This window comes from Pseudomonas sp. AB39(2026), from assembly GCF_059831485.1.
In genome coordinates, this window is sequence record NZ_CP195212.1 from 1,311,493 (window position 1) to 1,541,415 (window position 229,923).

The 229,923-nt window shown below is 60.7% G+C and carries 201 protein-coding genes, 4 pseudogenes and 1 riboswitch (2 of these 206 cut by a window edge); of the genes and pseudogenes, 63 read left to right on the top strand and 142 right to left on the bottom strand.

The features are described from left to right. The 4 genes from ACSAMW_RS05730 to tpx all read right to left on the bottom strand — a co-directional run. Positions 1–886 carry the 5' end (the start) of an efflux RND transporter permease subunit gene (locus ACSAMW_RS05730; protein ID WP_500593083.1) on the bottom strand. The gene continues 2,222 nt to the left of window position 1, outside the view, so the window shows 886 of its 3,108 coding nt (coding positions 1–886); its start codon is at positions 884–886; the stop codon falls past the left edge of the window. Continuing rightward, a complete protein-coding gene (locus tag ACSAMW_RS05735; RefSeq protein ID WP_500593084.1) occupies positions 883–4,071 on the bottom strand; it encodes an efflux RND transporter permease subunit in 3,189 nt (1,062 codons plus the stop codon). The genes ACSAMW_RS05730 and ACSAMW_RS05735 overlap by 4 nt, the downstream gene beginning before the upstream one ends. After that, positions 4,068–5,366, bottom strand: coding sequence for an MdtA/MuxA family multidrug efflux RND transporter periplasmic adaptor subunit (locus tag ACSAMW_RS05740; RefSeq protein ID WP_500593085.1), 1,299 nt, complete (start codon positions 5,364–5,366; stop codon positions 4,068–4,070). The genes ACSAMW_RS05735 and ACSAMW_RS05740 overlap by 4 nt, the downstream gene beginning before the upstream one ends. A gap of 163 nt (positions 5,367–5,529) precedes the next feature. Then, complete coding sequence (tpx, locus tag ACSAMW_RS05745) at positions 5,530–6,030, bottom strand: thiol peroxidase (protein WP_500593086.1); 501 nt, start codon at positions 6,028–6,030, stop codon at positions 5,530–5,532. Positions 6,031–6,233: 203 nt separating this feature from the next. Between tpx and ACSAMW_RS05750 the strand changes: the two genes are divergently transcribed. From ACSAMW_RS05750 to ACSAMW_RS05775, 6 genes are all read left to right on the top strand, one after another. Further along, a complete protein-coding gene (locus tag ACSAMW_RS05750; protein ID WP_500593087.1) occupies positions 6,234–6,743 on the top strand; it encodes a sigma-70 family RNA polymerase sigma factor in 510 nt (169 codons plus the stop codon). Next, a complete protein-coding gene (locus ACSAMW_RS05755; RefSeq protein ID WP_500593088.1) occupies positions 6,740–7,699 on the top strand; it encodes a DUF4880 domain-containing protein in 960 nt (319 codons plus the stop codon). The genes ACSAMW_RS05750 and ACSAMW_RS05755 overlap by 4 nt, the downstream gene beginning before the upstream one ends. An 88-nt stretch (positions 7,700–7,787) precedes the next feature. Continuing rightward, positions 7,788–10,454, top strand: coding sequence for a TonB-dependent receptor domain-containing protein (locus tag ACSAMW_RS05760; protein ID WP_500593089.1), 2,667 nt, complete (start codon positions 7,788–7,790; stop codon positions 10,452–10,454). Between the two features lie 27 nt (positions 10,455–10,481). Beyond that, a complete protein-coding gene (locus ACSAMW_RS05765) occupies positions 10,482–11,069 on the top strand; it encodes a gamma-glutamylcyclotransferase (RefSeq protein ID WP_500593090.1) in 588 nt (195 codons plus the stop codon). 233 nt (positions 11,070–11,302) lie between these two features. Beyond that, a complete protein-coding gene (locus ACSAMW_RS05770) occupies positions 11,303–15,355 on the top strand; it encodes a type III effector (RefSeq protein WP_500593091.1) in 4,053 nt (1,350 codons plus the stop codon). A 214-nt stretch (positions 15,356–15,569) separates the two neighbouring features. Further along, positions 15,570–17,033, top strand: a complete 1,464-nt coding sequence (locus ACSAMW_RS05775; RefSeq protein ID WP_500593092.1) for a M10 family metallopeptidase C-terminal domain-containing protein — start codon at positions 15,570–15,572, stop codon at positions 17,031–17,033. Positions 17,034–17,667: 634 nt separating this feature from the next. On the opposite strand, the gene ACSAMW_RS05780 is transcribed toward ACSAMW_RS05775, so the two are convergent. Further along, entirely contained in the window at positions 17,668–18,000 is a 333-nt protein-coding gene (locus tag ACSAMW_RS05780; protein ID WP_500593093.1) for a hypothetical protein, read from the bottom strand. 540 nt (positions 18,001–18,540) lie between these two features. On the opposite strand from ACSAMW_RS05780, the gene ACSAMW_RS05785 reads away from it, so the two are divergent. From ACSAMW_RS05785 to ACSAMW_RS05795, 3 genes and pseudogenes are all read left to right on the top strand, one after another. Beyond that, positions 18,541–19,209 carry a hypothetical protein gene (locus ACSAMW_RS05785; protein WP_500593094.1) on the top strand — a complete coding sequence of 223 codons (669 nt, stop codon included), beginning with the start codon at positions 18,541–18,543 and terminating at the stop codon, positions 19,207–19,209. Between the two features lie 590 nt (positions 19,210–19,799). Then, a complete protein-coding gene (locus ACSAMW_RS05790) occupies positions 19,800–20,921 on the top strand; it encodes a hypothetical protein (RefSeq protein ID WP_500593095.1) in 1,122 nt (373 codons plus the stop codon). A 53-nt stretch (positions 20,922–20,974) separates the two neighbouring features. Next, positions 20,975–21,754 (top strand): annotated as a pseudogene (locus tag ACSAMW_RS05795) (IS91 family transposase); the annotation flags it as partial. 235 nt (positions 21,755–21,989) lie between these two features. Here the strand turns inward: ACSAMW_RS05795 and ACSAMW_RS05800 are convergent. Then, positions 21,990–22,760 carry a hypothetical protein gene (locus tag ACSAMW_RS05800; RefSeq protein ID WP_500593096.1) on the bottom strand — a complete coding sequence of 257 codons (771 nt, stop codon included), beginning with the start codon at positions 22,758–22,760 and terminating at the stop codon, positions 21,990–21,992. 314 nt (positions 22,761–23,074) lie between these two features. Here ACSAMW_RS05800 and ACSAMW_RS05805 point away from each other — a divergent pair, with 314 nt between their 5' ends. Together ACSAMW_RS05805 and ACSAMW_RS05810 are read left to right on the top strand one after the other, a co-directional pair. Further along, positions 23,075–23,632, top strand: coding sequence for a recombinase family protein (locus ACSAMW_RS05805; protein ID WP_500593097.1), 558 nt, complete (start codon positions 23,075–23,077; stop codon positions 23,630–23,632). 2 nt (positions 23,633–23,634) lie between these two features. Next, positions 23,635–26,601, top strand: a complete 2,967-nt coding sequence (locus ACSAMW_RS05810; protein WP_500593098.1) for a Tn3 family transposase — start codon at positions 23,635–23,637, stop codon at positions 26,599–26,601. Positions 26,602–26,696: 95 nt separating this feature from the next. Here the strand turns inward: ACSAMW_RS05810 and ACSAMW_RS05815 are convergent, their stop codons facing one another. The 5 genes from ACSAMW_RS05815 to ACSAMW_RS05835 form a co-directional block, all read right to left on the bottom strand. Continuing rightward, the gene (locus tag ACSAMW_RS05815) at positions 26,697–27,002 is read right to left on the bottom strand and encodes an XRE family transcriptional regulator (protein ID WP_500593099.1); all 306 of its coding nucleotides are present in this window, start codon (positions 27,000–27,002) and stop codon (positions 26,697–26,699) included. Next, positions 26,999–27,166 carry a hypothetical protein gene (locus tag ACSAMW_RS05820; protein ID WP_500593100.1) on the bottom strand — a complete coding sequence of 56 codons (168 nt, stop codon included), beginning with the start codon at positions 27,164–27,166 and terminating at the stop codon, positions 26,999–27,001. Before ACSAMW_RS05820 ends, ACSAMW_RS05815 begins: the two co-directional genes overlap by 4 nt. 342 nt (positions 27,167–27,508) lie before the next feature. Continuing rightward, complete coding sequence (locus tag ACSAMW_RS05825) at positions 27,509–27,709, bottom strand: antitoxin VbhA family protein (RefSeq protein WP_500593101.1); 201 nt, start codon at positions 27,707–27,709, stop codon at positions 27,509–27,511. A 103-nt stretch (positions 27,710–27,812) separates the two neighbouring features. Beyond that, positions 27,813–28,016, bottom strand: a complete 204-nt coding sequence (locus ACSAMW_RS05830) for an antitoxin VbhA family protein (protein ID WP_500593102.1) — start codon at positions 28,014–28,016, stop codon at positions 27,813–27,815. Positions 28,017–28,209: 193 nt separating this feature from the next. Next, positions 28,210–28,659, bottom strand: coding sequence for a GNAT family N-acetyltransferase (locus ACSAMW_RS05835; protein ID WP_500593103.1), 450 nt, complete (start codon positions 28,657–28,659; stop codon positions 28,210–28,212). 613 nt (positions 28,660–29,272) lie between these two features. Here ACSAMW_RS05835 and ACSAMW_RS05840 point away from each other — a divergent pair. The 3 genes from ACSAMW_RS05840 to ACSAMW_RS05850 all read left to right on the top strand — a co-directional run bounded on the left by ACSAMW_RS05840 (position 29,273) and on the right by ACSAMW_RS05850 (position 35,580). Beyond that, a complete protein-coding gene (locus tag ACSAMW_RS05840; protein WP_500593104.1) occupies positions 29,273–29,422 on the top strand; it encodes a hypothetical protein in 150 nt (49 codons plus the stop codon). 523 nt (positions 29,423–29,945) lie between these two features. Continuing rightward, entirely contained in the window at positions 29,946–32,543 is a 2,598-nt protein-coding gene (locus tag ACSAMW_RS05845; RefSeq protein WP_500593105.1) for a M10 family metallopeptidase C-terminal domain-containing protein, read from the top strand. Positions 32,544–32,988: 445 nt separating this feature from the next. After that, positions 32,989–35,580 (top strand): M10 family metallopeptidase C-terminal domain-containing protein, encoded by a 2,592-nt coding sequence (locus ACSAMW_RS05850; protein WP_500593106.1) that lies wholly within the window; start codon positions 32,989–32,991, stop codon positions 35,578–35,580. A 292-nt stretch (positions 35,581–35,872) separates the two neighbouring features. Here the strand turns inward: ACSAMW_RS05850 and ACSAMW_RS05855 are convergent, their stop codons facing one another. Both ACSAMW_RS05855 and ACSAMW_RS05860 read right to left on the bottom strand, forming a co-directional pair. Further along, positions 35,873–37,975, bottom strand: coding sequence for a M10 family metallopeptidase C-terminal domain-containing protein (locus ACSAMW_RS05855; RefSeq protein WP_500593107.1), 2,103 nt, complete (start codon positions 37,973–37,975; stop codon positions 35,873–35,875). 802 nt (positions 37,976–38,777) lie between these two features. Beyond that, positions 38,778–40,910, bottom strand: a complete 2,133-nt coding sequence (locus tag ACSAMW_RS05860) for a M10 family metallopeptidase C-terminal domain-containing protein (protein WP_500593108.1) — start codon at positions 40,908–40,910, stop codon at positions 38,778–38,780. A 324-nt stretch (positions 40,911–41,234) separates the two neighbouring features. Between ACSAMW_RS05860 and ACSAMW_RS05865 the strand changes: the two genes are divergently transcribed. The 10 genes from ACSAMW_RS05865 (at position 41,235) to ACSAMW_RS05910 (ending at position 54,854) form a co-directional block, all read left to right on the top strand. Then, positions 41,235–42,044, top strand: a complete 810-nt coding sequence (locus tag ACSAMW_RS05865; protein ID WP_500593109.1) for a formate/nitrite transporter family protein — start codon at positions 41,235–41,237, stop codon at positions 42,042–42,044. Then, the gene (gene moaA / locus ACSAMW_RS05870; protein WP_500593110.1) at positions 42,045–43,043 is read left to right on the top strand and encodes a GTP 3',8-cyclase MoaA; all 999 of its coding nucleotides are present in this window, start codon (positions 42,045–42,047) and stop codon (positions 43,041–43,043) included. A gap of 114 nt (positions 43,044–43,157) precedes the next feature. Then, on the top strand, positions 43,158–44,117 hold the full coding sequence (locus ACSAMW_RS05875) for an AAA family ATPase (RefSeq protein ID WP_168083694.1): 960 nt from the start codon (positions 43,158–43,160) through the stop codon (positions 44,115–44,117). 10 nt (positions 44,118–44,127) lie between these two features. Then, positions 44,128–45,090: a DUF58 domain-containing protein gene (locus ACSAMW_RS05880; protein ID WP_500593111.1), complete on the top strand. Its 963-nt coding sequence runs from the start codon at positions 44,128–44,130 to the stop codon at positions 45,088–45,090. Further along, the gene (locus ACSAMW_RS05885) at positions 45,087–45,596 is read left to right on the top strand and encodes a DUF4381 domain-containing protein (RefSeq protein WP_500593112.1); all 510 of its coding nucleotides are present in this window, start codon (positions 45,087–45,089) and stop codon (positions 45,594–45,596) included. The genes ACSAMW_RS05880 and ACSAMW_RS05885 overlap by 4 nt, the downstream gene beginning before the upstream one ends. Next, positions 45,589–46,653, top strand: coding sequence for a vWA domain-containing protein (locus ACSAMW_RS05890; RefSeq protein ID WP_500593113.1), 1,065 nt, complete (start codon positions 45,589–45,591; stop codon positions 46,651–46,653). The genes ACSAMW_RS05885 and ACSAMW_RS05890 overlap by 8 nt, the downstream gene beginning before the upstream one ends. Continuing rightward, positions 46,650–48,365, top strand: a complete 1,716-nt coding sequence (locus ACSAMW_RS05895) for a tetratricopeptide repeat protein (RefSeq protein ID WP_500593114.1) — start codon at positions 46,650–46,652, stop codon at positions 48,363–48,365. The genes ACSAMW_RS05890 and ACSAMW_RS05895 overlap by 4 nt, the downstream gene beginning before the upstream one ends. Continuing rightward, complete coding sequence (locus tag ACSAMW_RS05900; protein WP_500593115.1) at positions 48,362–49,978, top strand: BatD family protein; 1,617 nt, start codon at positions 48,362–48,364, stop codon at positions 49,976–49,978. Before ACSAMW_RS05895 ends, ACSAMW_RS05900 begins: the two co-directional genes overlap by 4 nt. 14 nt (positions 49,979–49,992) lie before the next feature. Then, positions 49,993–51,225: an exonuclease SbcCD subunit D C-terminal domain-containing protein gene (locus tag ACSAMW_RS05905; protein WP_500593116.1), complete on the top strand. Its 1,233-nt coding sequence runs from the start codon at positions 49,993–49,995 to the stop codon at positions 51,223–51,225. Continuing rightward, positions 51,222–54,854 carry an AAA family ATPase gene (locus ACSAMW_RS05910; protein WP_500593117.1) on the top strand — a complete coding sequence of 1,211 codons (3,633 nt, stop codon included), beginning with the start codon at positions 51,222–51,224 and terminating at the stop codon, positions 54,852–54,854. The genes ACSAMW_RS05905 and ACSAMW_RS05910 overlap by 4 nt, the downstream gene beginning before the upstream one ends. Positions 54,855–55,025: 171 nt before the next feature. Here ACSAMW_RS05910 and ACSAMW_RS05915 read toward each other — a convergent pair whose 3' ends face one another. The 4 genes from ACSAMW_RS05915 to ACSAMW_RS05930 all read right to left on the bottom strand — a co-directional run bounded on the left by ACSAMW_RS05915 (position 55,026) and on the right by ACSAMW_RS05930 (position 58,906). Then, positions 55,026–56,183, bottom strand: a complete 1,158-nt coding sequence (locus ACSAMW_RS05915) for a lactonase family protein (protein ID WP_500593118.1) — start codon at positions 56,181–56,183, stop codon at positions 55,026–55,028. Positions 56,184–56,247: 64 nt separating this feature from the next. Beyond that, positions 56,248–56,526 carry a DUF5629 family protein gene (locus ACSAMW_RS05920; protein ID WP_500593119.1) on the bottom strand — a complete coding sequence of 93 codons (279 nt, stop codon included), beginning with the start codon at positions 56,524–56,526 and terminating at the stop codon, positions 56,248–56,250. A gap of 55 nt (positions 56,527–56,581) precedes the next feature. Beyond that, a complete protein-coding gene (gene araD1, locus ACSAMW_RS05925; protein WP_500593120.1) occupies positions 56,582–57,574 on the bottom strand; it encodes an AraD1 family protein in 993 nt (330 codons plus the stop codon). Between the two features lie 21 nt (positions 57,575–57,595). Continuing rightward, complete coding sequence (locus ACSAMW_RS05930; protein WP_500593121.1) at positions 57,596–58,906, bottom strand: MFS transporter; 1,311 nt, start codon at positions 58,904–58,906, stop codon at positions 57,596–57,598. Positions 58,907–59,108: 202 nt separating this feature from the next. On the opposite strand from ACSAMW_RS05930, the gene ACSAMW_RS05935 reads away from it, so the two are divergent. Continuing rightward, on the top strand, positions 59,109–60,848 hold the full coding sequence (locus ACSAMW_RS05935; protein ID WP_500593122.1) for an IlvD/Edd family dehydratase: 1,740 nt from the start codon (positions 59,109–59,111) through the stop codon (positions 60,846–60,848). Between the two features lie 59 nt (positions 60,849–60,907). Here the strand turns inward: ACSAMW_RS05935 and ACSAMW_RS05940 are convergent, their stop codons facing one another. Further along, positions 60,908–61,651 (bottom strand): hypothetical protein, encoded by a 744-nt coding sequence (locus ACSAMW_RS05940; RefSeq protein ID WP_500593123.1) that lies wholly within the window; start codon positions 61,649–61,651, stop codon positions 60,908–60,910. 53 nt (positions 61,652–61,704) lie between these two features. After that, positions 61,705–61,905, bottom strand: a complete 201-nt coding sequence (locus tag ACSAMW_RS05945; RefSeq protein ID WP_500593124.1) for a hypothetical protein — start codon at positions 61,903–61,905, stop codon at positions 61,705–61,707. Positions 61,906–62,277: 372 nt separating this feature from the next. On the opposite strand from ACSAMW_RS05945, the gene ACSAMW_RS05950 reads away from it, so the two are divergent. Beyond that, positions 62,278–63,051 carry a hypothetical protein gene (locus ACSAMW_RS05950; RefSeq protein ID WP_500593125.1) on the top strand — a complete coding sequence of 258 codons (774 nt, stop codon included), beginning with the start codon at positions 62,278–62,280 and terminating at the stop codon, positions 63,049–63,051. Positions 63,052–63,306: 255 nt separating this feature from the next. After that, a complete protein-coding gene (locus ACSAMW_RS05955) occupies positions 63,307–64,029 on the top strand; it encodes a FadR/GntR family transcriptional regulator (protein WP_168083677.1) in 723 nt (240 codons plus the stop codon). Positions 64,030–64,158: 129 nt separating this feature from the next. Here the strand turns inward: ACSAMW_RS05955 and pepN are convergent, their stop codons facing one another. Genes pepN through ACSAMW_RS05985 form a run of 6 tightly spaced genes read right to left on the bottom strand, consistent with a single transcriptional unit; the run spans position 64,159 to position 70,685 of the window. Beyond that, positions 64,159–66,816 carry an aminopeptidase N gene (gene pepN, locus ACSAMW_RS05960; RefSeq protein WP_500593126.1) on the bottom strand — a complete coding sequence of 886 codons (2,658 nt, stop codon included), beginning with the start codon at positions 66,814–66,816 and terminating at the stop codon, positions 64,159–64,161. Between the two features lie 12 nt (positions 66,817–66,828). Next, positions 66,829–67,626, bottom strand: coding sequence for a DUF2797 domain-containing protein (locus tag ACSAMW_RS05965; protein WP_500593983.1), 798 nt, complete (start codon positions 67,624–67,626; stop codon positions 66,829–66,831). Between the two features lie 44 nt (positions 67,627–67,670). Further along, on the bottom strand, positions 67,671–67,931 hold the full coding sequence (locus tag ACSAMW_RS05970) for a YeaC family protein (protein WP_500593127.1): 261 nt from the start codon (positions 67,929–67,931) through the stop codon (positions 67,671–67,673). Positions 67,932–67,954: 23 nt separating this feature from the next. Beyond that, positions 67,955–68,827: a rhomboid family intramembrane serine protease gene (locus ACSAMW_RS05975; protein ID WP_500593128.1), complete on the bottom strand. Its 873-nt coding sequence runs from the start codon at positions 68,825–68,827 to the stop codon at positions 67,955–67,957. After that, entirely contained in the window at positions 68,824–69,795 is a 972-nt protein-coding gene (locus ACSAMW_RS05980) for a metallophosphoesterase (RefSeq protein ID WP_500593129.1), read from the bottom strand. The genes ACSAMW_RS05975 and ACSAMW_RS05980 overlap by 4 nt, the downstream gene beginning before the upstream one ends. Further along, positions 69,795–70,685, bottom strand: coding sequence for an NAD(+) kinase (locus ACSAMW_RS05985; protein WP_168083671.1), 891 nt, complete (start codon positions 70,683–70,685; stop codon positions 69,795–69,797). Before ACSAMW_RS05985 ends, ACSAMW_RS05980 begins: the two co-directional genes overlap by 1 nt. 115 nt (positions 70,686–70,800) lie before the next feature. Here ACSAMW_RS05985 and ACSAMW_RS05990 point away from each other — a divergent pair, with 115 nt between their 5' ends. Further along, positions 70,801–71,730, top strand: coding sequence for a DUF1853 family protein (locus ACSAMW_RS05990; RefSeq protein WP_500593130.1), 930 nt, complete (start codon positions 70,801–70,803; stop codon positions 71,728–71,730). A gap of 18 nt (positions 71,731–71,748) precedes the next feature. Here ACSAMW_RS05990 and ACSAMW_RS05995 read toward each other — a convergent pair whose 3' ends face one another. From ACSAMW_RS05995 to ACSAMW_RS06010, 4 genes are all read right to left on the bottom strand, one after another. Beyond that, positions 71,749–73,041 carry an MFS transporter gene (locus ACSAMW_RS05995; RefSeq protein ID WP_500593131.1) on the bottom strand — a complete coding sequence of 431 codons (1,293 nt, stop codon included), beginning with the start codon at positions 73,039–73,041 and terminating at the stop codon, positions 71,749–71,751. A 250-nt stretch (positions 73,042–73,291) separates the two neighbouring features. Beyond that, positions 73,292–74,020 carry a gamma-glutamyl-gamma-aminobutyrate hydrolase family protein gene (locus ACSAMW_RS06000; RefSeq protein WP_500593132.1) on the bottom strand — a complete coding sequence of 243 codons (729 nt, stop codon included), beginning with the start codon at positions 74,018–74,020 and terminating at the stop codon, positions 73,292–73,294. Positions 74,021–74,213: 193 nt separating this feature from the next. After that, a complete protein-coding gene (locus ACSAMW_RS06005; protein ID WP_500593133.1) occupies positions 74,214–75,563 on the bottom strand; it encodes an ATP-binding protein in 1,350 nt (449 codons plus the stop codon). Further along, entirely contained in the window at positions 75,560–76,240 is a 681-nt protein-coding gene (locus ACSAMW_RS06010; protein ID WP_168083668.1) for a response regulator, read from the bottom strand. Before ACSAMW_RS06010 ends, ACSAMW_RS06005 begins: the two co-directional genes overlap by 4 nt. A 132-nt stretch (positions 76,241–76,372) precedes the next feature. On the opposite strand from ACSAMW_RS06010, the gene ACSAMW_RS06015 reads away from it, so the two are divergent. Next, positions 76,373–77,170 carry a prolipoprotein diacylglyceryl transferase family protein gene (locus ACSAMW_RS06015; RefSeq protein WP_500593134.1) on the top strand — a complete coding sequence of 266 codons (798 nt, stop codon included), beginning with the start codon at positions 76,373–76,375 and terminating at the stop codon, positions 77,168–77,170. Here ACSAMW_RS06015 and ACSAMW_RS06020 read toward each other — a convergent pair whose 3' ends face one another. The 7 genes from ACSAMW_RS06020 to ACSAMW_RS06050 all read right to left on the bottom strand — a co-directional run bounded on the left by ACSAMW_RS06020 (position 77,171) and on the right by ACSAMW_RS06050 (position 83,652). Next, positions 77,171–78,700, bottom strand: a complete 1,530-nt coding sequence (locus ACSAMW_RS06020; protein WP_500593135.1) for a DHA2 family efflux MFS transporter permease subunit — start codon at positions 78,698–78,700, stop codon at positions 77,171–77,173. Next, complete coding sequence (locus ACSAMW_RS06025) at positions 78,697–79,923, bottom strand: HlyD family secretion protein (RefSeq protein ID WP_500593136.1); 1,227 nt, start codon at positions 79,921–79,923, stop codon at positions 78,697–78,699. Before ACSAMW_RS06025 ends, ACSAMW_RS06020 begins: the two co-directional genes overlap by 4 nt. Before the next feature lie 14 nt (positions 79,924–79,937). Next, positions 79,938–81,395, bottom strand: a complete 1,458-nt coding sequence (locus ACSAMW_RS06030; RefSeq protein WP_500593137.1) for an efflux transporter outer membrane subunit — start codon at positions 81,393–81,395, stop codon at positions 79,938–79,940. Continuing rightward, on the bottom strand, positions 81,392–81,865 hold the full coding sequence (locus tag ACSAMW_RS06035; RefSeq protein WP_500593138.1) for a MarR family winged helix-turn-helix transcriptional regulator: 474 nt from the start codon (positions 81,863–81,865) through the stop codon (positions 81,392–81,394). The genes ACSAMW_RS06030 and ACSAMW_RS06035 overlap by 4 nt, the downstream gene beginning before the upstream one ends. A gap of 193 nt (positions 81,866–82,058) precedes the next feature. Then, entirely contained in the window at positions 82,059–82,658 is a 600-nt protein-coding gene (locus ACSAMW_RS06040) for a MiaE family protein (protein WP_500593139.1), read from the bottom strand. A 53-nt stretch (positions 82,659–82,711) separates the two neighbouring features. Then, the gene (locus tag ACSAMW_RS06045) at positions 82,712–83,191 is read right to left on the bottom strand and encodes a YiiD C-terminal domain-containing protein (RefSeq protein ID WP_500593140.1); all 480 of its coding nucleotides are present in this window, start codon (positions 83,189–83,191) and stop codon (positions 82,712–82,714) included. Beyond that, complete coding sequence (locus ACSAMW_RS06050) at positions 83,188–83,652, bottom strand: DUF1289 domain-containing protein (protein ID WP_500593984.1); 465 nt, start codon at positions 83,650–83,652, stop codon at positions 83,188–83,190. Before ACSAMW_RS06050 ends, ACSAMW_RS06045 begins: the two co-directional genes overlap by 4 nt. A gap of 389 nt (positions 83,653–84,041) precedes the next feature. On the opposite strand from ACSAMW_RS06050, the gene acnB reads away from it, so the two are divergent. Then, complete coding sequence (gene acnB / locus ACSAMW_RS06055) at positions 84,042–86,651, top strand: bifunctional aconitate hydratase 2/2-methylisocitrate dehydratase (protein ID WP_500593985.1); 2,610 nt, start codon at positions 84,042–84,044, stop codon at positions 86,649–86,651. A 276-nt stretch (positions 86,652–86,927) separates the two neighbouring features. Here acnB and ACSAMW_RS06060 read toward each other — a convergent pair whose 3' ends face one another. Next, positions 86,928–87,743 (bottom strand): hypothetical protein, encoded by an 816-nt coding sequence (locus ACSAMW_RS06060; protein WP_500593141.1) that lies wholly within the window; start codon positions 87,741–87,743, stop codon positions 86,928–86,930. Positions 87,744–88,210: 467 nt separating this feature from the next. Here ACSAMW_RS06060 and ACSAMW_RS06065 point away from each other — a divergent pair, with 467 nt between their 5' ends. Both ACSAMW_RS06065 and ACSAMW_RS06070 read left to right on the top strand, forming a co-directional pair. After that, positions 88,211–88,654 carry a CesT family type III secretion system chaperone gene (locus ACSAMW_RS06065; RefSeq protein ID WP_500593142.1) on the top strand — a complete coding sequence of 148 codons (444 nt, stop codon included), beginning with the start codon at positions 88,211–88,213 and terminating at the stop codon, positions 88,652–88,654. Beyond that, the gene (locus ACSAMW_RS06070; protein ID WP_500593143.1) at positions 88,651–90,921 is read left to right on the top strand and encodes a type III effector HopM1; all 2,271 of its coding nucleotides are present in this window, start codon (positions 88,651–88,653) and stop codon (positions 90,919–90,921) included. The genes ACSAMW_RS06065 and ACSAMW_RS06070 overlap by 4 nt, the downstream gene beginning before the upstream one ends. 411 nt (positions 90,922–91,332) lie before the next feature. Here ACSAMW_RS06070 and ACSAMW_RS06075 read toward each other — a convergent pair whose 3' ends face one another. Continuing rightward, entirely contained in the window at positions 91,333–96,198 is a 4,866-nt protein-coding gene (locus ACSAMW_RS06075; protein ID WP_500593144.1) for an NAD-glutamate dehydrogenase, read from the bottom strand. Between the two features lie 333 nt (positions 96,199–96,531). Here ACSAMW_RS06075 and ACSAMW_RS06080 point away from each other — a divergent pair, with 333 nt between their 5' ends. Further along, positions 96,532–96,879: a hypothetical protein gene (locus ACSAMW_RS06080; RefSeq protein WP_500593145.1), complete on the top strand. Its 348-nt coding sequence runs from the start codon at positions 96,532–96,534 to the stop codon at positions 96,877–96,879. Between the two features lie 7 nt (positions 96,880–96,886). After that, on the top strand, positions 96,887–97,636 hold the full coding sequence (locus ACSAMW_RS06085) for an amidohydrolase family protein (protein ID WP_500593146.1): 750 nt from the start codon (positions 96,887–96,889) through the stop codon (positions 97,634–97,636). A 20-nt stretch (positions 97,637–97,656) separates the two neighbouring features. Here the strand turns inward: ACSAMW_RS06085 and ACSAMW_RS06090 are convergent, their stop codons facing one another. From ACSAMW_RS06090 to cobO, 10 genes are read right to left on the bottom strand one after another with little or no spacing between them, the layout of a single operon-like run. After that, the gene (locus ACSAMW_RS06090) at positions 97,657–98,367 is read right to left on the bottom strand and encodes an adenosylcobinamide-GDP ribazoletransferase (RefSeq protein WP_500593986.1); all 711 of its coding nucleotides are present in this window, start codon (positions 98,365–98,367) and stop codon (positions 97,657–97,659) included. Then, positions 98,367–98,939 (bottom strand): histidine phosphatase family protein, encoded by a 573-nt coding sequence (locus ACSAMW_RS06095; RefSeq protein ID WP_500593147.1) that lies wholly within the window; start codon positions 98,937–98,939, stop codon positions 98,367–98,369. The genes ACSAMW_RS06090 and ACSAMW_RS06095 overlap by 1 nt, the downstream gene beginning before the upstream one ends. Beyond that, positions 98,936–99,988 (bottom strand): nicotinate-nucleotide--dimethylbenzimidazole phosphoribosyltransferase, encoded by a 1,053-nt coding sequence (cobT, locus tag ACSAMW_RS06100; protein WP_500593148.1) that lies wholly within the window; start codon positions 99,986–99,988, stop codon positions 98,936–98,938. The genes ACSAMW_RS06095 and cobT overlap by 4 nt, the downstream gene beginning before the upstream one ends. Further along, the gene (gene cobU, locus ACSAMW_RS06105; RefSeq protein WP_500593149.1) at positions 99,985–100,506 is read right to left on the bottom strand and encodes a bifunctional adenosylcobinamide kinase/adenosylcobinamide-phosphate guanylyltransferase; all 522 of its coding nucleotides are present in this window, start codon (positions 100,504–100,506) and stop codon (positions 99,985–99,987) included. Before cobU ends, cobT begins: the two co-directional genes overlap by 4 nt. A gap of 1 nt (position 100,507) precedes the next feature. Continuing rightward, entirely contained in the window at positions 100,508–101,965 is a 1,458-nt protein-coding gene (locus ACSAMW_RS06110) for a cobyric acid synthase (protein WP_500593150.1), read from the bottom strand. Beyond that, the gene (gene cobD / locus ACSAMW_RS06115; RefSeq protein ID WP_500593151.1) at positions 101,965–102,954 is read right to left on the bottom strand and encodes a threonine-phosphate decarboxylase CobD; all 990 of its coding nucleotides are present in this window, start codon (positions 102,952–102,954) and stop codon (positions 101,965–101,967) included. The genes ACSAMW_RS06110 and cobD overlap by 1 nt, the downstream gene beginning before the upstream one ends. Next, positions 102,947–103,855: an adenosylcobinamide-phosphate synthase CbiB gene (cbiB, locus tag ACSAMW_RS06120; RefSeq protein WP_500593987.1), complete on the bottom strand. Its 909-nt coding sequence runs from the start codon at positions 103,853–103,855 to the stop codon at positions 102,947–102,949. The genes cobD and cbiB overlap by 8 nt, the downstream gene beginning before the upstream one ends. Further along, positions 103,852–104,502: a 5,6-dimethylbenzimidazole synthase gene (gene bluB, locus ACSAMW_RS06125; RefSeq protein WP_500593152.1), complete on the bottom strand. Its 651-nt coding sequence runs from the start codon at positions 104,500–104,502 to the stop codon at positions 103,852–103,854. The genes cbiB and bluB overlap by 4 nt, the downstream gene beginning before the upstream one ends. Further along, positions 104,499–105,809 carry a cobyrinic acid a,c-diamide synthase CobB gene (locus tag ACSAMW_RS06130; RefSeq protein WP_500593153.1) on the bottom strand — a complete coding sequence of 437 codons (1,311 nt, stop codon included), beginning with the start codon at positions 105,807–105,809 and terminating at the stop codon, positions 104,499–104,501. Before ACSAMW_RS06130 ends, bluB begins: the two co-directional genes overlap by 4 nt. Continuing rightward, complete coding sequence (cobO, locus tag ACSAMW_RS06135) at positions 105,806–106,417, bottom strand: cob(I)yrinic acid a,c-diamide adenosyltransferase (protein ID WP_500593154.1); 612 nt, start codon at positions 106,415–106,417, stop codon at positions 105,806–105,808. Before cobO ends, ACSAMW_RS06130 begins: the two co-directional genes overlap by 4 nt. Positions 106,418–106,553: 136 nt before the next feature. Then, positions 106,554–106,765, bottom strand: a riboswitch (cobalamin riboswitch). Positions 106,766–106,859: 94 nt separating this feature from the next. Between cobO and ACSAMW_RS06140 the strand changes: the two genes are divergently transcribed. Continuing rightward, positions 106,860–108,167: a PQQ-dependent sugar dehydrogenase gene (locus tag ACSAMW_RS06140; RefSeq protein WP_500593155.1), complete on the top strand. Its 1,308-nt coding sequence runs from the start codon at positions 106,860–106,862 to the stop codon at positions 108,165–108,167. Between the two features lie 25 nt (positions 108,168–108,192). Here ACSAMW_RS06140 and ACSAMW_RS06145 read toward each other — a convergent pair whose 3' ends face one another. The 5 genes from ACSAMW_RS06145 to ACSAMW_RS06165 all read right to left on the bottom strand — a co-directional run bounded on the left by ACSAMW_RS06145 (position 108,193) and on the right by ACSAMW_RS06165 (position 112,917). Further along, entirely contained in the window at positions 108,193–108,747 is a 555-nt protein-coding gene (locus ACSAMW_RS06145; protein ID WP_500593156.1) for a C40 family peptidase, read from the bottom strand. Between the two features lie 138 nt (positions 108,748–108,885). Beyond that, positions 108,886–109,545: a C40 family peptidase gene (locus ACSAMW_RS06150; RefSeq protein ID WP_500593157.1), complete on the bottom strand. Its 660-nt coding sequence runs from the start codon at positions 109,543–109,545 to the stop codon at positions 108,886–108,888. 413 nt (positions 109,546–109,958) lie between these two features. After that, positions 109,959–110,666 (bottom strand): DnaA regulatory inactivator Hda, encoded by a 708-nt coding sequence (hda, locus tag ACSAMW_RS06155; protein ID WP_500593158.1) that lies wholly within the window; start codon positions 110,664–110,666, stop codon positions 109,959–109,961. 107 nt (positions 110,667–110,773) lie between these two features. Further along, on the bottom strand, positions 110,774–111,847 hold the full coding sequence (locus ACSAMW_RS06160; protein ID WP_500593159.1) for an AI-2E family transporter: 1,074 nt from the start codon (positions 111,845–111,847) through the stop codon (positions 110,774–110,776). Between the two features lie 8 nt (positions 111,848–111,855). Next, the gene (locus ACSAMW_RS06165; protein ID WP_500593160.1) at positions 111,856–112,917 is read right to left on the bottom strand and encodes a DUF2066 domain-containing protein; all 1,062 of its coding nucleotides are present in this window, start codon (positions 112,915–112,917) and stop codon (positions 111,856–111,858) included. A 202-nt stretch (positions 112,918–113,119) separates the two neighbouring features. On the opposite strand from ACSAMW_RS06165, the gene purM reads away from it, so the two are divergent. The 4 genes from purM (at position 113,120) to ACSAMW_RS06185 (ending at position 115,976) form a co-directional block, all read left to right on the top strand. Further along, positions 113,120–114,178 (top strand): phosphoribosylformylglycinamidine cyclo-ligase, encoded by a 1,059-nt coding sequence (gene purM, locus ACSAMW_RS06170; RefSeq protein ID WP_500593161.1) that lies wholly within the window; start codon positions 113,120–113,122, stop codon positions 114,176–114,178. After that, positions 114,178–114,828, top strand: a complete 651-nt coding sequence (purN, locus tag ACSAMW_RS06175; protein ID WP_500593162.1) for a phosphoribosylglycinamide formyltransferase — start codon at positions 114,178–114,180, stop codon at positions 114,826–114,828. Before purM ends, purN begins: the two co-directional genes overlap by 1 nt. An 8-nt stretch (positions 114,829–114,836) precedes the next feature. Next, the gene (locus ACSAMW_RS06180; RefSeq protein WP_168083619.1) at positions 114,837–115,550 is read left to right on the top strand and encodes a DUF3108 domain-containing protein; all 714 of its coding nucleotides are present in this window, start codon (positions 114,837–114,839) and stop codon (positions 115,548–115,550) included. 234 nt (positions 115,551–115,784) lie between these two features. Next, positions 115,785–115,976, top strand: coding sequence for a hypothetical protein (locus tag ACSAMW_RS06185; RefSeq protein ID WP_500593163.1), 192 nt, complete (start codon positions 115,785–115,787; stop codon positions 115,974–115,976). Positions 115,977–116,751: 775 nt separating this feature from the next. Here ACSAMW_RS06185 and ACSAMW_RS06190 read toward each other — a convergent pair. The 9 genes from ACSAMW_RS06190 to ACSAMW_RS06230 all read right to left on the bottom strand — a co-directional run bounded on the left by ACSAMW_RS06190 (position 116,752) and on the right by ACSAMW_RS06230 (position 126,258). Beyond that, positions 116,752–117,291 carry a DUF2058 domain-containing protein gene (locus tag ACSAMW_RS06190; RefSeq protein WP_500593164.1) on the bottom strand — a complete coding sequence of 180 codons (540 nt, stop codon included), beginning with the start codon at positions 117,289–117,291 and terminating at the stop codon, positions 116,752–116,754. An 18-nt stretch (positions 117,292–117,309) separates the two neighbouring features. Further along, a complete protein-coding gene (gene mazG, locus ACSAMW_RS06195) occupies positions 117,310–118,161 on the bottom strand; it encodes a nucleoside triphosphate pyrophosphohydrolase (RefSeq protein WP_500593165.1) in 852 nt (283 codons plus the stop codon). Beyond that, positions 118,158–120,404 carry a GTP diphosphokinase gene (gene relA / locus ACSAMW_RS06200; RefSeq protein ID WP_500593166.1) on the bottom strand — a complete coding sequence of 749 codons (2,247 nt, stop codon included), beginning with the start codon at positions 120,402–120,404 and terminating at the stop codon, positions 118,158–118,160. Before relA ends, mazG begins: the two co-directional genes overlap by 4 nt. 79 nt (positions 120,405–120,483) lie before the next feature. Beyond that, the gene (gene rlmD / locus ACSAMW_RS06205) at positions 120,484–121,854 is read right to left on the bottom strand and encodes a 23S rRNA (uracil(1939)-C(5))-methyltransferase RlmD (RefSeq protein ID WP_500593167.1); all 1,371 of its coding nucleotides are present in this window, start codon (positions 121,852–121,854) and stop codon (positions 120,484–120,486) included. Then, the gene (cysM, locus tag ACSAMW_RS06210; RefSeq protein ID WP_500593168.1) at positions 121,854–122,756 is read right to left on the bottom strand and encodes a cysteine synthase CysM; all 903 of its coding nucleotides are present in this window, start codon (positions 122,754–122,756) and stop codon (positions 121,854–121,856) included. Before cysM ends, rlmD begins: the two co-directional genes overlap by 1 nt. A gap of 133 nt (positions 122,757–122,889) precedes the next feature. Further along, a complete protein-coding gene (locus ACSAMW_RS06215) occupies positions 122,890–123,810 on the bottom strand; it encodes a 5-oxoprolinase subunit C family protein (protein ID WP_500593169.1) in 921 nt (306 codons plus the stop codon). After that, positions 123,807–124,535, bottom strand: coding sequence for a 5-oxoprolinase subunit B family protein (locus ACSAMW_RS06220; RefSeq protein WP_500593170.1), 729 nt, complete (start codon positions 124,533–124,535; stop codon positions 123,807–123,809). Before ACSAMW_RS06220 ends, ACSAMW_RS06215 begins: the two co-directional genes overlap by 4 nt. Continuing rightward, complete coding sequence (locus ACSAMW_RS06225) at positions 124,532–125,266, bottom strand: 5-oxoprolinase subunit PxpA (protein WP_168083610.1); 735 nt, start codon at positions 125,264–125,266, stop codon at positions 124,532–124,534. Before ACSAMW_RS06225 ends, ACSAMW_RS06220 begins: the two co-directional genes overlap by 4 nt. A 95-nt stretch (positions 125,267–125,361) precedes the next feature. Next, entirely contained in the window at positions 125,362–126,258 is an 897-nt protein-coding gene (locus ACSAMW_RS06230) for a LysR family transcriptional regulator (protein WP_500593171.1), read from the bottom strand. A gap of 197 nt (positions 126,259–126,455) precedes the next feature. Between ACSAMW_RS06230 and ACSAMW_RS06235 the strand changes: the two genes are divergently transcribed. From ACSAMW_RS06235 to ACSAMW_RS06250, 4 genes are all read left to right on the top strand, one after another. Continuing rightward, entirely contained in the window at positions 126,456–127,172 is a 717-nt protein-coding gene (locus ACSAMW_RS06235) for a DUF969 domain-containing protein (protein ID WP_500593172.1), read from the top strand. Continuing rightward, a complete protein-coding gene (locus ACSAMW_RS06240) occupies positions 127,169–128,119 on the top strand; it encodes a DUF979 domain-containing protein (protein WP_500593173.1) in 951 nt (316 codons plus the stop codon). The genes ACSAMW_RS06235 and ACSAMW_RS06240 overlap by 4 nt, the downstream gene beginning before the upstream one ends. A gap of 121 nt (positions 128,120–128,240) precedes the next feature. Next, positions 128,241–131,003 carry a response regulator gene (locus ACSAMW_RS06245; RefSeq protein WP_500593174.1) on the top strand — a complete coding sequence of 921 codons (2,763 nt, stop codon included), beginning with the start codon at positions 128,241–128,243 and terminating at the stop codon, positions 131,001–131,003. Between the two features lie 61 nt (positions 131,004–131,064). Next, positions 131,065–131,487, top strand: coding sequence for a hypothetical protein (locus ACSAMW_RS06250; protein WP_500593175.1), 423 nt, complete (start codon positions 131,065–131,067; stop codon positions 131,485–131,487). Here ACSAMW_RS06250 and ACSAMW_RS06255 read toward each other — a convergent pair. Beyond that, on the bottom strand, positions 131,469–131,948 hold the full coding sequence (locus ACSAMW_RS06255) for a TlpA disulfide reductase family protein (RefSeq protein ID WP_500593176.1): 480 nt from the start codon (positions 131,946–131,948) through the stop codon (positions 131,469–131,471). The two genes, ACSAMW_RS06250 and ACSAMW_RS06255, sit on opposite strands and share 19 nt — an antisense overlap. A gap of 67 nt (positions 131,949–132,015) precedes the next feature. On the opposite strand from ACSAMW_RS06255, the gene arsC reads away from it, so the two are divergent. The 3 genes from arsC to ACSAMW_RS06270 are packed head-to-tail and all read left to right on the top strand — an operon-like array spanning position 132,016 to position 133,652. Next, entirely contained in the window at positions 132,016–132,366 is a 351-nt protein-coding gene (gene arsC, locus ACSAMW_RS06260; protein WP_500593177.1) for an arsenate reductase (glutaredoxin), read from the top strand. Then, positions 132,366–132,980: an NAD(P)H:quinone oxidoreductase gene (gene wrbA, locus ACSAMW_RS06265; protein ID WP_500593178.1), complete on the top strand. Its 615-nt coding sequence runs from the start codon at positions 132,366–132,368 to the stop codon at positions 132,978–132,980. Before arsC ends, wrbA begins: the two co-directional genes overlap by 1 nt. Then, complete coding sequence (locus ACSAMW_RS06270; protein ID WP_500593179.1) at positions 132,981–133,652, top strand: DNA-3-methyladenine glycosylase I; 672 nt, start codon at positions 132,981–132,983, stop codon at positions 133,650–133,652. It abuts the gene before it with no gap. A 1-nt stretch (position 133,653) separates the two neighbouring features. On the opposite strand, the gene ttcA is transcribed toward ACSAMW_RS06270, so the two are convergent. The 3 genes from ttcA to ACSAMW_RS06285 all read right to left on the bottom strand — a co-directional run bounded on the left by ttcA (position 133,654) and on the right by ACSAMW_RS06285 (position 136,416). Beyond that, positions 133,654–134,478, bottom strand: a complete 825-nt coding sequence (gene ttcA, locus ACSAMW_RS06275) for a tRNA 2-thiocytidine(32) synthetase TtcA (RefSeq protein ID WP_500593180.1) — start codon at positions 134,476–134,478, stop codon at positions 133,654–133,656. 118 nt (positions 134,479–134,596) lie between these two features. Continuing rightward, complete coding sequence (locus ACSAMW_RS06280; RefSeq protein ID WP_500593181.1) at positions 134,597–135,460, bottom strand: DMT family transporter; 864 nt, start codon at positions 135,458–135,460, stop codon at positions 134,597–134,599. A gap of 14 nt (positions 135,461–135,474) precedes the next feature. Then, positions 135,475–136,416, bottom strand: coding sequence for an aspartyl/asparaginyl beta-hydroxylase domain-containing protein (locus ACSAMW_RS06285; protein WP_500593182.1), 942 nt, complete (start codon positions 136,414–136,416; stop codon positions 135,475–135,477). 50 nt (positions 136,417–136,466) lie between these two features. Between ACSAMW_RS06285 and ACSAMW_RS06290 the strand changes: the two genes are divergently transcribed. After that, positions 136,467–137,309, top strand: a complete 843-nt coding sequence (locus ACSAMW_RS06290) for a LysR substrate-binding domain-containing protein (RefSeq protein WP_500593183.1) — start codon at positions 136,467–136,469, stop codon at positions 137,307–137,309. A gap of 36 nt (positions 137,310–137,345) precedes the next feature. On the opposite strand, the gene ACSAMW_RS06295 is transcribed toward ACSAMW_RS06290, so the two are convergent. Further along, a complete protein-coding gene (locus ACSAMW_RS06295) occupies positions 137,346–138,605 on the bottom strand; it encodes an RNA-guided endonuclease InsQ/TnpB family protein (RefSeq protein WP_500593184.1) in 1,260 nt (419 codons plus the stop codon). On the opposite strand from ACSAMW_RS06295, the gene tnpA reads away from it, so the two are divergent. Next, on the top strand, positions 138,486–138,914 hold the full coding sequence (tnpA, locus tag ACSAMW_RS06300) for an IS200/IS605 family transposase (protein WP_500590926.1): 429 nt from the start codon (positions 138,486–138,488) through the stop codon (positions 138,912–138,914). The genes ACSAMW_RS06295 and tnpA overlap by 120 nt on opposite strands. 156 nt (positions 138,915–139,070) lie before the next feature. Then, on the top strand, positions 139,071–139,565 hold the full coding sequence (locus ACSAMW_RS06305) for a SprT family zinc-dependent metalloprotease (protein WP_500593185.1): 495 nt from the start codon (positions 139,071–139,073) through the stop codon (positions 139,563–139,565). Between the two features lie 47 nt (positions 139,566–139,612). On the opposite strand, the gene ACSAMW_RS06310 is transcribed toward ACSAMW_RS06305, so the two are convergent. From ACSAMW_RS06310 to ACSAMW_RS06325, 4 genes are all read right to left on the bottom strand, one after another. Then, positions 139,613–140,935, bottom strand: a complete 1,323-nt coding sequence (locus ACSAMW_RS06310; RefSeq protein WP_500593186.1) for a dicarboxylate/amino acid:cation symporter — start codon at positions 140,933–140,935, stop codon at positions 139,613–139,615. A 271-nt stretch (positions 140,936–141,206) separates the two neighbouring features. Beyond that, on the bottom strand, positions 141,207–142,556 hold the full coding sequence (locus ACSAMW_RS06315) for an ATP-binding protein (RefSeq protein ID WP_500593187.1): 1,350 nt from the start codon (positions 142,554–142,556) through the stop codon (positions 141,207–141,209). Next, entirely contained in the window at positions 142,553–143,230 is a 678-nt protein-coding gene (locus ACSAMW_RS06320; RefSeq protein ID WP_168083587.1) for a response regulator, read from the bottom strand. The genes ACSAMW_RS06315 and ACSAMW_RS06320 overlap by 4 nt, the downstream gene beginning before the upstream one ends. 118 nt (positions 143,231–143,348) lie before the next feature. Beyond that, on the bottom strand, positions 143,349–144,551 hold the full coding sequence (locus tag ACSAMW_RS06325) for an aminotransferase-like domain-containing protein (RefSeq protein WP_500593188.1): 1,203 nt from the start codon (positions 144,549–144,551) through the stop codon (positions 143,349–143,351). 178 nt (positions 144,552–144,729) lie between these two features. Here ACSAMW_RS06325 and ACSAMW_RS06330 point away from each other — a divergent pair, with 178 nt between their 5' ends. Further along, positions 144,730–145,554 (top strand): NAD-dependent epimerase/dehydratase family protein, encoded by an 825-nt coding sequence (locus ACSAMW_RS06330; protein ID WP_500593189.1) that lies wholly within the window; start codon positions 144,730–144,732, stop codon positions 145,552–145,554. Positions 145,555–145,601: 47 nt separating this feature from the next. On the opposite strand, the gene ACSAMW_RS06335 is transcribed toward ACSAMW_RS06330, so the two are convergent. Continuing rightward, on the bottom strand, positions 145,602–146,771 hold the full coding sequence (locus ACSAMW_RS06335) for a zinc-dependent alcohol dehydrogenase (protein WP_500593190.1): 1,170 nt from the start codon (positions 146,769–146,771) through the stop codon (positions 145,602–145,604). Beyond that, positions 146,771–147,583: an SRPBCC family protein gene (locus tag ACSAMW_RS06340; protein WP_500593191.1), complete on the bottom strand. Its 813-nt coding sequence runs from the start codon at positions 147,581–147,583 to the stop codon at positions 146,771–146,773. Before ACSAMW_RS06340 ends, ACSAMW_RS06335 begins: the two co-directional genes overlap by 1 nt. Before the next feature lie 177 nt (positions 147,584–147,760). On the opposite strand from ACSAMW_RS06340, the gene ACSAMW_RS06345 reads away from it, so the two are divergent. The 4 genes from ACSAMW_RS06345 to ACSAMW_RS06360 all read left to right on the top strand — a co-directional run bounded on the left by ACSAMW_RS06345 (position 147,761) and on the right by ACSAMW_RS06360 (position 152,684). Beyond that, a complete protein-coding gene (locus ACSAMW_RS06345; protein WP_500593192.1) occupies positions 147,761–148,291 on the top strand; it encodes a hypothetical protein in 531 nt (176 codons plus the stop codon). Positions 148,292–148,310: 19 nt separating this feature from the next. Beyond that, positions 148,311–149,324 (top strand): zinc-dependent alcohol dehydrogenase family protein, encoded by a 1,014-nt coding sequence (locus ACSAMW_RS06350; protein ID WP_500593193.1) that lies wholly within the window; start codon positions 148,311–148,313, stop codon positions 149,322–149,324. Positions 149,325–149,432: 108 nt separating this feature from the next. Next, positions 149,433–150,428 carry a sulfate ABC transporter substrate-binding protein gene (locus tag ACSAMW_RS06355; protein ID WP_500593194.1) on the top strand — a complete coding sequence of 332 codons (996 nt, stop codon included), beginning with the start codon at positions 149,433–149,435 and terminating at the stop codon, positions 150,426–150,428. Positions 150,429–150,638: 210 nt separating this feature from the next. Continuing rightward, on the top strand, positions 150,639–152,684 hold the full coding sequence (locus ACSAMW_RS06360) for an acyltransferase family protein (RefSeq protein ID WP_500593195.1): 2,046 nt from the start codon (positions 150,639–150,641) through the stop codon (positions 152,682–152,684). Here ACSAMW_RS06360 and ACSAMW_RS06365 read toward each other — a convergent pair whose 3' ends face one another. From ACSAMW_RS06365 to ccmA, 10 genes are read right to left on the bottom strand one after another with little or no spacing between them, the layout of a single operon-like run. After that, positions 152,685–153,104, bottom strand: a complete 420-nt coding sequence (locus ACSAMW_RS06365; protein ID WP_500593196.1) for a hypothetical protein — start codon at positions 153,102–153,104, stop codon at positions 152,685–152,687. Continuing rightward, complete coding sequence (gene ccmI, locus ACSAMW_RS06370; RefSeq protein ID WP_500593197.1) at positions 153,101–154,279, bottom strand: c-type cytochrome biogenesis protein CcmI; 1,179 nt, start codon at positions 154,277–154,279, stop codon at positions 153,101–153,103. Before ccmI ends, ACSAMW_RS06365 begins: the two co-directional genes overlap by 4 nt. Further along, complete coding sequence (locus ACSAMW_RS06375) at positions 154,272–154,727, bottom strand: cytochrome c-type biogenesis protein (protein ID WP_500593198.1); 456 nt, start codon at positions 154,725–154,727, stop codon at positions 154,272–154,274. Before ACSAMW_RS06375 ends, ccmI begins: the two co-directional genes overlap by 8 nt. Further along, positions 154,724–155,257, bottom strand: a complete 534-nt coding sequence (locus ACSAMW_RS06380; protein WP_500593199.1) for a DsbE family thiol:disulfide interchange protein — start codon at positions 155,255–155,257, stop codon at positions 154,724–154,726. Before ACSAMW_RS06380 ends, ACSAMW_RS06375 begins: the two co-directional genes overlap by 4 nt. After that, the gene (locus ACSAMW_RS06385) at positions 155,254–157,221 is read right to left on the bottom strand and encodes a heme lyase CcmF/NrfE family subunit (RefSeq protein ID WP_500593200.1); all 1,968 of its coding nucleotides are present in this window, start codon (positions 157,219–157,221) and stop codon (positions 155,254–155,256) included. The genes ACSAMW_RS06380 and ACSAMW_RS06385 overlap by 4 nt, the downstream gene beginning before the upstream one ends. Continuing rightward, a complete protein-coding gene (gene ccmE, locus ACSAMW_RS06390; RefSeq protein ID WP_500593201.1) occupies positions 157,218–157,661 on the bottom strand; it encodes a cytochrome c maturation protein CcmE in 444 nt (147 codons plus the stop codon). The genes ACSAMW_RS06385 and ccmE overlap by 4 nt, the downstream gene beginning before the upstream one ends. Next, positions 157,658–157,834, bottom strand: a complete 177-nt coding sequence (gene ccmD / locus ACSAMW_RS06395) for a heme exporter protein CcmD (RefSeq protein ID WP_168083574.1) — start codon at positions 157,832–157,834, stop codon at positions 157,658–157,660. The genes ccmE and ccmD overlap by 4 nt, the downstream gene beginning before the upstream one ends. Next, positions 157,831–158,592: a heme ABC transporter permease gene (locus ACSAMW_RS06400; RefSeq protein ID WP_500593202.1), complete on the bottom strand. Its 762-nt coding sequence runs from the start codon at positions 158,590–158,592 to the stop codon at positions 157,831–157,833. Before ACSAMW_RS06400 ends, ccmD begins: the two co-directional genes overlap by 4 nt. A 24-nt stretch (positions 158,593–158,616) precedes the next feature. Then, positions 158,617–159,282: a heme exporter protein CcmB gene (gene ccmB / locus ACSAMW_RS06405; RefSeq protein ID WP_500593203.1), complete on the bottom strand. Its 666-nt coding sequence runs from the start codon at positions 159,280–159,282 to the stop codon at positions 158,617–158,619. Then, positions 159,279–159,908, bottom strand: a complete 630-nt coding sequence (ccmA, locus tag ACSAMW_RS06410; RefSeq protein WP_500593204.1) for a cytochrome c biogenesis heme-transporting ATPase CcmA — start codon at positions 159,906–159,908, stop codon at positions 159,279–159,281. The genes ccmB and ccmA overlap by 4 nt, the downstream gene beginning before the upstream one ends. Before the next feature lie 168 nt (positions 159,909–160,076). Between ccmA and fliK the strand changes: the two genes are divergently transcribed. Continuing rightward, entirely contained in the window at positions 160,077–161,657 is a 1,581-nt protein-coding gene (gene fliK, locus ACSAMW_RS06415) for a flagellar hook-length control protein FliK (RefSeq protein WP_500593205.1), read from the top strand. Continuing rightward, complete coding sequence (locus ACSAMW_RS06420; protein ID WP_500593206.1) at positions 161,654–161,986, top strand: EscU/YscU/HrcU family type III secretion system export apparatus switch protein; 333 nt, start codon at positions 161,654–161,656, stop codon at positions 161,984–161,986. The genes fliK and ACSAMW_RS06420 overlap by 4 nt, the downstream gene beginning before the upstream one ends. A 183-nt stretch (positions 161,987–162,169) precedes the next feature. Here ACSAMW_RS06420 and ACSAMW_RS06425 read toward each other — a convergent pair. Beyond that, positions 162,170–162,903, bottom strand: a pseudogene (locus tag ACSAMW_RS06425) (IS5 family transposase). A gap of 163 nt (positions 162,904–163,066) precedes the next feature. Between ACSAMW_RS06425 and ACSAMW_RS06430 the strand changes: the two are divergent. Continuing rightward, positions 163,067–163,828, top strand: coding sequence for an RHS repeat-associated core domain-containing protein (locus ACSAMW_RS06430; RefSeq protein WP_500593207.1), 762 nt, complete (start codon positions 163,067–163,069; stop codon positions 163,826–163,828). 3 nt (positions 163,829–163,831) lie between these two features. On the opposite strand, the pseudogene ACSAMW_RS06435 reads toward ACSAMW_RS06430, so the two are convergent. Continuing rightward, a pseudogene (locus ACSAMW_RS06435) lies at positions 163,832–164,293 on the bottom strand (IS3 family transposase); the annotation flags it as partial. 7 nt (positions 164,294–164,300) lie between these two features. Here ACSAMW_RS06435 and ACSAMW_RS06440 point away from each other — a divergent pair. Beyond that, positions 164,301–164,607 (top strand): annotated as a pseudogene (locus ACSAMW_RS06440) (IS3 family transposase); the annotation flags it as partial. 775 nt (positions 164,608–165,382) lie between these two features. Here the strand turns inward: ACSAMW_RS06440 and ACSAMW_RS06445 are convergent. From ACSAMW_RS06445 to fliL, 26 genes are all read right to left on the bottom strand, one after another. Beyond that, positions 165,383–165,688: an RHS repeat-associated core domain-containing protein gene (locus ACSAMW_RS06445; protein WP_500593208.1), complete on the bottom strand. Its 306-nt coding sequence runs from the start codon at positions 165,686–165,688 to the stop codon at positions 165,383–165,385. 168 nt (positions 165,689–165,856) lie between these two features. Next, a complete protein-coding gene (locus tag ACSAMW_RS06450) occupies positions 165,857–166,003 on the bottom strand; it encodes a hypothetical protein (RefSeq protein ID WP_500593209.1) in 147 nt (48 codons plus the stop codon). Positions 166,004–166,712: 709 nt separating this feature from the next. After that, positions 166,713–167,111: a DUF2802 domain-containing protein gene (locus tag ACSAMW_RS06455; protein WP_168083567.1), complete on the bottom strand. Its 399-nt coding sequence runs from the start codon at positions 167,109–167,111 to the stop codon at positions 166,713–166,715. 1 nt (position 167,112) lies between these two features. Next, positions 167,113–167,592, bottom strand: coding sequence for a chemotaxis protein CheW (locus ACSAMW_RS06460; RefSeq protein WP_168083566.1), 480 nt, complete (start codon positions 167,590–167,592; stop codon positions 167,113–167,115). Between the two features lie 66 nt (positions 167,593–167,658). Further along, the gene (locus ACSAMW_RS06465; protein WP_500593210.1) at positions 167,659–168,657 is read right to left on the bottom strand and encodes a CheW domain-containing protein; all 999 of its coding nucleotides are present in this window, start codon (positions 168,655–168,657) and stop codon (positions 167,659–167,661) included. Between the two features lies 1 nt (position 168,658). Further along, positions 168,659–169,447, bottom strand: a complete 789-nt coding sequence (locus tag ACSAMW_RS06470; protein WP_500593211.1) for a ParA family protein — start codon at positions 169,445–169,447, stop codon at positions 168,659–168,661. A 22-nt stretch (positions 169,448–169,469) separates the two neighbouring features. After that, complete coding sequence (gene motD, locus ACSAMW_RS06475; RefSeq protein WP_500593212.1) at positions 169,470–170,351, bottom strand: flagellar motor protein MotD; 882 nt, start codon at positions 170,349–170,351, stop codon at positions 169,470–169,472. Beyond that, entirely contained in the window at positions 170,351–171,094 is a 744-nt protein-coding gene (locus tag ACSAMW_RS06480; protein WP_168083562.1) for a flagellar motor protein, read from the bottom strand. The genes motD and ACSAMW_RS06480 overlap by 1 nt, the downstream gene beginning before the upstream one ends. Continuing rightward, a complete protein-coding gene (locus ACSAMW_RS06485) occupies positions 171,094–172,200 on the bottom strand; it encodes a protein-glutamate methylesterase/protein-glutamine glutaminase (RefSeq protein WP_500593213.1) in 1,107 nt (368 codons plus the stop codon). Before ACSAMW_RS06485 ends, ACSAMW_RS06480 begins: the two co-directional genes overlap by 1 nt. 49 nt (positions 172,201–172,249) lie before the next feature. Beyond that, positions 172,250–174,421 (bottom strand): chemotaxis protein CheA, encoded by a 2,172-nt coding sequence (locus ACSAMW_RS06490; RefSeq protein WP_500593214.1) that lies wholly within the window; start codon positions 174,419–174,421, stop codon positions 172,250–172,252. 85 nt (positions 174,422–174,506) lie between these two features. Further along, entirely contained in the window at positions 174,507–175,295 is a 789-nt protein-coding gene (locus tag ACSAMW_RS06495; protein WP_500593215.1) for a protein phosphatase CheZ, read from the bottom strand. 18 nt (positions 175,296–175,313) lie between these two features. Next, positions 175,314–175,688 (bottom strand): chemotaxis response regulator CheY, encoded by a 375-nt coding sequence (locus ACSAMW_RS06500; RefSeq protein WP_178088909.1) that lies wholly within the window; start codon positions 175,686–175,688, stop codon positions 175,314–175,316. 92 nt (positions 175,689–175,780) lie between these two features. Then, complete coding sequence (gene fliA, locus ACSAMW_RS06505; protein WP_500593216.1) at positions 175,781–176,524, bottom strand: RNA polymerase sigma factor FliA; 744 nt, start codon at positions 176,522–176,524, stop codon at positions 175,781–175,783. Continuing rightward, entirely contained in the window at positions 176,521–177,354 is an 834-nt protein-coding gene (gene fleN / locus ACSAMW_RS06510) for a flagellar synthesis regulator FleN (protein WP_168083555.1), read from the bottom strand. Before fleN ends, fliA begins: the two co-directional genes overlap by 4 nt. Before the next feature lie 165 nt (positions 177,355–177,519). After that, entirely contained in the window at positions 177,520–178,845 is a 1,326-nt protein-coding gene (gene flhF, locus ACSAMW_RS06515) for a flagellar biosynthesis GTPase FlhF (RefSeq protein WP_500593217.1), read from the bottom strand. A gap of 11 nt (positions 178,846–178,856) precedes the next feature. Further along, positions 178,857–180,974, bottom strand: coding sequence for a flagellar biosynthesis protein FlhA (flhA, locus tag ACSAMW_RS06520; protein ID WP_500593218.1), 2,118 nt, complete (start codon positions 180,972–180,974; stop codon positions 178,857–178,859). Positions 180,975–181,145: 171 nt separating this feature from the next. Beyond that, positions 181,146–181,439: a NadS family protein gene (gene nadS / locus ACSAMW_RS06525; RefSeq protein ID WP_500593219.1), complete on the bottom strand. Its 294-nt coding sequence runs from the start codon at positions 181,437–181,439 to the stop codon at positions 181,146–181,148. Next, a complete protein-coding gene (locus tag ACSAMW_RS06530) occupies positions 181,432–181,752 on the bottom strand; it encodes a hypothetical protein (protein WP_500593220.1) in 321 nt (106 codons plus the stop codon). The genes nadS and ACSAMW_RS06530 overlap by 8 nt, the downstream gene beginning before the upstream one ends. Before the next feature lie 195 nt (positions 181,753–181,947). After that, positions 181,948–183,108: a flagellar biosynthesis protein FlhB gene (flhB, locus tag ACSAMW_RS06535; protein WP_500593221.1), complete on the bottom strand. Its 1,161-nt coding sequence runs from the start codon at positions 183,106–183,108 to the stop codon at positions 181,948–181,950. A gap of 3 nt (positions 183,109–183,111) precedes the next feature. Continuing rightward, entirely contained in the window at positions 183,112–183,888 is a 777-nt protein-coding gene (fliR, locus tag ACSAMW_RS06540) for a flagellar biosynthetic protein FliR (RefSeq protein ID WP_500593222.1), read from the bottom strand. Position 183,889: 1 nt separating this feature from the next. Further along, on the bottom strand, positions 183,890–184,159 hold the full coding sequence (gene fliQ / locus ACSAMW_RS06545; RefSeq protein ID WP_168083550.1) for a flagellar biosynthesis protein FliQ: 270 nt from the start codon (positions 184,157–184,159) through the stop codon (positions 183,890–183,892). 16 nt (positions 184,160–184,175) lie between these two features. Further along, positions 184,176–184,928, bottom strand: a complete 753-nt coding sequence (gene fliP / locus ACSAMW_RS06550; RefSeq protein WP_500593223.1) for a flagellar type III secretion system pore protein FliP — start codon at positions 184,926–184,928, stop codon at positions 184,176–184,178. Then, positions 184,928–185,380: a flagellar biosynthetic protein FliO gene (gene fliO, locus ACSAMW_RS06555; protein ID WP_500593224.1), complete on the bottom strand. Its 453-nt coding sequence runs from the start codon at positions 185,378–185,380 to the stop codon at positions 184,928–184,930. The genes fliP and fliO overlap by 1 nt, the downstream gene beginning before the upstream one ends. Continuing rightward, positions 185,380–185,844 carry a flagellar motor switch protein FliN gene (fliN, locus tag ACSAMW_RS06560; RefSeq protein WP_168083544.1) on the bottom strand — a complete coding sequence of 155 codons (465 nt, stop codon included), beginning with the start codon at positions 185,842–185,844 and terminating at the stop codon, positions 185,380–185,382. Before fliN ends, fliO begins: the two co-directional genes overlap by 1 nt. A gap of 34 nt (positions 185,845–185,878) precedes the next feature. Next, entirely contained in the window at positions 185,879–186,847 is a 969-nt protein-coding gene (fliM, locus tag ACSAMW_RS06565; RefSeq protein WP_168083542.1) for a flagellar motor switch protein FliM, read from the bottom strand. Between the two features lie 9 nt (positions 186,848–186,856). Beyond that, on the bottom strand, positions 186,857–187,372 hold the full coding sequence (gene fliL / locus ACSAMW_RS06570; RefSeq protein ID WP_500593225.1) for a flagellar basal body-associated protein FliL: 516 nt from the start codon (positions 187,370–187,372) through the stop codon (positions 186,857–186,859). Between the two features lie 154 nt (positions 187,373–187,526). Here fliL and ACSAMW_RS06575 point away from each other — a divergent pair, with 154 nt between their 5' ends. Beyond that, positions 187,527–190,517, top strand: a complete 2,991-nt coding sequence (locus ACSAMW_RS06575; RefSeq protein ID WP_500593226.1) for a dermonecrotic toxin domain-containing protein — start codon at positions 187,527–187,529, stop codon at positions 190,515–190,517. Between the two features lie 31 nt (positions 190,518–190,548). On the opposite strand, the gene ACSAMW_RS06580 is transcribed toward ACSAMW_RS06575, so the two are convergent. The 26 genes from ACSAMW_RS06580 to pseB form a co-directional block, all read right to left on the bottom strand. Continuing rightward, positions 190,549–191,988, bottom strand: coding sequence for a flagellar hook-length control protein FliK (locus ACSAMW_RS06580; RefSeq protein WP_500593227.1), 1,440 nt, complete (start codon positions 191,986–191,988; stop codon positions 190,549–190,551). Between the two features lie 71 nt (positions 191,989–192,059). Next, a complete protein-coding gene (locus ACSAMW_RS06585) occupies positions 192,060–192,404 on the bottom strand; it encodes an Hpt domain-containing protein (protein ID WP_500593228.1) in 345 nt (114 codons plus the stop codon). A gap of 24 nt (positions 192,405–192,428) precedes the next feature. Next, entirely contained in the window at positions 192,429–194,132 is a 1,704-nt protein-coding gene (locus ACSAMW_RS06590) for an ATP-binding SpoIIE family protein phosphatase (protein WP_500593229.1), read from the bottom strand. After that, on the bottom strand, positions 194,132–194,437 hold the full coding sequence (locus ACSAMW_RS06595; protein ID WP_500593230.1) for an STAS domain-containing protein: 306 nt from the start codon (positions 194,435–194,437) through the stop codon (positions 194,132–194,134). Before ACSAMW_RS06595 ends, ACSAMW_RS06590 begins: the two co-directional genes overlap by 1 nt. 83 nt (positions 194,438–194,520) lie before the next feature. Next, entirely contained in the window at positions 194,521–194,970 is a 450-nt protein-coding gene (fliJ, locus tag ACSAMW_RS06600) for a flagellar export protein FliJ (RefSeq protein ID WP_500593231.1), read from the bottom strand. 6 nt (positions 194,971–194,976) lie between these two features. Further along, positions 194,977–196,335, bottom strand: a complete 1,359-nt coding sequence (fliI, locus tag ACSAMW_RS06605) for a flagellar protein export ATPase FliI (RefSeq protein ID WP_500593232.1) — start codon at positions 196,333–196,335, stop codon at positions 194,977–194,979. After that, the gene (fliH, locus tag ACSAMW_RS06610) at positions 196,325–197,086 is read right to left on the bottom strand and encodes a flagellar assembly protein FliH (protein ID WP_500593233.1); all 762 of its coding nucleotides are present in this window, start codon (positions 197,084–197,086) and stop codon (positions 196,325–196,327) included. The genes fliI and fliH overlap by 11 nt, the downstream gene beginning before the upstream one ends. A gap of 151 nt (positions 197,087–197,237) precedes the next feature. Then, complete coding sequence (gene fliG / locus ACSAMW_RS06615) at positions 197,238–198,254, bottom strand: flagellar motor switch protein FliG (protein WP_168083527.1); 1,017 nt, start codon at positions 198,252–198,254, stop codon at positions 197,238–197,240. Then, positions 198,247–200,067, bottom strand: coding sequence for a flagellar basal-body MS-ring/collar protein FliF (gene fliF / locus ACSAMW_RS06620; RefSeq protein WP_500593234.1), 1,821 nt, complete (start codon positions 200,065–200,067; stop codon positions 198,247–198,249). Before fliF ends, fliG begins: the two co-directional genes overlap by 8 nt. Positions 200,068–200,081: 14 nt before the next feature. After that, positions 200,082–200,417 carry a flagellar hook-basal body complex protein FliE gene (gene fliE / locus ACSAMW_RS06625; RefSeq protein WP_500593235.1) on the bottom strand — a complete coding sequence of 112 codons (336 nt, stop codon included), beginning with the start codon at positions 200,415–200,417 and terminating at the stop codon, positions 200,082–200,084. A gap of 310 nt (positions 200,418–200,727) precedes the next feature. Next, the gene (locus ACSAMW_RS06630; protein ID WP_500593236.1) at positions 200,728–202,203 is read right to left on the bottom strand and encodes a sigma-54 dependent transcriptional regulator; all 1,476 of its coding nucleotides are present in this window, start codon (positions 202,201–202,203) and stop codon (positions 200,728–200,730) included. Between the two features lie 238 nt (positions 202,204–202,441). Further along, entirely contained in the window at positions 202,442–202,735 is a 294-nt protein-coding gene (locus ACSAMW_RS06635; protein ID WP_500593237.1) for a flagellar protein FliT, read from the bottom strand. Between the two features lie 16 nt (positions 202,736–202,751). After that, positions 202,752–203,150, bottom strand: coding sequence for a flagellar export chaperone FliS (fliS, locus tag ACSAMW_RS06640; RefSeq protein ID WP_500593238.1), 399 nt, complete (start codon positions 203,148–203,150; stop codon positions 202,752–202,754). A 159-nt stretch (positions 203,151–203,309) separates the two neighbouring features. Then, positions 203,310–204,743: a flagellar filament capping protein FliD gene (fliD, locus tag ACSAMW_RS06645; protein WP_500593239.1), complete on the bottom strand. Its 1,434-nt coding sequence runs from the start codon at positions 204,741–204,743 to the stop codon at positions 203,310–203,312. An 82-nt stretch (positions 204,744–204,825) separates the two neighbouring features. After that, entirely contained in the window at positions 204,826–205,185 is a 360-nt protein-coding gene (locus ACSAMW_RS06650; protein WP_168083520.1) for a flagellar protein FlaG, read from the bottom strand. Between the two features lie 74 nt (positions 205,186–205,259). After that, positions 205,260–206,108 (bottom strand): flagellin domain-containing protein, encoded by an 849-nt coding sequence (locus ACSAMW_RS06655; protein ID WP_168081387.1) that lies wholly within the window; start codon positions 206,106–206,108, stop codon positions 205,260–205,262. 193 nt (positions 206,109–206,301) lie between these two features. Continuing rightward, on the bottom strand, positions 206,302–206,580 hold the full coding sequence (locus ACSAMW_RS06660) for a hypothetical protein (protein WP_500593240.1): 279 nt from the start codon (positions 206,578–206,580) through the stop codon (positions 206,302–206,304). Continuing rightward, the gene (locus ACSAMW_RS06665) at positions 206,573–207,868 is read right to left on the bottom strand and encodes a motility associated factor glycosyltransferase family protein (RefSeq protein WP_500593241.1); all 1,296 of its coding nucleotides are present in this window, start codon (positions 207,866–207,868) and stop codon (positions 206,573–206,575) included. The genes ACSAMW_RS06660 and ACSAMW_RS06665 overlap by 8 nt, the downstream gene beginning before the upstream one ends. 24 nt (positions 207,869–207,892) lie before the next feature. Next, positions 207,893–208,822 carry a ketoacyl-ACP synthase III gene (locus ACSAMW_RS06670; RefSeq protein ID WP_500593242.1) on the bottom strand — a complete coding sequence of 310 codons (930 nt, stop codon included), beginning with the start codon at positions 208,820–208,822 and terminating at the stop codon, positions 207,893–207,895. 232 nt (positions 208,823–209,054) lie between these two features. Next, positions 209,055–210,305, bottom strand: coding sequence for an arsenic transporter (locus tag ACSAMW_RS06675; protein WP_500593243.1), 1,251 nt, complete (start codon positions 210,303–210,305; stop codon positions 209,055–209,057). Between the two features lie 7 nt (positions 210,306–210,312). After that, positions 210,313–211,539, bottom strand: a complete 1,227-nt coding sequence (locus ACSAMW_RS06680; protein WP_500593244.1) for an MFS transporter — start codon at positions 211,537–211,539, stop codon at positions 210,313–210,315. Between the two features lie 704 nt (positions 211,540–212,243). Continuing rightward, positions 212,244–213,290, bottom strand: coding sequence for a pseudaminic acid synthase (gene pseI, locus ACSAMW_RS06685; protein ID WP_500593245.1), 1,047 nt, complete (start codon positions 213,288–213,290; stop codon positions 212,244–212,246). Beyond that, on the bottom strand, positions 213,271–214,734 hold the full coding sequence (pseG, locus tag ACSAMW_RS06690) for a UDP-2,4-diacetamido-2,4,6-trideoxy-beta-L-altropyranose hydrolase (RefSeq protein WP_500593246.1): 1,464 nt from the start codon (positions 214,732–214,734) through the stop codon (positions 213,271–213,273). The genes pseI and pseG overlap by 20 nt, the downstream gene beginning before the upstream one ends. After that, positions 214,731–215,429, bottom strand: coding sequence for a pseudaminic acid cytidylyltransferase (gene pseF / locus ACSAMW_RS06695; protein WP_500593247.1), 699 nt, complete (start codon positions 215,427–215,429; stop codon positions 214,731–214,733). Before pseF ends, pseG begins: the two co-directional genes overlap by 4 nt. A gap of 12 nt (positions 215,430–215,441) precedes the next feature. Next, positions 215,442–216,584 (bottom strand): UDP-4-amino-4,6-dideoxy-N-acetyl-beta-L-altrosamine transaminase, encoded by a 1,143-nt coding sequence (gene pseC / locus ACSAMW_RS06700; protein WP_500593248.1) that lies wholly within the window; start codon positions 216,582–216,584, stop codon positions 215,442–215,444. Continuing rightward, the gene (pseB, locus tag ACSAMW_RS06705; RefSeq protein ID WP_500593988.1) at positions 216,581–217,582 is read right to left on the bottom strand and encodes a UDP-N-acetylglucosamine 4,6-dehydratase (inverting); all 1,002 of its coding nucleotides are present in this window, start codon (positions 217,580–217,582) and stop codon (positions 216,581–216,583) included. Before pseB ends, pseC begins: the two co-directional genes overlap by 4 nt. A gap of 226 nt (positions 217,583–217,808) precedes the next feature. On the opposite strand from pseB, the gene vioA reads away from it, so the two are divergent. Both vioA and ACSAMW_RS06715 read left to right on the top strand, forming a co-directional pair. After that, a complete protein-coding gene (gene vioA / locus ACSAMW_RS06710; RefSeq protein WP_500593249.1) occupies positions 217,809–218,921 on the top strand; it encodes a dTDP-4-amino-4,6-dideoxy-D-glucose aminotransferase VioA in 1,113 nt (370 codons plus the stop codon). Continuing rightward, positions 218,921–220,213: an ATP-grasp domain-containing protein gene (locus ACSAMW_RS06715; protein ID WP_500593250.1), complete on the top strand. Its 1,293-nt coding sequence runs from the start codon at positions 218,921–218,923 to the stop codon at positions 220,211–220,213. The genes vioA and ACSAMW_RS06715 overlap by 1 nt, the downstream gene beginning before the upstream one ends. 33 nt (positions 220,214–220,246) lie before the next feature. Here ACSAMW_RS06715 and ACSAMW_RS06720 read toward each other — a convergent pair whose 3' ends face one another. Both ACSAMW_RS06720 and ACSAMW_RS06725 read right to left on the bottom strand, forming a co-directional pair. Continuing rightward, positions 220,247–222,412: a putative bifunctional diguanylate cyclase/phosphodiesterase gene (locus tag ACSAMW_RS06720; RefSeq protein ID WP_500593251.1), complete on the bottom strand. Its 2,166-nt coding sequence runs from the start codon at positions 222,410–222,412 to the stop codon at positions 220,247–220,249. Between the two features lie 233 nt (positions 222,413–222,645). Next, positions 222,646–223,155: an acyloxyacyl hydrolase gene (locus tag ACSAMW_RS06725; protein ID WP_500593252.1), complete on the bottom strand. Its 510-nt coding sequence runs from the start codon at positions 223,153–223,155 to the stop codon at positions 222,646–222,648. A 323-nt stretch (positions 223,156–223,478) separates the two neighbouring features. Here ACSAMW_RS06725 and ACSAMW_RS06730 point away from each other — a divergent pair, with 323 nt between their 5' ends. Next, the gene (locus tag ACSAMW_RS06730) at positions 223,479–224,081 is read left to right on the top strand and encodes a TetR/AcrR family transcriptional regulator (RefSeq protein ID WP_500593253.1); all 603 of its coding nucleotides are present in this window, start codon (positions 223,479–223,481) and stop codon (positions 224,079–224,081) included. Between the two features lie 37 nt (positions 224,082–224,118). Here ACSAMW_RS06730 and ACSAMW_RS06735 read toward each other — a convergent pair whose 3' ends face one another. After that, on the bottom strand, positions 224,119–224,343 hold the full coding sequence (locus ACSAMW_RS06735; RefSeq protein WP_500593254.1) for a YgdI/YgdR family lipoprotein: 225 nt from the start codon (positions 224,341–224,343) through the stop codon (positions 224,119–224,121). A gap of 303 nt (positions 224,344–224,646) precedes the next feature. On the opposite strand from ACSAMW_RS06735, the gene ACSAMW_RS06740 reads away from it, so the two are divergent. After that, positions 224,647–225,873, top strand: coding sequence for an MFS transporter (locus ACSAMW_RS06740; protein ID WP_500593255.1), 1,227 nt, complete (start codon positions 224,647–224,649; stop codon positions 225,871–225,873). A 69-nt stretch (positions 225,874–225,942) separates the two neighbouring features. On the opposite strand, the gene ACSAMW_RS06745 is transcribed toward ACSAMW_RS06740, so the two are convergent. After that, a complete protein-coding gene (locus tag ACSAMW_RS06745; RefSeq protein WP_500593256.1) occupies positions 225,943–229,416 on the bottom strand; it encodes a glycosyltransferase in 3,474 nt (1,157 codons plus the stop codon). 51 nt (positions 229,417–229,467) lie between these two features. Next, positions 229,468–229,923 carry the 3' portion of a glycosyltransferase gene (locus ACSAMW_RS06750; RefSeq protein WP_500593257.1) on the bottom strand. Its footprint extends 3,117 nt past the window's final position, so 456 of the gene's 3,573 nt are visible here — the last part of the coding sequence; its start codon lies off the right edge, out of view; its stop codon occupies positions 229,468–229,470.

Below are 229,923 nucleotides of genomic sequence, written 5' to 3' on the forward strand. Positions count from 1 at the left end.
TTTCGAGGATGTTGGCGCCGGCCTGGCGGTTGATTACCAGCAACACCGCATCCTGGCGGTTGTAGAAGCCGCTGTTGTAACGGTCTTCCACGCCATCACTGACCTTGGCCACATCTCCCAGGCGCAGGATGGCGCCATCCTGCTGACGAATGATCAACGGGCGGTAGTCGCTGGCCTGCTCCAACTGGTCGTTGGCCTGCACTTGCCATGCCCGCTGCGCGTCTTCCACAAAGCCTTTGGGCTGGCGCACGTTGGCGTTGTCGATGGCGGCACGTACATCGTCCAGGGCGATGCCGTACTGGTTAAGGCGCGCAGGCTCCAGCTCGATACGCACAGCAGGCAGCGAGCTGCCGCCGATCTGCACCTCCCCTACCCCGTTCACCTGCGCCAGGGTCGGCGACAGAATGGTAGACGCCATGTCATACAGCTTGCCCTTGCCCAAGGCCGGCGAGGTCAGCGCCAGCACCATCACCGGCGCCTGGGAAGGGTTGATCTTCTTGTAGGTGGGCATGCTCTTCATGCCGCTGGGCAGCAGGTTGCGCGACGCGTTGATGGCCGCCTGCACATCCCTGGCCGCACCGTTGATGTCCCGCCCCTGCTCGAATTGCAGAATCACCCGCGTAGAGCCCTGGCTGGAACGGCTGTTCATGCTGGTCACCCCGGAAATGGCACCGAACGCCCGCTCCAGGGGGGTTGCCACCGAAGACGCCATCACCTCAGGGCTGGCCCCGGCCAGGTTGGCGCTGACCACAATCACGGGGAAGTCCATTTCCGGCAGCGGTGCCACGGACAGCTGGCTGAAGCTTACGGCCCCCAGCAGGATGATCGCCAGGCTTAGCAGTAGCGTAGCGACCGGGCGCCGAATGAACGGGCTGGACAGGTTCACGCCTGCACCTGCTGGCCCGTGCGCCGGGTGAAGCGACGGCTGGTGCGGTCAAACCACAGGTAGATCACTGGGGTGGTAAACAGGGTGAGCAACTGGCTCACCAGCAAACCGCCCACCATCACCAGGCCCAGGGGTTGCCGCAGCTCAGCGCCCGACCCTGTGGCGAACATCAGGGGAATGGCGCCAAACAGTGCGGCCAGGGTGGTCATCAGGATGGGCCGGAAGCGCAGCAGCGCCGCTTCGTAAATAGCCTGCTCCGGCGCCAGCCCGCGGCCACGCTCGGCCTCTAGCGCGAAGTCGATCATCATGATGGCGTTCTTTTTCACAATACCGATCAGCAAGATGATGCCGATAATGGCGATCATGCCCAGGTCCTTGCCGCTGATTAGCAAGGCCAGCAAGGCACCGACGGCGGCCGAGGGCAAGGTGGACAGAATGGTTATGGGGTGGATGTAGCTCTCGTACAGCACGCCCAGCACGATGTACATGGTGACCACAGCGGCCAGCACCAGCAGCAGCGTGCTGGACAACGAGGCCTGGAAGGCCGCGGCGGCCCCTTGGAATTCGGTCTGCACGCCCAACGGCATGCCAATGTCGCGCTGCACCTGCTCGATCACCTCCACCGCCTTGCCCAGCGCCACGCCGTCGGCCAGGTTGAAGCTAAGGGTGACGGCCGGGAATTGCCCCAAGTGGGAAATGGCCAGTTGCGCCTGGCGCTGCTCAATCCGGGCCAGGCTGGACAGCCGAACCTGCGTGCCTGCTGTTGTGGTAGTGCTGTCTGTAGTGCCATTGGCCGATGAGCCGGTGCCGCTGGCCATCTGGCTATCGGCGCTGGTGCTTGAACCGGTGCTGGCCGACGCCTTGACGTACAGCTGCTCCAGGGCCTCGGGCCCAATACGCCCACCGTCCGCCGACTGCAGCACCACACGGTACTGGTTGGCCTGGGTATAGATGGTGGAAATCTGCCGCTGGCCAAAGGCGTCGTACAGGGCATTGGTGATGTCCGACACCTTCACCCCCAGGCGCATGGCCGCATCCCGGTCGATGTCCAGGTACACCTGCAAGCCCTTGTCCTGCAGGTCGCTGGCCACGTCTCGAAGCTCTGGCCGCTGGTTCAAGGCGTCCACCAGCTTGCCTGTCCAGTCCGCCAGCAGGTCGGCATCCGGTGAGGCCAGGCTGAACTGGTACTGGGTACGGCTGACCCGGTCTTCGATGGTCAGGTCCTGCACCGGCTGCATGAACAGGCGCACGCCTACCAATTGGTCCACTCGGGGTTGCAGCCGCGCAATTACCTGGGCGGCACTGACCTCCCGCTCGCCGTGGGGCTTGAGGTTGATGAGCAGGCGCCCACTGTTGAGGGTAGCGTTGTCGCCGTCCACCCCAATATAGGACGACAGGCTTTGCACGGCCGGGTCCTTCAGGATGATCTCGGCCAAGGCCTGCTGGCGTTCGCCCATGGCCTGGAAGCTGGCGGCCTGGGGCGCCTCGGACACCGCCTGGATAAACCCGGTGTCCTGCACCGGGAAGAAGCCCTTGGGTACGGCCAGGTACAGCACCACCGTAAGCCCCAGGGTGGCGACGGCCACCAGCAGCGTGAGGGGCTGATGCCGCAGCACCCAGGCAAGCCCTGTGGCATACCGGGCCACCAGCCAGTCCAGCCAGGCACCGCTGGCTTTGTAGAACCGGGACTGCTCCCCTTCCGGCGGTTCGCGCTTGAGCATGCGCGCACACATCATGGGCGTGAGCGTGAGGGACACCACCAAGGAAATAAGAATGGCGACCGCCAGCGTGATGGCGAACTCCCGGAACAGCCGGCCCACTACGTCGCCCATGAACAGCAGGGGGATCAGCACGGCGATCAGGGAAAACGTGAGGGACAGCAGCGTGAAGCCGATCTGCCGGGCGCCTTTGATGGCCGCCTGCATGGGCGTCTCGCCTTCTTCGATGTGCCGGGCGATGTTCTCCAACATTACGATGGCGTCATCCACCACAAAACCAGTGGCGATGGTCAGCGCCATCAATGTCAGGTTGTTGACCGAGAACCCCGCCAGGTACATCACGCCGAAGGTGCCGATCAACGACAGTGGCACCGTAATGGAAGGAATGAGGGTGGCGCTGAGCCGGCGCAGGAACAGGAACGTCACCATCACCACCAGGGCAATGGCAAACAGCAGCTCGGTTTGCACGTCGTGCACCGAGGCCCGAATGGTCTGGGTACGGTCGCTGAGTACGGTCACATCCAGGCCAGCGGGCATGCTGGCGGTGAGCGTGGGCAGTACGGCTTTTACCCGGTCCACCACGTCGATCACGTTGGCACCGGGCTGGCGCTGAATGTTCAACAGCACCGCCTGGTTGCGGTTGGCCCAGGCTGCCAGGCGCTCGTTCTCGGCGCCGTCCACAATGTCGGCCACGTCCTGCAGGCGCAGCGGTGCACCATTTTTGTAAGCCAGGATAAGGTCGGCGTACTCCTCGGGGGAGCGCAGCTGGTCGTTGGCATCAAGCATCGAGACCCGGGTAGGGCCGTCGAAGTTACCCTTGGGCTGGTTGACGTTGGACGCGGTAATCAAGGTGCGCACGTCCGCCAGGTTCAACCCGGCCGCGGCCAGTGCCTGAGGGTTGACCTTGATGCGCACCGCATGGCGCTGGCCACCGGCAATGCTCACCATGCCCACGCCGCCGATCTGTGCGATTTTCTGCGCCATGCGCGTGTCCACCAAATCGTTCACCTTGGGTAACGGCAGGGTGCGCGAGCTGATGGCGATGGTGAGCACAGGGGTGTCGGCAGGGTTGACCTTGTTGTACACCGGGGGGGCCGGCAGGTCGTTGGGCAACAGGTTGTTGGCGGCGTTGATGGCAGCTTGCACTTCCTGCTCGGCCACATCCATGTTCAGCGCCAGGCTGAACCGCAGGGTAATCACCGAGGCGCCGCCAGAGCTGGTGGACGCCATTTGGTCCAGGCCTGGCATTTGCCCGAACTGGCGCTCAAGGGGGGCCGTGACCGCGCTGGTCATTACCTGCGGGCTGGCACCGGGGTACAGGGTCATTACCCGAATGGTGGGGTAGTCCACCTGGGGCAGGGCTGAGACAGGCATCAGCCGCCAGCCGATCAGCCCGGCCAGAACAATGGCCAACATGGTCAGCGTGGTAGCGACCGGCCGCAGGATGAACAGGCGGGATATGTTCATGCGCCAGCCTTGGTCGAACCTGTGGTGTCGCCTGGCGTGGTGCCCTGTAGGTGTTCACTGGTGCCAGCAGGCAGTGCACGGTTGTCGTTCACCACCTCCACTTCCCCGCCGTCACGCAAGCGGTCCGTGCCTTCCAGCACAATACGGTCCCCCTGGGCCAAGCCGCTTTCAATCACGGTAGAGGTGCCATCGCTGGCGCCCACCTTCAATTGCCGCACCTTTACGGTTTTTTCGCCGTCCAGCACATACACAAAGGTGCCGTCATTGCCGAACTGGATGGCCGCACTGGGGGCCAGCACCACACCGTGCAAGGTGTCTACCAACAGGCGCACGTTCACAAACTGGTTGGGGAACAGGTGTTCGTCCTTGTTATCGAACCGTGCCTTGAACTTCAGGGTGCCGGTGGCGGTGTCGATCTGGTTGTCCGGGCTGGCCAGTACACCGCTGGCCACCAAGGCACGGTCGGCCCTGTCCCAGGCCTCCACCCGCAACTGCTGCCCCTCACGGTAGTGAGCCAGCACGGCGTCGATCTGGGTTTCCGGCAGGGTGAAGGCAATGCTGATGGGCTGCATCTGCGTCACTACGGCCACGGCGGTGGAGTCGTTGGCCGCCAGCAGGTTACCGGCATCCAGTTGGCGCAACCCTACCCGGCCTGAGATCGGTGCGCGGATATCGGTGAATTGCAGGTTGAGCCGGGCATCCTCAATGGCGGCGGCGTTGGTCTTGACGGTGGCCTGGTACTGGGCCACCAGCGCTTCCTGGGTGTCCAGGGTCTGGCGGGCGATACTGTCCTGGGCGAACAAGTCCCGGTAGCGTTTAAGGTCCAGTTGCGCGTTTTTCAGCTGTGCCTGGTTTTCACCTTGGGTGCCTTCGGCCTGTTGCAAGGCGATGCGATAGCTGCGCGGGTCGATCTGCGCTAGCAGGTCGCCAGCCTTCACGTGCTGGCCTTCCTGGAAGTTGACCTTCACCAACTCGCCCGCCACGCGTGTGCGCACGTTCACCGTGTTAAGGGCCGTCACAGTGCCTAGTGCCTTCAGGTAAACCGGGAAGTCGCCCACGGTCACGGTACCGACACGAACGGGTGTTGCCCCGGCGGCATTCCCGAACCCTGGGCGCATGGGGTTGCCACCGGCGCGGCGGCCAGCCCCTTGCGCGGCAGCCGCCTGCTCACCGGTGGAGGCCGCTTGGCGGTGTTTCCAGTACCAATAGGCCGCGCCGGCTACCAATAGCAGCAACAGCACAACCAGCAGGCGCTTGATCAGGGGGGAACGTGGGTGCAGCGGACGATCGACCATGGTACGGCTCAGCTTTCCTTCAGGACGCTGAACGATAAGCACTTGGGCGTGATTCGCAAAGCGCATTTACCGGTCTTTTACGTATCGGCCACCTGACAGGGCCGATACGTATCGACAATGTGCCGCACACTGCGCGGCAGAGAGGCCGCGCAGCTGAGGGTGATTACTTCAGAACAGCCAATGCCGCCTCGTAGTTCGGCTCTTGGCCGATCTCCGGAACCAGCTCGCTGTACAGCACTTTATCCTGCTCATCCAGTACTACCACGGCACGGGCCGTCAGGCCTTTCAATGGGCCTTCGGCAATGGCCACGCCGTAGGCCTGAATGAACTCGGCACCGCGCAGGGTGGACAGGTTGACTACGTTTTCCAGCCCTTCGGCGCCGCAGAAGCGCTTCTGAGCGAACGGCAGGTCGGCCGAGATGCACAGCACGGCGGTGTTGTTCAGCTCACCGGCCTGCTTGTTGAACGTACGTACCGAGGTGGCGCAGGTGGGCGTGTCCACACTGGGGAAAATGTTCAGCACTTTGCGCTTGCCGGCAAAGGCACTCAGGGACGTATCGCTGAGGTCGCCGGCCACCAGCGAGAACGCAGGCGCCTGGCTGCCAGGCTGAGGAAGCTGGCCGTCAACACGGACCGGGTTGCCCTTGAGGGTGACTTGAGCCATGAAAGGGTTCCTTTAGGTGAGGGTGGGTGAAAACGGCGAGTTAACCATGAATGGGCGGTAATCACCATGAACAGCCGTTGGAGAATTACGAGCGTCTCTGGGGCGCGCATGAATAAAAATAGAATAAATATGTTCTTTTTTATTCTTTATTACGCTTTTCGTGTTTCTTCCATGATGGCGTCTGTTTTCCAGGCAGGCCCGACATGGATTTCGATTCCTCTCCAACGCAGCAGCTCATGGGCAAACTGTTTGCTCAGAACTACGAGTGGCTGTGCGGCCGCCTTCGTAGCCGCCTCAATTGCCGGCACAGCGCCGAGGACATCGCCTCGGAAACCTTCGTCCGCCTGCTGGGCCTGCCCGACCCCCATGTGATTCGCGAACCGCGCGCCTTGTTGACCACGATTGCCAGGCGGCTGCTTCAGGAAAGCTGGCGGCGGCGTGACTTGGAGCGCGCGTACCTTCAGTTGATGAGCGAAATGCCCCGGCACGTTCAGCCTTCGCCGGAAGAAATCCATGTGTTCGTGGACAGCCTGCTGTATTTGGACCGCTTGCTCGACACCCTGCCCGGCCAAGGCAAAGCAGCGTTTATACATAGCCAGCTTGGTGGCCTTTCCTATGCTGAAATTGCCACTCGCCTGGGTATTTCCACAAGCCGGGTACAGCAGTACATGACCCAGGCTTTCAAACTGTGCTACCAGGCGGTGGACGCATGAGCAGCCCGGCCATCGACCGTGTGCTCGACGAAGCCGCCGAGTGGATGGCACGCCTGCGGTCGGGCGATATCAGCGAGGCAGAGCGCTGTGCGTTCGAGACCTGGCATGACGCACACCCCCTCCATCAGCAGGTGTTTGCGCGCATGGCCGAAGGAGTTGCCCACGCCAAGCCGTTAACCCTGCCGCCGATGCACCCTGAGCACGTGATCGCGGCACTGCAAGCACCCTCCAGCCGGCGGCGCTTTGTGCAAAGTGGTATGGCCGGTTTGACGCTGCTTGGCGCTTCGGCCCTTGGGCTACGGTTTTCAAGCGGGCCATTGTGGCCGTCGAAAGACTTGCAGACAGCGACGGCAGAACGGCGGACATTCGAGATACCCGGCGGCGGCCGGATGACCCTAAACGCGCGTACGCACCTTAGCGTTACCGAAGCCACGACCCTGCGCCTCTGGCACCTGCACACGGGTAGCTTGCAATTGGAGTGTGCTGGATTACCTACGTCTGTAGAAACGCCGCTGTGCCGGTTCGACGCTGAACCCGGAGCCCGCGCACTCATCGAGCGCCACGGCGCAGGCCAGGTGAACATGACGGTAGTGGCGGGTCGGGTGGAGTTGATCACGCCAGCCAGCGACAGGCTGAGTGTGGACACAGGGCAAAGCGTACAGGTAGCGCCTGCCCTCGCCCCGGTACTGGGCTTAGCGGTGCCCGAGGCTGGCGCATGGCTCCATGGCTTGGTCGAAGCCCGCAACCAGCCCCTTGGCGAGCTCGTTGATGCATTGCGTGCTTACCGCACGGGCATTATCCGTATTTCCCGAGCTGCCTCGGGCTTGCACATCAGTGGGCGGTTCCCGCTGAACGATACCGCCAAGTCATTGCGCCTGATCGCAGCGAGCCTGCCTGTGAAAATGACTCAGTATGGAGCGCTGTGGACCCGCATCGAACTGGTCACGAATGCATAAGCTCAGTACAAAACGATCCAAGGGATGTGTGCAGGTTCTCGCGCCTGGTTGCTCATTAGGAGGACATTTCCTTCACAGAACACCCACCATGCCCAACCTGATCCACGCGTCATTTCGCCATTCCTGTCTATCCCTCGCTGTCGCCCTCGGCAGTTGCCTCGCCCTGCCCTGCCCCGGCTACGCCGCCAGTGCAGCGGAGCAGTTGGAAGATTACTCGATACCCTCAGGTGATCTCGGCCAGACCTTGCTAGAGATCTCACGCCGCAGCGGCGTGCCGATTTCCTTCGACGCCCAGCGCGTGGAAGGGCAGCAAGCCCCAGCGCTGCAGGGGCGCTTGAGCAGCGATCAAGCCCTGGACCGCGCTCTGGAAGGCAGCGGCCTGGCACACACCCGCACGGCTGATGGCATCGTCGTTTCACCGCCGCCGGTAGCGGCTGCCAATGCAAAAGGCAACGCCGACGACACACACCTGGAACAGATTATCGTCACTGGCACAAGGGCCCATGAGCGTACGGCCAGCGCCTCCCTGTCGCCCATCGACATCATTTCCGGCGAAAACCTCAGTGCCAGTGGCTCGGAGGAACTAGGCGCGGTGCTGGCACGGCTGATCCCGTCGATCAATTTTCCTCGCCCCAGCCTGGTGGACGGCGCTGAACTGGCCCGGCCCGCACAACTGCGCGGATTGTCACCGGACCAAGTACTGGTATTGGTCAACGGCAAGCGCCGACATACCGGTGCCTTCGTTAACCTTGGTGGGGCCACAGGCCGGGGTTCTGCGCCCGTGGACCTGAACGCCATTCCCCTGTCGGCCGTGGACCACATTGAGGTGCTGCGCGACGGCGCCTCGGCGCGCTATGGCTCCGATGCCATCGCCGGTGTCATCAACGTCATACTCAAGCATGACGCCAGTGGCGGCTCGGTTAGCACGCGCTACGGCCAGTACAACAAGGGCGACGGCATCCAGCGCCAGGTCGCCGCCAACGCTGGCACGGCACTGGGCGACAGAGGCTGGTTCAACCTGTCGGCCGAATCCAGCGATAACGATTACACAGACCGGGCCGGTACTGACCTGCGCTCGGCGAGCAGGGGTTCGACCACGTATGGCGAGCAGGTATTCCGTCAAGGCGAGCCGGCCAATGACAACCTCAAGCTGTTCCTTAATAGCCAACTGGAGCTGAACGACCAAGCCCAGCTCTACACCTTCGGTGGCTATCGAAAAACCCACGGGGAGACCGCCGGGTTCTACCGCGCCAGCAACAATTCCGGCAACGTTGCGAGCATTTATCCTAACGGTTTCCTGCCGTTGATCGACGGCACCCTGGAGGACTCGTCGCTGACGGCTGGCGTTCGTGGAGACTTGGGCAACCAGTGGCGCTACGATCTGTCGGCCGGCTACGGCCGCAACGACTACACCATCGGCACCCGCTCCCTCAACGCTGCGCTGTTCGCCGACACCGGCAGCACGCCGTTGCATTTCAACAACGGCAAGCTGACCAGCGACCAGCAACAGGTGAGCCTGGACATTTCGCGAGACTTCGACATCCGTGGCCTGGAGGCACCGTTGTCGGTCGCATTCGGTGCCGAATACCTCAACCAAGGCTACGAAATCAAAGCCGGCGACTGGCAGTCCTACTACCGCAGTGGTAGCCAGGGGTACGCGGGCTTCCGTGACGCCGATTCGGGAAATTGGAGCCGCCACAGCTTCGCGCAGTACCTGGACCTGGAGACCAACCTGACCGACAAGTTTGCGGTCTCTGCCGCCGCGCGCCACGAAGATTACAGCGACTTCGGCGCCAACATGAGTAGCTCGCTCGCCGGGCGCTACGATTTCACACCCAAGGTTGCGCTTCGCGGCAGTATCTCCAGTGGGTTCCGGGCGCCCTCGCTGGCGCAGCAGCACTTCGCGTCCACCTCCTCCCAATTGATCGATGGGGTGATTCAGGAGGCAGGCATCTTTCCGGTAGACGCCCAGGTGCCGCAACTGCTGGGGGCCGAGGATTTGAAGGCCGAAAAATCGCGCAACTATAGCCTGGGGCTGGTGCTGCGCCCGGTGGACAACCTGCAGGTGACGGCGGACGTCTACCGCATCGACATCCGTGACCGCATCACGTTGTCGTCCAACCTGCGCCTTAACCAGAATGCACTGGACTATCTTCAAGGCCAGGGCGCTGGCGACACCAACTACACCAGCCTGCGCTACTTCACCAACGGTGCCGACACCCGCACCACCGGTGTCGACCTGGTAGCGACCTACCTCTACCGCTTCGACAACGGCGTGCGCTGGACCACCACCGCCGGCTACAACTACAACCACACCAAGGTCACCGACACCAAGCAAGACCCGGCCATTCTCGCGCAGCTCGGGCTGGCCACCACGTCTTTGCTGGAACGGCGCGAACGCCTTGGCCTGCTGGGCGATACCACGCCGGAGCACAAGCTCACCCTGGGCAACGACTTCACCCTTAACAACTGGACTCTGCACAGCAACCTGGTGCGTTACGGCACCTACACCAGCTACCAGAACGACACCAGCCTTCCAGACCAGAGCTTCTCTGCCGCCTGGTTGCTGGACCTGGCCGTGGACTACAGCTTCAACAACTGGCTGTTTACCGTGGGCGGGGACAACGTCACCAACCAGGTGCCGGAAAAAATTGACTTCGCCAATAGCTCAGGGGGCAACCTGAAATATTCGACCTTTTCCCCTTACGGCTACAGTGGCGCGTTCTACTACGCCAAGTTGACCTATGCCTGGTGACACTGTGTTCAACAGTGGAGGTGCCGGATGAGCGCGTGCGCACCATCGCTTGAGGCGGTGCGTGCGCAAGCGGGCCAGGGCCCCTTCTGGCTGTTTGCCTACGGCTCGCTCATCTGGCGCCCGGAATGCCCTGCGCTGGAAGTGCAACGCGCGCGCGTACACGGCTACCACCGAGGTTTGTACCTCTGGTCGCACTTCCACCGCGGTACGCCGGAACGCCCCGGCCTGGTATTTGGCCTGGACAAGGGGGGTTCGTGTAATGGGTTTGTTCAACGCCTGCCGGAGCACAACCTGGATAGTCACTTGGAGGCGTTATGGCAAAGAGAGATGGTGATTCCAGCCTATCGTCCCAAGTGGGTGAACTGTCGGCTCGAAGATGGGCGCCAGGTTCGGGCACTGGTATTTACCTTACACCGCCAGCACCCGGCCTACGTAGGCACTCTACCCGACCCCGTACTGTTCGACATTCTGGTTAACGCACGGGGCGTCGCGGGCAGTACGCGTGATTATGTGGAAAACACCGCCCGGGTGCTGCGCTCGCACCATATGCCTGACCGTAACCTGGAGGCCGCCCTGTCACGCCTGCGCCGCGCACAGAGTGCGCTTAAAGGCTGATACCGGGTTCTGCCTGTTTACTTCAGATACTTCGTTTTGCGGGGGTGTTGGATGACGCCTGCATGCAACTAAAGCAGTCATAGCTTAGAACTTTTTGGCAGGACCTTATTAAGTTAATTCACTGCAAATAACTTACACATAAAGTGCATATACAAAGACCTAAAAATCATTATCGAACCCCCTCCAAAGTTGAATAGCATCTGTTCTAACCGCTTAACTAATGGAAGGCCAGGATGCCCATTCAGTCTCGTATTAATCTGGCCCAGCCGGCCAGATTGCAGACGATCCCGGAGGAGGACACGCCGCAGGCGTTACACGCGCCTAGTACGCCGGCCAGTGCTCAGGCCAACCCTGCTGCGCCCCACCAAAACCCGCCACCGCCGGGCACTGCCGTCGACCGGTTGCGCCAACGGATGGTGCGGTGGTCCGCCAGCGGCCGGCCACTGACCTTCACCTACGGCATCCCCGGTACTGGCCGAAGTATCGCCCGTGCGCTGCGCCCCGGCTTGCCCGAGTACCCCGCGCCCGCCACTGACGCCCCAGCCCTTGGCGACCTGCTCGATGAGATCGACGCCTTCAGGGCCACCGTCGATGTGTGGGTAAAAGGGCTGGACGAGGCCGCTGGCGAGGTGTGGCAACGGCCTGCACCCTCGCCGCTGCGGCGCCTGGCGACACGCGCTGTCCCTTGGCTGGCGCCCGACAGCGTACAGGCGATCACCCAGTATTCGCGCCCAGACGACCCCCGCAGTATCAAACGTCGGGGCGCGCCGATGGCCGCGGGCTCAGCCAAACCTTGGGATCAGGCCCTCGCCACCTTGTGCCAACAGGCGCAGCGCCAACGCCACATTCTGGACCGTGCGGTCGAAGACCTGGACACTGCCATGGAGGCGGTCGAAGCGGCTGACCGCCCAGCGGTGGGTGACGGTCGCGCACGGGCCGGGCAGCAGGCCGTACGGACGGCAGCCCAGCTGCGCCTGGAACAGGCTCAAGGCGAACTGGCCATAGCCCGCGAAGGCATGCAAACCCTGCTGCTCGATAGCCGCCTGCAAGGGGTGCGTACGCAGCGGCTGGACGCCGAGGGCGACCATCAGTTGAACGCCTTTCGGCTCAGCCGCATCGACGACCTGCGCGCGCGTGGCGAAGCGCTCAAGGACACGCTAGGCAACCGCCACGCCCAGCTCAGCTTCGATCTTGCACTCAAGGGCGAGCAGACCCGCTTGGCGCTGGACGCCGACCGCGCACTGAAACAGGCTGAGATAGCGGAGGCCCAGGCCCATTACAGGCTGCAACAGCTGCGCGACACCACGGCGCCCGGGGCCCCCGCATTGGCCGCAGCCCAGCTGCAGGTAGGCGAGGCCGCGCGCCATACGCAACAACTGACTGCCGCGTTTGAACAGGCTGTGACGGCGCTCGCGGCGCTTAATACGGATATGAGCGAAGTGCTCGGGCGCCTCAACCAAACGGACCGCCAGCAGGCCAAGGCCGCCGCGGCCCAAGCGCCGTTGGACGCGGCCGAGGCGCGCCTGCAGTCGCAGCCAGCGGCGACATTCGATCGTGAAGCAAGCCAACAGGCCATGGCAGACACCGACCGCCTGTTCGCCGATTATGCCCGGGAAGTCATCACGCCGTTCCCCCAGCCCCTCGAACCGCGCCTGGCGGCTGCCCTGGCGGGGTTGGCCAGCCAGCGCAACGAGGCCGCCAGCGTGCCGCCGATTCCCGAGGTGCTGTTGAACACGGTGATTACCCACGCGTTGTATGCCGTCACCGGGGACGCTAGCCGGGCCGCCCAGGCTCTCGAAGCGATCGGGCGCCAGCCCCTGGCCCACTGGCTTGATGCGGGCACGGGTGGGACGGACAGCGCCTCGCCGGCTGTGCAGGAAAGCGTTCGTGCATTGATCCGCACGCTGGCTCCCCTGCCCCGCGGCATGGACATCCTGCACCTGCTGTCCAGCGACCGTGCAACCCCTGTTGACCCTCAACGTAGCCAAGCGTTGCTGGTGTTCTGGAGCGCTGACCAGGCGCGCCTGGACCAGCGACAAGCCGGTCGCCCTCTGTCGGCTGTGGAGCAAAGGGTAGACACCTGGCTGGGCCGAGCACAGGCGGTCGCGCGCGTGCGGTTGCGCGCAGACGATGCGCCCCCCGTGGCCGACGTCGACGTGGCGGCGTTCCATGCCGTGGCAAACGGCTACGTAAGTAACGCGCCAGGCAGTGCCTACGACCAGCATGACCAGCGCCTGCGCAAGGCCAGCGTGCAATGGCTGGCGCGGGCCATGGCCGACCGCGCGGCCGACGCCCCGAAAGATGGGTCACGGCTACGCAAACTGGTTCCCTCATTAGGTAAAACACCGTTCAAGGCGCGCACCCTTGCACGCGGCCAGGCCGTGGGCGAAAGCATGGGGATGACAACCGCGCGTAAGGCCGTTGATGAAGCGATCGACAGCCGTGTAAGCGACCTGCGCCGCCTGGCCGAGGCCGCACGTGGTACTGTCCCGGCCGAAGCCGACGCGGTCGAAGCGATCATCGCCTACCTCACGGCGCTCAAGGCGAAGGGCGCGACCTTATCCGAAACCCGTTTCGGCCCCAAAGCCGCCGCCAAGATTGCCCGCCACCTGGGCGCCTCGCAGCATGAGCGCCGGCTCACCCACCGTGCCCGAGGGCACGAGGCGCGTGGCACGCTGATCAAGGCGCAGCGCGAGCCCGCCCTGCCCGAGCCCTATGCGACCCTGTGCGGCAGCGAGGCGTGCGTATTTGAAATACTCGAACGGATCGATGACCACCTGCGCACGGCGGTAGGGCCCGAGGCGCCGGCACGCACACCGGACCCCGATAGCCTTGAGCAGGCCGCAGCGCTGCTGAAACGCGACTACCTGGGCAGTAAGGATGACATCGTGGCGTTCTTCAAGCCGCTGATCCTCAACTGCCAGTTACGCCATCGGCTGCGCTTGGCCGGGGGCGGCACCCTGGGCGGAGGCATACCCTCGTTGCCCTACAGTGTGCTCTCCCCGCTGGTATCGCCCATCTTCTCGGCAGAGCTGTCACGCACCGACGAAGCCTTCGTGCAACTGTTCATGCCGATCCTGGGCATGGAACTCACCGTCGGCCGCACCCGCACCCACGCCGCTGAGGCCACCTTGGGTGCGGCGTCGGGGGTGGCACTGGCACCCGGAGTGGCTGCCCAGGGCACGCTCAGCGGGCGCCTGGCCGGGCAACAGGCGACCACCGATGGCACGCTGATGCGGTTTTTCCGCACCCGCCACAAAGACGACGAAATGCGCCAGAACATGCTCAATGCGTTCGACAGCCTGGTGCGTTGGGACCAGATTGCGCCAACCCACGGCAGGGCATTCGCCGGCCCCATGGAAGCGATCCTGGCGCGCAACCCCGCAGTGTCTATCAGCGGGCTGAGCAGCACGGTGAGCACCCGCACACTGGGCGGGCGTGCGGGTGCGCGGCTCGGCGCGGGTTTAGATGACGGCGGTGGGGTGGGCCAATCGCTGGGCTTTGAACCCTCGCTATACGCAGAAGCCGAGCGGGTTCGCGACCAGCGCCAGGAACAGCACGGCCGTGTGCGTGTGCAAGGCCAGCGCGGCGACACAGCCCAGCAGCGCGCCGGCGTTACCGTCGCCCTCAATGCCCAGCCCCTCAGCAATCAGCCCCAGGCCAGCGGCACACCTGCCGGGCCTACCCGCCAAGGCCTGGGCCTGCAGTTGGGGGCCAACCGAGAATTAGCCTGGGCGCTGGAACGCCACGAGATTTCGCCGTTTCTGCTCCCCGGCAACAAGCAAGATGGCGACCTCGACCGTCACTACACCTCGGTCAAGGACATGCAGGCGGAGATCCGCAGCAACCGCGACCTATGGCTGATGCGTTGCCTCGAAACCCTTGAGCCAGATACGAACGGCAACAAGGACACCCCAGCCAACCGGGAGCGTGCCGACGCCCTGCTGCGCACCTTCGAAGACACCATCGCCACCTTGGCCAAGCACAACCGCTACTGCCAGTACAACGTCAACTACTCCATGAAGGGCGCTGTGGGCGCCACGCTTGACGGCTACCGGGCACTGTCCGCGCTGGCCATGCGACGCGGCGACCACCGTGCTGCCGAACAAGCTCAAGCAGCCATCGATCGCACACTGTTAATGAAGGGCACCTGGCGCCCGTTGATGCTGATTGTCCGCGAGCGGGCCCGCGACAGTAGCCAACGCGGCTGGCGAGGGCCACTGCGCTGGCAGCGAGTGGCGACGGTAGAGGGGCAGCGCACGGCGGCGCAGTTTCCGCCGCCGTGAGAGGCGAAGTGAGGAACGTTAGTTGCCTGGCAGGTCATGCACCTCAAACACATGTGGCGATCGAGAAATTACTGACATTTATCCATGGCCTGCATTGAACTTAACGCTTCGTTTGCGGGCAAAGGCTGTTTGAGCAGTAGCGCGCGAGTTTCCTGGCCACTCGCATGCAGTGCAGTCGCTCGCGGCCGTCCTTCTTAGCTCAAAGAGCCCTGCCATGCCCAATGCGAACGACATCCAGCAGATCAACCGCCCTGCCTACACCACCCTCATCGGCACCGACGGTGACGACAGCATCACCGGCACTGCCAAGCGCGACGTTCTGATCGGCGGGGCCGGTGACGACACCCTCACCGGTGTGGCCGGCTCCGACACGTTTATCGGTGGCGCCGGCGCCGACACGCTGATTTCGCATTCCCCCCAATACGCCTCTTCTCTCAACCAGTTCGTTTTCACCGCGCTGTCCGACAGCTACTACGACGCCTCAGGCTCGCATTCGGACCTTATTGTCGACTTCGACGACGAACGTGATGTGCTCGACCTTACTGCCCTGGGCCTGGAACGCGTAGGCGACGGCCGCAACGGTGACTTGGCGGTGCGTTACGACGCAGGGGAAGATGTGACCTATGTATATTCCCTGGACAAGGACGCCAGTGGTAACGCATTCGAAGTGCGCCTGGCAGGCGATCACTCGGGGCTAAACACCGCTAACTTTGCGCTCACCTACAACATGGTGCCGGGTGAAGACTTCCCCTACGGCCGCAGCGAAAAGGAATGGCATGTCACTGGCACCGATGGGGATGACTACATCAGAGCCCCGAAATACAGCAGCGTACTCGACGGCGGCGCCGGCGCAGACACCTTCGCCGTGGGCAACGCGCGCACCACCGTGCAGTTCGACCAAGTCACCGACAGCTTCGTCAATGATGCTGCCGGCACGTCCAGCTTCGATAATGTGTATCTCTTCAAAGTGGGCACCGACCTGCTGGATGTCTCCCGCCTGGGCTATACCGGGCTGGGCGATGGTTATAACGGCACCCTGAACTACAGCTTCGACAAGGCGCTGGATCGAGTGGTGGTGCAGTCGTTCGAAACCGATGCGCAGGGCAACCGCTTCATGCTGCATTTGACCACTGCTGACCGCTATGGCGTGGACGGCCTGCTGGATGTCGACCGTTTCATCTTCGCCGGCAATGAAACCGTAGATCGCACCACTGCTACCCTCACGGGCAACAACTATCACGATAATTTCGTCGCCGGCGCCGAAGGCGGGGTATTCATCGGCAACGGCTTTGGCGACTACCTCAAGGGCGGCGCGGGAGCAGATACCTTCCGCTACCTGGACAAGAGCGATAGCCAGCGGGGTAACAGTGACCTGATCGTCAACTTCGATACCCAACAAGACAAGGTCGATGTATCGGCGCTGGGGTATACCGGGCTGGGTGACGGCACCGATGGCACCTTGAAACTGGTGTATGACCAGGGCAACGGCCGTACTTACCTGAAGGATTTCGATGCCGATGCGCAGGGTGATCGCTTCGAGATCGGGTTCCAGGGAAATTTCGCGAAGACCTTCAGCGCGGATAATTTGGTTGTTGCCACTGCGCCGACCGTGGCGGAAGCGCACCAGGCTGTGGAGTTAATAGGTGTGCCAGCGGACCATGTGACCGGCGCGGCTTGAGGTAGATCGTCGCGCCGCGCGGCGGGCCGCTCTCTTACCAACGAAATGGTGCTAGGCCGTAGGTGTGGTTTAGTGCCGGGTTGTAGGAGAGTGGCGTGGGGCGCGATGTGCTTATCCGACGGGTTGTAAAACAGGTGAGTTGGAATGGTGGATGGGGGTGTGCGTGTCGGCTTTTACTAACCGCAATGCCTTTTGGTTAGCTAGTTGCACAGAATGTGGACCATATTGATTCGGTGAGGACAATCCCCGGCACGAATGAGTGCCCTGGAGGAAAGGCATTCGGCTCAGAGTCGACGCTTGGCAGGGAGCGATAGCTTGGGATTATCCATGATTGCCCATGCGTCTTTTCACCCTGTAACAGTCATTTCAAAGGGCAGCTATGGGTCCAGGCTGGGTAAAAAGGCTAACCAGAAAATAAGGTACGCGTCCCTATCAAAATATGCGGCTAAGTGAAGGGTGAGCAGCTCCAGACTTCGCATAGGGGTGCGGTTTAAGGCCGGTCTTCGACTATTTCCGCATCCAAAACGTTTTCACACAGCTTGGATCGATTGTGGTCAGTCGCAACCGACCCCAAGTGGGCGCTTGGCCGTCTACGAAACCGAGAACGATTCCTCTCCAGCAGGCCCTGTTGCTTTTACAGCATCTGATCAACTGAGAATGATGAGAAATAAAAAGACAACTTTCCACCCTCAAGATCACTAAACTTATAGTGCGCCCTATCAAATCCAGAGTCTACGCTGATAACATTCATATGCATAATCTGAGTTAACCCCCCGCCAAAATCACGAGACGCTAACTGGCTGATATCCATAAACCTGACATCCAAAACATCAGAGCCTAGATTTTCAGAATCTGAAACGGATAGAGATAAATCATAACTCATTCTACCAGAATTCAACTGAACACTCATCGCATGCAAGCAGTTGCGAGAAACAAGCAACTCATTCAAATCCGAGATACTAATCATTTGATCCTAACCCCTTTACCTTCGTGGCCATAGTGTGGACTATATTAATAGATAGGCGCGTGGGGAGGCGAAACAATATTTATTTGGCTTTTCTTGGTCCTAGTCTACACGTCTACGATTAGTATGGTCCGCTCATCCATCACTTGCACCCCACCGACTGCTTGACTCAGGTGGCTAGACCGCGAGCTCTGGAAATCCGTATGCATGAAAATCTACGGCTACGTCTTTACGATAATTCAGATCAATTCGAAAGCGTTCAAATCTATCCCGAGCTAATCGTAGTCTAGAATTGCTGCGCTCATACTAGGTGCCGTTTGACCGAAATTGGACCGTGGAGAAGGTCTGCTTTGGGTCGGTTTTTGCCTGTCGCCACCGGCCGCAACCGACCCAATGCTGCCACTCGCCCTCACCATTTTTCAGGTCGACTAGAGCTACCTTTTCTGGGTTGTGGGACGGAACGAATGGCCAGTATCTCTACTATGTTAGATCGTCCATTCTGTCATGGCATACTGTATTAATACTCAGAGAGTCGTTTAAATTATGGATATGGATGGTTTCGCGCAGTGCCTCAGCTACATTCAAGCTACTACGGTGAAAAGCTGGGTGGACAAATTTTTGCCGTTGATGGGTACGGTTTTAGGTGCTGGTTTAGCCTTTAGTTTAAATTACTACTCAACGGCTCGAAAAGAGGCCAGGGCAAAAATTGCGAAGAAGGAGTGCTGCGAAGAAGATATTCATGAGCTTATGCACATATGTAAACAAGCGCTCATAAACCTCCTCGAAATCTGCGAACCGATAGCCACGAAAACTCGTCCCATAGGACATAACTTACCATCCACAGTGAGTTTGCCGTTATTGGATAAGTATTATCCTGAAATAGCACATTCATTTAGCGTCGATCAACGGTATTGGACTAAGTTGGTATTTCGATATGTGCACGACGTAAATAAATATCTCGATATAATTACAAATTATGAATCAGAAACCTCGCTGTTTAGAATTTCATTGCTAATTATTAATTTAGAGTCAATTTTACTTGAAGCATACAAGCGTTGCTATTGCATATTAAGTAATAAGAAATTCGAGTTTTCAGATCACGATGAGGCCCTTGCCGAGCTTGGTGGGACCCGTGAACAGATAGATTCGCTGAATATCCTGAAATCAAACGCCGAGAAAGAAAATACGATTTTAAGGCTCCCAAATGATTAGCATGAAAAAAAACTGACTCTCATCACGCAAAGGCTCGTATTTCTTCGAACACCACATCAGGGGCCGCTTCTGGCCGATTTCTGCCCTCCGTGAAGGGCAGCAATGGTCGATAGTGGCTTTCCCAATGCGACTGCCCAGGCCTGGAGTGGCTTTCGATGGCTGGCAAAGCATTGTTCACGGAAAATGAAGCAGGCATAAAAAAGCCCGCCAAGCGAACCGGGCGGGCTTTGGTAAGCAAGCTGAACTTGGCAGCCTACGGCTGAAAATTGGTCCGGGCCCACTTCAGATCTGAGTTACCTGGGCTAAACATCGCTGTGCCCCCGCGCTTGACACCGGAACTCTCCAGACGCTTTTAGCCACCCACTGGCATTCGGGCTGTCTCTCTCGGCCTATCATCTGTAGGCATAGGTTAATCAGCAATGAATCCCACCCAAACAGGCCGTCTGGTATCACCTCACACCGTGTTGCCCTCCACAGGGGAACACTTAAGGCCACAGACCCCGCAAATAGGTACGTCAGTTTCCTCCTCAGTCGCTGCCTTACCTGCTTCTGTACAGATTGGTAACCTCACCCTCCACGTCGGGCATGTCATGACAGCCCTCTCTGACAGCGAAGCCCAAGTCCTCCATTGGGCACTCCACTCCGAAACGCCCAAAGAGCCACTGGCACCCTCACCCAATGAGGTTGGCTTTTTTCCTTACGCCGTTGGGGCAAAGGATTATTTTGCATCCCTACATTTGCCAGCCCGGCTCAACGTCCCTGAGCAGCTGATGGTTATCTGTGAGCTTGATTCAGCCTCTGCTTTGAAGCAAATACGCATTAGCGATAGGGAGAACACCCGTGTCTATTGTAAGGCCCATTTCGAACCCCCTCATTGGGCAACACAGGCACCCGCTTCGGAAAAGGCGGCTTCGTCCATGGCTGCTCAACCCTCTTCACGGACCCACTTATCTGTTTTATCAAACAGCGACTCAATGAAAGAATCGATACAACGACATAATCCTCAGGATAAGGAGCTATGGCAGCGTTCAGGTGCCTCGGTCAGTACAGAGCCCAGGGTCTTTTCCCACGGCGGCTCGGCCGGCGCCTCGACAGATTTTCCCAGGTCTAGCCGGAACCTGCGCACTCTTGCGCCACGCAGCACACCCAACCAAGCACCTTCTCTATCCTCTAGGTCGGGGGCGAGGTCCGAAAGCCAGCGGCCAAAACGGCAAAAAGCCACGGATGCTCAGATCGACGCGCTTCTGTACGATGACGGCGAGACGTTCAGAACTAATAAGGAAATTGGCCGCCTTCTACGAACCGCCGGATTCAGCGCAGGTGACAACCGCATCCAAGGCCGGCTGCAGGCTCTCGCGGGGCTACGGCAACTTCCCGGCGCCACTGACGAGAAGATCAGGGAGTATTTACACGATCCAGAAGACGGCTCGTTGAGAACTCAGCAGGAAGTCATCAGCGCCATGCGCGAAGACGGATGGGGGGCAAAAACCCACCGCATCGTTGCCCAAATGCAAGCTGCCGGGGCGCCACGGCATCTGACAAGCGCCACGGATGAGCAGATCCAGGCGCGCCTGTATAAGGACAATGATGATAACGACGGTCGTTCATTGAGAACTTGTGATGAAATCGCCAATGCTCTAAATGAAGATGGATTAGGGGCAAGGAACGCCCGCATCCAGGCCCAGCTACGGGCTGCGCGTGGACAGCAATAGTCTGGATGGCCTGCTGAAGTGAGGGCACTGTCCTGGCCGCTCGACGCCACGCCATAGTCCGTTCAAGCCGGTCCGCAGCTTTCAAACCTCGACCGCTGAAAAACCTGTTCACGGCAAATGACTGCTGGGCAGGTCTGTTGGAGGCTGGCGGTCTGCGTGACATCGAAGTGGAGTCGGTGAGCAAAATGCTGGCCTGCGGTACCTCAATCCTGGGCGTGAAACAGTACACCTGCGCCAATGACCGCTGTCCCCACGTCAAATACCTGTGCAACACCTGTCATTGTCGGGCCTGTCCATCGTGCGGCAAAAAGGCCACCGATCAGTGGATCGCCGTTCAACACAACCGCTTGCCTGATTGCGCCTGGTACCACCTGGTGTTCACGCTGCCCGACACGCTGTGGCTGGTGTTCTTTCATAACCGTGGCCTACTCGATGCGCTGTGCCGCCTGGCCGCTGATAACCTGCTGTATGCGGGAAAACGGCGGGGTCTGCGCATTGGGCTGTTTGGAGCGATCCATACCTACGGTCGACGGCTCAACTGGCACCCTCATGTACACCTGTCGGCCACTGCTGGTGGCCTGGATGAGCAGGACGTCTGGAAAAATATCGCGTTTCACGAAAAGGCAATGCGTCGTCGTTGGATGTGGAATGTGCGCAATCATCTGTTGGAGCATTGGGGTCAGATCACAATGCCGCCGGAGCTGACGCATATCACCTGTGAAATTGACTGGCGAAACCTGGTGTTCACAGCAGGCGGTCAGCACTGGCACATTTATCTGTCGAAGAAGACAGAAAACGGCAGAAAAACGGTGAATTACCTGGGCCGCTACCTGGGGTCGCTTCAGAAAACGGAAAATAAAGCACGTTAAGCCGATTGCAGTACGCATCCAGGTGAGCGCATGGTCCGCTCCTCAATGATCGAGCGCATGAATCAAAAGAACGGGTCAAGTCCCTTTGGGTATTGCCAGCGACTGGTATTCCCTATCAAGAACAATCGCTGGTATCGAAAATTAAGATGGCAGGGTGAGACCCTGCCATCTTTTAGCGCTTAAGCTGTAGCTGAGTAATCTATACGTTTTCGTGGCCCCAACTAGCCGAATAGCCCAAGCTATTTTCGCGCCGGAAATTTTCAAGCTTCATCATGAGGTCTGAAAAGGCATATTCTTGACCCGGCTGCTCATCATCTTTCTCAACCAAAATTTCCATGGCTGAGCGTATGCTTTTTTCGTATGTTTCTGAAGAAACAGGGTTGTTGCCAAAGGAGGCTGGTTTAGCTTTTTCCTGCTGAACCTGTTTTATTGTGTCATTCACCAGTACACCGCATAGCATCAATTGCTTACCTTGCGGCTCGCTGTTGATATATTGCCTTGCAATATTAAATCCCATCTTGCTAAGAAGATTTTCCGAGTAATCAGCGGCCGAGCTAAATCGGCTTAACTTGATCCATGAGCTGATAGAATCAGGACTGCCCTCTTTTCCGCTCTGCTCGGTAATAGAAGGTAAGTGTACGTTTTCTAAGTCTTTTTTGGCAGGGCCACTTTGAGTTGGCCGGGCAGCAGTCCTCAATAATTCTTCAGGTAAGCCGAGAGGTAACGGCCGCTCCCTGGCAATAGCGGCGGGTATGTTTCGAGATCCTGCTTTATCTAGCAAGGTAGCAGCTTTAGTCCGAGCGGATTTGAGCAAACGGCTTTTGATAGCATCTTCAAATGCTGCAGGAGAATAATTCCTAAGCACTTTAACGCTGGTGCGGGCGCTTGCATTTTCTTTAGGTTGATCCTCCTCAATACTAGGACCCGCGAAAGGTCCGGTTGTGTATTTGTTGACTCGAGAGGCATCCACATTTATCTCCTTTTAAATTCTATAAAATATCTTGAAGCGCCCCTAGGTGGTCATAAGACTGTAATAAGTTCCAATCTTGGATCCGTATATTATAAATTACAGCTGTTCAGAAAAGCGGACATTAATATAATTAGATAGCTAAGTAAGTTATCTACCTTACTATCATTATTAAATATGCCAATTTGGGCTATACCCTAATCGGACGTCAGGAATATGATTTATGCTGTGTCAGTATAGGGTCGTTTATCGTATTTATTGGCATTCGTCGCTTAAGGTAATAGACTCTAACCTGACATTTTATCCTTGGACTTATCTTGTACGGTCAACGCATTGGCTACGTTCGCGTCAGCAGCCTTGAACAAAATCCCGAACGGCAATTGGAAGGGGTTCAGGTAACGAGAGTGTTCACCGACAGGGCGTCCGGCAAGGACATAAATCGTCCTGAATTGGAACGATTGCTTGCTTTTATACGTGAAGGCGACACCCTGGTGGTCCATAGCATGGATCGACTCGCGCGTAACCTGGATGACTTGCGCCGCATTGTGCAGGGCTTGACCAAGCGCGGGGTGCGCATCGAATTCCTCAAGGAAAGTCTGGCTTTTACTGGGGAGGACTCGCCGATGGCAAATCTGATGCTATCGGTAATGGGGGCCTTTGCAGAGTTCGAGCGTGCTTTGATTCGTGAACGGCAGCGTGAAGGGATCGCGCTTGCACGGCAGAGAGGCGTCTACCGTGGCCGCAAAAAGTCATTGAACGATGAGCAGATTGCTGAGCTAAAACAGCGTGTTTTGGGAGGTGAACGGAAAACGCTGATTGCCAAGGATTTTGGCATCAGTCGTGAAACCTTGTATCAATACTTGCGCGAGTCCTGAGTATGCCGCGTCGCTCCATTTTTTCCGGCGCCGAGCGCGCAAGCCTGCTGGCGATGCCAGACACCAAGGACGAGTTGATTCAGCATTACACATTCAGCGAAACAGACCTCTCCATCATTAGGCAACGGCGCGGCGCAGCCAACCGGCTGGGCTTCGCGGTGCAACTCTGTTACCTGCGCTTTCCTGGCATCATCCTTGGCATTGATGAACTGCCGTTTCCACCTTTGCTGAAACTGATCGCCAATCAGCTCAAAGTCAACGTTGAATGCTGGAGCGAATACGGGCAACGGGAGCAGACCCGTCGTGAGCATTTGGTTGAGCTGCAGACGGTGTTCGGCTTCCAGCCGTTCACCATGAGCCACTACCGAAAAGCAGTTCACACGCTTACTGAGCAAGCCATGCAAACCGACAAGGGCATTGTACTGGCCAACGCTTTGATCGAGCATTTGCGGCGGCAGTCAATCATTTTGCCTGTGTTAAGCACCGTAGGGCGGGCTATTTCAGAAGCCATTACCCGCGCTAACAGGCGCATCTACGACGTATTGACCCAACCGCTGTCTGCTATGCATCGGCGGCGCCTCGATGGTCTTCTCGAGCGCCGAGACAACGGCCAGATGACCTGGCTGGGCTGGTTGCGCTTGCCCCCCGTCAAGCCCAATTCTAGGCATATGCTGGAGCACATCGAACGACTGAAGGTGTGGCAGGCACTCGAACTGCCTCCCGGTATCGAGCGTCTAGTCCACCAGAACCGACTACTCAAGATCGCCCGTGAGGGTGGTCAAATGACGCCTGCCAACCTGGCCAAGTTCGAGGCCCAGCGTCGCTACGCCACCTTGGTGGCGCTTGCGGTCGAGGGCATGGCCACCGTCACCGATGAAATCATCGACCTGCATGATCGCATCCTGGGCAAGCTGTTCAACGCGGCCAAGAACAAGCACCAGCAGCAGTTCCAGGCGTCTGGCACAGCCATCAACGCCAAAGTGCGGCTGTTCGGCCGCATTGGCCAGGCTTTGATCGAAGCCAAGCAATCGGGCCGCGATCCGTTCGCGGCCATTGAGGGCGTCATGTCCTGGGATGCTTTCGCCGCGAGCGTCAGCGAGGCGCAGAAGCTTGCGCAACCCGAAAGCTTCGATTTCTTGCACCGGATAGCTGAGAGTTACGCCACAGTGCGTCGTTATGCGCCGGAATTGCTCGCCATTCTGAAACTGCGGACCGCGCCCGCCGGCAAGAAAGTGTTTGATGCCGTCGAGGTGTTACGCGGCATGAACAGCGACAACGCCCGTAAAGTGCCCCCTGACGCGCCAACTGACTTCATCAAGCCACGCTGGCAGAAGCTGGTGATGACCGACGACGGCATTGACCGACGCTACTACGAATTGTGCGCACTGTCGGAGTTGAAGAACTCGCTACGCTCGGGCGACATCTGGGTCCAGAGCTCGCGTCAATTCAAGGACTTTGAGGACTACCTGGTGCCGCCCGAGAAGTTCGCTAGTCTCAAGCAGGCCAGCGAATTGTCGTTGCCCGTCGAGGCTGACTGCGACCGCTACCTGCATGATCGTCTGACACTGCTGGAGACTCGGCTCGCCACCGTCAACCGCATGGCACTGGGCAACCTGTTGCCAGACGCTATTCTCACGGAGTCGGGTTTGAGGATCACCCCGCTCGATGTGGCTGTCCCTGATGCCGCGCAGGTGTTGATTGACCAAACCGCGATGAGCCTACCGCACGTCAAGATCACTGAATTGCTTTTGGAAGTGGACGGGTGGACGAATTTCACCCGTCACTTCGCGCATTTGAAATCAGGCGATCCCGTCAAGGACAAAAACTTGCTGTTAACCACGATCCTGGCCGACGCGATCAACCTGGGTCTGACCAAGATGGCAGAGTCCTGCCCTGGCACCACCTACGCCAAGCTGGCATGGCTACAGGCTTGGCACATCCGCGATGAAACCTATGGGGCGGCGCTGGCCGAGCTGGTCAATGCTCAATTTCAGCATCCCTTTGCCGAGCACTGGGGCGACGGCAGCACGTCATCATCGGATGGCCAGAATTTCCGCACCGGCAGCAAGGCCGAAAGCACGGGCCACATCAACCCGAAATACGGCAGCAGTCCAGGCCGGACGTTCTACACCCACATCTCCGACCAGTACGCACCTTTCCACGCCAAGGTCGTCAACGTCGGCGTGCGCGACTCGACCTACGTACTCGACGGCTTGCTGTACCACGAATCCGACCTGCGCATCGAGGAACACTACACTGACACGGCGGGCTTCACCGATCATGTCTTTGCCCTGATGCACCTGCTGGGCTTCCGCTTCGCGCCGCGCATTCGTGACCTGAGTGACACCAAGCTTTACATCCCCAAGAGCAATGCCGCCTATGACGGGCTGAAATCAATGCTCGGTGGCACGCTCAATATCAAGCATGTCCGCGCCCATTGGGACGAGATCCTGCGGCTGGCCACTTCGATCAAGCAAGGCACGGTGACGGCCTCACTGATGCTCAGAAAACTGGGCAGTTACCCTCGCCAAAACGGCCTGGCCGTCGCCCTGCGCGAGCTGGGCCGCATCGAACGCACATTGTTCATCCTGGACTGGCTGCAAAACGTCGAGCTACGGCGTCGCGTGCATGCCGGGCTCAACAAGGGTGAAGCGCGCAACGCATTGGCCAGGGCCGTGTTCTTCAACCGGCTGGGTGAAATCCGCGATCGCAGCTTCGAGCAGCAGCGTTATCGGGCCAGCGGCCTTAACTTGGTGACGGCCGCAATCGTGCTGTGGAACACGGTTTATCTGGAACGTGCCGCCAGTGCCTTGCGTGACCACGGCAAAGTCTCAGATACAGCGCTGCTGCGGCATCTGTCACCCCTGGGCTGGGAACACATCAATCTGACCGGCGATTACCTCTGGCGCAGCAACGGCAAGCTCGGCACGGGCAAATTTAGGCCGTTGCGGCCGCTGTCATCAGCTTAACGTGCTTTATTTTCCGTTTTCTGAAGCGACCCCAATATGAGGTCGTGTTCATAAAAGCGCTCCTACGGGCCCACTCCTTAATATGCTGGGAGGTTTCAATCAGTCGGCTTAGGCGTAGGACCAGACGGAAGAGGCCCCAGCTCCACTTCTGCGCCGTGCGCGCGCATGCAGTCCACTATTCGGCCTAACTCCTCATCAGAAAGCGTGAGCAACGCAGCCATGTAAAAGTGCATTTGCAGGCTCAATTCGCGAGCCGCGACTCCGCCCGTGTACTTGCGCCATTGAGCGCCCTGGGCGAGCCCTGCGAGGTCTGCCATCTGCGTACTGGTGAAATTGAGCTCATCCTTTAGATGCGCCAGATCACCCGTTGAAGGCGGATCGTAATGTCGAATTCGTTTCATGACAGAAACTTGAAGGAAAGCCAGAATACGCCGAGCGCGAATGCTGCGCCCAGACTGGCAGATACCAGCATATTCCGGGTTTCGTGGCGAGGGCCGTTTTGAACCTCATTGCGCAGCTGTGCAAGATCTTCTTTGATCTGCTTAATGACTTGATCGTGGCTCATGATCTTCCTATTCGGGAATACAGGGTCGTGCCGTTGCAGCCCCTGTGCTAACTGTCTCGCTAACCCCTCTGAATCTCAAGGTCTGCCAGAGCTTAAAGATGAAGAAGGCGACTGTGAGTTCAAGGCTCGGGCCGGTACACTGGCTCTGAGCATCGCTGCGGCGTTGCACGGTGGCCTTAACACCTCAGCAGACCAGTACGTAATTGATTGGCATAGCTCCCCTCCGCACGTTAAAGGGGTGAGATTCCGGCTATGGTTCAGCGCCCACGTCTTGGGAAGGGACCTTTTACTGGTCTGAGGTTATTGTAATGAACATCGCTATCTGGAGCTGCGTAAGGATTTTTACCGTTTCCCGAATACTTCGCCATTAGAAATCCTTGCTTTGAATCTGTTCAACACATCATTGATGTCACCTTCCCCGCGTGCAAAGCGCTGAAGATCAAGAACGACCTTCGTATCGGGTTCAAGGCCTTCCAGGTGCTGATTTGCGAGAGCGTTAGCGACTGCTGCTTGCCGGGCCTTCAGGTTGATATCAATAGACATGGAGTCTCTCCGATGGTGCGCAAGGATATGGGCTGCTATGAAATAGATGCTCGCGCGGCTTAAGAATTGTACGGAAGCCCGCGAGATCAAGCTGTATTGGCGCTCATCCGCGCATATGTTCAGCACCAGGCCGTACGAACTCGGCTAGGTCAATTTCACCATTAATGAAACGCTCTGCATGGGCCTCGTCCTCAGCGCTGAGGACGAAACCCGACAGCCCAACCGAAGCCCGCGCATAATCGGCAGCCTCTTTGCGACGTTGACGCTCTTCGTCGCTGATGGGGAATTTTTTTGGTTCATCAGCCATTCTTGTCACTCCTGTCACTCGTTACAGCGTCTAAAAATCATTTTTTCCTGATTTAGAGACGCCAAAGGTGATGGTAAACACCTACTAATTATACACTCTCGGCCTTAGATGTGCTGACGCGGTTGCCGCCACAGTGGGCAATTGAGATCGCTGACTTGTTGCCGAATAAGTGGGTAAATAGCCTGGGCTAATCCTAAAGCTGTTTTTCCATAACGATGGTGCGTTCAGCTCCATGAAACTCATCGCGGATTTTCTGATAACCCAACGCGGCATAGAACTTTTCAGCTGTAATCGACGCTGGCACGCGCACAACTCCAATGCCAGCGAGGGCTGCGCTTCCGTGAATGACATCCATCAAATGCCGACCGATACCTCCCTTTTGGTGAGCTGGATCAACGAAAACACTCCTGACTACGTCACGGTCGAGTGCAGCAGTACCGATGATATTTTCGCCTAGCAAGGCTACGAAAACCCTGCGTTTAGCGAGTTGTGCGATGACGGTTTCAGGGGCAAAGCTTCGTTCGACCTGAGCGATCACATCAGGCGGGTAGTCCTGTGAATTTGACTCACGCAGGGCGGCTAGAACTACACGGCTAATCGCTGCTGCATCTTTGTTCGTGGCGGGGCGAACGTGACATTCCATGCTGAGACCTCAATCCTGAAGGATCACAGCCTAGCCCATCGCAATGTGTCTTCCCCGGACGCTTACCTCGTGTCCGCGTGATCGACCTTATTATTTTTACCACGCCAGTACATCCAAACGTTCGGTGATCCGCCATCCTCCCCCGGAAAAATTTCGACGTGAGCCTCATCGACGCCTGGTGATACCGGTTTAGATAAAAGAGTACTGATATGGGCGATAGCGTGCTTGGAAAGACCTTCAAGCTTGCGCTGATACACCGCTTGAAATTGTGCTTGAGTCAAGCCATACGGAACCATCTGCTGTGCCTAAAAATTTAGTTTATCGGTCGGTCAACAAGGATCGCTTTTGGCCAATTCCAGCCGGATGCCGAAGGGCCGCTAAGGGTCGATTGCTGCCGGTGGCGACAGGCCGCAATCGACCCATTGCGGCCATTCCCTGTAGCGACCAGAATCGAGGAACGTCGGTGAGGAGGTAAGGTATGGCGGCGATTGAAGTATCAGAAAAAGCCGACTGGAAGCTTTTCGAGGAAGTGGCTCACGTTCTTGAGCAAGGATTGGGCGGTTGCTGGAAAAAGAAGCTGGATGGCCTAGACTAGCGCTACTGGGATCTACTGGTGAATGAACACATACTTACTCTGCACCTTGAGCATTATCTGGGCATTTCAGTGGTCGTCCCCGACGGCGCAGATGATGCCGCTCAAAGAGTATTTGCGCTGCTCAAACAGGCTTATTGGGGTAAGCCTGCAACAGAAAATCCCGACTGATCTAGACGGCAGCTATGGGTCCAGAGTGTGTAAAAACGCATATGGCCGCGGTGACGGTTACGCATCCGGTTCGAAGACACCTGCATCTACGAGCATCTCAACTAATGCCTCTGGCCATACCGTTTCTCCAGTAGACCTCAGCTCGGGAGCGGACCACCAGTGATGATTTGCCATGACCACCAGCCTTGTTTTGGCTGGTTTGCATCCTGATTGACTATCAGTCAAGGGTTGGTAGCAGCCGGTGTGGCCGGCCGCTCCCGGCTCTAAGATGTCGGCCAGTATCAGCACAAATAGCCCATTCTCAGGCCCTCATAAAGCGCAGCTAAAAGCAGACGTTGGAAAGGTTGGTTAAACCTTTAGTGACGTTACATGCTGAAAGCGCAAGCTTGCAGCGTTGTTCAGGGATGCTGCGCAATAGCAAGCGCTGAACCGCGACACCGTGGCCTAGTCTTAGCAGGCTGCAGTTTATTATCCGCCCAGTATGTAGTCGCGCGGACCCTACTTCATTTTTCAAGGAGTTCACGTGGCTACTGTTTTCAATGTGCTCGATTTCGGCGCGAAGGGCGACGGCGTTACTGACGATACCAAGGCCATTCAGAAAGCCATCGATGCCGCCTTCAAGGCCGGTGGCGGCGAGGTGTTCCTGCCAGAAGGTACGTATATCCTGAGTGGCCCCAACAGTGACGGCGGCTGCCTGACGCTTAAAAGCAAAGTAATGCTCAACGGGGAGCGGTTGGGGGAAACCACTCTCAAGCTTGCAGACGATTTGAGTAGTGATATCGACGGGTTGATCCATACATCGGCAAAGGCCAATACCGTCGATGCCAAGATCAGCAACCTGACGCTGGATGGCAACAAGGCCAATACCAGCGGTACGGTGGATGGCATCGTTACCGGCAGCGAGGCGGGCGGTACCGCTCACACTACCGGGTTAGTCGTGGCGGGGGTCGAGCTGCGTAACTTCAGCGGCGATGGGCTGCGTGCGCAAGGCCTTACGGATGGCGCGCAAGTCAGCGATAGCCTGGCTCATGACAATGACGGGGATGGCTTTGCCACAGAATTCCAGACGCGGGCCGTTCGGGCCGACTCCATGGCTTTCACCGATAACCAGGCCTACCGCAACGGGGGCGACGGTTTCGATGTCGTAGCCGCTTCTGGCGTGCGGAACACCGGATACTTCCTCAATAACCAGGCGCACGACAATACAGGCAACGGCTTCGTACTTACCGGAGTAGAGCGCCCCGCTGGCACTGACATGTACCAACAGTTCGGCATCGTCGGTGGCGAGTACTACAACAACGGTGGTGCAGGCATCGAGATACGCGGTTATCGGAGCGGCACCGTCAGCAATACCGATGTGTATGGCAATGGCGCCGAGGGCATCGCGGTGCTGGGTACTTTCGGTCAGATAATGAATCACAACTATGTGCACAACAACGCCCAGGCTAGCCCGGCGGCGGAAATCCGCATCGGCGAATACGCCAACGCCCAGGGGGGCACGACTGCGAGTGACCCTAAGCTCAACCTGATTGACAACATCATCGTCGGTGGCCGGAACACTACCTACGGCCTGGACGACAGCCACGCCAAGCCTAGCGACGAGTACCGTATCGTATACGGCAACCAGATCACCAATGCTCAGCTCGGCCTGGTGACCAGCAGTGCCAGCTATACAAACACTTATGACTTCATCAACGGGCCGGCTTATACCCTCATCGGTAGCGACAAGGGTGATCGGATCATGGGTACGGGGGCAGAAGAATCGGTGTTTGGCGGCCGTGGTCGGGATGTGATCGACGGCGCGGCGGGCGACGACAGGCTTGAAGGGGGCCAGGCTGCGGATCGGCTCAGCGGCGGTGCTGGAGACGATGTGTTCGTTTACAGTCGTCGACAGGACAGCTACGCCAGCGACGCAGGCGACACCCACGACCGCATCCTGGATTTCGACACCGCCCATGACCAGCTGGACCTCGCCACCTTGCGTATCACCGGCCTGTGCGATGGCCACAAAGGGTCCTTGCTCCTGGGCTATAACGTTGATAACGACACCACCTACCTGCAGAGCCTGGATTCAGACGCCGACGGTTATCGTTTCAAGCTTGCCCTGAGTGGCGACTATCGCACGAGCCTGACCGATGCGAATTTCTTTGGCCGACAGGCCGGCACAGCCAACGCAGACATCATTGAGGCCTCTCGGGACGGCGGCGCGCTGCTGGTGGGGCTGGGCGGCAACGATACCCTCAGCGGTGGCGTCGGCAACGACCGCCTGGAAGGCGATGCCGGGTTGGATCGCCTTAGTGGCGGCGCCGGCGCTGATACCTTTGTCTACAAGGCCCTGAATGATAGCTACGTCAACGACGCTGCCGGCATCAAACAGCAGGATGTACTCTTGGATGCGGCCCAACGCGAAGGTGACCTTATAGACGTGTCGGCCCTGGGCTTCACTGGGCTGGGCGACGGCCACGGCACCACCCTGCTGGAGAGCTATAACTACACCACCCATATGACTACCATCGAGTCACTGGACGCCAATGCCGCTGGCGATCGTTTCTCGCTGACGACCATGGGTATTCCCTTCAGCACTTTCTTTGGCGGTGGCTCACTCAACGATGCCTTTATCTTCGCGCCCTCCATGCCTGACCCTGATGGCCTGAATTACGTCGAATATGGCCAACTGGTCGGCCAACGCCTGGTGGGCGATGACGGCTATGACGTGCTTAGTGGTGAAGCTGGCGACGACGTACTGATCGGTAACGGCGCCGCCGATGTGCTCGACGGAGGCTCCGGTGCCGACACCTTCGTCTATAACAGGGTTAGCGACAGCTACAACGGCGCGGCGGACATTATCTACGACCTACTTGTATCGGTGGACCGCATTGACGTTTCTGCCCTAGGCTTTACCAGCTTGGGGGATGGAAACGGCACTACCCTCCAGGTCAGTTACAACGCTAGCAAAGATAGAACTGTACTGACATCCAATGAGGCTGATAGCGAAGGTCACCGCTTCCAAGTTCAGTTGCAGGGTGACTACAGACAAACCCTCAGCGCAGACAATTTCATCTTCACTTCCGACAGCACTGAGCTGCATTTGCTGGGGGCGGGCCAAACCGAACATTCCTAAGGGACCGCACCAAGCCGTGAACTAAAGCCAAGGGGTATCGGCCTTAAGCGGCTTGACTATGTATTAGCGTCTAAGGCCTAGGTCGCTTCGAGGGATGAAGGTAGCTAAGCGCTTTGGCGGTTAGCTGCGCTTTGCGAAGGTCCGCTATGGGTCGGTAGCGGCCTATCACCAGCAGCAGCTACCGACCCAAAGCGGCCGGTCAGTGCCGGCACAAACTGGCTGCTCGCTGCAATCTATAAAGGACAGTCACAAGCAACGTTGTAAGGCTGCTTAAGCCTTTCACGATGTTACATGCTGAAAGCGCGGGCCTGCAGCGTCGCGCAGGGATACGCCATAATAGCGAGTGGTGAACTGGCGCGCCTATGCTAAGTCCTAAAAGCTTGTCATTTATCATCCGCTCAGTATGTGGTCGCGCGGCCCCCGCTTCATTTACCAAGGAGTTCACGTGGCTACTTTTTTCAATGTGCTCGACTTCGGCGCCAGGGGCGACGGCGTTACCGATGACACCCAGGCGATCCAGAAGGCCATCGACGCCGCTTATAAAGCCGGCGGCGGCGAGGTGTTCTTGCCGCAGGGGACCTACATCCTCACTGGCCCCAACAGCGACGGCGGCTGTCTCACGCTCAAAAGCAAGGTCACCCTCAATGGGGAGCGGTTGGGAGAAACCACCCTTAAGCTCGCGGATGGCTCGAGCGGTGACATCGACGGGTTGATCCATACTTCGGCCAAGGTCAACACCACCGATGCCAAGATCAGCAACCTGACGCTCGATGGCAACAAGGCCAATACCAGCGGGACGGTGGATGGCATCGTCACCGGTAGCGAGGCCGGTGGTACCGCTCATACCAGCGGCTTGCTCGTGACGGGCGTCGAGTTGCGAAACTTCAGCGGCGACGGCCTGCGCGCTCAGGCGCTCACAGACTACGCGCAGGTGACCGATAGCCTGGCCCATGACAATAACGGCGACGGCTTCACCACGCAATTCCAGACCCAGGCCGTTCGGGCCGACTCGATGGCCATTACCGATAGCCAGGCCTACCACAACGGTGGCGACGGCTTCGATATGGTAGTCGCTTCCGGTGCGTCGAACTCCGGGGCCTTCAGCAATAACCAGTCTCACGACAATAAGGGCAACGGCTTCGTGCTTACTGGGGTAGAGCGTCCCGCTCACACTGACATGTACCAACAGTTCGGGATCGTCGGCGGCCAGTATTACAATAATGGCGGGGCCGGCATCGAGATTCGCGGGTGGGAGGACGGTACCCTGAGCAATGTGGATGTGCATGGCAATGGCGCCGAAGGCATCGCGGTACTTGGCACCTTCCGGCAGGGGCTGTATCAAAACTATGTACACGACAACGCCCAAGCCGGCCCGGCGGCGGAAATCCGCATCGGCGAATACACCAATGCCCAGGGCGTTACAACTGGAAGCGACCCTAGCCTCAATCTGATCGACAACACCATTGTCGGTGGCGACAACGCAACCTATGGGCTGGATGATAGCCACGCTCAACCTGCTGACTATTACCGCAACGTGTACGGCAACCAGATCAGCCATGCCCAGCTGGGCCTGGTGGTCAGCGGTGCTGACTACACGCACATCTATGGCTCTGTGGGTGGCCCGGCCTATACGTTGATAGGTAGCGACAAGGCCGACCGCATCCTTGGCACTGGGGCCGGGGAAGCCTTGGTCGGCGGACGCGGCCGGGATCAGCTCGATGGCGCGGCGGGCGATGACAGGCTTGAAGGGGGCCAGGCCGCGGACCGGCTCAGCGGTGGTGCCGGGAACGATGTGTTCGTCTACAGCCGCCGGCAGGGTAGCTACGCCAGCGACGCGGGCAACACCCATGACCGCATCCTGGACTTCGATACCGCCCATGACCAATTGGACCTTGCCGCTTTGCGTATCACAGGCCTGGGAAATGGTTACCAGGGCACCTTGCTGCTCGGCTATAACAGCGACAACGACACCACCTACCTGCAGAGCCTTGATGCGGATGCCGACGGCTATCGCTTCAAGCTGGCCTTGAACGGTGACTACCGAACAAGCCTGACCGACGCGAACTTCTTTGGCCGCGAGGTCGGTACCCCAGAGGCGGACATCATCGATGCCTACCCTCGCGGAGCATTGCTTGTGGGGCTAGGTGGCAATGACACGCTAAGGGGTGGCGCCAGCGACGATCGCCTGGAAGGGGACGCTGGAGCGGATCGCCTAAGCGGCGGTGCCGGCGCCGATACCTTCGTCTACAAGACCCTGGCCGATAGCTACGTCAACGATGCCGCGGGCATCAGGCAGCAGGATCTTCTTCTAGACGCTTATCAGGGCGAAGGTGACCGTATCGACGTGTCGGCCCTGGGCTTCACCGGGCTGGGCGACGGTCATGGCACCACTCTGCTGAAAAGCTACGACAAGGCAACGGGCTTGACCACCATCGAGTCACTGGACGCCAATGCCGCCGGCGACCGTTTCTCGCTGACGACCCTGGGTGTTCCTTTCATCGGCTCCATTGGTGGTTCGTCCAACGATGCCTTTATCTTCGCACCCTCCGTGCCTGACCCTGACAACCCGGTCGATGTCACCTATGACTGGCAAGTGGGCCAACGCCTGACAGGAGACGATGGCTTCGACAACATCACGGGCGAGGCGGGAAATGACGTGCTGATCGGCAACGGTAGCGCCGACTCGCTCTCGGGGGGATCCGGCGCTGATATCTTCGTTTACAACAGCGTCAGCGACAGCTACCAGGGGGCGTCGGACATCATTACCGACCTGCTGGTGTCGGTGGACCGCATCGATGTATCCGCCTTGGGCTTCACTGGCCTTGGAGATGGAAACGACAACACCCTCAAGGTCAGTTACAACTCATCCAATCATCGAACCGTCCTGACGTCCAACGAGGCCGATAGCGAAGGCCATCACTTCCAGGTGCAGTTGAAGGGTGATTACCAACAAACCCTCAGCACAGGCAATTTCATTTTCGCTTCTGATAGCACCGAGCTACATCTGCTAGGGGGGGGCCAAGCGGAGCCTTCCTGAGCGGCCTCCCCGGGCCGCAATTTAAAGCCAACGCATCGGCCTTTAGCTTGCGGCTTGGGTCCTTTTCGTGTCCAAGACCTAGGTCGATGCGCGAGGGATATAGATGACAGATTGCTTCGACTGTGGAATGCGCTCTGCAAATGGCCGCTTCGAGTCGATTGCTGCCGGTGGCGACAGGCTGCAATCGACCCAAAGCGGACTTCGAAAGCCAACGCGAGCAAGAAACTGAAACGGGGCCATAAAGGCCCCGTTTGAGAATGCCAGCTACGCCTAGATACGTGACTAGCGGCCGCTACCCTGCAAGGTGTTGCTGCTCCACATCCTGTGCCACCCCGACCAACGTCACCTGCGGCTGGGCGAACACCACCTCTCCCTTGTCGAGGTCGTCGAGCCAATAACCAGTGAGTGCGATCTCGAACCTATGACCCTGAGCATCGGCGTTCAGGTCCTTGAGGTAGGTGCGATCGTTCTGGCGGTCATAGGCGAGTTTCAAAGTGCCGTGGGTACCGTCCCCAAAGCCGGTGTAGCCCAGCGCCGAGATGTCGATACTGTCCTGGCGTTGCTCGAATCTATCGATCAGGTCCACGAAGCTCTGATTGGCGGTGCGGTAGCTGTCGTCAGTGGACGTATAGCGGAAGACGTCCTTGCCTTCGCCGCCGGTAAGCCAGTCCGCACCGCTGCCGCCGATCAGCACGTCATTGCCGGCGCCGCCGTCGATACGGTCGTTACTCGCACCGCCAACAAGAATCTCCGCCAGCGCGCTGCCCCTCAGCACATCACGCCCCGCTGTGCCTTCGATAGTCGGCGGCGTAAACACCAGGTTGCTCGTGTTCAACTGCTCCACCAGGTTGCCGTCCAGGGCCAGTTCGAAACGGTGGCCAGAAGCATCCGCCTCGAAGCTTTTGAGGTAGGTGCGGGTGCCCTCGACGTTCGCTTGAATGGCCAAGGTCCCGTGACGGCCATCCCCAATGCCGGTGAAGCCCAGGCCGATCAGATCGATGCGGTCTTGGGTGGCATCGAAGTCCTGAATCAGGTCGCTGGCGTTCTGGGTCGCGGTACGGTAGCTGTCGTTCACCTGAGTAAAGCGGAAGATGTCCGCGCCGGCCCCGCCCAGCAATATGTCGCGGCCACCATTGCCTTGCAGCACGTCATCGCCAGCCTGGCCGTGGATGATCTCGGCGCTGCCCGTGCCTAACAAATTATCGTTGCCAGCATAGCCGTCCAAGTGAGCCTTGCCGTCCTGGCTGCCGAAGGTGGTGTCTATGCTGCCATCGGCGTTGAGGCGGATAATGCTGGCGCCGGTAACGCCTCTATCGGTGCTTTGCCCGGCCACCAGGATTTTCCCATCCGCTTGCACCGTGACCGCAGTCGCGGTATTGGAACCGTTGGGCAATACCGAGAACCCGGCGATGCCGTGGTTGCCGAAGCTCTCGTCGAAAGACCCGTCGGCATTAAGGCGAATGATGTTTGGCACGTGAAAGTTGGAGCTGTCCCCGACAACCAGGATCTTGCCGTCGGCCTGCACCGTCACGGCTGAGAAGTAGTTCAGGCCCAGGGCTTTGTCGAAATGCAACACGCCGTTGTCGCCGAACCGGGTATCCACACTGCCATCGGCCTTGAAGCGTTCCAGGCTGTACAGCGGATCGCCGGCGATAGTCACTCCGCTATCAGGGTTGGTGTAGCCCCCTACATAGAGGGTGCTGCCCAGCAACACCCCGCCATCGGGCAGTACATGGCTGCTGACATCGCCGCTGTAGTATGTTTCCGAGGAGCTGATGCTCAGCTCGCCGTGATTTCCAAAGCCATCGATCAGCGTTCCGCTTGCGCTGACCTTGGTCACGGTGGCTTGGGTCTCGCTGCGGGCCGTGAGGTAGAAGGTGCCATCGGCATTGATGGTCAACCCGTAACCGTCATACACATGGGGCACGTCCAAGGTCAATACGCCGCCCTGGCCGAAGCGGGTATCCAGGCTGCCGTCGCCGTTGTAACGCTCCACCGTCAAGCCATCCCTACTGCTGTAGGCTGAAAGCACCTTGCCGTCGGCTTGTACGGCCACCCTAGCTTCAGGGCCATAATCCGAGTCATAGGGCACCTTATCGCCGTTTGCGGGGTCGAAAATATCGACGCCACCTGTGCCGTAATGGGTATCCAGGGTGCCATCGGCGTTCAGCCGGATGACCGAATGTTCCAACGCGATGGAATACGGATACTCCCCAGGGCCACCGACATAACCCTCGTCGACGTAGCTGCTATAACCCCCCACCAATACCTTGCCGTCGGCTTGAATATTAAGACTTTCATTAGGGGCGCCAATGCCGCTCAGCTGGATCATTATGCTGCCGGGGGCTGTGCGCGTGATTGGGGTCGTCACGGTGTTGCTTGGAGAGGTTGCCACGATCGAATCCTTTAAAAGTGCTGTGGGAGCTTCCACTGTAGCTTACGTGCGGCCGCTTTACGGTCGCAGTCCACATAAGCGCAACGGTATCCGAGCAACAGTCAGCTTTTTCGGATGACCTGCATCACCACTGCACTCAGCAGCTCTAGAAAGCGGCTTTCAAGCGCCTCCCCGCGTACCGGATTCTTTCGTGTGGTACCCACGTGGCGGGAAGTCTCGAAACAATGGCGGCAATCACAAACCTTTTAACTTGTAAAAATGAGTACGGCTGCTAAATGGTCGCGGGGTGGGTAAAGTAATCGTCTAACGCTAAAGCCCTATCTGCTGCACTGATAAATCACGTGAGGGCATGATTCCAATAGTCATGTGTGGTGGATGACCGCTTTGGGTCGATAGCGGCTCTCTAAATCTGAATCTTCACCTAGCTGGCATCCCTTGGCTTGCGACAGCAAATCCCCAGTAGGTGTGCCAGCACCGCCGCTTTCGAGCTATCGCCTGCGCAGGGCGCCTAAGAAGGCGAGTTTGTCTACCCCTTGAAGCCATTGTTCAAGCACTGGAAGCCTCGAAGCGTCAGTTTCGTTCCAACGGTTACTGGCGCTTTTCAAAGCGCTGATCGACGGGCAAATTAAAACCATAGGCGAAGAGGTGTTCTCAAAGAATCACCAACCCGCCCTGCGGCCGTTGTAGCAGCCAGCGAAGCTGGCACGTACGGTATTACAAGCTACTTTAGCGGTAGCTTGTAAATCGTATTTGCGCGCTACGCTCGCTCCCACACAAGCGCCGAACCTGTGATCAATTTCCCTTAACCCTGCAACTGCTCCTGGTTAACATCGGCCACCCCCACCAGGGTTACTTCGGCGGTAACGGGGGCGAAGATCATGTTGCTTCTGTCCAGCTCATCCTCCCAATCACCCGTTAGGGCAATCTCGAACCTGTGGCCTAGGGCGTCCGCCTCCAGATCCTTGATGTAGGTGCGGTCTGCGAGGTAGTTGTAGACCACTTTGAGCGTATGCCCAGTGCCGTCGCCGAACCCGGTATAACCCAAGGCCGACACGTCGATCTTGTCGCTACGGTCGGCGAAGTCGACGATCAAATCTGCAAAGCTCTTGCTATCGGTGCGGTAGCTGTCACCAACCGAGGTGTAGAGGAAGGTGTCTGCGTTTTGGTAGGTAGGGTCGTAAAGGTTAGCCTGTGCAGGGTCGCCACCGTTTAACCGATCCGCGCCTGCGCCACCCCAGATGATGTCTGCGCCAATGCCGCCGTTGATATCGTCATTCCCATCCCCGCCATGGATAATCTCCGATAATGCGCCGCCGATGATGACATCTCTGCCTGAGGTGCCCTCTACGGTAGGCGGGGTAAACACCAGGTTGGTGTTATTCAACTGGCTGACCAAGTCGCCATCAAAGGCTAGCTCGAAGCGATGCCCTGCCGCATCAGCGTCAAAACTCTTGAGGTAGGTACGGGTGCCGTCTGCGTTGGCTTGCACCGCCAGGGTGCCCTTGTGGCCGTCACCGATACCGTTGAAGCCCAAGCTGATCAGGTCGACACGGTCCTGGGACGGGTCGAAGTCTAGAATACGGTCGCTGTTGGTTTCAGTTTTGGTACGGTAGCTGTCGCTGATCTGTGTGAAACGGAAGATATCTGCACCTTCGCCACCGAGCAGTACATCACGGCCGCCATTGCCTTGCAGCAGGTCCGCGCCTGCATGGCCATGGATGATCTCGGCAAAATCCCCGCCTCGTAAGAAGTCCTGATTATTAGAACCGTCTACATGCTGCTGGCCATCCTGGCTGCCAAAGCTGCTATCCAGGCTGCCGTCTGGGTTCAGGCGGATGATGCCGAAATCCGAATTGCTGGTGTATAGCGAACTGGAGCCGACGACCAGAATCTTGCCGTCGGGCTGTACGAGAACAGAACTGGGGTGATTGGAACCATCGGGGGTAACGTCGAAGGCCACCACGCCGCCTGTGCCGAAGCTGGTATCCATAGACCCATCGGCGTTCAATCGCAGGATGTTGGCTGTGTGGCTTCTATGACTGTCGCCCACGAGAAGGATCTTTCCGTCAGGCTGCACGGTAAGTTCCGAGTGGTAATCGTCCACCAGGGCCTTGTCGATATACACCACACCCTTGTCACCAAAGCGAGTATCGGGAGTGCCGTCCGCTGTAAGGCGCTCGATGGCATACGGTGGGTCTACCAACCCACTGACAGGGTTGCCATTAGTGTCTACAAGCTTCTCGTAGAGCCAACTGCCCAATACCACGCTGCCGTCAGCCTGTAGGCTGGTGGAAATATTGCCGTTAACGTAATCCTCACCCTTAGGGTGGAGCGTGAGCTGCCCGCCTTCACCAAAAGCCTTGATCAGGTTGCCGCTACTGTCGAGCTTGGTCACGGTGGCTTCGGCTTCTCCACGCAGGCTCAGGTAGAGGGTGCCATCGGGATTGGCCCTCAGGGACACACCATCATCGTAGTTGGTTGGCCTATCGACAGTGGTTACGCCTGCCTGGCCAAAGGTTGTGTCCAGGCTGCCATCCGTATTGAATCGCTGTACCGTTATGCCTCCACGCCCAGACTGAGCAGACACCACCTTGCCATCGGCTTGTATGACCATTACCAGGTCGGTATCGGATTCACTGTCGACACGCGCTGGTACCAGGTCAACCCCACCATGGCTGAAGCTGGTATCCAAGCTGCCATCGGCGTTAAGGCGAACCAGCGAATAGTCACCACGGCTGGCACGGCTTTCATCACCCGGGGAGCCTGAATACCCCGCGATGGGGTAGTAGCTGTAGCCCCCGACAAGAATTTTACCGTCAGGCAGTAGGGTAACGGTTGCAGCGCCGTCACTGTCTCCGGTGAGGTCCAACAGCACGCTACCTGGGCCGGTCCTGATGGTATGAATGTTTGCTACTTTATCGATGAGTGTTGTCATGAATCAGTCCTTGGATGGGAGGTGAGAGTGTAGTGGTCAACCGATCCCGAACACTGAGTTAAGCTTTTCCTCACCTACGTGCGTCGACGAATGTCACCTATTCCCCATCCCCACAAAAACCCGCCTGAACCCCTCCCCCATAAACACGGTCTATCACCCTATCGTTAGAAGCAATTAGACGGCCCCTGCCTTAGCGCTTAACGTGTCTGCGTCAAGGGTCATGGTGTCGCAGCCATGCCCAATATGCCCTCACATGCTCGCCGCAGCAGGATGCTCATCGGTAACCGCCACGTCAAACCTGGCCTGTCAATGCTTGAGCCTTCCATGTCTCTTAATACTCCACAGCAAATTGCCGCCCTGGCTGTCGAAGCCGGTGCGAAGAAAGCCCACTTGCCTGCAACCACCGTGATGGTATTGGGCTTCCTCGCTGGGGCGTTCATTGCCCTGGGCTTTTTGCTCGATATCCACGTCAGCACCATGATCCCTGCGCCCTGGGCTTCCTTTGGCAACCTGCTGGGCGCCGCTGTGTTCCCCTTGGGGCTGATTCTGGTGATCCTGGCGGGGGGTGAGTTGCTGACCGGCAACATGATGACGTTGCCCATGGCCTTGTTCTCAGGGCGTATTGGCGTAACGGCGCTGCTGCGTAACTGGGTCTTGGTCACCCTGGCCAACCTGCTGGGGGCGTTGTTCATTGCCTATGCGTTCGGCCATATCATTGGCCTGACCGAAGGTCCTTATCTGGCTAAAACCCTGGCCATCGCCAATGCCAAGGCCGCCGCCAATTTCGAGCAGGCCTTTATTTCCGGCATCGGCTGTAATTGGCTGGTGTGCTTGGCCGTATGGCTGGCATTTGCCAGCCGTGACGTGGCAGGCAAGGTCCTGGCCATCTGGTTCCCGGTCATGGCGTTCGTGGCCATCGGCTTCCAGCACGTGGTTGCCAACATGTTCATTCTGCCAGCGGCCATTTTTGCCGGTGCCATGGAGTGGTCGGCCTTTTTCGCCAATATGGTCCCTGTATGGTTAGGTAACGCCGTCGGGGGTGCTGTCTTTGTGGGCCTGGCGTATTCTGTGTCCTATTCCGGCCGTGCCAGCCAATCCCTGGCCCAGCCCGACCCCACCACCAGCGAGGCCTAGATGGCACAGCGGGTTCTTACCGATAGTTATGCAAGAAAGGTCGACTACCTGCGGATGTCGGTCACGGACCGCTGTGACTTCCGCTGTGTGTATTGCATGGCCGAGGACATGGAGTTTCTGCCGCGGGCACGCATCCTCAGCCTGGAAGAGCTGCACGAGATGGCCCGCGCCTTTGTGGCCTTGGGCACTCGCAAGATCCGCCTGACCGGCGGCGAGCCCTTGGTGCGGGCCGGTATTGTGGAGCTGTGTGCGAAGATCGCCGCCCTCCCCGGCCTGCAGGAATTGTGCATGACCAGTAACGGCTCCCAGCTGGGCCGCCTGGCCGGCCCGCTTCGCGATGCAGGGCTGAGCCGCCTGAACATCAGCCTGGACAGCTTGGACCCCGCCCGCTTTCGGGAACTGACCCGCACCGGTGACCTCAACCAAGTCATCGCTGGCATCGACGCGGCCACCGCTGTGGGCTTTACCCATACCAAACTCAATTGCGTGGTGATGAAAGGCCGCAACGATGACGAAATCGCGGACTTGGTCCAGTTCGCCATCGACCGCGGGCTGGACATCAGCTTCATCGAAGAAATGCCCCTCGGCGTTATTACCGAGCACAGCCGTGCCGAAGCTTTCTTCTCCAGCGAGCAGGTGCGCGAGCGCATCGCCGAGCGCTTTACCCTGGTGCCTGCCACCGACACCACCCATGGCCCCTCACGTTACTGGCGCGTCGCCGGCGCGCCGGGCAGCCGAATCGGCTTTATCTCGCCCCATAGCCATAACTTCTGTGCCACCTGCAACCGGGTCCGGCTCACGGTAGAAGGCCGCCTGCTGCTGTGCCTGGGCAATGAGCATTCCATGGACCTCAAGTCCGTGTTGCGGGCCAACCCCGGCCAGCCCGAGAAGCTGGAGCGGGCCATTATCGAGGCCATGGCGCTCAAACCGCTCAAGCACGACTTCCGCCTGGACGACGACGTTCAGGTGGTGCGGTTCATGAACATGACGGGCGGCTAGAGGCCTGCGCGGGGCTGTTTGCCCAGTGCCATACCTTTTACCGCGCGGGTGCATTAAAATGCTGGCCCTCGACACCCGCCTGGGTGCCTCGCTTCCCCGTCAGGAAACCCGCCGATGGAACACCGTGACGCGCTCATCGCGCTGCGCACTTTTCTTTCTACCCAGATTCTGGGCCAGGACAAGCTGATCGACCGGCTGCTGATCGTGCTGCTGGCTGACGGGCACATGCTGGTCGAAGGCGCCCCGGGGCTGGCCAAAACCAAAGCCATCAAGGAGCTGGCAGAGGGGGTAGAGGCGCAGTTTCACCGCATCCAATTCACTCCAGACCTGCTGCCAGCGGACATCACCGGCACTGAAATCTACCGGCCTGAAACCGGCAGCTTCGTGTTTCAGCAGGGGCCGATATTCCACAACTTGGTGCTGGCAGACGAAATCAACCGCGCGCCCGCCAAGGTGCAGTCGGCGTTACTTGAGGCCATGGCCGAGCGCCAGGTGAGCGTAGGGCGCAGCACCTACGAACTGTCCCCCCTGTTTCTGGTGATGGCCACGCAGAACCCCATCGAACAGGAAGGCACCTACCCGCTGCCCGAGGCCCAGTTGGACCGGTTCCTGATGCACGTGAAAATCGGCTTCCCCGATGCCTCCGTGGAGCGCAAGATCCTTCAACAGGCACGTGGCGAAGCGCTTAACGGGGAAACCAAGCCGGAACGGCGGGTCAGCCAGCAAGCCATTTTCGCCGCCCGCAAGGACATCCTTGGCCTGTATATGGCCGACGCGGTGGAGGAGTACCTGGTGCAGTTGGTGATGGCCACGCGTACCCCGGCCAAATACGACGCCGAGCTGGCGGAGTGGATTAGCTACGGGGCCAGCCCCCGTGGCTCCATTTCCCTGGACCGCTGTGCCCGGGCCCATGCCTGGCTGGCTGGGCGTGATTTCGTCAGCCCTGAAGACCTGCAGGCCGTCGTGTTCGACGTGCTGCGCCACCGCATCATCCTGTCCTTTGAAGCCGAGGCGGCAGGCGTGGACCAGGACCGGGTGATCCAGCGCATTCTCGACGTGGTCGCGGTGGCCTGACCCAGCGACCATGAACAGCCACTCCCGTGCTATGCCCAGCATCACCGTGACCCTCGCCCAGTTGATCGAGATGCGCCACCGTGTGCGTGAAGTGCACCTGTTTTCGGGGCCTGGCCAGCGCAGCCCGTTGATCGGCCTGCACCATTCCAAGCTGCGCGGCCGGGGTGTGGATTTCGACCAGGTGCGGGTGTACCAGGCCGGTGACGACGTGCGCAACATCGATTGGCGCGTGACTGCACGCACCCAGGAACCCCATACCAAACTGTTTCACGAAGAACGCGAGCGGCCCATTTTCATTCTGGTGGAACAGAGCCGGCAACTGTTCTTCGGCTCAGCCACCACGTTCAAGTCCACGATGGCCGCCCAGGTGGCGGCATTGTTCGGTTGGGCCACCCTAGAGCACAACGACCGTGTAGGCGGCCTGGTGTTCGGGGACCTGGAGCACTATGAGATAAAGCCCCGGCGCAGCAAGCAGAGCCTGCTGCAATTGCTGAACCGCCTGGTGAGGGTAAACGGCGCACTCAGCACCGACAGTGCGCCAGCCGCTGACCCGCTGGGCAGCGCGCTGCGCCGTGCCCGTGAAGTACTACGCCCTGGCAGCCTGGCCATTGTGATTTGTGACGAGCGAGCGTTGAGCGATGCGGCTGAACAGCAGCTCCGGCTGCTGGCCCGGCACTGTGACCTGCTGTTGCTGCCCATCAGCGACCCGTTGGACCACGCACTGCCCGCAGCCGGCCTATTGCGCTTCGGGCTGGGCGAGGCGGAGCTGGACATCGATACCGGAGATGCCGAACTTCGCCGTGGCTATCAGGCCCTGGCGCACGCACGCCAAGCCCGCTGGGAGCGCCTAGGCCAGAAGCTGGGTGTGCTGGTGTTGCCGTTGAGCACGCGCAGCGACGCCGTGGATCAGCTGCGCGAATACACCAGCGCTCGCCCTCGCCTCGCCCCTGCCCCCATGAGCGTTACGCCATGAACCCGCTCAGCCGGCTTCATCCGCTGATAGAGCCCTCACCCATTGGCGTTTGGCCGCTGGCGCCTGGCTGGTGGCTGCTAGCGCTGTTGCTGCTGGTCATGGCGGGGGCCGTATGGCGTTGGTGTCGAACGCCCGCCGCGGCGCCGGTCGAAACCGAAGTGCCTGCACCCGCAGCCGACAACAGTGTGGACCCGATCCGTGCCGAAGCACTGGCTGAACTGGCTCAAATGCCCCGGCCCTACGATGGCGCACCGGCGGGCGCTTGGCTGCAGCAACTTAATGCGTTGCTAAAGCGACTGTGCCGCAACCATTATCCGGGGGCCAACAGCCATACCCTCAACGGCCGAAAATGGCTGGCGTTTCTGGACAACCGTTGCCCGGCGGCGGGCCTTACCCGTTGGATGATCCTGGTGGAAGGTGTGTACCGCCCCGAGTGCAAGCTGGACGACAAGGCCATCAACGGCTTGTACCAGTCGGTGGACACCTGGATTCGCAAGCATGCTTGAGTTCGCCTGGCCCTGGATCGCCTTGCTGCTGCCGCTGCCCTGGCTCCTGCGCTTGGCCTTGCCCCCGGCCAGCACCGGTGAACAGGTGCTGCAGGTGGGCTTTCTGGACGAACTGGCCCGCCTCAGCCAGCGCCAGGCGTACCGCCGCCTGCCTCGGTGGCGCCAGCAGTTGCCTTATGCACTGGTATGGCTGTTGCTGTTGACGGCGGCGGCCCGCCCGCAATGGCTAGGCGCCCCACTCCCCTTGCCCGCCAGTGGCCGTGACCTGCTGGTGGCCGTGGATGTGTCGGGGTCCATGGATTACCCCGACATGCAGTGGCAAGGCGACCAGGTGAGCCGGCTGGCGCTGGTCAAGCATTTGCTAGGTGATTTTCTCGAAGCCCGTGAAGGGGACCGGGTGGGCCTGATCCTGTTTGGCAGCCGGGCCTATGTGCAGGCACCCCTGACCTTCGACCGGCACACCGTGCACGCCTGGCTGGACGACGCCCAAGTCGGGATCGCCGGCCAGACCACCGCGATCGGCGATGCCATTGGCCTGGCGGTCAAACGGTTGCGCCTGCGCCCGGCTGACAGCCGCGTGCTGGTACTGGTCACCGACGGGGCCAACAATGGTGGCCATATCCAGCCTCTGGTAGCCGCGCGCCTGGCGGCTCGCGAGCAGGTGCGCATTCACACCATCGGTATCGGCGCCGACCCTGGTGCCGCGCCACCAGAGGGCGCCTTGGGCATCAACCGTGGCGACGACCTGGACGAAGCTGCGCTGCAAACCATCGCCAGTGCCACGGCCGGTGAATACTTTCGTGCCAAGGATGGAAAGGACCTGCAAGGCATCAATGACGCACTTGACCGGCTGGAACCGGTCAGCCAGGCGCCCACCCGCATTCGCCCGGTGCAGCCGTTGTACCACTGGCCGCTGGCCGGCGCAGTGACACTGGTGGCGCTAATGGTCTGCCAACGCCTGTTGCCACTGCTGTGGCGGCTGGCCTGGCTACGAGCACTGAGTAAGCAGGCCACGCGCTGGCGTGAGCGCCTGGCCCGTGGAGGGCGGCACCCATGATGGAGCTATGGCCCCATTGGTCGCGGCCTGTCTGGTTTGCTGCCTGGCCTGTGCTGGCCTGGCTGTGCTGGGCCTTATGGCTACGCCGCCGACGCAGTGGCCGTTGGCAGGCGCTGCTGCCCCGCCCGTTTCATGGCACTCTCCTGCGCGGTAGCCAGCACGCGCGCTTCGAACGGGGGCCGCGCATTCTGTTGGGGCTGGGTGCACTGCTGGCGGGCTTGGCACTGGCAGGGCCGGGCTGGGAAAAAGTGCAGCAGGCCGGCCAGCGGCCCGTTGACCCGCTGGTCATCATGCTGCCGCTCACGCCGGACATGCTGGCCAAGGATGCCTCGCCCGACCGCCTAGGCCAGGCCCGGCGCAAAATCATTGACCTGCTAGAGCGCCGTGCAGACGCCCAAACCGCCATTGTGGTGTATGCCGGTAGCGCCCATACGTTGGTGCCACTGTCTGATGACATGGCCACCAGCAGCAACCTGCTCCAGGCGCTGAAACCGTCGCTGATGCCGGTGCCGGGCCAGCGTGCGGACCTTGCCGTGGCCCAGGCGCTGGACCTTCTTGCACAGGCGGGCCAAGGCGCCGGCCGGTTGCTGCTGCTGGCATCGAGCGTCACCGACAGCGAGCAGCAGGCCATTGACCGATTGCTGGCACACCGAGCCCCCCCGTTGCTGGTGCTAGGCCTGGGCACTGCCGAGGGTGCCCCCGTCACCCGTGAAGACGGCGAGCTGCTCAAAGGCGCCGATGGCAGCATTGCCCTACCACGCTTGGAGGCCGACCGCCTTGCTGCCTTGGCCAGCCGCCACCAGGGCCGTTATGAAACCGCACGGCTGGACAACCACGACCTGCGCGCGCTCGGCTTGTTCGAAACGCCTCGGGCACTGCCTGCCGCGGATGAACTGTCCAGCCACCCGCTGGATCGCTGGGCCGATCAGGGCTACTGGCTGGTGCTACCCCTGCTGATCGTGGCGGCGCTGGCCGGCCGCCGTGGCTGGTTGCTATGCCTGCCCCTACTGCTGGCTCTGGGCAGCGTGCCTACGCCGGCCCACGCCTTTGGCCTGGCCGACCTGTGGTGGCGGCCGGACCAGCAAGGCCAACGCCTGCTCACAATGGGTCAACCTGCGGCAGCCGCCTTGCGCTTCCGCGAAGCCCGCTGGCAAGGTGTAGCCCTCTACCAGGCTGGGCAGTACGCCGAAGCCGCAAAACGCTTTGCCCAAGGCGATACGGCCATCGATCATTACAACCGCGGCAACGCGCTGGCCATGGCCGGTGAGCTGGAGGCCGCCATTCAGGCCTATGAACAAGCCCTCGACCGCCAGCCCTCCTTGAAGGTGGCCGCCGACAACCAGGCGGTAGTCAAGGCCCTGCTGGACAAACGCAAAGCACAGGCCACCCCCGCGCAAGACGCCCAGCGCACTAGCGACGAGTCACCGCCTGTAGCCGCACCGCCAGGTCAACCGGGCAACACAGCCCCCAACGAGGCGACGCAGCCCCAACCCTCTGCGGGGCAGCCACGTGACGGTGCGAGCCAGGCCAGTGGCGCCAGTGAAGGCGACCCTACCCTTGCCCGGGCCAACGCTGCGGAGGGTGACTACCCAGACAGTGAGGCTCAGGAATCCCTCGAACAGTGGCTGCGGCAGATCCCGGATGACCCCTCCGAACTGCTGCGCCGCAAATTCTGGTACGAACAGCAACAACGGCAGGAACAACACCCATGAGTCGGCTGTGCGCCTTTTTATTCTGCGTCTTGATCGCGCTGTCGCCCTTGGCAGCCAGCGCCAGTACGCTATTGGCCAGTGTCGATCGCACCCGCCTGGCCGTCGGCGAGTCCTTCGAGCTGACGTTGTCCACTGCTGACGTGACCCTGTTTGGCCGGCCGGACACCACACCGCTGCAGGCCCAATTCGAGGTCGGTGCCGTGCGCCAGGTTAACGAGGTGGCCAGCCTGGCCGATGACCACGGGCCCAGCACTCGCTGGATCATTACTCTGGTGGCACGGCAGAGCGGCACCCTTACCTTGCCCGCCCTCTCCGTAGGCGAGCTGCGTAGCCAGCCTGTGGTACTGCAAGTATTGGATGCCGATACGCCGGCCAGGCCCACCACCGCACCAGTTTTCATCGAGGCCACGTTGGACCAGGACCAGGCCTACGTGCAGGCCCAAGTCATTCTTACCCTGCGGGTCTACCATTCGGTGCCGCTGTACGACGACAGCACGTTCGCCCCACCTGACCTGCCCGATGCACGGGTGCAACTGCTGGGGGGCCGCCGTACCTATGAAAAAGTAATCAATGGGGTGCGCCATGGTGTCCTGGAGACCCGCTATGCCCTGTACCCGCAGCGCAGCGGTACCTTGACGATCCCGGCACTGTTGTTCACCGCCACACCCGTGGAAAACAGTGACGGCGGATCGCCCAGGGCCGGCGCTACGCTACGGGTTCGCTCGGCGCAGATCACCTTGCGGGTGTTGGCCAAGCCAGCCCTTTACCCTGCCGATGCCACCTGGCTGCCTGCACGCAGCCTCAGCCTGCAGGAAAGCTGGAACCCGGCGCCAGAAGACGCCCGCGTCGGGGACTCATTGACCCGTACCCTCACCGTCAAGGCCGAAGGCCTGTCCAGCGCACAGTTGCCACCGTTGCCCAGCACCGAGCTGACCGGCCTGCGTCGCTACCCTGATCAACCCCAGCTCAGCGACCAGCCTTCCGAACGTGGCCTGCTGGGCAGCCGCCAGGAGCGCGAAGCACTGGTGCCGGTACGGGCCGGCGTGCAGGAACTGCCGAGCGTGGAGGTGGTGTGGTGGAACACCCGCGAAGACCATTTGGAACGCACCAGTTTGCCCGCGCGTACGCTGAACGTGACTGAACGGGTGCAAGCGCCGAGTACACCGGCCAGCCCGACAGTGGCCCCGCCCGCCCCACAAGTGCTATGGCCGTGGCAACTGGCAACCGCCGTGCTGCTGTGCACCAGCGTGCTGGGGCTAGGCCTGTGGTGGCGAGCGCGCTCACGCCCTGCCGTGGCTCGGCTGGCCGCCCTCGGCCCTAGCCCCCGCAGCCTGCTGGATGATTTGAAACGCGCCTGCCTGGACAACAACCCTCAAGCGTCCAGGCAGGCGCTGGATGCCTGGGCGCGCCAGCAGCCGCAAACCCTGGCCGAACTGGCCGAGCACTACCCGCTGTTGTCCGAGGCGCTGGATGGCCTCAACGGCGCGCTTTATAGCGAAGCGGGCCGTTACTGGCAGGGCGAGCGCCTATGGCTGGCGGTCAGCGGCATTCCTGCCAACGGCCGGCATCACCCCGAAGCGGAGGACAACCTGCCTCCGCTGTACCCTAGATGAGAGCGAGGCCTTCCATGCGCTTATTGCACACCTCGGACTGGCACCTGGGGCAAAGCCTTCATGGCCAAGACCGTGACTTCGAACACCAGGCCTTTCTAAACTGGCTGCTGGCCCGTCTCGTTGCGCTGGCGCCCGATGCCTTGCTGATCGCCGGGGACATTTTCGACACGGTGAACCCGCCGCTCAAAGCCCAGGAGCGGCTCTACGATTTCATCGTCAGTGCCCATGAAGCCCTGCCCTCGCTGACCCTGGTAATGATTGCCGGCAACCACGACTCCGGTTCCCGTATCGAACTGCCTGCCCCCCTGATGCGCCGCCTGCGCACCCATGCGCTCGGGCGCGTGCTGTGGTTGAACGACGGCGAGCTGGACTGCGACCGCCTGCTTATCCCCTTGAGCGATGCCACCGGTGCGACCGCGGCCTGGTGCCTGGCACTGCCCTTCCTGCGCCCAGCCGAAGTGACCGGCCTGCACCTGGGCGAGGACTACCTTGGCGGAATCGCGCAGGTTCACCAACGGCTGATTGCCGCGGCCAATGCACGCCGCCAACCCGGCCAGCCCCTGATTGCCATCAGCCATGCCCACATGGCCGGTGGCACGGTGTCCCTGGAGTCCGAGCGCAGCCTGGTCATTGGCACCGCCGAGGCGCTGCCGGCCAGCCTGTTCGACGACAGCGTGGGCTACGTTGCCCTAGGCCACCTGCACAAGCCGCAACAGGTCAATGGCGAGCAGCGCCTGCGCTACAGCGGCTCGCCCATACCCTTGTCCTTCTCGGAGGTGGACTACCCCCACCAGGTGTTGCAAGTGGACTTCAACGGCGACCGCTTGGAACAGGTGGTCCCGCACCGGGTGCCCCGCGCCGTGGACCTGCTGCGCGTTGGGCCTGCCTCCCTGGACCATGTGCTGGCAACCCTCGACGCCTTGCCTGTGCCGGACCTGCTGGCCAGCGTGGTCCAGCATCCCTGGCTTGAAGTGAGGGTACAGCTGGACGCGCCACAGCCAGACCTGCGTGCTCGGGTCGAAGCGGCACTGGAGGGCAAGGCCGCTCGCCTGGTGCGTATTGCCGTGGATTATCAAGGCAGTGGCCGTCGCGAGGGCGACGTGGCCCTGGAGCAGCTTGAACAGCTCACACCGGAGCAAGTGTTCAGTCGAGCCTGGGAAGAGCAGTACGGCAGCGCCGTGGATGAGCCTACCCTGGCAGACTTTCTCCTGCTGCTTCAGGAAGAACAGTTGGAGCAGCAGCCGTGAAGATTCTTGCGATTCGCCTGAAAAACCTCGCCTCTCTGGCCGGCCCGGTGGAGCTGGACTTTACCGCTGAACCCTTGGCCAGTGCTGGGCTTTTCGCAATCACAGGCCCTACGGGCGCTGGCAAAAGCACGTTGCTCGATGCCCTGTGCCTGGCCTTGTTTGGCGCTGTACCCCGGCTGGGCCACACAAGCAGTAGCAGCAAAGTGCCGGACGTCGACGGCGAGATCAGCACCGGTGACCCGCGTAACCTGTTGCGCCGAGGCGCCGGGGCCGGTTATGCCGAGGTGGACTTTCTTGGGGTGGACGGCGTGCGCTATCGGGCACGATGGGAAGCCAACCGTGCCCGTGAAAAGGCCAATGGCAAGCTTCAGGGCAGCCGGCAGAGCCTGCGAGACCTGAACACCCAACAATTGCTCACCACCCAGAAAAACGAATACCGCCCCCTGCTCGAAGCCTGCCTTGGCTTGAACTTTGAACAGTTCACCCGTGCCGTGATGCTGGCACAAAGTGAATTCAGTGCCTTTCTCAAGTCCGATGACAATGAGCGCAGCGAACTGCTGGAGAAGCTGACCGATACGGCGCTGTACAGCCGCCTGGGCCGGCGCGCCTATGACAAGGCACGCACGGCCCGCCAGCAGCTGGACGCCTTGCAGGCACAGGAAGGTGCATTCGCCGCCTTGAGCGAGGACGAGCGGCAAGCGTTGGAGGGCCGCCTGAACCAGGCGCGGGAGGCACTGCTCACCGCCCAGGCCCACCGCAAGGCCTTGGACGTCCAGCACCAGCACCACCTGGCAGGCACACGCCTGGCGGCCGAGCTGACCGCAGCCACGGAGGCGCTGGCTCAGGCTGAAGCGGGCTGGCAACAGCTGGCCAACGAACGCGAGGACCTTACCCACCTTCAGGCCCTTGCCCCCCAAAGGGCGCTGCTGGAACGCCATGCCCGGCTGGCAGGCCAAGTGCAGCAGCTTGAGCAGGCTACCACTGCCGCCAACGCGCGTGTGATTGCGCTCCAGGAAGCCAGTGTTCATAGCCAGCAGGCCTTGCAAGCCGCCGATCAGGCCTTGCAAACGGCCCTTGACCAACAAACCGAAGCTGGGCCAGCCTTGCGTGAGGCGTTCGAGCAGCAGGCAGCGCTTCACCACGTAGAGCAGGACCTGGCGCCGCAGCAGGCCCGAGAGGCCCAGCTCAACGCCGAGCACGGGCAGGCCGAACAGGCTCAGGCCGCCCTTGAGAACGCTCATGCCCGTGGTGCGGCGGCCCTTGAATCGCTGGGCGCTCAGTTGGGTGCGAGCACGGCGCTGGCGCAACTGGCCGAGGCCTGGCAGGCCTACCAGCCTCGGCTGCACCGGGCGGTACAGGTCGCGGCTGAGGTGCGGCAGTTGCACACGCAGTTACCGGCCCTGAACAAAGCGTCTGAGTCCGCTCACCAGCGGCACAGCGCTGCCCAGGCCACACTGGACGAGATTATGAGGCGGTTGGGCAACCCATCGGACCTGGGCGAGCGGCTGCGCCTGCTCAACACACTGCTCAAGGACAACCGTACAGGGCTGGACGACCTGAGTACGCTGGAAGGCCAGTGGCGTCGCTGTGCCGAGAGTGACACGCGTTTGGCCGACATGCGGCTTCAACAGCAACGCCTGGCCGAACAACGTGAACGGTTGACTCAGGAAGGCCAAGCGGTGAAAACCGAGCATGCCGCCGCCAGCCAGGCACTGGACGTCACCACACAGTTGCTCGAACGCCAGCACCTGGCCCGCCTGCGTGCCGGGCTGGTGCCAAACGAGCCCTGCCCTGTGTGCGGCAGTGCCGAACACCCTGGCCAAGCCGGCGAAACCAGCACGGTGCTGGAGACCCTGGAGGCCCAGGACCTGGCCGACAGGCAGGCAGCCCAAGACAAGGTACAGGCACTGGCCAGTCGGCTGGCCGAACTTCGAGCTGAAGTCCGGGGGCTGATGGAGCAGCAGAAAACCACGGCAGAGCAGCACCAGCGTGTCAGCGCTGAGCAGGCCGCCGACCTTGAGGCGTTGCAACAGCTGCCACGGCAAGAGGCGTTACTGGCTGTCGATGCGCCGAAACGCCAGGCCTGGTTGAAGGAAGCCAGTACCCGCCTGCGCACGCAGATTGCTACTGATGAGGAACAGCTCAACCAGCTCATTACGGCCCAGGGCGAGGCCACCGGCCACCAGAACCAGGTGCAGGCGGCCCAGCAAGCCGCCAAGGATGCCGCAAGTGCCGCACAGGCGCACTTTGAGCAACTGCAGCGGGAGCAGCAGCGCTTTGACGAAGAGCTAGAGGCCTTCGCCGAATTGCTGCCTGCCCCTGTGCTAGAGGCGCTGCGGGACCATCCAGCCCAGGCCCTGGCCGAGCTGGAGGCCGCCGTAGGTGAACGACTCGGCCTTTTGGACCAACAACACACCCACACCCTGGCCCATACGCAACGCCAACAACAGCACGTATTGGCGACAGCACAGTCGCTCAGCCTGGCCGAGCAGTTGGCAACCGTGCGAGCCGGCCTGGAAAGCCAGTTGAAACGACGCGCGGAGCTGCGTGCCAAGTTGGCCGAGCGCTTGGGACCGCACGCCACCGCCGACGCCTGGCAGGCCAGCCTGGAACAAGCGGTCGTAGGGGCTCGCTTGGGCCAGTCCCAGGCCGCTCAGGCGGTGCAACACAGCAGCCATGACGCCTTGGCGGCCCAAGGACAGGCGCAGGCGCTACGCGATCAGCATGCCAGCGCCCAGCAAGAGCATGCCGAGTTGACCACCCAATTGGCCCGGTGGCGAGAGACCTGCCCTGCACTGGATGACACCCGCCTGGCGCGCCTGCTGGCCATCGCCCCAGAGGCTGAAGACCAGCTGCGAAACCGCCTTCAGTCGGCGCAGACGGCATTGGAACATGCCAGTGTGCTGCAGGCCGAGCGGGCGCAGCGTGTGCAGGCGCATGCCGAGCAGAGCAACCCAGAGGGGCTGGAGCCCGAAGCATTGAGCCAGGCGTTGGATGCTGCGGAAACAGACTGTACCGAGCGAGAACACGCCGTAGCCGAACTGCGTGCCGCGCAGTTGGAAGATGATCGGCGTCGGCAGGCCAGGGAGGCGCTGGCCACGCAGGTCGAGGCGGCCCAGGCTGAGCATCGCCGTTGGGGGCGGCTGTCGGCCTTGATCGGCTCGGCGGAGGGTGACCGGCTACGTAAAATCGCCCAGGCGTATAACCTGGACCTGCTGATTCGCCATGCCAATGCCCAACTGCTGCAATTGGTACGGCGCTACCGGCTCAAACGCGGTGGCAGTGCCTTAGGGCTGCTGGTAGTGGATACGGAAATGGCGGACGAAGTGCGCTCGGTGCATTCGCTCAGCGGCGGGGAGACCTTCCTGGTGTCATTGGCCTTGGCCCTGGGCCTGGCCTCCATGGCCTCGGACAACCTTCGCATCGAGTCACTGTTCATTGACGAAGGCTTTGGCAGCCTGGACCCGGAGTCACTGCAACTGGCCATGGACGCCCTGGACAACCTGCAAGCCCAAGGCCGGAAAGTGGCGGTCATTTCCCACGTCCAGGAGATGCACGAGCGCATCCCCGTGCAGATCCAGGTGCGCCGACAGGGCAACGGGTTGAGCGAGGTGACGGTCGTACCGTAGCGAGTGTGACCAGTTACCGGGTTTCGCCTCTGGCTACACCCAGTCCCACAGGGATGAGCTGCTCCCCAGGGTTGGACACCTATCCAACCTTGGGAGGCTCCATGGGTAAGTACAGCCAAACCCTGTGGGAGCTGGCGCAAGCCTGCGAACCTGTTCATGGAACCGGCGGCATCACCGCGTGGGCAGCAGGAATTTCAGGTCCGACGGTGAGTCCTGCGTGTAGTGCTGCACGGTACGGGTCAGCATGCCGCTTTTCGCATCCCGCTCCATCACTACAATCTCGTTGCTCTTCTGGTTAGCGATCAACACGAACCGCCCGGTAGGGTCCAGGGTGAACTCCCGGGGATGGTCACCTTCAATGGAGCGGCGTTGTACCACTTTCAGACCGCCCTCACGGTCCACGGCGTATACCACCAGCTCATTGACGGCGCCTCGGTTGGCCACGTACAGGAACTTGCCGTCTGGGGACAGGTGCAGCCCACCACCGGCGCCCTGGGCAGGTTGCTGACCCGGTACCAGGTCCTGGAGTTGAGTGCGTACCAGGTTACCTGCACGCCATTGGAAGCTGGCGACCTGGGCAGGCATTTCCAAGGTAAGCCACGCGTGCCCGCCCTTGGCGTCGAACTGAAGATGGCGAGGCCCCCCACCGGGTGGCAGGGACACCGAGGCCGGGCTGGCCGGGTTCAGCGGTGCCTTGGCGTTGTTCTGGTAGCGGTAGATAAAAATCTTGTCGGCGCCCAGGTCGTTGGCATACACATACCCCCGGTTGCTGACCACCGAGTGCACATGGCCGCCCGCCTGGCGCTCAGGGTTGACCTTGCTGGGCGCATTGCGGAACTGCTGCACCACTTCACCCAGGGTGCCATCTTCGTTGACCGGCAACACCGTCAGGCTGCCGCCTGGGTCCGGCGCAACGGCATAGTTGGACACGAACAGAAAGTGCTCATCCTCGCTCAGGCTGGCATGGGTCGGTTCGTCGCCCTTGCTTTCCACCTGGTTCACGGGGGTCACTTCATGGGTGGCCGGGTCAATGCGGTAGCTGCTCACCCGCCCGATGGGGTCTTTGGCGCCTGGGCCGTTTTCGTTGGAGACGAACAGGCGGGTCTGGGCCTTGTTAAGGGTGAGCCAAGAGGGGTTATCCGCCTTGATGACCTGTACAGGGTCGCGGGCGATCTGGCCGGTCTGGCTGTCGAAACGCAGGCGATACAGGCCTTGGCTGGCACCTTGTGTATAGGTCCCGACCAGCAGGTCGTAGGTGGTGGCATTGGCAAGGGTGGCGCCTAAGGTCGCGGCGCCGGCAAGGGTAAGCGTCATCAGTACTCGCAGCATGTTGAATCCTCAGTGGAAGACCATGCCCACGCGCAAAAGTTGATCTCCAGACAGCCTGTAAATCTTATTCTTGGTCGTCATCTTCTTCGGCAGAAAAGGCGTCCAGCAAGCGTAGCCGGTGCTCAGTATCGAGTCCGTCGATTTTCCACTGGTCGCCTTCCGTAACGAAGTTTGCGCAGGCAACCGCTTCGAGGCTGAAATGCCAGCGCCGTTCCGTCCGCCCATCCATACAGACAATGGTCAGGCCATCGTCGGCTAACGCAAAGTCGAAGGCGTAGAGCTCATCAATGATGATCATGTCGGCACATTCAAGCGCCTGGGCAAGGGTTTGGGTCTGGGTCATGGTGGGGCTCTACAAGGGTAAAGGTAGCTAGTTTACCCTTGCGATCCCTAAGGCGTTACAGCACGCGCACATCCCCTGGCTGGAACACCGCCTCGGCAGGGGCGATTCCGTTGCGCAAGGGTTCACCGAAGGCTTCCAGGCTGATCTCGAACGTATCCCCTGGGCAGGCCTTGACCCCATCGGCGAAGGACAACGTGGCCGTGCCGAAGAAGTGTACGTGCACATCGCCGGGGCGCAGGAATTGCGCGTACTTGAAGTGGTGGTATTCCAGGTTTTCAAAACTGTGGCACATGTTGGCGGCGCCACTGAGAAACTCCTTTTCCCACAATACTTCGCCGTTGCGGTGAATGCGGCTGGCGCCGGCCAGGTGGTCCGGCAGCGTGCCGACGCGCAGTTCCGGCCCGAAAGCACAGGCACGCAGTTTCGAGTGGGCCAGGTAAAGGTAGTTTTTGCGCTCCATCACATGGTCCGAGAACTCGTTACCCAGGGCATACCCCAGGCGATACGGGCGGTGGTCCGGCCCGATCACATACAGCCCGGCCAGCTCTGGCTCTTCACCGGCGTCTTCGGCAAACGGTGGCAGTGGGAAAGCGCCCCCTGGGCGCACCAGAATGCTGCCATCGCCTTTGTAGAACCACTCCGGCTGCACGCCCGCCTCGCCCGCAGCAGGTTTGCCGCCTTCCAGGCCCCACTTGAATATCTTCATGCTGTCGGTGACAGCCGTTTCGTCATGGGCCTGCTGGTGCATCTTGTCCCGGGTGGCGGCGCTGCCCAGGTGGGTCAGGCCAGTGCCTGTTACCAGCACGTGGGCGGTGTCGGGGTGGTCCAAGGGGGACAGAATACGTCCCTCATCCAGCAACTGCCGGTAGCTCAGGCGTTCGCCACGGGGGCAGCGTTCAGCCGCTTCGGCCAAGCTGTGGCCCTGCTCGATGGCACGCAACGCCAGCTCGCGGGTGGAGGTCACCTCGCCGAGCACCTGTACCTGTTCCCCCTCCACCAGGCCTACATGGCGAGTGCCGGCGGCGGTTTGTAATTGTACTAAACGCATAATGGTCTCTCTCTGGCAGGTTCAGGTACGGGCGCTGGCGGCGAAGTTTTCAGCAGGCAGCACATGGCGCCGTTCCAGCACGCGGTACACGATAAAAGTGAGCACCAGGCCGAACAGCATCACGCCGGTGAGGAAATACAGCCCGCTGGCCAACTGGCCGGTGGCCTCTTTCAAAGCCCCTACTACGAAGGGGCCCAAGTAACCGCCCAGGTTGCCCACCGAATTGATCAGGGCAATACCGGCGGCAGCGCTGGCACCGGCAAAGAAGCGGCCTGGCAAGGTCCAGAACACCGCCGTACAGGAGAACAGCGCGAAGGCCACCAGGCAGAGTGCGACCAGTTGCAAAGCGGGCGCCGCAAACCAGGCGGCACCGAACAGGCCGGCAGCCCCCAACACGTACAGCACAGCCAGGTGCCCATAGCGGTCATTGAGGCGGTCCGATCTACGCGGGATCACCAACAGCCCAATGATGCCGAACACATAAGGAACGGCGGAGACAAAGCCGGTGGTCAGGTCGCTGCCGCCAAACTGCTTGATCAGGGTAGGCAGCCACAGGCCTAGCCCGTAGATGCTCAGGGTAACCGGCAGGTAAAACAGTGCCAGCAGCAGCACACGAAAATCCTTCAGCGCGTGCAGCGGGTTGCCGTGGCGGGTCTGGCCATAGGCTTGCAGGTCTCTTTCCAGCTCACCCGTCAACCAGGCTTTTTCAGCCTCGGTCATCCAGGTGACTTGGCGCGGCCCGTCCGGCAACCAGCGCAGCACCGGCCAGGTCAGCAAGATGGCGGGCGTACCGATCACGATGAACAACCACTGCCAGCCATGCAGCCCCAACACCCCTTCCATGCCCAGCAGGCCGCCAGACACCGGCCCGGTGATCATCATGGCAATGGGCTGGGACAGGATGAACAGGCCCAGGATTTTTCCGCGGTGGCGCACCGGAAACCATTGGGTGATGTAGTACAGAACGCCAGGGAAAAAGCCCGCTTCGGCGGCCCCTAGCAGAAAGCGCATCACGTAGAAGCTATGAGGCCCCTGCACGAAGGCCATGCCAATGGTAATGGCGCCCCAGGTGATCATGATGCGGGCGAACCAGCGCCGTGCGCCGAAGCGTTCGAGCATCAGGTTGCTGGGGATCTCCAGCAGGAAGTAACCCACGAAGAACAGCCCGGCGCCCAGGCCGTAGGCGGCATCGCCGATGCCCACGTCCCCACCCATGTGCAGCTTGGCGAAGCCCACGGCCGAGCGGTCCACGTAGGCCACCAGGTAAAGCAGTACAAGGAAGGGCACCAGCTTGAAAGTGATGCGGCGTATAAGCCCGAGTTCCTGGCTCATGGCGGGTGTTCTCCAGGTCTGTTGTTTTTATGGAACCTGTCTGGAATGCGGCATGGCGGCGGTTATCCCGGCACCTGCACTCAGCGTTGTTGAGCGGACTATATAGTAATACTATTTAAGCAACAAGGCCTTCCCATGCACGCCAATACCGCCTATTTTAATGGCATGCGGCACCATTAGTCTTACAATAAGAGAGCCTGACATGTCTGACAAAAAACCCACCCTGCGCTCGGCCCAATGGTTCGGCACCAACGACAAAAACGGCTTCATGTACCGCAGCTGGATGAAGAACCAAGGCATTGCCGATCACCAGTTCCATGGCAAACCGATTATCGGCATCTGCAACACCTGGTCCGAACTTACGCCCTGCAACGCCCATTTCCGTCAGATCGCTGAGCACGTCAAACGGGGTGTGCTGGAGGCCGGTGGCTTCCCGGTGGAATTCCCGGTGTTCTCCAACGGTGAGTCCAACCTGCGCCCCACCGCCATGCTGACCCGCAACCTGGCGAGCATGGATGTGGAAGAAGCCATTCGCGGTAACCCCGTCGATGGTGTGGTATTGCTGACCGGCTGCGACAAGACTACCCCCGCCCTGCTGATGGGCGCCGCCAGCTGCGACGTGCCGGCCATTGTGGTCACCGGTGGCCCTATGCTCAACGGTAAGCACCATGGCCGTGACATCGGTGCCGGCACCATCGTGTGGCAAATGCACGAAGCCTATAAGGGTGGCCTGATTGGCCTGGACGAATTCCTGTCCGCTGAAGCCGGCATGTCCCGCTCGGCGGGCACCTGCAACACCATGGGCACAGCCTCCACCATGGCCTGCATGGCAGAATCCCTGGGCGTGTCCCTGCCCCACAACGCAGCCATTCCGGCAGTGGACTCACGCCGTTATGTACTGGCCCACATGTCCGGCATGCGCGCGGTGGAGATGGTGAAGGAGGACCTGCGCCTGTCCAAGGTGCTCACCCGTGAAGCGTTCGAAAACGCCATCCGCGTGAACGCGGCCATCGGCGGCTCTACCAACGCTGTGATTCACCTCAAGGCCATTGCCGGGCGCATCGGCGTAGACCTTGAACTGGACGACTGGACCCGGGTCGGCCGTGGCACCCCGACGCTGGTGGACCTGCAACCGTCCGGTCGCTTCCTGATGGAAGAGTTTTATTACGCAGGCGGCCTGCCCGCCGTGCTCCGCCGCCTGGGCGAGAACAACCTGCTGCCCCACCCCAATGCCCTGACCGTGAACGGCCAAAGCCTGTGGGACAACGTGAAAGCCTCCCCTATCTACGGTGACGACCAGGTGATCCGTGCTATCGACAACCCACTGGTCGCCGACGGCGGCATCTGTGTGCTGCGTGGCAACCTGGCGCCCAATGGCGCGGTACTCAAGCCTTCTGCTGCGACACCTGCGCTGATGCGGCACCGAGGCCGGGCCGTGGTGTTCGAAAACTTCGAGGAATACAAGGCGCGCATCAACGACCCAGAGCTAGACGTGGATGCCGACTCCATTCTGGTGATGAAAAACTGCGGCCCCAAGGGTTACCCCGGCATGGCCGAAGTCGGCAACATGGGGCTGCCGGCCAAGCTGCTGGCCCAGGGCGTAACCGACATGGTGCGTATTTCCGATGCCCGCATGAGTGGCACCGCTTACGGCACGGTGGTGTTGCACGTGGCGCCTGAAGCCGCCGCCGGGGGGCCATTGGCCGCGGTGCAGGAAGGCGATTTCATTGAACTGGACTGTGCTATCGGCCGGCTGCATCTGGACATCAGCGACGCCGAGCTTAACGCCCGCCTGGCCGACCGCCAGCCGCCAGTGAGCAACCTGATTCCGGGTGGGTATCGCCAGTTGTACGTGCAGCACGTGATGCAGGCCGACCAAGGGTGTGATTTTGACTTCTTGGTGGGGTGCAGAGGGGCTGAGGTGCCGCGGCATTCGCATTGATAAGCAAGGGTTGCCGGGGCCGCCTGTGCCCCGGCAGAGGATGATAGAAACCGGCCGCCCTAACCCACTTTGAACGCATAGTTTTTGCGAATGTGTTGATTGATGTAAGTGGTAAGCCCGCTCCCTTGCTTGGCCAGGCGCTGCATCTCCTGCACTGCCGCTACGCCGGGCCGGGTGGCGTCGTACACATACAGTGTAGGCCGGTCGCGGAAACGGACGGTGATGCTGTCACCATCGATCCGGTACGCCACCGCGCCGCTGCTGCCATCAGGGCCACCGTAGGGGAGCATGGTGTTGGTGGGGTGAGGGTTGTTGTGTGGGATGGGATTTGGTTCAACAAGCCAACGTGTGCCTAATTCGGCGTCATTGATAGCTTGATCGACTTTTTCTAGCCACTTTGAAAAATCCTCGGGCTCTTCCTCCTTTGTAAATTGTCTCCGTTTGGAAAGGTAGCCTTCCTCCCAAGCTTTGCGTGTGATGCTTGGCATGCCCATGATATATTCGCTTGTCTTTTTCAAACCGTCGCCACGGTTTGACCACATTGCCAATTCCGCGATAAATCCAAGGTTCGGGTTTTCTCTGTTTAGCTCACCTGGCCCCTCTGGGTTCATCTCTGCAGCCTTCAGCACTCGCTCTACTTCAACCATCACCTCATTGAGCCGCTCTTCATCTGCTCGATCGACCAACGTGTGATGCCGCGTGAGTGCCGCGTTGACAAGTTTTTTACGCGCTGTATTTTTCTGAATCCTATGGGGATGGTTAAGGGCGTCATTGTACAGCGCGTCTGCCTTGGCCTTAGTCAAATGGCCTGCCGCCACATCAGCATCAAGAATTTTTCTAAAGTAAGTTTGCGCTCTCAGGTTTTTTTTCTCAAGCGGGTATCGTGTTGGAAGCCTCCAAACGACAAGCCGCTGTTTCCGGTTGAAAAGCTTGCTTTATAGGGGTCACCTTGTCCTATTTCCCCACTTCTAACTGCCAAGCGCACGTATTCCTTTATGAGGCTATATCTAGAAGTGTTCTCAATGCCGGCTGATTGCTTTCCAATCACATCACTCATACCTAAGTCTCCTGACAGATAAACAGACAGTTTGCATGTCCTGCTCAGGTTGGACGTTCAACCTTTGACTCAACAGCCTGAATTGCTTCCTCTATACTTTAATTTCAAACCAACCAAATTGGACGCAGGGCAGAATTTTACAGTGAACAACCTCCAGGGCCTCACGATCTTCAACTAGGAGCCATCATTAGCCTGCATCAGATGTTATAGAAACATTTTGACATTAATGAAAAGCTTTCGCCATGCCCTCCCGAGCCAATACCCCTAACCTGAGCCTCATATACATATAATGTCGAAAAATGGCTGACTGAAAGGCTTCAAGCCGATACAGGTGAGTGATTAAATACCTACTACCTCAAGCACGGAGCGCTTATGAAAGCTTTGTTCTATCTAGCCACAGCAACCGTCCCCCTTCTGGCAGAAGCTAATAGCAGCGAAAACATCCCTTTCCATCGACAGCACGGTTATAGCGTCGAAACACTCACAGGCCAAAAGGCATACCGAGCGTTTACCAAACTTAAATCTATGGAGCTATTTCAGCAAATGCGTGGCTCCGATGTAAAATGCAAAACAATTTATCATGTATTGGATTCCGCCGGAGAAAGCGTAGGCTACGGTGCAACCTGCACATCCCACCTTAAAGACCGAAAGCATTTCTTTTGCTGGAGCGCTTCTGGAAAGCACTTTGGCTATGCGTCAGAAGGTTACAACGCAGGTCTTGACTGGATCGCTGATAGCGTTCTTCACAGCTGTGGCGGAAGATTAGTCACAGGAACGGACAGCCGCAAAATAAAAACTGAACCTCATCCTACTTCTCAAGACTGGAAATGGAAATTAGAGCTGCTAGGGTGGGTGAAGCGCCGCCCAGTGCTTACGATGCTGAAAAGCGACATCACAAAATATGGTTTCAAAGTGCCTCTTTTTTATTGCAGGAAAACGTTCTACATCAGCAGGGGATGGAATGATAACACCCACTATGCAACCATCTGCGAAATCGATGAAAAGGGTAAAAGCGCAATTTTCTGCTACGACAATATAGTAGGTAATTTCGCAGTGCTCACTCGCTACTACGATAACCCCGAGTGGATCGAAAACACTATTTACAGACACTGCTGGGCATGGCGTGATTCACGCATTTTTTTCTGACAGGTTGATTTGCGCTTAGTCTTTAGCTCATTACGTTATGTAGGCTTTCTGGGAAAGGAATACGTTAGTCACTGCTGTCCTGTATTTATGGCTTTGCTGCTGACGAATGAAGACAGGAGGAATGGTGTTCTGGCCTGTTGGGCTATCGCTGTGCAAGGTACCTACTGTAAAGGTTGTATGGCATAACCCAGTGTAGGCTAGCTGCCGCTTACGCTATCATGCCCCTTCCCGCCCTCGCAGGTATCGCCCTCCCCCATGGATTACCGCAAACCCTCCGAACGCAAAAGCATGCACGCCCGTATCGTCCAGGAACTGGGCATGCACATTGTGTCCGGCCGCTTCCCGCCGGACCAGAAACTGCCGCCCGAAGCGTCGCTGTGTGAGGAGTACGCTGTCAGCCGGCCGGTGCTGAGGGAGGCCACGCGTGTGCTGGTGGCCAAAGGGTTGGTGTATTCGCGGCCTCGTGTGGGTACGGTGGTGAAGGCACGCCGGGAATGGCATTTGCTGGACCCGGACGTGCTCCATTGGGTGATGCACACCACGCCCCAAAACGAGTTTTTTGCTTTGTTGACCAGCGTGCGGGCCATCATCGAGCCCGCGGCGGCGGCCTTGGCGGCGCAGCAGGCCACTGCCGAAGATGTGGCTTTAATTGGGGAGGCTTACCAGCGCATGGAAGCCGCGCAATCCCCGGAGGCGTTGTTGCAGCCGGACCTGGACTTTCACAGCCGTATTGCCGATGCCACCCACAACGATTTGCTGGCCCATTTGTGCAACATGCTCACCCTGGCCTTGCGGGAGGCTTTGAAGCATTCCAACCAGCGGCCCAACCTTCAGGAATTCGCCATGCCGCGGCACAAGGCGATTTTGACCGCGATAGAGAACCGTGACCCGCTGGCAGCGCAGCATGCCGCGCTGGTGCAGCTGGACGACGCACGCAATGCCTTGAATGTGGTGTTGGGGAAGCAGTTGGGACTATAAGGCGGGTATCGAGCGGTGAACGGTGTGTAGCCTGTTCCCGGGCCGGGCCTGGTCCTGCAAGAGATGAGCATAGCCTGGGAACAGTATGTACACGGTTCCCGGGCTACGCCCGGTCCAACAGGAACAATGCTACGCCAGGCTTTTGCTTACCACTTCGAACACATCGCTGGACAGTGAACCACTGGCCTTGATGCGCTCCAACTCACCTTTCATCAGCGCTTGCCGCGCCTCGCCAAACTTGCGCCAGCGAGTGAGTGGCGTGAGCTGGCGGGAGGCGATCTGCGGGTTGAGCGCGTTGAGCTCAATCACCAGGTCAGCCAGGAAGCGGTAACCACTGCCATCCAGCGCGTGGAAGTTGATGTGGTTTTGCCCAGCAAAAGCACCGATCAACGCACGTACCTTGTTGGGGTTGCGTACGCTGAACGCCGGGTGCTGCATCAACGCCTTCACACGCTCAAGGCCACCTGGCAGCGGGCTGCCGGCCTGCACGCTGAACCACTGGTCCATGACCAGCGGGTTGTCTTTGAAGTGCTCGGCAAAGGCTTCAAGGGCCTTGGCGCGCTCGGCTTCGAAGGGCGAGTTTACCAATACCGCCAAGGCGGCCAGCCGCTCGGTCATGTTGTCGCAGTGTTCATACTGCTCCAGGGTGGCCTGGAGCACTGCGTCGTGGCCGCTGAGCATCAGGTACGACAAGGCAATGTTCTGCAGGCTACGGCGGGCGAAGTGCTCGGCGCTGGCCTCGTAGGGCGTGGCACGGGACGCCTCGCGATTGGCGGTGTAGCGTGCCAGCAGCGCGTCGAACAGCTCATCAGCAATGCGCTGGCGGGTGAAATCGCGGGCGGCATGGATGGCCTCCACATCCGCCACCTCGCTCAGCTCCATCAGGTAGGCTTCCCCTGGCAGAGACAGCATTTCGGCGACCATGGCCTGGTCTAGGCTGTCGTCTTCCAGCAACGTACCAAAGGCTGTGATCAGGCGTGTGTCCACGTTTAACGGCTGCCCCGCCTGGTGCTGGCCGATCAGCTCCTGCAACACCTGCACCGACAGTTGCTGCCCGGCATCCCAGCGGTTGAAGCCGTCGCTGTCGTGCTGCATCAGGAACATCAGCTGGTCGCGGTTATAGGGGAAACTCAGCTTCACCGGCGCACTGAAGCCCCTGAGGAGCGAGGGCAGCGGTTTGGCCTTCACGCCGGTGAACGTGAAGGTCTGCTCGGCTTCGGTTACGGACAGCACCCGGCTGGTGGCGCCTGGCTCGGCTTCACCATGCAACTGCAGAGGAATGTCCTGCCCTTCGGCGTTCAGTAGGCCCAACTCGACCGGAATCACGAACGGCAGTTTTTCAGCGCTTTCCGGCGTGGGCGGGCAGCTCTGGCGGAAGGTCAGGCTGTAGGTGCCTTCGGCTTCGCTGAATGCTTCGGTCACCGCCAACCGTGGCGTGCCGGCTTGGCTGTACCAGCGCTCGAACTGGGCAAGGTCCACGCCGTTGGCGTCCTCCATGGCCTTGACGAAGTCGTCGCAAGTCACGGCCTGGCCGTCATGGCGCTCGAAGAACAGGTCGCTGCCTTTACGGAAGCCCTCGGCGCCCAGCAAGGTGCGGATCATGCCCACCACTTCCGAGCCCTTCTCGTACACGGTCAGGGTGTAGAAGTTGGAAATTTCCATGAAGCTGGCCGGGCGTACTGGGTGGGCCATGGGGCCGCCGTCTTCGGCAAACTGGTGCGTGCGCAGGTAGGCCACGTCCTCGATGCGCTTGACCGTGGCAGAGTTCATGTCTGCCGAGAAGCCCGCGTCCCGGTACACGGTGAAGCCTTCCTTGAGGGACAACTGGAACCAGTCGCGGCAGGTCACGCGGTTGCCGGTCCAGTTGTGGAAGTACTCGTGAGCTACCACGGCTTCCACCCGCTGGTGGGCCGCATCGGTTGCGGTCTCGGCCTTGGCCAGCACACAGCTGGAGTTGAAGATGTTCAGGCCCTTGTTTTCCATGGCGCCCATGTTGAAGTCGTTCACAGCCACGATCATGAAGATGTCCAGGTCGTATTCGCGGCCGTACACCTCCTCATCCCACTTCATGGACTTCTTGAGGCTGTTCATGGCGTGCTGGCACTTGTCGATGTTCTCAGGCTCGACGTAGATGCGCAGGGTTACATCCTTGCCGGAGGCACGGGTGAAGGTATCTTCGATGCACCACAGGTCCCCTGCTACCAGCGCGAACAGGTAGGCGGGCTTTTTGAACGGGTCTTCCCAGGTGGCCCAGTGGCGGCCGTCTTCATCCTCGCCGCTGGCGATGGGGTTGCCGTTGGACAGCAGGATCGGGTACTGCTGCTTGTCCGCACTCAGGCTGGTGGTGAACCGGCTCATCACGTCCGGGCGGTCCAGGTACCAGGTGATCTTGCGGAAGCCTTCGGCTTCACACTGGGTGCAGAACATTTTGCCGGACTTGTACAAACCTTCCAGCGCCGTGTTGGTTTCCGGATGAATGCGTGCGCTGGTGTCCAGCACAAAGCTCGCGGCGCCAGGCTGCACGGTAAGGTGGGCCTCGGTGAGCTGGTATTCACTAGTGCTCAACTCAGCATCATCAAGCTTGATCGACAGCAGTTCCAGCTCCTGGCCGTCCAGCACCAAGGGCGGCAAGCCGGTGCCCGCATCCGGGTTGCGCCGCATCACCAACTGGGCATGCACCAAGGTATGGTCATCATGCAACTCGAAGGTGAGGTGGGTTTCGTCGATCAGGTAGTCGGGGGCCTTGTAGTCTTTGAGGTAGATCGTCTTTGGCTGTTCGGTGCGCATGCCCTTGTCCTTCTACTGGTGCACGGCGAGCTGGTAGGCCGTGTATTTGCGAATGTTGATCACGCCGGTGTCGAATATCAGGTATTGACCCTTGATCCCCATGAGGGTGCCTTCGACACGGGGGGTCTTGTCCAGGTTGAAGCTGGTGATCTTGGCAGGGTAGGCCTCCACGGGGTAGCGGATGGTGACCACCTCGGCCTGGGGGAGTGGCTGAATGGCTTGGATGCCGAAACGCTCCTGCAACAGGGTAATACCGGCACCGCAACTGTCGAACAGTTGCTCGCGCACCGCGTGCAGGTCCACTTCAGCAGCGTCCCCTTTGAGCAGGGCGCGCCAGTTGGTACGGTCGGCGACCTGGGAGCGGAAGAGGTCTTCGGCCAGCCCCGATTGCTGGCGCGTGGCAACCCGCAGGATCGGCAGCGCCTGGCTGGCACCTTGGTCCAGCCAACGGGTTGGCAACTGTGTGGCGCGGGTGATGCCCACTTTCAAGCCCGAGCTGTTGGCCAGGTACACGATATGGTCGGTCATGCAGAACTGCTCGCCCCAACTGGGTTCGCGGCAGGTGCCATGTTCGTAGTGGCAGCGCTCGGGGCTCATGATGCACAGGTCACAGGCGGCCAGCTTGAGCATGCAGGGGTAGCAATAGCCCTGGCTGTAGCTGGTCTTGGTGCGTTTGCCACAGTTCACGCAATGGATCGCGCCCAGGTACTCCAGCGTCAGCCGCTGGCCGATCAGGGGGTTGAGCGGCACCCGTGCCTCGCCCAGGCGCAGGTCGTACAGCGCCTGGTGGTTATCCAGCCGGATGGCCATTTTGCTGACTGCACCGCGCCCCAGCTCTTTGGAAGTGGCGTCGGTCAATGGATAGCATCCGACTTGAACAGGATGTTGGCCACGGGCGCCGCCTTGGAGCTGCATTCCTGCGGGCCCATGTAACCGGTGCGCTGCTCCTCCGGCAGGTTCTGCAGCTCCCAGGCGATCACGGCCTGCAAGGACAGCTCCTTCTGTTCCTGGGTCAGCTTGCGACCATCGGACCATTTGCCGATTTCCACGGCCAGCTTCAGGCTTTCGTAGATGTCTGGGGTGATGTTTTCGATCATTTCAGCGAAGTTGTTCATCGCGAGTCCATACCGTTCAAGTGTCAGGCCATTTTACGGCGTGCCAGGGCGCCACCCAATAGCCCTGTTATACACCCCACCACAAAACCGCCCAAATGCGCACCGTTGGCGATCTCACCAAAGCCCAGCACGCTGGCAGCGCCCACCAGGCACAGGCCCAGCCAGGCCAGCATCATGATCAGCACGCCTTTGGGCATCCGGTACAGCGGCGAAGGCGCCAGCCAGTTGAACAGCCATACGTGCCCCAGCAGGGCATAGAGCACACCCGACAGCCCGCCAAACAGGGCCGGCCCGCTCCACAGGTACTGTGCCAGGTTGGACACCGCCCCAAACAGCACGGTGAGCCCGGCCAGCTCTAGGGACCCCTGGCGCCACTCGATACGCCGGCCCAGCTCCCAGAACCACAGCCCGTTCATGGTCAGGTGAAGAATGCCGAAGTGGATGAAGATGGGGGTTACCAGCCGCCACCACTGCCCCGCCTCCAGGGTCGCCACCCACGGCATGAACCAGGCGTAGTCGCCTTGCTGATGGAAGTCCACGAAGGTCAGCCAGTGCAGAGGGGCCAGGTTGTCGCCCAGCAGGCTGATGCCGGCTACCACCAGGCAGATCACCAGCACGGCCGTGGTGACAGGGCTGGCGCGCAACTGGCGCCAGATCCCTTGGCTACGGCCTGGGCCGGGCAAGGCGTGTTGAGGTTGGGCTGGCGCGGTGTCACCTTCGGGGTAGCGCTCGTAGAGTTCGCGCACCTGCCCGGCCAACTGTTCAGTGGGCACCCAGACGGCCTGATCCGGGCCTTCCTCGGTCACCCGATAAGGCACCTGAAGGCGCCGGAGCAGGCGTACAAAGCCACTGAGGTCGTGGGAAACAGGCAGGCGCAGGGCGAGGATAGGCTTCACGGTGTGTGCTCCGGGCGGCGAACATCCACCCATACAAACTTGGCAGGGTCGATCAGGGTTTCGTCGTCCAGGCGGTAGGCTACCAGCTTGCCGTAGAGCACGGCGCTGTAGTCCAGGCAGGCCAGGTTGGGGCGGATCGGCGCCGGGCGGCCGCTGCGCCAGTAATGCCCTACGAACAGTAGCGGCTCGTCGGTGCCGTAGCGCAGCAAGGCCTGCTTGTCGGTAACGCTCAGTGGCGTACGGGCCACGGTGTCTGGCAGCGCGTCGGGCTGGAACACCACATCCCCATAGGTTTGCGGGTCATCTTCCCAGAACTTGGTGCGAAAGAACGCCCGGGTGAGGCCATCGCCACCGGTAATGGCCATGCCTTCGGGCAGGCGCATATCCGTGCCGCGCAGCAGTCGGTCGAACACCCTGGCCGCGAAACTGTTGGGTACGCTGGCCGCCTGCACGAAATGCGCGTCTACGCGGCCGTCAGCAAAGCTGTGGCGCAGTTGGCTGATGAGGGGGTTGTCCCAGCACGCATGTACCAGGCGGAAACGCCCGGCGTCCACAAACAGGGGCAGCTCATAGAACCATTGTGTGAAGTCGTTCCAGTCCTCGGGGTGCTGGGCAAACTGTTCCAGCGTGGCCTGCATCAGCCGTTCGTGGCGAGCCGTGTGCTCGCGCACGAAGGTTTTCCCTGTGCCTGGCAAGGCGGGCGTGGCCCAGCCCAAGGCGTTGAACTCATGGTTGCCCATCAGGCACCAGGCCTGGCCGGCCTGCACCATGTCATGGACGATGTAGAGGGCTTCACGAATGCGCGGGCCACGGTCAATGATGTCGCCCAAAAAGACCGCCTGACGCTGGGCATGGCGCCACACACCGCCTTGGCGCCGATAGCCCAGCACGTCGAGCAGGTGCTCAAGCGTGTGCGCGCAGCCATGTATGTCGCCAATCAGGTCATACCTTCTGGAAGGGTCCAGCATCACTCGCCTCCGCCGCCGAGCTTGCTGCCCCAGCCCAGCTTGGTACGGCACACCTCGTAGTAGTTGTGGTCCAGTGGGTGAATGAGCCGCAGCTTCTGGGGTTTCTTTTTCACCGTCACCGTGTCACCAGGGGCACAGGTGAAGTGGTTCTGGCCGTCGCAGGACACCTGGGGGTAGATGGTCATGTCTTTGGCCACCACAATCTTCAATTCGCTGTTGCCATCCACCACGATGGGGCGGCCAGACAGCGTGTGCGGGTACATGGGCACAATCACAATGGCGTCCAGCTTGGGGTGCATGATCGGCCCGCCTGCAGACAGGGCATAGGCCGTGGAGCCAGTGGGTGTGGCCACAATCAAGCCGTCGGCCTTCTGGCTGCACACGAACTGGCCGTCAATGTAGATCTCGAACTCGATCATGCGGGTGGATTTGCCAGGGTGCAGCACTACGTCGTTCAGCGCATCCCCCTGGCCGATGGCTTCACCGTGCCGTCGCACTTCGGCTTCCAGCAGGAAGCGGCTCTCCACCAGGTAATGGCCGTTCAGCACCTCGGCCACTTTCACTTCAAGCTCGTCGGGGCGGATGTCAGTGAGAAAGCCCAGGCTGCCGCGGTTCACCCCAAGCACCGGCGTGTGGTGACGCGCGAGCGCACGGGCCGCGCCCAGCAGGCTGCCATCACCCCCGACCACGATCACAAGGTCACACACCTCGCCCAACAGCTTGCGGGTGGAGGTTTGCAGGCTGTGCCCTGGTAGCACTTCGGCGATAGTGTCCTCGAGAATCACGTGCAAGTGCCGTTCCACCAGGAATTTCTTCAGCCGGCGAATGGTGTCCAGCACCTGGGTGCTGCCAAGGCGGCCGATGATACCGATATTGCGAAACTGCTCCATGGGGCTCCCGAGGCTCAAGGTAAGGCGAAGCGGTAATTATGGGCCAAAGCGCCAGCCCAGACAAAAGCCGTGGCCCGGCCCTTTACGTTCAACAACAGCGCGCTATGCTGCGTGGATGAATCCATTCGCCTCCCTGGCTCACCTTCCCCGCCTGTTGCGCCGTCCCGCTGTGCGAGACCTGGCCTGGGTTGTCACGTCTCCGGCCATGCTCAGCCAGGCACCCTGGGCGCAACGCCACCCGCTCAAAGGCAGCGACTGGGCCGATGACCCTGAACGGCTGGTTCGTTGGCTTCGCCTGCTGGACCAAGACGACGCTTCTTTGAGTGACTGGCTGGCTGTGAGTTCGAGCCACAGGCTGGGGCTCTACTATGAGCGGCTGTGGCAGTTCGCACTGCGTGAAGCGCCAGGCGTGGAGCTGCTGGCCGCTAACCTGCCCATCCGCGATAACGGGCATACCTTGGGGGAGATGGATGCCGTACTGCGGGACAGGGACGGCGTTCATCACCTTGAGCTGGCGGTTAAGTTCTACCTGGGCAGGGACGATGCGTCTGGCGAGGACACCTGCGATTGGCTGGGGCCTGGGCGCGACGACCGCCTGGACCGGAAACTACTGCACTTAAGCGGCCACCAGTTGCCCATGGCCAACTCACCTGCGGCCCGCCAGCGGCTGTCGGCACTGGGCATCGCGCCTCCACAGCCCTGGCTGTGGCTGGGCGGCTATCTGTTCTACCCTTGGCATGCCCACGGAGAAGCGCCTGCTGGCGCCCACCCGGACCATTTACGGGGCGATTGGGTACACCGCTGCCAGTGGCCAGCCTTGGCCGCCAACGCCCAGGGGTATTGGCAGCCTTTGCCGCGTGCCCAGTGGCTGGCGCCAGCGCGAATGCTGACCAGCGAGCTGTGGGACACCTTCACCTTCCACCATTGGCTGGATGATTTGCCCTCGGATGCGCCCGCGCAACTGGTGGTCAGGATGGTACCGGAGGGTGAATTTGCTCATGAGGCCCAACGGCTGTTCCTGGTCAATGATGACTGGCCAGGGTGAGCCCGAAGCACGGTAGGGTTAGTGCTCCCGTGCCCTGCCTGGCCCTGCAGCCATGTAACAGGCGATGCCTACCAGCCCCATCAACACGCTATACCCCACCAGCACCCAAGGGCTGGTGGGCATAAGCATAAGCAGCCCTAACGGTGTGAGGCTGGCCCACAGGGCATAGGCCAGGTTATAGGTCAGGGAAATGCCGGACACCCTCACCTCTGGGGGAAACAGGCCGACCATCACAGCGGGCACTACGCCCACCACGCCGCTGCACATACCTGCAAAGGCGTAAGCCAGCCCTGTCACGCCCAAGTTGAATATCAAGTTGGCATACAACGCAAAGGTGCCTAAAGGCAGCAGCAGGCTGTACACCAACAGGGCGCGCCAAGGGCCGATACGGTCCACCAGCAGGCCGGCCAGTACGCAGCCGACATTCAGGAACACAATGCCAATGCTGCTCAACGCAAAGGTATCTGCCGCTGCCAGGCCAAAGTAACGCTGCATGACGGTTGGGGTGAGCACCACCAGCACCACAACGGCCGTGGTTAGCACACAGGTCAAGGTGACCGCTGGCAACAGGCTGGCGCGATGGGCGCTCAACACCTGCTTGAGCGGCAAGGGGGTGCTAGCAAGCCGGCGTTCACGCATGGCCAGGAATACGGGCGTTTCGCTCAGCAGCCTGCGCAGCCACACCCCTAATACGCCAAACACACCGCCCAGCAAAAAAGGCAATCGCCAGCCGTAATCCAGCATTTGCTCAGGGCTCAGGCTGCGCGCCAGTACCGTAGCAATCAACGCACCTAGCAAATAGCCGAAGGTCAGCCCCGCTTGCAAAAAGCCCAACGCGTAACCGCGCCGATGAGCGGGCACGTGCTCGGCCACGAACACCCAGGCACTGGGCACTTCACCGCCCACCGCCGCGCCTTGGAGCACCCGCAGCGCCAACAGGGTAACGGGGGCCCAGTAACCTATGGTGGCGTAGGTGGGCATGGCCCCTATGACTAGGCACGGCAAGGCCATCATCAGGATGCTCAGGCTGAACATGCGCTTGCGGCCTAATCGGTCGGCGTAGTGCGCCATCACTAGCCCACCCAGCGGCCGGGCTAGGTAACCGGTCGCGAAGATGCCAAAACTCTGCATCAACCTAAGCCATTCCGGCATGTCGGGCGGGAAAAACAATTTGGACAGCGTGAGCGCGAAGAACACGAAAATGATGAAGTCGTAGATCTCCAGCGCCCCGCCGAGGGCCGCCAGGGCAAGAGTTTTATGGTCCGCCCGTGACAGGGGCGCCGTTGAGCGATGGGCAGGGGCAATAGCCATACAGTTCTCGTACCGTGCCACTTCCCTGTGGACGTTGTCTTTGAGCGCAAGGCGCCGTGAGGCGCGCAGCATAACCGGCTGGCCCCGGATTGCCGACTGTGGGTAGGGATTTTAGCATTGGCGCAGCGGGCGAACCGGGACGGCCTCTACAACCTGTTCCCGGCTTTCGCCTTCGGCTACAACCGGTCCCACACTGTGGACTGCCCCTTAAAGTTGGACAGTTTATGGTGTTGCCTGGTGGGCTGTTGGTTCAGGCCTCGGCCTTGAACCGCCGGCAGGCCTCGCCGAAGGCTTCGAACAGCTTGACGGAGACGGGGTTATCGCTTGCCTGCCATTCCGGGTGCCATTGCACCCCCACCAGAAAGGGTGAAAGGGAGGGGGCATGGAACGCTTCGATCACACCGTCAGGCGCGATACCCAGCACTTCCAGGCCAGGGGCCAGTTGGTCGATGCCCTGGCCATGGAGCGAGTTTACGCGAATGTCGCGACGGCCCAGGGTGTCAGCCAGCCAACTGCCTGCAGTCACGTCCACGCCATGGCTATCACCGTATTGAACAGCAACAGGCGCCTCGGGGTCTTCCCGGTGGTCCTGCTTCCCAGGCACGGCATAAAGCTTTTGATGAATGTTTCCGCCCAAGGCCACGTTCACTTCCTGCATGCCCCGGCAAATGGCAAAGACCGGTAACCCGCGATCCAGTGCTGCGCGAATCAAAGGAATATCGAAATGGTCGCGGTCCGGGTCCTGTGTTTTCTCCGGGGTTTTATTCTCCTGCCCATACAGTGCAGGATCGATATTAGAGCCGGCACCGGTCAGGTAAACGCCATCGGCCATATCCAGGTAGGCATCGAGGTCCTCAATGCCGCAGCACGTAGGGACCAGCACAGGCACACAGCCTGAGATGTCCACCAGGGGCGTGATGTATTTGTGCGTCATTACTTGATAGAGGTGACCCTTACGTTCTTGCACGCCCATAGTCATGAGGACGACCGGTTTGGCCCGGTTTTTTGTCGTTACGCTGTTCACGAAGCACCGCCGAGGCTGGTCAGTTGTAAAACATATCAATCACCCGGCGCTATGCAAGGCCGGATTATTCCTCAAAGTGCTATAAACCAGACATGAATGTCAAACATAATGGACGACACTCCTCGAAGAGGGCAAGGCGCCTGCGTCGTTAGCCCAGCGCCTCATAGGGTCGCCCATGCCCTGCTTCGAGCGGCAGACGCAGGTCCACTTGCAGGCCATCGGGTAACGCCTTGAACGCCAACTGACCTTGGCAACGTTCAACGATGGCATTAACGATAGCCAGCCCCAAGCCGCAGCCCTGGCTCGTTTCGGAACGCCAGAAGCGCTCGGTGACATGGCCCAGCGCCCCTTCGGCCAGGCCTGGCCCATGGTCACGGATGCGAAACAACGCGTGCTGGCCGTCCTGGTGCACGCGCAACTGTACCCCCAGGTCGCTGGCACCGTGATGCAGGGCGTTGTCCAGCAGGTTACGCAGTGCGGCCACCGCCAGCGTCAGCGGAACGCCCAATGGCGCTTCGGCAGCGCCCTCCTCCAGTTCGGTCTCGATCCGCCGAGGGTCACCGCCTGCCATATCGTTGAGAGCCAGGCGGGTCACCTCGGCCACCGCACAGCCGTTGTGCGCTTCAAACGCCAAGCGCCCTTCCACCCGTGCCAGCAGCAGCAACTGTTCAAGGGTGTGGTGCAGGCGGTCAGCCCCGGCCTCAGCATTGGCCAGCGCCAGGTCATGGGCAGCCCCTTGGGTCATGCTGGCCACCTGCAAGTGGGTTTTGATGGCAGTCAGAGGGCTGCGCAACTCGTGGGCGGCGTCGTCAGTGAGCCGGCGCTCGCGCTCAATGGCCTGGCCCATGCGCTGAAGCAATTGGTTCTGGGTGTGCACCAGTGGGCGCAGTTCCGAGGGCAACGGTGTGATCACCAGCGGCTCCAAGGCCTCGGGGTTGCGCTGGGTCAGGGCATCCCGTATACGGTTGAGTGGCGCCAGCCCCTGGCCTACGCCCAGCCACAACACACCCAGGCTGCCAAGCAAGGCCATCATTACGGGCAGCGACGCTGCTAGCAGCACCGCACCATTGAGTGCTTCACGCTCCTGGTGGCGGTCTGCGGTGGTAATGCGCACATCGCCATGGCGCAAGGTAAAGCTGCGCCATTGCTCCCCATCGATCACCTGGTCCTGGAAACCACTCCCGTCCTCACCCAGGTTCGCCTCGATGCCCTGGTGGCTGGCGGCCAGGATTTCGCCGCGCAGCGAGCTCACTTTGCAGGCCATGCCATCGGGAATACTGGCCTGGTCGGCGCTGATGCGGGCGCCGTCATGGCCGATAAGGGGCTGCGGCAACTGCTGAACCAGGCCGGCCACCATTCGGGCCGACGCCACTAGGCGCTGGTCGAGGGAAAACATCATCTGCCCACGCAGGTCACGGAACATCCAGGCCGCGGCCAGGGCCCAGATCACCACAAAGGCCGCGCCCAGGATAAGGATCAACCGCAGGCGCAAGCTCATGAACGGGCCTCGCCGGTGCTGGCCGGCCCAAGGCGATAGCCTAACCCGCGTACCGTCTCCACGATGCTGTTGCCCAGCTTGCGGCGCAGGTAGTGGATGTGCACGTTAAGGGCATTGCTTTCCACTTCATCGCCAAACCCATACACGCTGTCCTTGAGCTGCTCGGCGCTAAGCACCCGGCCTTTGTGCTGCAGCAACGCGTGCAGCAGCGCCTGTTCGCGGCGGGACAGGTCAACCGCTTCGCCATTGAGCCAGGTTTCACGGGTGCTGGGGTCATGGCACAGGCTGCCATGCTCGATACGGTTCACGGTACGGCCGGCTGTACGCCGCACCAGGGTGTGCAAGCGGGCACTGAGTTCACGCAGGTCGAAGGGCTTGATCAGGTAATCGTCGGCGCCGGCCTCCAGCCCGGCAACGCGGTCGGTCACGGCGTCGCGGGCGGTCAGCACCAGCACCGGCAGGTCGCGCCCCTGCTGACGCAAGCGCCGGAGCAGCTTGAGCCCGTCTTCATCGGGCAGCCCTAGGTCCAGGACCATCACGTCGAACCCTGCCGCCTTGAGCAAGGCGTCTGCGGCACGCGCGGTGCCCACGTGGTCCACCACGGCCCCTTGGGCCACCAGGCCAGCCGTGATACCACTGGCGATCAGCTCATTGTCTTCACATAGCAATACGTGCATAACGCAACCCTTCTTCCAGGCCACTAGGTTAGCGTCGTGTCATTAACCCTGCATTAGCGACGTCGCCGGCGGCTTAACTCCCCATTAACGTCACCGGTTCAGGCTGCCTGCACACCCTTGATGGAAGCTGTCATGTTAAGTATCTCCCTGGGGCCTTTTGCGCTCTCTATTTCTCACCTTGTACTGCTGACCGCCGTGGCGGCGGCCATGGGCGTGGCGTGGCGGTGTACACCGGCGGTGGAATCCACCATCTTCTGGCTGTTCGCGCTGGCGGTGGCGGCAGCACGCCTGGGTTTCGTGTTGCAGTACTGGCCCCAGTACACCGCAGCGCCCTGGCAGATGATCGACCTTCGCGATGGCGGGTTCATGCCATGGGCGGGCCTGGGTGTAGCGTTGGCGGTTGCCCTGTGGCAGGGTTGGCGCAAACCGGCAGAGCGTCGCGCACTGCGCTGGGGCGTCGCGACCGGCTTGGCCGTCTGGCTGGCTGGTACCGCACTGATCCAGTGGCAGCAGCAAAACGCGGATGTACCCACCCAGCCCGTGACTGACACTCAGGGCATGCCCGTGAGCTTGACCCAGTACATGGGGCAACCACTGGTGGTTAACCTCTGGGCCACCTGGTGCCCACCCTGCCGCCGGGAAATGCCGGCCTTGGTAGCGGCGCAAAAGGCCCGGCCAGACGTACGCTTCGTTTACCTGAACCAGGGGGAAACGCCGGGTACAACGGCAAGTTTCCTAGGTGCGGCAGGGGTAAACCCGGCAAACGTGCTGTATGACGTTCAGGGGCACGTGGCTCGCCAGGTGGGTGCCATGGCCTACCCCACCACCTTGTTCTATGGCAGGGACGGCCGCCTGCTGGGCAACCATCTGGGCGAACTGTCGCCTGCCACGCTTGAGCATGCCCTTAAGGTGTTTGACCCGGCCGACTGATCAATGCCCTCCTGACGCCGGGCCGGCCTTGGCGGTGAACGGCGGCTTGGCCAGGCACACCAGCAGGATCAGCGCAGCGAAAATCCAGCCCAGCATCGTGAAATAGTCCACGGTGGACAGCATGTAGGCCTGGGCATTGACCATCTGCTCCAGCTGCGCATAGCTTTTCTGGGTCGCCCCGCCCAGTTGCTGCAAGGCCTGCTGGGTAGTCGGGTCCAGGGTGCTGATGTTTTCACTCAGGTAGGCATGGTGCTGGATGGCCCGGCGGCTCCAGATCCACGTGGTGAGGGAGGCCGCGAAGCTACCGCCTAAGGTACGCAGAAAGGTCGCCAAGCCGGAGCCGTCGGCGATCTGCTTGGGTGGCAGGTCCGACAGCAGAATGCTTAAGGTGGGCATGAAGAACAGCGCCACGCCAATGCCCATGAACAGTTGCACCAAGGCAATGTGCTCGAAGTCCACTTCCGTGTTGAACCCGGCCCGCATGAAACAACTCAGCCCGATGGCGGTGAACGCCAGGCCGGCCAACACGCGCAGGTCGAACTTGTGAGCATACTTGCCCACGAACGGTGACATGAGTACCGGCAGAATCCCCAGTGGCGCTACAGCGAACCCGGCCCAGGTGGCGGTATAGCCCAATTGCGTCTGCAACCACTGCGGCAGAATCAGGTTGATCCCGAAGAAGCCGGAATACCCCCCTACCAGCACGGCGGTACCTACACGGAAGTTGCGGAAGGCAAACAGCTTCAGGTTGACCACAGGGTGCTCGTCGGTCAGCTCCCAGATCACGAAGATGGACAGCGCAATAGCGGAAATCACGCTGCCGATGATGATGAACTGTGACTCGAACCAGTCCAGGTCGTTGCCTTTGTCCAGCACCACCTGCAGCGCCCCTACACCGATGATCAAGGTGATCAGGCCCACATAGTCCATCGGTTGCCGGCTGGTATGCACGGGGCGCTTGGCCAATTGCTGGCGTACCACGGCGGCGGCGAACAGGCCCACGGGAATGTTGATGAAAAAGATCCAGGGCCAGCTGTAGCTGTCGGTGATCCAGCCGCCGAGAATGGGCCCGGCAATGGGCGCCACCACCGTGACCATGGCCAGCAAGGCCAGCGCCATCCCCCGTTTGGCGGGGGGGTATACGGCAATCAGCAAGGTTTGCGTCATCGGGTAGGGTGGCCCCGCCACCATACCCTGCAGTACCCGGAAGCCCACCAGCTCAGGCATGGACGTGGAAATGCCACACAGGAAGGACGCCAGCACAAACAGCAAGGTGGCCCAGATAAACAGCTTCACCTCCCCGAACCGGCGGCTCAGCCAGCCGGTCAACGGCAGGGCTACTGCGTTGCTCACGGCAAACGAAGTAATCACCCAGGTGCCTTGTTCCGCACTCACGCCCAGGTTGCCGGAAATGGTCGGCAGGGCCACGTTGGCGATGGTGGTATCCAGCACCTGCATGAAGGTGGCCAGGGACAGCCCGATGGTGCTCAACACCAGGCTGGGTGGCGTGAAGGAGGCGTTAGCACTCATCGTTGGGCTGTCTTGCCAGAGGCGCTGTTCTCACGAATAAGCCGGGCGATCAGCGCGTCTGCCTCGCTCAACTGCTGCTCATACACGGTGGTCGCAAACGTGCTCTGCGTGTTGGGCTGCTGGGTAAGCACCGGGCCGCTCTGGTCGTGCAGGTCCACCGTGGCTACCGTCGACAGGCCAATACGCAGCGGGTGGTCCTGCAAGGGTTTGGGGTCCAGCTTGATGCGTACGGGTACGCGCTGCACGATCTTGATCCAGTTGCCCGTGGCGTTCTGCGCGGGCAACAGGGAGAACGCACTGCCCGTGCCCGCCCCAATGCTTTGAACCGTACCGGTGTAGCTCACGTCATCGCCATACAGGTCAGATTCGATGGTCACCGGCTGGCCGATACGCATGTCGTGGAGCTGGGTTTCCTTGAAGTTGGCGTCGATCCATACCTGGTTCAGCGGAATCACGGCCATGGTGGGCGTGCCGGGTGTAATGCGCTGGCCCAATTGAACCGTACGCTTGGCCACGTAACCGGTCACCGGTGCCACCAAGGTGGTACGGCCTTGTGCGAGGTAGGCATCGCGCAACTGAGCGGCAGCGGCCTGCACATCCGGGTGGGAGGCAATCACGGTGTCATCGACCAACGCGACGGTCCCCGCCAATTGCTGCTGAGCCGTGCCCAGCGCAGCTTGAGCCGACGCCAGGTCATCGCGAGCATGGGACAGTTCTTCCTGGGAAATCGCGCCGCTGGCGGCCAGGGTCTTGCGACGGTTGTAGTTTTCCTGGGCCTTTTGCAGCTCTACTCGCCGGGCATTGGCCTGGGCGCGCTGGCTGTCTACGTTGCTGAACAGGCCGCGCACCTGGCGTACGGTCTTGGCGAGGTTGGCCTGGGCATTGTCCAGGGCCACGCGTGCATCGGCCGGGTCGAAGCTGATCAGCGTCTGCCCTTCACGCACCAGGTCGCCATCGTCAGCGCCGATGCTGATCACGGTCCCAGTGATCAGTGGAGTGATTTCAACCACGTTGCCATTGACGTAGGCATCGTCGGTTTCTTCATAAAAGCGCCCATGCAGCTCGTGCCAGGCGAACACCGCCACACCGACGATGACCACGATAAGCAGCAGCAACAGCAGCATCAACTTGCGTTTACGCGGGTTGCCTTTGGGTTGGGCGTTGTCAGCTTTATCAGCGTTTTCGCCCTTGTTGTCCTGGGCTTGGGGAGTGGCAGTGGCCATGGGAGGTACCTTGATTATTCGTGTGGGGCCTGGGCGCTGGCCAGGGTTTCACCCTGATAGCCGCCACCCAGGGCCTGCATGAGTTGAATCGAAACGTCGATACGCTGCGCGTTGAGGCTGGCCAGCTGCTGTTGCGCGCCTAGGAGCTGCTGCTCGATGGTCAGCACGTCCAAGTAGTTGCCGATGCCCGAGCCATAGCGGTCGGTTACGGTGGTATAGGACGCGTGCGCCACATCCACAGCATGCTGCTTGGCCTCTACCTGGCGGCCCAGCGCTTCCAGGCGGTTGATGGCATCGGCCACCTCCCCTAGTGCACCCACCAGTGATTTGTTGTACTGGGCCACGGCCAGCTCGTAATCGGCATCACTGGCTGCTAGCCCTGCCCGCAGGCGACCGCCGTCGAAAATGGGTAGCGACACGGCCGGTGCGATGTTGAAGAAGCGGCTGGTACGGCCGAACAGCGCGTCGCCGAGAATGGACTGGGTCCCGGCCGCAGCGGTGAGGTTCAGGTTGGGATAGAACCGGGTTTTGCTGGCCTCGATATTCCGGCTCGCGGCTTCTACCCGCCAGCGGGCCGCTACAAGGTCTGGCCGTCGGCCCAGCAGGTCCGCAGGCAACAGCGATGGCACAGCTACGGCGGCGGGCTTGAGTATTTGGGGGCGAGCGATGTCATGGCCGCGATCAGGGCCTTTGCCCATGAGCACCGCCAAGGCGATGCGGGCACTGCGCAGTTCCTTGTCGGCGTTTACCGCTTGCTCTTGGGCGCTGGCTTCCAGGCTTTCGGTCTGCTGAAGCTGGTACTGGCTGTCGATGCCGGCCGCCAGCCGTTGGCGCCCCAGCGTGAGCATCTGTTGCGTGCGCTTGAGGTCTTCCTGGGCAATGTCCGCTGCGATAAAGGCGTGGCCCAGGTCGCTGTAGGCGCGTGCCACGTCCACCGCCAGCGTGAGGCGCGCCGCCTGGCGGTCCACTTCCGCTGCCCGGGCCTGGCCCACGGCCGCTTCCCAGGCCGCACGCTCACCGCCCCACAGGTCGAAGCTGTAATCGAACGTGACTTCAGCCGTGCGCAAGGTGGAATAGCGGTCCCCTTGCAGCAACGGGTCTTGCACACGTGAAAAGCGCGAACGCTGCACAGCGGCATCGGCACCGATATAGGCACTGCGGTCGGCATCGGCGGCATCGGCCGAGGCTGTAGCCTGGCGCGCGCGGGCGGCGGTCACTTGCAGGCTAGGGTTATCCTGCAGGGCCTGTTCGATGAGCGCATCAAGCTGCGGGTCGCCTAGGCCATTCCACCACGTGGCTGAGGGCCAGGCGGCTGGGCTTACAGTAGCAGGGGCCAGGCTTGCTGCCGTGTTCAGGCTACCGGGCTCTACCAGTGTGGCATCGGGCTTGAGGCCGTGGTCATTGGCGCAGGCGGCCAGGATCACGGCAAGGGCAAGGGGTAGCAGTTTCAAGGGAGTACGGTGGGTTTTCATTTTTTGCCCATACGCCAGCAGGCCACAGGGTCGCCGGCATCGATCAGGATTTTTTTAAGCAGGCGTTCAAGTTCTTTCAGTTCGGCGGCATCCAGCGCACCCGCCAGACGGTTCATGGCCTGGGCGCCGATGTGAGGCAGGCGCGCGGCCAGGGCCTGGCCTTCCGGGGTGAGGGCAATGCGGATCTGCCGCCGGTCTTCGGCGCTGCGTGAGCGCTGGATCAATTGCTTGCTTTCGAGCCGGTCCAGCATGCGAGTCATCGAGCCACTGTCCAGAGACAGATGACGACACAGGTCGCCCGGCGAGTCCAAGCCCCACTCGGCCACGATAATCAGTACCTTGAACTGCGCGGACGTGACGCCGTACACCTCAAGGTGTTGGTCCAGGAAGCGGTCCTTCAAGCTGTTGGTACGGCCCAGGAGCAAGCCGATCTGGCTTTCGTGGAAGTTTTCAGGTGTGAAGTGGGTCATGGCGCGCAGCGAGATCACTGCCCAGGCAAGGAATGTTTCGAAATATTACTGCTTAGGCAGTTAATGTCAAGGCAGGGACTTGGCCAGTGGTCTGCCCGGCCCGTTCGCCCGCTTTGCGGGCTCCCACAAGGGGACAGTCCAACTTGTGGGACCTGGCGCAGCCAGGGAATTGTTCAAATAGATTGCTAGGCTGTTAGGCCGGTACGCCACTGTGAAAGCGAAATTCCTCATCAGGGGTTTCGATCAAGGCCACTTCAGCTTCACGTACCTTCACAATCGTTTTAGCGATGTCTGCCGCATCGCCGTATTGGTAGGCCAGTTTCAAATAGCCTTGGAAGTGCCGCGCCTCGCTCTTCAGCAGGCCGTTGTAGAAACCACCTAGGTCGGTATCCAGGTGCGGGGCCACGGCGCCGAACCGCTCGCAGCTGCGCGCTTCAATAAAGGCGCCCACCACCAAAGTATCCACCAGCTTCACAGGCTCATGGGCCCGCACCAGCTTACGCAGGCCTGAGGCATAGCGGCCTGCATTAAGCGGGCGCAAGGGCACGCCACGTTTTTTCATCCAGCGCAGCACCTGTTCGTGGTGCACCAGTTCTTCCCGTGCCAGCCGGGACATGAAGTGGATCAGGTCGATATGGGCGTTGTACTTGGCCATCAGGCTCAAGGCCGTGGAGGCAGCCTTGAACTCGCAGTTCTTGTGGTCAATCAGCAGGGTTTCCTGGTTGCCCAGGGCAGCATCGACCCAGGCCTGGGGCGTAGGGCAGCCTAGGAAGTCGTGAATGTCAGGCAGCATGCGCCGTCTCGTATGGTGTGAAAACGGCGCAGTATACGCGGTGTCATCGGGCCTTACCGGTGTAACACAAACACCCCAGCGAAACGCGCCGCATCGGCTGCCCCGCCCTCCCCTCTGACCACGCTGCTCACGTTGATTCGCGCTTTGCCACGGCGGGCGAAGGTTTGCGCGAACCTAGCCCAGGCCTCTTCGGTCACCGGGTGGCAGATCCCTAGCCCGTCACCACTTACCGGCAAGGGGTACTCGATACTGCCACCCTGGATCACGATATGGCCGTCCATGCTGTGCGCTTGGGTATTCACGTACAGCCACGACCAAGCGGCCAATACGGCCAGGCTGTACACGCTGCCGCCGAACAAGGTGCCTTTATGGTTATGGTTGGGCGCCAGGGGCGCGTGCAGGGTCAGTACGTTGGCGTCTACGCTACGCACGGTCACACCCATGGCCACGCTCAGGGGGATGTCCTGGTGCAGCCGGTGCTCAAGTGCCTCCACCTGGGCAGCCGTAAACGTGATGTCGGAGCGCTGGTTCATAGCCCCTCCCTCAGAAACGCCGGTGCGATGTAGCGCTCGTAGTGGGCTTCGGACAGCAGGAAAAATTCCCGGTCGATGGCGTCCCGCAGGGCGGGCAGCTCCCAGGTACGAAATTCAGGCAGCAGCGCCAGGCCATAAGCGTCCAGCTGGATGATCATGCGTGCGCCACGGGCGATGAGTTGATACGCCCAGCAGTACTCCGACTGCCTGGGCTGGAAGCGGATCTTGCGTTGCTCCAGTTGAAGGCGCAGCCGGGCCGGGTCGAACACCTCCACCTTGCCTTCCATCACCTGAACCAGCAGTTGCTCCAACCGTAGCCAGACCACGCGCTTCTGCTCATCGGTGTAGCCATTCCAGTCAATCACCTCATGGTGAAAGCGCTTGCAACCTCGGCACACCAGGTCCCCGTAGACCGTAGAGCACAGGCCCACACAGGGCGTTTTGATGGTGGTTTCAGGCATGTTCACAGGTGTGTCGACAAGGCAGCAGGCCGCCTATCTTAGCCCTTAGTCGTAGTGGTTTCACCCTTAATGGCTCAACGGGCAACTTACCTTCGCGGCATTTATGCCGTAGAATCAGCCGGCCTGCTTGAAGGCACCAATGTCCATTGGAAGCTGTTTTCAAAGCGTCACGAGTACAGTCCATCCGTCAGAATGCAATGGCACGGCCCCAGCCTCCGTGCCAGCCCTCATCAGCTGAGCATTCTGCCGGCGTAAAACTTTGAAAACAGCTTCTGCCTGGCACTCATCGCTACCCCGGCCAGCCGGCTTCCATAGCCGTGCGGCCCCGGTGTGCGAGAGCGCCGCTGGACGAGCGTCCCCACGCGGGACCACTGATGAGGGTAATAACTGTGCTTGAAGCCTATCGCAAACACTCCGAAGAGCGTGCCGCCCAGGGTATCGTGCCCCAGCCGCTGAACGCCGAACAAACCGCCGGCCTGGTCGAGCTGCTGAAGAACCCGCCTGCTGGTGAAGAAGCTTTCCTGGTAGACCTGATCACCAACCGCGTTCCCCCAGGGGTAGACGAAGCCGCCTATGTGAAGGCCGGCTTTCTGTCCGCGTTGGCCAAGGGCGAAGCCACCTCGCCCCTGATCGACAAGAAGCGCGCTACCGAACTGCTGGGCACCATGCAGGGCGGCTACAACATCCATACTCTGGTTGAACTGCTCGACAGCACCGAGCTGGCCAGCGTGGCCGCCGAACAGCTCAAGCACACGTTGCTGATGTTCGACGCCTTCCACGACGTGGCCGAAAAAGCCAAGAACGGCAATGCCCACGCCAAGGCCGTGTTGGAATCCTGGGCAGCCGGTGAGTGGTTCACCAAGCGCCCGGCTATCGCCGACAAATACACCCTGACCGTGTTCAAGGTGCCTGGCGAGACCAACACCGACGACCTGTCCCCTGCCCCAGACGCCTGGTCGCGCCCAGACATCCCGCTGCACGCCCTGGCCATGCTGAAAATGGCCCGCGACGGCATCGTGCCTGAGCAGCAAGGCGCCATTGGCCCACTCAAGCAGATCGAAGAAGTGAAAGCCAAGGGCTTCCCCGTGGCCTACGTCGGTGACGTGGTCGGTACGGGTTCCTCCCGTAAATCGGCGACCAACTCGGTACTGTGGTTCTTCGGTGACGACATTCCTTACGTACCGAACAAGCGCGCCGGTGGCTTCTGCTTCGGCACCAAGATCGCCCCTATCTTCTACAACACCATGGAAGACGCCGGCGCCCTGCCCATCGAGTTCGACGTGTCGAACCTGGAAATGGGCGACGTGATCGACGTGTACCCCCACGCCGGCAAGGTGTGCAAGCACGGCACCGATGAGGTGATCACCACCTTTGAGCTCAAAACCCCCGTGCTGTTGGACGAGGTCCGCGCCGGCGGCCGTATCCCACTGATCGTGGGCCGTGGCCTGACCGACAAGGCCCGCGCCGAGCTGAACCTGGGCAGCACCGACCTGTTCAAGCTGCCGGAAGCCCCGGTCGATACTGGCAAGGGCTACACCCTGGCGCAGAAAATGGTGGGCAAGGCCTGTGGCCTTGAAGCTGGCAAGGGCGTTCGCCCAGGTACCTACTGCGAACCGAAGATGACCACCGTGGGGTCCCAGGACACCACCGGCCCGATGACCCGCGACGAGCTGAAAGACCTGGCATGCCTGGGCTTCTCGGCCGACCTGGTGATGCAGTCCTTCTGCCACACCGCCGCGTACCCCAAGCCTATCGACGTGACCACCCACCACACCCTGCCAGATTTCATCCGCACCCGTGGTGGCGTGTCCCTTCGCCCAGGCGACGGCATTATTCACAGCTGGCTGAACCGCATGCTGCTGCCGGACACCGTAGGCACCGGTGGCGATTCCCACACCCGCTTCCCCATGGGCATCTCGTTCCCGGCCGGCTCCGGCCTAGTAGCTTTCGCGGCGGCCACGGGTGTAATGCCGCTGGACATGCCTGAATCGGTACTGGTGCGCTTCAAAGGCAAGATGCAGCCTGGCATTACCCTACGCGACCTGGTTCACGCTATTCCGTACTACGCCATCCAGAAAGGGCTGCTCACCGTTGAGAAGAAGGGCAAGAAAAACGCCTTCTCTGGTCGCATCCTGGAAATCGAAGGCCTGGACGAGCTGACGGTCGAGCAAGCGTTCGAGCTGTCCGACGCCTCGGCTGAGCGCTCTGCCGCTGGCTGCACCATCAAGCTGCCGGAAAAGGCCATCGCCGAGTACCTGCAGTCCAACATCACCCTGCTGCGCTGGATGATCAGCGAAGGCTACGGCGATGCGCGCACCCTGGAACGCCGTGCCCAAGCCATGGAAGCCTGGATTGCCAACCCGGAGCTGATGGCCGCAGACGCGGACGCCGAATACGCCGAAGTGATCGAGATCGACCTGTCCGAAGTGAAAGAGCCTGTGCTCTGCGCACCGAACGACCCGGACGATGCCCGCCTGCTGTCCACGGTGGCTGGCGAGAAAATCGATGAAGTGTTCATCGGTTCGTGCATGACCAACATCGGCCACTTCCGCGCTGCGGGCAAGCTGCTGGACAAGGTCAAAGGCGCCATCCCAACTCGCCTATGGCTCTCCCCACCGACGAAGATGGATGCCCACCAGCTGACCGAGGAAGGCTACTACGGCATCTACGGCAAAGCCGGCGCACGTATGGAAATGCCAGGGTGCTCGCTGTGCATGGGTAACCAGGCACGGGTAGCGGCTAACGCTACCGTTGTGTCCACGTCTACTCGTAACTTCCCCAACCGCCTGGGTGACGGTGCCAATGTGTACCTAGCCTCTGCAGAATTGGCTGCTGTGGCATCGATTATCGGCAAACTGCCGAGTGTCGAGGAGTACATGGCCTATGCGCAAAACATCGACAGCATGGCAGCCGATGTGTACCGCTACCTGAGCTTCGACCAGATCGCCGATTTCCGCGACGCTGCGGAAAACGCCAAGATCCCGGTTGGACAGGTGTAAACAGCACGCTGCTTGCTGAAAGCACTACCCGCTTAGGGTGAGTACCCCCGGTTGCTGGACACCTGTTCAGCACCGGGGGTTTTTATTGAGTGCGTTTTATGGGCCTACGCGGCCCTGACCTACGCGGCCCGGACCAATCAGCATAAAACGTATTGCAGGGATATAGTCGTGCGATTAGTTTTGGGGTGAGCGCCTATGGGATACTGCCCAGACAGCCCAAGAAATTGGTTTAGTGTCGCAAAACCTGATGTAGATTGCGCTTTTGCGGGCGCTCAACTAAAAACGGATGCTCCGTAGTGAGGCCCGCCCTGCGTGATCCATTGCAACAAGTTTATTAATGTATGGCCCCCTGAAACCTTCAGCACGCAGCCCCTCCGCCTCCCTTAACACATATTCCTGCTGCTCTGTACTGCGAGTAGCCAGCTCATTTAGGTCCTTGCCTATCGTGTAGCCTAACTTAGTTAGTACTGGGAGATTGTCCAACACAAACCTTTGCTGGTTTGGCGTCAGCCCTTGCAGTGCAGCAATGCCCATCTTCGAAACGCTGAAGTTTCGCTGCGCGAGTGAAAGGTCCATTACCTCGCCCTCAGGAAGCTTGAGTTGCTTTGAAACACCACGTTCTCTCTCAAGGTCTCCAAGGGCGGTTTCTCCTGCCTTTCTTAAAGAACGGTCCGTCTGCATTAATGCGCCACTTATACCTTGCCTGTGTTCCGCTTGTGATTGGGTATGTTTAAAGAGCTCGATTTTTAACTCTTGAGGCAGGCGCTCAAAGGGACGATCGAACGCCAATTTAAGGGCAAATCCGCCTTCGGTGTTTTGTTTTGGATCGGAGAGGCAGGTAGCGTCGAGCTGTATCAACTGCCCATCAGGCTTGCATCTTTCGCTTACGCTATAGCTATGAGCGGGCTCGCCGGATGCGCCCTGCTTAACCGCTTTAAAGTCAAGTTGGGTTTCACCGGAAGGCAACTGGGAGGCCTTGACCTCGCCGTCTGGTTTTAACAGGGCGATCAACAGTGCCTTTTGCTCAGCGCCTAGAGGCTTGAAAGAGCCTATTCGCACATTGTGCTCACCGTGCTGTACGTTCTTAGGCACATGCTCCTGCTCGCTGTGACTCGGCAGGGGCGGGGTTGTCGAGGAGGTGACCTCCGATGAGGTAGCTTCCGGCGAGGGCGTTTGAGCAGCGAGGTGTAAGGCAGAAAGAGAGGTAAGCGCGGAGTTTATGGCTGGCATAGACGAAGGCTCTGGCTGGTGACTGATGCCCCTGAGTAGCCTAACTACGAATATGGGTTCCATTTTGAGAGTTAGGCCATCCATCTACAAAAGGCTTCACCTGCTCCTTTCGATACCCATGCAAAAGCCTGCACCCATTCTTGGATGGACATAGGGGCCAGCAAGGCTGGCAAACGAAATACGCCAACACCCAATGGATCCAGCAGCAGGCGCGACCGCTCTACCCCAGCCGTTATATTAAGTTTTCATGAACCTTGCTACCTCCAGCGGAACGCCACCCAGGGCATCGCCACATACAGGCACCTGATGTGGCAACCTGGAATTTGAAAATGCCCTCTGCTCCCTTCTGCTTGCTGATCGACCAGCTTTGCCAGCTAAGCCGTCTTCCTGATGCCAAGGCGCTGTATGAGCGTACGGCGCTGAATATCGATGGGGTAGATATCAGCCTAGTTGAGCGCCAAGGGGCTGCCAGTGAAATCATTATCCACTGTGATCTTGGCGCCCTGCCCACCCGCCGACGTGACGAGGTGTTGTGCAGGCTGCTGGAAATCAATTTCAACCTGTTCACCGGTTCGGCCAGCCCTGCGTGCACGGTGAACCCTCAAACAGGCCGCGCCACCCTTGCAGCGGTTGCCCCTTTGCCAGGGCTTGGCGCCATAGGGTTGCTGGAACTGCTGGGACAATTGGCCGATATGGCCAACACATGGCGCCAGGGGTATTTTCTTGAGGGCACGCCTGCGCGCGCTAACCTGCAGCGGGGGGTGGCGCGATGAATTTTTCGCCACTGAGTGCATTGCGGGGGGTGCTATACCCCAACGGCCTGCTGGCTGACGTGGAGCGCGCTCAGCCCGTTGAAACGAGCGCTGCAGGCCGTGCCGCGCCTCGCCAGATCAGCCATAGCACCGATGCACCCTTGAATGCCCAACAGTTGCAGCAACTGGCTCAACCTTCGTCCATGGCAGCGCAGGAAACACATGCACTGCCAGCATTGGCGCCGCTGCGGCATGCTGCCCAAGCGCTTGCTGCACAGGCCAATCATCTGCCACCCAGCGAAGTGGCAAAGCGGCGCATGGCGCTGGAAGGCGCCTTGCTCCTGGCCCATCCGGGGCTGGACTTTTATAGCGCTGGAGACCTGCTCGACCGGGGGCAAGCCTCACCCCTGGCGCCGCGGGTACCGGGGGTAGAGGTGACTGCGCTCATGCAGCACATCGGCGGCCTGTTCAGTGACCCCCAGCACGCCAGCCTAGCGCATGATCAGGTATGTGCAGCCCTGGACGAAGGCCTGGAGCGCATGGCCATGCATCTGGAAGGGCACGAGGCTTTTTTCCACCAAGCGCTTCAAAGCCCGTTGACCGACACTCAACGCACCCAGATCAACGCCGGGCACCGGGCTTTCATCGATACCGCCACCACGTGGCAACACAGTGTAGGGCAACTGCTGGAAACCACGCGTACGCTAGTTGATGAGCGCCTTGAGGCTGCACAAAGTGTACTTAAGCCGCTGCAAGCGCAGGCGCCTAAAAACCATGAGCAAGCCCAGCATGTCGCAGTAGCTGAACAGAATGTGCAAGCCTGGCAGGCACTGCACGATCATTTCACGCAAGTGTCGGATGGCACCAATCCCATTGATAAGGCTACCAAACGCGTGCAACTGGACGACCATGTTGCCGCCTTGCATGCCTTGCGCAAAGGCTGGTTCACCCAGCTGGCCACCAGTACGGCGGAGGGCATTGCGCAAGGCATCGCCTCCGCGTTGCTGTTCGTTATGGCGCGTGCCTACGTAGACCCTCGGCTGACAGTGCTCAGCTTGGTGACCCAGTCCTTGGCCAACGGCGCCGCCATGGGTGCTGTGCACGAGGGGCTAGATAGCATTGTCAAGCCCGCTGCACGCGAAGCGCTCGCTAGCCTGGGATTAAGGGAGAGTACAGAGGTACCGGTAGACAGCCTGATTCATGACGCCTCACGCGCCACGTTGGTGAATGGGCGCTATCACGAGCGCACCGACACTGAAATGGCTGCAGAACAGGCCGTGGTGGAACAGGCTCGTACGGAGTTTCTCAACAGCCAGAACGACTTCAAGACAGGCACCCTGAGAGGCGATGCGCTTACCTACCTCAACCAACCCTTGGCCCAGATGGTTCGCCAACTGGTGAGTGTTACCTCAGACCAGAATACAGGCAGTGTGCCGGCGCGTGCAGCGACCTCGTTTGCAGGCGGGGTGGGCATGGCGTTTACCCAAGCCCTGGGCAAGCTAAACACAACCTACAGGCACGATGGCCGCGATCTGCCGACCCACGTGCCCAAGGCCGCCCCTGAAGACAGCCTGTACGAACGGCTCGGAAAGGTTGTAAGCAAAGCGTTGCCCACTGTAGACCCGAGGCGTAGTGAAGCGCGGGAAAGCTATGCGAGCAAAATATGGAGTGCTGCCGAAGGGATGCTCGGCTACAACGCCATCGGCAGAGCTATGGGTTCGCTGGATACCGCTACACGCTCAGGCGCTGCAGGTTCCGTAGTGCTTGCCGACCTTCAAGCCATAGCGCTACTGCTGCCGTTCTATGCCAACCGGCAATCGGGGAGCGAGGCCAAGGCGGACGGCACTGACCGTGTGAGCAGCGCAGTCGCCAACATGGTACAGCCTGATCGGGACACCTTGGCACACGGTACTCAGCCAGACACCGTTATGCGGGGTGTAGAAAACGGCTATAACCGTATACGGGGGCTCACGCAAGTGGCTCCACAACTCGCCACGATGCTGACTGAAGCCGCCGTAGGCACTACCGTTCGCCTCGGGGGCGCGCTAGGTAATACGGTGCGCCGCCGTGATAACGCCACGGTGGCGCCACAGCCGCCTGCCCCGATAGCTGCCAATCCGCCCCAACTAAGCCTGGGGGACCTGTCCACGCCTGTAAGCCTGGATGTTGCACTTTCAAATGTGGGAAGCCACCCGGGTGTTCCTGCCCAACCAGCAGCCCAGGGCACTGCAAGTGATCAGAACAGCCCGCCTGGCGGCCCCTCTACCGTCGCTGGTACAGCGTCCTGAAGTACTGCTCTACCTGATCTTCAGCCCAGCGCTGCTTCCATAAAGCCCCCCGCCCAAGGGGTGCCTGGGGCACCGCTGATGTTGTAATAAAAGCGGGTTCCGGATTCTTTTATAAAGTCGAACTGGAAAGTCGCCCCAGCCTAGGGCTGTTCGCATTGAATAAGCCAACCTTCCATTTCACTCGGCGCATTGGTTGTAAACCCTACCGGAAACTACGTGTCGGCCTGAGCGCTGTGTAGTGTGGCAATAAACGACCGTCCACTGATATCAGCCATGCTGGCGTCCTTCTTGACAGATTAAGGAGGCATGCGCGGTGCGCACGCCTGCAGCATAAGCAGACGCAAGAGTGACGCGCAGAGGGAATGGCTCCCTGCCAGGCCGCCCTATGCAGGGCGGCCTGGCAGGGGCAACTTACGCCACGTTGTGAGAAACCGCCGGGCTCAAAGCCAAATCGGCCAGCTCCCGGTTGGCCACGGCATACATGGCATAGTCCGTGGTAGTGGCAGCACGAAGGTCGTCCAGCATGCCACGCCAGCGCTCTACATGAGCCCGGTGCTGTTCCAGCCATAGCGCAACCCGCGCATCCACGTCATCCGGTGCCTCCTGAAGCTGAAGCACAGAAATGGTGATAGCCCGCTGTTGCAGGTCCAGGTCATCCCTGAAGGCTTCACGTGCCAGAGCCTGCCAATTGCTTTGCACCGGCAGGCTGCTGATCTGCTGCAAGTACCAGTTCAGGTCCAGTGCGCTGCCGCTGGCGAAGAAGGCTTTGGCCACATTGGCGGCGCTCTGCCCTGTCACGTCAGACGCCTCAATGATCGGCAACAGGTTGTAGAGGTAGGTCGTGCCTGCAACCATCCGTGCCAGCAGCTCAGGCACTCCCGCTTCTACATAGGCTTGGTACCGGCCCTCCCAGGCACTTTGTGTAGGGCCCTGCAAAAGCTCGTTAAGCTTGAGCCCCAGTGCCGTGATGTGCGGCCCAAAGTGGGCAACGTCACGGCCAGCGTCCTGGTCGTTGCGCCGGTTGCGCAGGAACCAGCGTGTGGCCCGGCGGCCCAGGCGCATCAGCTCTTCCATAAGGCTCAACTGAAGCTCGGCAGGCACCAGGTAATCCAGGGCTTCGATCTGGCGGAACCAGTGAGGCAGGTGGAAGATGTCCCGTACCACCACATACGCACCGGCCACCGCTGCGGCGCTCATGCCAGTGGACTCCTTCAGGCGCTGCACGAAGGTGATGCCCATGTGGTTCACCAGGTCGTTGGCGATCTGGGTGCTCACGATTTCGCGCTTGAGGCGATGACGGCGCATGGCCGTACCATACTTGGCCACCAGGCTCGGGGGAAACGCGGTTTCCATGTCTCGGGTGAGGTAATCGTCATCCGGTACGTTGGAGTTGAGCAGCGTCTCCTTCAGGTCGATCTTGCTGTAGGAAATCAGCACACACAGCTCGGCACGTGTGAGGCCGCGACCTGTGCTTGCACGCTCGGCCAGTTGCTCCTCGTTGGGCAGGAACTCAATGGCACGGTCCAGCTTGCCACGGCTTTCCAGGTCCCCAATCAACCGCTTGTACTCGGCAAGGCGGTCATTGGCACGGCGGGCCGCGATAGACAACGCCTGGGTCTGCTTGTAGTTGTTACCCAGCACCAGGTTGGCTACTTCATCGGTCATGCTGCCCAGCAGCTCGTTGCGCTGCTTCTCGGTGAGGTCACCGGCGGCCACAGCCTCGTTGAGCAAAATCTTGATGTTCACTTCGTGATCGGAGCAATCCACGCCACCAGCGTTGTCGATGAAGTCCGTGTTGGTGGCGCCGCCGTGCAAGCCGTACTCCACGCGACCCAGCTGAGTCATGCCCAGGTTGCCGCCCTCGCCCACGACCTTGCAGCGCAGTTCATCGCCATTTACACGCAAGGCGTCGTTGGCCTTGTCGCCCACGTCGGCATGGCTTTCTTCACTGGACTTCACGTAGGTGCCGATACCGCCGTTCCAGAGCAGGTCCACAGGCGCTTTGAGGAGCGCATGAAGCAGCTCGGTAGGCGTCAGGCGATCAGCCTGGATATCGAACCGTGCTTTCATTTGCGGGCTGATGGCGATGCTTTTGGCGCTGCGCTGGAAGATACCGCCGCCGGCGGAAATCAGCGACGCATCGTAATCGCTCCAGGCCGAGCGCGGCAGGTTGAACAGGCGCTGACGCTCCGCAAAACTGAGCGCGGCATCGGGGTTGGGATCGATGAAGATATGCAGGTGGTTGAAGGCAGCCACCAGTTGCAGCGTGTCCGACATCAGCAAGCCGTTGCCGAATACGTCACCGGCCATGTCGCCTACGCCGATCACGGTGATGTTGTCTTTCTGCACGTCAATGCCGCGCTCGCGGAAGTGACGCTGTACCCCTACCCAGGCACCACGTGCGGTAATCCCCATGCCTTTGTGGTCGTAACCGGCCGAGCCGCCCGAGGCGAAGGCATCGCCCAGCCAGAAGCCATAGCTGGTCGCAATGCCGTTGGCGATGTCCGAGAAGGTTGCCGTGCCCTTGTCGGCGGCCACCACCAGGTAGGGATCGTCGCCGTCGTGGCGCACCACGCTGGACGGTGGTACGACTTCGCCTTCCTTAAGGTTGTCCGTGATGTCGAGCAAGCCGGAAATGAAGAGGCGGTAGCAGGCGATGGCCTCGTTCTGTACCTCGTCACGGGTACCACCCACGGGCAGGCGGCGCGGAATGAAACCGCCCTTGGCACCCAGGGGCACAATCACTGAGTTCTTCACCTGCTGCGCCTTCACCAGGCCCAGCACTTCGGTCCGGTAGTCTTCTTCGCGGTCCGACCAGCGCAGGCCACCACGTGCCACGTTGCCAAAGCGCAAGTGCACGCCTTCTACACGGGGGCAGTACACAAAGATCTCGAACTTGGGCACCGGCCGCGGCAGCTCCGGAATCAGTGAGGGGTTGAACTTGAAGCTGAAGTAAGGCTTGGGTTGCCCATCGGCACCCGGCTGGTAGAAGTTGGTGCGCTGGGTGGCCTTGATCAGGTCCAGGTAGCGCCGCAGGATGCGGTCCTCGTTCAACACCTGAACATCATCCAGCGCCGTAAGAATGGCCTGCTCCAGGCGTTGCTGCTTGTCGTCCAGGTCATCGCCGGTCAGCTTTCGCGCCAGGTAGAAGCGGGTCTTGAACAGCCGCGTCAGTTCGCGTGCGATGTCTGTGTGGTTGTTCAGTGCCGCCGCGATATAGCCCAGGTCGAAGCCCAGGCGGATTTGCTTGAGGTAGCGTGCGTAGGCCCGCAGCAACGCCACGTCACGCCACGGCAGGCCAGCGGTCAGTACCAGGCGGTTGAAGGCATCGTTCTCGGCATCGCCGTTGACGATATGCACGAAGGCATCCTGCAAGGTGTCATTGAGTTGCTGCAGGTCCAGCTTCAAGCCTTCAGCGTAGGTGAAGGCAAAATCATGAATCCAGAATTCGCGGCCATTGCGGTTGCGCAAGCGATAGGGGAATTCGCCCAGCACGCGCAGGCCCAGGTTTTCCAGAATGGGCAACACGTCCGACAGTGCCAGAGGCACATCGGCATGGTACAGCTTGCAGTGCAGCTGGCGCTCACCGCCCTGGGCCAATGGTTGGTAGAAGCTCATCACCAAGGGCCGCGTATCGCTCAGGGCCTGTAGGTGCTGCATGTCCACCACAGCCGAGTGCGCAGCAAACCGCTCGCGGTAGCCCGCAGGGAAGCCTTTGGGGAATTCGGCGAGCAGGTTGGTGCCTTGAGCTTCGCCGAAGTTCTCAATGGTCATGGCGTGGTAATCGTCCTGCCAGGAACGGCAGGCCTGTACCACTTCACGCTCCAGTTGCTGGGGGTCGATGTCCTGGCGGTTGGCCGGGTCTACCCGAAGAATCAGCTGCACGCGTGCCAGTACCGACTCGGAGAAGAAGGTCCAGAACTCGCAGTCGCTGGCCTTGAGGCGGTCCATCAGAACCTGCTGGATCTTCTGCCGCACTTCCGTGGAGTAGACGTCCCGCGGTACGTAGGCCAGGCAGTAGCAGAACCGACCGTACGGGTCATTGCGCAGGAACACGCGAATCTTGGCCCGTTCCTGAATCTGCACGATGGACATGACCGTGCTGAACAGCTCGTCCACAGGCGTCTGGAACAGGTCGTCACGGGGCAGCACTTCGATCACCTGGGCCAGCTCCTTGCCCAGGTGGGCGCCCATGTCGAAGCCCGAGCGGCGCTCGATCTCGGCCACCTTGCTACGTACGTAGGGGATCTGGTGCACGACGGTGCCATACACCGCCGAGGTGTACAGGCCCATGAAGCGGCATTCCTTGGTCACGCGGCCTTCGGCGTCGATCTGCCGGATGGACACATAGTCAGGGTAGGCCGGGCGATGCACACGGCTGGGCTGGGCAGCCTTGGCGAATGACAGCAACACCGGCTCGCGCAGGTATTTGAGGGCAAAGTCCTCGATACGCAGGTCTTCGGCGGTGAGCCCGGCGCGCAGCAGCCGCGGCAAGCCCAGGAAGGACTGCTCGTCATACACCAGGTGACCGCCTTGGGCGTCCTCGTGTACCTCGAACTCTTCATAGCCCAGGAAGGTGAAGTGGTTGTCCACCAGCCATTCCAGGAACACCTTCACTTCGGCCTTTTCAGCGCCGTCGACCGGCCACGGGCTGTTGTCCACCAGCGCCAGCATGTCGTGGAGCTTGGCTTTCATGGGGTCGAAGTCCGCCACCGTGGCGCGTACCTCCCCCAGCACTTCAAGCAGCGCGCTGGACAACCCAGCCAGGCCGGAAGCTGTAGCACAGCGGTCGATCTCCAGGTACATCAGCGATTCCTGGGCTACGCCGTCACCACGGGTGTTTTTCGGCAACACCTCTAGCAGCTCGCCGGCAGGGCCGCGGCGTACGCTTAGCACAGCGGTCTGCAGGGTGTGGATACTGTAGCCGCGGCGGTTGAGCTCGGTGCGAACCGAATCCACCAGGAACGGGAGGTCTTCGTGCAGCACCTCTACCACACTGTGGGTGGACTGCCAGCCGTGGCGTTCGTAGTCCGGGTTGTACACCCGCACCTCGGGCTGCTGAGGTTTGAAACGCTGCATCAGGCGCCAGGCCGACAGCGTGCAGCCGGCCAGGTCGGACAGCCGACGCTGTGTCAGTTCATCCAGGGAAATGATGCCAAAGAACTGGTCGGCGAACAGGGCTACTTGTGGCAGGGCATGTTCGTCAACGTGCTGGGCCAGTACCGCCTGCAGTTGATGCTGGAAGTCGGCTTTGCTGGCCGCAGTGAAAAACGCCATCTGTGATACTCCGCTTGGGCTTTGTATTTGGTGGAAGCGTAGCCTGTATCCTCTGCCTGGCCGGGCCTGCGGGCAACCGGGAACCCCTGGGCAGAGCGTTATGAAGCCTTTGGGCTATGACAAGGGCAAATTGTTCAACCCCTGCCGCCAGTGTCATCAACGCCTTAGCTTAGCGACAGTCAACCTGTGACATCTTGCCACAGGGCGACATATTCGGTCAGCCCCGGGTTGCACCAAGCGCAACCTCTAACAGCAGCGAATGGCTGGGCCGGGGCCCGCTGCGAAAAACCATGCGGCGTGCCACAATGCGCCATCCCTTTTCGAGACCACACCATGCACATGAAAGCCGCGCTGTTAATGGGCAACCCTTGTGATGAAGAAGAAGACAACCTGGCCCTGTTCTGCTGCCAGGGCACCGAAGGCGAAATGCTGCTGCTGTCCCGAGCGCCGGGGGAGGACGATGTGGAGCTGGTATGGGATGAGCAGGCTGTCGCGGTACGGGACTTTCGGGTGACCTTGAACGCTAGCCGGCTATGGGTAGACCTGCCTGCGGATACCGAGGCGCCCTTCTCCGCCGTTCGCCTAAGCGCAGACCTGACCGACGCGCTGGTAGACCTGGAAGACGTTCAGGCGGCCTTGCAAGTCATTCTTCAAGGCACCGGCACTTTGGTCATGGAGTAACGCCCCTATGCTGTTCGACGCCCACTGCCATATCATCGACCCGCGCTTTCCCTTGGTGCCCAACCAAGGCTACCTGCCGCCAGCATTCGACGTCGGCGCCTACCTCGCCCAGGCTACGCCCCTGGGAGTGACCGGCGGCGCCGTGGTGTCGGGGTCCTTCCAGGCGTTTGACCAGGCCTACCTGATCGACGCGTTGAAACGCCTGGGCAAGGGGTTCGTGGGCGTGACTCAGGTCGAGGCGACTGTCACAGACCAGGCACTGGCCGACCTGCATGCCCATGGCATACGGGCCCTGCGGTTCAACCTGCGCCGCGGTGGCTCCGAGCCGCTGGACCAGCTGGAACGCATGGCCCAGAGGGTGCACAGTTTGTTTGGCTGGCACGTGGAATTGTATGTGGACAGTCGCGATCTGCCAGACTTGATGCCCCGACTGCTTCGCCTGCCAGCGGTCAGCATCGACCACCTGGGATTGAGCGGTGAGGGTTTGCCTGCTTTGCTACGGTTGGTGGAGCAAGGGGTTCGGGTGAAGGCCTGTGGTTTTGGCAGAGTCGATTTCGCCATAGGCCCCGCCTTGCAGCAACTGGATGCAGCCAACCCCCAGGCGCTGATGTTTGGCAGCGACCTGCCATCCACCCGAGCGCCCAGGCCTTTCCAGGCGGCTGATATCACCTTGATCAAGGACGCGCTGGGCGAGGCACGCGCACAGGCCGTGCTGTGGCAAAACGCCCAAGCGTTCTACCGTTGTGGCCACCTGTAGCCTTTGCATCCTTTGGCCGCTTAAACGGCCAGGCCTATCAACAGCACCACTTCCAGGCATTCCACCAGCGCGCCGGCGGTATCGCCTGTGGTACCGCCAAGGCGACGCATCAGCCACCAACGCAGGCCAGCAAAAGTGGCAATTCCAATCAGCATCACCGCGCCAAGGGCCATGAACCCGGCCAGCAAGCAGGCCCCCACTACCCACCACCCTGCCGAGCGCGGCACATGGGTGGCCAGGGTTTCTCCCAGCCCGCCAGGCCGCACGTAAGGGGTGGTGAGAAACAGCACCAGCAGCGCGGCCCTGGCCAACACCGGCACCCACAGCCAGGCATGCCCAGCGGGCGCTACTGTGACCAAAGCGGTGAATTTCAGTAGCAGGAGCACTATCAGGGCCACGACCGCCATGGGGCCGCTGCGCGGATCCTTCATGATAGCCAGGGTGCGCCTGCGATCCCCATAGCCCCCGACCCAGGCATCCGCTGTGTCGGCGAAACCGTCCAGGTGCAGGCCTCCAGTAAGGGCTACCCAGGCCGCCAGCAATAGCGCCCCATGAAGCAGTGCCGGTGCCCCAGCCAGCCCCCGGTCCAGCACAGCCAGCAGGGTAGCGAACAACACCCCTACCGCGGGATAGAACAGCAGCGAGCGCCCGTTCTCAGCTGCTGTGGGGATACGCTTGAGCCGCACGGGCAAGCTGCTGAGAAACTGCAAAGCGATCCACCAAGGCAGGATCATAAGGCGCTCCACTGGCCGGCGTCGCTGAGGGCCACAGGGTGCAACTCGCCATGCCCCACAACCACCTGCAACAGCTCGCCAGGTGGCAACCCGCGGGCCTGGGCCAGCAGCACTCGCATCACACCAGCATGGCTGATCACCAGTAGCCGCTGGCCTGTGTAGTTGGCCTGCAGCAGGCCGACAGCGCCGTTGATCCGTGCGCAGAACGCTGCCAGCGGCTCACCACCGGGCGGGGTGAAGCTGAACGGGTCCTCCCAGAACCGGCCAAGGGCGTCGGCCTGGTCTACCATCAGCTCAGCGGCTGAAAGGCCTTCCCACGCGCCAAAATGCAATTCACGTAGGTCTGGCACGATCAGCAGCGGCAGTGATAGACGATCAGCCAGCACCGCTGCAAAGGCGGCACACCGTTGCAAGGGTGAGGTGACGATGGCATCCCAAGGCCCCTGCCCCGTGACAGCGGTTTCCAGAGCTGCCCAGCCTGCTGGTGTCAGCGCGTCGTCCAGGCTGCCGCGAAAGCCACCGCCGCGCTCGGTTTCACCGTGACGCAGCAGGTCCAGGCGCAGGCTCATTGGGCGCGGTCCGCCACGGCTGCTTCGGCAAAGGTGGCCATACCGTTGTGCAGTTCACAGGCTAGCCTCATCAGTGGCACCGCCAAAGCCGCGCCACTGCCTTCACCCAGCCTCAAGCCCAATGCAAGCAATGGTTGTGCGTTCAACGCCTCCAGCAAACGGGCATGCCCTGGCTCTGCGCTTTGGTGAGCGAAGAATAACCACGGCAGGCAGCCGGGGTTCAAGCGTACGGCCAGCAACGCGGCGACCGAGCAGATGAACCCATCGACCAGGGACGGCACCCCGGCCTGGGCGGCACCCAGGTAACTGCCCACCAGGCCTGCGATTTCAAACCCCCCGAAACAGGCCAGCGCCGCGAGCGGCGCCTGAAGCTGCGGGGCGTGAGCCTCAAGTGCCGCCTCGATCACATTCGCCTTATGGGCGACACCTTGAGGGTCCAGCCCGGTACCGGGGCCGACCAGCTCGGCAGGGGCACAGCCCAGCAGCCAGCACCCTAACGCAGAGGCTGCTGTGGTGTTGCCGATGCCCATTTCCCCACCGATGAACAACTGTGCCCCAGCAGCGGCAGCAGCCTGGGCCGTTTCCCGCCCCACGTGCAGCGCCTGCTCGCACTGTTCCGGCGTCATGGCGGGCTCATGGGCAAAGTTACGGGTTCCTGCACCCAGCCGCACCTGGCGAACGCCGGGCAGGTCCAGCGGTACGACCGTGCCCAGGTCCACCACCGCCATCTGTGCGCCCAGGCTCTTGGCTAGCACACTGATAGCGGCGCCCCCATTGATAAAGTTGCGCAGCATCTGGCCTGTCACGGCCTGCGGGTAGGGTGAGACCCCTTCAGCCACGATACCGTGGTCCCCAGCGAACAGGCCGATGTGCACATTGGCGACCTTGGGCGAAGGCGTGCCCTGTAGCGCTGCGAGCCGAACCGCAATGGCTTCGAGCTGGCCCAGGGAGCCCGCAGGCTTGGTCAACTGACGCTGACGCTCCTGTGCAACAGCCGTGAACTGGGTATGTGCTTGCGCACAGGGCGCTAGCCACCAGGCCGTGGTCATGGGGTAGGTCCTTTCAAGGTCAGAGGAAGGCCAGCCACGGTAAGCACCACGTGCTGGCAACGTTCAGCAATAGCCTGGTGGAGCAGCCCGGCTTCATCCACGTAGCGGCGCGTCAGCTCCCCCATGGGAACGATGCCCAGGCCGGTTTCATTGCTCACCAGAATGATCTCGCCAGGCAACTGGTCCAACGCGACCAGCAGGGCGTTTCGCTCCGTAGCCAAGCGTTCGGGGCTGTCCAGCATCAGTAGGTTAGTGAGCCACAGCGTGAGGCAGTCCACCAGCACGCACACGTTTGGGCCGGCATGGGCACTCAATACACTGGCCAACGCCAGGGGCTCCTCGACCAGCGCCCATTCCGCCGGGCGCCTGGCCTGATGCAGGCGCACGCGGGCGTCCAGCTCAGCGTCCCGTGGCTCGCTGGTGGCGATGTAGGTCACTGGCAAGCCGCTGGCCAGCGCAAGGCTTTCCGCCAGCTTGCTTTTGCCAGACCGCGCGCCCCCCAGAATCAATCGGCGCATGTCACATTGCCCCCTGGCACAAGGCGCGCAGCCGTGGTGTGTCCAGGTGCTGCTCCACCAAGTCGGCCAGGCGCTCGATATCTCGCTCACGCAGGCCGTGATAGTCCAGCTCGTTCGCCCCTTGTAGCCCCGCCCAGTGCAGCAGGGCCGCGCAGGCAGGCGCCGACTCGAACAGGCCATGCACATAGGTGCCCATCACTTGGCCGTCCGCGCTGATAGCACCGTCGTCTCGACCATCGGCCAGGCGTAGCGCCGGGCGGCACAGGTCTGGCCCCTGGCTGACGCCCGCATGAATCTCATACCCCTGCACCGGCACCGCGTTGGTCGATAGCCAGCCACTGACGTTGCGCAGTTGTTTGTCTGCCGCCAAGGTAGTCTCCAGGGCCAGCCAGCCCAGCCCTTCGCTTACTCCCGCAGGGCCCTCCAGGCCCAGGGGGTCGGCGATGCGTTGGCCCAGCATCTGCAAGCCGCCGCAGATTCCCAGCACCTTGCCGCCATAGCGCAAGTGCCGGGAAATGGCCGTGTCCCAGCCGCCCTTTCGCAGCCGTGCCAAGTCGGCGCGCACGCTTTTGGAACCGGGCAGGATGATCAGGTCGGCCGGTGGAATCGGCTCGCCCGGCCGCACAAAGGTGAGCGCGACCTGAGGATGAAGGCGCAACGGGTCGAAGTCGGTGTGGTTGCTGATGCGCGGCAGTACGGGCACCACTACACGCAGCAATTGGCCCTGCTTGGCCGGTTGGCGGCTGTCGACTGCGTCCTCGGCTTCCAGGTGGAAGTCTGTGAGGTAGGGCAACACCCCCAGCACGGGCTTTCCCGTATGGGCTTCAAGCCAGTCCAGCCCAGGCTGGAGCAACGCAAGGTCGCCCCGGAAGCGGTTGATCACGAAGCCCTGTACCCGCACTTGCTCAGTCGCCGAAAGCAGTTCAAGGGTGCCCACCAGGTGAGCGAACACGCCCCCTCGGTTGATGTCTGCTACCAGGATCACCGGGCAATCCACGGCTTCAGCAAAGCCCATGTTGGCGATATCGCCCTCGCGCAGGTTGATCTCAGCAGGCGAGCCCGCCCCCTCCACCACCACCACGTCATAGGCCGTGCTCAGGCGTTCGTGGGATTCAAGCACGGCCTGCATGGCCGTGGCCTTGTAGCCGTGGTAGCGCAAGGCATTCATATTGCCCACCGCCTTGCCATGGATGATCACTTGAGCCCCAGTGTCACTGTTGGGCTTGAGCAGCACCGGGTTCATGTCGGTATGTGCCGCTAGCCCACACGCTTGGGCCTGCACAGCCTGGGCACGGCCAATCTCGCCGCCATCAGCCGTCACAGCACTGTTGAGGGCCATGTTTTGCGGCTTGAAGGGCACCACTGTTTTGCCTTCACGGCGCAGCCAACGGCACAGCGCCGTCACCAAGGTGCTCTTGCCTGCGTCGGAGGTGGTGCCTTGTACCATCAGGGTCGGCATCAGGCCTCCTTGCTAAATGAGGCCAGGCCTTCGCCAAGCCGTTGCCAATGGGCTTCGTTGCTGGGCAGGCCAAAACGAAGGCTGCGGTTGTGAAGAAACAGCCGCACCAGAATGCCTAGCCTGGCCAAATGCAGGTAAAGGGCTTCGGCACGCTCGACCAGCACCCATTGAAACAGCGCGCACCCCCCTTCAGGCACCAGGCCATGTTCGGCCAGCAGCGCCACGAGGCGATCGGCTGCCTGGGTGCAGCGAGCTATCTGCTGGCGATGCCCTGCCTCGTCCAGCAGGCACGCACGCCCTAGGGTGCGGGTAGGGCCGCTAACGGCCCAGGGGCCCAGATGGTCCACCAGGCCTGCCAGCAAGCGTGGCTCGGCCAGGGCAAAGCCGAGTCGTACACCGGCCAGGCCGAAGAACTTGCCAAAGGATCGCAGCACCACCAGCCCAGGAAGGTGAGCGTCCGCCGCCAGGCTATGCTGGGGCGTCATATCCATGAACGCCTCGTCTACCACGAGCCATCCGCCCCGTGCGGCCAGGCGCGCATGCCAAGCCAGCAGGCAGCTGCGGTCCAGCAAGCGGCCCGTAGGGTTGTTAGGGTTCACGACCACCAGTACATCGAGGCGGTCTAGGTAATCATCGGCTTCGCTGTCAGCGATTTCGCGTACCACATGCCCGCCCTTGCGCCACGCTTCGGCATGCTCGGCGTAACAGGGCGCCAGCACGCCTACCTTGCCAATGCGGCGAAGGCGGGGCAGTACCTGAATGGCCGCCTGGGAACCGGCCACCGGCAATACCTGACGCGCACCGTAGTACCGGCAGGCAGCGGCTTCCAGGCCGTCATCGGGTTCGGGAAGGCGTGCCCAGGCCTGTGCCGGAATCGCAGGCACAGGCCAGGCCCAGGGCGCGATGCCCGTAGACACATCCACCCATTCGTCCTCGTCACGCCCGAACGCCTGTGCAGCAGCACGTAGCCGCCCACCATGCTCAAGCATAGAACTGCCCCCATACACAGATAATCAGCAGCCAGAGCCAAACCCCGCGCTGCACCAATGCCCAGGCGTTTTCAATGGCCGAGGCGTCGGCGGCCGGGCCTTCACCCAATACCGGCCGGTGATGGACCTCCCCGTGATACATGGCTGGCCCACCCAGCTCTACCCCCAAGGCCCCGGCGCCAGCGGCCATGACAGGGCCTGCATTGGGGCTGTCCCAGAGCCGCCCCTGCTGGCGCCAGCACCGCCAGGCCAGGCCTGTTTTGCCAAGCACCGCATAGGTAAGCGCTACCAACCTGGCAGGCAGCAGGTTGAGCAGGTCGTCGATACGTGCGGCGGCCCAGCCAAAACGTTCGAAACGTTCGTTGCGGTACCCCCACATGGCGTCCAAGGTGTTGGCCAGCCGGTACATCACCACACCGGGCACACCCCCCACCACGAACCAGAACAAGGCGGCAAATACGGCATCGCTACCGTTTTCCAGTGCCGACTCTGTGGCTGCTTTGGCCACACCCGTTCCATCCAAGGCTTCGGTATGCCGGCTGACCAGGCGGCCTACCCGTTCGCGTGCGCGTACCAGGTCCCCGGCGCGCAAGGCCCGTGCTACCGGCAACAGGTGCTCGCCCAGGCTGCGCAGGCCCAACGCCCAATACAGCACCAGCACCTCAACCACACCGCCTATCAAGGGCAGCCACGACAACACGGTCAACACCAGCACAGGGGGTACCACAGCCATCAGCCACGCAGTCACGCCATGGCTGCGCCAGCCGTGGCCTGCGAAGTTGAACCGCTGCTCAAGCCGTTTCGCCAGGTTGCCAAAGCCTACCAAGGGGTGCCACCGACGAGGTTCACCCAGCAAGGCGTCCAGGGCGACCCCTGCGACACAGGTCAAAGCCAGCATCACAACGTTGCCCCCCATGTATCGTTGAACAACAGTTCATCGAGCGGCCGCTCCTGTGTCCAGCCTTCGAGCACCAGCATCGGCTCTGAATAGAACTGGGCCACCGGCCCGAGGCACAGCACCGCCAAGGGCTTGCCGCCGGCGGGTATGTTCAGCAAGGCGCTCAGGCGCTCGGGGTCGAACAGAGACACCCAGCCCATGCCGAGCCCCTCGGCGCGGGCGGCCAGCCACAGGTTCTGCACCGCACAGGACAGCGAAGCAATGTCCATTTCCGGTAGCGTACGGCGCCCGAACACGTGCTGTTCGCGGCCGTCGGCCAAGGCGACCACCAGCAGCTCGGCACACTCACGTACCCCTTGCACTTTGAGAGCCATGAAATCGTCGGCCCGCTCATTCAAGGCCTGGGCCGTGCGCAGGCGCTCTTCTTCCACCAGTTGGTGAATCGCACTGCGAAGGGCCAGGCTGCGGATACGGATAAAGCGCCAGGGCTGCATCAGCCCTACGCTTGGCGCCTGGTGAGCCGCCAGCAGCAGGCGTTGCAATACGTCAGGCGCTACCTCCCCGCCTATGAAATGGCGCATGTCCCGCCGTTCGGCAATGGCGCGGTACACGGCTGCTTTCTCCGCGTCGCTGTAGGCGTGCTCGCTCATGCTGCCACCTCAGCGGGGCGAAGCAACGCCGCGCTGGCGGCAAGGTTGGACGGAAAGTAGAAATGCACATAGGAGGCCGTTAGCCGGCCCACGCGGTAGATCGCCTCGGCACCTCGCCCGCCGTTAGGGCTGCGGCCACGGGTAGTAGGTGCCCAAGGCGATGTGGTCAGGGAATGGTGGTAGGTGTGCCCTCTCAGGCACCCCTCATCCAGCTGCACGTCCTGCAAGGCCAGTGCAGCCAGGCGTTTTTGTAGCACCGCCTCGCCAGGCATCAGCCCAAGAAGGCTGGCGCGTTCGCCTTCCACACTGGTCAGCCCGTCCAGCAGGTACAGCATGCCACCGCATTCGGCCAACAGCGGTTTATCTGCACGATGGTGCCCGCGAATCGCCTCCAGCATCGGGGTATTGGCGGCCAGCTGATGGTGATGCAACTCCGGGTAGCCGCCCGGCAGGTAAAGGCTGTCGCACGGCGGCAGCCCCTCATCAACCAAGGGCGAGAAGAAGACCAGCTCGGCACCCATGGCCCGAAGTGCGTCCAGGTTGGCGTTATAAAGGAAAGCGAAGGCTTGGTCGCGGGCAATGGCAACGCGTACGCCCTGCAACAGCCGCGCCGGGGCCTCAGGCTCAGGGGGGCTGAAACACACAGGGGGTGGCAACGCATCATCGCAGGTGGCCGCCAGCGCCTGAGCTGCGGCATCGAGCCGGCGATCCAGGTCTTCCAGTTCGCTGGCCTGCACCAGGCCCAGGTGCCGGCTGGGCAAGTTGATCGCCTGCTCACGCGGCAAGCCACCGAACCAGCGCAGGCCTTCGGTGAGGCTGTCGCGTAACAGCTGGCTGTGACGTTCGCTGCCCACTCGGTTGGCCAGCACGCCCACGAAGGACAACGCCGGCCGGTAGCGGGCCAAACCCAAGGCCAGCGCACCGAAGGTCTGAGCCATAGCCGTACCGTCGATCACGCCCAGCACGGGCACGCCCAGTTCGATGGCCAGGTCTGCACTGGAGGGAAGGCCGTCGAACAGCCCCATCACCCCTTCGATCAGGATCAGATCTGCCGTTTCTGCCGCCTCCCACAGCAGGCGGCGACTTTGCGCTGCGCCTACCATCCACAGGTCCAGCTGGTACACCGGCGCGTCGCTGGCACGCTCGAGAATCATGGGGTCGAGAAAATCTGGCCCACACTTGAACACGCGTACCTTGCGGCCGCGGTTGCGATGCAGGCGCGCCAGTGCGGCCGTGACCGTGGTTTTACCCTGGCCAGAGGCAGGCGCGGCGATGAGTACTGCAGGACAGTGCCGGGCTGTACTCACCACTCGATACCCTTTTGTGCCTTGATACCTGCCTTAAAGGCGTGTTTGACCACGCCGATTTCGCTGACCGTGTCAGCCGCCTCCAGCAATTCCGGGCGGGCCGTACGGCCTGTAACGATGGCATGTTGCAAGGGTGGGCGCGCCTGAAGGTCCGCTAACACGGCGTTCACATCCAGGTAGCCATGCTTGAGGGCGATATTGAGCTCATCAAGCAGCACGAAATCCACGGCAGGGTCGGCCAGCAAGCCTTTAGCAACTGCCCAGGCGGCCTCAGCGGCGGCAATGTCACGTTGGCGATCCTGGGTCTCCCAGGTAAAGCCTTCCCCCATCACATGAAAGCTGACCTCCTCTGGAAAGCGGCGGAAGAACGCCTCCTCGCCCGTGGAGTTGCGCCCCTTGATGAACTGCACCACCCCGCAGCGCATGCCATGGCCCATGGCGCGGGCCAACATGCCAAAACCGGAGCTGCTTTTACCTTTGCCATTTCCGGTCAGCACCAACAGCAGGCCGCGCTCGTCAGGGGAGGCGGCAATACGGGCGTCCATTACAGCCTTCTTGCGCACCATACGGGCCTGGTGGCGTTCGTCACGCTCGGGAGTGTCGTTCATGTGCTGCCAGGTCCTTCACTGCGGTCACTGGCGGGTGCGCACCGACGCTATGCCTCAGCCCTACGGGGAAGCATGGCGTGGATGCCGCGCTCACCCGCACGGCGATCTGTACTGTAATAAGGCGGGTTGCATCGCTCGCCCGATAAGGTTTCAGGCCGGTCTCCGGGCTTGTGAGGGGGCCGTTATACCCCACCGGCGCGCCTTCCCGGTTATCCCAGTGGCCTGTGCGGCGGTGTTCACTCACTTACCGTTGCGGGGGCAGCGCCGGCCTTGCCCTAGGCTCACCGGCTTCCCTGTTTCACCCTGGCGCGCGAAGGTGGCCGGGGCACCTGAAACAATCGCGCAGGGTAAGGGGTTGGCCCAACAGCGTCAATTAAACATGTTGAACCTCCACCGCCTCGCTGCCTCTACGGTACACAACCCGGCTGCCAGGAAGCACACCATGCACATGTCCCGCCTTGCCTTAACCGTTGTACTTGCCGCCAGCGTGGCGGCGTGCGGCGAAAGCTCGAAACTGCAAGTGGCCGATGGTACAGGCCCTTCACCTAAACTCCCCGAACCCAACAAGACCCTGATCCCCACTGTCAATATTGCCCCGGCCGTGGGTTGGCCCCAGGGCGCCAAGCCCAAGGCTGCGCCCGGCACCCAGGTGAAGGCCTTCGCTGAGGGGCTCAACCACCCCCGCTGGCTGTACGTATTGCCCAATGGCGATGTGTTGGTAGCAGAAACCAACGCGCCACCCAAACCCGACGACACCAAAGGGATTCGAGGGTGGGTGATGGAGAAAGTCATGGGGCGTGCCGGGGCGGCCGTGCCCAGCCCGAACCGCATCGTGCTATTGCGCGACAAGGATGGCGACGGCGCAGCGGAAACCCATGAAGTGTTCCTGCAAAACCTCAATTCGCCTTTCGGCATGGCGTTGGTGGGCCAGAACCTGTACGTAGCAGACACGGACAAGATTCTGCGCTTCAACTACACCCCAGGCGCCACTCACCTGGACAGCGACGCCCAGACCGTCACCGACCTGCCCGCCGGCACGATCAACCATCACTGGACCAAGAACATCATTGCCAGCCGCGATGGCAAGAAGCTGTACGCGACCGTGGGTTCCAACAGCAACGTGGCCGAGAATGGCCTGGACAATGAGCAAGGCCGCGCCGCCATTTGGGAAGTGGACCTTGCCACTGGGCAAAAGCGCCTGTTTGCCAGCGGCTTGCGCAACCCCAATGGCCTCGCCTGGGAGCCCACGTCTGGCAAGCTTTGGACAGCCGTAAATGAACGGGACGAGATCGGCAGCGACCTGGTGCCGGACTACATCACCTCTGTAAAGGACGGCGCGTTCTACGGCTGGCCGTTCAGTTACTACGGCCAGCACGTGGATGTGCGTGTCGAACCTGGAAACCCGGACATGGTGCAAAAAGCGATTGCGCCTGATTTTGCGGTAGGGCCCCATACCGCCTCCCTGGGTTTAGCCTTCGCCCAGCCCGGCCAACTGCCGGCACCTTTTGATAAGGGCGCGTTCATTGGCCAGCATGGCTCTTGGAACCGCAAGCCACATAGCGGCTACAAGGTGTTGTTCGTCCCCTTTGCCGACGGCATGCCAAGCGGCCAGCCCGTGGACCTGCTAACGGGCTTTCTCAATGACAAGGAAGAAGCCATGGGCCGCCCGGTCGGTGTAGTCGGCGACAACAAAGGCGGATTGCTGGTCGCCGACGACGTAGGCAACAAGGTATGGCGTGTGACCCGGTAATAGCGGCCAGGCCCAGCCAGGGCCGTTATGGCAGTGCTGTTTGTGCCAAGCGCTCTGGCTGGATCACCCGCTTGGCAGCCAGGTAGGCTTTCTGCCAATACGGTTTGTTCAGGTATTCCAGGCGTACCGTACCACCGGTGCGCGGTGCGTGAACGAACCGCCCTTCCCCCACGTAGATACCGGCATGGCTCACCTGCCCATTGCGTTGCGTCGAGAAAAATACCAGGTCGCCGGAACGCAGGGCGTTGCGGTCGATGGTGGGCGAATGCATGGCAATCAGGTCACGGGTGGTGCGTGGCAACGCGATGCCTGCCGCGTCGTGGTACACAAACCCGATCAGGCCACTGCAGTCGAAGCCAGCGGCAGGCGTGTTGCCTCCCCAGCGGTACGGCGTACCTACCAAGCCAATGGCTCGAAACAATACGTCGTCAGCCTTTACCGAGGAGTAATCCGTTGGGTCAACCATCAGCGGGCGAGGTGCAACGGCCACCGGCTTGGGAGGCGGAGGTGGTGAACTCGCGCAGGCGGCCAGCAGCAAGAGCGGCGCCAACGCCAATAGGCGCAAAGAGGTGAAAGCCATGAGAAGGGATTCCGAGTTCGACTGCCGGTGAAGAGTAGCGCTTAACTCGCTGAATTCAAAAAAAAAGAGTAGCGAAAGCGTGACCGCTCGTCGCTACTCTTTTAACCCCGCCATGCGGGGCCGAACACACCGCTGCGCTTAGCGGCGCGCAACCTCGGTGGTGGGCGCCATCGCCAGCACACGCTTGGCTTCGATATAGGTTTTGCTCCAGTAGCTGTCACCCAGGTTATCCACGCGAACGCCGCCGCTGCGGCGTGAGCTGGAGTGGATGAACTGGTCATCGCCCAAGTAGATACCGGCATGGCTTACGCGACCACGGCGGCCTGTTGTGCCGAAAAACAGTACATCGCCTGGCTTGAGCTTGTTACGCGCGACCAGGGGCGCCTGAACGTTGATCATTTCGCGACTTGAGCGGGGCAAGGTCATGCCAGCTTCTTCGCGGAAGAGGAAATTGATGAAGCCCGTGCAGTCGAAACCGCTTTCAGTGGTGCCGCCAAAGCGGTAGCGCGTACCGATCAGGGACTTTCCACGTTCCAGGATGCTGTCTGCCAGTACCGGCAGGCGGTAGGGCGCAGTGCTGGAGAAAGCAGGCATGTCATCCCGGTCTGCCGTGAGGTCGTCGCTATCGAACGGAGAGACCTTGCCGGAGGGAATGGACGTATGGGGCTGCGGGAGGGGTGCACGTACGGCAGTAACCGGGGTGGACACCTGCTGTTGCGAAACCGGAGATTGGGCTGCGCAGCCGTACAACAGGGTAACAAGTGCAAGAGGCACGAGGGGTGCTAAGCGCTTCAGCATGGGCACGACCGTGTCGATAAATTAATGAAGGTGCGAATATGCCTACTATCGGCACCATTTGCAAATTTTATAGAACGATTTGTGACTTATGGTGCCTTGCCTGACGTCTGGCAGCGAAACACGCAGTACGACAGGCGGTCAGCGCCTACAAAGCATTTGCAAGCCATTGATAAACATGAAGAATTCAGAGGCGAACGACGGGCTTACGCTGCTTACAGGTAGGCAGGAACACGATTGGCGCCTGTTGCCTTATCCCTTGGTGCCCGGTGCCTATAAAGAAAAGCTATAGCAAGGGTATCAAGGGCCCGCGACAGGCCTTTGGCGGCACAAAGCTGACGGATTATATAGCAGTGTTTATGAAAGCAAAAGCCCTGCCATGTGCAGGGCTATCTGATGGCCAGCGCCGAACGGCCCTACCAGCCTAGTGTTTCTTTCAGAAAAGGAATGGTGAGCTTGCGCTGGGCCTGCAATGACGCCTGATCCAGGCGCTCCAGCAGGTCGAACAAGGCACTCATGCTGCGGCTGCCGCGAGTAAGAATGAAGTGTCCTACTTCATCAGTAAGGTGCAGGCCCCGCCGAGATGCCCTCAACTGGAGCGCGCGCAGCTTGTCCTCGTCTGACAGCGGCCGCATTTGGAACACCAGCGCCAGTGTGAGCCGAGACTTGAGGTCTGCCAGCTTCACCGGTAATTCTCGAGGGGAATGAGAGGCCGCAATCAGCAGGCGACGGCCGCTGTCACGCAGGCGATTGAACAGGTGGAACAGCGCTTCCTCCCAGTCTGGCTTGCCGGCAATGACCTGAAGGTCATCCAGGCACACCAGCTCGTACTGGGCCAGGTAATCAAGAATGCCTATGCCCCGGTCCAGCAGTTGAGCCAATGGCAGGTAAACCGCCGGTTGCCCTTGCTGCTCCATTCGCAGGCAGGCGGCCTGCATCAGGTGGGTACGCCCAACACCCTGCTTGCCCCATAGGTAGATAAGGCTTTCGGTCCACCCCGCCTCTGCATCGCACAGCCGCTCGACATAGCCGAGCGCCGCAGCATTGGCACCGGGATAATAATTCACAAAGGTGGCGTCGTCGCGCAGGCGCACACCCAGCGGGAGTTGGATCGGCTCTTTCATGCGGCCCGGGGTAACGCCTCAGTTCAAAGGGGGGAAATTCTAGCGGCTTGGCTGGAAGCTGCAAGCACGATGCACATCAAGTGAACACACCTGCAGCCTGTGAAGCCCTAAAGCTGAGGATCCTCGCCGCCACCGTAGAGCTCAGACTGCTTGTACAGCGCATGCATGTGGCGGATAAGCACCATGATCACAGCCGCCACCGGCAGCGCAAGCAATACGCCGGTAAAGCCGAACAGTTCACCGCCCGCCAGAATGGCAAAAATCACGGCCACGGGATGCAGGCCAATGCGATCGCCCACCAGCAGAGGGGTAAGCACCATCCCTTCCAAGGCCTGCCCAATGGCGAACACTGCACCAATGGCGATCAGGTGCCAGCCATCGAGGCCGAACTGGAACAGCCCCGCTGCCATGGCCGCACTGATACCCGTAATGAACCCCATGTAAGGCACGATAGAGGCCAACCCGGCGATCACCCCCACCAACAGGCCCAACTCCAAGCCCGTGAGCATCAAGCCGACTGAGTAGATAACGCCTAGGGCGACCATCACCATCAATTGCCCGCGCACAAAGGCGCCGAGCACTTCATGGCACTCGTGAGCAAGCGCAACGATCCGAGCTTCGCGGTGACGCGGCAGCAGGCCACGGATCTTGGCCATCATCACATCCCAGTCGCGCAGCAGGTAGAACCCTACCACCGGGATTAGCACCAGATTGGCGAGCCAGCCGATCAACGCCAGGCCGGACGCCGTGGCACGTGCCAGCACCAACCCTACGATATCGGTGGTCTGGCCCATGTGCGCCGAAACGGCGTCCTTTATCTTGTCAAACTTCCAGAACCCGTCCGCCAACCCTAGCCGATGCTGAACCCAAGGCAGGGCGGTGTTTTGCAGCCAGTCCAGAAACTGCGGGGTCAGCTCATACAGCCGTACCAACTGCTTGGCCAGCATCGGGATCACCACCACCAGCGCAATCATCACAATCAAGGTAAACAGTACGAATACGATCACCACTGATAGTGTGCGGGACAGCTTGAGCCGCTCCAGCCGGTCCACCAAGGGGTCACCCAGGTAAGCGATCAGCATGCCCACCAGAAACGGTGAAAGAATGGCGTGAAGCTCAAACACAAACGCGCATAGCACTACGGCCATGCCCAACCAGAACCAGTTTTTCTTGTCAGTCATCGTCAGGCCTACCAGTGGAAGCGCAAAGGTTCAGGGCCTGTTGCCGGCGCAGCAGCGGGCGCTTGGCCGCCAGTGACTGGGGAAGCCGGCTCGGGGGATGGGGCCGGGACCGGGGCGGCACCAGTAACTTCCTGCACGTGCGCCAAGGCCAATTGTGCCCTGACCTGCTCGGAGCTTGCACTGACCTGATAAAGCACCTTGTCGCCGGTTACCGAACGCAGACGCCCGCCCAGGCTGTCCAGCACCCTGCCCAGTTCAGCGTAATGATCCAGCGTCATGCCTTGAACCTCCACCGTCAGCTCACCGCTTGCGCCTGGCTTGACCACATAACGCGGGGCCAGCTTCTGCGCCACCGCCAGCATCACGGCATCGGCCAGGGCGCCTTGGTCGGCGGCCTGCACCGTACCCTGCTCGCGCTGGCTACCCAGCCAAAGGCGCCATTTGGCCTGCCATTTATCCCCATCCGCGATGGCATGCACGGCCAGCAAGGCATCGGCGCCATAGCGCTGCGACACCGCCTGCAAAGGTGCAGGGTCGGTGCCTTCAAGGTTTTTGGCCGTGGCAGCCAATTGCTCTTCCAGGTCGGCCATGGGCAGTTTCACCGGTAGGCCGCGATGGCTGGCCGCCTGGCGCAGGGGGGCCGCGCTTGGCTGAGCGTCACCTGCCAGGGTAGCGCCCGTAACGTTATCGGCAAGCCACCACACCAGCAAGGACGGCCGGTTTGCCCCCCAGGCCGGCAGGCCCGCCTGGTGCAGCGCTTTGTCGGTACTCACTGGGTCAAAGTCCACTTGCAGGCGTTGGGGTGTGCCGCCCTGGTAGCCGAACTGGCTGATGATCTGCTGAGGGTTTTTGCGTACGGCAGCCAGGCCAGGGCCGGCATAGGCTTTTGCATCCCCGGTCAGGCGCAGCACCAGCGTCTCCAACGCGCGCTGGGTCGCCTGGTCTCGCTCCTCGGGGGCCTGGCTGGCAACCGGTTCGCTGACCTGATAGAGGTTGGTCACTGTTTCGCCCCAGGCCACCGTGAACGGCAGGCTAAGCAGTGAAGCAAGCATAAAAGGGCGCAGGCGCATGAGCAGGTTTCCAAAGGCAGGGGTACTGAAGTGAATGGGACACACTTTCCCGTAAAACATTCGCCCTGCCAACTGCCATGGAAGGCGGCGAGGCGTGCCCGCCCCGTGTTCTGGCTTGAACGGGACAAGCCTGATAAAATCGCGCGCCTTCGCAGACCCTTGTGGTCGTTTCCTGTATCGCCCCTTTTCAAAGGCCTGGATCATGAGCAAGCAACCCTCCCTGAGCTACAAGGACGCCGGTGTAGACATCGACGCTGGTGAAGCGCTGGTCGAACGCATCAAGGGCGTGGCCAAGCGCACTGCGCGGCCTGAAGTGATGGGCGGCCTGGGTGGCTTCGGTGCACTGTGCGAGATTCCGGCTGGCTACAAGCAGCCCGTGCTGGTGTCTGGCACTGACGGCGTAGGCACCAAGCTTCGCCTGGCGCTGAACCTCAACCAGCATGACAGCATCGGTATCGACCTGGTGGCCATGTGCGTGAACGACCTGGTGGTCTGCGGCGCCGAGCCGCTCTTCTTCCTGGACTACTACGCCACTGGCAAGCTGAACGTAGACGTGGCCGCCACTGTGGTAACTGGCATCGGCGAAGGTTGCACACAGGCAGGCTGCTCCCTTGTAGGCGGTGAAACCGCAGAAATGCCTGGCATGTACGAAGGCGAAGACTACGACCTGGCCGGCTTCTGCGTGGGCGTGGTAGAAAAAGCGGACATCATCGATGGTTCCAAGGTGGCTGCCGGTGACGCACTCATTGCCCTGCCCTCTTCCGGGCCGCACTCCAATGGCTATTCACTGATCCGCAAGATCATCGACGTGTCCGGTGCCGACATCGCTACCGAGCAATTGAACGGCAAGCCACTGGCCAGCCTGTTGATGGCGCCCACGCGCATCTATGTGAAACCCCTGCTCAAGCTGATCGCCGACACGGGTGCGGTGAAGGCCATGGCCCACATCACCGGTGGCGGGCTGCTGGACAACATCCCTCGCGTGTTGCCTGCCGGCGCCCAGGCGGTGATCGACGTGGCCAGCTGGCAGCGCCCCGCCGTCTTCGACTGGCTGCAACAGCAAGGCAATGTGGACGAACACGAAATGCACCGGGTGCTGAACTGCGGTGTAGGCATGGTGATCTGTGTTGGCCAGGCAGATGTTGAGCGCACCCTGGCCGTGCTTGCCGCCGAAGGTGAGCAGCCCTGGGTGATCGGCGAAATCACTCAGGCCGCCGAGGGGGCTGCTCAGGTCGAGCTGAAAAACCTCAAGGCCCACTGATGCCCCGGCCTTGCAACCTGGTGGTCTTGTTGTCCGGCTCGGGCAGCAACCTTCAAGCCATGATCGATAGCTTCACGCAACCGGGTTCGCCTGTCTGCATCCGCGCCGTCATTTCCAACCGGGCTGATGCCTATGGCCTGGAGCGCGCACGAGCAGCCGGTATCGAAACCCGGGTGCTGGTACACACCGGCTTTGATGGCCGCGAAGCATTCGATCAAGCCCTCATGGCCTTGGTCGATGACTTCGAACCGGATGTTGTAGCGCTGGCAGGCTTCATGCGCATCCTCAGCCCGGCCTTCGTGCGCCACTACCATAGCCGCCTGCTCAACATTCACCCTTCCCTGTTGCCACGCTACAAAGGGCTGCATACCCACCAGCGTGCGCTGGAGGCAGGGGACGCCGAGCATGGCTGCAGCGTACACTTTGTGACCGAGGAACTCGATGGGGGCCCCTTGGTCGTACAGGCTGCCGTCGCGGTGGCTAGTGACGACACACCCGACACCCTGGCTCGGCGCGTACATGCCAAGGAACACCAGATCTACCCCTTGGCGGTGCGCTGGTTCGCCGAAGGCAGGCTACGCCTTGGCCCCCATGGTGTAGTGTTTGATGGCAAACCCCTGGCCGCCACTGGCCACTTGATTCGCCCTTAGGAGACCCTATGCGTCGCGCCCTATTGTTCGCCTTGGCTCTGTTCGCGCTTCCCAGCGTACAGGCTGCAGACCTCAAGCCCTTCTCTGCCAGCTACACCGCAGACTGGAAGCAACTGCCTATGAGCGGCACCGCCGAGCGTAGCCTTACAGCCAACCCGGATGGCACCTGGACCCTGGCGTTCAAAGCCTCGATGATGATCGCGAGCCTTAGCGAAATCAGTGTGGTTCGCCTGGACAAAGACACGCTTCTGCCACAGTCGTACACCTTCGAGCGTGGCGGCCTGGGCAAGGCCAAGAAGGTGGACCTGGATTTCGACTGGTCTGCCAAGAAAATTACCGGCACCGACCGGGGTGACCCTGTTACCCTGCCCTTGAATCGCGGTGTGCTGGACAAATCCACCTACCAGCTCGCGTTGCAGCATGACGTGGCGGCTGGCAAGAAGAGCATGAGCTACCAGGTGGTTGATGGTGACGAGGTCGATACCTACGACTTCCGCGTGCTGGGTGAAGAAAAGGTTGCTACCAAGGCGGGCTCCATCGATGCCATCAAGGTAGAGCGTGTACGCGACCCCACCCAGAGCAAACGCGTGACCGTGCTGTGGTTCGCCAAGGCCTGGGACTACCTGCTGGTGCAGTTGCAGCAAATTGAAACTGATGGCAAGGAATACACCATCATGCTTCAAGATGGCACCGTGAATGGCAAGCCTGTTCAAGGCAGCTAAGCCGCCTCAATGTGTGGTCAAACGCCGTTTGGCCACACGATCCCCCTCCCTAAATTTTTCTTCACGCAGCTTCATGAAGTGCGACATTCTGCCGCAGCCCTTGCGGCCCGTGCCTTCCAGCGATTGGCGTGATAAATGAAAAACTCCGTTGCGCCTGCAGCACATTCCTTTGGCCCGCTAACCGTCCTATAAAAGAGGCACGTACTGGTTACGGCAACCCAGAGGAGTGTCAGCATGACTGTAAAAGTAAGCGAACGCGACGATGCCCACATGTCCCATGAAGGCCTCGCCGCCGGGGTGCGCATTTGGGATGTTTATCAGCAGGACCTGCTGGTAGGCATGTTCCATAACGAAAACGATGCTGTGGCTTACCAGCAAGAGTTGCAGGCAGATGAGGCACAGAGGGCAGAAGCGCTGAGGTCTTAAATGGCTCAGCGCTGCTTGCTGTGGAACCGGGCAAAGCCCGAAGGCGTAGCCCGGGAACAGGCCGCTGCAGTGTGGCGGCTACCTTGGTTCGTCCGCTACGCGAACTCCCACAGAGCTCGGCTTAGCGCTGCTTGCTGTGGGACCGGGTGTAGCCGAAGGCGAAGACCGGGAACAGGCCGCTGCAGTGTGGCGGCTACCTTGGTTCGTCCGCTACGCGAACTCCCACAGAGCTCGGCTTAGCGCTGCTTGCTGTGGAACCGGGCAAAGCCCGAAGGCGTAGCCCGGGAACAGGCCGCTGCAGTGTGGCGGCTACCTTGGTTCGTCCGCTACGCGAACTCCCACAGAGCTCGGCTTAGCGCTGCTTGCTGTAGAACCGGGCAAAGCCCGAAGGCGTAGCCCGGGAACAGGCCGCTGCAGTGTGGCGGCTACCTTGGTTCGTCCGCTACGCGAACTCCCACAGAGCTCGGCTTGGCGCTGGCTGCTGTGGGACCGGGTGTAGCCGAAGGCGAAGACCGGGAACAGGCCGCTGCAGTGTGGCGGCTACCTTGGTTCGTCCGCTACGCGAACTCCCACAGAGCTCGGCTTAGCGCTGCTTGCTGTGGGACCGGGTGTAGCCGAAGGCGAAGACCGGGAACAGGCCGCTGCAGTGTGGCGGCTACCTTGGTTCGTCCGCTACGCGAACTCCCACAGAGCTCGTCTTAGCGCTGCTTGCTGTGGGACCGGGTGTAGCCGAAGGCGAAGACCGGGAACCAGCCGCCGAAGCCTGCTCGGCCTGTTACCACATCAAGTCATCAGGAATCTTGTAGGCGGCGTAAGGATCTTCGCCTTCAGGTTCCTCGGTGGGCACGCTGAGCAGTACAATGCGGCGTGGCTCGCGCTCCTGCACCTTGAGCGCAGCTTCACGCGGAATCACCTCATACCCTCCCCCATGATGGACAATGGCCAGGCTGCCATTGGACAACTTGCTGCGCATCAGGCTATTGACCGAGATGCGCTTGACCTTCTTGTCGTCCGCAAAGTTGTAGTAGTCCTCAGTGGTCAGCTTGGGGAGCCGCGTGGCTTCGATAAGCTGCTTCACCTGTGCCGAGCGCGCCTTGGCTTCTGCCTTTTCCTGCTGCTGACGGTTCAGCTCCTGGTCCTTGCGCTGCTTCTCTGCTGCTGCCTCACGGGCCTGGCGCTGCTGTGTATCGTCAGCCTCTGCCTGGCCTTTCTTGACCAGGCGCTGCTGCTTCTGCTGGTCCTTGGTGACCTGCTTCACTTGTTTCTGATTGACCAAGCCTGCTTTGAGCAGCTGGTCACGAAGGGAAAGGCTCATGTGTTCACTCACTCTTGCTCAGCCGCAACCAAGCGGTTTTCGTTCCTGACGTTTCGCTTCGCCCCAAAGCGCATCGAGCGCCTCAAGGTCGCAATCTTCAATGACTTTCCCCTGTGCGCGCAACTCTGCTTCGATAAACCTGAACCGCCGTTCGAACTTGGCATTGGCCGCCCGCAGGGATTGCTCTGGGTCCAGCTTAAGCTTGCGTGCAAGGTTAGCCACCGTAAACAGCAGGTCGCCCACTTCCTCGGCCAAGGCCACGTTGTCAGTCCCGGCCATGGCTTCGAGCACCTCGTCCAGCTCCTCACGTACCTTGTCCACTACAGGCAGCGCCGAAGGCCAGTCGAACCCGACGGTGCCGGCACGCTTCTGCAACTTCACGGCACGGCTCAACGCGGGAAGCGTTCCGGGCACATCGTCAAGCAACGACAACTGCTCAGGCACAGAGGCTTTTTCGGCACGCTCCTGGGCCTTGATGGCTTCCCAGCGATGCTTGACCTGCGCTTCGCTCAAACGAGGCGCGTCCAAAGGCGCATACAGTTGCGCGGTGGGAAACACATGGGGGTGGCGCCGGACCAGTTTGCGTGTAATGCCATCCACTACATCGGCAAACACAAAGCGCCCCTCCTCCTTGGCCAACTGGGCGTAATACACGACCTGGAACAGCAGGTCCCCCAGTTCGCCCGGCAAGCTATCGAAGTCTGCACGCTCGATGGCATCGGCTACTTCATAGGCCTCCTCCAGGGTGTAAGGCACTACGGAAGCATAGGTTTGCCTGAGGTCCCAAGGGCAACCGTGCTGCGGGTCACGCAGCCGGGCCATCAGGTACAGCAGGTCCTCCAGGGTATAGCGAGCGACAGGCTGGCTCATGGTGTACGGTTACGCCGGGTTTCGATGATGTTGGGCAACTGGGAAATGCGCCCCAACAAACGACCCAGCGCATCCAGGCCTGGAATTTCGATAGTCAGCGACATTTGCGCCGTGTTGTCTTCCTTGTTCGACCGCGTATTGACGGCCAGCACGTTGATACGCTCGTTTAGCAGTACCTGGGACACATCCCTGAGCAAGCCAGACCGGTCATAGGCGCGGATGATGATGTCCACCGGGTAGGTAAGGACCGGAATCGGCCCCCAGCTGACCTGAATGATACGCTCAGGCTCCTTGGCGCCCAGTTGCAGGACCGAGGCGCAGTCCTGGCGGTGGATGCTCACGCCCCGGCCCTGGGTGATATAGCCCACGATGGCATCGCCCGGCAACGGCTGGCAGCAGCCCGCCATTTGCGTAAGCAGGTTACCCACGCCTTGGATCTGGATATCGCCACGTTTGCCGGGTTTGTTGCCTGTGGGCTTGCGGGTGATGAAGTCGAAGACTTCGGTATGGCCACGCTCAGGCTCTGCCAGCTGCTGTGCAGCGTTTACCAGGGGTGCAAGGCGCAGGTCGCCAGCCCCCAGCGAGGCGAACATGTCTTCGGCAGTTTTGACGTTGGTTTTTTCGGCCAACCGCTCGAAATCCACCTGCGGCAAGCCCAGCCGTGTGAGCTCTCGTTCCAGCAGTGTGCGGCCGGCGGCCACGTTCTGGTCCCGCGCCTGAAGCTTGAACCAGTGCACGATTTTCGCCCGTGCACGGGACGTGGTCACATAGCCCAGGTTGGAGTTCAGCCAATCCCGGCTGGGGTTGCCGTGCTTGCTGGTGATGATCTCCACCTGCTCGCCGGTTTGCAGGCTGTAGTTCAACGGCACAATACGGCCGTTGATTTTGGCACCACGGCAGTTATGGCCGATTTCGGTATGGACGCGGTAGGCGAAGTCCAGCGGCGTGGCGCCTTTGGGCAAGTCGATGGCGTGGCCGTCTGGGGTGAACACGTAGACCCGGTCCGGCTCGATATCAACCCGCAGTTGCTCTGCCAGACCGCCGATGTCTCCCAGCTCTTCGTGCCATTCCAGCACCTGCCTCAGCCAGGAAATCTTTTCCTCGTAATGATTGGAGCTTGGCTTGACGTCCGTGCCCTTGTACCGCCAGTGCGCGCACACGCCCAGCTCTGCTTCTTCGTGCATGGCGTGGGTACGGATCTGGACCTCAAGCACCTTCCCCTCTGGGCCGATCACGGCCGTGTGCAACGAGCGGTAGCCGTTTTCCTTGGGGTTGGCGATATAGTCGTCGAACTCTTTGGGAATGTGCCGCCATAAGGTGTGGACGATACCCAGCGCGGTGTAGCAGTCGCGCACCTCCGGCACGAGCACGCGCACTGCGCGCACGTCGTAGATCTGGCTGAACTGCAGCCCTTTGCGCTGCATTTTCCGCCAGATGGAATAGATATGCTTGGCTCGCCCACTGATGTCAGCCTTGACGCCGGTGTCTGCCAATTCCTGGTGCAGCTGGCTCATCACGTCCGAAATGAAACGTTCGCGGTCCAGCCGGCGCTCATGCAACAGCTTGGCAATCTGTTTGTACTGGTCGGGCTCCAGGTAGCGGAAGGAAATGTCCTCCAGCTCCCATTTGATATGGCCGATACCCAGGCGGTGGGCCAGCGGTGCATAGATATCGAACACTTCCCGGGCCACGCGTTGGCGTTTTTCCTCCGTAGCGTTTTTCACGGCCCGTATGGCGCAGGTGCGTTCGGCCAGCTTGATGAGGGCTACTCGCACGTCGTCGACCATGGCCACCAGCATTTTACGCAGGTTTTCCACCTGCACCTGGCTGCCTAGCACCAGTGACTGGCGCGGCGTGAGGCTGGCACTGATGGCCGCCATGCGCAGCACCCCGTCGATCAGCTTGGCTACCACCGGGCCGAAGCGTTGGGCCACGTCCGCCAGTGCTACCTTGCCTTCTCGAACGGCCCGGTAGATGACCGCTGCTACCAGGGAATCCTGGTCCAGCTTGAGGTCTGCGAGAATTTCGGCAATTTCCAGCCCTGCCTGGAAACTGGACGTACCGTCTGCCCACGAATGCTTGGCTGTTTTCTCGGGCACGTCCAGATCGCGGGCGAACTGGCACGCCTGCTTCAACGCTTCCCGGTCCAGCGCCAGGTCGACGCTGACGATGTGATCGAGCCACGCATCGAGGTTGATGCTGCCGTCGTTGTTAACCGGCTGCTGTGCTCTCACCTGTACCATGCTGCTTACCTTCCCTAGGGCACACGCCACGCGTGCCCGTATTCACTGGCCGCAGCCTTCGCAGGGCGAAGGCCACCAGTCATATAGCCTGGCCATCCTGGGCCTTTTCAAATAACGCCATCGCCTCGACATGGGAGGTTTGCGGAAACATGTCGAGCACGCCAGCACGTGTCAATCGGTAACCTTGCTTGTGCAGTTCGAGCGTATCGCGTGCCAGCGTCGCTGGGTTGCACGATACATAGATAATGCGACGAGCACCCAGCGAGGATATATGGCGAACTGTTTCAAACGCGCCATCGCGAGGCGGATCCAATAATACCGCAGAAAAACCCTTCTCTGCCCAACTGGCCGCCTGCATCGGCTCAGACAGGTCCGCCTGGTGAAAGGTCGCATTGCCCTGCCCATTGCGCCGGGCATTGCCTGCTGCGCGCTCAACCATGCCTGCAACGCCTTCTACCCCGACCACTGCCCCTGCCTTGCGAGCAAGGGGCAACGAGAAGTTGCCCAAGCCACAGAACAGGTCCAGCACCCTATCGTCGGGCTGTGGCGCGAGCCAGGCTAGCGCCTGAGCCACCATGGCGTCGTTGACGGCTTCATTGACCTGAACGAAATCCCCAGGCCGGTAGGCCAGGTGCAGCTGCCAGGCTGACAAGGTATACCCCAGCTCGGCGTCGGAGGTATCTGCCATAGGCGCGCCTGCACCCTGCCACCACAGCTGGGCATCGTGCTGCTTGCAGAAGGCACGCAGGTGGGCCTGGTCCGCATCGCCCAGAGGCGCAGTATGGCGAACCAGAACAGCGGAGGCAGTACCGTGGAACAATTCAACGTGGCCAATGGCTTGCGGGGTATTCAATGCGCGGAGGGCTCCAGGTAACGCCTGGAAAATCTGCTGCAAAGGTTGTACCAGCACCATGCACTGCCCGATGGCCACGATCTGTTGGCTAGCCGCTGCGCGAAAGCCTACGTCCAGCCGCTGCTGTTTAGGGTCCCAGCGCACCGCTACGCGTGCTCGTCGGCGATAGCCAAATTCCGGGCTTACCAGTGGCGGCGCCCAAGCCTCTGGGGCGACGCCCGCTACTTTTATCAATTGCTCGGCCAATTGCCGATGCTTGAGGGCCAACTGATCCTCATGGCTGAGGTGCTGTACCGTACACCCGCCACAGCGCTCCACATACGGGCATGGGGGTTCGCGGCGCTGGGCCGAGGCAACGATCACCCGTTCGGTGCGTGCTTCCACCACCTTGCCGTGGGCAGCAAGCACGCGCACATCTACCTGCTCGCCCGCCAAGGCGCCTTGTACAAACCAAGTACGCCCCTCATTGAAGGCGATCCCGCAGCCATCGGCGGCAAGGCGTTCGATACTCAGGCGCTGCTTCTTGCCCGCGGGCATGACCGGTTTACGTTGCCCGCCACTGGGCTGAAAGCGCAGCCCACCGTCCTTGCGGGCCATCAGTTGGGCGCATCGAACAGGCCGCTGGACAGGTAGCGGTCGCCGCGGTCGCAAACGATGGCCACGATCACCGCATGCTCCAGCTCCTGGCTCAAGCGCAACATCGCTGCCACTGCACCACCGGAAGACACGCCACAGAAAATGCCCTCTTCCCGCGCAAGCCGGCGCATGGTGTCTTCGGCTTCGGCCTGGGCCATATCGATGATGCGGTCTACGCGCTCGGCCTGGTAGATCCTGGGCAAGTACTCTTCCGGCCAGCGGCGGATACCGGGGATAGCTGCGCCTTCCATGGGCTGAAGGCCGATGATTTGCACCGCCGGGTTCTGTTCCTTGAGGTAACGCGAGGTGCCCATGATGGTACCGGTCGTACCCATGGAGCTGACGAAATGGGTGATGCTGCCGCTGGTCTGCTGCCATAGCTCAGGGCCGGTACTATGGTAATGCGCCTCCGGGTTATCGGTATTGGCGAACTGGTCCAGCAGCTTGCCCCGACCTTCGGCCTGCATGCGCTCGGCCAGGTCTCGGGCGCCTTCCATCCCTTCTTCACGGGTAACCAGTATCAGTTCCGCACCGTAGGCTGCCATGGCCGCCTTACGTTCAGCCGTAGAGTTGTCCGGCATGATCAGGATCAGCCGGTAGCCCCTGATGGCCGCCACCATGGCCAAGGCAATGCCCGTATTGCCGGACGTGGCCTCGATCAGCACGTCGCCGGGCACGATTTGCCCGCGAAGCTCGGCACGGGTGATCATCGACAGCGCCGCACGGTCCTTGACCGACCCGGCAGGGTTATTGCCCTCAAGCTTTACCAACAAGGTATTAGTGGTCGCCCCGCCCAGGCGCTGCAGGCGAACCAGCGGGGTGTTGCCGACGCAATCGGCGATGGTGGGGTAATGCACGCTCATGGGCTTTTTCGTCATCCGGACAGCGGGGGGCGCTATGATACGCGCATTCAGCGCCAGCCCATATCACGCAAATGCAGGTGCTTATTCCTCAATAGCATAAAGCCGCTTGGGTACAGCGGCCCTACCTGGATAATCAGCCCGCGAAACGCTGCAGGGCTTCGATGTGCGCGGCTCTGGCTGTTTCTGCCAACGTGGCTCGCAGCTGCAAGCGGTCACCCGGAGACGCCTGGGCCAACCGTGCACACGCCAAAGGTGTCAGGGCACCTAGCCGGGGATAGCCGCCAATGGTCTGCCGGTCATTGCCCAGCACAATCGGCTGGCCGTCCGGTGGTACCTGAATGCCGCCTAGAGGTATGCCTTCGGACACCAACCCCGGCCCTCTGTACCGCAATGGTGGCCCTAGCAAGCGAACACCCATGCGGTCAGCGCGGCTGTCGACCGTCCATTCACTGTTGAACGCATCGAACAGGCTCTGGCCTGAAAAATCCGCCGCCTGGGCACCCAACACCACCTCCAGAGGCTGGCGCAGAGTAAGGTCGGGGATACGTGCCACGGCTATCTCCCGGCCGCAGCCGCCTGGCCCTGCGCAGGTCAGGCTGTCCCCGGCAGCCAGCGCCCTCCCGGTGCCTTGCAGCCCACCCAAGCCGTCTCTGGCGACTGTAGACAGGCTGCCGAGCGCTGCCATGCCGCTGAAGCCACCTGGCGCTGCAAGGTAGGCACGCACCCCTTGAACCGGTGCCGTGAACACCAAGCGCTGCCCTGCCCGCAGGTTAAAACTACGCCATGGGAGAAGGGCCGCCCCGTCTAGCGCGGCCTGCAGGTCTGCGCCGGCCAGGGCCAGGCAGGTGTCCTGCTGGGCCACCACCTCGAACCCACCCAAGGTGATCTCGATAACTGCTGCGCCTACGGCATTCCCCAGCAGCCAGTTGGCCCAACCCATGGAGAGCCAGTCGGCGGCGCCGCCTTGAGTGATCCCCAGGTGCCGTACACCGAAGCGACCGGTGTCCTGCAATTGGCACAAAGCGTGGCTTTTTTCAACGCTCAACAGGCTCATGCGGCCTCTCCCAAGGGCGTGGTATCTCCCCCCATCTCTATAAAACGGTGGCGCGTGATGGCTTCGAACTGGACGCTGTCGCCGGGCTGGAACAGGCTCACCCCTTCGCAGAACAGTGCCACCGGCGTACGCCCCAGGATATTCCAGCCACCTGGCGAAGTGCTGGGGTAGATTGCGGTTTGCCGCTCGCCGATGCCCACGCTGCCAGCGGCCACCCGTTGCCTTGGGGTGATGAGCCGAGGCGCTGCCAGCGCCGGCTCTACCAACCCCATGAAGGCAAAGCCAGGCGTGAAGCCCAATGCAAATACACGGTAAGGCTTGGCACAGTGGCGGCGGACCACCTCCTCCACTGCCAGGCCGCTGAGGTCGGCCAGGCGCGACAGGTCGGGCCCTACCGAAGGGTCGTACCATACCGGCACGCGGTGTTCCCGCCCGCCCGCCAGCTCGGCAGGCATGAGCCCTTGCAGGGCAGTCATCACGTGTTGCCGTGCTGCCTCAGGCGTCATCGCCAGGATGTCGTACTGCACCATAACCGTGGTGTAAGACGGCACTACCTCCACCAGTGCCTCACCGAACGTGTGCCGCAGCCGCTCGGCCAAGGCTAGCAGCCACCCCACGTTGCCCTCGTCGATATGGGTGAACAGGCGCACCATCAAGGCGTCCAGCGCCACCGTTTCGAGGCTGCCGTGCTGCCCCTGGCCAAAGGCGAAGCGCTGGCCACTCATGCCCGCTGTGCTCGCAACGCTTCCCGGATGCGCCGCACCGCCGCCACAGAGGCCGGGTTATCGCCGTGCACGCACAGGGTGTCGGTATGCAGCTGCAGTGTGCTGCCATCCCGAGCTGTCAGTGGTTCGCCCCGTGCCAGGGCCAGGGCCTGGGCTACGATGGTATCGGCCTGCTCATGCACCGCCCCAGGCAGGCGCCGGGACACCAGTTGGCCAGTGCCTTCATAGGCCCGGTCAGCAAAGCTTTCGAACCACAGCGTTACCCCTTGTTCGCTGGCGAGCGCCTGCTGGGCGCTATTGTCGGCAGTGGCCAGCAGTACCAGCGGGACCTTGTAGGCTGCCACCGCCTTCAACACCGAGGCCAGTAGCGTGGGGTTGACCATCATGTCGTTGTACAACGCGCCGTGAGGTTTCACGTACTCCACACGGGTGCCATGCAGGGCACAGAACGCTTGCAGGGCACCGATCTGGTAATGCAGCAGGCTTTCGATTTCCTCACCGGAACAGGCCATGGAACGGCGGCCAAAGCCAACCAGGTCCGGGTAGGCCGGGTGGGCACCGATGCGTACGCCATGCCGGGCGGCCAGCGCCACGGTGCGCCCCATGGTCACCGGGTCGCCCGCGTGATACCCGCAGGCGATGTTGGCGCAGTCGATCAGCGGCATCACCTCCTCGTCCAGCCCCATGTGCCACGCACCATAGCTTTCGCCGATATCACAGTTCAGAAGCATCACCGGTGACTCCAGTTCAAGGAATACTGCACGGTAGAAGGCCGGGTTCCTCGGGGTCAACCCAGAAAAACCAGGCCGGGGGTGATAACAATCGTTTAAGTGGACTGCGCGGGGGGCTCGGCGATGAGCCGTTGCGCCAGTAGCACCACCTGTTCGGACAGCGCCATGCCAGGCCCGGTGCGCCAGGAGGCCACGATGTCCATGGCAGGGGGCGACTCGATGCCGTCAAGGGCGCGCAGGGTCCCTGCTTGCAGTTCCGCTGCCACCAGGGGCAGCGGCAGCAGGCCAATACCGAAGCCGTCGCGCACTAGCCGGATAATGGCCGAGGCGGAGTTCACGCAGTTGACCCGCGGCGCCGCCAGGTCGGCGCCGTGCAACAGGTTAAGCACGTCCTGGTGGGGCCGGGAATTACGGGAAAACGTCACAATGCGCTCGCAGGCCAACTCATGCAGTGCGGTGTAGGGCCGGTTTTGCCCCGAATCGCAGGCCACCACCCACTTCATGTCATAGCGGTCCAGTAGCGCATTGCGCACGGTGTCAGCGCGCACCATGTCGGTCTGGAAAATGATGTCCTGATAGCCTTTTTCCAACTGTTCGCACAGGTTACGCGCAGTGTCAGCCGTGATCTCCACCTCTACATTGGGCCAGGCGGCGTTGATGCGCGCCACCAACGGGCTGAGCCAGGTATGGATCACGGTGTCCATGGCTCCGATGCGCAGGTGCCCGCGCCCCAGGCCAGGGTCTTTGAGCGCGGCCTTGAGCGCATGGAGCGTATCCACCATACGTTCGGCGTAGTCCAGCACCCGCTGGCCTTCGGGGGTCAAGGTCACGCCCCGGGGGTCACGCACGAACAGGCGGCTGTCCAGCTCTTCCTCCAGCGCGGCGATTCGGCTGGAGATGGAGGCTTGGGTGGTGCACAGCTTTTCAGCCGTCAGGCGAAAGCTCTTGAGGCGCGCTACCCATACGAAGGTTTCAAGAAATCGGATGTTCATGCAGGCGGGGCCCTCCAGGTGCGAGCGAGTATTTACGGAAAAGCCCGGGCGAGGCGATCAAGAAAAAGCTATCAGGGGGCACCGGATTTTATCGCTGGACGCCAGTCGCGGCGCCTTCCAACAATCGAGCCATAACAACAGTGTGTGCAACAACAATAAAAACCTGAAGCCTCTGCCGCCACTTAAAGGCACCCTACATGAACGAAACCCTCAACCTCTGGCCGCTGGCGGGCGTTGCTGTCATCGTCCTCGGCTTCATCCTGCGGTTCAACCCGATGCTGGTCGTAGCCATAGCTGCGGTAATCACCGGCCTGGCCGCGCATTTTCCGCTGGAACACTTGCTGGCAACGATTGGTACCGGCTTCATCAAGACGCGAACGCTACCTTTGATCATTCTGTTGCCCCTGGCTGTGATCGGGTTGTTGGAACGCCACGGCCTGCGCCGCCATGCACAGCACTGGATCGGCCGCTTCCGGCAGGCGACGGCAGGGCGCCTGTTGATTGGCTACCTGTTCGTACGTGAAATCACTGCGGCCTTGGGGCTCACCAGCCTGGGCGGGCACCCGCAGATGGTGCGGCCGTTGCTGGCCCCCATGGCCGAAGGCGCCGCTACCCGCCGCCATGGCCCCTTGCCTGCAGCGGTGCGGCACCGCCTGCTCGCCTTCTGCGCGGCGACCGACAACATCGGCCTGTTCTTTGGGGAAGATATATTCGTGGCATTCGGTGCCATTGCCCTGATGCATACCTTCCTGCTGGGCGTGGGTATCGACGTGGACCCGCTGCACATCGCGGTGTGGGGTATTCCTACAGCCCTGAGCGTATTTGTGATTCATGGCCTGCGGCTGTACCGGCTCGACCATTATCTGGCACGGCATACCCCCGCCACGCCTGCGCCTGAGGTTGAACGCCCATGATCCTGTCCCTTCAATACCTGTACTGGCTGGCTGGGGTGATCCTGGCGATTACCTGCGTGATGACGCTGACTGACAGCGCCCACCCCCGGCGCTGGCGCAGCGGTCTGTTCTGGGGGCTGTTCGCAGTCGCCTTTCTGGTAGGTGAGCGCTTGCCGCCGGTGGCGGTTGGGGTCGGGGTGCTGGTGATGGCAGTGTTGGCCGGATGCGGCGGCGTGGCGGTAGGCAGCTACACACCGCTGGCCGACAAGGCCCAGCAGGCCGTTGCTTCACGCCTGGGGAACCGGCTATTCATTCCCGCGCTGGCCATTCCCATCCTCACGGTGGCCCTGGCGCTGGGATTGAAAAACATCAAAGTGGGCGACCTTTTTCTGCTGGACCCCGCCAACGCCACCTTTGTAGCGCTGGGCATTGCCAGCCTGATTGCCCTCGCCCTCGCCTGCTGGCTGACCCAGGACACGCCGGTGCAGGCCCTGCGCGAATCCAGGCGCCTTACCGAAGCGCTGGGCTGGGCCTTGGTACTGCCTCAGATGCTGGCCATGTTGGGCTTGATGTTCACAGACGCGGGCGTGGGCAAAGCGGTGGCCTACATGGCCAGTACCTACATCAACATGGATTACCGGCTGGTGGCGGTGCTGGTCTACGTGCTGGGTATGGCGCTGTTTACCATGGTCATGGGCAATGGCTTTGCGGCTTTCCCAGTAATGACGGGGGGTGTGGGCGTTCCGATCCTGATAGGGGTATACGACGCCAACCCGGCAGTGGTTGCCGCCATCGGCATGTTCTCAGGCTACTGCGGCACCTTGATGACGCCCATGGCGGCCAACTACAACCTAGTGCCGGCTGCACTGCTGGAACTGCCAGATCGCTATGCCGTGATCCGGGCGCAAGTGCCTACGGCAGTGGCGATGCTGGTGGTCAATAGTCTGCTGCTGTATGGGCTGATGTAAGGCCGCTCACCGCCTACCTGGGCATTCCACCGGTTGTACCCTTCACGGCAGGTGCACCACCGCCCTCGGCAAGGTATGGTTTGCTCAAACCCTGGGGTACCCCGGCAACTGAGGTGTGGGCGTGTTAAGGAAAGTAGGAATAAAAGGCCGGGTCATCCTGTTGACCATGCTTCCGGCCAGCCTGCTGGCAGTATTGCTGGGTGGGTACTTCACCTGGGTACAGCAGGCCGAGCTTCGTAGCCAACTGATCAGCCGCGGAAATTTGCTGGCCGAGCAACTGGCGCCGCTGGTGGCGCCGGCATTGGCCAACCGTGACGCCGACCGGCTTGAGCGTGTAGCGGCACAAGCGCTGGAGCAGGCCGACGTGCGCAGCGTCGCGTTCCTGGACGCCGACCGCGGGGCGTTGGCCCATGCAGGCCCCAGCATGCTCAACCCTATTCCCGACAGCACTGGGCACCGCCTTGCACAGCGCAGCGGCAGTGACGCCACGCGGTACTTGCAACCGGTGTTTGGCCATGACCGGGACCTGGCAGGTACTCAGGTGCCTGGGGAATCGGAACGTTTGCTGGGCTGGGTGGAAATCGAACTTTCGCACACCAATACCCTGCTGCGTGGCTATCGCATGCTGTTCGCCAGCCTGCTGTTGATCGCCGCCGGCCTGGTCACTACCCTGCTACTGGCGCTTCAACTGGGCCGCGGCATCAGTGCACCGCTGGGCCAGATAAAAGTAGCGGTGGCGCGCATCAAGGAAGGCCGCCTCGACTACCGTCTGCCTACTCTAGGGAACCATGAACTGGACGAGCTGGCCGCCGGCATCAACCGCATGGCGCAATCGCTGGAGGAAGCGCACGAGGAATTGCAGCACAGTATCGACCAGGCCACCGAAGACGTTCGGCAGAACCTGGAAACCATCGAGATCCAGAACATCGAACTAGACCTGGCTCGCAAGGAAGCGTTAGAGGCCAGCCGTATCAAGTCCGAATTCCTGGCCAACATGAGCCACGAAATCCGTACCCCCCTCAACGGCATTCTTGGCTTTACCCACCTGCTGCAGAAAAGCGAGCTCACGCCCCGCCAGCTGGATTACCTGAACACCATTGAAAAATCGGCGGACAACCTGCTGGCGATCATCAATGAAATTCTCGATTTTTCCAAGATCGAGGCCGGCAAGCTGGTACTGGACAGCATTCCGTTCAACCTGCGGGATGTGTTGCAGGACACCCTGACCATTCTGGCGCCCGCTGCCCATGCCAAGCAGCTGGAGCTGTTAAGCCTGGTGTATCGCGATACCCCGGTGTCCCTGGTGGGCGACCCGCTGCGGCTCAAGCAGATCCTGACCAACCTGGTGAGCAACGCTATCAAGTTCACGCGCGAAGGCACCATCATTGCCCGTGCCATGCTTGAAGACGATGACGAAGACGACGGTACCGCCCAGTTACGCATCAGCGTGCAGGACACCGGCATCGGCCTGTCCAATGACGATGTACGCGCACTGTTCCAGGCCTTCAGCCAGGCGGACAACTCCCTGTCGCGGCAGCCGGGTGGCACAGGGCTCGGCCTGGTGATTTCCAAGCGGCTGGTTGAGCAGATGGGCGGCGAAATCGGCGTTGACAGCACGCCTGGCGAGGGCAGTACGTTCTGGATCAGCCTCAGCCTGCCCCGTGCACGGGAGGACGTCGAAGACCTGCCCTCTCCTGCTCTGCAAGGCCGCCAGGTGGCCGTGCTGGAGCCACACGACCTGGCGCGCCAGGCCCTTGAACACCAACTGCAGGACCTGGGCCTGCAGGTGACCGCCTTCAGCACCTTAGAGCGCCTGGCCGAGGCCGTTGATGCCGCACGCCTGGGCGGGCAGCCCATCGAGCTGGCCGTCATGGGCGTTACCAGCCAGCAGCAGCCGCCAGAACGCTTGCGTCCGCGCCTGCGGGAATTGGAGCAACGGGGCTGTCAGGCGCTGGTACTATGCCCGACTATCGATCAAGCGGCGTTCCACCTTGTGGTACCCAACCCGCACAGCCAGCTGCAGGCCAAACCTGCCTGTAACCGGACCCTGCGCCGGGTGCTTACAGACCTGATCAGCCCTGCCCGCCCCCAGCCACTGCCAGACACCGCCGCCTCGCCGGATCGCCCACCGCGCATTCTGTGCGTGGACGATAATCCAGCCAACCTGCTATTGGTGCAAACGCTGCTTGAGGACATGGGTGCCTTGGTGCAGGCCGTCGACAGCGGCCAGGCAGCCCTGGACGCCATACAGCAACGGTCGCTTGACCTGGTACTGATGGATGTACAGATGCCTGGAATGGATGGGCGCGAAACTACCGAACGCATTCGAAGCTGGGAGGCCGGCCGGCCGGGCCAACCCTTGCCTATCGTGGCACTGACCGCCCATGCCATGGCCAACGAAAAACGCGCCTTGCTGCACAGTGGCATGGACGATTACCTGACCAAGCCTATCAGCGAGCGGCAGCTGTCCCAGGTGGTGCTCAAGTGGACAGGGCTGTCTCTATGCGGCCAGCCTGCCGAGCGCCTCGGCGAGTGGGCCACCAGCCAGAGCAACCAGCAAGTGCTGGATCACCAGGAAGGGCTGCGCCTGGCCGCTGGCAAAGAAGACCTGGCCGCAGACATGCTAGCCATGCTGCTGGCCGGCCTGGACGAAGACCGGCAGGCCATCCAGGCCGCCCGCGAGACCCATGACCACCTTGCTTTGCTTGAACGTGTACACCGCCTGCATGGGGCCACGCGCTACTGCGGCGTTCCACAGCTAAGGGCGGCCTGCCAGCACAGTGAAACCCTCTTGAAACAGGAAGACGCGGCAGCCGAAGCCGCCCTTGATGAACTGGACCAGGCCATTGTGCGGCTGGCCGAACAGGCGCGCATCAGCGCCTAACGGGTACCGAAGTACAAGGTGGCTGCCCGTGCTACCATGCTTGCCCTTTTTCGGAGGCCCTATGGTCGAACACGATTTTCGCTACAGCCTGCTTACCCCACAGCACACATTGATCGAGTGCCGCGCACTCACGCCAGGCCGCTATCAGGTAACAGGCAACGGCGGCGCCATTCGCCCCGAGGATGTGTTATTGGTCACGCTCAAGGGCAGCAAAACCCTCAGCATGCGGCTGACCGTGGACAAGGTCCGCCACCTGCTGGCCCCTCCTGGCCAGTGGACCGCCGTTGCCCGTGGGCCGGTGTTCAAGGAACTGGCCATCCACACCTGGGACGTAAACTGCGACGGCTGTGGCAAAACCATGAGCGTAGAGTTCGCCGTAGACGGCAGCTTAGGCGAAGCGGCGCTGGCACCTGCGGCGGCAGCGCGTGTGGCCGAACTGGGGTGGCGCGTGGACAACGGCAAGCATTATTGCCCGGCCTGCTGACCCGCCAGCGTTGCCAATTGCAGCCGGAGGCCGGCCGCCGTCTGCTCACCCAGCAAGGTAGCCCGCACCTGGCGCGCGGGGTCCAGTATGAAGGTGACCGGTAGCCCTTGCGCCGCCGGCAGATGCAATGCCTGGGCAGGGTCCTGTGCCAGCACGCGGTAGGCGATACCCATGCGCTGAGCGGCTTTGAGCAGGTCCTGGCCCTGCAGCTGGTCGAAATTCACGCCCAGCACCTGCACCTTTTCCTGTGCCGTTGGTGAGGCCAAGGCATTGAGCTGTGGAATCTCTCGCCGGCACGGCCCGCACCATTCGGCCCAGTAGTTGATCACCAACCATTGCCCCTCAAGGCTGGCGCGGGTGACCTCCGTGCCCTGCTGGTCCGGGCCCAGGCCCTGGTCACAACCGGCCAGGCAAAGCATGGCCAGCCCTGCCCACACTATGATCTTGCACACCCCTGCCATGGCGGGCCTCGTTATCTGGAATCAGCGCGGTAGAATACCCGCCACTCGACAGCCAGGCGACCCTTCCATGAGCGACCTCACCCTGTACCACAACCCCCGCTGTTCCAAATCCCGTGCGGCGCTTGAGTTACTGCATGCCCGGGGCCTGGAACCTGCGGTGGTGCATTACCTGGAGGCCCCGCCCAGTGCCGACACCCTCAAGGGCTTGCTGCAACGCCTGGGTATCCAGGCACGGGCGCTACTGCGGACTGGCGAGGACGCCTACAAAACCCTGAACCTCGCCAACCCGGCCCTGTCCGAGGAAACGCTGATAGACGCCATGGTCAGCCATCCCAAGCTGATCGAACGGCCTATTCTGGTTCGAGGTGAAAGGGCGGTGATCGGGCGCCCTGTAGACAATTTGCTGGAGCTGCTGTGATGACAACCCCTTACGTGCTGGTGCTGTATTACAGCCGCCATGGCGCCACCCGAGAGATGGCGTTGCAGGTGGCGCGCGGCGTTGAGCGTGCCGGCCTGGAAGCCCGGATTCGCACCGTGCCAGCCGTGTCGGCGGATTGCGAAGCCACGGCCCCTTCCGTGCCTGAGCAGGGTGCCGCCTATGCCACCCTGGATGACCTGGCCCAGTGCGCTGGCCTGGTGATGGGTAGCCCTACGCGCTACGGCAACATGGCGGCCGCCCTCAAGTATTTCCTGGACGGCACCAATAGCCTATGGCTCAGCGGAGCCCTGTCTGGCAAGCCGGCAGCAGTATTTACCTCCACCGCCAGTTTGCACGGTGGCCAGGAAACCACTCTGCTGTCCATGATGCTACCGTTGCTGCACCATGGCATGCTGATTGCGGGGCTTCCGTACAGCGAGTCGGCCCTGCTGGAAACCAAAGGCGGCGGCACGCCCTATGGCGCCAGCCACCACGCAGGTACAGACGGCAAACGGCCGCTGGATGAACATGAAACGGCGTTGTGCCGTGCGCTAGGCCTGCGCGTGGCCGAAGCTGCGCAACGGCTGGCGCTGCCACTGAGGGAGCGCGCCTGAATGCGGGACTACCAGTGGCTCTATGAACACTGCCTGAATCGCTTCGGCTCCGTGCAGGCCCTGGAAGCACGGCTGCCTCAGCCTCGCCCCGACGACCAGCTGCGGGCCATGACCGATGACCGCTACCTGTCGCTGTTGGCACTGCGGGTGTTTCGGGCAGGCCTGAAGCACAGCCTGGTAGACGCCAAATGGCCTGCATTCGAGGCCGTATTTTTCGGCTTTGTGCCGGAAAAGGTGGTGCTGATGGGGGGCGACCACCTGGAACGGCTGATGCAGGACACTCGCATCATTCGCCACTTGGGCAAATTGCGCAGCGTGCTGATCAACGCACAGATGATCCTGGATGTGGGGCATACCCATGAAAGCTTCGGGGCATTTATCAGCCAATGGCCGGTCGACGACATCACCGGCCTGTGGCGCTACCTGGTGCGCAACGGCAACCAGTTGGGTGGGCTCTCAGCGCCACGCTTCCTGCGCATGGCGGGCAAGGATACATTTATTCCCTCTCAGGACGTGGTGGCAGCCCTCAATGCCCAGGGCATCGTGGACCGTGCCCCTACCAGCCAGCGGGACTTGGCCGCTGTGCAGAATGCATTCAACACCTGGCGCGAACAGAGTGGCCGGCCTCTGTGCCAGTTGTCGATGATGCTGGCACATACGGCGAACCATTAAGTTACAGATTCATAAGGTCCACAAATCGCGGTGTGGCGGCTTCATCGATACGCAGATCGGTGAAGTTGAACAGGTCCCGGTCCGCCAACTGCGACGGCACGACATTCTGCAGGCCCCGGAAGATGCTTTCGGTACGGCCAGGGTGCTTGCGCTCCCACTCCACCAACATGTCCTTGACCACCTGGCGCTGCAGGTTCTCCTGAGAACCACACAGGTTGCATGGGATGATGGGGAACTGCTTGAGGTCCGAATACGCCTGGATGTCCTTCTCGGCGCAATAGGCCAGTGGCCGGATGACCACGTTTCGGCCGTCATCAGCCAGCAGCTTGGGCGGCATGGCCTTCATGGCACCGTTGAAGAACATGTTCAGAAAGAACGTTTCCACGATATCGTCGCGGTGGTGCCCTAGGGCCATCTTGGTTGCGCCAATTTCATCGGCAAAGGTGTACAAAGTGCCCCGGCGCAGCCGCGAGCACAGCGAACATGTAGTCTTGCCTTCCGGAATCAAGGCCTTGACCACCGAGTAGGTGTCTTTTTCCAGAATGTGGTACTCGACGCCCACTTGCTTGAGGTAGGCCGGCAACACATGCTCCGGAAAACCGGGCTGCTTCTGGTCCATGTTCACCGCCACCAGGTCGAACTTGATGGGGGCTACCTTCTGCAGGTGGAGCAGCACGTCCAGCATGGTGTAGCTGTCCTTGCCGCCGGACAGGCATACCATGACCTTGTCACCCTCTTCGATCATATTGAAATCGGCAACCGCCTCCCCTGCCAGGCGGCGAAGGCGTTTTTGCAGTTTGTTTTGATTGACCGAAAGGGTGCCCATGGTGGAGAGATCCTGATACGTGCCGACAGCGGAATACGAAGGCGCGCATTCTACCTGTAAATGCGTGGCGAGCGTAGGCAAGGCTGACCATCTGCGAGCGCCGAGCCGCCATGGCCTGTTACGCCCGGCTCAGCCGCCCATACCCCCCTACCGCCAGCATCACAATGACTGCCCCAAGCCATGTGACCGTGGACAGGGTATTGCCAAAGGCCAAGTAGTCGAAGGCCACCGTGAAGACAGGCACCAGGTAGAAAAGAACCGCCACCTGGCTGGCAGACTTCCTCGACAACAGATAGAACAGAAGCAGCACGGCGCAGACCGACACAACCACGATCATCCACCCGGCGGCCAGCACGAAGGGCACGGTCACCTCAAGGTGAAGGGGTGTGAAGGGCAAGCCAAGCGTAAACAACAGAGCCGCCAGTAGTGTCTGGTAGAGTGCGGATACCACAGGATCCATCGTCGAAGCCTTTTGCATCACGGCGCCAGTGCTGATGGACAGCACAGCGACCACGCCGAAGACAAGGCCAAGCCCGGTGACGGCCCCCACCTCGCGGGCGCCCGCCACCGCGATAACCAGGCCGATCAAACCAGCCACCAGGCAACATACGCCACGCCACGGCAGGCGCTCACGCGCAATGAGCGGCGTAAGCACAGGCTGCAGGCCCAGAACAATCGCCAACATGCCGGGCGTGAGCTGGTAGTGCAGCGCTAGCACGTACGCCGTTTGATAAACGAGCTGCATCAACAGGCCAATGGTGAGCACACTCAGCAATTGCCGGGGGGCAAGCTGCACCTTGCGCCAAAAGCCTGCCTTGCGGAAAAGCCCGATGCACACCAGCAATAGCAAGGCCGCCGCGCCCACCGATCGAACGGCCAGGAATACGGAAACGGACGCATATTGCAGCCCCAACGCTGCAAATACAGCGCCACTGCTCCACATCAAGAGAAATAGAAAAGGCGATACGCGGTCCAGGGTCATGGCAAAGCTCCAGCCTATACGGGCCAATCATTCAAGACATAACGTTGACCCACCTCGCGAGCTTCGATCAGGTACCGGCGCAACGTACGTGCTTTATCCACAACAACAGTGTCGCCTGCCATTTCTGCAGCGGCCATCAACCAGTCGTAGCAGGCTGATACCGGTACGTCATAGATGAAGTGGTATTTGGACAGGAGGAAGACCACGTCCTTGAACGTGTGCCGGTTTAGTAACCGGGCGGCGGCCGACAGCAAGCCCTCCAGTGCAGCCTGATCGAGCGGCATTCTATTAACATGCCAGGCCTGCCGTGGAGGAATGAGTTCGTGCGGCCGCGTAAAGATAGTCGGTGCCTCTACGGGTTGGTCGAACACATAATCCAGGCATAGAAACAGGCGGCTGCTTGTTCCAAAGTTCACAGCTGAATGAGTGATCCCGGCATCCAGAAACCACACTTCTCCAGCCTTCATCTGAAAAACGCCCGACTCATCGGAATGAAAAGCCTGATTGTTGTTTTCAAGTGCAATGAACACGCGATAGTAATGCCTGCCTTGTTCCAGCTCTACAAAGTCTCGGTGTGGAACTACCATACCGTCTACCAGATTTCTGGCGCGGACCATGCGCAAGTGCTCGAACGTGAAATGACACAACAGGTGCTGGATAGCCGGGCAACGCGCAGCATGTTCAGTGGGCAGGCAGGTGTTGGCGTTTCGATACTGACTGTCCCCTGCACGCCCACTGTCGTTATATATCGAAACATTTTTCCAGTAGCCTTGACCGAACTCATCGTATACTTCCGGCACTTTATGCACTGAATTGAGGTACCCCAGATCAGCCTCGATACCAAACTCGGCCAAGTTAATTACACCTAGTATTTTTGATGCCATTAAATGCGCTCCTGAAGAAAGAGGCGCAACAGTACCGAATCCGTTGACGAAAGGATCGCGCATATTCATCATACACGCCATCTTGAATCGTGATAAAGGAAGACCGACTCTTGACTCTGGACATGAACCAACTTCGCGCCTTTGTAACAGTTGCCGAAGCAAGAAGCTTTTCGAAGGCATCTCAACGGCTGCATCGCGTGCAGTCCGCTGTTAGCCAACAAGTGCAAAAACTGGAGCGCCAACTGGGCGCAGAGGTATTTTTGAGAGAAAAAAGTGGACTAGTGCTGACCGTTCAGGGAGAGCGCCTACTGAACTACGCGTTGAACATTCTGGCCCTTAACGACCAAGCGGTTAATGCGTTGACAGGCGACGCCCACAAGGGCCTGGTTCGCATCGGCACCTCCGACACCTACGCCCATCGGTTCTTCCCGGGCATTCTGCGCACCTGTGCGCACCGTTTTCCCGACATCGAAGTCGAGGTTAACTGCGGTTACAGCAGTGCCATCTGGCAGCAATATGAAGCTGGGCTGCTGGATATCGTATTAACTCAGGGTTGCCCTGGCAGCATTGCCTCGGAGTTACTGCACGCCGAGCCTCTAAGCTGGATATGTGCTCGCGGCAGCCATGCCGCCACCCTAGACCCGCTGCCACTGGCACTGTTCACTCAAGGGTGCGGGGACAGGGACATTGTATTGGCCGCGTTGAACCGTGCAGGCATCCGTTACCGGATCGCCTACCACAGCACCAGTTATGCCGGTATCGTAAGCGCCGTGGCCTCAGGGGGCTGTGTATCAGCGGTGTCATCGCTTGTTGCAGGTGAGGCGTTCGAACTGCTCGGGCCAGCCGACGGGCTGCCTGCACTGGGAAACCTGGATATTTCCCTGGCCTGTCACCGAGCCTGCTTCGGTACGCCGGCACACACGCTGGCCGAGGTCATAAGGCGTTATTTCCAGGCCCTGCCCTAGGGTGGAGGCTGTGATATACTTGACTTCCTCCCCGCCCTAAAGAGCGGGGATTCCTTCTGCAAGCGCCTGAAGCCCCAGGCGGGCGATGTTCCGGGCAGCATTGACGTCACGGTCATGGACCGTTCCGCAATCGCTGCACGTCCACTGCCTTATTCCAAGTCCGACCCTACCTTTCGGACTGCTGGGCGAAACAACACCACAGCACGAGCACGTTTGGGTTGAAAACGCTTCGTTGACCTCTGCGAACACGACTCCACGCCTGATGGCCTTGTACCGGAGTTGTGTTTGGAACGTCGTCCACGCAGCATCGAGCACGGACTTGGCCATGGTCGTTTTTGCCAGCGCTTTTGCGTTCACATTGCCAACGAAAATTGCAGCATGTTTCTTCACCAGCTCAGACGTCTCCTGGTGGAGAGCATCTTTACGCTGATTGGCGATACGGGCATGGATAGCCTTGATACGCTTCTTTTTGCCGGCTCGCTGTGCAATACCCAGCGCTGCTTCAGACGCGCGATACCAACGCTTTGGTTCGAATTTCTCACCGTTGCAATACGTTGCCAGTGTTTTCAGACCCAGGTCGATACCGACGACAGATGAGGGGCTGGCTGCCGGTTTTTTTTCGACCTGCATTTTGACAGCCACATTGAGATACCAGCGGCCACGCGAATCCTCATTGAAACTACCTGCTCTCAATTCGTACTTGGAGAGGCCATAGGAGTCCCACAGCCCAACATGTATGCCTTTGAATCGAACCTGGCCATTCCGGAAAGTCAGTGCCCCAGCCTTGAAAGGTACCCAGCCCAATGAGTATTTGGAGGACTTGCGGTCACTGACGCGCCAGTTCAGGCGTTGCCGCTTGAACTGCCTGAGCCGGGTAGCGAATTCCTCACACACCTGCTGCTGCGTGGTAGAACCTATAGACACCCCTTCGCACTTGCTGAATCCGTTTGTGAGTTTTTGCAGGTCGAAACCTGACAGCCACACTTTCGGACGGTTGCAGTAACGCTTCAGGCTGCGAAACTGTGTTTCGTTGCAGAAATTCCAGACCTGATTGACGTCGCGAGCCATCGCAAGCATTGCCTTGGCATGCTTGTCCCTGATTCTCAACTTCAATGTCTTGGTGATTTCCATGGCAGCATTATACAATTGGTCATTGAAATCACTCAAGAGGCTATCATGGCTAGGCCGCGTAAGCTTGATGGAGATATTCGGCATGGTCGCCATTGCGTATTTGCGCTTCATGCTCACTTGGTCTTTGTTACCAAGTTTCGACGCAATGTGTTTCAGAAAGAACATCTGGATGCGATGCAGCCGGTACTGGCAAGCGTCTGCCAGGATTTTGAGGCCGAACTGCTGGAGTTCAATGGTGAGCATGACCACGTTCACCTACTAGTCACCTACCCGCCGAAAGTGGCACTGTCTAATCTTGTCGCGTCCTTGAAAGGTGTGTCCTCACGGAGACTGCGACAACAGTTTGGAGACTTCCACCCTTGGCTCAAGCGTCGAGGCGTGCTGTGGTCACCGTCCTACTTTGCATCGTCATGTGGAGGAGCGCCGATGGAAATCCTGCGCCAATATATTGAGGATCAGCGAACGCCTGATTAGGACGCCTACGGCGTCCATGCTCTTGACCCCGAACTGAACTTCGGGGCTTTCCGCACTTCCGGTAACCCCTGGCGGGGACTTGCTGAGAACAGTGACCAATGGCTCAGCCATCCGAAGCCCTACAAGGCATAATCGCGCCTTGCGGAGCCATTATTTATGCCAGACACCCTTCTTAGCCGGGTTGAGGCCTGCTACGTGCAGGCCGAAACCTTTTTCAAGCGCCCGTTCAAGCGCCCGGTCGTTAGCCTCGAATTAAGGGGGCAGAAAGCCGGCGTTGCGCATTTGCACGAGAACAAACTGCGCTTCAACCACGAGCTGTACCAGCGCAATACCGAAGATTTCCTGCAGCAGACCGTGCCCCACGAAGTGGCTCACCTGGTTGCCCACCATGTGTTCGGAGACCGTATCGCTCCCCATGGTCAGGAGTGGCAGCTCATCATGCGCGGCGTTTATGAACTGCCGCCACAGCGCTGCCATAGCTATGAGGTCAAGCGCCGCCAAGTACTGCGCTACCTGTATCGGTGCCCTTGCCCAAGCAGTGAGTTTGCCTTTACCCCGCAACGCCATAGCCTGGTACGCAAGGGCCGCCGTTACCTATGCCGACAATGTCGTCACACGTTGGTGTTCAGCGGGCAAACACGGGTGGAATGAAAAAGCCCGGGCACAGGCCCGGGCTTCGCTCCGCATGCAGGCAGCGGTTACAACCGGCTGCCTTCGGCAACTTTCAGGTCGTCTTCGGGCTTGTTCAATTCCAGCGGGGTACCGCCAGAGGCTAGCTCACGTTGCAGCGTACCTTCGTCCAACTGGCCTACCCATTTGGCAACCACTACGGTCGCGACAGCGTTACCCACCAGGTTGGTCAGTGCCCGCGCCTCAGACATGAAGCGGTCGATGCCCAGGATCAACGCCAAGCCAGCGACCGGTAAGTGGCCCACGGCGGACAGGGTGGCAGCCAGTACGATAAACCCGCTACCGGTAACACCTGCTGCCCCTTTGGAAGACAGCAACAGCACCGCCAAGAGGGTGATCTGGTGGGTGATGTCCATATGGGTATCGGTGGCCTGTGCAATAAACACAGCCGCCATGGTCAGGTAGATGGAAGTGCCGTCCAGGTTGAAGGAGTAGCCCGTGGGAATGACAAGGCCGACTACCGACTTCTGTGCACCCAGGCGCTCCATCTTGGCCAGCATGCGCGGCAGGGCTGATTCGGACGAAGACGTACCCAGCACGATCAGCAGTTCTTCACGGATGTAACGCACCAGCTTCAACACACTGAAACCATGAGCGCGGGCGATGGCGCCCAGCACCACTACCACGAACAGTACGCAGGTGATGTAGAAGCACAGCATCAGCTGGCCCAATTGCACCAGTGAACCCACGCCATAGTTGCCGATGGTGAAGGCCATGGCGCCCAAGGCGCCCAGCGGTGCCAGCTTCATGATCATGTTAATGATGTTGAACATCACATGGGCGAAGCGATCAATCAGGTCAACCAGCAGCTTGCCGTAGCTACCCAAGCGATGCAGGGCAAAGCCGAAGATCACCGAGAACATCAGCACCTGAAGGATATCGCCATTGGCAAAGGCGCCGACGATGGTGGTAGGAATCACGTTGAGCAGGAAGCCCACAACGCTTTGGTCAGCACCCTGGGTCACATAGCTAGCGACCTTGGAGGCATCCAGGGTGGCGGGGTCGATGTGCATGCCAGCCCCAGGCTGTACCACGTTGACCACGATCAAACCGATGATCAGGGAAATCGTGGACACGATTTCAAAGTACAGCAACGCATAGCCGCCAGTCTTGCCCACGGCTTTCATGTTCTGCATGCCGGCAATACCGCTCACCACCGTACAGAAGATGATCGGAGCAATGACCATTTTGATCAGTTTGATAAAGCCATCGCCCAGTGGCTTGAGCGCAGTGCCCGTCTGGGGATAGAAGTGGCCAAGCAGCACACCGATGATGATCGCAACGATCACCTGGAAATACAGGGACTTGTAGAGCGGCTGACGGGTCGTCATGGCGGTTTCCTCAAGTGTGACCGGCAGCGTGGGCCGGGCACAGCGACACATGAAGCGGAACCCTCCTCAGTGGAGGGATTTGTTCTGGGTCCTCACCTGCACGGCGGGCCTTGCCTAATGCATCGCAAGGCTCATGCCAACGCAGTACCTGGCGTGCTGGAACCTGTACGCTCAGGCCTTGAGCGTAGCGCGTGCGCAAAGCCCCGAGGAAAAATGGCGGAAAGTCGCCATCACTTTCCATTACCCGGTAGCACCTGGCGGATATCCGCCACTACACCTTGGCAAAGCTGATACGGAACCGTGCCCCACCCAACGGGGAATCTTCGATTGCCAAGCTGCCTTGGTAGCTACGGATGATGTCTTGGGCCATGGCCAGGCCAATGCCCTGCCCTGGGTGCTGCCGGTCCAGCCGCTCGCCGCGCTGCAGAATGCGCCCACGCTGTTCCGGTGCAATGCCGGGGCCATCGTCCTCCAGCAGCAGCTCCAGGCGCTGGCCGATCACGCTCAGGCTTACGCTGATGTCTTCGAGGCACAGCCGCCAGGCGTTTTCCAGCAGGTTTCCGAGCAATTCCATCAACGCCCCTTCTTCGATAGGCAGAAGGCCCGGCGGCGCCAGTACGATATGCAGGTTCACCGGCTTGCCGGGGTACACTTTGCGTAAGCTGGCGGCCAGGCTGTCCAGTACAGGCCGCACCTGAACCTGGCGGCGCACCAGCCCACCATGGCGCACGTTGGCCCGTTGAAGCTGGTAATCGATCTGTTGGCTCATGCGCGCCACTTGCCCCCGTAGGATACTGGCATGCTTGCCCTCCTCCCCTTGCGCAGCACGCCCTGCTAACGTTTCGCCAATGCCTTGCAGCACGCTCAACGGCGTCTTGAGGCTGTGGGCCAGGTCCCCGAGGGAGTCTCGGTAGCGCTGGCGCTGTTCCCCCTCGCTGGCCAGCAAGCGGTTCAGGGAACGAGTAAGCCGCAACAGCTCGCTGGGATGGTGTTCGCTCAACCCCTCCCGCTGTCCGGCTTCGATTTCATCCAGCTCATGGCTCAGGCGCCGTAGCGAGCGCAAGCTCCAGGTCATGCCCGCCCAGAACAGCACCAGCAAGGTGAGCAGCGCCGCGCCGAAGCCCAGGTACAAACGGTCACGCAGGGCACCCAAGGTCCGTTGATAAGGCTCCACCGATTGCATGGCGACGAAACTGAACGCCGCCCTTTGCCCCCCGAGCAACTTCACTTCCACGTCATAGACCCAGTAGGCCTCGCCGTCGCGCGCGGTAAAACGGGAAAAGCGATTACCCTGCCCATCGTATTGCGGGCTGTACTCAGGCAAAGGGGAACCGGGGCTGTGCCACAGCAGCGCGCCTTGACGGTCGAACACATAGCTCAAGGAACGCTCGGCAGGGACTTCGAAACGTTCGTCCGGCATGGGCACGGGCATCTCCAGCTGGCCGTTTTGCAGCCGGGCGGCGGAAATCAGCGTGGTCACTTCCGTGGCCAGGCGCTCCTCTACGGATTCGCGAAGCGCCAGGCTGAAGGCCCCTTGAAGGGCAGGCAGCAAGCCGAGCATGAACAGCACCGCCAGCAGAGCCCCGGCCAGCATTAGCCGAAAGCGTAGGGAACGGATCACCGGCAACGCTCGGTGAACAGGTAGCCCAGGCCCCTTACGGTATCGATGGGTTTGAAGCCGTCGGCCACTTCAAGCTTGCGCCGGATCCGCCCTACCAAGACTTCGATCACGTTGGGGTCGTGTTCCCCATCGTCTGGGTACAATTGCTCCATCAGGCGTTGCTTGGCGACCACTTGTTGATGGTGGCGCATCAGGTATTCAAGAATGCGGTATTCGAACGCTGTGAGCACCAGCGCCTCGTCTTGCAGGGTGGCCTGTTTGCGGTTCAGGTCCAGCGCCAGTGGGCCGGCCACAATGGTGGGCTGGGTGAAACCGCTGGCCCGGCGCAGCAAGGCGCCAAGCCGGGCTTCCACCTCTTCGAACTGGAACGGCTTCACCATGTAGTCGTCAGCACCGGCGGCCAGCCCCTCGACCTTGTCCTGCCAACTGCCCCGGGCCGTGAGGACCAGAATGGGAAACACCCGCCCTTGGGCACGCCACTGGCGAATCAGCTCAAGGCCTGACAGGCCGGGCAAGCCCAGGTCCACGATGGCCAGGTCGAAGGTGGCGTCTGCCGCGTGCTGCAAGGCCGCCCTGGCGTCCGCTACGGCTTCAACAATATGGCCACCTTCGCTCAGGCGGGTATGCAGATGGTGGCGCAACAAGGCCTCGTCTTCGACCAGCAGCAGTTTCATGCCCGTACCCTATGTGCTTCCAGGCTTCAGTGGGCGGCAAGAGTAACCTGCCTTTCCTTGAGCCGCCATCAGAGCGATACGCACACTGGCGGCCGTGAGCCTGTGCCAGCCCCAGGGCTCAGTTCAAGGCGCGGGCCAACCGCTTCACGCCCTCTTCGATCTGCTCCAGGCCCGGGGCTGCGAACGAAAGGCGGAAGCGGGAAGGGTCTGGCCGGTCAGCATAGAAAGCGCGCCCCGGCACGAACATCACATTGTGCGCGATGGCCCGGTCGAACAGGGGCTGGGCATCACTGCCGTCGGCCAGGCGGCCCCACACGAACATCCCCCCGGCGGGTGCTTCTACGTCCAGGCGCCCACTGAGTGCGGCGAGGCCCTGGAGCATCTGCGCACACTTCTGGGCATAGCCCTCGCGCAATACCGGAAGATGGCGTTCAAGAGCACCGCTGGCCAAGTAGTGGGCGGCAATCTGCTGGCTGATGGGGGAGGTACACAGGTCGACCGTCTGCTTGGCGATCACACAGCGCTGCCTGACCGGCACAGGCGCCACCATCCAGCCTACTCGAAGCCCAGGCGCCACGATCTTGGACAGGCTGGACAAGTGCACGACCCGGCCTTCGGCACCTGGGACCTGCCCAGACAATGCCAACAACGACGGCACCGGTTCCCCGGTGAAACGCAGCGCCCCGTAGGGGTCATCTTCCACCAGCAGCACGTTGTGCTTGGCTGCCAGTGCCAGCAGTTCCAGGCGTCGCGCGTGGGGCATGCAGGCGCCGGTAGGGTTGGCAAAATCCGGCACGCAGTAGAGCAGGCGGTAGTGGCCTGGCACTGCCGCCCCTAACAGTTCGCCCAAGGCCTGGGTGTCCAGCCCCTGCGCGTCGCCAGGTACGCTGGTCACAGGGCAACCGGCCAGGCGGAACGCCTGCAGGGCGGCAGGATAGGTTGGGCGCTCTACCAGTACGCCGTCACCGGGGGCTAATAGCACACGAATCAGCAAGTCCAACCCTTGCTGGGAACCGGTGGTGACTACTATGTCATCAGCCGCCACGGCGGTGCCCCGCCGCGCCATCAATGCAGCCAGCTCCAGGCGGAGCGCAGGTGTACCTTCGGTCGCGCCGTATTGCAGGCTGGTGGCAGGCTCACTCATGGCCCTTGCACTGGCATCGGCCAAGCCTTGGGCATCAAACAGCCCAGGCGCCGGATAGCCGCCTGCAAAGGAAATCATGCCGGGCTGCGACAGGTACTTGAACAGCTCGCGAATCGCCGAGCCACTGGGTGCTTCGAACGCCGGATTGAAACGGTACTGCAGCGGCATGGCACTCATCACAGAGCCTCTGATGTGCAAAGGCCCAGTATTCGTGAGGCAGAACCGGCCGGCAAACGAGCAATCCTCATCACGTCATGCCCTGGCGGCATGAAAGAAGGCCTTTGACAAATAACAGCCTCTGGGGATACTGAGGCGTGTTATAGGACAACCGATAACGATAACAACAGGGGCAATCATGACCGCATCCAGCTACACCGCCACCCACTCCCGCCGCCTTCTGCTCACCGGCGCCGCAGGGGGGCTGGGCAAAGTGCTTCGGCACACGCTAAGACCTCACGCCTCCCTGCTGCGCCTGTCCGATATCGTGGCGCCCGAGGCTGCCCAGGCGCATGAAGAGGTCGTGCTGTGCGACCTGGCCGATAAAGCGGCAGTGGACCAGATGGTCAAGGGCGTGGATGCCATTCTTCACTTTGGCGGCGTCTCCGTTGAGCGCCCCTTTGAAGAGATTCTCGGCCCCAACATCGCGGGCACCTATCACATCTACGAAGCCGCTCGGCGGCACGCCGTGAAACGCGTGATCTTTGCCAGCAGCAACCATGTGATCGGTTTCTACAAGCAAACCGAAACCATCGATGCACTGGCCCCGCGGCGCCCCGATGGCTATTACGGCTTGTCCAAGTCCTATGGAGAAGACTTGGCAACGTTCTACTACGACCGCTATGGGATCGAAACCCTCAGCATCCGTATCGGTTCTTCATTCCCAGAGCCACAAAACCGACGCATGCTGTGCACCTGGTTGAGTTACGAAGACCTGACCCAGTTGATCGTCAAAGGCCTGGAGGCCCCGCACCTGGGCCATACCGTTGTATTCGGCATGTCTGATAACCCCCAAGTATGGTGGGACAATCGGTTGGCTGCTCACTTAGGGTACGAACCCCAGGGAAGCTCGGCGCCGTTCGCGGCCAAGGTGGAAGCGCAGCCGCCTGTAGCGGCCGATGACCCAGCAGCGGTGTACCACGGGGGCGCATTCACCGCCCAAGGCCCGTTTGAAACCGATTGACCACGTGACCAGGGTGCTCCGAGCACCCTGCACACGATCTATAGCCTTCAAGGCCTGAACACAGCCCTCAGGCATTGGTCGCCTTTTTCCTTGAACAACGCATAGCCTTGGGCGCTGTCCTCCAGGTCCATGGGGTGTGTGAGCATCCAGGACGGGTCCAACCGGCCCTCTTGAATGTGTGTGAACAGCTGGTTCGCATAGCGCTGCCCCGGCTGCTGCCCTGAGCGCAGGGTCAGGGCCTTGTTCATCACAGCCCCCATGGGGAATTTGTCCATCAGCCCCCCGTACACGCCAACCACGCTGACGGTACCTCCTTTGCGACAGGCCCGTATGGCTTGGCGCAGCACCGTGCCGCGCTCGGTGTGCAGCCGCATCAACTGCTTGGCCTTGTCATACGCATAGTCGATTTCGGTGCCGTGGGCTTCCATGCCAACGCAGTCGATGCACCGATCGGGGCCACGGCCCCCTGTAAGCTCCAGCAGGGCCTGGTGAATATTGGTGGTTTCGTAATCAAGGGTAATAGCACCCCCTTTACTTTCAGCCAGGGCTAGGCGGTCGGCCAACCGGTCAATGGCAATGACGCGCTCGGCACCAAGCAGGTAGGCGCTGGCAATCGCCATCTGCCCCACCGCACCGCAGCCCCATACCGCAACCGTGTCACCGGGCTGTATGCCAGCATTGTCGGCGGCGAAGTAGCCTGTGGGCGCCGCATCGGAAACGAACACCGCCTGTTCATCGGTGACCCCGTCGGGCACTTTGAACAGGTTGGTGTCCGCATAGGGCACACGGATGTAGGTTGCATGGCTGCCCGCATACCCGCCAAAGGCATGGCTGTAGCCAATGATCCCGCCGCAGGGCTGACCATAGGCTGTTTCAGTCACGCAGGGGTTAGGGTTGGAGTTGTCGCAGCAGGAAAAATCCTGACGCACACAATGTTCGCACTCACCGCAGCCAATGATAGACACCGTGATGACACGGTCGCCCTTCACGACGGTTTTTACGTGAGCGCCTACCTCCACCACTTCCCCGAGAAACTCATGGCCTAGAATGTCACCGGGGTGCATGGTAGGTACGTAGCCGCCCAGCAGGTGCAGGTCCGAGCCACACACCGAGGACAGCGCCACCTTGATGATCACGTCTCGTGGGTTGAGCAGTACCGGGTCCGGGACGGTGTCCACCTGCAGTGAGTTAGGGCCTTGCCATGTGAGCGCGCGCATCAGCGTTGGTCTCCATCAGGTTCGTTCGTTGCAGAGCAGTCCGCGTCGGTGCTGTGATCGGCATGAATGAACAGAAAGTCTCGTGCACCGTGCCGTGGCCGGTTGGTCGCCAGTTCACCGGTTTCGATCTGCTGCTTGAGCGCGCGCAGCAGGTACAGCAACGCTTTGTGGCTAAACCGGCTGATAAGGGACGCGACCGCATACCCCGCAGGCCCACGGGGCGGCTGGGTCGCCACTACCAGGCGAATTTCAGTGCCGCGGCCATTGGGTGCCTCGGTAAAGCGGGCGTCTGCCTCATGCTGCCACACGCCGTCACCCGACGTATTCCAACGCAAGGCGCGGCCCTGTTGTGGCTCGCTCTGGACCAGCGTCCAGCGGTAGCTGCGCTCGCGAGGCCCGCGCAATGTCCATTGATAGCGGTCGTCACCGGTTTGCTCAATGGCGTCCACCCAAGGAATCAGCGGGCCGATATTGGCCGGGTTACGGCACCACGCGACGACCTCATCCACGGGCCTGTTGACGGTGATACTACGGCTGATGACCTTGCTGCTGGGCCACCCCGTTTCGGCTTCCCATTCTTGTTCCATAGGGGTATGGGCCAAGGTGGCTTTCAATGCGCAGCGGCCTCGGTAACCACGCCAAACCGACCAGCCGGCGAGCAGTACCTGAGCAGCGCCAGCCACGCCACGGGTGCGCAGGCCATTGAGCAACAGCAGGCTACCCCCTGCCAGGCATAGCGCCCGTTCTGGTGGGCTGAGGGTATCGGCACCCTCAGGTGCCTTGATTGAAGCCAGTGAGGGGCGAGGCATCATTAGCGCTTCCTTTTTGTAGGGGCTTTCAAAGGAGAGGGGCCAAGTGGCCAGGCGTTCAATCCCATCGGTAGCTTCCTGACCAAATCCTGAAGGCGCTAATACACAAACCCGCTAAACATTTGTGCTGCACGCAGGGTCTCACGCTAGCGATTAGCCAGTTGGATGGAGTACCGGAACGTGAATATCGTCTGCTTGGGGTGGGGCTCGTTGATCTGGAAGCCCGAAGCATTGCCCGTGGACGGGCCATGGTTCGAAGACGGCCCGGCACTGCCCATCGAGTTTTCCCGTGTGGGTGACGGTGGAGAACTTTCGACCGCCTTATGCATCAATGCCGAGCCGGTGCCTGTACTGTGGGCCAGGTTGGCCACGGCCTCCCTGGCGCAGGCCTGCCAGGCACTCAAAGAGCGTGAGGCCATACCCGCTGCCCGGGACACCGGCATTGGTTGCCTACTGGTAGACGCGCAGGCCGCGGGATACGTAGGTGAGTGGGCCAAGGCGCGGGGGATCGAGGCGGTGATCTGGACCAACCTGCCACCGCGCATTCACGACGTAGAGGGCCAGGTGCCCACGTGCAGCGAAGCCCTGCGGTACCTCACGTCACTTCCCGCAGATACACAAGGCCATGCCCGCACCTATATTCAAAACGTTCCCGCCCAAATTGACACGCCCTACCGGCGCGCTTTCGCGCAAACACTGGGCTGGACCTGACCTTGAGGATAACGCTGTTATGAAAGCCATGATCGTTCGCGCCCCTGGCGGCCTGGATCAATTAGCGCTGGTGGACCTCCCAGACCCCGGCGCACCTGGGCCTGGTGAAATCCGTGTTGCCATACACGCTACGTCGCTCAATTTCCACGATTTGCTGGTGGCCAACGGAAGCATTCCGGCAGCCGATAAACGTATCCCCATGGCGGACGGTGCTGGCGTTGTTGAAGCCGTAGGCACTGGCGTTACGGAATTCGCACCGGGGGATTCGGTGGTGTCCACGTTTTTCCCCCATTGGCCGGCAGGCCCTGCGTTTTCGGGCGTGGGCAACTTTGATGCCACGCCTGGGGATGGCGCAGATGGGTTTGCGGCCGAGTATGTGGTGCGGCCTGCCAGTGCCTTTACCCTGGCACCGAGGGGGTGGACCCATGCCGAAGCCGCCACCATCACCACGGCCGGCCTTACGGCATGGCGCGCGTTAGTGGGCGATGGGCTGCTCAAGGCGGGTGATACCGTGCTTACCCTAGGTACGGGGGGCGTCTCCATCGCTGCCGTGCAGATTGCCAAAGCCATGGGCGCCAAGGTGATCGTCACGTCCTCCTCGGACGAGAAGCTGGCGCGGGCCATGGCCCTGGGTGCAGACCACGGCATCAATTACCGGGAGCAGGCGGACTGGGGCAAGGTCGCTACCGAGCTTACCGGTGGCAAGGGGGTAGACCATGTGGTTGAGCTCGGCGGCCCTGGCACGCTGGCCCAGTCCATCGCTGCGGTACGTGTGGGCGGGCATATTTCGTTGATCGGTGTGCTGACCGGCCGCCAGGGTGATGTACCTACCGCCCTGTTGATGGCCAAGCAGGCCCGCCTGCAAGGCCTGATCGTAGGCAACCGGCAACAGCAGCAGGACTATGTGGCGGCACTGGAGCACACCGGCCTGCGCCCGGTGCTGGACCGTAGCTTTGCCTTGGAAGACTTGGCCGAGGCCTTCCGCTTCCAGGAAAGCGGCAGCCACTTCGGCAAAGTAGTAGTCGAGTGGTAACACAGGCTCTCTGAGCCTGAGCGGACAGGCCCACACAGGGCTTTCAGCGAGTGTGGGGGTTGGCTATAGTCCCCCGCACCTGTCCCGCTGCCTTTCAAGGATCGATCTGTGAAGAAACTGCTCGCTGCCTCAGTGCTGGGTGCCGTCACCCTGTTTGCCGTCGGTGCCCACGCGGCACCTACCCTGCTGAACGTGTCGTATGACGTGATGCGGGATTTCTACAAGGACTACAACACCGCCTTCCAGAAGCACTGGCAAGCCGAGCACCCCGAGGGCGTCACGGTACAGATGTCATTCGGCGGTTCCAGCAAGCAGGCACGTTCGGTGATCGATGGCCTGCCGGCGGACGTGATTACCATGAACATGGCCACCGACATCAACGCCCTGGCCGACAACGGCCAGTTGGTACCGGATAACTGGGTCACCTTACTCCCCAACCACAGTGCCCCGTTCACCTCGGCCACGGTCTTTATCGTGCGCAAGGGCAATCCGAAACACCTCAAAGACTGGCCCGACCTGCTCCAAAGCGGCGTGCAGGTGATCGTGCCCAACCCTAAAACGTCCGGAAATGGCCGCTATACCTACCTGTCCGCCTGGGCCTACGTGCTCAAGAACGGCGGGGACGACGCCAAAGCCAAAGCCTTCGTGGGGCAGTTGTTCAAGCAGGCCCCTGTGCTGGACACCGGCGGCCGTGCCGCTACTACCACCTTCATGACCAACCAGATTGGCGACGTGCTGGTGACGTTCGAGAACGAAGCGGAAATGATCGCGCGGGAGTTCGGCCGCGACCAGTTCGAGGTGGTGTACCCCAGCGTGTCCGCTGAGGCCGAACCGCCCGTAGCGGTGGTTGAAAAAGTGGTGGAGAAGAAAGGCACACGCACCCTGGCTGAGGATTACCTCAAGTACCTGTGGTCCCCGGAGGGTCAGGACATTGCTGCCGCGAACTACCTACGCCCCCGTGACCCCGCCGTGCTGGCCAAGTACGCGGACCGCTTCCCGAAGGTGGACTTCATGTCGGTAGAGAAGACCTTCGGGGACTGGCGCACGGTGCAGAAAACCCACTTTGCCGACGGCGGCGTGTTCGATCAGCTCTACCAGCAGTGAGTACATGCCGCTATACCACGGCGCTGCACCCACAATAAGTAGTGGCCAATTGTCATCGACCCCTTGATCTTCCCTACCGCCACAGGTAGTTTGTACCGCCTCTCATACGCATATTCCTACCGCAGGGCCCTTTCTCGAAAAGGCCCTGCGGTAGCGCGCCTGCTTGCCTGACTTTCCTTCACTTTGCGGCCCCATGTGGGGAACACCACCATGACCACGACTCACACTCCCGCTGTGCCTTATCGGCCAGAGGTCGACGGGCTGCGCGCCCTCGCCATCCTGCCCGTGGTGCTCTACCACGCGGGCGTCCCCCTGTTTTCGGGTGGTTTCGTTGGCGTTGACATCTTTTTCGTGATCTCCGGCTACCTCATCACGTCCATCCTTCTGGCTGAACTGGCCCGTGGCCAATTTTCGCTGGTGCAATTCTACGAACGCCGCGCGCGGCGGATTCTGCCGGCCCTGACCGTGATGATGCTGGCGTGCTTGCCCATGGCATGGCTATGGCTGGACCCTTTGGACCTTAAAGCCTTCGCCAAAAGCCTGGTAGCCGTGCCGCTGTTCTCGTCCAACGTATTGTTCTGGATGGAAAGCGGCTACTTCGATGGCGAGGCCGACCTTAAACCGCTGATTCATACCTGGACCCTGGGCGTGGAAGAGCAGTACTACGTGCTGATCCCGCTATGGCTGATGCTGACTTGGCGGTTGGGGCTGCGCTTTCGAATCGCCAGCCTGGTGGCGGTAGCCCTCGCCAGCCTGGCCTGGGCTGAATACGGCGCGCAGCAGGCCAGCACGGCGGCCTTCTTTCTGTTGCCTGCTCGCGCCTGGGAGTTGCTGACCGGTTCGTTTGTGGCCCTTTATGCCACGCATCGGCCCCATCATGCCCAGAGCGCAGCCAAGCCTCAGCAACTGTTAGCGGCGACCGGGCTCGGGCTAGTGGCGCTGGCCATTTTCGGCTTTGATAGAAGCACCCCCTTCCCGGGCCTGCATGCGCTGGTGCCTACCGCAGGGGCTGCACTGCTGATCCTGTTCGCTGGCGGCAATACCTGGGTTGGCCGGTTATTAGGCACCCGGCCCTTAGTATTTATCGGGTTGATCAGCTACAGCACCTACCTCTGGCACCAACCCCTGCTGGCTTTTGCCCGGCACCGCAGCCTGGTCCCGCCCTCGCTGGCTGAACTATTGGCGGTGGCAGGCGCCTCGTTGGTGGTGGCCTGGCTGAGCTGGCGCTATGTGGAACAGCCCTTCCGTCAACGGCGGCGCTTTACCCGCCAGCGGGTGTTTGCCTATGGGGCGCTGGCTTCGGCCCTGTTCATGGCCATTGGCTTAGGCGGCTACCTGACCCAAGGCTTCAAGGGGCCTGGCAATGACGATACGCGCCTGGCACAGGGGTTCGAAGACCCCACAGCTCGCGCAGGGTGCGACCGGGACTACCGTGGCGACGGTTGGGGCATTGGCGTGTGCTATTTCGGTGCTCCTCGCCAGGCCGGCACGGCCGAGGTCGCCGTGTTCGGCGACAGCCATTCCGAAGCCCTGCTGCCCGCCTTCGACGCTGCGGGGCGCAGCCTGGGCTTGAGTATTGCCCATCTGGGCGTAGGGGGTTGCCCGCCTCTGCTGGGGGTGGATGTGGCGGTGGGGAACTATGGGCCAGGCGCCTGTACTGACCTGGCGCAGCGACAGTTGGCCTACGTACGTGAGCACGGCATCAAGCGGGTGGTGCTGGTAGCGCGCTGGACGCTGTACACCGATGGCAACTACGGGCAGGCCCGGCTGACCCGGTACTTCCTGGTAACGCCCAAGCAGCAGGCCCTGGACCAGGCGACCTCACGGGCTGTGTTCAGGGCAGCGCTGGAGAAAACGGTGGAGGCCTACCGCGCACTCGGCGCCGAGGTGGACGTGGTAGCCCAAGCGCCGCAGCAGCGGGCCAACCCCAAATACCTGTATTACCGCTTGGCACACACCGCAGCGGCCAACCCGGTTGAACAGCAGCAGGCGGTGCGTGCATTGTCCATTTCAGTGGCCGAGCACCGCCAATTGCAGCAGTACACCCGTGAGGTGTTTGACGCGGACCAGGCCCAAGGCCGGCTGCGGTTGGTGGTGCTGGACAACCGCCTGTGTGATGCCGAGCGGTGCCTGATCGGCGATACCACGTCCTTCTACAAGGACAGCGACCACCTCAATGAACACGGCGCACGCCTGTTCATTGAGGCTATGCAGCAGTTGCTCACGCCCCTGCCGTCACCCGTGGCTACCCGGTGATTACGGATGCTGACGCCCTAGCCCCGGTGGCACACCGCTGCTGTCGGTAGCTTCCCACGGGCCGTTGGGGCTGGTTGCCCACCCCCAGCCGTTGTTCCAGCGGTAGTAGGTGCGCTGGCGGTAGTAGGTGCCCGGCTGGTTATCCAGCACGTACACCCCAAGGCCTTGGTCCCAATGGCTGGGGCCACCCGGCGGCGGTGCGAAGCTGGCCGAGGTGCTCGGCGCTGGGCGAGGCACCTGGGTAGGCGGTGCAGGTGGCGCAGGCGGCGTGACCGGCGGTTGGGCAGCCGGCCCTGCAGGCACAGGCGGCAGTGGCCGTGGCCCCGACTCGCTGGCCGGGCGCTGCGCGGAACAGGCACCCAGCCCCAGCACCAGGGTCAACAACATCAGGCGAGAGGCAAGGGGCTTCAAAGGCATCATGGTCTGGTTTCCGGGCTATCGATGGTGAGCGTATACGTGTCGCCGCTGTGCGTGGCCGCCCCTACCCATTCACCGTGCAGCGGCTGGCCTGCGCGGCTGACGCGTGCCATCACATGGACTTCCCCGAACCCCGAGAGTTTCAGGGCGGGCTGCATGGCATCGGCATCGCTCAATACCAGCGTGGTGGGCAGGTCTGCTACGCGCAGGCGCTTGACGGCCAACGGAACGGGCGGGCCGCCTGCCGCACGCGCGAACACGAACACCGTGTCCTGCGGGCTGACGTGGGTGGCTACCGAGGGCGCCAACGTTACGGTCACGTTCAACCGACGGCCTTGGGCCTGGGCGCCGCCCTCCTCCTCTAACGCATGGCGGGCGCGGTCGATGCCGGCCTGCAAGGTAGCCCGCGTGGGGTCATTGGGCGCCAACCCTGCCTGTAGCCGAGCCCAGTAGGCCGCAGCGGCGGCCCAATGCTTGCCTTCAAACGCAGCGATGCCCAACAACCCTAGGCTCGTGCTCTCGTTCGGGTCACCCTGCAGGGCTTCGTCTACCAGCGCTTGAATATCCGCAGACCATTGCCGGTTGGCTGCAAAGTACAGGGCCTGTGCCCACTGGCCGAGCAAGGCCGGAGGCCGACCGGCCAACTGGGCCGCCTGTGCGAACAGGGGCACCGCTTCGGCAGCCCGGTTCTGGGCCATGTAGGTGCGCGCCAGCAGAAACACGGCGTCTGGCGCGTCCGGCTGCACCTGCACCGTGCGCTCCAGCCGTGACAATGCTTGCTCAGGCGAACGGGCCGGGGTGGCCAACTCACGGGCCAGTTCCAGACGGCCCAGGGCGCCGAAGTGCAGATAAAGGGCAATGGCGGCGGCAGGCACCAGTACCATCACAACGCCCACCAGCCAACGCCCGTTTCCCCTGGCCAGCGGCACCGTCTGTTGACCAGGCACATCGGCCAGCAGCGCCTTGGCCGCTTCCACCTTGGCGGCCTCCCAGGCCTCATCTTCGAGCCGGCCCGCCTCGTGCTCCTCGCGTAAACCGGCCAGCCGCTCCTCGTAGACCTGCACGTTCACCGTGGCGCGGGGTGCCGCTGGCCGACGGCGCGACACCCTCAAAGGCCAACCCAGCAGGGCACCGACGGCCAGCAGCAGGGCCATGGCAACCACCCAGAAATCAGTCATCTTCAGTGCCCTTCAACACATGGGCCAGCCGAGCCTGCTCGGCGTCGGTCAAGGTAACCGCAAGCGGGCTGCGCCGGCGCAACAGGCGGTAGCCGATCACGCCGCCAACCAGCAGGAACACCTCTGGCGCCAGCCACAACAACCAGGTACGCGCCTCGAATGCGGGCCTGTAGCGCACAAACTCGCCATACCGGTTCACCAGGTACGTGATTACCTGCTCATCGCTGTTGCCTTCCACCATCAACCGGTGGATTTCCCGGCGCAGGTCGGCGGCAATGGGCGCGTTGGAATCGGCCAGGTCCTGGTTCTGGCATTTGGGGCAGCGCAGCTCCCGGGTGAGCGCGGCGAAGCGCGCCCGTTGCGCGTCGTTGTCAAACCCATAGGTCTCGATGGCCGCCTGGGCCATGCCCGCCCACATCAGCGCCAGTACCAGCCAGAACGCCCTCATGGTGCCGGCTCACTGACCAGGGCCTGGTAGCGCGGCGCCAGCTCACGCTGCCACACGTGGTCGTCCACGATCCCCACGTGTTTGTAGCGGATCACGCCTTGGGCATCGATCAGGAAGGTTTCAGGCGCGCCATAGACGCCAAGGTCCAGGCCGAGGGTGCCTTGGGGGTCACTCACGTTGACCTGGTAAGGGTTGTGCAGGGTTCGCAGCCACTGAGTGGCCGCCGTGGTGTCGTCCTTGTAGTTGATGCCGTGGATCACCACGCCTTGCCGGGCCAGCCGGGCCAGCGTGGGGTGTTCCTCACGGCAGGCCACGCACCAGGTGCCCCACACGTTAACCAGCGCAGGCCTGCCCAGCAGCGCCTCACGGCCCAGTGGCTGGCCACTGAGCGAGGTGAGGGCAAAGGCCGGGAACGGCTTGCCGATCAGCGCCGAGGGTAGCTCGGCCGTGTCCAGGTACAACCCTCGGTATAGCATTGCGGCCATCCCCACGAACAGGAGCAGCGGAACAGCCAACCAGCGGCGGTTCATGGGTGCACCTCCTCGGTAGCCACAGGCCGCACCCGCTGGCGCAACCGCGCTCTGTAGCGAGGGTCCAGTGCAGCCACTACACCGCCCAGCGCCGTCAGCAGCCCGCCCAGCCAGATCCAGCGCACAAAGGGTTTGACCTGCAGGCGCACGGCCCATGCGCCCTCCGGTAACGGTTCGCCCAGCGCCACATACAGGTCGGCAAACAGGCCAGCGTCGATGCCCGCCTCCGTCATCACCGAACCCTGCGCAGCGTACAGGCGCTTCTCTGGGTGAAGCACGCTTAGGGTATGGCCCTCCCGGCTCACTTCGATAATGGCCCTGTCGCCGGTGTAATTAGGGCCGCGCATGCTCTGCGTGCCTCGGAAGATAAACGTGTAGCCCCCTACCTCGGCACTGTCATTGGGTGCCATGCGCAGGTCCCGGGCGGCGTCCAGCTGAGTAGAAAACACGACACCGATGGCGGCGATGGCCAAGCCCAGGTGCGACACCTGCATGCCCCAGTAACTGCGCCGCAGCGTGCGTAGCCCGGCCATGCCTTGGTGGCGAAGCTTGTCGGCCAGGTCCCGAAGGCCGGCGCCTATCACCCACGTGGCCAAGGCCAGCACAGCCAGCAAAGGCCAGTGCCGGTAGCCGCCCACCAGCCCGCCCAATACAGCGCAGAGCACGGCCGCTGCCAGCACCGGCATCAGCATGCGTCGCAACCAGGCACTGGGTGTGGTTTTCCAGCGCATGAGTACACCCACGCCCAGGGTAGCCAGTAACAGGCCCATCAAGGGCACGAACAGGCTATTGAAGTACGGCGGCCCCACTGACAACCGGTCGCCGGTGAGGGCGTCCAGCAACAAGGGGTACAGGGTGCCTAGCAAAATAGTGGCGGCCGCTACCACCAACAGCAGGTTGTTCACCAATAGCAGGGTTTCTCGAGAGGCCCAACCGAACCGCACGTGGCTGCGGACCACCGGGGCGCGCAACGCAAACAGCACCAGGGCGCCCCCCGTGACCACCAGCAGGAAGGCCAGGATAAACACACCACGGGCAGGGTCCGAGGCAAACGCATGGACCGACGTCAGCACCCCGGAGCGGACCAGGAAGGTGCCCAGCAGGCTCAGTGAAAACGCCGCGATGGCCAGGAGCACCGTCCAGCTTTTGAATACGCCGCGTTGCTCGGTGGCCGCCAGGGAGTGAATCAGCGCGGTACCCACCAGCCAGGGCATGAAGGACGCATTTTCGACCGGGTCCCAGAACCACCAGCCCCCCCAGCCCAGCTCATAGTAGGCCCACCAGGACCCCAAACTGATACCAATGCCCAGAAAGCTCCAGGCCACCAGCGTCCAAGGCCGTGACCAGCGTGCCCATGCCGCGTCCAGTTGGCCGCCCAGGAGCGCGGCGATTGCAAAGGCAAACGCCACTGAAAACCCTACATAGCCCATGTACAGCATGGGCGGATGAACGATCAGGCCGATGTCCTGCAAAAGAGGATTCAGGTCCCGCCCTTGCAGTGGTACTTGCGGCAGAATCCGTGCGAACGGATTGGAAGTGGCCAGCAGGAACAGTAGAAAGCCCGTGCTGATCAACCCCATCACCCCCAGCACCCGTGCCAGCATGGCGGCTGGGAGTTGCCGGGAAAACAGGGAGACGGCCAGGGTCCAGCCGCCTAGGATCAAGGCCCATAGCAGTAGCGAGCCCTCGTGGGCACCCCAGACCGCGCTGAATTTGTAGTACCAGGGCAGTGCCGTATTGGAGTTTTCCGCCACATAGGCCACGGAAAAGTCATCATGCAAAAACCCGTAAGCCAGGCAGCCAAAGGCGAACACCAGGCAGGCGCATTGCCCCCAGGCCGCAGGCCTGGCCACCGCCATCCACAGCGGCACCCCGCGCCACGCACCCAACAGTGGCACTACGGTTTGTGCAACCGCCAGGCACAGCGCCAGGGCTAGGGCCAACTGCCCAACTTCAGGAATCATGGGGTAGCTCCGAGGCGGCCGCTGTCCTTGAGGGCCTTAGTGACTTCCGGGGGCATATACTTCTCATCGTGCTTGGCCAGCACTTCGTCTGCCTGCACGACACCACTGGCATCGATCACGCCCATGGCCACAATGCCCTGCCCTTCACGAAACAGGTCTGGCAGGATGCCCTGGTAATGAATAGTGACCGAGCGGGTGAAGTCTGTGACCACAAAGCGTACGTCCAGGCTGTCGGCACTGCGCACCAGCGAGCCCTTTTCCACCATGCCGCCTGCGCGAATGCGCTGGCCTGAGGGCGCTTCACCACGGGCGATCTGTGTAGGCGTGTAGAACAGGTTGATATTTTGCTGCAACGCGCTGAGCGCCAAGCCAGCCGCCAGGCCAACCCCAAGCAATAGCCCCAGCACGATCATCAGGCGTTTTTTCCGAACCGCGTTCATCGGGCCTTGCTCCGTCGCACCCGACGCGCCTCTTCATCAAGCAGGCGACGACGTGCCCGCAGGGGCACCATCAGGTTCCACAGCAGGACCAGGGCGCAGCACCCGTAGGCCGACCAGACATAAAGCCCATGGTGGCCCATGGCGAGGAAATCCCCCCACGTGGAAAAACTCATGGTGCCCTCCTCACAGGTGTCGCCGTGGCCATTACCGCCTGGGCCCACTGGCTTAGCCCTTCCCGGCGCAGCAGCTCGGTACGCATGCGCAGCAACACCATACACGCAAAGAATAAGTAGAACCCCAGCACGGTGAACGCCAGGGGCAGCCACATTTGCGCAGGCATGGCCGGCTTGGCCGTCAATGTAAAGGTGGCGCCTTGGTGCAGCGTACTCCACCACACCACGGAGTATTTGATGATGGGCACATTGATCACGCCCACGATGGCCAGCACTGCACAGGCTTTGGCGGCGCTGTCGCGATTACCGATGGCCTGGCCAAGGGCAATCAGGCCCGCATACAGGAACAACAGGATGAGCATGGAAGTGAGCCGTGCATCCCATACCCACCAGGCGCCCCAGGTGGGCTTGCCCCAGATCGACCCGGTGGCCAATGCCAACGCCGTCATGGAGGCGCCCACGGGCGCTGCGCATTTCAAGGCGATGTCTGCCAGCTTGATCTTCCACACCAGCGACACCACCCCGGCCACCGCCAGCATCACGTAGCAGGTTTGCGCCAGCAGGGCCGCCGGCACATGAATGTACAGAATGCGCACGCTATCGCCCTGCTGGTAGTCCGGTGGCGCAAAGGCCAGGCCCCACGTAACGCCTACGGCCAGCAGTAGCGCCGACAGGCTACCCAGCCATGGCAACAGGCGCCCGGCAAGCGTGTAGAAGCGCGGCGGTGAGGCCAGCCGGTGTAACCATGCCCAGCTCATACGCTGATCATTTCCCCTAGGTGTTCATTCATTGAGGCTGATCCGCAGGCCAGCGACTACAGCCCATGGGCCGAGCGTAAGCGTCAGTACCGCCAGGCTTGCCAGCCACAGCATAAAACCTGCCACTGGAAGGTCTTCGAGGGCGGCCCGCAGGGCACCGCTGCCCAGGATCAGCACCGGAATATAAAGGGGCAGCACCAGCAGGGCCAGCAGCAACCCGCCACGGCGCACGCCCACGGTCAGGGCTGCGCCTATGGCCCCCAAGAGCGTTAATACCGGCGTGCCCAGGGCCAGCGTGGCCATCAGCGTGGGCACTGTGCGAGCGGGCAAGCCCAGCATCAACCCCAGCACAGGGGCCAGCACACACAGTCCCAGGCCTGTCAGCAGCCAGTACGCCGTGAGCTTCGCCAGCACGGGCACGACCATGCCGTGGCTACCTAGGGCCCACTGTTCCAGGGAACCGTCTTCGAAATCCTCACGGAACAGGCTGTCCAACGACAGCAGCACCGCCAGCACCGCCGCCACCCACACCAGCCCGGGGGCCATTTTGCGCAGCAACGCCGGCTCTGCCCCAACAGCCAAAGGAAACAGCGTGGCCACCACCGCAAAGAACACCAGTGGGTTGGCCACAGCGGCAGGGCGGCGGGCCAGCAACCTGCTTTCCCGGCGCAACAGTTGCACGAAGCTCATGCAACGCCTCCTAGCATCACGGTTCGATAGCCCGGCGGCCGAATCGCCAATTCGTGGTGAGACGTGAACGCCACCACCCCGCCTGCCGCACAATGCTCGGCCAGCCGCTGCTCCAATTGGCTCACCGCTGCCGCATCCAGTGACGTAAAGGGCTCGTCCAGCAACCAGACCGGCGGTGCGTCCAGGTACAGCCGAGCCAATGCTACCCGCCGCTGTTGCCCAGCGGACAGATGCTGGCACATTTGGTGTTCATAGCCCCCCAGGCCCATGGCCTGCAGCGCCTGGTCAATGGCCGCTGCGTTCGAGGGCCTGCCCAAGGCACCCCACCCTGCCAGGTTCTCGTGGGCGGTAAGGCTAGGTTTGATAGCCGGGGCATGGCCCAACCACAACAGCTGGGCAGCCAGCGCCCGCAAGGCCATGGGCAGCGGCTGGCCATTGAACCGTACCTGGCCGGCTGAAGGGGCGGCCAGGCCGCTGAGCAACCGCAGCAGCGAGGTTTTGCCGGCCCCGTTGGGGCCGGTGATCTTCACCAGGTCACCCGGGCGCAGGCTCAGGTCCAGCCCCTCGAACAGCAGTCGCCCATCGCGTTCGCAGGCCAACGCCAGCCCTTCCAGATGAACCGTCACATCACACCCTGTAGGCAAGCCGCCACGGCAGGTTCAAGTCCTCACCTGGGGGGCCGATAGAAATAAGCAACGAAGACCCTGCGGTCGTGGCTAAAGCAGCGCGCGAGTATACACGCAGGCGTACCGCTGGGCATTGAAGGCGCAGCACTTTCAAAGGTTTGCCACACGATGACAAATGAAATCAGCGCCGTCGCCGCTGCCGCCAGCCTGGCTGGGACCGCCCGCCCTGCCACCGGTGCCGGAGAACTGGTCACCCTGCTGCAATCCCTGGAGGGTGTGCTGGAGCCAGGGCAGACCGCCAAGGCCGAGGTACTGTCCATCAAGCAGTTGCCGGCTGATTTTCAACTGCTGCTCAAACTCACCCTGGGCAACGGCCGCCAGACCACGGTGCAGGTGGGGGCGCTGCAACCCCTGGCCATTGGCACGCCGCTGCTGGTTACGCGCATGTTGTCTGAGCAGTTGTCCGTCAGCCTGGCCGGTGCACCGCGGACCGGCCTGACCGAGCTGGACACCCACGCGCTGCCCGTGGGCACTTTGCTGCAAGGCAAGGTGGTCACCTCGTTGCCCGTGGCCACAAGCGACGGCCCGCCCACCTTCCGCGCCATGGTCACGTTGCTCAACAGCGCCTTGGCGGGGCAGACGTTGACCATCGACAGCCCGCAACCGCTGCGGCTGGGCAGTTTGTTGAGCGCGCAGGTGCAAGGCAGCCAGGCCTTGAGCCTGGTGCAGGTGGGGGGCCAGCTAGACGCACTGGCGCTGGCCCAGCAAGTGACCAGCCAGAACACGCGCCAGGCGTCCTTGCAAAGCCTGCTGTCTATGATTCAGTCTGCCCAAGGGCAAGGTTCGCTACCGCCGGCCGTGAGCGCCAGCGCTGCTGCCCTGCTCAACGCGCTGCCCAGTATCACGGACTTGCAAGGCCCCGACCAGGTCGCCAAAGCGTTCAGCAACAGCGGGCTGTTCCTGGAATCTGGCCTGCTAAGCGGCACCCTTGAAGCGCCTGAGACAGACCTCAAAGGCGCCCTGTTACGGCTGGTGGCCCAAGTGCTGCCCCATGTGCCCTCCGCACCCGGTGCGGCGCCCCTCAACCCCGCGACCCTGGCCACCATCGTTCAGGCAGCGCCCGGCTTTTTGCGCAATGCCTTGGGCATTCTGGGCCAGGTAGGCCCTCGCGCCCAGCAAGGCTCTGGTTTCCCCTTGGCCAGCCGTGCCCTGCAAAAAAGCGAGGGTGAGGACGACCTCCATGCCCTGTTAAGGCTGGCGTCTGCGGCCCTGTCCCGTATCCAAAGCCATCAGCTGGCCAGCCTGGAACAAGGCGCGGCCTCGCCCCATGGGCCGCAGCAGCACAGCTGGCAGCTGGAAATCCCCCTGCGTGTGCTCAACGACATCGTGCCGTTGCAGGTGCGGGTGAATGCTCAGGATGAGCCCAACGATCAAGCCCAGGAGCGCGAGCGCGACGCCGAAGGCAACCCTTTGCCCCTGCGCAAACTATGGCGCGTGGACCTGGCCTTCGACCTGCCCGGCCTGGGGCCGCTGCAGGTGCAGGCCCAGCTGTTCAATGCCAACTTATCCAGCCAAGTGTGGGCCGAAACCCCCGCCACGGTGGCCATGGTGCAGCGCGAACTGCCCTGGTTCCGCGAACGCCTCACCGCTGCCGGCCTGGAAGTGGGCGAACTCAACTGCCACAGCGGCCGCCCCCCTCAAGGCCACCGCACACACCTCGAACAACGCTGGGTGGATGAAAACGCATGAGCAACCGCTACCCCCGCCAGGCCATCGCCCTGAGCTACGACGGCACCCAGGCCCCTACCCTGTCCGGCAAAGGCGACGACGATGTGGCCGACGCCATCATCGCCATCGCCAAGGCCCACGAGGTGCCCATCTACGAGAACGCTGAGCTGGTGAAAATGCTGGGGCAGCTGGAACTGGGCGACAGTATTCCGAGGGAGCTGTACCTGACCATTGCTGAGATTATTTCGTTTGCGTGGTATTTGCAGGGGAAGGTGCCGGCGGGGGTGGATATACGGCCGGTGGATCGGGGGGAGCGGGATGTTACACCTGGGGTTGGTGATCGGTGTTGAATAATTTCGCCCTTCAAGACCATAGTGGTTTGAGACCTTGTTTATCCTGACGCTTGGCGGTTATTAGGCTCTGTAAGAAATTAACTGTCGCAAACACCTCAGCGAGCAAGCGAGTGAAACCATCGCTGAAAAGCTTTTGGCCAGCTTGTCGTAGCGTGTACCGATCCGGCGATTTTCCTTCAGCTAACCAAACATCCGCTCAATGATGTTGCGCTGAGCGTATTTGGGCTTGTCGAACAGGCGAGGCAGTCCAGGGTGAGGCTTACACTTCATGGTCCTGAGTGGGATCACTGGCTGCATGCGGTAGCGGTCGCAGTACTGGCGCAGCGCTTCGCAGTCATAGCCTTTGTCTGCAAGCAGCCACTTGCAACGTTTGCGGGGGCGACCGCGCTGAGTTGGCACATGAGCGCCATCAAGCAATGGCTGTGCGTAGTTGATGTCACTGGCATTGCCACCTGAGAGCAGAAAGCGCAACGGTATGCCGTTGGCATCGCAGAGCATGTGGATCTTGGTGGTCAATCCACCTCGGCTACGACCGAGCGCATGATCCTGCGGTTCTTCAGGCCCCCCTTTTTCCCGGCGCCGCTGGCGGCTCGGGTGGCGCGTACTGCTGTAGAGTCAATCATCCACGTCTGCACATCAATCAGCCCCTGTTCGTTGAGCCGTAAATGCAGGCGTTTGAGCACCTGGTCAAAAGTGCCTGAATTTCGCCAATCACGAAAACGTTGATAGACCGTCGACCAAGGACCAAAACGCTCGGGCATATCCCGCCAGGCAGCGCCCGAACAGAGCACCCAGAGGATGCCGTTGAGCATCAGGCGATCGTCAGCCCGAGGTCGCCGGCTGTATCGCGGCGCAGCGAAAAGGTCTTCGATCAACGCCCAGGGTTCGTCTGCAAGTTCGTAGCGTTTCGCCATCGGAGAAGCTCCCCCTTGATGGACGTGAACTCTACTGATTGTGTGCGTAGGTGCTAGTTGAAATGGTATCGATCAATTTCGTACAGAGCCTAGCAAAATGCTAACTTATGGAACTGGCAGATAAGGCGTTAAATGGGCCTATATTTATCTGAGGGGTTTGACCATGAAAAAAATTTTTTCTGATGGAAGAAGATTCTCCCTTATCGAGTCAGATCGCCTGGGCTCCCCTATTCGACGGGCATTTCTGGCATATCTGAATCCGCTTAACTATACAGCATTCGGCTACTGCTCTGAACTGCCTGAAGAAGCAATAGGTTTTACAGGACAAATGAAAGAAATAGAAGGGCATTACCTTTTGGGGAACGGATACAGGCCCTACTTCGCAACGCTTTCAAAATTTGGGAAGCCTGATGAGTTGAGCCCTTTCAGCTCGGGAGGTATTAACGCATATGCTTACTGCGTGGCAGACCCACTAAATAGATTAGACCCCAATGGGCAATCTTCCATTTCTAGCTTTTTAAAAGGGGCGAAAAATCTACTCGGACGAAAATCCTCAAGTAAGCTGGCGGAAAAGTATACCCAGGCAATAAATAAAGCCCAACAGATTGACAGCTATTTTATCGTCAAGAAAATACCGGTGCAACGCACAAATATCGATCAAGCAATCAGATCATATGGAGAAAAATTGAAACTCAAAAAAGAGGTTGAGGGATCACTTGACAAGATAGTATATGACCCCCTCATTAAGGGTTATTGGAATCTAGACAAAGCTCTATATCGACGGGAAGTCTATACACATCAGGCAAACAAGACCTATGCAAAGTTGCACGCTCGAGGGAAGGGGTACTTAGTTGAAAAACTGCCCACTTATGAGCAATCTCAAGACCTCGAGCTTCCGGATTATACTGAACTCTTCAATTTGTAGTGGTCAACAATTCCCGGACACAGAATTGAGTTTTTCTTCCGCAACAGCCGGCGGCACGAAGCCGTTGTGCTGATGCGGCCTTGTCCAGTTATACCGCTGCATGAGATAGCGCCCGATATCTTGCTCGGCCAGCGCTGCCGTCATGTAACCCACCGTCGGTATCCATTCCGTTTTCAAGCTCCGAAACAGCCGCTCCGTGGGCGCGTTGTCATAGCAGTTCCCGCGTCGACTCATGCCTTGAGTTATCCGATAGCGCCACAGCCGCTGACGGAAACTACGGCTGGCATATTGGCTACATTGATCGCTGTGAAATAGCACGCCTTGTGGCCTGCCGCGCGTCTCATAAGCCCTGTCGAGCGCCTTGATCACCAGTTCGGCATCCGGCTTGGCAGACATTGCCCAGCCCACCACCCGGCGGCTATACAAGTCCAGGACGACCGCCAGGTAATTGGCTGAGCCATGAGCGAGCGCAATGACAGCGGATCTGGTCTGCGATGCCTTGCGCCTGGCGCTATGGCGGAGCAAACACCCCTGTGGTGTCATTGTCCATAGCAACTATGGCAGCCAGTATTGCTCGGCCGCCTACCAACACTTGAGCGTCGCCCACCCACTCAGATGCCGCATAAGCACCAAGGGCAACTGCTACGATATTCAGCAGTCGTGCTGAAATACGTGAAGCTGTGTTTGAATATATCGAAATCGACTACAACCGCCAGCGTCGTCACAGCACGCTGGGGCACATCAGCCCGAACGCTTACGAGGCTCGGATGAGTGCTTAAATTCGTGTCCACTGATGCCGGGCAAGATCACAGATAGTGCACATGGGAACCATCTTCCTCCGAATTCATCTGGACCTGCAGATCGACGAAGGCCAAGATGTAATATATGGGCAAGCTGCACGGAAGATTATTCCCTTATGCGAACCTTATTGAAAGTACTATTTTTTCATCATAATCTTGACCACAGTAACTGAAGGGAAAAAGCTTCGCCAGATCCCCAGGTATTGGTCAATAGCCTGATTGGCTACTATTCGACTATACATATTTTCCCTTGCATTGCAAAATTTAAAATTTAAAATTTAAAATTTAAAATTTAAAATTTAAAATTTAAAATTTAAGATGAGAGATGAGAGATGAGAGATGAGAGATGAGAGATGAGAGATGGGAGATGGGAGATGGCTTTTCTATTCCGGGATACTGTCTAATTTTTGGTCAAGATGTAGTCTGTATCTTGACTGCGAAGGAAACTCAACCTTCAGCATGGGTACAGCTTGTTTACGGCTTATGGGCTTGCCGTTTGGAGTGTGATAAATATGGGACGGTCTCGAAGTGGCCGCTTTTTCCATAGCGCGGGGATTTCTTAGTTTTCCAAAAGGCAGGTGATTCGAAGGTATTGCGGGCAAAGGCCCATTGAGTAAAGAGGACGGCGCCCAATCGTTGACGTAACCAGGCCGCTCTCCCATTGCCGCTGCATATTTTCGCATGTCTTTGGAAATTGGTATCCCGTTAGGTGTGGTAGGCCTAGCGCTTGGAATCTTACTATAAACACCTCTTTTCAAGGCAATTCTTGATATTTTTTTGGAACTAAAGACTTGAACCTATTTAAAACCCTGATCGAAAAGTGGCCATTATCATCTCGATTATCTACTGGATCTGCTTTACAGTATGCATATGAGTTCAGACCGCCAAAAGAAAAAGGGCTGAAACTATCTGAAACTGTAAATCGCTGGAGTGATGAACTGTACATCCTATACCCAAATCCAGGCAGGTAATTTCCATGCTCAGGCTCGTTCAATTGCCCAATGAAGCCTATCACTTTTTCGGGGAGCAAAGAGCTATAGCCAAAGGGTGTATAGATCATTTTAAAATTTTTTACTGATTGCAAACGTTTGATAGAGGACTTTAGCGCGCCCGCCCCAATTAGCGAAACCAGCTTATAGCGATCAATGAATTCTTTTATGAGCCAGGAACTCCCTATAGGTTGACCTAGTTAACATAATTTTTGAGAAACATATAAGCTGCCAAACTATTAGGTTTGCTCAAAATCTACTGTCGAAAACGCCCTGGCAAGCAAGCCATCGCTGGAGAGCGTTTGCTCAGCTTGTCGTAGCGTATACCGATCCATCAATTTTTCTTTAGCCACCAGACATTCGCCCAATGATGCTTCACTGAGCATACTTTGGCTCCTTGCATAGCCGAGGCCGTTCGGGAAGGAGGCGGAGCTTGCGCTTTATTGCTCTGAGTTAGGTCACCAGGCGCATGCGAAGGTAGCCGCAGTGAGTCTACATATGAGCGCCGTTGAGCAGTGGCGGTAGGAAGTTAATGTCACTTGCGTTACCGCTTGAAAGCAGAAATGCAACGGGATGGCGTCAGAATCACGGAGCGAGTGAATCTTGGTGGTCCATCCGCTGCGGTTACTAACAAGCGCGTGATCCTACTGTAATTCAGGTTCCTTTTTCCAGGCGCCGCTGGCGGCTGGCTGACGTGTACTCGCGTGGAACCAACCTACGTCGGCACTTCAATCAGACTTTGTTCCTTGAGCCGCACATGCAGGCGTTTGAGCACCTGATCAAACGTGCCTGAGCTGCGCCAGTCGCGAAAGTGTTGATAGACCGTCGGTAGGGGCCAAAACGCTCAAGCGTGTCCTGCCAGGGAGCTCCCGAACAGGGCACCCAAAGAATACCATTGAGCAACAGCCAATCCTTAGTCTAAGGACGCCGACCATCCAGTGGCGCAGAGAAAAGGTTTTTGATCAGCGCCCAAGATTCGTCTGTAAGTACATAGTGTTCACTCATTAGAGAAGCGCCCCTTTTGATAGAAGTGAACTCTACTAATGGTGAGCGTCGGTGCCAGTTGAAATGGGCTCAACCCATCTCTTACATAGCCTAAGCCTGCTGCCCATGCAACTTACTCATCAACTCCGCCTCGGCCTGTGTCAAACCACAAGCCTGGGTAAGTTCATCGATGGTCGCCCCCATGTGCACCAGTTTCGCGGCCTGTTCAAAAGACAGGTTATCAGGGTCCCGTTGTTCCAGTTGCAGCATTTTGTCCGGCAGTGGCGCGACCACGGCGCGCAGTTCGTGCAGCGCCTCGCCCATACGCACTGTGCCGTTCTGGTAATCCTCCAGGCGTTTGGCAAGTTCGCGAATGCGTTGGTCGCGCAGGGCGTCGCCGGCGGCCTGTTCGGCCGCAATGCGTTGCTGGTTGCGGCTGTACGAGAGAAACATCGCTACCGCGCCAACCCAGAGGATGGCCAGCACGATAACGGCGGCTTCGAGTATCAACTCAGAGGTTCTCCAGGTCCGACCATTCTTCTTCGGACATCATCTTGTCCAATTCAACCAGAATGAGCAACTCGCCGTTCTTGTTGCAGACGCCCTGGATAAACTTGGCAGACTCTTCGTTACCCACGTTCGGCGCCGTTTCCACCTCGGACTGGCGCAGGTAGACCACTTCGGCCACGCTGTCCACCAGAATACCCACCACCTGCTTGTCAGCTTCGATGATCACGATACGCGTGTTATCGCTGACGTCGCTGGAAGCCAGGCCGAACCGTTGACGGGTGTCGATGACCGTGACCACGTTGCCGCGCAGGTTAATAATGCCCAGCACATACGCAGGCGCACCCGGCACCGGCGCGATTTCTGTATAACGCAGCACTTCCTGAACCTGCATCACATTGATGCCATAGGTTTCGTTATCCAGGCGGAAGGTGACCCATTGCAGGATCGGATCTTCGGAACCCTTGCCAGACGCTTTACTCATACCCTACCCCTCGCTCCCGCCACTGCGGTCTAGTGTTCACTGCCAAGGCCAACGAGGCCTTGGGATTTATCGTTTACCACCACGGGCGGCTTGCGCCCGGGCCTTTGCATCGGCTGCGGCTTTGGCCCGGGCTTCGGCGTCTTGCCGTTGCACCGCACCGCTGGCAATCATCTCCGCCAGTTGGGCGACGTCTACCAAGGCGCACATATGTTCAATCACGGTGCCCGCCAGCCAAGGGCGCTGCCCGCGCTGGGCGCGCCACTTGATCTGAGACGGGTCCATACGCAGCGAACGGCTTACCGAATGCACCGCCAAGCCCCATTCATAGCCTTGGACCGAGATCACGTACTGCAGGCCTTGCTGGAAATCATCCCGGTAGCGATCCGGCATCACCCAACGGGCCGTGTCCAGTACCTTCAGGTTACCGCCGGGCACTGGCAACAGGCCCAAGAACCATTCGGGCTGTCCGAACAACGGTGTCAGTTCCTGCCCTGCCAGGTTGTAGATAGAACCCAGGCATACCAAGGGTACGGCCAGGGTAAGGCCGGCCACGTCAAATAACAGGCACTCGAACGATTCACCCGCCCACGCAGGCAGGCCCTCGCCTACAGGGGTGACCGGGCCACCGGTTGCCGGTGGCTGCTCACTCACCGGTTCAACGGTAGGCATCGCGGGCGCAGGCGCTGGCAGCGACTCTGGCTCGACCACAGGCGCCAGTGCTTCCTTCAGCACCTGGGGGGCCACTTGAGGCACTAACAACGGCCCTCGCCACGCGGCGGGCTCCTCGAACCTGGCAAGGGTCACACCCTCGGCTGCCGGTCGTACAGGGGCTTGCTGTGGTGCAGGCGCGGGCCGACCAGTACGGGCATCCCGTTGCTGCTCTTCCAGCACCGCGGCCTGGAATTCGTCCAGTGCAGCCGGCTCGGGCTGTACTAGCCTTGCAACGGGCGCAGGCGCTGGGGCAGCGTCTTCGTCTTCCGTGGCTTCCTGTAATAAGCCGTCCAAGTAGGCCTGCAAGGCCTGGCGGGGACGACGAGCAACATCAAGGTCGATGGGGCGGATCATGTCAGGCCACCTGCGTCAGAAGTTGCTGACTCAGCAAATGCTTGAGCAGCGCACGGTACGCCACGACCCCACGGCTTTTAGGGTCGAACCGAGAGGGTGCCGTACCGGCCCGGCTGGCGTCGCGCAAGCGCGTGTCAACCGGAATGTAGCCTTCCCACACGCTGCTCTCCCAACGGTCACGCAGCAGTTTGAGGGTGCCAAGGGAGGCCTGGGTACGGCGGTCAAACAACGTGGGCACAATGCTGTAGGGCAACGGCACCTTTCGAGAACGGTTGATCATCGCCAACGTATTGATCATGCGCTCCAGGCCATTGACCGCCAGGTGCTCGGTTTGCACAGGCACCACCAGCTGCTGGCTGGCGGCCAGGGCATTGACCATCAGCACGCCCAGCAACGGGGGGCTATCGATCAAGGCATAGTCGAAATCCTGCCAGAGCTGAGCCAAGGCCTTGGCGACTACCAGGCCCAGCCCGCTTTGACCAGGAGACTGGCGCTCCAGCGTGGCCAGTGCCGTACTGGAGGGCAACAACGAAATACGTTCATCTTTGGTGGGCAGCAGCAGTTGCCGTGGCAAGCCATCGGGCACGCTGCCCTTGTGCAGAAACAGGTCGAAACAGCTTTGGTCCTGGGCATCTGGGTCATTGCCGAAGTAGCTGGTCAACGAACCGTGAGGGTCCAGGTCCACCACAACGACACGCTTTCCTGCATCGGCCAACAGGCCGGCAAGCGCGACGGTGGTGGTGGTTTTACCCACCCCTCCTTTTTGGTTGGCAACTGCCCAGACTCTCATGTGCACGGTTCCAATAACGGGTTTACAACGCCGGTGACGGGGTTTTGACAACTTGCCCCTGAACAGGCTGTATTGCTGCAGACGGTGCACTTTGTGTGCCAGCCCGCTTGAGGGCTGCATCCGGCTTGGCGTTAGTGGTGCCAGAGCCGGTCAGGCTACGGCGTACCTCCAGGTTGCGAGAGATCACCAGCACAACCCGGCGGTTGCGCGAGCGCCCGTCGGCATCATCGTTGCTGGCCACTGGCTGGTATTCACCGTAGCCTACCGCTGCGAGTCGGCTGGGGTCCACGCCATCCATGGCCAGCATGCGCACAATGCTGGACGCGCGCGCCGAGGACAGTTCCCAATTGGTGGGGTACTGCGCCGTTCGAATGGGCTGGTTATCTGTGAACCCTTCCACGTGAACCGGGTTGGCGAAGGGCTTGAGAATACCCGCCACTTTTTCGACGATGTCGAAGGCGCGATCGCTGGGAATGGCGTCACCGCTGCCAAACAGCAAGCCGGACTTTAGCTCGATCTCAATCCACAGTTCGTTACCACGTACGGTCAGCTGGTTGGTGGCGATCAGGTCACCAAACGCCGTGCGCACATCGTCCGTAATGGTCTTGAACGCATCTGACTCACTGACGGCGGCATCTGGCTCATCGCTTTCGGTGTTCAAGGGTGTGACCGGTTGCGTGGTACGCGGGCGCTCATCGCCGATAGGGATGGGTTTGAGGCTGCGATCCTGATCGTTGAACACGCCGACCAAGGCATCGGAGAGCACCTTGTACTTGCCTTCGTTGACCGAAGAAATGGAGTACATGACCACGAAGAACGCGAACAGCAGCGTAATGAAGTCCGCGTAGGAGACCAGCCAGCGCTCGTGGTTTTCATGTTCTTCTGGCGGTCGACGACGTCGCATCATTGCTCCATGAAGCCTTGCAGCTTGAGTTCGATGGAACGGGGGTTTTCGCCTTCAGCAATCGAGAGAAGCCCTTCAAGGAGCATTTCTCTGTAGCGGGCCTGGCGCTGCGCCTGCGCCTTGAGTTTGTTGGCAACGGGCAGCAACACCAGGTTGGCTGACGCCACACCGTAGATAGTCGCAACGAATGCAACCGCAATGCCACTGCCTAGCTGGGAAGGGTCGGCCAGGTTACCCATCACATGAATCAGCCCCATGACTGCACCGATGATGCCAATGGTGGGCGCATAGCCGCCCATGCACTCGAATACCTTAGCGGCCTGGATATCGCGACCTTCCTGGGTGAAGAAATCCAGTTCAAGAATGCTGCGGATCGCTTCCGGGTCTGCCCCATCGACCAGCAATTGCAGGCCTTTGCGGGCATAACTGTCCACTTCACCGTCAGCCACGCTTTCCAGCCCTAACAGGCCCTCCTTGCGGGCAACCAGGCTCCAGCCTACAACCTTGTCTACACCCCCGGCGATGTCGATACGGGGTGGAAAGAAAATCCATGGGAATATCTGCAAGGCGCGCTTGAATGCACTAATGGGCGTTTGCAGCAATGCCGCCGCCAACGTACCACCCAGCACGATCAGGCCTGCGGGCCCGTTCAACAGGGACGGCAGGTGGCCCCCTTCCAGAAAGTTACCGCCTACGATGGCCACGAACGCCAGAATAATGCCGATAAGGCTCAGTACATCCATTACTGGCACGCCTCCGACAGGTAGCGACCCATGTCATCCAAGCTGTACACCGCATCGGTCAAACCCGCCTTGGCGACGGCCATGGGCATGCCATAGATCACACAACTGGCCTCATCCTGTGCCCACACCTGGCTTCCGCTCTGCTTGAGCAGACGCGCGCCCTCACGACCATCGGCGCCCATGCCAGTCAAAATCACCGCCAGCACCTTGTCGCCGAACGATTTAGCAGCTGAGCCGAAGGTAATGTCCACGCAAGGCTTGTAGTTAAGGCGTTCGTCGCCCGGCAAGATCTTCACCACTCCGCGTGCGTCCACCATCATCTGTTTGCCGCCTGGTGCCAGCAATGCAAGGCCAGGGCGCAACTGATCCCCGTCCTCAGCTTCCTTCACGCGGATACGGCACAGCTTGTCCAGACGTTCCGCGAAGGCCTTGGTGAAGGCAGCGGGCATATGCTGAATCAATACAATAGGTGCTGGAAAACTGGCGGGCAGTTGAGTGAGGACTTTTTGCAGGGCGACTGGCCCTCCGGTGGAGGTGCCAATGGCCAGCAGTTTGTAGGCCTTGCGCTTGGGCGGGCCGCTGTTGGCAGGTGCCGCCTGGCGTGCGGGCGTCGGTGCAGCAGGCGCTGGGCGAACAGGCGCCCGGCTCGGAGCTGGCTCGCGTGCCGCCGGTGCCGGAGCGGCGTAGGTACTGGCGCCCAGGCGCCGGTTGCTGCGGGCGATGGAGCTGACCTTTTCCACGAGCAGTTGCCGGACCTTGTCCGGGTTCTTGGAAATGTCTTCGAAATTCTTGGGCAGGAAATCGACCGCGCCCGCATCCAAGGCATCCAGAGTGACCCGGGCACCCTCATGAGTAAGCGAGGAGAACATCAACACCGGTGTTGGGCACCGCTGCATGATGTGGCGAACGGCCGTGATGCCATCCATCATGGGCATTTCATAGTCCATGGTGATCACATCAGGCTTGAGCGCAACGGCTTGGTCGATGGCTTCACGCCCGTTGCTGGCGGTGCCTACCACCTTGATATTGGCATCTTGGGACAGGATTTCGGTAAGGCGGCGGCGGAAAAACCCCGAGTCGTCCACTACCAGGACTGTGAGTGCCATAGTTACTCCGTGACAGACCACCGGGCCTTGCGGCCCGGCGGCAGCGGTATCAGATACGCCGTGCGGCGTAGCGCTTGAGCATGCTCGGAACGTCCAGGATCAGCGCGATGCGACCGTCACCGGTAATGGTAGCCCCGGACATGCCAGGTGTGCCCTGAAGCATTTTGCCCAGCGGCTTGATGACCACTTCTTCCTGGCCCACCAACTGGTCGACCACAAAGCCGATGCGTTGCGTGCCTACCGAGAGGATCACCACATGGCCCTCGCGCTGTTCGCTGTCCTCGGCGCCAGGTACCAGCCAACGCTTGAGGTAGAACAAGGGCAATGCCTTGTCGCGCACGATCACCACTTCCTGGCCGTCCACCACGTTGGTGCGTGACAGGTCGAGGTGGAAGATCTCGTTCACGCTCACCAGCGGGAAGGCAAAGGCCTGGTTGCCTAGCATTACCATCAGGGTCGGCATGATTGCCAAGGTGAGCGGCACCTTGATGACGATCTTCGAGCCCTGGCCTTTGGCTGAGTAAATGTTGATCGAGCCGTTGAGCTGAGAGATCTTGGTTTTCACCACGTCCATGCCCACACCACGGCCAGAGACGTCGGAGATCTCGGTCTTGGTGGAGAACCCTGGGGCGAAAATCAGGTTGTAGCAGTCGGTCTCGGAAAGGCGCTCGGCCGCATCCTTGTCCATCAACCCCTTCTCAACCGCTTTGGCACGCAGTACGGCCGGGTCCATGCCCTTGCCGTCATCGGAAATGGACAACAGGATGTGATCGCCTTCCTGCTCGGCCGACAGCACCACCTTGCCTGAGCGCGGCTTGCCGGACTCCTCACGCTCGCCTGGCATTTCCACGCCATGGTCGACCGCGTTGCGCACCAAGTGGACCAGTGGGTCGGCCAGGGCCTCAACCAGGTTCTTGTCCAGGTCGGTTTCTTCGCCTACCAGCTCCAGGTTGATTTCTTTCTTGAGCTGACGCGCCAAGTCGCGTACCAAGCGCGGGAAGCGCCCGAACACTTTCTTGATAGGCTGCATGCGGGTTTTCATGACAGCGGTTTGCAGGTCTGCCGTGACCACGTCCAGGTTGGACACGGCCTTGGACATGGCCTCGTCCCCGCTGTTAAGGCCGAGCCGAACCAGGCGGTTACGCACCAGCACCAGCTCGCCCACCATGTTCATGATTTCGTCCAGGCGCGCCGTGTCTACTCGCACCGTGGTCTCAGCTTCAGAGGCAACAGGCTTCTCGCCACTTGGGGCTGGCCGTGCAGCAGGTGCCGGCGCGGCTGCGGGCGCAACAGCGGCTGCGGGCGCACGGGCGGGTTCGGCCTTGGGTGGCACAGGCGCAGGCGCCGCGACTGCAGACGCCCCAGCAGGAGCCTCAGCGCCGTTCTCGGCACTGAACTTGCCCTTGCCATGGAGTTGGTCCAGCAGCGCTTCGAATTCGTTGTCGGTGATCAGGTCCCCGCCCCCGGCCGCTGCGGGTGCAGTGGCAACCACAGGCGGTGCCGTCTGGGCGCCTGGCAGGTTGTCGGCGACGAAGTTGCCTTTGCCATGAAGCTGGTCCAGCAGGGACTCGAACTCGGCGTCGGTGATTTCATCTCCGGCGGCGGGCGCCACCGGCGCAGCTGGGGGCGGCGCGGTCACGTGAGCAGCCGGCTGCCCCTTGCCATGAAGCTGGTCGAGCAGGGATTCGAACTCGGCGTCGGTAATTTCATCGCTCTGTGCAGCACCTGCCGGCTCTTCGTCCAAGCTTTCCAGCAAGGCTTCGAATGGCGTGGCCACTGGCGCTGCCACAGGGGCGGCTGCGGGTGGAGCAGCGGGTGCTGGCGCGGCACCGGCAGGTTCTGCCAAACGTGCCAGGGCTGCCAGCAACTCCGGGGTTGCCGGGGTAAGCGCAGAGCGCTCACGCACTTGGCCGAACATGCTGTTGACCGTATCGAGGGCCTCCAGCACAACGTCCATCAGTTCGGAATCAACGCGGCGCTCACCCTTGCGAAGGATGTCGAACACGTTTTCGGCGATGTGGCAGCACTCGACCAGCTCATTGAGCTGGAGGAAGCCGGCGCCGCCCTTGACAGTGTGAAAACCACGAAAAATCGCATTGAGCAGGTTCGCGTCGTCGGGGCGGCTTTCCAGCTCCACCAACTGTTCGGACAACTGCTCCAGGATCTCGCCGGCCTCTACCAGGAAGTCCTGGAGGATCTCTTCATCGGCGCCGAAGCTCATACGGGTTGCTCCCTCAATTCTGTAAGTGGCATCCGGCCCGGATAGCGCAGTTCAGCGCCTGTTCGATGGTTCCGCCAAGCAGGGTTCAGAAACCCAGGCTGGACAGAAGATCATCCACATCGTCCTGACCGGATACGACGTCTTCACGCTTATCGGCATGAATCTGCGGACCTTCACCCTTGAAGGCATCTTTTTCGGATTTTTTTTCTGCAACCAGGCTGGCAGGGTCGTGCTCGATACCCGCAACACGCTCCACCTGGCTGGCCATGAGTACCAGCTTGAGCAGGTTCGCTTCCACGTCCGTTACCAGGGTGGTCACGCGCTTGATCACCTGGCCGGTAAGGTCCTGATAGTCCTGTGCCAGCAAGATGTCATTCAGGTGCGAAGACAGGGCCGCTGCATCGTTCTCACTGCGTACCAGGAAAGCGTCTACGCGCTTTACCAGGTCTCGGAACGCGTCAGCATCCACTTCACGGCGCATGAAGCGCTGCCAGTCCTCACGCAGTGCATGGGCATCTTCGGCGAAGCTATGCACCACGGGTGTGCTTTGCTCTACCAAGTCCATGGTGCGGTTGGCGGCGTTTTCCGTGAGCCGCACCACGTAGTCCAGCCGCTCGGTGGCATCCGTAATTTGGGACACCTCCTCGGCCTTGGGCGATCGAGGGTCGATCTGGAAATTGACAATGGCGCTGTGCAGCTCACGGGTGAGCTTGCCCACTTCCATGTACAGCCCGCGATCACGGGCTTGGTTGAGTTCGGAAATCAATTGCACCGCGTCGCCGAAGTGACCTTTTTCGAGGCTCTCCACCAACTGACGTGCATGGCTTTTCAGGGTGGACTCGAAGTCCCCCAAAGACGTATTACTGGACTCCATGACGCCCCCTGTGCGGCCTCAGCTGTTGACGCGCTCGAAGATTTTATCGATCTTTTCTTTCAGCACTTGTGCAGTGAAAGGCTTGACCACGTAACCGTTTACCCCGGCCTGGGCTGCCTCGATGATCTGCTCACGCTTGGCCTCGGCCGTCACCATCAACACAGGTAAGTGCTTGAGGCGGTCATCGGCCCGTACAGTGCGCAACAGCTCGATGCCGGTCATGCCAGGCATGTTCCAATCCGTTACCAGAAAGTCGAACGCTCCGCTTTGCAGCATGGGCAGCGCCGTGTTGCCATCGTCGGCTTCGGATGTGTTAGTAAACCCCAGGTCGCGCAACAGGTTCTTGATGATCCGCCTCATCGTCGAGAAATCGTCAACGATCAGGATTTTCATGTTCTTGTCCAAGTAGACCTCCAGCAGTCTCGAACGCGGCCTCTCCGGGCCGCGCGGTTCAATTCGTTAATACCTATACCTTCAGGACTGCTTCAACGTGCTCGCCATTCACCCAGACGGCTGCGCAAACGTGCTGCGCACTGGCTGTGCAACTGGCTTACACGTGACTCGCTGACCCCCAGCACTTCACCGATTTCCTTGAGGTTCAGCTCCTCGTCGTAATAAAGCGACAATACCAGCCGCTCCCGCTCCGGAAGGTTGGCGATGGCATCGGCCAGCGCGCCCTGGAAGCGTTCATCCTCCAGGCCACGGGCCGGTTCGCCACTGCCGCCGGCGCCGTCTTCATGCAAACCTTCGTGTTCGCCGTCCTGCAACAGGTCGTCGAAACTGAACAGGCGGCTACCCAGCGTATCGTTAAGCATCGAGTAATAATCCTCGAGCTTGATGTTGAGTTCGGCAGCAACCTCGTGATCTTTAGCCTCGCGGCCCGTTCTTGCTTCAATTTTTCGAATAGCGTCGGTCACGGTACGGGTATTGCGATGCACCGAGCGAGGCGCCCAGTCACCTTTTCGTACCTCGTCCAGCATGGCGCCGCGAATACGAATACCGGCATAGGTCTCGAAACTCGCCCCTTTGCTGGCATCGTATTTGTTGGCCACTTCAAGCAAGCCGATCATGCCTGCCTGGATCAGGTCTTCTACCTGAACACTGGCTGGCAAACGTGCCAGCAAGTGGTAGGCGATTCGCTTCACCAGCGGGGCGTACCGCTCGATCAGTTCATGCTGCTGCGATTGCCGAGAAGCATTGTTGTACATCCGGTATCCACTGGCGCTCATGAGACAGGCCCCGCACTGGTTTGCTGTACCAAACGTTCGACAAAGAACTCCAGGTGCCCCCGCGGGTTAGCGGGCAGCGGCCAGGTGTCGACTTTCTGAGCGATGGCCTTGAAGGCCAAGGCACATTTCGAGCGCGGGAATGCTTCATACACAGCCCGCTGTTTCTGGACGGCCTTGCGCACGGTTTCGTCATACGGCACCGCACCTACGTATTGGAGTGCCACATCAAGGAAACGGTCAGTGACCTTGGTGAGCTTGGCAAACAGGTTGCGCCCTTCCTGGGGGCTCTGGGCCATATTGGCCAATACCCGGAAGCGGTTCATACCGTAATCACGATTAAGCAACTTGATCAGGGCATACGCATCGGTGATGGACGTGGGCTCGTCGCAGACCACCAACAGCACTTCCTGGGCCGCGCGCACAAAGCTCACCACGGAATCGCCGATGCCTGCGGCCGTATCGATCACCAGCACATCCAGGTTGTCGCCAATTTCGCTAAAGGCCTGGATAAGGCCCGCGTGTTGGGCAGGAGTCAGGTGAACCATGGTCTGGGTACCCGACGCTGCCGGCACTATCCGAATGCCCCCTGGCCCCTGAAGAAGAACATCGCGCAATTCGCAGCGCCCTTCGATCACGTCGGCAAGCGTACGCTTGGGTGTAAGCCCCAACAGAACGTCTACGTTGGCCAGGCCAAGGTCGGCGTCCAGAAGCATGACCCGGCGGCCAAGCTCAGCCAACGCCAGAGAAAGGTTCACTGACACGTTTGTCTTGCCGACGCCACCTTTGCCGCCGGTCACCGCGATCACCTGTACGGGATGCATGCTGCCCATTCGTTCTTTACCTTGTCACTGAGACACTGGCTACACCATGGCACGCTGGCCCTGCAGGCCGATTGACGCTGCTCATGGTGGAGGTCGGTTTCAAGCTGGACAGCGAACCCCGAGGTTCGCTGGCGCGCAACCACTTGCGCATGCATTCATTCATATTCATTCACCTCAGCCCGCGCGCTTGCTGGGGCTGTGGTAGAGGTCAGCGAACATATCGGCCATGGCCTCTTCGCTGGGTTCCTCCTGCATCTGCACGCTGACCGCACGGCTGACCAACTGGTGCTTGCGGGGCAGGTGCACATCGTCTGGTATACGCGGGCCATCGGTCAGGTAAGCCACGGGCAGTTGATGACCAATGGCCAGGCTCAGCACTTCACCCAGGCTTGCCGTTTCATCCAGCTTGGTAAGGATACAACCTGCCAGGCCGCACCGCTTGTAACTGTGGTAAGCCGCAGTCAGTACCTGCTTCTGGCTGGTAGTAGCCAGCACAAGGTAATTGCGTGCGCGAATCCCACGCCCAGCCAAGCTTTCCAGCTGCAACTTGAGGGCCGGGTCACTGGCTTGCAGCCCTGCGGTATCAATCAGCACGACACGCTTGCGTAGTAGCGGCTCCAAGGCTTGCGCCAAGGACTGACCAGGGTCGACCTGAGTAACCGGCACATTGAGAATTCGGCCCAGGGTTTTAAGTTGTTCCTGGGCGCCAATACGAAAACTGTCCATGCTTACCAACGCAATGTTTTGCGCGCCGTATTTAAGCACATATCGGGCAGCGAGCTTGGCTAGCGTAGTGGTTTTGCCCATACCGGCAGGGCCGACCATGGCAATGACCCCGCCCTCTTCGAGCGGCTCCACTTCAGGCGTGGCGATCATGCGAGCTAAGTGGGCCAGCACCAGGCGCCAGGCCTGACGAGGGTCTTCCACGTCGCCAACCTGTTCCAGCAGGTCGCGGGCCAACGGGCCGGACAAACCGATGCGTTGCAATTTGCGCCACAAGGTGGCCTGGTCGGGCCGGCTGCCTTGAAGCTGCGTCCACGCCAATGAACCCAGCTGAACCTCCAGCAATTCACGCAGCCCGGACAGCTCGGAGCGCATGGAATCAAACAGGCGCTGGTCTACAGGCGCAGCCTCAGGCGCTACCGCTGGCGCATGTACACGAGGCGCTTCAGTCAGTGTGGGTTCGATCAGCGGCTCGGCAGCGGTCAAAGGCAGGCCAGCCACCAGCTGGCGGTTGACCACGCCATCGCCGTGGCTACGGGTGTCCAGCTCGGCTTGGGCCGATACAATGCGGGACTGGGTTTTTCGCAGTTCATCTTCCAGTGCCACATTAGGCACACGTGGGGCCAGTGCCGACAGCTTGTAATCCAGGGCTGCGGTCAGTTCTACCCCGCCGGCAATGCGGCGGTTGCCGATGATCGCGGCATCAGCGCCCAGCTCGTCACGCACCAGTTTCATGGCTTGACGCATGTCCGCTGCGAAAAAACGCTTCACTTGCATATCCCGCTACCTCAGCCGTTGGGCCCTACTGTCGCCACGATCGTAACTTGCTTGTTGTCCGGTATTTCCTGGTACGCCAACACGTAAAGGTTAGGCACTGCGAGCCGACCAAAGCGTGAAAGCATGGTGCGGATGGGCCCGGCTACCAGCAGGATGGCAGGCTGGCCCTGCATTTCCTGACGCTGGGAGGCGTCAATCAATGAGCGCTGCAGCCGCTCGGCCATGCTTGGTTCCAGCAAAACGCCTTCTTCCTGACCCATTCCCGCCTTCTGAATACTATTGAGCAATATCTGTTCCAACTTCGGCTCAAGGGTGATCACAGGCAGCTGAGACTCAGTCCCCACAATGCTTTGCACGATTGCGCGAGACAAACCAGCCCTCACAGCACTCACAAGCGCGGCGGTATCTTGACTCCTTACCCCACTGTTAGCGATAGCTTCGGCAATGCTGCGGATGTCCCGCACCGGCACTTGCTCAGCCAACAGCGCCTGCAACACTTTGAGTAAAGCAGACAGGGTAATCAGCCCAGGTACCAGCTCTTCCGCCAGCTTCGGCGAACCTTTGGCCAGCACTTGCAGCAATTGCTGAACCTCTTCATGGCCGATCAGCTCATGGGCATGTTTTTGAAGGATCTGGTTCAAGTGAGTGGCAACCACCGTGCTGGCGTCTACCACGGTGTAGCCCAGGGACTGGGCCTGGCTGCGCGCACTGATCTCTATCCACACCGCTTCCAGGCCGAAGGCTGGGTCACGGGCCTGGATACCGTTCAACGAGCCAAATACTTGGCCTGGGTTGATGGCCAATTCACGGTCCGGATAGATTTCCGCCTCGGCCAGAATCACGCCCATCAACGTTAGCCGATAGGCGCTGGGGGCCAAGTCCAGGTTGTCGCGGATATGAACGGTGGGCATCAGGAAGCCTAGGTCCTGGGACAGCTTCTTGCGTACGCCTTTGATACGGGCCAGTAGCTGCCCGCCTTGGTTGCGGTCTACCAGCGGAATCAAGCGGTAGCCCACTTCCAGGCCAATCATGTCGATAGGCGTAACATCGTCCCAGCCCAGTTCCTTGGTTTCCTGGGAGCGCTGTGGGGACGGCAGCAGTTCCTGCTGGCGCTGGACTTCGGCCGCCGCCGCCACCTTGATCTCGTTCTGCTTTTTCCATAACAGGTAGGCGCCGCCGCCAGCCGCTGCCGCCAGCGACAGGAAAGCGATATGGGGCATGCCCGGCACCATGCCCATCACCGCCATCAGCAAGGCGGACACCCCAAGGGCCTTGGGCGAATTGAACATTTGCCGGCTGATCTGCCGGCCCATGTCCTCGGAACCGGAGGCGCGGGTGACCATGATGGCGGCTGCTGTGGACAGCAACAGCGACGGCAGCTGAGCCACCAGGCCGTCACCAATGGTCAACAGCGCATAGGTGCTGCCAGCGTCCGCGAAGGTCAGGCCGTGTTGGAGAATACCGATGGCCATGCCACCGATGAGGTTGATGAACAGAATGAGCAGGCCCGCCACGGCATCCCCGCGCACGAACTTGCTGGCGCCGTCCATGGAGCCATAGAACTCTGCTTCCTGGGCCACTTCAGCCCGGCGATGTTTGGCCGCTGCCTGGTCGATCAGACCGGCGTTGAGGTCCGCGTCAATGGCCATCTGTTTACCCGGCATGGCATCCAGGGTAAACCGCGCGCTCACTTCGGAAATACGGCCAGCACCCTTGGTGACTACCACGAAGTTGATGATCATCAAGATGGCAAACACCACCGCACCTACTACGTAGTTGCCGCCGATCACCACTTCACCGAACGCCTGGATCACCTTCCCCGCCGCCTGGTGGCCCTCATGGCCATGGAGCAGCACCACGCGAGTAGAGGCCACGTTCAGCGCCAGCCTCAATAGCGTGGCCACCAGCAGAATGGTGGGGAAGGCTGCGAAGTCCAGTGGTCGCATGGCATACACGCACACCAGCAGCACCACGATCGATAGCGCGATGTTGAACGTGAAGAACACGTCCAGCAAAAACGTGGGCACTGGCAGGGTCATCATGGCCAGCATGGTGAGCAATGCCAGCGGCACCCCCAGGTTGCCCTGGCTCAGGCTGCGCGCGCCGCTGATCAATTGAGTCCTGTCCATCGCCATCTTTGATTCCCCACAAACTTTTGACGCTTACGCGCTTTCCAGGGGCCAGTGCAAAAAGCTCTCCAGTTATGGCACTGCCTGCCGAGTAGCGTTCAGTGGGGGAAGAAACAGTTCGTCTGCTAGGGGCATTAATTCGTCAAAAGTACTGCAAGGCCAGCAATGCGCTCAATCTGGCTGCAATGCCGCTAGTACATGGGCAGGATCATTTTGTATCGCACGTAGAAGCGCCCTTGCTGGGCCTTCCGGGTTGCGGCGGCCTTGCTCCCAATTCCGCAGGGTGCCTACGGCAACATCAATGGTTTTGGCGAACGCCGCCTGAGACAGCCCCGTGCTTTTCCTTATGGCCTTGACCTGCAAAGGGTCAAGGTAAAACTCTCGGGAAGGCGAACGCTCTCCTCGGTTGATTTCGTCCATCTGGACCATGCTTTCTTTCAAACGCTCGAACAACTGCTTATCCATGTTCCCAGCCCTGATTCAATTGGCGGAGTTGTCGTTTCTCATCTTCGGTGAGGTCGTCCTTGATCCCCTTACGATAAATCAAGATTAGGCGAATCTGGAATGCGGCAGCGACGCTAAGATAAATCACCCTCACGCCACCTCGCTTACCTTGCCCGGAAACCTTCCAGCGTATCTTTCGCAACCCACCTGTGCCGGGTATCACATCGCCAGCGTTCGGATAGCTGGCTAGATGCTGCTGGAATTGGAGATACTCATCCTCACTTAACAGTTCATTCACATCATGCGTAAAAATGGGTGTTTCAATGAAAATCATACGGCAACCCTGCTACGCCATTGGCGTACAAGCTAAGGCACCCAAGTAATCATAGTCAAGGCTTGTTGTGTTCAATGCCTGACGTTCAAACAGTAGCCACACCTTGGCCCTGCGCCGACGCCTAGGGTTCCCGGTCTCCGCCTTCGGCTACGCCCAGTCCTACACTAGGCAGCGTATGGCTTATCCGCTGGGACCTTAGTCTTCCGGCGGTGCCTCGCCGGTCTCATCGCGCTGCAGGTCGGTCGGGATGGGTACGTTTTTTGGCGCTTCAGGGCGGGGGCCGTTACCGGGGCGGTATTGGCGGATCTGGTACACGTACGCCAGCACCTGGGCCACGGCCAGGTACAGGCCTGACGGGATCTGCTGGTCAATTTCCGTGGAATAGTAGATGGAGCGCGCCAGTGCTGGGGATTCAAGTACCTGCACCTGGTGGGCCACGCCGATCTCGCGAATTTTCAGGGCCAGCATGTCCACACCCTTGGCCAGCAGCATAGGCGCGCCGCCGCTATCGGCGTCGTACTTCAAGGCCACTGCAAAGTGGGTGGGGTTAGTGATGATCACATCCGCCTGGGGGATGTTGGTCATCATCCGCCGCTGGGACATTTCCCGTTGCATCTGCCGGATACGCCCTTTCACTTCAGGCCGCCCTTCGGCATCCTTGTGCTCGTCGCGCACTTCCTGCTTGGTCATCTTGAGCTTTTCCTTGCCTTGATACAGCTGCAAGGGCACGTCGATGGCTGCAATGAGCAACAGCCCCAAGGCCATGTACAAGGCGCTCCACCCCACCACCTGAAGGGAGTGGGCAATGGCCGTTTCCAGAGGCTCGTGGGCAATGGCCAGCAGGTCGGCCTGGTCCCGCTTGAGTACCCATACGGCTACGGCCATGGTGATGCCGAATTTACCTAGTGCCTTCAGCAACTCGGTCAACGCATTCTTGGAGAACATGCGCTTGAGGCCACTGGCCGGGTTCATGCGGCTGAACTTGGGTGCCATCGAACCTGCGGCGAACAACCAGCCGCCCAGGCAGATAGGGCCAATGATCGCCGCCAGCAGCAGCACGGTGAGAATAGGCTGGACGGCCTGCAAGGCCATTTTGCCGGCGCTGAACAGAAACAGCGCCATCTGGTTAGTGTCGGTCAGCACTTCACGGCGCAGGGTAAAACTGTACTTCATGATGGCCATCAGCGCTTCGGCCAAGGCGCCGCCGAACGCTAGAATGCCGCCAACCCCTGCGAGCATCACTACAAAGGTGTTGAGCTCCTTGGACCGGGTGATCTCACCTTTTTCCCTGGAGTCTTTCTTTCGTTTGTCTGTGGGGTCTTCTGTCTTGTCCGCGCCGCTTTCACTCTCAGCCATCGCTCACCTCACTTCAGTCAGCGCACGCAGCCAACGCAGGCTTTCCATGGCCAGCGGCTGGTACTGGTTGAGAATGTCCGCCATGTTGATCCACAGGATGATCATGCCCAGCACCAGGGTCATGGGCATGCCTACGGAAAAGATATTCAGCTGTGGGGCTGCGCGGGTCATGATGCCCAAGGCGACGTTGACCACCAGCAGCGCCGTGACCGCAGGCAGCACCAGCATTAGCGAGGCACCCAGTACCCAGCCTACCCGTGTCACCAGGTCCCAGAACTGGGCCGTGGACAGTGCATGGCCTACCGGCAAGGTGGTGAAGCTGTCCGTGAGTACTTCGAACACCACTAGGTGCCCGTTCATGGTGAGAAACAGCAGGGTGACCAGCATATTGAAGAACTGGCTGACCACCGCCACGTTCACGCCGTTGGTAGGGTCTACCATCGAGGCAAAAGCCATACCCATCTGGATGGCAACAATCTGCCCTGCAATCACAAAGGCCTGGAACAGGAAGTGAATGGACAGGCCCATCAGCGAGCCGACAATGATCTGCTCGGCCACCAGCAGCAAGGCGCTCAGGTCCAAGGCATGGACTTCAGGCATGGCAGGCAGCCCCGGCACGATCACTACTGTAATTGCCAGTGCGAAATACAGCCGAACCCGTGACGACACCGTGTTGCCCCCAAACAGCGGCATGGTCATCAGCAGCGCCATCACCCGAAACAGGGGCAGTATGAACGAGGCGACCCAACTGCCAATCTGGGTGTCGGTAAGTGCCAGCATGCTAGCCGATCAATCCAGGAATGCTGGTATACAAGCCTGTGATGTACTCCATGAACTTCTGCACGATCCACGGGCCCAGCACGATCAGCGTGACCAGCATTACCAACATGCGAGGCAGGAAGCTTAGGGTTTGTTCGTTGATCTGGGTCGCGGCCTGGAACATCGCCACCAGCAGGCCCACCAGCAGGCTGGGCAATACCAGAATGGCCACCATAATGGTGGTCAGCCAAAGGGCTTCGCGGAACAGGTCTGTGGCAACTTCCGGGGTCATGGCCGGCTCCTGTGAATCAAACGCCGCCGAAGCTGCCGGCAAGGGTACCGATGATCAATGACCAGCCGTCTACCAGCACGAACAGCATGATCTTGAAGGGCAATGAAATGATCAGGGGCGACAGCATCATCATCCCCATGGCCATCAATACACTGGCAACCACCAGGTCGATGATCAGAAACGGAATGAAGATCATGAAACCGATCTGGAACGCCGTTTTCAGCTCTGAGGTGACAAACGCCGGAACCAGAATGGTCAGGGGCGCCTGGTCTGCGCTGGGAATATCCGTGCGCCGCGAAAGCCGCATGAACATGTCCAGGTCGCTCTGGCGCGTCTGCCCCAACATAAAGTCCTTGATAGGGACCTCGGCCTTGGCCAGCGCATCCTGGGCACTCATGGTTTCTGCCAGGTAAGGCTGCAAGGCGTCGTTATTCACCCGGTCGAACACTGGCGCCATGATGAACATGGTGAGGAACAGCGCCATGCCCGTGAGCAACTGGTTAGAGGGCGTCTGCTGCAGGCCGAGAGCCTGGCGCAGGATGGAGAACACAATGATGATGCGGGTAAAGCTGGTCATGAGCATCACGAACGCAGGAATGAAGCTCAGTGCCGTCATGATCGCAAGTATCTGCAGGCTGACCGAGTACTCCTGCTGCCCGTTGGCACCAGTGGTCATGGTAATCGCCGGCAGTGACAGCGGGTCGGCCGCCAGTACACAAGGGGCGAACAGCACCCCGCACAGGGGAATGAGCCAGCGCAGGTGACGCATCACTTCTTGTCCTTATTGTCTTTACCCAGCAGTTCCATCAACCGCTGGGCAAACTCAGGTGCCACAGGCTCACCAGGGGCAGGCGCCGCTACAGGGTGGGCGAGCACATGCAGCGGTGTAATACGGCCAGGGGACAGCCCTAGCAGGATCTGCTCTTGACCCACCTGCACCAGGATCAGCCGGTCCCTGGGGCCTAATGCACGGGCGCCCAGTACCTCGATCACTTGGCCACCACCGGGGCGCACCTGTTGCAGGCGCCTGAGCACCCAGGCCAGGCCGAGAATCACCCCTACCACGGCCAGCAGGCCCAGCGCCGTCTGCCCAAGCTGCCCGGCCATGCCTGCACCAGCACTCACCGCAGGTGCAGACGGGGCAGCGGGCGCAACCACCCCCGGCTCTGCCGCCATCGCCATGAGCGGCACGCTTAACATCATTGCCAGCCACGCTCGCATCAGCGCAGCTTCTTGATGCGTTCGGCGGGGCTGATCACATCAGTGAGCCGAATGCCGAATTTTTCGTTCACCACCACCACCTCGCCGTGAGCAACCAGCGTGCCGTTGACCAGCACATCCAGAGGTTCCCCTGCCAAACGGTCCAACTCGATCACCGAACCTTGGTTGAGCTGCAACAGGTTGCGGATGTTGATCTCCGTGGCCCCCACTTCCATGGAAATGGTGACAGGAATATCCAGAATCACATCCAGGTTCGGGCCTTCCATGCCTTGGGATTCGGAGAACTTGGGGGAAGATCCAAACTCTTCCATAGGCAGCCGTGTGCCTGCTGGCTTGGCCGCCGCATCGGCCTGCAGCAAGGCGTCAATATCGGCCTGGCCCCCGTCGCCGGACTCATTCAGGGCCGCCGCCCACTCGTCAGCAAGCGCCTGGTCGTCGGCAGGGGTGTCTTTATCATCAGCCATGGTCTTTCCTCAGTATTCGATGTTTTGATGCGCGTCAGCGGCGTTCGACCGGGGTCGTGATCTGCAGCGACAGGGTGCCCTTGTGGGAGCCCAGGCGCGCCTTGAACGCGGGTACGCCATTGGCGCGCATGATGAGTTCTTCCGGCAGCTCTACAGGGATCACGTCCCCGGGCTGCATGTGCAGAATATCGCGCAGCTTGAGCTGGCGACGGGCAACGGTAGCCGACAGGGGCACAGACACGTCCAGCACGTCCTCGCGCAGCGCCTTGATCCAGCGTTCGTCCTGGTCATCCAGGTCCGATTGGAAGCCGGCGTCGAGCATTTCTCGCATGGGCTCGACCATTGAATAAGGCATGGCCACGTGCAGGTCACCGCCACCGCCGTCCATTTCCACATGGAAGGTAGACACCACCACGGCTTCGCTCGGGCCTACGATATTGGCCATGGCAGGGTTCACTTCGGACTGTATGAACTCGAAGTTCACCTCCATGATTGCGTGCCAGGCTTCCTTGAGGTCAATGAAGCATTGGTCCAGCACCATGCGTACTACCCGAAGCTCGGTAGGGGTGAACTCCCGGCCCTCGATCTTGGCATGGCGCCCGTCACCGCCGAAGAAGTTGTCTACCAGCTTGAACACCAGACGCGCGTCAAGGATGAACAAGGCCGTGCCACGCAAGGGCTTTATCTTGACCAGGTTGAGGCTGGTAGGCACGTAGAGGGAGTGAATGTACTCCCCGAATTTCATCACCTGCACACCGCCCACGGCTACGTCAGCAGACCGGCGCAGCAGGTTGAACATGCTGACACGGGTGTAGCGGGCAAACCGCTCGTTGATCATTTCCAGGGTGGGCATGCGCCCGCGCACAATGCGGTCCTGGGTGGTGAGGTCGTAAGTTTTGACGCTACCCGGTTCGACCAGGGTTTCGGTCTGTACCAGGCCATCATCCACGCCGTGCAGCAGCGCGTCGATCTCGTCCTGTGACAACAGGTCCTGCATGGCCATTAGGGTTCCCTATTGCAATACGAAATTGGTGAACAGCAGTTGGTCCACCACCAGTTTGCCAACCTCTTTCTGCGCCACTTCCTGAACGCTGGCCGTTGCTTTCTGCCGCAGCATCTCGATCCCGATAGGGCTGGCCAGGGTGCCGAAATCCTGACCTGACATCAGCATGACCAAGTTGTTGCGAATGACCGGCAGGTGCTCTTTCAGCGCATCCAGGCCAGCCTGGTCATGGGTCAGCAGCGCGATGCTGACCTGAAGATAGCGCTGTTTTCCGTTCTGGTTCAGGTTCACCACAAAGGCCGGCGACAACGACTCATAGATCGCAACAGGCTTGGCGGACGCAGCCGCAGCCGCATCGGGTGATTTCTCATCCTTGCCAGTCTGGGACTTGTGCATGAAGTACCAGGTTCCGCCTACTGAACCCCCGACTGCCAGCAACAACGCGATCACGATGATCAGGATCAGTTTGAGCTTGCCCTTCTTTTTCTCCGGGGCCGCGCCTGCATCTTCGTCTTTCTTAGCCATGCCAATATTCCGTCGCAATAGAAGGTTACAACTGCTCTGGCCGTTGATTCAGCAAGTGTTATGCCATGTTCAACTGCGTGTTCAAGCGATATACACCGCCCTGTGCGTACACCGGGCGCGCAAGGTGCAGGTCCGTTTCGCCAGAGTACTTGCCATGCCCGCCTTGCAGACCCCCGATATGAACGAACTGCTGGACCTTAGCCACCGATGGTTCATTGACTATCCCGACCTCAGCCGTGCAGCGGAAACCGAAGCGGCCCGTTTGCTACGCCTCCACCAACTGCCTGCACTGGACGTTCACAACGTGTACTGGCACCGGTTTGACAACGCCCAGTCCAGCCACCTCAGCTTTTCCGGCTGGGCCCACAGTGGCCCGCCTGTTGAAAGCCTCACGTTGCCGCAACTGATACTGCGCCGGTTTGCCGCCAGCGACCAGGACGGCTTGGATGACCTGAACATGATGAGCGGGTTCTACACAGTTGGCCCGCATGAAAGCCGCTACGATCATGGCCATGAGGTGTGGCTACTGCCCAGCCGAGTCAGCCAGGATTTCTGGCACGCCAACTTTGCCGACCAGTATCAACGCCAACTGAGCCACTTCTGGACCACCCGGCTGCACGATTTCGTTATTCTGGGGCGTGCCAGCGCATTGGTTGCCGTTGGAAATGCAAAGCGCCTGGGGCTGATTGGCGAGGGCGAGCAAGCCACCCTGCTCAATGCCTTCGCTAATGGGCTAGGCAGCGAATACACCTTGTCTGCTCTCGGCCAGCAACGCCACCCCGCGCCAGGCATTCACCTACACAGGCTTGGGATACGAGATGCCAAAGCACGTGATGTACTTTGGGTGCAAACCCCAAACGGCCAACATTTCCTGTACCTGCCTAACGATGGCCGGTGCCTCTATGCATTCGATACGGCGGGGGCGCTGGAGCAGTGGCTGGCCTACCAAGCCAGCACCGTGGAAGGACAGTCGCGCCTGCTGAGCCACTTCGACCCAAGTGACCCACACGCCAAAGACGCTGTGCTTGCACTAGGCGCAGGTCGACTGTCACCAGGCTGGTTGCGTGGCGATGTATTGCCTGCACACCTCGACCCGTTCGCGTGGCTGGGGGAACAGGCCGCGCTGGAGATGCACCAGCATGCCGATGTAGCCCTCACCACTAACGACAGGTTGCGCAAGGACCTGGCCATTGCCTTTCTATCTACATTGGCACGCTTGGGTGCCAACCTCGCCCCAATCGGATGGCCCATAGCCTTAGGCACCGTGATCAGTGCTACCGTGGCCATGGGCCTGGATATCGATAAGGCTGTCCATGCCCGGTCAGCTGCTGAGCGGGATGCTGCCATTGGCGCAGCGGTCAGTGAAGGGCTGACAGCCCTGTTCACCTTGCCTTTCCTGGCCAGTGGCGAGGTCACAGATTGGCCGTGGGAGATCCAGGAAGAGGAAGCAGCAGAGGCGCTGCCCACTCCCCCTTCCCTACCGGCGTCGCCAGTCTCAGCCACACCACTCAATAGCATCGGTATGGTCGAACAGCTTGACTGGGAGGTGTTGTTTGCAGTGGAAGAAGCCCAGCGGGGGCAGGCGCCTACAAAAATATTGAACCGAGGGCTAACGCCTACACGGCGATTCGAGCGCTTGCCTGCCATGGTTGACAGGCCTGCCCGGCAGGTGTTCGGCAGCGCTGAGGGCGCGCTTGCATATGCCCAGGCCAATATCGATGGGCCTTTTCATCTGATCCGGGTACAGGCGCAAGGCCTGCGGGTTGCGTCGCTGCGTGCCAATCTTCGGCTCAACCGCGCCAATACACTGGCATCCCTTGGGCAACTGGACAGGCCCATTGCTTCAGAAGAGCTTCAGACCCTAGCCGAGGGGGCGTGGCTCGAACATGAATGCCATGTCGCTATGGACGGTTTGACACCTGCGCGCCTGCGCTTGCTTTCACCTATTTCCTCCCAAGCGCCTGATCTACCTACCTCACGGGTTTTGCGTGGCGTACAACAGCAACCCATGAGCGCTGGCCTGTTGACGAGTTGCCTGATAGAAGTTGAAGACGGCCTGCGCGTAGTGCGTTTCGATCCCTTCAGCGACAGCTGGCGGACCTTGGGGGGCACAGCCTTCCGCTACAATGCCGGCACCCGCAAATTTGACCTGTTCGACCCGGCCGCCGCGGCGGAACCCCAGGCACGTGACATTGAAGCGGCTACGGCCGAGCTTGGCATTCCGGCCACCTACCCCTGGGAAATTCCGCCTATACCCACGGAGGGGAAGCTGCCGATTACCCGCGTGGTGCACAGTGTGTGGCTGGGCGGGCGCTTGCCGCGCCGCCTGGCAGACAACCTGATTCAGAGTGCTATCCGCGCTGGGCGGGGCCGACAGCCCTTCGAATATCGGCTGTATGTGCATATAAACGACCCATTCGATCACAGCCTGACCCTGGCAGACTTGGCCAGTGCGCCCTCAAACTTCAAAGTGCAATCACTGGACGCCACCGATTTCTGGTCGGCTTTCCAGCAAAGCCCGTATTACGAGCAGTTCCTGGCGGCCACAGAAGGTTCAGGCATCAACTACGCCAGTGCCACAGATGTGTTGCGCTACCGCTTGCTGAACCACTATGGCGGCGTGTACATGGATGTGGACGACATGATTTATGACAGCACATTAAGCAATGACGGTTTTTCCGATCAGGATTGGACAATTGCCCCGGGTCGCCTGATGCTCAATGACTTGGTCAGCGAGCCCCGGCTGGGCCTGCTGTGCGGGTTCAATAACAGCAACTTTGCCAGCCTGGCGCAGAACCCGCTGCTCGACGCTATTTCCGAAGAAAGCTACACCCGCTTTCTGGCTAACCAGGACTTGTATTTTCAACGACCCTATCAGGGCTCCGACAGCAAAGAGGCGGTGCTGGCCTATGCCCGGCGTATCAATCACGTCACAGGGCCCGGCGTGTTCAACGACGTGATGACCGCCCGGCTGCCGGATGTGCGCCAGTTCCGCGCCATTGCCCGTATCACTACCGAACTCTACATCCCGCCTCGCTACAGGTTTAGCCTGCACCGCGAAATGCGTCGGAGCACTCCGTACTATTGCCCACTGGCGTGGCGTATAAAGATCGGGTCCACAGGCAGCTGGCTGCACACACGTTAAAGCGGTCCTGGGCCCTTCGTGACCTTGTGCGTCAGGCGTAATAATCCACCAGGCTGCTACCAATAACCTGTTGAGTGGCAGCAGCCTCAGCGACAGGTGACACCTGTGAATCGTCTGCCGCACGCTCGCCCTGGGAAGCACGGTTGCCAGCGCCCTGGCTGGCCTGTGCTTGCGCCTGAGCCTGCTGTTGCTGTTGCTGTTGCTGCCGCGACTGGTCGGACACGTTTACGTCCACCTGGGTAAGGCCCTGTTGGGTCAGCATGTCTCGCAGGCGGCCCTGCTGACTTTCCAAGGCATCGCGCACGCCCAAGTGGGCACTATGGAACGTGACTTGAGTGGTCTGGTCCGCTGTGACGTCAATGCGGATGTCCAGGCGGCCCAGCTCCAAGGGATGAAGTTGTATATCAGCGGATTTCAGGTTCTGGCTGGACAAGTACATCACGCGGTTCACCACGCCTTCGCTCCAGCCGCTCTGATGCATGTTCAGCGGCGTGGCCGGTGGCGTTGCAACGGCCGAAGCCGTTTTCCCTGTTACCGCTTGGGTAAGTGAATCCAGCCGGCCATTAAGGTCGGTTACACGGGTGCCGCTACCGTCCCCGCCAGCGCCCTTCACGTCGCCTATGGCCCCTAACCCGTCGCTGTCTTCCGACACCTTGGCACCGTCCGCTGCTTTCTGGTCAAGCAACCCACTCATGGTCTGGGCAAACGCATCGGCGGGGGCTGGGTCGTTCGGCACCGAGGCCGCCGGTGCGTCTGTTTGGGCATGTACTGACGTGGTGCCTTGAGCCTTGGCATTCTGTTCCAGCGCCATTCTTACCATGGGCAGATCGGCCAGCGCGTCGGCATGGGGGTCAAACGTATCAGTGGGTGGTGTAACGGATACCGCGGCACACTGCAGTTGTGCAGGATCTATGAGCGGCGGGGGCATTTGAGCCGGCTCCGCAGCGGGCGGTACGGGTGCAGGCGGTGTGGCAGTGGGGTCCAAGACAGGAAGCGACACGACGGTGCTGTCGGCCACTGTCACCTCAGCCTTTATGTCGTCTGTGGCTTTGACAGGCTCGACCTGGTCATCGTCTACAGCGTCCACAGTCTGTTCGTCGGTATTTGCTTTGCCCTGTTTATCAGCCTGGGCCGTTTTGCCCGCTTTATCTGAACGGTCTGGTTTATTGACAGGCGACGATTTATTGTCGGTCGCAACCGCCGGTTTATCGTCTTTCTGCGAAACAGCGGCCGTTGGCTTTTTGTCGTTCGCTGCCAGGTGCTGGCTTACGCGCGCGGCGCTGCTGACACCGGGCTTCGGCGCCACAGGTACAGACTTGTGTGCCTGAGCATAAGCCTCCGCAAAGCTGGAACCCCCGTCCTTTGTGCTATCAGCTACGTTGGAAAGCGCACTCAATGCGGTGGTTTTGCTAGTGCTGGACGGAGCAGCGGATGGCCCGGTTTGCAGCAGTGGGTTTGAAGCGATAGCCATGACGACGACCCCGCGCGTGGGTAGGTGGACGGTATACATGGCTTAAAGCAAAAGGCGGGCCAGCTTGTGGCTCAACGAGCGTCGGTTGCCAACACAGTGAGAAAGGCAGCGCGAACTTGAATGAATTCGCTATTAATCTGCTCACGCAAGGCACAAACCTCTGCTTGCGGAGCGGCGAGTGGCAGATGTTCCAGTTCGCAGCACAGCCGTGCCAAGCCTGCGGCCCCCATGTTGCTGCTGCTGCCTTTGAAACTGTGGGCGCTGTCGCGCAGGGTTTTGGGGTCTTGCGCTTCCAGCAAGCGCGTAAGGCGCGCCTGGGAGTCTTCAAGGTAGGTGCGTACCAACATCGGGTAATCCTCCCCCATGATGTCGTGCAGTGCAGCCAATACAGCCAGATCCAGATGAGCCAGGGTCACGTCCTCCTCCTTGAACGCGATCGATTATGCCTCAGCCCCCCAGGCAAATTCCACGCGTGCGCTACGCCCGTCGTCGGACCAGCTCACACCATGACTGAGTGCCTTGACCAGCTTCATGCCGCGGCCTGAGTAAGCAACACCTTCGTTTACCCGCGCCAGGGTGCTGGCGACGTCGAAGCCCGCACCACTGTCCTCGACCGTAATCACCAATCGCCCCCCGCTACGCCCCTCAGGTTGTACGGTGAGGCCTACTTTTACATAGCCCTCTTCGAGCTGTCGCAGGCGCTCTTCACGCCATTGATAATATTGAGCAAACCCGGCGGCATCACGTTTGAGGCTTGAGTCCAACGCCAGCACGCCATGCTCAAGGGCATTGGAGTAGAGTTCGGTCAGTACGGTGTAGAGGTCTCCGCTTTGTGCCTTGAGCCCCTGCACTTCCTGCAGCAGTTGCAGCAGGAACGGCAACGGGTTGTAGCGCTTGAGGGTTTGCGCGCGAAACTCGAAGTTTACTGACCAGTCCGTAGGGGTGGGCTGGCCCCGGTCCAGTGCCAGCGCCACGGGCGGCAGGCTGGCGGTGTCCACTACCTTGACCTGCACCATGCTCACGTCGTCGCGGCTTTCACCATGAAACCCTTGCAGCGCTTCGCGAATGTCTTCAAAGAGCCGGTCCCGGTCCTGGTTGCGGTCTAGTACGGCTTCCAGGCGCTCTACACCAAACAAGGTTTCGTCGTGGTTGGTAGTTTCGATCACGCCGTCAGACAACAGGAAAATGCGGTCGCCTTCTTCCACCGAGTAAAACTGTGTGGTGGGTTCAAAGCGCTCTGGCGACAGAATGCCCAGCGGCAGCGCCCGTGAGGGTATGGGGAGGCGTTCCCCGCTCTGGCGCAGAAGGTAACCATCCGGCATACCCCCATTCCACACTTCCACCACCCGCCGGTTCACACTGACGCTGATCAAGGCCGCGCAACAGAACATGTCTGGCGGCAAGATGCGTTTGAGCTTGGCGTTCATTTCTCGAAGGGTTTCGGCCAACCCATAGCCTTTGGCAGTCATCCCATAGAACACATCGGCCAGTGGCATGGCGCCTACGGCGGCTGGCAGCCCGTGACCTGTGAAATCACCTAATAGAATGTGCAGGTCCCCCCCAGGCGCCGACGTGGCTAGCAACAAGTCGCCATTGAACAACGCATAGGGGGATTGCAGGTAACGAATATTGTGAGCGCCCAAGCAGCCTGAGTGGGCCACTTGGTCGAACACAGCTTTGGCAACCCGTTGCTCATTGAGCAAATGCCCATGGTGCCGTGCCAGCTCATCACGCTGCTTGAGCACCGTAGCCTGCAAGCGCCGCATACGCTCCATGGCGTGAATCTTGGCCGCCAGAATGATCTGGTTATACGGCTTGGGCAGAAAGTCGTCGCCCCCTGCCTCCAGGCAGCGAACCAAGGCCTCGTCCTCGGACATGGACGTGAGAAAGATCACCGGCACCAGCGCTTCGCCGGCAAGGGCCTTGATGCGCCGCGCCGCCTCGAAACCGTCCATCACCGGCATCATCACATCCAGCAGCACAATGTGGGGCCGCATCTGCTCGAATACTTTGACAGCTTCTTCGCCGTTGCCCGCCTGGAGCACATGGTGCCCTTGCCGCCGAACAATACTGGACAGCAGCATGCGATCGGTCATGTTGTCGTCGGCAATCAATACCGAAATCGACGGGCTATGGCCAAGCATCAGATATCAAACAACTGGGTGAAGTTTGAGATAGCCAGTATCTTGTGCACGTCCGAGCTAGCGTTTTCCAGCCGGATCTTAGCGTTGTCGCCACCGGCATAGTCACGCAACAGCAACAGCATTCCTAGGGCGGAGCTATCCAGGTAGGTGGTTTTACCCAGGTCGATGACAAACCCGTCCTTGGGGCGTGGCGGCTTTTCGTAGGCATCCCGGAAAGCCTGATGGCAGGCAAAATCGAATCGGCCATCGATATGGATGGTCAACTTCCGTCCATCCTCGGACGGCGATGCAGTAACAGCTGACATAGGTCGGTCCTTCTTTAATGCTAAATGTTCAGAAAGGTATATCAAGCGCCGGCCGAGCCTGTTGTCCCCAGCAAGCAGGCGCCTCAATACGCATCAGACCGCGGCAACCGCTGGGAAAGTTCATCCAGCAAGCGCTGTTCACGTTTGTCTTCCAAGGTTCTGGCTTCAGTCATATAACGCATCACCAACTTGCGCAGCCCTTCCACCCGTGCGTAAGCTTTTTGCCAGGCATCGCGCGCGTTATTGAGGTTGTTCTGGTGCCAGGCCAGGCTTTTACGCTGCTGCGCTACAGCGGTTTCCAGTTGATTGAGAAAGCGCTGGTAGTTCATCAGCCACTGGCCAGAAACCCCTTGAGTACCGTTGGTGATCCATTGCTGCTGATAGCTCATGCGAAACTGTTCGAGCTCCTGCAACTTGGCCTCGGCCAAGCGCACCTGGCCTTGGAAGTGGCCAAGCCGTTGTACAGCCGTACGCTCGGCTTTCTCGGCCATCTCCACCACTGGCGCCAAGCGCGCTGCGCGACTGTTAGCCATGGTTTATTAACCCGGCGCCATGGGGCGGAAGACAGTAGCCAGGCGCTCACTGCTGGCCTTTAGGCTTTCATTGTCATGCAGCCCTTGGCGCAAGTAATGCACCAGTTGAGGGTGCAGGTTGATCGCCAGGTCCGTCTCTCGATCACCGCCAGGCACATAGGCACCCACGCTGATCAGGTCTCGGCTCTGCTGATAGCGAGACCAGAGCTGCTTGAATTGCTGCGCCTGAATCATGTGCTGCGGTGTGACCACTGACGGCATCACCCGGCTGATAGACGCTTCAATATCGATAGCCGGGTAATGGCCTTCTTCGGCAAGGCGCCGGGACAGCACAATATGGCCATCCAGTACCCCCCTCGCAGAGTCCGCAATAGGGTCCTGCTGATCGTCGCCTTCGGACAGCACGGTGTAAAACGCCGTGATAGAACCTCCACCCGCTTCGGCGTTGCCGGCCCGCTCTACCAACTTGGGGAGTTTGGCAAACACCGAAGGTGGGTAACCCTTCGTGGCGGGAGGCTCGCCAATGGCCAAGGCAATTTCGCGCTGGGCCTGGGCATAGCGCGTAAGCGAGTCCATCAGCAGCAGAACATTTTTGCCCTTGTCCCTGAAGTACTCAGCAATGCGAGTGCAGTACATGGCCGCACGCAAGCGCATCAGTGGCGCTTCGTCGGCAGGCGCCGCCACGACCACCGAACGCTTCAGGCCCTCAGGTCCCAGAATATGCTCGATGAACTCCTTAACTTCCCGCCCGCGCTCGCCAATCAGGCCCACCACAATGATTTCCGCCTCCGTGAAACGGGTCATCATGCCGAGCAGTACGCTCTTGCCCACCCCGGTACCGGCGAACAGGCCCAGTCGCTGACCACGCCCTACCGTCAACAAGCCGTTGATGGAGCGAATGCCCACGTCCAGGGGCTGGCTGATAGGGTCACGGTTAAGGGGGTTGATGGTAGGGCCATCCAGCGGCACCCAATCTTCAGCCCGCATACGCCCCTTGCCGTCCAAGGCGCGCCCGGCGCCGTCAAGAATGCGGCCGAGCATGCTCATGCCCATGGGCAACCGGCCGGTATCCGCCAGTGGCACCACGCGTGCACCTGGAGCAATGCCTGCTGCGCTGCCCACGGGCATCAGAAACACCTTGCTGCCTGAAAACCCCATGACCTCCGCTTCTACCTGAGACGCATGGTAGCTGTCGTCATTGATGACCATGCAGCGCGTACCCATGGCGGCGCGCAGCCCCTCTGCTTCCAGGGTAAGGCCCACCATACGGATCAGCCGCCCCTCCACCACCGCCTGGCGCGGCAAATCCACCGCAGGGGCGTAGGTGCTCAGGCGGCTTGCGAAGCTTGTGCGATCAAGTTGCATCGCTGGTCTCCAGCGTCAGGTGCAGGTCAGCCTCAGCCGGGTGCATGCCTTGTTCGTGCAACTGGTCGAACAACAAGGCTAAGGCTTGGGTAATACGGGTTTCCACGGTGCCGTCAATGCGGCTGTGCTCGCTTTCCACACGGCAACCGCCAGGCATCAGTGCGGGGTCTTCCAGGATTTTCCAGTGTTCTTCATGGCGCTCCCGCAGGGCCTTGATCTGCTCGAAATCCTGGGGGTTCACAAAGATGCGGATGTTGTTGGCCCCCATCGGCAGTAGTTTCAGGGCCTCCTGAATCACCCGCTCGATTTGCGTAGACTCGATTTTCAGCTCTCGCTGGATGACCTCTCGTGCAATGTGGCTGACCAGTTCCACCAATGAGCGCTCGATCTGAGTATCCTGCTCGGCGATGGGCGCCATCAGGCTTTGCATCAAGGTCTCAAGCGTCGCCAGGCGTGCTGCAAGTGCAACCTCTGCCTCTTGGCGCACCTTGAGTTGAGTGGCGTGAAAACCATCCCGTTCACCCGCAGAGAAGCCCTCATTGTAGGCCTCCTGACGGATCGCTTCGACTTCTTCGAGCGTGAGGGGCTGAACCTCCTCAAGAGGCACTTCCTCACTTTCTACGAGGCTTTCGGGGTCTGGCTCAGGCTCCGGCACATGCGGGTCGAAACTGGGGAGCCGCCACACATCCACGCCAATCAGGTCCCTGGCACGGATAAGCTCGCTGACAGGTTCTTTGTTCGATTGGCTCATTTACATTTCCCGGCAAAATGATCGCAGCGTGTTAATCCGCGTAAGCGCACAGTAGCATGTGCGCGGTGCGATCCATGAACGCAAGCGGATTTTTACACCTGTCAGAGGCAGGTCGACCGGCATAGCACGGTCGACGGCGCACCCCTACAGGTCAGATCATTTCCTCGCCGCCTTTCCCGCCCAATACAATTTCTCCTGCCTCGGCCATTCGACGTGCAATGGTGAGGATTTCTTTCTGCGCTGTTTCCACATCGCTGACCCGTACCGGGCCTTTGGAATCCAGGTCATCACGCAGCAGTTCGGAAGCACGTTTGGACATGTTCTTGAAAATCTTTTCTTTGATGCCGTCGTCTGCGCCTTTGAGGGCGACCACGAGCACTTCGGAAGACACTTCGCGCAACAGGGCCTGGATGCCACGGTCGTCCACATCCTTGAGGTTGTTGAACACAAACATCAGGTCTTCGATCTGCACCGACAGTTCCGTGTCGATCTCGCGAATCGAATCCATGAGCTGCCCTTCCACCGAGCTGTCGAGGAAGTTCATGATGTCGGCTGCACGCTTGATACCACCCAGCGTAGTACGAGCCGTGGTGGAGTTGCCTGCGAACTGCTTTTCCAGAATGGTATTGAGCTCTTTCAAGGCAGCAGGTTGCACCGTGTTAAGGGACGACACCCTTAACACGATGTCCAAGCGGACCTTGTGGTCGAAGTGCCCGAGCACTTCGCCAGCCTGGTCCGGGTCCAGATAGGCCACTACGATTGCCTGGATCTGCGGGTGCTCATAGCGGATCACGTCGGCAACCGCACGAGGCTCCATCCACTTGAGGCTGTCCAGGCCACTGGTGTTGCCGCCCAGCAGAATACGGTCGATCAGGCCATTGGCCTTGTCTTCGCCGAGTGCGGACGTGAGCATCTTGCGAATATAGCCATCTGAGCCTACGCCCAAGCTGGTCTGGTCGCCCACAGCCGACACAAACTCGGTCATCACTTCTTCAACCTGCTCGCGGTGCACATTGCGCATCTGCGCCATGGCCACGCCCACACGTTGTACCTCTTTAGGGCCCATGTGGCGCAATACCTGCGCGGCATCGTTCTCACCGAGCGACAGGAGCAGGATGGCGGCCTTGTCGACCTTGCTCAGCTTGGGTGCAGTCAGTTGGCTACTCATCTGCGTTGATCCACTCTTTCACGACCTGCGCGACACGGCCCGGGTCTTCGGCCACAAGACTTTTGATTGCATTCAACTGGGCGTCATACCCTTCGGTTGGGCTCGGCAGCATAATGCTGCTTGGCCCACCCAGGCTGACCCGATCATCGGCCAGCTCCCCGCTCATACCTGTGAAGCTGCTGCCGCTGCCAGCCATACCACCGCCGCCACCTAGCCCGCCGTCACCCTCTACCGCCAACTGTTTGGATTTGCTGCCGCCTGTAATGTTGTTGAGCACCGGGCGCAGCACGCCAAACACCAGCAGCAAAATGAAGACAACACCCAAGCCCTGCTTGACCACGTCCCAGAACCAGGGTTGCTGGTAGAACGAGGGCTCCGCAATCACTTCGCCACGGTCAGGGCTGAACGGTGCGTTGATGACCGTTACGCTGTCGCCCCTGCTGGCGTCGAAGCCTACGGCATCCTGAACCAACCGCTGCAAGCGCGACAATTCATCGGCCGTCCACGGCGTATGTGTGATTTCGCCATTGGCTGCTTTGAGTTTTGCCTGGTCATCCACTACCACAGCCACCGACAAGCGGGTCAAACGCCCTTGTTGCTGGCGGGTATGGCTGATGGAACGGTCCAGCTCGAAGTTACGGGTAGACTGCTGACGTTTATCCGCCGGGTAAGGGGCCAGCATGGGCTGCCCAGTGGCCGGGTCCATGATCTGTTGACCGTTGGCATCCAGCAGCGGTTGGCCTGGCTGGATAGCCTGAGGCGCGCCCGCCGCTGCACCCCCACGCGTAGTCTGCGGTGCACTGGCTGGGCTCGGTGGCTGATTGCTCAGAGCGCCTGGTACGCCGCCATTGCTGCTGCCGCTGGACCGCTGCTCGGTAACGGACTGCTCGCTGCGCAGCGCAGGCTGGTCAGGGTTGAACTGTTCAGACGTGGACTCGACGGCACTGAAGTCCACCATGGCCGACACTTCAGCCTTGAACCGATCATTGCCAATCACTGGCTGCAAGATGCTCTGCACACGTTGGGTAAGCATGCTTTCCATACGACGTGTGTAATCGAACTGCTTGCCGGCCATGCTCAGTTCAGAGTTCTCACCCAAGTCGGACAACAACGTGCCCTTCTGGTCCACAACTGTCACACCATTGCGGTCCATTTCAGGCACGCTTGTGGCAACCAAATTCACGATCGCCATCACCTGACCTGGGTCGAGGGTGCGGCCGCCGTACATTTCTACCAGTACCGAGGCCGTTGGCTTGCGTTCGTCGCGAACGAATACCGAGCTTTTCGGGATAGCCAAGTGAACGCGCGCACCTTTTACCCCATTGAGGGCGGAGATGGTCCGTGCCAGTTCACCTTCCAGGCCTTGGCGGTAGCGGGCCGCTTCCATGAACTGGCTGGTGCCAAGCCCATGGTCTTTGTCCAGAATTTCATAGCCCGTATTGCCATCACCCTGCACAACGCCCGCTGAGGCGAGCTTGAGGCGGGCACGGCCGATGTCGTCTGCCTTTACCAGCAAAGCACCTGAATTCGGTTCGACCGTGTAAGGAATGTCTGCTGCCGCCAGGGTGTCAGTGACCTGTTTAGCGTCCATTCCCGACAAACTCGTCAGCAACGGCCGGTAATCCGGTTGCTGCGACCACAGCACCACAGCGAAGCCAATGGCCACGCTCGCGGCCAACCCTACCAGCAGGCCAACTTGCCGCAGCACGGGCATCTTGGAGATATTTTCCAGAAAGGCCATGCCAGGCACGGACTTGCCGCCTGCTGCCATGCCGGCCTTCGCTGGTACATTATCTGTCGTTGCTTCCGCCATGACCTAATCTGCCCTCAAACCGGCATTTGCATGATGTCTTGGTAGGCCTGAACCAGCTTGTTGCGCACCTGGGTCATAGCCTGGAAAGACACGCTTGCTTTCTGGGAAGAAATCATTACATCCGTCAGGTCCACACCGCTTTTGCCGATTTCAAAGGCATTAGCCAATTGACTGGCGGCTTGCTGGGTATCGTTCACCTTACCTACGGCATTGCCCAGCAAGTCAGCGAAGCTGCTGCCAGAGGTCGCCGTCACGGCCTGTGCTGCGGCGACCTTGGACGTGCCCATGGCCTCCATTTGCATGGAACGCATGTCCATCATCAAGCGATTGAATTCAACACCTTGGCTCATGGGCTGCTCTCCGGAACCTGCAAAAAATTGACGCTGAAACCGTCAGTTATTCTAGAGGTAGCAAGAGCGATGCCAACGGGCGTGGCGCACGGCAACTTGATCGACATGAGCCTGATAAATATGTGCAGGTGTGTGTTGTTTGAGCAACCCCCAAGCCAGAGGTTCGTTCAATAGAGGGCAACTGCTGAACGGCAGTTGTTTGGAAGCCGTGCGGGCGTGAGGGTCATTCGCCCGCTGGTGCGGGCTCCTACAGGTGGCACGCCGGAACGTGCCTTGTAGGAGCGGCCGCCAGGCCGCGAACGGAAGCAGGCTACTCGTCCCCCGCCTCATCCCCGTCACGGCGGCTCATGCCGTACTTGCGCATTTTCTCCACCAGCGTGGTGCGGCGAATGCGCAGGCGTTCGGCGGCACGGGCCACAATGCCGTTGGCATCATCAAGCGCCTGCTGAATCAGCCCCTGCTCCAATCCGCCCAAGTAGTCCTTAAGATCCAGGCCTTCAGGCGGCAGCAAGGCGCCGGAGGTGAAGTCCGGCGCATGGCCATTGATCGCTACGCGCTCTTCCAGATCGCTGCGCAGGCTGTCCACGAGCTGCTCGTCTTCGTCGTCCACATAGCGGAATTTCTTCGGCAACTCTGCCACGCCGATTACACCGTAGGGGTGCATGATTGCCATGCGCTCCACCAGGTTGGCCAGCTCGCGTACGTTGCCCGGCCAGGCATGACGGCAAAGCGACATGATGGCAGCCGAGTTAAACCGGATGGAGCCGCGCTTTTCATGTTCCATGCGCGAGATCAGTTCGTTCATCAGCAGTGGAATGTCTTCCACACGCTCGCGCAGCGGTGCCATCTCAATGGGGAAAACATTGAGCCGGTAGTACAGGTCTTCCCTGAAACTGCCGATTTCGATCATGCTTTCCAGGTTTTTGTGGGTGGCTGCAATGATGCGCACGTCGATGCTCTGGGTCTTGTTGCTGCCGACGCGCTCGAAGGTGCGTTCCTGAAGTACCCGCAGCAGCTTTACCTGCATAGGCAACGGCATGTCACCGATTTCGTCCAGGAACAGCGTGCCACCATTAGCCAGTTCGAAACGGCCTGCGCGGCTGGTAATAGCGCCTGTGAACGCACCCTTCTCATGACCGAACAGTTCGCTTTCCAGCAACTCGGCAGGAATGGCACCACAATTCACAGGCACAAACGGCGCATCGCGGCGCTTGGAGTGGTAATGCAGGTTGCGTGCGACCACTTCCTTACCGGTGCCTGACTCGCCAAGGATAAGAACGCTGGCATCCGTATCGGCTACCTGCTGCATCATTTGGCGTACGTGCTGAATGGCACGGCTGGTGCCCACCAGGCTACGGAACAGATTGGGTTCGCGTTGCCGACCGCGGTCACGGGCTTGGTCGTACATTTCCCGATACACCTGGGCACGGTGCAGGGAATCGAGCAGCTTGCTGTAGCTAGGAGGCATTTCCAATGTGGAGAGCACGCGACGCCGTTGGTCGTCGGGCAGGTCCACATGGGAGCTGTCGCCGAGCAGCAACACGGGCAGGAATTCGTCCCAGCCAGCGATCGTTTTCAAAAGCCCCGGCAGGTTGGCGGGCGCATTGAGCGTTCCAACCAGCACGCACAGCACTTCTCGGCTGGCTGCCAGGCCCTCGACAACTCGTTGCCAGTCCCCACTGCCACAGGGAAGGTTGTCTTCACCGAGGAAGCTCAGGATCACCGCCATGTCGCGGCGGCGAGCGCTATCGTCATCAATCAGCAGAATTTTCGTTTCACGCCACATGCAATAGCAACTTCCCTAGTCAATCCAATGCCCGCTACGGCGCCTGTCACAATGACTTGCCACCTCAGGGCGATATCCGTGAGACGCCGGAACCTGATAACCAGGCACTAGTAAAGTCAAAAACACAGGCACAGTCAAATTTATGGCGCATCTAAATTGGAAAAGTTTTCACATCACACCATGAACTTTTTCAAAGGCGCCGCCGCAGGCGCCTTGCTCAGGCGTTACGCAGCAGGCTTCAGGTAAAGAGGTGATACACCTTGCTGGCGGTATGGCCTTGGCGAACCTGCTTGAGTTCTTCCACTACGGCCTGGCGCTCGCCACGGCTGGCATCTACCAATTGATGATACAGCTTCAGCAGTGACTCCAGGCTATGACGCAAAATGGCGGGGTCCACGGTTACGCTGTCTAGCAACCCATCGAGGCAGGCCCGAATCTGCTGGTCCAGTGTGCCGATGGCGGCCCAGTCTTTCACGGCCAACGCTTCGCTAAGGGCCGCACGGGTATACTCGATGCGTTCCAGGGCACTCATGGTCGAGTCCTCGCGATTATTCCTGAGCAACATGGCCAATCGCATCCCAGCCAGCCTTGACAGTGATCATCAGGCGAGCAACCTCGTCGACGATGTTCGGATCGTTCTTGCGGTTAGCCTGAATCAGCTGCTTCATCATGTACGCGTACAGCTGGTCCAGCTTGGCAATGCCTTTCTTGTCTTCAGTCTTCTCGGGATCAAGCCCCTCCCGCAAGCCACCAATGATCTCGATGGCTTTGCCCAGCATCACACCCTTTTCAGCCACCTGGTTGCGAGCCATGGCCCCCTTGGCCTGGGCCAGACGGTCCAACACGCCTTCCATCAACATCTGCACCAGGCGATGTGGGCTGGCCTCGGACGCTTGCGCATGGGAGTTCACTTTCTGGTATTGGCGAAGCGCCTTCATCGGATGCATTGCGGTAAGCCTCTAAGGGTCAGGGCGAAAGTCTGTGGGACCGACAAGTCCCCATGCTCAGTTTATCGACATGAGACCGGCGAACTTTAGTGGATCACCAGAATGAAAAAACCCGGCAACCTGCAACAGTTACCGGGCAAAAGAAACAAATGGACAGGGTTAATCGCTGTTGGACTTGGTCATGGCTTCCAAGGTCTTGAGCACACTGCTACTGGTGGCATTGAGCTGCGCGACCAAGGTGTCCATGGCCGTGTACTTGGCCGTTAGAATGGCCGTGAGCGAGTCGGTTCGGCGGTCCAGGGTGGCCTGCTGGTCATCCAGGTCACTCAGCTTGGCATTGAGGGACTTCTGCCGGGTTTCCAGTACGCCGCCGGTCTGGGTATAGCCGTCAAGAATCCCGCTCATACGGGTGATCAACCCGTCCTTGCCCGTGAACAGGTTGGCCACGTTCCCGTACTGGGTGGTCATTGCCTTGTTCCACTTGGTGTCATCCAGGGACAGCAGGCCAGTGGTGGAGTTGGTGCCCACGCCCAGCTGGGACAGCACACTCAAGGAACCGCTGGTGGTGCTCACGCTCGTTAACGCACCGTGGATCTCCGCCACCAGCTTGCGCACCATAGGGTCACCGGTCAGCGGCCCGCTGGTGGTAGCGGCCGATGTACTGGTGCTGGAAGTAGCCCCCGTAGCGGTCACTTTGGTCTGGTTATTCACCACCGTCATCATGGTGTTGTAGGCGTCCACGAAGGTCTGGACGGATTTTTTCAACGTGTCGCTGTCGGACGCTACCGAAATTGTGGAGCTTCCAGCGCCTGTCAGGGTCAAGCTCAGGCCGCTGACCGCCGAGTTAATGGAATTGCTGCTGCTGGTCATTGCCAGGCCGTCGATGCTGTAGCTGGCATCTATGGGGCGATCGGTGATATAGCCTGCACTGCTGGTATTGGACGGATCAAGCTTGGCCGTACCGTCGATGGTCAGTTCAGAGATACCACTGGTAGAAATGTCCGAGCCGGCGCCGGTGGTGGTCGAGGTCAGCACCAAACGCGAGCCTTTAGCGTCCGTCACGATGTTGGCACTGATGCCGCTAGACGTCAGCGAAGCATTGATGGAGTCCCGCACGGTGCTCAAAGTGGCCCCTGAGCCCACTGTCACTGAATAGCTTTTGTCACCTTGGGTAATCGACAGCGTGCCAGAGCTGATGGCAGTGCTCGTACCACTGGTAAACAGCTGGCTCGATACTTTGGACGCCGTAGCGATCTTATCTACTTTCAGCGCATAGCTGCCGGTAGACGCGGTATTGTCAGAAGTCACCTTGGCTACGCTTTCCAGCGACGACGTCGAGGTAAGGCCCATAAAGGTGTTGGTGTTGTTCAGCGCAGCCGCGGCTGTCTGAAAGGCTGCCAGGGCGCTTTTCAAGCTGCCGATACCGGACAGCGTGGTATTGGTCGCGGATTCGGCTTTGGTGATCTGGGTCTGCTTGGGGCTGGTAGATGCTTTTACCAAGGCGCTGACAATCGCCGAGGTATCGATACCAGAGCCGACACCACTGACGGTAATACCGCCACTGGAGCTGACAGACGTGCTGGATGTAGTCATTCGTGCTCTCCTGTAGGCCTGGCCGCCGACATTCCGGCGGCCTGCCTTTCTTCACCGGAACATTACAAATTCCGTGCCCGACTCAAGCCTGCTCGTCGAACAGCAGGCTGTGGGGATCCTTCAAGCGTTGCGCCATCTTCAGCGCTTCCTCGGACGGCAGCTGGCGAATGACTTCACCGCTAGTGGTCGCCACGATTTTCACAACAACGTCGCCCGTGGTCTCGTCGATAGAGAAATCAAGGTTGCGCTGGTTGGAATCTACAAACGCTTGGATATCCTTCACCGCCTGCTCGACCTGATCACGCTCAACCTTGCCGGTGGCCGCCACATGGCCGCTTGCCTTTTTATCGGCGGCGGTCATTGTGGTATCCCCAGGGGTTGGCGCAGCCGCAGGTTTTGCTATGTCAAGCGTCGGTTTTACTGCACTGACACTCATGTCCATAACCATTACCTCAGGGTTAAAACAACGAAAGGGCACGCATCGCGCACCCCCTCGTCATTGGCCATCAACCGTTATTACTGAAGCAGTTTCAGTACAGACGACGGGATCTGGTTAGCCTGGGACAGGATCGCGGTGGAAGCCTGTTGCAGGGTTTGCTGCTTGGTCAGCTCAGCGGTTTCAGCGGCGAAGTCCACGTCCTGGATGGTAGAGCGAGAAGCCGTGGCGTTTTCGATGATGTTGCTGATGTTGCTGATGGTGCTTTCCAGACGGTTCTGCTTGGCACCCAGGTCGGCACGAGTGTTGTTCACAGAGTTCAGTGCGGCGTCGATGGCAGTAATGGCCGAGTCGATGGCGGTGTGCGCAGCGCTGACGTCCGAACCGGTGATGGCAACCGAGGCTACACCCAGGCCAGAGGCCGAAGCGTCCAGGCTGATGCCCAGGTCGATATGCTGGTCGGAACCGGTCATGGCGCCTACCTGGAACTGCAGGGCGGAAGCGGAACCGTCGAGCAGCTTCATGCCTGTACCGAAGGTGGTAGAGGTAGAGATACGGGTCAGTTCGTCGCTCATCTGGCCGAATTCGGACTGCAGGGCGGAACGGTCAGCCGAGCTGTTGGAGTCGTTGCGGGACTGAACAGCCAGTTCACGCATACGCTGCAGAATGCTGGTGGTTTCCTGGAGCGCGCCTTCAGCGGTCTGGGCGATCGAGGTGGCGTCGTTGGCGTTCTTGGTGGCGACGGTCAGGCCTTTGATCTGGGTGGTCAGGCGGGTAGCGATCTGCAGGCCAGCAGCGTCGTCTTTGGCGCTGTTGATTTTCAGACCCGAGGACAGGCGAGTCATCGAGGTTGCAGTGGCAGACGAAGCCTTGTTCAGGTTGTTCTGAACGGTCAAGGAAGCGATGTTAGTGTTAACGGTCAACGACATGACGAAATCCTCAGGGGGGAGTGATGTACTGGCTTCCGGCCCTGGCTGCGCCGGGTGTGGCCTAGAGAACCTACGTCCTAGTTATCGTCGCCTCTGTAGCTTGCTTGAGGGGCTTTTAAAGATTTTTTTCCAGTTAATTATTTTTTTCATTAAAAACAGCTACTTACGAATGTAAGAGCAGGCTGTTCAATGTTCAAAACTGTGACACTCTTGGCAATACTTCCAACAAGGCCACTAACTCGTACTGCAGATCATCGGCTAACCCTAGCCAGTCGTGAAGTTCCTGGCCGGAGAAAATAGAGACAACCAACGTATGCCAGGCTTGTTGAGTGCTCACAGGCGCTGTGGCAAACAGCAGTGAGGCCTGGTCCAGCAGGTCAACCATCTGCAGGGCCGCCTCCACCTCGCGGCCAAGCCTGAACAGGGTGCCACAGGCCTGAGCCTGCTCTATCAAGTGAGCTCGATCAGCCATGCACCAGGCCCTCGGCGAAGTGGGTGCCTGCAATGCTGGCGCCACTGCGGCTGGTGTTGAAGAACATAACCTGCGGATATTGAGCGATATACCGCTCCAGTTCGGTCAGGTAGCTGCGAAAGTTAAGCTGTGTCGGCACACGGTTTCCATGGCCGTCCAATACCCAGTGCCGGGCTTTGGCAAGGGAAGGCCCAAGGTCCCCATCGTTCCAGCCGGCATGGGTCTTGTTGTTGGGAAACGCAAAGTCTGCGCCAAACAGAGTGACCTGTGCGGCCCCCATCCGTACCGCCAGATCCACCGCCGGGTGAATCACGCTACCGCCACTGTGCAGCTCAGCCTTGGGCAAGTGTTGCCGCAGGCTGTCGTAGACCGGGCTGGCCGAGAGTGCCACCAATCGACGCCCTTGCCACTGTGCCAGCACGCCGCCGGGCACCAGGGGCATGTACACCAACGTGGTGGCTGCTGAACATGCTGCTGGAAGGTGGCGATCCGTGATGCGTTGGTCGATGCTCACCACAATGTCCGCCACAATGCCGTGCTCCAGCAGCGGCTTCCAGGCCGTATCGGCGCAAATCAATAGGGGCCGGTCCACCTGGGTACGGCTCTGGTAAAGGTGGTCAAAATGGTGCTCTAGCGTAGGCCCGGTGGCTATCACGTAGACACTTTTCCCTGCCTGCGTACCAAACAGCTGCGCCACATTGCCATCGTGTGCGACCAGCGCCTGGTTAGCCTCAAGCCGTTCGACCACCTCGGGATCCTGATACTGAAACGGGCGGTTGTTGAAGCTCAGGTGAAGCTCACTTACCAGCCGGTCACGTATTTTCGCGCAAGGGTCACTGGCCAGCACCAGCTCGGAGGGCATGGCCACAAAGGGAAGGCAGATTTCTGCCTCATCTTCGGCCAGAGCCAGCGTCAAACGGGGATCTGACAGCCAGGCGCGGTGATCGGCCACCTGAAGCACCAAGGCAAACACGGCCAAGTTAAGCAGGTGTACCTGTACCGCCTGCCACTGAGGCGAGGCCAACAAGACAATGGGCAGGTGCCCCAGGCCGGGCCCGTAGACATGAGCCACTAAGGCATCGTCAGGCAAGCTGCGGGCCTGCACCTGAGCCTCGGCCACAGGATCATGCCGGCTGGTGAGCTGAATCCCATTTACCCGCAGGGTTTGCACCTGCCCTTGCACCAGTTCGACCTGCAAGTGGCCCAGCGCCTGGTTTTCCAGCCGCTGGGCCAGGGCAGGCCAACGCTGTGCAATAACAGCCAGGTTATGGGGCAACAGATCAGTCATGCACACACTTCCGCGAAGGCCAGTTCAATCGCGGTAAAGGATAGCCGATCCCCAGGAGAGCCCTACACCAAAGCCGCTGATGGCTACGCGTTTCCAAGTGGCGTCGAACAGGTGCTTTTCCAGCAGCAACGGGATACTTGAAGAAACGGTGTTGCCCGTCTCGACCATATCTTTCACGAACTTTTCCGGGCTGGCTTCTTCAAAGCGGCGCGCGACCGCATCCACAATGGCAGCGCTGCCCTGGTGAATGCAATAGGCATCGATATCAGCCGCTGCGAGGCTGGAAGCCTCCAGCAAGGCATGCAGGTGCTGTGGCACTTTGAGCAGCGCAAAGTTGAACACCTGGCGCCCGTTCATGAAAAAGGTACCGTTCTCCACTTTCAGGTGGGGGGCGCCAGCGCCGTCAGTGCCAAACATGGACTTGCCCAGTTGCCAGGTGGCGCCCTCCCCCATCCAGGTGGCTGTAGCAGCATCACCGAACAGCATGGTGGTGTTCCGGTCTTCCGGGTCCACGATCTTGGAGTACGGGTCGGCCGTGACCAGCAGGCCGTTCTTCAAGCCAGCGGCTTCCATAAAGCCTTTGAGGGCATAGATACCGTACACATACCCAGAGCAACCCAGGGAAATATCAAAGGCCGCGATGGCGGTGGGCAGGCCCAGCTTGTCCTGCACAATGGCCGCCGTATGGGGCAAGCCCTCGGCGTCGCCGTTCTGCGTTACCACGATCAAGGCATCAATGGAATCGCGGGACAGCGAGGGGTTATTGGCGAACAAGGCGTTTACCGCTTCCACACACAAGTCAGAGGTTTCCTGCTCCGCGGCCTTGCGTGGCAAAAAGACCGAACCGATCTTGCCGAGAATGAAGTCTTCGTCCTTGCCGAATTTCGCACCTTGTTCGTAGTTGTCCAGGCCGGCAACCGGTACGTAACTCGCTATGCTCTTGATGCCAATCATCCTGGCTTCCCAAAAAATATTCGCTTGAAAAACGCGCTGCCCCCGGACGCAGCGCGTACGGGGCCTGGTCACACCTGGGGGCAGCAGCTAACAGGCAGCCAAGGCGCGCTTGATGCCCAAGATTACAATATTGTGGAGATGCGCAAAATGACCAGCAGGTCACGTGACGGAGATGTAATGTGCACGAACGTCTCATATTCGCCCGTGCAGTACTGCCCTCCACCGCGCTGTTTCAGGCCAGCAGTTTCATCATGGCCAGGGCTCCGAGCAATGCAGGCGGCATCACCAGCAACCCAAGTTTGAGAAAGGCCCACGCGCTCACATGCATGCCCTCCCGGCGCACCGCGATCAGCCATAGCACCGTGGCCAACGAGCCGGTAACGGAGAGGTTGGGCCCTAGGTCTACAGCGATGACGAGCGCCCGGGTCACGTCGTCGGGCAAGGTTGCCAGTTGCCCCACAGACCCTGCGATCAACCCCGCAGGTAGGTTGTTCACCAGGTTGCAGGCAATGGCGACCAGCACACCGGTTACCCACCCGGCGTGAGCTGGAGCCGCCTTGGCCCAGTGCTCCAGCGTGTGAGCCAGTGCGCCGACCACACCGGTTAGGGTTAGGGCCTCCACCAGAACGAACAGGCCTGCCACCAAGGGCAGCACGCCCCACGCAACACCCTTGAACACGGGCCATGGGCTCTGGCGTTGCACGCTGTGCACCAGCGCTACTGTAGCAAGGCCTGCCAGGCAGGTAGGCAAGCCCAGCGGCTTATCCAAGGCTGACACCACCAGTAGAAGCACCGCAGTCACTCCCAGGCCAGCCGCCGTGAGGCGAGCGCCACGGGACAAGGGCGCAAGCGTGTGGACCTCTTCGAGCGGCAGGCGCAGGGCTGTGCGCTGCGTCCAGCGCAGTACTAGGTAGGTGAGGCCGATGGCGACTAGCGACGGCAGGGCGAACTGGGCCAGCCATTGCAGTAGCGGCGGCATATGGGTGCCAAAGATGACCAGGTTGGCCGGGTTGGAAATGGGTAATACAAAACTGGCGGCATTGGCGATAAAGGCGCAGATGAACAGATAGGGCAGCGGCTCTGCCTTGGCCGCCCGCGTGGCCGCATATACTGCTGGGGTTAGCACCACAGCGGTTGCGTCGTTGGACAGGAAGACCGTCACCAGCGTCCCCACCAGGAACACCAGGTCGAACAGCCGCTGGCTTGAGCCACGGGCGTGGCGCGCTGCACAGGTGGCAAGCCAGTCGAACAACCCTTCACGCCGGGCCAGCTCGGCCAGCACCATCATGCCGGTCAGGAACAGGTAAACGTCATTGCCACGGGCTACGGCGCCCAAGGCGGCCTGCACCGGCACCAGCCCGGCCACCACCAGCAGTACGGCCCCACCAAGCGCCCACGCATACTCTGGAACCCGCCATGGCCGGAAAATCACACCTGCCGTGGCCAACGCAGTAATGCACCAGGTAATCAATGTCAGCGGCATGGCAGGCTCAGTGCGAGGTGGTTTTTGAGGTGGACGCCATGGTTTCTGGCAACATCAGCAATAGCCCGAATGCGACAGCGGCAACACCGGCCAGGGTCAGGAAGGCCGCACTGTAACCTGCCGCCTGCACCACGAAACCTGCCAGGCTGTTGCTCAATGCTGCGCCTAGCCCAAAGGCGGTGGTCAGTGCACCAAGGCTCACGTTGAAGCGGCCAGTGCCTTGTGTAAGGTCCTTGACCACCAGCGGGAACAGCGCACCGAACAGACCGGCGCCTACGCCGTCGAGTACTTGCACGCCTACCAACCAGTAAGGGTCGCTGGAAAAGGTGTACAACACGCCACGGATGGGCAGGATGGCAAACCCTGCCAGCAGTAAGGGCTTACGCCCCCAGTGATCAGCGCGAGCCCCCACCAGCAGCGCCGCAGGCACCATAACCAACTGCGCTGCAACGATACAGGCCGAGGTGAGCGGTGTTGCCATGCTCAGGTCGATCTGGGACAGCTTCTGGCTGACCAGCGGCAACATGGCCGCGTTTGCCAGGTGAAACAGTGCGCAGCAGGCGGCGAACAGCAGCAAGGAGCGGTTGCTCAGCAGCGCTCGCCATCCGCTCGCGGTACCCTGGGCTCCACCTTCGGCGGCTTCAAAGCCCCTGGCAGCTTCATGGTCGATGCTGTCTGGCCGGATAAAGCTGACCGCGAACACGCTGCACAGGGCCATCGCTGCCATCAGGTAAAATACCGCCACAGGCCCGAATAGCCACGAAAACACCCCCGCCAGCAGCGCCGCACAGGCATTACCCGCGTGGTTGAAGGTCTCGTTACGGCCGGTACGGCGGGTGAAGGCTTTAGGGCCGGTCAGGCCCAAGGAAATGGCGGCAATGGCAGGTGCAAAGATGGAAGCAGCCGCCGCGCTTACGGCCTGGGTCACTGCCACCAGGGTGAAGCTACTGATGAAAGGCAACACCACGCAACTGGCCGTGACCAGCAGCGCACCCACAATTACCGCCGCACGCTTGGCGGTTATCCGGTCGATCAAGGCCCCAGCCGGGGTTTGCGTAACCAGGGCGGCAAGCCCGGCCAGGGTCATGACCACGCCAATGCTGGCAGGGTCCCACTTGTGCACGGCCAACAGGTAGATGGCCAGGTAAGGCCCTAGCCCATCCCGTACATCCGCCAGAAAAAAGTTAAGTGAATCGAGGGAATAGGCGTTGCGCGAGTCGAGCGGTCTGTCCATGGCGATGGCACACAGTGAGGGCGGCAAATGTCAGTGCGCCATTTACCCACATAAGTTCCGAACCCTGCAGAAAGCTTCAGGATTATCAACACCAGGGCTATGCCATGCACGATACGGTGTAGGACGGGACGCAGCCAAAGGCGGAGGCCGGGAACGCCGAGAGCTGCAGCGCGGTGGCTGTCCAGGTTCGTCCGCTTCGCGAACTCCCACAGGGGCAGTGCCAGTGTTGGTTGCTGTGGGGCCGGGTGTAGCCGAAGGCGGAGACCGGGAACCCCGAGGTCGCTGCGGTGCGGTGGCTGTCCAGGTTCGTCCGCTTCGCGAACTCCCACAGGGGCAGTGCCAGTGTTGGTTGCTGTGGGACCGGGTGTAGCCGAAGGCGGAGACCGGGAACAGACCGCCGCGGTGTGGCGGCTGTCCAGGTTCGTCCGCTTCGCGAACGCCCACAGGGGCAGTGCCAGTGTTGGTTGCTGTGGGACCGGGTGTAGCCGAAGGCGGAGACCGGGAACAGACCGCCGCGGTGTGGCGGCTGTCCAGGTTCGTCCGCTTCGCGAACGCCCACAGGGGCAGTGCCAGTGTTGGTTGCTGTGGGACCGGGTGTAGCCGAAGGCGGAGACCGGGAACCGCGAGGTCGCTGCGGTGCGGTGGCTGTCCAGGTTCGTCCGCTTCGCGAACTCCCACAGGGGGTTATGCCCGCGCTGCGGGGCCTAGTCCACCAGCGGCCAGGCCAGGGGCGTGCCGCGTGCGATGGCTTGGCGCGCCCGGTGGCCCAGCACGGCATCCACGTGCCGAGGCGCAAGGCCTAGCCCTGGGCGAATGGCGCGCACATTCGCTGAGGTGAACAGCTCGCCAGGGGCCATGTCCTGAACCACGTACAGCGAACGGCGAAACACCAGGCTTTTGCGCTCGGCGTCTGTAGGCCCGTAATGCACCTGCCCAAGGGCCTGCCAAGCGCGTTCGGTCTCGGTGACCAGGCTAGCCAGTTCGGCGGGCTCCAGAGAGAAGCTGGCGTCCACCCCGCCCTGTTCACGGCTGAGGGTAAAATGCTTTTCCACCACCGTAGCACCCAAGGCCACGGCGGCCACCGACGCCCCCACACCCATGGTGTGGTCCGACAACCCCACTTCACACCCGAACAGCTCGCGCAAATGTGGCAGCGTACGCAAATGCGTGTTTTGCGGGGTGGCCGGGTAGGTACTGGTGCACTTGAGCAGAATAAGGTCCTGGCACCCGGCCGCACGTGCCGCGTGAACCGACAGCTCAAGCTCGGCCAGGCTGGCCATGCCGGTGGAAATGATCAAGGGCTTGCCCGTAGCGGCAGCACGGCGGATCAGGGGCAAGTCCGTGTTTTCAAAGCTGGCGATCTTATAAGCAGGCACGTCCAGGGTTTCGAGAAATTCGATAGCCGTTTCGTCGAAGGGCGAAGAAAATGCCAGCATCCCTCGCGCCCTCGCCCGCTCGAAGATTGGCCCATGCCACGCCCATGGCGTATGGGCCTGCTGGTATAGCGCATACAGGGATGTATCGGCCCAGAGGCTGTCGGGGTCGGCAATATGAAATTCGCCCTGGTCCAGGTCCAGGGTCATGGTGTCCGCCGTGTAGGTTTGCAGCTTGAGTGCATGGGCCCCTGCATCGGCCGCCGCATCGACAAGGGCCAACGCCCGGTCCAGGGACTGGTTATGGTTGCCGCTCATTTCAGCGATCACCAGCGGGGCGCTGCCGGCCCCCACCGTTCTATGGCCAATCCTGATCATCCGCGTGCTCCAGTAGTTGAGTGAATTGACAGGGGTGCTGGCTGAAACCCGAGGTTCTGAACAGGCGCAGCGAGGCGCCGTTATGAGGCAGCACGGCCGCGTCCAGGCGCACTACGTCGGGCCAGTGCTCATGCAACCACCGCTGCCCTGCACGCAGCAGCCAGCGCCCCCAACCCTGCCCCAGGCACGCTTCGAACAGGTACAACGACACTTCGACCCGGCCCGGCTCATCGGGGTGGCGGTCGTAGCGCAGCATGCCAATGGGCTGGCTATTAAAGTGGGCGATCAGCAAGGCCCGGCGGGTGTCCGCCAACGTGGCATGCAACCATGCCTGGTGGGCGGACCACGCCAGGGGCCGGGTATCCGGGGACGCCATGCGGGCAGCCTTGGCATTACGGCCCTCGTACAGCAGGCGGGCGTCCTCGGCCGTGGCCCGGCGCAGCTGCAGCAAAGGGCCGAGCAACGCGGTAGCCACGCGCTGTGCGCCTTGGCCGTCCACGTAGCGACGGGCCCGTTCGGCAAAGCTGTAACGAAGGCAGGCATTGTCGATCAGCACGCCAATGGCCGCCTGCAGGCTGCTTTCGGTAACCGTGGCCGCCTTACCCAGGTACAGGTGCGCACCGTCGCGCGCCAGCGCTTGGGCGTTGAGCACTTGGTTGTCTGCCACGGCTACGCACAGGCTAGGCACGCCGACAGCAGCACGCTCCCAGGTGGTCCCTCCACCGGCGCCGATGAACAGGTCGGCCGCTTGCATCAGCGCCGCCATCCGAGGGCTATGGCTGAGCACCTGCCAGCCAGTATGGCGGGCAGCCAGGGCCTGCAAGGCCGCCCATTGAGGGTGGTCATGGCCGGCCAACAACGTCACCTTCAAGGTGGGCCAGGCGGTCAAGGCCTGCAAGGTTTTGAGGGCCATGTTGGCAACGTCGAACCCCCCAAAGCTGACCAGCACCTGCTCGACCTGGGTCTTTTCAGGTTTGGCAGATGGCGGCTCAAACCCTGGCCGCAACAAGGCGTAACGAGGACCCAGCAGGCGCTCGCAGCGGGTATTTACCTTGCCTTCGTAGGCGGCCTGGGTGGCCGTGAGGTTCTGGTCCAGCAACAGGTCACACTGGTGAGGACGGTCTGCCAGGTCATCGATAACGGCTATCCGCCGGCCCACTGACAAGGCCGCTCGCTCCCACTGGGCGTCCAGTTGGTAATGATCCACCAGCACCCAGTCAAAGGCCTGCCCTTGCAGTTGCGCAAGGTCGTCGCCCTCAGCAGGTAACAGAACAAGCTCGAAGCCCTGGCCCTGGACCATTTCCGGATCGAAGCCTGGCAAGTCGCGGCAGGCAAAGGTGACGGTAGCCCCCCACTCACGCAACACGGCGGCCAAGGTAAGGCAACGGGCCACATGCCCCACGCCCAGGTCCCGAGAGGCGTCGGCGCGCACCAGCACCTTCATGGCTCCACTTCCCCCGCTGCCTTCAAGGCTTGGTACATGAACTCTGCACGGCGCCAGTCCTCCTCGGTATCAATGTCCTGAACCAGGTAACGCGGCAGCCTTACCGGCAGGCTGCAGGGGGAAAACAGCGTGTCTCCGCGCAGCCAGGCGTCGCGCCGCCCCCAGTAGAACTGACCGGCATCCTGAAAGGCCGTAGGCAGGTCCTGTGAGCGGGTATACCGGTGCTGGGGGTAAAGCGCCTCCAAGGCGCCTTCTTCGTTCAGCACCAGCGCCCGCTGCACCGGAAATGAAAAGCTGCACACTGAAAAGGCGTAGCTTTTCCCAGGGTGGGCCTGGAGCAGGCGCAGCCCCTCGTTCAGGTAACGGGGCTGTACCAAAGGAGCCGTGGCATACAGGCAGCAGGCCAACGTGGCATCAGGCAACTCCCGCAGGGCACGGGCGATAACAGGCAAGGTACCCGTGTGGTCATCCGCCAGTGCAGCAGGGCGCTGAAACGGCACCTCGGCTCCTTCCGCCAGGGCCAGCTCAGTCAAGGCGGGATCGTCGGTGCTGACCACAATGCGGTCAAAGCAGCCAGCACGCTGGGCCGCACGGATGGACCACGCCATCATAGGTACGCCATTGAACAAGCGCAGGTTCTTGCCAGGTATTCGCTTGCTACCGCCTCGGGCAGGGATGATGGCTACGGTCGTCACAGCTTGCTTCCCTTATGCCAGTGCCTCGGCCAGTGACCGAACGATGTAGTCCTGATCGGTAGCCGTCAGGCCGGGGTACAACGGCAGGCTCAAGGCTTCATGGTAATAACGCTCGGCCTCGGGAAAGTCACCTGGCCCAAAGCCCAGTTGCCGATAGAAGGGCTGCAGATGTACGGGAATGTAATGAACGTTCACGCCAATGCCGGCTTCGCGCAAGGCGGCAAACACCTCATCTCGACGCCCTGGCACACGTACTACGTACAGGTGCCAGGCGGACTGTGCACCCGGCTGCAGGGTGGGCAACTGCAGCCCCAGGTGCGCCAGCGCATGGTCATAAGCCGCCGCAATTTCACATCGCCGCTCAAGGAAATGGTCCAGGCGCGCCAGTTGAGAAACACCCAGTGCGGCTTGTAGGTCGGTCGCCCGGTAATTGAAACCCAACTCCACCTGCTGGTAATACCAAGGGCCATGGCTGGGTTCGCTCATCATGGCCGGGTCACGGGTCATGCCGTGGCTGCGTAGCCGGCGTAAACGCTCCGCCAGTTCGGTGCGGCGGGTCATTACCATGCCACCTTCGCCGGTGGTGATGATTTTCACCGGGTGGAAGCTGAACACCGTCATGTCAGCGTATTCGCCGCTACCCACGGGCTGGCCGCCGTAGTGCGCGCCTACCGCGTGTGACGCGTCCTCGATCAGCGTGAACCCGTAACGCTGGGCCAGGGTAGCCAGGGCCGCCATGTCGCAGCTCTGGCCCGCAAACGCCACCGCCACCACCACCTTGGGCAAACGCCCTTCACGTTCTGCCAGTGCCAGCTTATGGGCCAGCGCCTCGGCACTGAGGTTCCAGGTGAGGGGGTCGATGTCCACGAAGTCCACCTGGGCGCCGCAATACAGCCCACAGTTGGCAGACGCTAGAAACGTGTTAGGGCTCGTCCATAGCCAGTCACCCGGCCCCAGCCCGGCGGCCAGGCAGGCGATGTGCAGGGCTGCGGTGGCATTGCATACCATCACCCCGTGGTCGGTGCCGCAACGCGAGGCCATGGCGGCTTCAAACCGCTCGATGGCCGGCCCCTGGGTCAGCCAGTCCGAACGCAGCACCTGCACCACGGCCTCGATATCGGTCTCGTCCACGCTTTGCCGCCCGTAAGGAATCATGCCTTGAGACCGTCGTGCAGTTGGGCAATGTGCGGCACATCCAGGAAGTCCGGGTTGGTGTCGGAGCGGTATTCAAAGGCCTCGTCCACCGGCCTGCCCTGCTCACCCAGGCCGTCCAGTGCGAAGTCCAGGTCCATGCTGGTAAACCGCACCGAGGGCTGGATGGTGAAATGATCGGCAAACTCCAGGGTCATGCGGGCATCATCCTGAGGCACCATCAGTTCGTGGAGCTTTTCACCCGGGCGAATGCCGACCAAACGGTGAGGCAGGCCAGGGGCCAGGGCGGTTGCCAGGTCCACGATGCGAATGGACGGGATCTTGGGCACAAAGATTTCGCCCCCGTGCATGCGTGCGAAGCTGTCCAGCACGAATTGCACCCCTTGGTCCAGGGTGATCCAGAAGCGCGTCATGCGGGCATCGGTGACCGGCATGTCCGTGGCCCCTTCAGCCAAGAGCTTGCGGAAAAAGGGCACTACGGAACCGCGTGAGCCTGCTACGTTACCGTAGCGGACTACCGCAAACCGCGTGGCCTGCTCCCCTGCAATGTTGTTGGCCGCCACGAACAGTTTGTCCGACAGCAGTTTGGTCGCCCCATAGAGGTTGATGGGGCTGGCCGCTTTGTCCGTAGACAACGCCACCACCTTGGCCACGTGGTTCTCGATGGCTGCGGCAATCACGTTCTCGGCACCGGTCACGTTGGTGCGGATGCACTCGCCAGGGTTGTATTCAGCCGCGGGCACTTGCTTGAGTGCTGCAGCGTGGATGACGTAATCCACACCCCGCATGGCGGTACGCAAGCGCTCGGCATCGCGCACATCCCCTAGGAAATAGCGCATGCAGGGGGCGTCAAAACTTTGCTGCATTTCGTATTGCTTGAGTTCGTCGCGTGAAAACACCACCACACGGCGCGGTTGATACTGCTCCAGCAGCCGGCGGATGAAGTGGCGACCGAATGAGCCGGTGCCGCCGGTGATAAGCAAGGATTTACCGTCAAACATAAGCGAGGCCTGCTGTTCCATGGCGAGGTTCAAGGGCGGACGGTTTTTTGACCATCACCCTGTTTTCCAGACAGCGGAGCAATATGCAGGCCAACGGCAATGCCTAGACACCTGAAGCGGGCAGGGTTTGGCAGACTATTTGCTGGGTCAGGCCCATTGCCGCCTGCATGTGCGTTTATTGACGCTGTGCCCAGTGCGCGGCGTGCCTTGTGGAGTTTCGCCCCCCATGTCCAAAGTCATTCCGGTCACAAGCCCCCTGCTCCCCCCGCTGGAAGAGTTCATTCCGTACCTGGAGCAAATGTGGGAAAGCCGCCGGCTGACCAACGCAGGCCCCTTTCATGAGCAATTGGAAGAGGCCTTGGCCGAGTACCTGGGGGTTGATCACCTGTGCCTGTTTGCCAATGGCACCCTGGCACTGGTGACGGCGCTACAGGCCTTGCGCATTACCGGCGAAGTAATCACCACGCCCTATTCGTTTGTGGCCACGGCCCACTCCCTGCTGTGGAACGACCTGGCGCCGGTGTTCGTGGACATTGACCCGGTGACCTGCAACCTGGACCCGGCCAGTATCGAAAAAGCCATTACCCCCAAGACCAGCGCCATCCTGCCTGTGCATTGCTACGGCACGCCGTGTGACGTGGAACGTATTCAAGCCATTGCCGATAACTATGGCTTGAAGGTGATCTACGATGCCGCCCATACCTTCGGGGTACGCCAGGATGGCACCAGTGTGCTGCGCCATGGCGACCTGTCCATCCTCAGCTTCCATGCCACCAAGGTGTTCAATACCTTCGAAGGGGGCGCCATCGTGTGCCCGGATGCCAAGACCAAGAAGCGCATCGACTACCTGAAGAACTTCGGCTTTGCCGATGAGGTGACCGTAGTAGCACCGGGTATCAACGGCAAGATGAGCGAGATCAATGCCGCCTTCGGGCTGCTGCAACTCAAGCACATCGACCGGGCGCTGGGCATGCGCCAGCGCATCGACCAGCGCTACCGCGACGCCGTAAGCCGCATCCCTGGCCTTGAACTGTTCCATCATCCCAAGGGCCATGAGCCGAACTATTCATACTTCCCTATTCTGGTGACTGAACAATACGGGCTGGATCGCGATCAGGTGTACACGCTAATGCGTGATCACAACATTCTGGCCCGCCGCTACTTCTACCCCTTGATCTGCGAATTCCCCATGTATCGCGGGCTGCCCTCGGCAGACGTGAGCAAACTGCCGGTGGCCAAGCGTATTTCCTCCCAGATTCTGTGCCTGCCCATCTACCCGGACCTGCCCGACGAGGTGGTAGACACTATCTGCGAGCTGCTGCGCACAGGGGCCCGCTAATGAAGCGGCGTAACGTACTGGTTTTCCCTGCTGGTACGGAAATCGGCTTGGAAATCTACAACGCCTTGCGCGGTTGCAAAGAGACACGTGTATTTGGCGCAGGCCAGGCGGTCAGCAACCCGGCGCAACTGGTGTTCGGCGATTACCACACCCTGCCCAGCATCCATGAAGCCGGCTGGTTGCCTGCGCTGGTTGCCCTCTGTGAACAGCTGGCCATCGATTACATCTACCCCGCCTACGACGATGTGATCGTGGCCCTCCAGGAGACCGCACAGGCACTGCCTTGCGCGGTGATCGCCGCCAGCGCTGAAACCTGCCGCATCACACGCAGCAAGGCCCGAACCTACCAGGCACTGGAGGGCCTTGTCAGAACGCCTCAGGTCTTTACGAACCCTGAACAAGTGACCCAGTACCCAGTGTTTGTGAAGCCGGACCGCGGCCAGGGCAGCCGAGGTGCGACCCGCGTCGATACGCCTGCTGCGCTGGCGGCTGCCTGCGCCGCCGTGGATGAGCCTCTGATCTGCGAATACCTGCCCGGCGAAGAATTCACCGTGGACTGTTTCTCGGACCGTGAGCAGGGGTTGCTGTTTGCCGCCGCTCGCAGGCGGGTGCGCATGCGCAACGGGATTGCCGTCAACAGCGTGAGTGAGCACCTGCCAGGGATCGAAGCCATGGCTGCGCGCATGGGTGCGCAACTGCACATGCGCGGCCCCTGGTTCTTCCAGGTTAAACGCGACCAGCAGGGGGAACTCACGCTGTTAGAGGTTGCCCCGCGCATCGCCGGTTCCATGGCGCTGAACCGTGTGCGCGGCGTGAATTTCCCCTTGCTGGGCCTGTATGAGCATGAACGGTTGCCCCTGGGCCTGCTCACCTATGATGGGCCCGTGGAGATCGACCGGGCCCTGGCCAATCGCTATCGGCATGGCATTCGCTATAGCGTGGCCTACATCGACCTGGACGATACCCTTATCCTGCACGCGCAGGTCAACTTGATGGTGCTGGCTCTGGTGTTCCAGTGCATCAACCAAGGCATTCCCGTGAAGCTGATTACCCGCCACCGGTTCGACGTACAGGCCACGCTGGCCCAATACCGGCTTGCGGGTGTCTTCGATGAAGTGATTCATATCGTGGATGGCCAGCCCAAGTCCGCCTTCATCACTGAGCCAGATGCCATTCTGGTGGATGACAGCTTCGCCGAACGCCGGGACGTGGCGCACCGCTGCAACATTCCGACCTTCGATTGCAGCATGATCGAACTGTTGCTGGAGGGGCCGGCTGCAGGTGTGCGCTAGGTCGAGTGGGCGCGCTGGCAGAGGCGCCCTCCTTCAGCGTTGGGCCAGGTAGTCCCTGGAGAACGCAGCCGCCGTGGCCGGGTGGCCGAAGAAATACCCTTGGCCTTCGGTGCATCCCTTGTCCATCAATTGCTGGGCCTCTGAAGCAGACTCGATACCTTCTGCGATCACGGCATAGCCCAGGCCTTTGCCCAACTGAATGATGGACTTGGCGATCACCGCGTCTGTGCGAGAGGTGGCCATGCTGGCAACGAAGGAGCGATCGATCTTGATCTTGGTGAGGGGGAAGTTCTTCAATACGCTCAACGAGGCAAAGCCAGTGCCGTAGTCGTCGAAGGCCACACCGATGCCCATGTCGTACAGCTGCTTGAGGTTTTCAATGATCTGGCGGTTCTCGTGCAGGCAGATGTTCTCCGTGACTTCCAGCTCAAGGCCTTCGGGTGGCAGACCGCAACTTTCAAGTATGCGGCAGATAAGGGTCACCAGCCGAGAGGACTCCAGCTGTTTGGAGAACAGGTTCACCGCCACACGAAACGACGGCACTACTTTTCGCCACTCGACCGCCTGTGCGCACGCCGTGCGCAGCACCCAATAGGCCACGGTCTCGGCGTGCCGGCTGTTTTCAAGGGTAGCCAGAAAGTGTTCGGGGGGTAACACACCTTGGGTGGGGTGGTTCCAGCGAATCAGCGCTTCTGCCCCCGTAATGGTGCCGTCCCTGAGCAGCACTTGTGGCTGGAAGTAGACTTCAAACTGCCCCTCCTCGGCCGCCACGGACAACTCCAAGCGCATGGTGCGCGCTTCCATGGATTTTTGCCGCAAACTAGGGCTGAAGCGGTGCCAGCGGTTCTTCCCGTCGACCTTAGCCTGATACAAGGCCATGTCGGCATTGCTGATCAGCTCGTCGGTGGTGGCCGCATCGCTCGGGAAGAGCGCCATGCCCACACTGCCGCCCAAGTGGAAGACTTGGCCATCATGGCTGAAAGGCCTTTGCAGCGCCTCAATGACCAGATCGGCACGCTCATCGGCCATGTAGTCTTCACGCACACTGTGAATCAACACCGCAAACTCGTCGCCGCCTAGCCGGCTGACCAGGTCGGTGTCCCTTACACACGCCAGCAGGCGGCTGGCTGCATGTTTCAGGATTTCATCGCCAGCGGGGTGGCCGGAGGTATCGTTCACCTCCTTGAAGTTGTCCAGATCAATCAACAGCAACATCACGGGCCGGCCCTGGGAAACCGACTCTTCCAGCCTGCTTTTCAACATGGCGCGGTTGGGCAAGCCGGTGAGCGTGTCCGTGTGCGCCATCCTGAACAGTGTTTCTTCGGCATACCGCCGCTCGCGGATATCCCTCAATATGGCACCGAACGCCACCTGGCCGTTCTCGAACCACATGGACAGGGACAGCTCGGTCAGGATGACCTCTTCACGCGCGCTCACCGTTTCCAGTTCGATGGTTTTGCCGGCCTGTTTCGGGCTTTGACCATGTGCCACCTTGGCCAGGTTGATCGCATGCAGCCCACGGTATTGCGGGGGCAGCAGGTACTCAATGTTCTTGCCGATAATCTCGGCTTGGCCATAGCCATAGAGCGCTTCGGCAGCCGGGTTCCAGAAGGTGATGACGCCGTTTTGATCCGTGCACAGGATGCTGTCTGGCGAGTTGTTGGCAATGCCTTCGAAGCGACGCTGGCCCACGCGCCGGGCAATCTCCAGCCGATGCATTTCCAAGGCATCCATGGCAATTCTTGCCAGCTCGTGCAAGGTACTGATGTCACGCTCGGAAAACTTGTTGCGTGGGGAATGATCTGCCAGGCAGAGAGTACCGATCGGATAACCACTGGGGCTTCGCAGGGGCATGCCGGCGTAAAACCGTATGCGCGGGCCTTGCAGCGTCAGCGGGTTGTCATGAAAGCGGTGGTCATAGGCCGCGTCCAGAATAACCATCAGCTCGTTCTTGAGTACTGTATGGCTGCAAAAGGAGATGTCGCGAGGTGTACAGGCCACGTCCATGCCGATTTTGGCATGGAAGAACTGAGTGTCTTCGCGTACCAGCGACACGAAGGCCATGGGCACATCGAACAGCTTCGAGGCCAGGGTCACGATGTGATCAAGGGAGGGAAGATCATCAAGGCTCAAGTCATTGTATTCAGCCAGCGCTTGAAGCCGGAACTGTTCATCTAAAGGGTAGCTGGCCTTGATCATGTCTGTTGCCTTGTTCCAGTCTGCACGTGAGGCAAATATGCTCGTTCGACATTAAATGGGCGCTCTGTCCGTTATCGCCCGTAAACGTTTCAATTACACCAAAGCCTGTCGGCAATGGGGTTGAAAACTTTAGGCGTGGCAGGAAAGGCCGGTGCGTGAGGCCCTGCTGGATCAGGGCACACGCTACGCAACTGGGCAACAGCCAGGCAGGCCGTTGCGCAGTCACAGGAGGGTCAAAGGGCGTGGCTATAGAACAACGAGTAGGACTCGATGCCGTCGTTAGGCTCTTTGATACTGGCGTTGGAGTAGTGAATCACGCGCAGGCCAACCTTCTGCGTTTCACCGATCTTCAGACCAGCACCTAGGCGGTCTTCGAAGTTGAACGCAGAGCCGAACTTCTGATCGCCGGCCGTAGTACCGGTGAACAGTGAGACGCCAACACCGGCTTCAATGAAAGGCTTGAGGTTGCCTTGGCCGAACTCGTAAACGAAGACGGGCGCAAAGGAGACCGAATGGCGGCCACCGGCCTCATCACCTGCCTGCCAGTAGGTGTAGCCAAGGTCCCAGTACCCGGTCAGTTTTCCCGTGGAAGATTGCAACCAGGCCTTGTCCCAGTCGAAGCCCAGCGCTATGCGCGCGGTGCCACCACCCTGGCTGGTAGCGCCCAGCGCCCCACTCAGTTGTGCGCCATGGGCGCTTAGAGACAGCAACGACGCAGCAGCAAGGGCAAGTACTTTTTTCATGCTTATAGCCTTAAGGGAGCTAACGGAATGCAGCTCAATAGTGGGTGCCATGGAGCCTATGCCTGGCCTCCCCGCCATGTGCAGCGAAGGGCCGACTTTATCACTAGAATATATATTCTAGTTAGTGAATTCTTGTTCTCGTCTCATCTGTTTAGTCCTGCGCAGTGAGCACAATAGTTGGCAATCGCCCGAGCAGGCGTGGGGTTACAGTACGTAACAATGGTGTGACCCTCTCATACGGTACTTTGCTTTGCTCAAGGGTGGATTTGCGCTATGTTGCCCCAACGCGTTATCGAGGGCCTGCCCAGGCCCAATGGACCCTTGTGAAACCAGAAAATCGTACCCCTACCCAACAGCGCGGCTTCGAGCGCTATACCTCCATCCTAGACGCCTATTCCAGCCTCATCTCCCACACCGGCGATATTCAGGTCACGATGCAAGCCGTAGCACACGCGGCCGGAGCCTCCATTGGCTCGCTTTACCATTTTTTCGAAGGCCGCGAGGCGATGCTGGAAGCATTGGCGCAGCGCCACATCGATCGTATTGGTACAGTGCTGTCGAGCCTGCAATCCATAGAGGACTGCGCCTGGCAGCATTACACGCCCACCGTTGCCATAGAAACGCTCATGGGAGCGCTCTTCGACTATATCTCGCAGCACCGTGACGTTTATATCGTTGCCAAACACTTTCCCTGCCGTGCCGAGTTCTCGGAAGACGGCATCGCAGGGAGCATCACGCAGCTGTATGAAAAAGTATTGCGCCTGCGTTACCCCACCATGAATGAAGACAATGTGGCCTTCCATGCTGAAGTACTTTACAAACTGCCCACAGGCTTGATCGAAGCCTTCAATCTAAAGCCAAACCCACGCCTGCTTCAGGAAGCCAAAGTCGCGTTGGCGGCCTACTTGGGGCAGATTACTGCCTAGGTGGCTTGCGCTGCGGTCAGCAGCACGTACAGCGGGCTCAGTCTTCTTCCTTGATCGTAGCGACATCATCGGCCCGCACTTTCACGTGTTTGCCCGACACATCGTCAAACTCATAAAAACCATCGGCGGTCTTGGTGCGGGGCACGTCCTGGGTGAGGTACTGGGTACCATTCTGCAGCGTAACCACCGTAGGGGTAGAGCAACCCGCCAGCAGTGCACAGGCAGAAAAGGCAGCGGCCAACGCCAGTGTATCGAGCTTCATTGAAAAGTCCTTGATCAAAGATAACGGCTCTGGAGAAGCACGCCTGCATTGCACGCCGATGCACAGGCACACGCTTGCGGCATTTTCTAGAGGATATAGTCTGCTTTTTTTGCCTGCAAGGTGGTGAGGCCAGGGCCACCGCTAAAGCGTGCTGTTTAAAGCAACGCATCGATTGCACTGATGATAACTATCGAATGGGACACCTGCTGGGTAGCCCTGCACGCCTCTTATAATCGCGCCCCTCGTTTGTGATCGCCCCTCTCGCCTGCACAGGCGCCCTCTTTTCAGTTGGAACCCTGCACCATGCCAAGCGCCAGCCAGGCCCCCAACGGCCTTCCCGAACCTGACCAACACAGCGTTAAACAGCAGTGGATGGCCATTCTGTCCGTCGCCGTGGGCGCTTTTGCGTTGGTCACCAGCGAATTCCTTCCAGTGGGCGTGCTCAACGATGTGGCCAGCGACCTGGGCATCAGTGCAGGGCATGCGGGCCTGATGGTGACCCTGCCTGGTATATCGGCCGCCCTTGCAGCTCCTTTGCTGTCGGTAGGGATCGGTGCACTGGACCGCCGCTACTTGCTTATCGGCCTGACACTGCTGATGGTGATCGCCAACCTGCTGGTGGCCTATGCCAGCGATTTCAACCTGCTGTTGTGCGGCCGCGTGCTATTGGGTATCAGCATTGGCGGGTTCTGGGCAACGGCCATTGCGCTCAGTGGCCGGCTGGCACCCAAGGGGGTAGGCGTGGCTCAGGCGACCTCGATCATCATGGTCGGCGTTACCCTGGCCACCGTTCTAGGGGTCCCCGCAGGCACCTGGCTCAGTGGGCTGATGGGCTGGCGCACTACCTTTATGGTCACAGCCGTACTGGGCCTGCCTGTGCTGCTGGCACAACTGTTCCTATTGCCACAGCTCAACCCAGAGAAAGCCATTCGGGTCAGCGACCTTCCGGCCTTGTTTATCAACCCGCTTTCGCGCGTTGGCCTGATTGCGGTACTGCTGATAGGCCTTGCGCACTTCTCCGCGTATACCTACGTGGCACCCTTCTTCAAGCACAGTGCCGGGTTCGATGGCTCAACCATAAGCTCCATGCTGCTGCTCTACGGCATCGCCGGCGTGGCAGGCAACGTGTTCGCAGGCTTTGCCGCCAATCGCAGCGTGCGCCACACCTTGCTGCTGGTAGCGTTGATGATCGGTACCAGCACCGCGCTGTTCCCCCTGCTCGCCACCAGCCTCACCGGTGCCGCCTGCCTGATTGCCTTCTGGGGCTTCGCCTTTGGCGCCTTCCCCGCGTGCGCCAGCATCTGGATGTTTGTGGTGGCGCCCAAGGATGTGGAGCGTGGCATGCCGCTGTTTGTGGCCATGTTTCAAGTAATCATTGCACTGGGCTCGTTTTTTGGCGGGCAGATCGTAGACCAGCTAGGCAGCCCGGTGCTCTTCAGCCTGGCCACGGCGCTGGTGGGTTGCGGCTTTGCCACCGTGCTTGTGCTAGGGCGCAAGGTCAGCAATAGCGGGATGCTCCAGCAGGCTTAAGCGACACGGTAATGGAGCGGCAAGGCGCCGTCTGCCCTGCCGCTCGCCCTGCCGCTCAGGTTCGGGCCCTTACACCGCCACCCCATTCCATGCCGCCACCCACTGCGCGGCCTGTGCCCCGTCCAGCAGCCCGTGTGCCAGCACCTGTGCATGGAGCTGTTGGGCAACAGCCTGGCATTGGGACGCATCGTTTAACCACGCCTGCAGCGCCTGGCTGAAGCCGTCCACGCTGTGGTCCACGATCACCGCAGGCCACTCACTGGGGCGGCTAGCAATGACCGCCGTGGCGCAGGCGCCATGGGCCATCACCTGCTGCTCGGCGGTCGCCAACGTACTGAACCGGTCTGCCACGGCAACCAGCGCAGCATGCAAGCCTAACCCTGCCAACACGGCAGGATAGCGATGTGGCGCGACCGCAGGCTGGAAGGCGCTTACCCAGGGGCGCCAGGCCTCGGGCAATTGACCGTAGACCACCCATGTCACCTGGCCTGCAAAGCGCTCCAGCACCTGGGCCACCAGCGGCACATCCAGCCCGTGAGGGTCATCGCACAACAGGCCGACCCGCAGCGGGCCGCCTTCGGGTTTGGTACACGGCAGGTCACGCCAGCCAGTGGCATCGAGCCGGCTGGGCAGCACCTCGATATGGGGGTGGGCACCGGCCACACGGGCAGCCTGGCTGGGCGTTGCCACTAGCACCTTGTCAAACCCGGCCAAGGTCGCTTGCAGGGCTACCGGTTCCAGCCAGTGGTCTTCTGCCGCCGCCAGGTCGCCGATACGGCAAGGCGCAAGCTGCGATTGTGCAGCATCCAGGCCGAAGTCATTGCCCGGCACCACCGGCAGCACCACCGAACCCGGCACCAGGCGCAACCATTCGCTCACGCCCAGCGCATCCGGCACCAGCCCGCCTTCAAGCAGGCCTGCCGCACGCAAGGCTTCCAGGGGCTGGCCGATACGTGGGTCCGCCTTGCCGCTCTGCCCCACGCCGATCACCACGGGCAGGCCAGCGAAGGCCATGGGGCGCCAGGTGATCTGAGGGTCCAGGTCGAACTCAAAACCAGTGCCGCGCAATGCATGCAGGTAGCTCACGCTGGGGTCGCGGCCCAGTGACGCGCCCCAGTGCGCGTACATAGCCTGCTCATCTGCAGGCGTGTCACCCTGGGGCTGGCGCACCGGCTCGGTCAATGCCACCCAGGCGCGCGGCGTCCACACATTCAGGTAGCCGGCCCAATGCACCTTCAAGCACAGGTCTGCATCGGCCCAGCGGTGGACAAAGCGCGTTTCATCGAAACCGCCCACCTGCCGGAAGATGGCGCGTGACATGGCCAGGCAGGTGCGCGACAGCACGGTCACGTTACGCTGAACCTGCACATAGTCGACCGGCCCGTCCTGGCGGGTGAGCAGCGCGGTATCGGCGGGCCCTTCCAGGCCCAGGCGTACACCGGCGTCCTGCAAGCGCTCCCCACGCTCCACTCGACGCGCGCCCACGGCACCCACCTCCGGGCGCATAGCCTGGTCAATCAGCAGCGCCAGCCATTGCTCGTCGGCCACCACGCAGGCGGCATCCAGGAAGACAATGTAATCGGTGTCAGTGGCCTCCACCGCGCCATTAAGCGCGATGTTCAGCCCTAACGGCGCCACGCTGCGCATGGCCAGCACCTTGCCTTCGGATTCCTGTGCAACGGCGCTCATCCACAGCTGCACGGAGGCATCGGTGTGTTCGGTTTCCACCAGCATCAGCTGGAAGCTGGGGTAGCGGGTCAACATCAGCACAGTGGCCACGCACCGCTTAAGGTGTTCAAGGCTGCCTTGTGCGGCCACCAGTACGGTCACCGTAGGCGTGGCAGCACTGTAGTCAATCAAGTAGTGGCGCGGCGTGCTTTCGGTAACGCGGGCCTGGTCGTAGCCACGGCGTTGCACATGGTGCAGCAGCGCCAGGCGCTCGTCTTCACAGCGCGCCAGGGTTTTTGCCTGGCAGGTCACCAAGGGTTCGCTGATATGGCCGAAGCCCAGTTGCCCAGCCTCGATCAGCCGCAGGATCATGTCCAGCTCGATGGCGCCTGGCAGGGTATCGTCAAAACCATCCATGCCCAGCAGCGCGTCACGCTGGAAAAACCAGTGCCTGCCCATGGCCAGGGGCATGCTCAACAACTGGTCCAGGTTGAAATTTCCTCGCAGCAGTGGCCACTGCCCGCCTACCCCGTCGGTGTAGGTTTGATCACAGAAAATGGCCGGGCAGGCCGGCTTGTTCATCAGCTCCAGCAGGGTAACGCTCAGGGCATCGGCATTCAGGTGGGTACCGGCCTCTAGCATGAAGAGCCAGTCGAACGCTGTTTCCGAGATCAACTGGTTGAGGTGGCGGGTGAACTGGCCGCTATCGCTGCTGACCCAGTACAGCCGCTCCTCGACCTGCCCGGTGCCCATCTGGGGACGGCTGGACACTACCACCACCGTGGTATTGGCCAGTAAAGGCGCCTGGCGATCCAGGCTGTGCAACGTGCGCAACACACCCTGCTCATCGTTATCCAAGTCCTTGACCACCAGCAGTACCGCAGGGCCACCCCCCTGGGCAACCACGTGGGTGTCTATCCTGGCTTGGCGCAATGGCCCCAATCGCCGCGCCCCTAGCCAGCGCTTGAAGTCGGGCTGGGCGAAACCGGGCAATACTTCATGCAACCAGGCACTCAGGTCGCGGAGTTCGGCTTCTGTGCCCAGGCCCGCCTGGCTGGTGGCCAGCGGCGCGATGAGTACACGCGCGTTATCTGGCTGCGCACGCACCCAGCCCAACTGCTTGATCAGTTGGCGGAACAACGCATGGAAGGCCTTGGGGCCGGAATGATCGTCTCGCCCACCCTGGCTGAACTGATGCCTGGACACGCGAAAGGCCGACAGGGTTTCGTCCAGCATGGCGAGGTCGCCCTGGCGCAACAGCTTAACGTAGATCGCCAGGTCGCCCAGCCAGTCAATGTGCTGGCCGTCCAGGCTGAAAATACCGTTACCAAAGGCCAACAGATCGGCCCGGCGACACATCAGGGCAGAAGGCTCGCCAATGATGTTCCACGGGTACTCGCCCAGAAACGAGGTCATTTCCGGCCCGCTGATACGGGTGCTTTCCAGGAACGGAAACCGAGTGGCGTAGGTATCTGGCAAGGCATCGCCCGCTTCATCGACCAGCCGGCGCCGGGCAGTCACCAGCGCCAGGCCCGTGCAGGCCTCGAAGGTCTCCACTTGCCGGCGCACGCAGATGGGCTCCAGCAGGTCATCGTCATACAGGAACTTGATGTAGGTGCCCTGTGCCCGCGCCACCCCCTGGGTGACGTTCATCGCTTCGCCCAGCTGAACCTCGTTGCGCTGGTAATGAATGGGCCAGGGGCTAGAGGGCCGCAGGCGCTCGACAATGTCCTGGATGGCGGTAGTTGGGCAGTCGTCACCGATCACGATTTCGATCGCCGGGTAGTCCTGGGCCAAGGCACTCTGGAGGGCCGCCTCAAAAAACGCGGCCTTGTAGGCGGGTATGACAATGCTGACCAGTGGCGACGGTCCCATGGGAGCTCCTGCAAATCCGGATAATGGAAACAACCAAAAGCCTGGCGTGCCCTACTGGCCCGTCCAGGCCTCCAGCCAGCGGTGAAGCGCTGGCCCATGCAGCATGAAGTTTTGGTGAATGGCCGCTCGCAGGGCCAGCCCTTGGGCGGCGCTGGCAACCGGGTCGGCCAGGTGTGAACGAATGGCGGCAATCCATTCTTCGGTGGTGTTGCTGCTCACCAACGTCACCGGCAGGCTGCCGCGGTAACTGCGGGTTTCGGTGCACACCACCGGGAACCCGCACGCCCCGTACTCCAGCAGGCGCAGGTTGCTCTTGCAGTCATTGAAAATATGCTGCTCAAGGGGCGCGACGGCCAAGTCGAAGTCCAGGCTGGCAAGCTTGGCCGGGTACAGTTCCAACGGCACAGGCGGGTGGTATTCGTGAATGTAGGGCCGCAGCTCGTCCGGGCACATGCCGAAGAACACCCAATCCACTTCAGTGGCCAGGGCCTTGACCACGTCCTTGAT

Excerpts from the sequence above, each read along its gene's own strand:
- ACSAMW_RS06420 (WP_500593206.1), top strand. The coding sequence starts at position 161,654 with ATGAGCAACCGCTACCCCCGCCAGGCCATCGCCCTGAGCTACGACGGC.
- ACSAMW_RS05865 (WP_500593109.1), top strand. The coding sequence starts at position 41,235 with ATGTCTCTTAATACTCCACAGCAAATTGCCGCCCTGGCTGTCGAAGCC.
- ACSAMW_RS06255 (WP_500593176.1), bottom strand. The coding sequence starts at position 131,948 with ATGGCAGGGGTGTGCAAGATCATAGTGTGGGCAGGGCTGGCCATGCTT.
- ACSAMW_RS06680 (WP_500593244.1), bottom strand. The coding sequence starts at position 211,539 with ATGGACAGACCGCTCGACTCGCGCAACGCCTATTCCCTCGATTCACTT.
- ACSAMW_RS05900 (WP_500593115.1), top strand. The coding sequence starts at position 48,362 with ATGAGTCGGCTGTGCGCCTTTTTATTCTGCGTCTTGATCGCGCTGTCG.
- ACSAMW_RS06165 (WP_500593160.1), bottom strand. The coding sequence starts at position 112,917 with ATGCGCCTGCGCCCTTTTATGCTTGCTTCACTGCTTAGCCTGCCGTTC.
- ACSAMW_RS06590 (WP_500593229.1), bottom strand. The coding sequence starts at position 194,132 with ATGCTTGGCCATAGCCCGTCGATTTCGGTATTGATTGCCGACGACAAC.
- ACSAMW_RS05775 (WP_500593092.1), top strand. The coding sequence starts at position 15,570 with ATGCCCAATGCGAACGACATCCAGCAGATCAACCGCCCTGCCTACACC.
- pepN (WP_500593126.1), bottom strand. The coding sequence starts at position 66,816 with ATGCGCACCGAACAGCCAAAGACGATCTACCTCAAAGACTACAAGGCC.
- ACSAMW_RS06380 (WP_500593199.1), bottom strand. The coding sequence starts at position 155,257 with ATGAACCGCCGCTGGTTGGCTGTTCCGCTGCTCCTGTTCGTGGGGATG.
- ACSAMW_RS06310 (WP_500593186.1), bottom strand. The coding sequence starts at position 140,935 with ATGACGACCCGTCAGCCGCTCTACAAGTCCCTGTATTTCCAGGTGATC.
- wrbA (WP_500593178.1), top strand. The coding sequence starts at position 132,366 with ATGACAACCCCTTACGTGCTGGTGCTGTATTACAGCCGCCATGGCGCC.
- cobO (WP_500593154.1), bottom strand. The coding sequence starts at position 106,417 with ATGAACGACACTCCCGAGCGTGACGAACGCCACCAGGCCCGTATGGTG.
- ACSAMW_RS06085 (WP_500593146.1), top strand. The coding sequence starts at position 96,887 with ATGCTGTTCGACGCCCACTGCCATATCATCGACCCGCGCTTTCCCTTG.
- fliG (WP_168083527.1), bottom strand. The coding sequence starts at position 198,254 with ATGAGTAGCCAACTGACTGCACCCAAGCTGAGCAAGGTCGACAAGGCC.
- flhA (WP_500593218.1), bottom strand. The coding sequence starts at position 180,974 with ATGGACAGGACTCAATTGATCAGCGGCGCGCGCAGCCTGAGCCAGGGC.
- ACSAMW_RS06160 (WP_500593159.1), bottom strand. The coding sequence starts at position 111,847 with ATGACTGACAAGAAAAACTGGTTCTGGTTGGGCATGGCCGTAGTGCTA.
- ACSAMW_RS06480 (WP_168083562.1), bottom strand. The coding sequence starts at position 171,094 with ATGGATGTACTGAGCCTTATCGGCATTATTCTGGCGTTCGTGGCCATC.
- fliN (WP_168083544.1), bottom strand. The coding sequence starts at position 185,844 with ATGGCTGATGATAAAGACACCCCTGCCGACGACCAGGCGCTTGCTGAC.
- ACSAMW_RS06655 (WP_168081387.1), bottom strand. The coding sequence starts at position 206,108 with ATGTCGTTGACCGTTAACACTAACATCGCTTCCTTGACCGTTCAGAAC.
- ACSAMW_RS05825 (WP_500593101.1), bottom strand. The coding sequence starts at position 27,709 with ATGTCTATTGATATCAACCTGAAGGCCCGGCAAGCAGCAGTCGCTAAC.
- ACSAMW_RS05985 (WP_168083671.1), bottom strand. The coding sequence starts at position 70,685 with ATGGAGCAGTTTCGCAATATCGGTATCATCGGCCGCCTTGGCAGCACC.
- fliE (WP_500593235.1), bottom strand. The coding sequence starts at position 200,417 with ATGAGCCAAGGTGTTGAATTCAATCGCTTGATGATGGACATGCGTTCC.
- ACSAMW_RS06500 (WP_178088909.1), bottom strand. The coding sequence starts at position 175,688 with ATGAAAATCCTGATCGTTGACGATTTCTCGACGATGAGGCGGATCATC.
- ACSAMW_RS05820 (WP_500593100.1), bottom strand. The coding sequence starts at position 27,166 with ATGAGCCACGATCAAGTCATTAAGCAGATCAAAGAAGATCTTGCACAG.
- fliJ (WP_500593231.1), bottom strand. The coding sequence starts at position 194,970 with ATGGCTAACAGTCGCGCAGCGCGCTTGGCGCCAGTGGTGGAGATGGCC.
- ACSAMW_RS05970 (WP_500593127.1), bottom strand. The coding sequence starts at position 67,931 with ATGAACAACTTCGCTGAAATGATCGAAAACATCACCCCAGACATCTAC.
- flhB (WP_500593221.1), bottom strand. The coding sequence starts at position 183,108 with ATGGCTGAGAGTGAAAGCGGCGCGGACAAGACAGAAGACCCCACAGAC.
- ccmB (WP_500593203.1), bottom strand. The coding sequence starts at position 159,282 with ATGAGCTTCGTGCAACTGTTGCGCCGGGAAAGCAGGTTGCTGGCCCGC.
- ACSAMW_RS05885 (WP_500593112.1), top strand. The coding sequence starts at position 45,087 with ATGAACCCGCTCAGCCGGCTTCATCCGCTGATAGAGCCCTCACCCATT.
- pseI (WP_500593245.1), bottom strand. The coding sequence starts at position 213,290 with ATGATCAGGATTGGCCATAGAACGGTGGGGGCCGGCAGCGCCCCGCTG.
- ACSAMW_RS06470 (WP_500593211.1), bottom strand. The coding sequence starts at position 169,447 with ATGAGAGTCTGGGCAGTTGCCAACCAAAAAGGAGGGGTGGGTAAAACC.
- fliP (WP_500593223.1), bottom strand. The coding sequence starts at position 184,928 with ATGCGTCACCTGCGCTGGCTCATTCCCCTGTGCGGGGTGCTGTTCGCC.
- ACSAMW_RS06735 (WP_500593254.1), bottom strand. The coding sequence starts at position 224,343 with ATGAAGCTCGATACACTGGCGTTGGCCGCTGCCTTTTCTGCCTGTGCA.
- cobD (WP_500593151.1), bottom strand. The coding sequence starts at position 102,954 with ATGCTTGAGCATGGTGGGCGGCTACGTGCTGCTGCACAGGCGTTCGGG.
- ACSAMW_RS06280 (WP_500593181.1), bottom strand. The coding sequence starts at position 135,460 with ATGACCCTGGACCGCGTATCGCCTTTTCTATTTCTCTTGATGTGGAGC.
- ACSAMW_RS05765 (WP_500593090.1), top strand. The coding sequence starts at position 10,482 with ATGAGCGCGTGCGCACCATCGCTTGAGGCGGTGCGTGCGCAAGCGGGC.
- ACSAMW_RS06230 (WP_500593171.1), bottom strand. The coding sequence starts at position 126,258 with ATGAACATCCGATTTCTTGAAACCTTCGTATGGGTAGCGCGCCTCAAG.
- ACSAMW_RS05835 (WP_500593103.1), bottom strand. The coding sequence starts at position 28,659 with ATGGAATGTCACGTTCGCCCCGCCACGAACAAAGATGCAGCAGCGATT.
- ttcA (WP_500593180.1), bottom strand. The coding sequence starts at position 134,478 with ATGGGCACCCTTTCGGTCAATCAAAACAAACTGCAAAAACGCCTTCGC.
- ACSAMW_RS06110 (WP_500593150.1), bottom strand. The coding sequence starts at position 101,965 with ATGCCGACCCTGATGGTACAAGGCACCACCTCCGACGCAGGCAAGAGC.
- fliO (WP_500593224.1), bottom strand. The coding sequence starts at position 185,380 with ATGCGAGCGTGGCTGGCAATGATGTTAAGCGTGCCGCTCATGGCGATG.
- ACSAMW_RS06670 (WP_500593242.1), bottom strand. The coding sequence starts at position 208,822 with ATGATTGGCATCAAGAGCATAGCGAGTTACGTACCGGTTGCCGGCCTG.
- ACSAMW_RS05930 (WP_500593121.1), bottom strand. The coding sequence starts at position 58,906 with ATGAGCCAGGAACTCGGGCTTATACGCCGCATCACTTTCAAGCTGGTG.
- ACSAMW_RS05880 (WP_500593111.1), top strand. The coding sequence starts at position 44,128 with ATGAACAGCCACTCCCGTGCTATGCCCAGCATCACCGTGACCCTCGCC.
- ACSAMW_RS06465 (WP_500593210.1), bottom strand. The coding sequence starts at position 168,657 with ATGATCCGCCCCATCGACCTTGATGTTGCTCGTCGTCCCCGCCAGGCC.
- vioA (WP_500593249.1), top strand. The coding sequence starts at position 217,809 with ATGTCCAAAGTCATTCCGGTCACAAGCCCCCTGCTCCCCCCGCTGGAA.
- ACSAMW_RS06095 (WP_500593147.1), bottom strand. The coding sequence starts at position 98,939 with ATGAGCCTGCGCCTGGACCTGCTGCGTCACGGTGAAACCGAGCGCGGC.
- ACSAMW_RS06595 (WP_500593230.1), bottom strand. The coding sequence starts at position 194,437 with ATGTCAGCTGTTACTGCATCGCCGTCCGAGGATGGACGGAAGTTGACC.
- ACSAMW_RS05770 (WP_500593091.1), top strand. The coding sequence starts at position 11,303 with ATGCCCATTCAGTCTCGTATTAATCTGGCCCAGCCGGCCAGATTGCAG.
- arsC (WP_500593177.1), top strand. The coding sequence starts at position 132,016 with ATGAGCGACCTCACCCTGTACCACAACCCCCGCTGTTCCAAATCCCGT.
- ACSAMW_RS06050 (WP_500593984.1), bottom strand. The coding sequence starts at position 83,652 with ATGCCTGAAACCACCATCAAAACGCCCTGTGTGGGCCTGTGCTCTACG.
- ACSAMW_RS06025 (WP_500593136.1), bottom strand. The coding sequence starts at position 79,923 with ATGGCCACTGCCACTCCCCAAGCCCAGGACAACAAGGGCGAAAACGCT.
- ACSAMW_RS06290 (WP_500593183.1), top strand. The coding sequence starts at position 136,467 with ATGAACCAACTTCGCGCCTTTGTAACAGTTGCCGAAGCAAGAAGCTTT.
- fliL (WP_500593225.1), bottom strand. The coding sequence starts at position 187,372 with ATGGCTAAGAAAGACGAAGATGCAGGCGCGGCCCCGGAGAAAAAGAAG.
- ACSAMW_RS06215 (WP_500593169.1), bottom strand. The coding sequence starts at position 123,810 with ATGAGCCTGTTGAGCGTTGAAAAAAGCCACGCTTTGTGCCAATTGCAG.
- ACSAMW_RS06185 (WP_500593163.1), top strand. The coding sequence starts at position 115,785 with ATGACTGTAAAAGTAAGCGAACGCGACGATGCCCACATGTCCCATGAA.
- ACSAMW_RS06530 (WP_500593220.1), bottom strand. The coding sequence starts at position 181,752 with ATGATTTTCATTGAAACACCCATTTTTACGCATGATGTGAATGAACTG.
- ACSAMW_RS05760 (WP_500593089.1), top strand. The coding sequence starts at position 7,788 with ATGCCCAACCTGATCCACGCGTCATTTCGCCATTCCTGTCTATCCCTC.
- motD (WP_500593212.1), bottom strand. The coding sequence starts at position 170,351 with ATGCGACGTCGTCGACCGCCAGAAGAACATGAAAACCACGAGCGCTGG.
- ccmE (WP_500593201.1), bottom strand. The coding sequence starts at position 157,661 with ATGAACGCGGTTCGGAAAAAACGCCTGATGATCGTGCTGGGGCTATTG.
- fliM (WP_168083542.1), bottom strand. The coding sequence starts at position 186,847 with ATGGCCATGCAGGACCTGTTGTCACAGGACGAGATCGACGCGCTGCTG.
- cysM (WP_500593168.1), bottom strand. The coding sequence starts at position 122,756 with ATGAGCGTGCATTACCCCACCATCGCCGATTGCGTCGGCAACACCCCG.
- pseB (WP_500593988.1), bottom strand. The coding sequence starts at position 217,582 with ATGTTTGACGGTAAATCCTTGCTTATCACCGGCGGCACCGGCTCATTC.
- relA (WP_500593166.1), bottom strand. The coding sequence starts at position 120,404 with ATGGTACAGGTGAGAGCACAGCAGCCGGTTAACAACGACGGCAGCATC.
- flhF (WP_500593217.1), bottom strand. The coding sequence starts at position 178,845 with ATGCAAGTGAAGCGTTTTTTCGCAGCGGACATGCGTCAAGCCATGAAA.
- cobU (WP_500593149.1), bottom strand. The coding sequence starts at position 100,506 with ATGCGCCGATTGATTCTGGGGGGCGCGCGGTCTGGCAAAAGCAAGCTG.
- ACSAMW_RS06045 (WP_500593140.1), bottom strand. The coding sequence starts at position 83,191 with ATGAACCAGCGCTCCGACATCACGTTTACGGCTGCCCAGGTGGAGGCA.
- ACSAMW_RS05965 (WP_500593983.1), bottom strand. The coding sequence starts at position 67,626 with ATGGCCATCCGGCTGGATAACCACCAGGCGCTGTACGACCTGCGCCTG.
- fleN (WP_168083555.1), bottom strand. The coding sequence starts at position 177,354 with ATGGGCAGCATGCATCCCGTACAGGTGATCGCGGTGACCGGCGGCAAA.
- ACSAMW_RS05815 (WP_500593099.1), bottom strand. The coding sequence starts at position 27,002 with ATGAAACGAATTCGACATTACGATCCGCCTTCAACGGGTGATCTGGCG.
- ACSAMW_RS06015 (WP_500593134.1), top strand. The coding sequence starts at position 76,373 with ATGTTAAGTATCTCCCTGGGGCCTTTTGCGCTCTCTATTTCTCACCTT.
- ACSAMW_RS05830 (WP_500593102.1), bottom strand. The coding sequence starts at position 28,016 with ATGGCTGATGAACCAAAAAAATTCCCCATCAGCGACGAAGAGCGTCAA.
- ACSAMW_RS05905 (WP_500593116.1), top strand. The coding sequence starts at position 49,993 with ATGCGCTTATTGCACACCTCGGACTGGCACCTGGGGCAAAGCCTTCAT.
- ACSAMW_RS06325 (WP_500593188.1), bottom strand. The coding sequence starts at position 144,551 with ATGAGTGCCATGCCGCTGCAGTACCGTTTCAATCCGGCGTTCGAAGCA.
- fliR (WP_500593222.1), bottom strand. The coding sequence starts at position 183,888 with ATGCTGGCACTTACCGACACCCAGATTGGCAGTTGGGTCGCCTCGTTC.
- ACSAMW_RS06065 (WP_500593142.1), top strand. The coding sequence starts at position 88,211 with ATGCCCTCTGCTCCCTTCTGCTTGCTGATCGACCAGCTTTGCCAGCTA.
- ACSAMW_RS06295 (WP_500593184.1), bottom strand. The coding sequence starts at position 138,605 with ATGTTCTTTCTGAAACACATTGCGTCGAAACTTGGTAACAAAGACCAA.
- ACSAMW_RS06330 (WP_500593189.1), top strand. The coding sequence starts at position 144,730 with ATGACCGCATCCAGCTACACCGCCACCCACTCCCGCCGCCTTCTGCTC.
- pseG (WP_500593246.1), bottom strand. The coding sequence starts at position 214,734 with ATGAAGGTGCTGGTGCGCGCCGACGCCTCTCGGGACCTGGGCGTGGGG.
- ACSAMW_RS05895 (WP_500593114.1), top strand. The coding sequence starts at position 46,650 with ATGATGGAGCTATGGCCCCATTGGTCGCGGCCTGTCTGGTTTGCTGCC.
- araD1 (WP_500593120.1), bottom strand. The coding sequence starts at position 57,574 with ATGCGTTTAGTACAATTACAAACCGCCGCCGGCACTCGCCATGTAGGC.
- ACSAMW_RS06225 (WP_168083610.1), bottom strand. The coding sequence starts at position 125,266 with ATGCTTCTGAACTGTGATATCGGCGAAAGCTATGGTGCGTGGCACATG.
- ACSAMW_RS05980 (WP_500593129.1), bottom strand. The coding sequence starts at position 69,795 with ATGCTGGACCCTTCCAGAAGGTATGACCTGATTGGCGACATACATGGC.
- ACSAMW_RS06495 (WP_500593215.1), bottom strand. The coding sequence starts at position 175,295 with ATGGAGTCCAGTAATACGTCTTTGGGGGACTTCGAGTCCACCCTGAAA.
- ACSAMW_RS06010 (WP_168083668.1), bottom strand. The coding sequence starts at position 76,240 with ATGCACGTATTGCTATGTGAAGACAATGAGCTGATCGCCAGTGGTATC.
- ACSAMW_RS05750 (WP_500593087.1), top strand. The coding sequence starts at position 6,234 with ATGGATTTCGATTCCTCTCCAACGCAGCAGCTCATGGGCAAACTGTTT.
- ACSAMW_RS06190 (WP_500593164.1), bottom strand. The coding sequence starts at position 117,291 with ATGAGCCTTTCCCTTCGTGACCAGCTGCTCAAAGCAGGCTTGGTCAAT.
- ACSAMW_RS06360 (WP_500593195.1), top strand. The coding sequence starts at position 150,639 with ATGACCACGACTCACACTCCCGCTGTGCCTTATCGGCCAGAGGTCGAC.
- ACSAMW_RS05735 (WP_500593084.1), bottom strand. The coding sequence starts at position 4,071 with ATGAACATATCCCGCCTGTTCATCCTGCGGCCGGTCGCTACCACGCTG.
- ACSAMW_RS06000 (WP_500593132.1), bottom strand. The coding sequence starts at position 74,020 with ATGACTATGGGCGTGCAAGAACGTAAGGGTCACCTCTATCAAGTAATG.
- ACSAMW_RS06725 (WP_500593252.1), bottom strand. The coding sequence starts at position 223,155 with ATGAAAAAAGTACTTGCCCTTGCTGCTGCGTCGTTGCTGTCTCTAAGC.
- ACSAMW_RS06080 (WP_500593145.1), top strand. The coding sequence starts at position 96,532 with ATGCACATGAAAGCCGCGCTGTTAATGGGCAACCCTTGTGATGAAGAA.
- rlmD (WP_500593167.1), bottom strand. The coding sequence starts at position 121,854 with ATGGCCCGCAAGGACGGTGGGCTGCGCTTTCAGCCCAGTGGCGGGCAA.
- ACSAMW_RS06375 (WP_500593198.1), bottom strand. The coding sequence starts at position 154,727 with ATGAGGGCGTTCTGGCTGGTACTGGCGCTGATGTGGGCGGGCATGGCC.
- ACSAMW_RS06035 (WP_500593138.1), bottom strand. The coding sequence starts at position 81,865 with ATGACCCACTTCACACCTGAAAACTTCCACGAAAGCCAGATCGGCTTG.
- ccmI (WP_500593197.1), bottom strand. The coding sequence starts at position 154,279 with ATGACTGATTTCTGGGTGGTTGCCATGGCCCTGCTGCTGGCCGTCGGT.
- ACSAMW_RS06180 (WP_168083619.1), top strand. The coding sequence starts at position 114,837 with ATGCGTCGCGCCCTATTGTTCGCCTTGGCTCTGTTCGCGCTTCCCAGC.
- ACSAMW_RS06650 (WP_168083520.1), bottom strand. The coding sequence starts at position 205,185 with ATGGACATGAGTGTCAGTGCAGTAAAACCGACGCTTGACATAGCAAAA.
- ACSAMW_RS06660 (WP_500593240.1), bottom strand. The coding sequence starts at position 206,580 with ATGGCTGATCGAGCTCACTTGATAGAGCAGGCTCAGGCCTGTGGCACC.
- ACSAMW_RS06240 (WP_500593173.1), top strand. The coding sequence starts at position 127,169 with ATGATCCTGTCCCTTCAATACCTGTACTGGCTGGCTGGGGTGATCCTG.
- hda (WP_500593158.1), bottom strand. The coding sequence starts at position 110,666 with ATGAAAGAGCCGATCCAACTCCCGCTGGGTGTGCGCCTGCGCGACGAC.
- ACSAMW_RS05890 (WP_500593113.1), top strand. The coding sequence starts at position 45,589 with ATGCTTGAGTTCGCCTGGCCCTGGATCGCCTTGCTGCTGCCGCTGCCC.
- purM (WP_500593161.1), top strand. The coding sequence starts at position 113,120 with ATGAGCAAGCAACCCTCCCTGAGCTACAAGGACGCCGGTGTAGACATC.
- ACSAMW_RS06235 (WP_500593172.1), top strand. The coding sequence starts at position 126,456 with ATGAACGAAACCCTCAACCTCTGGCCGCTGGCGGGCGTTGCTGTCATC.
- ACSAMW_RS06385 (WP_500593200.1), bottom strand. The coding sequence starts at position 157,221 with ATGATTCCTGAAGTTGGGCAGTTGGCCCTAGCCCTGGCGCTGTGCCTG.
- ACSAMW_RS06460 (WP_168083566.1), bottom strand. The coding sequence starts at position 167,592 with ATGAGTAAAGCGTCTGGCAAGGGTTCCGAAGATCCGATCCTGCAATGG.
- ACSAMW_RS05935 (WP_500593122.1), top strand. The coding sequence starts at position 59,109 with ATGTCTGACAAAAAACCCACCCTGCGCTCGGCCCAATGGTTCGGCACC.
- ACSAMW_RS06485 (WP_500593213.1), bottom strand. The coding sequence starts at position 172,200 with ATGGCACTCACAGTCCTGGTAGTGGACGACTCGGGGTTTTTCCGCCGC.
- ACSAMW_RS05915 (WP_500593118.1), bottom strand. The coding sequence starts at position 56,183 with ATGCTGCGAGTACTGATGACGCTTACCCTTGCCGGCGCCGCGACCTTA.
- ACSAMW_RS06745 (WP_500593256.1), bottom strand. The coding sequence starts at position 229,416 with ATGGGACCGTCGCCACTGGTCAGCATTGTCATACCCGCCTACAAGGCC.
- bluB (WP_500593152.1), bottom strand. The coding sequence starts at position 104,502 with ATGAGCGAGCACGCCTACAGCGACGCGGAGAAAGCAGCCGTGTACCGC.
- ACSAMW_RS06740 (WP_500593255.1), top strand. The coding sequence starts at position 224,647 with ATGCCAAGCGCCAGCCAGGCCCCCAACGGCCTTCCCGAACCTGACCAA.
- fliK (WP_500593205.1), top strand. The coding sequence starts at position 160,077 with ATGACAAATGAAATCAGCGCCGTCGCCGCTGCCGCCAGCCTGGCTGGG.
- ACSAMW_RS06580 (WP_500593227.1), bottom strand. The coding sequence starts at position 191,988 with ATGGCTATCGCTTCAAACCCACTGCTGCAAACCGGGCCATCCGCTGCT.
- pseC (WP_500593248.1), bottom strand. The coding sequence starts at position 216,584 with ATGATTCCTTACGGGCGGCAAAGCGTGGACGAGACCGATATCGAGGCC.
- ACSAMW_RS05955 (WP_168083677.1), top strand. The coding sequence starts at position 63,307 with ATGGATTACCGCAAACCCTCCGAACGCAAAAGCATGCACGCCCGTATC.
- ACSAMW_RS06005 (WP_500593133.1), bottom strand. The coding sequence starts at position 75,563 with ATGAGCTTGCGCCTGCGGTTGATCCTTATCCTGGGCGCGGCCTTTGTG.
- ACSAMW_RS06430 (WP_500593207.1), top strand. The coding sequence starts at position 163,067 with ATGAAAAAAATTTTTTCTGATGGAAGAAGATTCTCCCTTATCGAGTCA.
- ACSAMW_RS06040 (WP_500593139.1), bottom strand. The coding sequence starts at position 82,658 with ATGCTGCCTGACATTCACGACTTCCTAGGCTGCCCTACGCCCCAGGCC.
- ACSAMW_RS06635 (WP_500593237.1), bottom strand. The coding sequence starts at position 202,735 with ATGAGTGCCCTGGAACGCATCGAGTATACCCGTGCGGCCCTTAGCGAA.
- cobT (WP_500593148.1), bottom strand. The coding sequence starts at position 99,988 with ATGACCACGGCCTGGTGGCTAGCGCCCTGTGCGCAAGCACATACCCAG.
- ACSAMW_RS05950 (WP_500593125.1), top strand. The coding sequence starts at position 62,278 with ATGAAAGCTTTGTTCTATCTAGCCACAGCAACCGTCCCCCTTCTGGCA.
- ACSAMW_RS05990 (WP_500593130.1), top strand. The coding sequence starts at position 70,801 with ATGAATCCATTCGCCTCCCTGGCTCACCTTCCCCGCCTGTTGCGCCGT.
- ACSAMW_RS05790 (WP_500593095.1), top strand. The coding sequence starts at position 19,800 with ATGACAGCCCTCTCTGACAGCGAAGCCCAAGTCCTCCATTGGGCACTC.
- ACSAMW_RS06150 (WP_500593157.1), bottom strand. The coding sequence starts at position 109,545 with ATGCTGAAGCGCTTAGCACCCCTCGTGCCTCTTGCACTTGTTACCCTG.
- ACSAMW_RS05945 (WP_500593124.1), bottom strand. The coding sequence starts at position 61,905 with ATGAGTGATGTGATTGGAAAGCAATCAGCCGGCATTGAGAACACTTCT.
- ACSAMW_RS06335 (WP_500593190.1), bottom strand. The coding sequence starts at position 146,771 with ATGCGCGCGCTCACATGGCAAGGCCCTAACTCACTGCAGGTGGACACC.
- nadS (WP_500593219.1), bottom strand. The coding sequence starts at position 181,439 with ATGGATAAGCAGTTGTTCGAGCGTTTGAAAGAAAGCATGGTCCAGATG.
- ACSAMW_RS06665 (WP_500593241.1), bottom strand. The coding sequence starts at position 207,868 with ATGACTGATCTGTTGCCCCATAACCTGGCTGTTATTGCACAGCGTTGG.
- tnpA (WP_500590926.1), top strand. The coding sequence starts at position 138,486 with ATGGCTAGGCCGCGTAAGCTTGATGGAGATATTCGGCATGGTCGCCAT.
- ACSAMW_RS06270 (WP_500593179.1), top strand. The coding sequence starts at position 132,981 with ATGCGGGACTACCAGTGGCTCTATGAACACTGCCTGAATCGCTTCGGC.
- purN (WP_500593162.1), top strand. The coding sequence starts at position 114,178 with ATGCCCCGGCCTTGCAACCTGGTGGTCTTGTTGTCCGGCTCGGGCAGC.
- fliI (WP_500593232.1), bottom strand. The coding sequence starts at position 196,335 with ATGCAACTTGATCGCACAAGCTTCGCAAGCCGCCTGAGCACCTACGCC.
- ACSAMW_RS06305 (WP_500593185.1), top strand. The coding sequence starts at position 139,071 with ATGCCAGACACCCTTCTTAGCCGGGTTGAGGCCTGCTACGTGCAGGCC.
- ACSAMW_RS06250 (WP_500593175.1), top strand. The coding sequence starts at position 131,065 with ATGGTCGAACACGATTTTCGCTACAGCCTGCTTACCCCACAGCACACA.
- ACSAMW_RS05875 (WP_168083694.1), top strand. The coding sequence starts at position 43,158 with ATGGAACACCGTGACGCGCTCATCGCGCTGCGCACTTTTCTTTCTACC.
- ACSAMW_RS05810 (WP_500593098.1), top strand. The coding sequence starts at position 23,635 with ATGCCGCGTCGCTCCATTTTTTCCGGCGCCGAGCGCGCAAGCCTGCTG.
- ACSAMW_RS05740 (WP_500593085.1), bottom strand. The coding sequence starts at position 5,366 with ATGGTCGATCGTCCGCTGCACCCACGTTCCCCCCTGATCAAGCGCCTG.
- ACSAMW_RS06350 (WP_500593193.1), top strand. The coding sequence starts at position 148,311 with ATGAAAGCCATGATCGTTCGCGCCCCTGGCGGCCTGGATCAATTAGCG.
- ACSAMW_RS06445 (WP_500593208.1), bottom strand. The coding sequence starts at position 165,688 with ATGATCTATACACCCTTTGGCTATAGCTCTTTGCTCCCCGAAAAAGTG.
- ACSAMW_RS06490 (WP_500593214.1), bottom strand. The coding sequence starts at position 174,421 with ATGAGCTTCGGCGCCGATGAAGAGATCCTCCAGGACTTCCTGGTAGAG.
- ACSAMW_RS05780 (WP_500593093.1), bottom strand. The coding sequence starts at position 18,000 with ATGATTAGTATCTCGGATTTGAATGAGTTGCTTGTTTCTCGCAACTGC.
- ACSAMW_RS06720 (WP_500593251.1), bottom strand. The coding sequence starts at position 222,412 with ATGATCAAGGCCAGCTACCCTTTAGATGAACAGTTCCGGCTTCAAGCG.
- ACSAMW_RS06675 (WP_500593243.1), bottom strand. The coding sequence starts at position 210,305 with ATGCCGCTGACATTGATTACCTGGTGCATTACTGCGTTGGCCACGGCA.
- ACSAMW_RS06400 (WP_500593202.1), bottom strand. The coding sequence starts at position 158,592 with ATGAGCTGGGCATGGTTACACCGGCTGGCCTCACCGCCGCGCTTCTAC.
- ACSAMW_RS05860 (WP_500593108.1), bottom strand. The coding sequence starts at position 40,910 with ATGACAACACTCATCGATAAAGTAGCAAACATTCATACCATCAGGACC.
- ACSAMW_RS06285 (WP_500593182.1), bottom strand. The coding sequence starts at position 136,416 with ATGATGAATATGCGCGATCCTTTCGTCAACGGATTCGGTACTGTTGCG.
- ACSAMW_RS05785 (WP_500593094.1), top strand. The coding sequence starts at position 18,541 with ATGGATATGGATGGTTTCGCGCAGTGCCTCAGCTACATTCAAGCTACT.
- fliA (WP_500593216.1), bottom strand. The coding sequence starts at position 176,524 with ATGAGCGCCAGTGGATACCGGATGTACAACAATGCTTCTCGGCAATCG.
- fliF (WP_500593234.1), bottom strand. The coding sequence starts at position 200,067 with ATGGCGGAAGCAACGACAGATAATGTACCAGCGAAGGCCGGCATGGCA.
- ACSAMW_RS06630 (WP_500593236.1), bottom strand. The coding sequence starts at position 202,203 with ATGTGGCGTGAAACGAAAATTCTGCTGATTGATGACGATAGCGCTCGC.
- fliQ (WP_168083550.1), bottom strand. The coding sequence starts at position 184,159 with ATGACCCCGGAAGTTGCCACAGACCTGTTCCGCGAAGCCCTTTGGCTG.
- ACSAMW_RS06020 (WP_500593135.1), bottom strand. The coding sequence starts at position 78,700 with ATGAGTGCTAACGCCTCCTTCACGCCACCCAGCCTGGTGTTGAGCACC.
- ACSAMW_RS06140 (WP_500593155.1), top strand. The coding sequence starts at position 106,860 with ATGCACATGTCCCGCCTTGCCTTAACCGTTGTACTTGCCGCCAGCGTG.
- mazG (WP_500593165.1), bottom strand. The coding sequence starts at position 118,161 with ATGAGCCAGCCTGTCGCTCGCTATACCCTGGAGGACCTGCTGTACCTG.
- ACSAMW_RS05920 (WP_500593119.1), bottom strand. The coding sequence starts at position 56,526 with ATGACCCAGACCCAAACCCTTGCCCAGGCGCTTGAATGTGCCGACATG.
- tpx (WP_500593086.1), bottom strand. The coding sequence starts at position 6,030 with ATGGCTCAAGTCACCCTCAAGGGCAACCCGGTCCGTGTTGACGGCCAG.
- fliH (WP_500593233.1), bottom strand. The coding sequence starts at position 197,086 with ATGAGCCAATCGAACAAAGAACCTGTCAGCGAGCTTATCCGTGCCAGG.
- ACSAMW_RS06070 (WP_500593143.1), top strand. The coding sequence starts at position 88,651 with ATGAATTTTTCGCCACTGAGTGCATTGCGGGGGGTGCTATACCCCAAC.
- ACSAMW_RS06450 (WP_500593209.1), bottom strand. The coding sequence starts at position 166,003 with ATGCTCAGTGAAGCATCATTGGGCGAATGTCTGGTGGCTAAAGAAAAA.
- ACSAMW_RS06575 (WP_500593226.1), top strand. The coding sequence starts at position 187,527 with ATGCCCGCCTTGCAGACCCCCGATATGAACGAACTGCTGGACCTTAGC.
- ACSAMW_RS05995 (WP_500593131.1), bottom strand. The coding sequence starts at position 73,041 with ATGGCTATTGCCCCTGCCCATCGCTCAACGGCGCCCCTGTCACGGGCG.
- fliD (WP_500593239.1), bottom strand. The coding sequence starts at position 204,743 with ATGACTACATCCAGCACGTCTGTCAGCTCCAGTGGCGGTATTACCGTC.
- ACSAMW_RS06715 (WP_500593250.1), top strand. The coding sequence starts at position 218,921 with ATGAAGCGGCGTAACGTACTGGTTTTCCCTGCTGGTACGGAAATCGGC.
- fliS (WP_500593238.1), bottom strand. The coding sequence starts at position 203,150 with ATGCATCCGATGAAGGCGCTTCGCCAATACCAGAAAGTGAACTCCCAT.
- ACSAMW_RS06340 (WP_500593191.1), bottom strand. The coding sequence starts at position 147,583 with ATGATGCCTCGCCCCTCACTGGCTTCAATCAAGGCACCTGAGGGTGCC.
- ccmD (WP_168083574.1), bottom strand. The coding sequence starts at position 157,834 with ATGAGTTTTTCCACGTGGGGGGATTTCCTCGCCATGGGCCACCATGGG.
- ACSAMW_RS06075 (WP_500593144.1), bottom strand. The coding sequence starts at position 96,198 with ATGGCGTTTTTCACTGCGGCCAGCAAAGCCGACTTCCAGCATCAACTG.
- ACSAMW_RS06030 (WP_500593137.1), bottom strand. The coding sequence starts at position 81,395 with ATGAAAACCCACCGTACTCCCTTGAAACTGCTACCCCTTGCCCTTGCC.
- ACSAMW_RS06220 (WP_500593170.1), bottom strand. The coding sequence starts at position 124,535 with ATGAGTGGCCAGCGCTTCGCCTTTGGCCAGGGGCAGCACGGCAGCCTC.
- ACSAMW_RS06145 (WP_500593156.1), bottom strand. The coding sequence starts at position 108,747 with ATGGCTTTCACCTCTTTGCGCCTATTGGCGTTGGCGCCGCTCTTGCTG.
- ACSAMW_RS06365 (WP_500593196.1), bottom strand. The coding sequence starts at position 153,104 with ATGATGCCTTTGAAGCCCCTTGCCTCTCGCCTGATGTTGTTGACCCTG.
- ACSAMW_RS05755 (WP_500593088.1), top strand. The coding sequence starts at position 6,740 with ATGAGCAGCCCGGCCATCGACCGTGTGCTCGACGAAGCCGCCGAGTGG.
- ACSAMW_RS06320 (WP_168083587.1), bottom strand. The coding sequence starts at position 143,230 with ATGAAACTGCTGCTGGTCGAAGACGAGGCCTTGTTGCGCCACCATCTG.
- moaA (WP_500593110.1), top strand. The coding sequence starts at position 42,045 with ATGGCACAGCGGGTTCTTACCGATAGTTATGCAAGAAAGGTCGACTAC.